The sequence below is a fragment of the Klebsiella sp. SWET4 genome (assembly GCF_024296565.1).
GTDB lineage: Bacteria > Pseudomonadota > Gammaproteobacteria > Enterobacterales > Enterobacteriaceae > Klebsiella > Klebsiella variicola.
The window spans coordinates 113,409-291,325 of sequence record NZ_JANCOB010000007.1 but is presented as its reverse complement, the minus strand read 5'-3'; the positions used below and the strand labels follow the sequence as shown (position 1 = coordinate 291,325).

The 177,917-nt window shown below is 56.7% G+C and carries 163 protein-coding genes and 3 pseudogenes; 95 read left to right on the top strand and 71 right to left on the bottom strand.

Features of this window, described 5'->3' with window-relative positions; genetic code table 11:
- Positions 1-263 precede the first annotated feature (263 nt).
- Both mltA and tcdA read left to right on the top strand, forming a co-directional pair.
- The gene (mltA, locus tag NKJ21_RS17790; RefSeq protein WP_218793461.1) at positions 264-1,361 is read left to right on the top strand and encodes a murein transglycosylase A; all 1,098 of its coding nucleotides are present in this window, start codon (positions 264-266) and stop codon (positions 1,359-1,361) included.
- A gap of 87 nt (positions 1,362-1,448) precedes the next feature.
- Complete coding sequence (gene tcdA / locus NKJ21_RS17785) at positions 1,449-2,258, top strand: tRNA cyclic N6-threonylcarbamoyladenosine(37) synthase TcdA (protein WP_008806278.1); 810 nt, start codon at positions 1,449-1,451, stop codon at positions 2,256-2,258.
- Positions 2,259-2,398: 140 nt separating this feature from the next.
- Here the strand turns inward: tcdA and csdE are convergent, their stop codons facing one another.
- Positions 2,399-2,836: a cysteine desulfurase sulfur acceptor subunit CsdE gene (csdE, locus tag NKJ21_RS17780; protein ID WP_012967316.1), complete on the bottom strand. Its 438-nt coding sequence runs from the start codon at positions 2,834-2,836 to the stop codon at positions 2,399-2,401.
- Positions 2,836-4,041: a cysteine desulfurase CsdA gene (gene csdA, locus NKJ21_RS17775; RefSeq protein WP_008806276.1), complete on the bottom strand. Its 1,206-nt coding sequence runs from the start codon at positions 4,039-4,041 to the stop codon at positions 2,836-2,838. Before csdA ends, csdE begins: the two co-directional genes overlap by 1 nt.
- Positions 4,042-4,238: 197 nt before the next feature.
- Here csdA and NKJ21_RS17770 point away from each other — a divergent pair, with 197 nt between their 5' ends.
- The 4 genes from NKJ21_RS17770 (at position 4,239) to rlmM (ending at position 7,240) form a co-directional block, all read left to right on the top strand.
- Positions 4,239-4,463, top strand: a complete 225-nt coding sequence (locus tag NKJ21_RS17770; protein ID WP_002915549.1) for a YgdI/YgdR family lipoprotein — start codon at positions 4,239-4,241, stop codon at positions 4,461-4,463.
- 351 nt (positions 4,464-4,814) lie between these two features.
- Entirely contained in the window at positions 4,815-5,732 is a 918-nt protein-coding gene (gcvA, locus tag NKJ21_RS17765) for a glycine cleavage system transcriptional regulator GcvA (protein ID WP_002915545.1), read from the top strand.
- A 19-nt stretch (positions 5,733-5,751) separates the two neighbouring features.
- Positions 5,752-6,147, top strand: a complete 396-nt coding sequence (locus NKJ21_RS17760; protein ID WP_002915543.1) for a DUF423 domain-containing protein — start codon at positions 5,752-5,754, stop codon at positions 6,145-6,147.
- Positions 6,140-7,240 (top strand): 23S rRNA (cytidine(2498)-2'-O)-methyltransferase RlmM, encoded by a 1,101-nt coding sequence (gene rlmM, locus NKJ21_RS17755; RefSeq protein WP_254733069.1) that lies wholly within the window; start codon positions 6,140-6,142, stop codon positions 7,238-7,240. Before NKJ21_RS17760 ends, rlmM begins: the two co-directional genes overlap by 8 nt.
- Before the next feature lie 48 nt (positions 7,241-7,288).
- Here rlmM and fucR read toward each other — a convergent pair whose 3' ends face one another.
- The 5 genes from fucR to fucP all read right to left on the bottom strand — a co-directional run bounded on the left by fucR (position 7,289) and on the right by fucP (position 13,126).
- Positions 7,289-7,999 (bottom strand): L-fucose operon activator, encoded by a 711-nt coding sequence (fucR, locus tag NKJ21_RS17750; protein WP_004142883.1) that lies wholly within the window; start codon positions 7,997-7,999, stop codon positions 7,289-7,291.
- A 58-nt stretch (positions 8,000-8,057) separates the two neighbouring features.
- Entirely contained in the window at positions 8,058-8,480 is a 423-nt protein-coding gene (gene fucU / locus NKJ21_RS17745; protein ID WP_008806274.1) for an L-fucose mutarotase, read from the bottom strand.
- 1 nt (position 8,481) lies between these two features.
- A complete protein-coding gene (gene fucK, locus NKJ21_RS17740; protein ID WP_016161733.1) occupies positions 8,482-9,900 on the bottom strand; it encodes an L-fuculokinase in 1,419 nt (472 codons plus the stop codon).
- Between the two features lie 107 nt (positions 9,901-10,007).
- Positions 10,008-11,783, bottom strand: a complete 1,776-nt coding sequence (gene fucI, locus NKJ21_RS17735; RefSeq protein WP_254733066.1) for an L-fucose isomerase — start codon at positions 11,781-11,783, stop codon at positions 10,008-10,010.
- 32 nt (positions 11,784-11,815) lie between these two features.
- The gene (fucP, locus tag NKJ21_RS17730; protein WP_049155492.1) at positions 11,816-13,126 is read right to left on the bottom strand and encodes an L-fucose:H+ symporter permease; all 1,311 of its coding nucleotides are present in this window, start codon (positions 13,124-13,126) and stop codon (positions 11,816-11,818) included.
- Between the two features lie 566 nt (positions 13,127-13,692).
- Between fucP and fucA the strand changes: the two genes are divergently transcribed.
- Together fucA and fucO are read left to right on the top strand one after the other, a co-directional pair.
- On the top strand, positions 13,693-14,340 hold the full coding sequence (gene fucA / locus NKJ21_RS17725; protein WP_012540715.1) for an L-fuculose-phosphate aldolase: 648 nt from the start codon (positions 13,693-13,695) through the stop codon (positions 14,338-14,340).
- A gap of 27 nt (positions 14,341-14,367) precedes the next feature.
- A complete protein-coding gene (gene fucO, locus NKJ21_RS17720) occupies positions 14,368-15,516 on the top strand; it encodes a lactaldehyde reductase (protein WP_008806269.1) in 1,149 nt (382 codons plus the stop codon).
- 70 nt (positions 15,517-15,586) lie between these two features.
- On the opposite strand, the gene xni is transcribed toward fucO, so the two are convergent.
- The gene (xni, locus tag NKJ21_RS17715) at positions 15,587-16,342 is read right to left on the bottom strand and encodes a flap endonuclease Xni (protein ID WP_004142871.1); all 756 of its coding nucleotides are present in this window, start codon (positions 16,340-16,342) and stop codon (positions 15,587-15,589) included.
- Positions 16,343-16,438: 96 nt separating this feature from the next.
- Positions 16,439-18,382 (bottom strand): sigma-54-dependent Fis family transcriptional regulator, encoded by a 1,944-nt coding sequence (locus tag NKJ21_RS17710; RefSeq protein ID WP_008806268.1) that lies wholly within the window; start codon positions 18,380-18,382, stop codon positions 16,439-16,441.
- Positions 18,383-18,459: 77 nt separating this feature from the next.
- On the opposite strand from NKJ21_RS17710, the gene NKJ21_RS17705 reads away from it, so the two are divergent.
- The 9 genes from NKJ21_RS17705 to NKJ21_RS17665 all read left to right on the top strand — a co-directional run bounded on the left by NKJ21_RS17705 (position 18,460) and on the right by NKJ21_RS17665 (position 28,188).
- Positions 18,460-18,576 carry a hypothetical protein gene (locus NKJ21_RS17705; RefSeq protein ID WP_004219275.1) on the top strand — a complete coding sequence of 39 codons (117 nt, stop codon included), beginning with the start codon at positions 18,460-18,462 and terminating at the stop codon, positions 18,574-18,576.
- Positions 18,577-18,653: 77 nt separating this feature from the next.
- Complete coding sequence (gene ssuD, locus NKJ21_RS17700; RefSeq protein WP_022065017.1) at positions 18,654-19,826, top strand: FMNH2-dependent alkanesulfonate monooxygenase; 1,173 nt, start codon at positions 18,654-18,656, stop codon at positions 19,824-19,826.
- Positions 19,827-19,872: 46 nt separating this feature from the next.
- Positions 19,873-21,270 (top strand): FAD/NAD(P)-binding protein, encoded by a 1,398-nt coding sequence (locus tag NKJ21_RS17695; protein ID WP_012967320.1) that lies wholly within the window; start codon positions 19,873-19,875, stop codon positions 21,268-21,270.
- 73 nt (positions 21,271-21,343) lie between these two features.
- Positions 21,344-22,750, top strand: coding sequence for an LLM class flavin-dependent oxidoreductase (locus NKJ21_RS17690; RefSeq protein WP_012540717.1), 1,407 nt, complete (start codon positions 21,344-21,346; stop codon positions 22,748-22,750).
- A complete protein-coding gene (locus tag NKJ21_RS17685) occupies positions 22,747-23,769 on the top strand; it encodes a methionine ABC transporter ATP-binding protein (protein WP_008806264.1) in 1,023 nt (340 codons plus the stop codon). The genes NKJ21_RS17690 and NKJ21_RS17685 overlap by 4 nt, the downstream gene beginning before the upstream one ends.
- Positions 23,766-24,464 (top strand): methionine ABC transporter permease, encoded by a 699-nt coding sequence (locus NKJ21_RS17680; RefSeq protein ID WP_008806263.1) that lies wholly within the window; start codon positions 23,766-23,768, stop codon positions 24,462-24,464. Before NKJ21_RS17685 ends, NKJ21_RS17680 begins: the two co-directional genes overlap by 4 nt.
- Positions 24,461-25,339: a MetQ/NlpA family ABC transporter substrate-binding protein gene (locus tag NKJ21_RS17675; protein ID WP_002915265.1), complete on the top strand. Its 879-nt coding sequence runs from the start codon at positions 24,461-24,463 to the stop codon at positions 25,337-25,339. Before NKJ21_RS17680 ends, NKJ21_RS17675 begins: the two co-directional genes overlap by 4 nt.
- A 193-nt stretch (positions 25,340-25,532) precedes the next feature.
- Complete coding sequence (locus tag NKJ21_RS17670; protein ID WP_012540719.1) at positions 25,533-26,954, top strand: MFS transporter; 1,422 nt, start codon at positions 25,533-25,535, stop codon at positions 26,952-26,954.
- A 10-nt stretch (positions 26,955-26,964) separates the two neighbouring features.
- Positions 26,965-28,188, top strand: a complete 1,224-nt coding sequence (locus NKJ21_RS17665; protein ID WP_012967322.1) for an acyl-CoA dehydrogenase family protein — start codon at positions 26,965-26,967, stop codon at positions 28,186-28,188.
- 45 nt (positions 28,189-28,233) lie between these two features.
- Here the strand turns inward: NKJ21_RS17665 and NKJ21_RS17660 are convergent, their stop codons facing one another.
- The 5 genes from NKJ21_RS17660 to queF form a co-directional block, all read right to left on the bottom strand.
- Positions 28,234-29,175, bottom strand: coding sequence for an aliphatic sulfonate ABC transporter substrate-binding protein (locus tag NKJ21_RS17660; RefSeq protein ID WP_012540720.1), 942 nt, complete (start codon positions 29,173-29,175; stop codon positions 28,234-28,236).
- Between the two features lie 138 nt (positions 29,176-29,313).
- Positions 29,314-30,681: an L-serine ammonia-lyase gene (locus tag NKJ21_RS17655; RefSeq protein ID WP_012540721.1), complete on the bottom strand. Its 1,368-nt coding sequence runs from the start codon at positions 30,679-30,681 to the stop codon at positions 29,314-29,316.
- Positions 30,682-30,746: 65 nt separating this feature from the next.
- Complete coding sequence (locus NKJ21_RS17650; protein WP_032731171.1) at positions 30,747-32,036, bottom strand: HAAAP family serine/threonine permease; 1,290 nt, start codon at positions 32,034-32,036, stop codon at positions 30,747-30,749.
- Between the two features lie 509 nt (positions 32,037-32,545).
- A complete protein-coding gene (ppnN, locus tag NKJ21_RS17645; protein ID WP_008806258.1) occupies positions 32,546-33,913 on the bottom strand; it encodes a nucleotide 5'-monophosphate nucleosidase PpnN in 1,368 nt (455 codons plus the stop codon).
- Between the two features lie 111 nt (positions 33,914-34,024).
- Positions 34,025-34,870 (bottom strand): NADPH-dependent 7-cyano-7-deazaguanine reductase QueF, encoded by an 846-nt coding sequence (gene queF, locus NKJ21_RS17640; RefSeq protein ID WP_008806257.1) that lies wholly within the window; start codon positions 34,868-34,870, stop codon positions 34,025-34,027.
- Positions 34,871-34,938: 68 nt separating this feature from the next.
- Between queF and syd the strand changes: the two genes are divergently transcribed.
- The 8 genes from syd (at position 34,939) to NKJ21_RS17600 (ending at position 43,425) form a co-directional block, all read left to right on the top strand.
- Entirely contained in the window at positions 34,939-35,484 is a 546-nt protein-coding gene (gene syd, locus NKJ21_RS17635; protein WP_008806256.1) for a SecY-interacting protein, read from the top strand.
- A gap of 632 nt (positions 35,485-36,116) precedes the next feature.
- Positions 36,117-36,446, top strand: a complete 330-nt coding sequence (locus tag NKJ21_RS17630; RefSeq protein ID WP_008806255.1) for a YqcC family protein — start codon at positions 36,117-36,119, stop codon at positions 36,444-36,446.
- Complete coding sequence (gene truC / locus NKJ21_RS17625) at positions 36,446-37,240, top strand: tRNA pseudouridine(65) synthase TruC (RefSeq protein ID WP_008806254.1); 795 nt, start codon at positions 36,446-36,448, stop codon at positions 37,238-37,240. The genes NKJ21_RS17630 and truC overlap by 1 nt, the downstream gene beginning before the upstream one ends.
- Positions 37,241-37,244: 4 nt before the next feature.
- Complete coding sequence (locus NKJ21_RS17620; protein ID WP_008806253.1) at positions 37,245-37,688, top strand: flavodoxin; 444 nt, start codon at positions 37,245-37,247, stop codon at positions 37,686-37,688.
- 471 nt (positions 37,689-38,159) lie between these two features.
- Positions 38,160-39,518: an MFS transporter gene (locus tag NKJ21_RS17615; protein ID WP_008806252.1), complete on the top strand. Its 1,359-nt coding sequence runs from the start codon at positions 38,160-38,162 to the stop codon at positions 39,516-39,518.
- Entirely contained in the window at positions 39,515-40,855 is a 1,341-nt protein-coding gene (locus tag NKJ21_RS17610; RefSeq protein WP_254733063.1) for a glucarate dehydratase family protein, read from the top strand. Before NKJ21_RS17615 ends, NKJ21_RS17610 begins: the two co-directional genes overlap by 4 nt.
- Positions 40,856-40,872: 17 nt before the next feature.
- A complete protein-coding gene (gene gudD, locus NKJ21_RS17605) occupies positions 40,873-42,213 on the top strand; it encodes a glucarate dehydratase (protein ID WP_008806250.1) in 1,341 nt (446 codons plus the stop codon).
- A gap of 72 nt (positions 42,214-42,285) precedes the next feature.
- A complete protein-coding gene (locus NKJ21_RS17600; RefSeq protein ID WP_008806249.1) occupies positions 42,286-43,425 on the top strand; it encodes a glycerate kinase in 1,140 nt (379 codons plus the stop codon).
- Between the two features lie 229 nt (positions 43,426-43,654).
- Here the strand turns inward: NKJ21_RS17600 and barA are convergent, their stop codons facing one another.
- Entirely contained in the window at positions 43,655-46,405 is a 2,751-nt protein-coding gene (gene barA / locus NKJ21_RS17595; RefSeq protein WP_012540726.1) for a two-component sensor histidine kinase BarA, read from the bottom strand.
- A 112-nt stretch (positions 46,406-46,517) separates the two neighbouring features.
- Between barA and rlmD the strand changes: the two genes are divergently transcribed.
- The 5 genes from rlmD to eno all read left to right on the top strand — a co-directional run bounded on the left by rlmD (position 46,518) and on the right by eno (position 54,682).
- On the top strand, positions 46,518-47,822 hold the full coding sequence (gene rlmD, locus NKJ21_RS17590; RefSeq protein ID WP_060876036.1) for a 23S rRNA (uracil(1939)-C(5))-methyltransferase RlmD: 1,305 nt from the start codon (positions 46,518-46,520) through the stop codon (positions 47,820-47,822).
- A 121-nt stretch (positions 47,823-47,943) separates the two neighbouring features.
- Entirely contained in the window at positions 47,944-50,181 is a 2,238-nt protein-coding gene (gene relA / locus NKJ21_RS17585) for a GTP diphosphokinase (RefSeq protein ID WP_012540728.1), read from the top strand.
- 412 nt (positions 50,182-50,593) lie between these two features.
- Positions 50,594-51,385 carry a nucleoside triphosphate pyrophosphohydrolase gene (gene mazG / locus NKJ21_RS17580; protein ID WP_012540729.1) on the top strand — a complete coding sequence of 264 codons (792 nt, stop codon included), beginning with the start codon at positions 50,594-50,596 and terminating at the stop codon, positions 51,383-51,385.
- A 280-nt stretch (positions 51,386-51,665) separates the two neighbouring features.
- Positions 51,666-53,303: a glutamine hydrolyzing CTP synthase gene (pyrG, locus tag NKJ21_RS17575; protein ID WP_008806244.1), complete on the top strand. Its 1,638-nt coding sequence runs from the start codon at positions 51,666-51,668 to the stop codon at positions 53,301-53,303.
- A gap of 80 nt (positions 53,304-53,383) precedes the next feature.
- Positions 53,384-54,682, top strand: coding sequence for a phosphopyruvate hydratase (gene eno, locus NKJ21_RS17570; RefSeq protein WP_008806243.1), 1,299 nt, complete (start codon positions 53,384-53,386; stop codon positions 54,680-54,682).
- Between the two features lie 63 nt (positions 54,683-54,745).
- Here the strand turns inward: eno and NKJ21_RS17565 are convergent, their stop codons facing one another.
- Positions 54,746-55,855, bottom strand: a complete 1,110-nt coding sequence (locus tag NKJ21_RS17565) for an SDR family oxidoreductase (protein WP_023298144.1) — start codon at positions 55,853-55,855, stop codon at positions 54,746-54,748.
- 475 nt (positions 55,856-56,330) lie between these two features.
- Between NKJ21_RS17565 and queE the strand changes: the two genes are divergently transcribed.
- A complete protein-coding gene (queE, locus tag NKJ21_RS17560) occupies positions 56,331-57,002 on the top strand; it encodes a 7-carboxy-7-deazaguanine synthase QueE (RefSeq protein WP_008806241.1) in 672 nt (223 codons plus the stop codon).
- Between the two features lie 43 nt (positions 57,003-57,045).
- Here queE and queD read toward each other — a convergent pair whose 3' ends face one another.
- Entirely contained in the window at positions 57,046-57,411 is a 366-nt protein-coding gene (gene queD, locus NKJ21_RS17555) for a 6-carboxytetrahydropterin synthase QueD (protein ID WP_012967329.1), read from the bottom strand.
- 316 nt (positions 57,412-57,727) lie between these two features.
- Here queD and cysJ point away from each other — a divergent pair, with 316 nt between their 5' ends.
- The 3 genes from cysJ to cysH all read left to right on the top strand — a co-directional run bounded on the left by cysJ (position 57,728) and on the right by cysH (position 62,072).
- Entirely contained in the window at positions 57,728-59,527 is a 1,800-nt protein-coding gene (gene cysJ / locus NKJ21_RS17550; protein ID WP_012540733.1) for an NADPH-dependent assimilatory sulfite reductase flavoprotein subunit, read from the top strand.
- On the top strand, positions 59,527-61,239 hold the full coding sequence (cysI, locus tag NKJ21_RS17545) for an assimilatory sulfite reductase (NADPH) hemoprotein subunit (protein ID WP_008806239.1): 1,713 nt from the start codon (positions 59,527-59,529) through the stop codon (positions 61,237-61,239). Before cysJ ends, cysI begins: the two co-directional genes overlap by 1 nt.
- 98 nt (positions 61,240-61,337) lie before the next feature.
- Entirely contained in the window at positions 61,338-62,072 is a 735-nt protein-coding gene (gene cysH, locus NKJ21_RS17540; RefSeq protein WP_023323193.1) for a phosphoadenosine phosphosulfate reductase, read from the top strand.
- 72 nt (positions 62,073-62,144) lie between these two features.
- On the opposite strand, the gene NKJ21_RS17535 is transcribed toward cysH, so the two are convergent.
- Entirely contained in the window at positions 62,145-63,191 is a 1,047-nt protein-coding gene (locus NKJ21_RS17535) for an aminopeptidase (RefSeq protein WP_012540734.1), read from the bottom strand.
- 246 nt (positions 63,192-63,437) lie between these two features.
- Between NKJ21_RS17535 and cysG the strand changes: the two genes are divergently transcribed.
- The 13 genes from cysG to rpoS all read left to right on the top strand — a co-directional run bounded on the left by cysG (position 63,438) and on the right by rpoS (position 74,668).
- Positions 63,438-64,844, top strand: a complete 1,407-nt coding sequence (cysG, locus tag NKJ21_RS17530) for a siroheme synthase CysG (RefSeq protein WP_162494494.1) — start codon at positions 63,438-63,440, stop codon at positions 64,842-64,844.
- Positions 64,845-64,853: 9 nt separating this feature from the next.
- Positions 64,854-65,762 (top strand): sulfate adenylyltransferase subunit CysD, encoded by a 909-nt coding sequence (cysD, locus tag NKJ21_RS17525; protein WP_002915160.1) that lies wholly within the window; start codon positions 64,854-64,856, stop codon positions 65,760-65,762.
- A 9-nt stretch (positions 65,763-65,771) separates the two neighbouring features.
- Entirely contained in the window at positions 65,772-67,199 is a 1,428-nt protein-coding gene (gene cysN, locus NKJ21_RS17520; protein WP_008806226.1) for a sulfate adenylyltransferase subunit CysN, read from the top strand.
- Positions 67,199-67,804 carry an adenylyl-sulfate kinase gene (gene cysC, locus NKJ21_RS17515; protein WP_002915158.1) on the top strand — a complete coding sequence of 202 codons (606 nt, stop codon included), beginning with the start codon at positions 67,199-67,201 and terminating at the stop codon, positions 67,802-67,804. Before cysN ends, cysC begins: the two co-directional genes overlap by 1 nt.
- A 50-nt stretch (positions 67,805-67,854) precedes the next feature.
- Positions 67,855-68,181 (top strand): DUF3561 family protein, encoded by a 327-nt coding sequence (locus NKJ21_RS17510; RefSeq protein ID WP_008806224.1) that lies wholly within the window; start codon positions 67,855-67,857, stop codon positions 68,179-68,181.
- Positions 68,182-68,321: 140 nt separating this feature from the next.
- Positions 68,322-68,639 (top strand): cell division protein FtsB, encoded by a 318-nt coding sequence (ftsB, locus tag NKJ21_RS17505; RefSeq protein ID WP_002915156.1) that lies wholly within the window; start codon positions 68,322-68,324, stop codon positions 68,637-68,639.
- 19 nt (positions 68,640-68,658) lie between these two features.
- Complete coding sequence (ispD, locus tag NKJ21_RS17500; RefSeq protein ID WP_008806223.1) at positions 68,659-69,369, top strand: 2-C-methyl-D-erythritol 4-phosphate cytidylyltransferase; 711 nt, start codon at positions 68,659-68,661, stop codon at positions 69,367-69,369.
- Positions 69,369-69,848 (top strand): 2-C-methyl-D-erythritol 2,4-cyclodiphosphate synthase, encoded by a 480-nt coding sequence (gene ispF / locus NKJ21_RS17495; protein ID WP_008806222.1) that lies wholly within the window; start codon positions 69,369-69,371, stop codon positions 69,846-69,848. The genes ispD and ispF overlap by 1 nt, the downstream gene beginning before the upstream one ends.
- Positions 69,845-70,894, top strand: coding sequence for a tRNA pseudouridine(13) synthase TruD (gene truD / locus NKJ21_RS17490; protein WP_012540736.1), 1,050 nt, complete (start codon positions 69,845-69,847; stop codon positions 70,892-70,894). Before ispF ends, truD begins: the two co-directional genes overlap by 4 nt.
- Positions 70,875-71,636, top strand: a complete 762-nt coding sequence (surE, locus tag NKJ21_RS17485) for a 5'/3'-nucleotidase SurE (protein ID WP_016161720.1) — start codon at positions 70,875-70,877, stop codon at positions 71,634-71,636. Before truD ends, surE begins: the two co-directional genes overlap by 20 nt.
- Positions 71,630-72,256 carry a protein-L-isoaspartate(D-aspartate) O-methyltransferase gene (locus tag NKJ21_RS17480; protein ID WP_008806219.1) on the top strand — a complete coding sequence of 209 codons (627 nt, stop codon included), beginning with the start codon at positions 71,630-71,632 and terminating at the stop codon, positions 72,254-72,256. The genes surE and NKJ21_RS17480 overlap by 7 nt, the downstream gene beginning before the upstream one ends.
- A gap of 125 nt (positions 72,257-72,381) precedes the next feature.
- Positions 72,382-73,518: a murein hydrolase activator NlpD gene (nlpD, locus tag NKJ21_RS17475; RefSeq protein WP_008806218.1), complete on the top strand. Its 1,137-nt coding sequence runs from the start codon at positions 72,382-72,384 to the stop codon at positions 73,516-73,518.
- A gap of 157 nt (positions 73,519-73,675) precedes the next feature.
- A complete protein-coding gene (gene rpoS / locus NKJ21_RS17470; protein ID WP_002915106.1) occupies positions 73,676-74,668 on the top strand; it encodes an RNA polymerase sigma factor RpoS in 993 nt (330 codons plus the stop codon).
- A 52-nt stretch (positions 74,669-74,720) separates the two neighbouring features.
- Here the strand turns inward: rpoS and NKJ21_RS17465 are convergent, their stop codons facing one another.
- Positions 74,721-75,098 (bottom strand): DUF4440 domain-containing protein, encoded by a 378-nt coding sequence (locus NKJ21_RS17465; protein WP_012540739.1) that lies wholly within the window; start codon positions 75,096-75,098, stop codon positions 74,721-74,723.
- Complete coding sequence (locus tag NKJ21_RS17460) at positions 75,095-76,297, bottom strand: MFS transporter (RefSeq protein ID WP_239270467.1); 1,203 nt, start codon at positions 76,295-76,297, stop codon at positions 75,095-75,097. Before NKJ21_RS17460 ends, NKJ21_RS17465 begins: the two co-directional genes overlap by 4 nt.
- 108 nt (positions 76,298-76,405) lie before the next feature.
- Here NKJ21_RS17460 and NKJ21_RS17455 point away from each other — a divergent pair, with 108 nt between their 5' ends.
- The gene (locus NKJ21_RS17455) at positions 76,406-77,293 is read left to right on the top strand and encodes a LysR family transcriptional regulator (RefSeq protein WP_254733060.1); all 888 of its coding nucleotides are present in this window, start codon (positions 76,406-76,408) and stop codon (positions 77,291-77,293) included.
- An 8-nt stretch (positions 77,294-77,301) separates the two neighbouring features.
- On the opposite strand, the gene NKJ21_RS17450 is transcribed toward NKJ21_RS17455, so the two are convergent.
- Entirely contained in the window at positions 77,302-77,709 is a 408-nt protein-coding gene (locus NKJ21_RS17450; RefSeq protein WP_008806213.1) for a MarR family winged helix-turn-helix transcriptional regulator, read from the bottom strand.
- Between the two features lie 174 nt (positions 77,710-77,883).
- On the opposite strand from NKJ21_RS17450, the gene NKJ21_RS17445 reads away from it, so the two are divergent.
- From NKJ21_RS17445 to NKJ21_RS17430, 4 genes are all read left to right on the top strand, one after another.
- Positions 77,884-78,477, top strand: coding sequence for a non-oxidative hydroxyarylic acid decarboxylases subunit B (locus NKJ21_RS17445; RefSeq protein WP_239270468.1), 594 nt, complete (start codon positions 77,884-77,886; stop codon positions 78,475-78,477).
- Complete coding sequence (locus tag NKJ21_RS17440; RefSeq protein ID WP_004205612.1) at positions 78,477-79,904, top strand: non-oxidative hydroxyarylic acid decarboxylases subunit C; 1,428 nt, start codon at positions 78,477-78,479, stop codon at positions 79,902-79,904. The genes NKJ21_RS17445 and NKJ21_RS17440 overlap by 1 nt, the downstream gene beginning before the upstream one ends.
- 10 nt (positions 79,905-79,914) lie before the next feature.
- The gene (locus NKJ21_RS17435; RefSeq protein ID WP_002915098.1) at positions 79,915-80,151 is read left to right on the top strand and encodes a non-oxidative hydroxyarylic acid decarboxylases subunit D; all 237 of its coding nucleotides are present in this window, start codon (positions 79,915-79,917) and stop codon (positions 80,149-80,151) included.
- A 338-nt stretch (positions 80,152-80,489) separates the two neighbouring features.
- A complete protein-coding gene (locus NKJ21_RS17430; protein WP_002915097.1) occupies positions 80,490-80,642 on the top strand; it encodes a Hok/Gef family protein in 153 nt (50 codons plus the stop codon).
- A gap of 118 nt (positions 80,643-80,760) precedes the next feature.
- Here the strand turns inward: NKJ21_RS17430 and mutS are convergent, their stop codons facing one another.
- Complete coding sequence (mutS, locus tag NKJ21_RS17425) at positions 80,761-83,322, bottom strand: DNA mismatch repair protein MutS (RefSeq protein ID WP_254733057.1); 2,562 nt, start codon at positions 83,320-83,322, stop codon at positions 80,761-80,763.
- Positions 83,323-83,539: 217 nt separating this feature from the next.
- On the opposite strand from mutS, the gene NKJ21_RS17420 reads away from it, so the two are divergent.
- From NKJ21_RS17420 to NKJ21_RS17395, 6 genes and pseudogenes are all read left to right on the top strand, one after another.
- Positions 83,540-84,823 carry a site-specific integrase gene (locus tag NKJ21_RS17420; protein ID WP_114443946.1) on the top strand — a complete coding sequence of 428 codons (1,284 nt, stop codon included), beginning with the start codon at positions 83,540-83,542 and terminating at the stop codon, positions 84,821-84,823.
- A gap of 167 nt (positions 84,824-84,990) precedes the next feature.
- Positions 84,991-86,781 (top strand): DUF262 domain-containing protein, encoded by a 1,791-nt coding sequence (locus NKJ21_RS17415; RefSeq protein WP_114443945.1) that lies wholly within the window; start codon positions 84,991-84,993, stop codon positions 86,779-86,781.
- The gene (locus tag NKJ21_RS17410) at positions 86,778-89,141 is read left to right on the top strand and encodes a DUF262 domain-containing protein (protein ID WP_254733054.1); all 2,364 of its coding nucleotides are present in this window, start codon (positions 86,778-86,780) and stop codon (positions 89,139-89,141) included. Before NKJ21_RS17415 ends, NKJ21_RS17410 begins: the two co-directional genes overlap by 4 nt.
- 71 nt (positions 89,142-89,212) lie before the next feature.
- A pseudogene (locus NKJ21_RS17405) lies at positions 89,213-89,608 on the top strand (tyrosine-type recombinase/integrase); the annotation flags it as partial.
- 177 nt (positions 89,609-89,785) lie between these two features.
- Complete coding sequence (locus tag NKJ21_RS17400) at positions 89,786-91,525, top strand: caspase family protein (RefSeq protein WP_114443943.1); 1,740 nt, start codon at positions 89,786-89,788, stop codon at positions 91,523-91,525.
- A complete protein-coding gene (locus NKJ21_RS17395) occupies positions 91,522-92,382 on the top strand; it encodes a hypothetical protein (RefSeq protein WP_111768996.1) in 861 nt (286 codons plus the stop codon). Before NKJ21_RS17400 ends, NKJ21_RS17395 begins: the two co-directional genes overlap by 4 nt.
- A 115-nt stretch (positions 92,383-92,497) precedes the next feature.
- Here the strand turns inward: NKJ21_RS17395 and NKJ21_RS17390 are convergent, their stop codons facing one another.
- A complete protein-coding gene (locus tag NKJ21_RS17390) occupies positions 92,498-93,640 on the bottom strand; it encodes a hypothetical protein (RefSeq protein ID WP_100662795.1) in 1,143 nt (380 codons plus the stop codon).
- 126 nt (positions 93,641-93,766) lie between these two features.
- Here NKJ21_RS17390 and NKJ21_RS17385 point away from each other — a divergent pair.
- Positions 93,767-93,898 (top strand): annotated as a pseudogene (locus NKJ21_RS17385) (IS3 family transposase); the annotation flags it as partial.
- A 351-nt stretch (positions 93,899-94,249) separates the two neighbouring features.
- On the opposite strand, the gene NKJ21_RS17380 reads toward NKJ21_RS17385, so the two are convergent.
- The 5 genes from NKJ21_RS17380 to NKJ21_RS17360 all read right to left on the bottom strand — a co-directional run bounded on the left by NKJ21_RS17380 (position 94,250) and on the right by NKJ21_RS17360 (position 96,132).
- Positions 94,250-94,462 (bottom strand): hypothetical protein, encoded by a 213-nt coding sequence (locus NKJ21_RS17380; RefSeq protein ID WP_114443941.1) that lies wholly within the window; start codon positions 94,460-94,462, stop codon positions 94,250-94,252.
- A 67-nt stretch (positions 94,463-94,529) separates the two neighbouring features.
- Positions 94,530-94,919 (bottom strand): hypothetical protein, encoded by a 390-nt coding sequence (locus NKJ21_RS17375; RefSeq protein ID WP_114443940.1) that lies wholly within the window; start codon positions 94,917-94,919, stop codon positions 94,530-94,532.
- Between the two features lie 30 nt (positions 94,920-94,949).
- Positions 94,950-95,309, bottom strand: coding sequence for an acyl-CoA dehydrogenase (locus NKJ21_RS17370; RefSeq protein WP_254733051.1), 360 nt, complete (start codon positions 95,307-95,309; stop codon positions 94,950-94,952).
- 14 nt (positions 95,310-95,323) lie between these two features.
- Complete coding sequence (locus NKJ21_RS17365; RefSeq protein WP_114443938.1) at positions 95,324-95,851, bottom strand: hypothetical protein; 528 nt, start codon at positions 95,849-95,851, stop codon at positions 95,324-95,326.
- A gap of 11 nt (positions 95,852-95,862) precedes the next feature.
- Entirely contained in the window at positions 95,863-96,132 is a 270-nt protein-coding gene (locus NKJ21_RS17360; RefSeq protein WP_024154144.1) for a helix-turn-helix transcriptional regulator, read from the bottom strand.
- Between the two features lie 121 nt (positions 96,133-96,253).
- Between NKJ21_RS17360 and NKJ21_RS17355 the strand changes: the two genes are divergently transcribed.
- The 5 genes from NKJ21_RS17355 (at position 96,254) to NKJ21_RS17335 (ending at position 99,500) form a co-directional block, all read left to right on the top strand.
- On the top strand, positions 96,254-96,742 hold the full coding sequence (locus NKJ21_RS17355) for a hypothetical protein (RefSeq protein ID WP_254733048.1): 489 nt from the start codon (positions 96,254-96,256) through the stop codon (positions 96,740-96,742).
- Between the two features lie 354 nt (positions 96,743-97,096).
- On the top strand, positions 97,097-97,489 hold the full coding sequence (locus NKJ21_RS17350) for a DUF2787 family protein (protein ID WP_114443960.1): 393 nt from the start codon (positions 97,097-97,099) through the stop codon (positions 97,487-97,489).
- Positions 97,490-97,608: 119 nt separating this feature from the next.
- On the top strand, positions 97,609-98,070 hold the full coding sequence (locus NKJ21_RS17345; protein ID WP_302931826.1) for a hypothetical protein: 462 nt from the start codon (positions 97,609-97,611) through the stop codon (positions 98,068-98,070).
- A gap of 1 nt (position 98,071) precedes the next feature.
- Positions 98,072-98,524 carry a DNA repair protein RadC gene (gene radC, locus NKJ21_RS17340; RefSeq protein WP_114443936.1) on the top strand — a complete coding sequence of 151 codons (453 nt, stop codon included), beginning with the start codon at positions 98,072-98,074 and terminating at the stop codon, positions 98,522-98,524.
- Between the two features lie 46 nt (positions 98,525-98,570).
- Positions 98,571-99,500 (top strand): site-specific integrase, encoded by a 930-nt coding sequence (locus NKJ21_RS17335; protein ID WP_254733042.1) that lies wholly within the window; start codon positions 98,571-98,573, stop codon positions 99,498-99,500.
- A 40-nt stretch (positions 99,501-99,540) separates the two neighbouring features.
- Here NKJ21_RS17335 and NKJ21_RS17330 read toward each other — a convergent pair whose 3' ends face one another.
- Positions 99,541-100,068, bottom strand: a complete 528-nt coding sequence (locus NKJ21_RS17330; protein WP_254733039.1) for a hypothetical protein — start codon at positions 100,066-100,068, stop codon at positions 99,541-99,543.
- Positions 100,069-100,364: 296 nt separating this feature from the next.
- Here NKJ21_RS17330 and NKJ21_RS17325 point away from each other — a divergent pair, with 296 nt between their 5' ends.
- The 3 genes from NKJ21_RS17325 (at position 100,365) to NKJ21_RS17315 (ending at position 103,299) form a co-directional block, all read left to right on the top strand.
- Complete coding sequence (locus NKJ21_RS17325) at positions 100,365-100,571, top strand: AlpA family transcriptional regulator (RefSeq protein WP_254733035.1); 207 nt, start codon at positions 100,365-100,367, stop codon at positions 100,569-100,571.
- Entirely contained in the window at positions 100,568-101,446 is an 879-nt protein-coding gene (locus NKJ21_RS17320; protein ID WP_254733032.1) for a hypothetical protein, read from the top strand. The genes NKJ21_RS17325 and NKJ21_RS17320 overlap by 4 nt, the downstream gene beginning before the upstream one ends.
- A 164-nt stretch (positions 101,447-101,610) precedes the next feature.
- Positions 101,611-103,299: a DUF927 domain-containing protein gene (locus NKJ21_RS17315; protein ID WP_254733029.1), complete on the top strand. Its 1,689-nt coding sequence runs from the start codon at positions 101,611-101,613 to the stop codon at positions 103,297-103,299.
- 55 nt (positions 103,300-103,354) lie between these two features.
- Here the strand turns inward: NKJ21_RS17315 and NKJ21_RS17310 are convergent, their stop codons facing one another.
- Positions 103,355-104,497 carry a restriction endonuclease gene (locus NKJ21_RS17310; protein WP_254733072.1) on the bottom strand — a complete coding sequence of 381 codons (1,143 nt, stop codon included), beginning with the start codon at positions 104,495-104,497 and terminating at the stop codon, positions 103,355-103,357.
- Positions 104,498-104,567: 70 nt separating this feature from the next.
- Positions 104,568-105,020, bottom strand: a complete 453-nt coding sequence (locus tag NKJ21_RS17305) for a hypothetical protein (protein WP_001090726.1) — start codon at positions 105,018-105,020, stop codon at positions 104,568-104,570.
- 1,052 nt (positions 105,021-106,072) lie between these two features.
- Here NKJ21_RS17305 and NKJ21_RS17300 point away from each other — a divergent pair.
- The 3 genes from NKJ21_RS17300 (at position 106,073) to NKJ21_RS17290 (ending at position 110,473) form a co-directional block, all read left to right on the top strand.
- A complete protein-coding gene (locus NKJ21_RS17300) occupies positions 106,073-107,545 on the top strand; it encodes a hypothetical protein (protein ID WP_254733027.1) in 1,473 nt (490 codons plus the stop codon).
- Between the two features lie 251 nt (positions 107,546-107,796).
- Positions 107,797-109,332: a hypothetical protein gene (locus NKJ21_RS17295; protein ID WP_254733024.1), complete on the top strand. Its 1,536-nt coding sequence runs from the start codon at positions 107,797-107,799 to the stop codon at positions 109,330-109,332.
- A 1-nt stretch (position 109,333) separates the two neighbouring features.
- Positions 109,334-110,473 carry an SAM-dependent methyltransferase gene (locus NKJ21_RS17290; protein ID WP_254733021.1) on the top strand — a complete coding sequence of 380 codons (1,140 nt, stop codon included), beginning with the start codon at positions 109,334-109,336 and terminating at the stop codon, positions 110,471-110,473.
- Here the strand turns inward: NKJ21_RS17290 and NKJ21_RS17285 are convergent, their stop codons facing one another.
- From NKJ21_RS17285 to NKJ21_RS17245, 10 genes and pseudogenes are all read right to left on the bottom strand, one after another.
- Positions 110,474-111,760 carry a hypothetical protein gene (locus NKJ21_RS17285; protein WP_254733019.1) on the bottom strand — a complete coding sequence of 429 codons (1,287 nt, stop codon included), beginning with the start codon at positions 111,758-111,760 and terminating at the stop codon, positions 110,474-110,476.
- Positions 111,761-112,087: 327 nt separating this feature from the next.
- Positions 112,088-112,332: pseudogene (locus NKJ21_RS27785) on the bottom strand (cell filamentation protein Fic); the annotation flags it as partial.
- A gap of 480 nt (positions 112,333-112,812) precedes the next feature.
- Positions 112,813-113,160, bottom strand: a complete 348-nt coding sequence (locus tag NKJ21_RS17280; protein WP_008806210.1) for a DUF1493 family protein — start codon at positions 113,158-113,160, stop codon at positions 112,813-112,815.
- Positions 113,145-113,594: an STM2901 family protein gene (locus NKJ21_RS17275; RefSeq protein WP_004188736.1), complete on the bottom strand. Its 450-nt coding sequence runs from the start codon at positions 113,592-113,594 to the stop codon at positions 113,145-113,147. The genes NKJ21_RS17280 and NKJ21_RS17275 overlap by 16 nt, the downstream gene beginning before the upstream one ends.
- Before the next feature lie 11 nt (positions 113,595-113,605).
- On the bottom strand, positions 113,606-114,088 hold the full coding sequence (locus NKJ21_RS17270; protein WP_002915094.1) for an Hcp family type VI secretion system effector: 483 nt from the start codon (positions 114,086-114,088) through the stop codon (positions 113,606-113,608).
- A gap of 278 nt (positions 114,089-114,366) precedes the next feature.
- Positions 114,367-115,146, bottom strand: a complete 780-nt coding sequence (locus NKJ21_RS17265) for a heme ABC transporter ATP-binding protein (RefSeq protein WP_023323188.1) — start codon at positions 115,144-115,146, stop codon at positions 114,367-114,369.
- Positions 115,139-116,134: an iron ABC transporter permease gene (locus NKJ21_RS17260; protein ID WP_032740911.1), complete on the bottom strand. Its 996-nt coding sequence runs from the start codon at positions 116,132-116,134 to the stop codon at positions 115,139-115,141. Before NKJ21_RS17260 ends, NKJ21_RS17265 begins: the two co-directional genes overlap by 8 nt.
- Entirely contained in the window at positions 116,134-116,952 is an 819-nt protein-coding gene (locus NKJ21_RS17255) for a hemin ABC transporter substrate-binding protein (RefSeq protein ID WP_032733708.1), read from the bottom strand. Before NKJ21_RS17255 ends, NKJ21_RS17260 begins: the two co-directional genes overlap by 1 nt.
- Positions 116,949-117,980, bottom strand: coding sequence for a hemin-degrading factor (locus NKJ21_RS17250; protein WP_032740910.1), 1,032 nt, complete (start codon positions 117,978-117,980; stop codon positions 116,949-116,951). Before NKJ21_RS17250 ends, NKJ21_RS17255 begins: the two co-directional genes overlap by 4 nt.
- 71 nt (positions 117,981-118,051) lie before the next feature.
- Positions 118,052-120,415: a TonB-dependent receptor domain-containing protein gene (locus tag NKJ21_RS17245; protein ID WP_032731149.1), complete on the bottom strand. Its 2,364-nt coding sequence runs from the start codon at positions 120,413-120,415 to the stop codon at positions 118,052-118,054.
- Between the two features lie 215 nt (positions 120,416-120,630).
- Here NKJ21_RS17245 and NKJ21_RS17240 point away from each other — a divergent pair, with 215 nt between their 5' ends.
- Positions 120,631-120,924, top strand: coding sequence for a SelT/SelW/SelH family protein (locus NKJ21_RS17240; protein ID WP_049153520.1), 294 nt, complete (start codon positions 120,631-120,633; stop codon positions 120,922-120,924).
- A 39-nt stretch (positions 120,925-120,963) separates the two neighbouring features.
- Here the strand turns inward: NKJ21_RS17240 and NKJ21_RS17235 are convergent, their stop codons facing one another.
- Positions 120,964-122,673: a thiamine pyrophosphate-requiring protein gene (locus tag NKJ21_RS17235; RefSeq protein ID WP_064180049.1), complete on the bottom strand. Its 1,710-nt coding sequence runs from the start codon at positions 122,671-122,673 to the stop codon at positions 120,964-120,966.
- Positions 122,674-122,708: 35 nt separating this feature from the next.
- Positions 122,709-123,650, bottom strand: a complete 942-nt coding sequence (locus NKJ21_RS17230) for an AEC family transporter (RefSeq protein WP_129765647.1) — start codon at positions 123,648-123,650, stop codon at positions 122,709-122,711.
- Between the two features lie 186 nt (positions 123,651-123,836).
- Between NKJ21_RS17230 and NKJ21_RS17225 the strand changes: the two genes are divergently transcribed.
- The gene (locus tag NKJ21_RS17225; protein ID WP_022065494.1) at positions 123,837-124,724 is read left to right on the top strand and encodes a LysR family transcriptional regulator; all 888 of its coding nucleotides are present in this window, start codon (positions 123,837-123,839) and stop codon (positions 124,722-124,724) included.
- A 67-nt stretch (positions 124,725-124,791) separates the two neighbouring features.
- Entirely contained in the window at positions 124,792-125,133 is a 342-nt protein-coding gene (locus NKJ21_RS17220) for a nitrous oxide-stimulated promoter family protein (RefSeq protein ID WP_048268096.1), read from the top strand.
- Between the two features lie 59 nt (positions 125,134-125,192).
- On the opposite strand, the gene NKJ21_RS17215 is transcribed toward NKJ21_RS17220, so the two are convergent.
- The 9 genes from NKJ21_RS17215 to NKJ21_RS17175 all read right to left on the bottom strand — a co-directional run bounded on the left by NKJ21_RS17215 (position 125,193) and on the right by NKJ21_RS17175 (position 132,771).
- Positions 125,193-126,047 carry a metal ABC transporter permease gene (locus tag NKJ21_RS17215; protein WP_060876058.1) on the bottom strand — a complete coding sequence of 285 codons (855 nt, stop codon included), beginning with the start codon at positions 126,045-126,047 and terminating at the stop codon, positions 125,193-125,195.
- Entirely contained in the window at positions 126,041-126,889 is an 849-nt protein-coding gene (sitC, locus tag NKJ21_RS17210) for an iron/manganese ABC transporter permease subunit SitC (protein ID WP_032731146.1), read from the bottom strand. The genes NKJ21_RS17215 and sitC overlap by 7 nt, the downstream gene beginning before the upstream one ends.
- Positions 126,886-127,707, bottom strand: coding sequence for a manganese/iron ABC transporter ATP-binding protein (locus NKJ21_RS17205; protein ID WP_009485519.1), 822 nt, complete (start codon positions 127,705-127,707; stop codon positions 126,886-126,888). The genes sitC and NKJ21_RS17205 overlap by 4 nt, the downstream gene beginning before the upstream one ends.
- Positions 127,704-128,621, bottom strand: a complete 918-nt coding sequence (locus NKJ21_RS17200) for a metal ABC transporter substrate-binding protein (protein ID WP_239270470.1) — start codon at positions 128,619-128,621, stop codon at positions 127,704-127,706. The genes NKJ21_RS17205 and NKJ21_RS17200 overlap by 4 nt, the downstream gene beginning before the upstream one ends.
- Positions 128,622-128,802: 181 nt before the next feature.
- Positions 128,803-129,765, bottom strand: coding sequence for a LacI family DNA-binding transcriptional regulator (locus NKJ21_RS17195; protein ID WP_002915031.1), 963 nt, complete (start codon positions 129,763-129,765; stop codon positions 128,803-128,805).
- A gap of 56 nt (positions 129,766-129,821) precedes the next feature.
- Complete coding sequence (locus NKJ21_RS17190) at positions 129,822-130,736, bottom strand: ROK family protein (protein WP_012540756.1); 915 nt, start codon at positions 130,734-130,736, stop codon at positions 129,822-129,824.
- A 50-nt stretch (positions 130,737-130,786) separates the two neighbouring features.
- Positions 130,787-131,101, bottom strand: coding sequence for a PTS lactose/cellobiose transporter subunit IIA (locus tag NKJ21_RS17185; RefSeq protein WP_002914983.1), 315 nt, complete (start codon positions 131,099-131,101; stop codon positions 130,787-130,789).
- A gap of 23 nt (positions 131,102-131,124) precedes the next feature.
- Entirely contained in the window at positions 131,125-132,447 is a 1,323-nt protein-coding gene (locus tag NKJ21_RS17180; RefSeq protein ID WP_004145789.1) for a PTS cellobiose transporter subunit IIC, read from the bottom strand.
- 9 nt (positions 132,448-132,456) lie between these two features.
- On the bottom strand, positions 132,457-132,771 hold the full coding sequence (locus tag NKJ21_RS17175) for a PTS sugar transporter subunit IIB (RefSeq protein ID WP_002914979.1): 315 nt from the start codon (positions 132,769-132,771) through the stop codon (positions 132,457-132,459).
- Positions 132,772-132,948: 177 nt separating this feature from the next.
- On the opposite strand from NKJ21_RS17175, the gene NKJ21_RS17170 reads away from it, so the two are divergent.
- The 4 genes from NKJ21_RS17170 to NKJ21_RS17155 all read left to right on the top strand — a co-directional run bounded on the left by NKJ21_RS17170 (position 132,949) and on the right by NKJ21_RS17155 (position 139,476).
- Positions 132,949-134,220: a PTS sugar transporter subunit IIC gene (locus tag NKJ21_RS17170; protein ID WP_004151052.1), complete on the top strand. Its 1,272-nt coding sequence runs from the start codon at positions 132,949-132,951 to the stop codon at positions 134,218-134,220.
- Between the two features lie 262 nt (positions 134,221-134,482).
- Entirely contained in the window at positions 134,483-135,820 is a 1,338-nt protein-coding gene (locus tag NKJ21_RS17165; RefSeq protein WP_239270471.1) for a carbohydrate porin, read from the top strand.
- Positions 135,821-135,832: 12 nt separating this feature from the next.
- Positions 135,833-138,025, top strand: coding sequence for a CBM35 domain-containing protein (locus tag NKJ21_RS17160; protein WP_038421705.1), 2,193 nt, complete (start codon positions 135,833-135,835; stop codon positions 138,023-138,025).
- A gap of 50 nt (positions 138,026-138,075) precedes the next feature.
- Positions 138,076-139,476, top strand: coding sequence for a glycoside hydrolase family 1 protein (locus NKJ21_RS17155; RefSeq protein WP_016161704.1), 1,401 nt, complete (start codon positions 138,076-138,078; stop codon positions 139,474-139,476).
- 53 nt (positions 139,477-139,529) lie between these two features.
- Here NKJ21_RS17155 and flhA read toward each other — a convergent pair whose 3' ends face one another.
- From flhA to hypA, 6 genes are all read right to left on the bottom strand, one after another.
- The gene (gene flhA, locus NKJ21_RS17150; RefSeq protein WP_008806189.1) at positions 139,530-141,602 is read right to left on the bottom strand and encodes a formate hydrogenlyase transcriptional activator FlhA; all 2,073 of its coding nucleotides are present in this window, start codon (positions 141,600-141,602) and stop codon (positions 139,530-139,532) included.
- 184 nt (positions 141,603-141,786) lie between these two features.
- Positions 141,787-142,797 (bottom strand): hydrogenase expression/formation protein HypE, encoded by a 1,011-nt coding sequence (hypE, locus tag NKJ21_RS17145; RefSeq protein WP_239270472.1) that lies wholly within the window; start codon positions 142,795-142,797, stop codon positions 141,787-141,789.
- Complete coding sequence (hypD, locus tag NKJ21_RS17140; protein WP_012967355.1) at positions 142,794-143,915, bottom strand: hydrogenase formation protein HypD; 1,122 nt, start codon at positions 143,913-143,915, stop codon at positions 142,794-142,796. The genes hypE and hypD overlap by 4 nt, the downstream gene beginning before the upstream one ends.
- Entirely contained in the window at positions 143,915-144,187 is a 273-nt protein-coding gene (locus NKJ21_RS17135; RefSeq protein WP_016161702.1) for a HypC/HybG/HupF family hydrogenase formation chaperone, read from the bottom strand. Before NKJ21_RS17135 ends, hypD begins: the two co-directional genes overlap by 1 nt.
- Entirely contained in the window at positions 144,178-145,050 is an 873-nt protein-coding gene (gene hypB, locus NKJ21_RS17130; protein ID WP_008806186.1) for a hydrogenase nickel incorporation protein HypB, read from the bottom strand. The genes NKJ21_RS17135 and hypB overlap by 10 nt, the downstream gene beginning before the upstream one ends.
- Positions 145,051-145,053: 3 nt before the next feature.
- The gene (gene hypA, locus NKJ21_RS17125; protein WP_012540763.1) at positions 145,054-145,398 is read right to left on the bottom strand and encodes a hydrogenase maturation nickel metallochaperone HypA; all 345 of its coding nucleotides are present in this window, start codon (positions 145,396-145,398) and stop codon (positions 145,054-145,056) included.
- A gap of 209 nt (positions 145,399-145,607) precedes the next feature.
- On the opposite strand from hypA, the gene hycA reads away from it, so the two are divergent.
- From hycA to hycI, 9 genes are all read left to right on the top strand, one after another.
- Complete coding sequence (hycA, locus tag NKJ21_RS17120) at positions 145,608-146,057, top strand: formate hydrogenlyase regulator HycA (protein WP_239270473.1); 450 nt, start codon at positions 145,608-145,610, stop codon at positions 146,055-146,057.
- Between the two features lie 82 nt (positions 146,058-146,139).
- Positions 146,140-146,748, top strand: a complete 609-nt coding sequence (locus NKJ21_RS17115) for a 4Fe-4S dicluster domain-containing protein (protein WP_012540764.1) — start codon at positions 146,140-146,142, stop codon at positions 146,746-146,748.
- The gene (gene hycC, locus NKJ21_RS17110) at positions 146,745-148,571 is read left to right on the top strand and encodes a formate hydrogenlyase subunit 3 (RefSeq protein ID WP_032731140.1); all 1,827 of its coding nucleotides are present in this window, start codon (positions 146,745-146,747) and stop codon (positions 148,569-148,571) included. The genes NKJ21_RS17115 and hycC overlap by 4 nt, the downstream gene beginning before the upstream one ends.
- Before the next feature lie 2 nt (positions 148,572-148,573).
- On the top strand, positions 148,574-149,497 hold the full coding sequence (locus tag NKJ21_RS17105) for a respiratory chain complex I subunit 1 family protein (RefSeq protein WP_008806182.1): 924 nt from the start codon (positions 148,574-148,576) through the stop codon (positions 149,495-149,497).
- A 16-nt stretch (positions 149,498-149,513) separates the two neighbouring features.
- Complete coding sequence (hycE, locus tag NKJ21_RS17100) at positions 149,514-151,223, top strand: formate hydrogenlyase subunit HycE (protein ID WP_004151044.1); 1,710 nt, start codon at positions 149,514-149,516, stop codon at positions 151,221-151,223.
- Between the two features lie 9 nt (positions 151,224-151,232).
- The gene (locus NKJ21_RS17095) at positions 151,233-151,775 is read left to right on the top strand and encodes a formate hydrogenlyase complex iron-sulfur subunit (protein ID WP_008806181.1); all 543 of its coding nucleotides are present in this window, start codon (positions 151,233-151,235) and stop codon (positions 151,773-151,775) included.
- A complete protein-coding gene (locus tag NKJ21_RS17090; protein WP_002914891.1) occupies positions 151,775-152,542 on the top strand; it encodes an NADH-quinone oxidoreductase subunit B family protein in 768 nt (255 codons plus the stop codon). Before NKJ21_RS17095 ends, NKJ21_RS17090 begins: the two co-directional genes overlap by 1 nt.
- Complete coding sequence (locus tag NKJ21_RS17085) at positions 152,539-152,949, top strand: formate hydrogenlyase maturation HycH family protein (RefSeq protein WP_110196514.1); 411 nt, start codon at positions 152,539-152,541, stop codon at positions 152,947-152,949. Before NKJ21_RS17090 ends, NKJ21_RS17085 begins: the two co-directional genes overlap by 4 nt.
- Entirely contained in the window at positions 152,942-153,412 is a 471-nt protein-coding gene (gene hycI / locus NKJ21_RS17080) for a hydrogenase maturation peptidase HycI (RefSeq protein ID WP_008806179.1), read from the top strand. The genes NKJ21_RS17085 and hycI overlap by 8 nt, the downstream gene beginning before the upstream one ends.
- Here hycI and NKJ21_RS17075 read toward each other — a convergent pair.
- From NKJ21_RS17075 to ascF, 3 genes are all read right to left on the bottom strand, one after another.
- Positions 153,409-153,717 (bottom strand): SymE family type I addiction module toxin, encoded by a 309-nt coding sequence (locus NKJ21_RS17075; protein WP_012967361.1) that lies wholly within the window; start codon positions 153,715-153,717, stop codon positions 153,409-153,411. The two genes, hycI and NKJ21_RS17075, sit on opposite strands and share 4 nt — an antisense overlap.
- 181 nt (positions 153,718-153,898) lie before the next feature.
- Positions 153,899-155,323: a 6-phospho-beta-glucosidase gene (locus tag NKJ21_RS17070; protein WP_022065322.1), complete on the bottom strand. Its 1,425-nt coding sequence runs from the start codon at positions 155,321-155,323 to the stop codon at positions 153,899-153,901.
- A 26-nt stretch (positions 155,324-155,349) separates the two neighbouring features.
- Positions 155,350-156,792 carry a PTS cellobiose/arbutin/salicin transporter subunit IIBC gene (ascF, locus tag NKJ21_RS17065; protein ID WP_012967363.1) on the bottom strand — a complete coding sequence of 481 codons (1,443 nt, stop codon included), beginning with the start codon at positions 156,790-156,792 and terminating at the stop codon, positions 155,350-155,352.
- A gap of 267 nt (positions 156,793-157,059) precedes the next feature.
- On the opposite strand from ascF, the gene NKJ21_RS17060 reads away from it, so the two are divergent.
- The 5 genes from NKJ21_RS17060 to NKJ21_RS17040 all read left to right on the top strand — a co-directional run bounded on the left by NKJ21_RS17060 (position 157,060) and on the right by NKJ21_RS17040 (position 163,831).
- Positions 157,060-158,073, top strand: coding sequence for a LacI family DNA-binding transcriptional regulator (locus NKJ21_RS17060; RefSeq protein WP_022065321.1), 1,014 nt, complete (start codon positions 157,060-157,062; stop codon positions 158,071-158,073).
- A gap of 135 nt (positions 158,074-158,208) precedes the next feature.
- Complete coding sequence (gene hydN, locus NKJ21_RS17055) at positions 158,209-158,736, top strand: electron transport protein HydN (RefSeq protein ID WP_008806174.1); 528 nt, start codon at positions 158,209-158,211, stop codon at positions 158,734-158,736.
- 8 nt (positions 158,737-158,744) lie between these two features.
- On the top strand, positions 158,745-160,979 hold the full coding sequence (hypF, locus tag NKJ21_RS17050; protein WP_080928918.1) for a carbamoyltransferase HypF: 2,235 nt from the start codon (positions 158,745-158,747) through the stop codon (positions 160,977-160,979).
- Positions 160,976-161,989, top strand: coding sequence for a HoxN/HupN/NixA family nickel/cobalt transporter (locus NKJ21_RS17045; protein WP_008806172.1), 1,014 nt, complete (start codon positions 160,976-160,978; stop codon positions 161,987-161,989). Before hypF ends, NKJ21_RS17045 begins: the two co-directional genes overlap by 4 nt.
- Before the next feature lie 507 nt (positions 161,990-162,496).
- Complete coding sequence (locus NKJ21_RS17040; RefSeq protein ID WP_012967366.1) at positions 162,497-163,831, top strand: MFS transporter; 1,335 nt, start codon at positions 162,497-162,499, stop codon at positions 163,829-163,831.
- A 39-nt stretch (positions 163,832-163,870) separates the two neighbouring features.
- Here the strand turns inward: NKJ21_RS17040 and NKJ21_RS17035 are convergent, their stop codons facing one another.
- Positions 163,871-164,587 (bottom strand): IclR family transcriptional regulator, encoded by a 717-nt coding sequence (locus tag NKJ21_RS17035; protein WP_008806170.1) that lies wholly within the window; start codon positions 164,585-164,587, stop codon positions 163,871-163,873.
- Positions 164,588-164,753: 166 nt separating this feature from the next.
- On the opposite strand from NKJ21_RS17035, the gene NKJ21_RS17030 reads away from it, so the two are divergent.
- Both NKJ21_RS17030 and NKJ21_RS17025 read left to right on the top strand, forming a co-directional pair.
- Positions 164,754-165,449: a diguanylate cyclase gene (locus NKJ21_RS17030; protein ID WP_008806169.1), complete on the top strand. Its 696-nt coding sequence runs from the start codon at positions 164,754-164,756 to the stop codon at positions 165,447-165,449.
- Positions 165,446-166,393, top strand: a complete 948-nt coding sequence (locus tag NKJ21_RS17025; RefSeq protein WP_008806168.1) for a hydroxyacid dehydrogenase — start codon at positions 165,446-165,448, stop codon at positions 166,391-166,393. The genes NKJ21_RS17030 and NKJ21_RS17025 overlap by 4 nt, the downstream gene beginning before the upstream one ends.
- A 194-nt stretch (positions 166,394-166,587) precedes the next feature.
- Here NKJ21_RS17025 and norW read toward each other — a convergent pair whose 3' ends face one another.
- Complete coding sequence (gene norW / locus NKJ21_RS17020; RefSeq protein WP_254733017.1) at positions 166,588-167,721, bottom strand: NADH:flavorubredoxin reductase NorW; 1,134 nt, start codon at positions 167,719-167,721, stop codon at positions 166,588-166,590.
- Positions 167,718-169,166 (bottom strand): anaerobic nitric oxide reductase flavorubredoxin, encoded by a 1,449-nt coding sequence (norV, locus tag NKJ21_RS17015; protein ID WP_072125712.1) that lies wholly within the window; start codon positions 169,164-169,166, stop codon positions 167,718-167,720. Before norV ends, norW begins: the two co-directional genes overlap by 4 nt.
- Positions 169,167-169,353: 187 nt before the next feature.
- Between norV and norR the strand changes: the two genes are divergently transcribed.
- Positions 169,354-170,904 (top strand): nitric oxide reductase transcriptional regulator NorR, encoded by a 1,551-nt coding sequence (gene norR / locus NKJ21_RS17010; protein WP_254733015.1) that lies wholly within the window; start codon positions 169,354-169,356, stop codon positions 170,902-170,904.
- Here norR and gutQ read toward each other — a convergent pair.
- The 7 genes from gutQ to NKJ21_RS16975 form a co-directional block, all read right to left on the bottom strand.
- Positions 170,867-171,832, bottom strand: a complete 966-nt coding sequence (gene gutQ / locus NKJ21_RS17005) for an arabinose-5-phosphate isomerase GutQ (RefSeq protein WP_008806164.1) — start codon at positions 171,830-171,832, stop codon at positions 170,867-170,869. The two genes, norR and gutQ, sit on opposite strands and share 38 nt — an antisense overlap.
- Positions 171,825-172,598: a DNA-binding transcriptional repressor gene (locus tag NKJ21_RS17000; protein ID WP_008806163.1), complete on the bottom strand. Its 774-nt coding sequence runs from the start codon at positions 172,596-172,598 to the stop codon at positions 171,825-171,827. The genes gutQ and NKJ21_RS17000 overlap by 8 nt, the downstream gene beginning before the upstream one ends.
- 67 nt (positions 172,599-172,665) lie before the next feature.
- Positions 172,666-173,025 carry a transcriptional regulator GutM gene (gene gutM / locus NKJ21_RS16995; protein WP_012540781.1) on the bottom strand — a complete coding sequence of 120 codons (360 nt, stop codon included), beginning with the start codon at positions 173,023-173,025 and terminating at the stop codon, positions 172,666-172,668.
- 618 nt (positions 173,026-173,643) lie between these two features.
- Positions 173,644-174,423, bottom strand: coding sequence for a sorbitol-6-phosphate dehydrogenase (gene srlD, locus NKJ21_RS16990; protein WP_008806161.1), 780 nt, complete (start codon positions 174,421-174,423; stop codon positions 173,644-173,646).
- Positions 174,424-174,435: 12 nt separating this feature from the next.
- Entirely contained in the window at positions 174,436-174,798 is a 363-nt protein-coding gene (gene srlB / locus NKJ21_RS16985) for a PTS glucitol/sorbitol transporter subunit IIA (protein ID WP_008806160.1), read from the bottom strand.
- Between the two features lie 13 nt (positions 174,799-174,811).
- Complete coding sequence (locus tag NKJ21_RS16980; protein ID WP_012540783.1) at positions 174,812-175,783, bottom strand: PTS glucitol/sorbitol transporter subunit IIB; 972 nt, start codon at positions 175,781-175,783, stop codon at positions 174,812-174,814.
- Positions 175,780-176,343 (bottom strand): PTS glucitol/sorbitol transporter subunit IIC, encoded by a 564-nt coding sequence (locus NKJ21_RS16975; protein ID WP_016161686.1) that lies wholly within the window; start codon positions 176,341-176,343, stop codon positions 175,780-175,782. The genes NKJ21_RS16980 and NKJ21_RS16975 overlap by 4 nt, the downstream gene beginning before the upstream one ends.
- A 276-nt stretch (positions 176,344-176,619) precedes the next feature.
- On the opposite strand from NKJ21_RS16975, the gene mltB reads away from it, so the two are divergent.
- Positions 176,620-177,699 carry a lytic murein transglycosylase B gene (mltB, locus tag NKJ21_RS16970; protein ID WP_012540785.1) on the top strand — a complete coding sequence of 360 codons (1,080 nt, stop codon included), beginning with the start codon at positions 176,620-176,622 and terminating at the stop codon, positions 177,697-177,699.
- The last annotated feature ends 218 nt before the right edge of the window (positions 177,700-177,917 follow it).

Below are 177,917 nucleotides of genomic sequence, written 5' to 3'. Positions count from 1 at the left end.
CGACGACCTTCGGGTTATGAGCCCGACGAGCTACCAGGCTGCTCCACCCCGCGTCCGTGGAAGCGCACTATACTCCGCTAGCGAGATGATGCAACCTTTTTTCGACCAAATCGACATTTTTGTAAGAATTGGCTTATAAAACGCCACGTTGTGGTGTTTTTTTACACAAATCTGTGCCATCGATGAGATCGCGCATTTCAATAGCCCCGGCGCTTTGTTATCTTCAACACGCACTAAGGCTTCGCAGCAAAAGATGAGACACCATGAAAGGACGTTGGGCAAAATATGTAGCGACGGGGGCAATGCTGGCTATGCTCGCCGCCTGTTCCTCAAAACCGACCGACCGCGGTCAGCAATATAGCGATGGCAAGTTCACCCAGCCGTTTTCACTGGTAAACCAGCCGGATGCCGTCGGGGCGCCGATCAACGCCGGCGACTTCTCCGAGCAGGTTAATCAAATTCGTAACGCCTCGCCACGCCTCTATAATAGCCAGAGCAACGTCTATAACGCCCTGCAGGAGTGGCTGCGCGCCGGCGGCGACACCCGTACGCTGCGCCAGTTTGGCATCGACGCCTGGCAGATGCAGGGCGTCGACAACTATGGCAACGTTCAGTTTACCGGCTACTACACGCCGGTGGTGCAGGCGCGCCACACCCGTCAGGGCGAATTCCAGTACCCCATTTACCGGATGCCGCCGAAACGCGGTAACCTGCCGTCCCGCGCCAGCATCTATGCCGGCGCGCTGAGCGATAACTATGTGCTGGCGTACAGCAATTCGCTGATGGATAACTTCATCATGGACGTGCAGGGCAGCGGCTATATCGACTTTGGCGATGGTTCGCCGCTCAACTTCTTTAGCTATGCCGGGAAAAACGGCTGGCCCTATCGCAGCATCGGCAAAGTGCTGATCGACCGCGGGGAAGTGAAGAAAGAAGATATGTCGATGCAGGCGATCCGCGAGTGGGGTGAAAAGCACAGCGAAGCGGAAGTGCGCGAGCTGCTGGAGCAGAACCCGTCGTTCGTGTTCTTTAAACCGCAGTCTTTCGCGCCGGTGAAAGGGGCCAGCGCTGTGCCGCTGATCGGCCGCGCCTCGGTGGCCTCTGACCGGTCGATTATTCCGCCGGGAACCACCTTGCTGGCCGAGGTGCCTCTGCTGGATAATAACGGCAAGTTTAACGGCCAGTACGAACTGCGCCTGATGGTCGCTCTCGACGTCGGCGGGGCCATCAAAGGCCAGCATTTCGACATCTATCAGGGCATTGGGCCTGACGCAGGCCACCGTGCCGGCTGGTATAACCACTATGGCCGCGTATGGGTGCTGAAAAACGCCCCGGGCGCGGGGAATGTTTTTAGCGGCTAACTCCCCTGGCCATGCCTGTTGACCAGGGCGCCCGGATGATGCCGTTTACGGCGGCCTCCGGGCGCTGTCATTTTGTTCTGAGGTTCTATGTCTGTTGTTATCAGCGATGCCTGGCGCCAGCGTTTTGGCGGTACGGCACGTTTATATGGTGAAAAAGCGCTGCAATGTTTTGCCGATGCCCACGTCTGCGTGGTCGGGATCGGCGGGGTCGGCTCCTGGGCGGCGGAAGCGCTGGCGCGAACCGGCATCGGGGCGATCACCCTTATCGATATGGACGATGTCTGCGTCACCAACACCAATCGTCAGATCCACGCCCTGAGCGGCAACGTCGGGCTGGCGAAAGCGGAAGTGATGGCAGAGCGTATTCGTCTCATCAACCCGGAGTGTCGGGTGACGGTGGTGGATGATTTCGTGACCCCGGAAAACGTGGCGGAATATCTTGGCGTCGGCTTTAGCTATGTTATCGACGCGATCGATAGCGTCCGGCCGAAAGCGGCGCTTATCGCCTGGTGTCGCCGCTACAAAGTGCCGCTGGTCACCACCGGCGGGGCGGGCGGTCAGATTGACCCAACGCAGATCCAGGTCGCTGACCTGGCGAAGACCATCCAGGATCCGCTGGCGGCTAAACTGCGCGAGCGGCTGAAAAGCCAGTTTGGGGTGGTGAAAAACAGCAAAGGCAAGCTCGGCGTGGACTGCGTCTTCTCTACGGAAGCGCTGGTCTACCCGCAAGCGGACGGCAGCGTCTGCGCGATGAAGAGCACGGCGGAAGGGCCGAAACGGATGGACTGCGCTTCCGGCTTTGGCGCGGCCACCATGGTGACCGCGACCTTTGGCTTCGTCGCGGTATCGCATGCTCTGAAGAAGATGCTGGCGAAGGCGGAGCGGCAGACGACGTAAATCCCGGGCCGCGGCGCAGGCGCCTTACCCGGTCTACAGGACAATTCCCCGGAGGCGGCGCTGCGCACCTGTCCGGGCGACAAAACTGCATGAGCCCGTAGCCCGGGCAAGGCGCGTCAAGCGCCGCCCCCGGGATGAGCTTAAACCTCAACCTCGCGGGCGGCGGCGAGCACCGCCTCGCTGAGGGCGCTGAGGCCCTGGCTGCGCGAGGCGCTGAGCTGGCCGCGTAGCCCCAACTCGTCGAACAGCGCCAGCGGATCCTGCGCCAGGATCCCGGCGCGGGTTTTTCCTTCCACGGCGGTCAAAAGTACCGCCAGCAGACCGCGCACAATCCGTCCTTCGCTGTCGCCAAAGAAGTGCAGCCTGCCCTCGGCATCCTCCTCATAGCCCAGCCAGACGCGGTTTTCACACCCGGCAATCTCCCGGGCCTGCGCTTTGCGCTCATCGGTCAGCGTCGGCAGCTTTTTGCCCAATAAAATCAGCTGACGATATTTATCCTCCCACTGGTTCAGCGGGGCGAAGGTCTGGCGCAGCGTGGCGTCGGTAATGGTTGTGCCGAAGGGGTGCAGAGTTGTCATTAATCCACCAGAATTTCCAGGGCGCGATCCACCGCGTGGACCAGCGCCGCAACATCGTCTTGGGTATTGTAGGGGGCGAAAGAGGCCCGCAGCGTGCCGCTGACCCCTAAGGCCGCCAGCAGCGGCTGGGCGCAGTGTTGCCCGGCGCGCAGGGCAATGCCGGACTCCGCCAGCAGCGTCACCAGATCGCTGTGATGAACACCGTCGAACTCAAAGGCCAGCAGGCTTGACTGCTGGCAACGGAAAGAGCGGAAGCCCGGCCGTTTCGCCAGCGCCTCTTCCGCCAGGCTCGCCAGACTGCGGCTCCAGTTTTCCGCCTGGCCGATATCGCTCTGCGCCAGCCACTCCAGGGCGGCGCTAAGGCCGATAACCCCGGCGACATTCGGCGTGCCGGCCTCGAGACCATAAGGGGCCGGCTGCGGCGTAAAGCCGTCAAAGCTGACCTCGGCGATCATTTTCCCGCCGCCGAGCCAGGGCGACATCGCCGCCAGCAGCTCGCTTTTGCCGTACAGGGCGCCGATCCCGGTCGGGCCATACAGCTTATGGCCGGAAAAGGCGTAAAAATCGATATCCAGCGCCTGCACGTCAGCGGGGAAATGCACCGCTCCCTGGGCGCCGTCGACCATCACCACCATCCCGGCGGCGTGAGCAAGGCGGATAGCCTGCGCCAGGTCCGGGCAGCCGCCGGTGACGTTGGACATCTGACCGATGGCCAGCACCCGGCTGCGCGGGGTGATGAGCGCGCTGAGGCTGGCAATATCCGGCAGGCGGTCAGCGCCAAGCGGTAGTTTGACCACTCTGGCGCCGGTCTGCCCGGCTACCATCAGCCAGGGCACGAGGTTGGCATGATGCTCGGCTTCGCTAACGATAATTTCATCGCCAGGCTGCAGGCGCGGCCGGACGTAGCTCTGCGCCACCATATTGATGGCCTCGGTGGTTCCCCGCGTCCAGACGATATCTTTGCCGGACGGGGCGTTAAGCCACGCCGCCACGCGCTCGCGGGCCGCCTCGTAGCGCTCGGTCAGCCGCTGGGCGGCGGCGAACTGGCTGCGATGGACGTTGCCAGCGCTCAGGCGATAAAACTGGTCGCTGGCGTCGATCACCGCCTGCGGTTTGAGCGCGGTCGCCGCGCTGTCGAGATAGACGCCGGCATCGGCCAGAGCCGGAAACTGCGCGCGAAAGTGCGCCGGGTTGAATGCGTTCATGGAATTCCTCGTATCAATCCCGCGATCGTCGCGCAATTTGCCGGGCGTGACAAGGCCTCTGCGCCCTGTGGAATTGTCCGAATGTGACTTCAGGTGGGTCAAAGAGGGTTATGCTGAAAAGTGTTGGGTTTGTGTTTTAACCTATTACTTAACGAGTCACGAATAGTATAAATAGCCGTAAGGAGAGAAAAATGAAAATGACTAAGGCCGCTGCGATTATCTCTGCCTGTATGCTGACTTTAGGCCTGAGCGCCTGTTCCTCTAACTATGTGATGCATACCAATGATGGGCGAACCATCGTTACCGACGGGAAACCGCAAACCGATAATGATACTGGCATGATCTCGTATAAGGACGCGTGGGGCAACAAACAGCAGATCAATCGCTCTGACGTGAAACAGCTGGGTGAGCTGGACGAGTAAGGCAGTAAAAAGGCAAAAAAAAGCACCGCGCGTTGCGGTGCTACATTAAATCACTATGGACAGACAGGGTAAATGTACAGGAAGTGAAAAGGGGTAGCTTTGCTACCAGGGTCTGCAAAGACAGACCAATTGCAAACACAACAACACAACATCACAACCGTAAGCCAAAAGCTTGATGGAACACGCATTCCAAAAAAAGCTTCTCGTTCCGGCTCAGGAAGTGCCGCCACTATAGGTATTTGCTGGTAGAACCTCAACGGACAATTTATAATGGCTCAGATAAAAAAAACTAATAGGTTAATCATTGTTTCCTATTTGTTAAATTGAGTTAACATCTAAGCCAGAATAACCATGTCGAAGCGATTACCACCTCTGAATGCATTACGTGTTTTTGATGCAGCCGCACGTCATCTCAGCTTCACTCGGGCAGCCGATGAGCTTTTTGTGACGCAGGCCGCAGTCAGCCATCAAATCAAGTCTCTCGAGGATTTTCTGGGCCTTAAGCTGTTCCGGCGGCGCAATCGTTCGCTGCTGTTAACGGAAGAAGGGCAGAGCTATTTTCAGGATATTAAAGAGATTTTTTCGCAACTGACGGAAGCGACGCGTAAACTTCAGGCGCGCAGCGCCAAAGGGGCATTAACGGTCAGTTTATTGCCAAGTTTTGCCATCCAGTGGCTGGTGCCGAGACTGACAAGCTTTAACTCAGCTTATCCGGGAATCGACGTCAGGATCCAGGCGGTAGACCGCCAGGAGGATAAGCTGGCGGACGATGTCGATGTGGCGATTTTTTACGGCCGCGGCAACTGGCCGGGCCTGCGTGTGGAAAAATTGTACGCCGAGTATCTGCTGCCGGTCTGTTCCCCGCTCTTGCTCACCGGCGACAAAGCATTGAAAACGCCTGCCGATCTGGCGCAACATACGCTGCTTCACGATGCGTCCCGCCGCGACTGGCAAACTTATACCCGCCAGCTTGGTCTAAGCCATATTAATGTGCAACAGGGGCCGATTTTCAGCCATAGCGCGATGGTGCTGCAGGCGGCAATTCACGGGCAGGGTGTGGCGCTGGCCAACAACGTGATGGCGCAGTCCGAAATTGAAGCCGGTCGCCTGGTGTGTCCGTTTAATGATGTTCTGGTCAGTAAGAATGCGTTTTACCTTGTTTGCCATGACAGTCAGGCAGAACTGGGTAAAATAGCCGCTTTCCGGCAATGGATCCTGGCGAAAGCGGCAAGTGAGCAAGAAAAATTCCGCTTTCGTTATGAACAATAAATACTTGTAGGGTAAAAACATGACCAGCCGTTTTATGCTGATATTCGCCGCGATTAGCGGCTTTATCTTTGTGGCTCTGGGTGCCTTTGGCGCGCATGTATTAAGTCAATCGCTCGGCGCGGCGGAGATGGCCTGGATCCATACCGGCCTGGAGTACCAGGCCTTCCATACCCTGGCGATTTTTGGTCTGGCGGTGGCGATGCAGCGCCGGATCAGCATCTGGTTCTACTGGAGCAGCGTGTTTCTGGCGTTAGGGACCGTGCTGTTCAGCGGCAGCCTCTATTGTCTGGCGCTGTCTCATTTACGTCTGTGGGCGTTCGTGACCCCGGTGGGCGGCGTAAGCTTCCTCGCCGGTTGGGTTTTAATGTTAATTGGTGCAATTCGTCTGAAACGTAAGGGCGTTGTTCATGAATAAGGTTGTCCTCTATTGTCGCCCTGGGTTTGAGAAAGAGTGCGCAGCAGAAATTACCGATAAGGCCGCCCGCCTTGAGGTGTTTGGTTTTGCCCGGGTCAAAGAAGACTCTGGTTATGTGATTTTTGAAGGTTATCAGCAAGACGACGGTGAGAAGCTGGTACGCGATCTGCCGTTCAGCTCGCTGATTTTCGCCCGTCAGATGTTCGTGGTCGGCGAACTGCTGCGCGACCTGCCGCCGGAGGATCGCATTACCCCGATCGTCGGCATGCTGCAGGGCGTGGTGGAGAAGGGTGGCGAGCTGCGTGTGGAAGTGGCGGATACCAACGAAAGCAAAGAGCTGATGAAGTTCTGCCGCAAGTTCACGGTGCCGTTACGCGCGGCGCTGCGCGAGGCGGGCGTGCTGACCAACTATGAAACGCCAAAGCGACCGGTGGTGCATGTGTTCTTTATCGCACCCGGCTGCTGCTATACCGGCTACTCGTACAGCAACAACAACTCACCGTTCTATATGGGCATTCCGCGGCTGAAGTTTCCGTCCGATGCCCCGAGCCGTTCCACCCTCAAGCTGGAAGAGGCGTTCCACGTCTTTATTCCGGCGGACGAGTCGGACGAGCGCCTGGCGAACGGCATGTATGCCGTCGATCTCGGCGCCTGCCCGGGCGGCTGGACCTATCAGCTGGTGAAGCGCAACATGTGGGTCTCTTCGGTCGATAACGGCCCGATGGCCCAGAGCCTGATGGATACCGGCCAGGTGACCTGGCTGCGCGAAGATGGCTTCCGCTATCGTCCGAACCGCAACAACATCTCGTGGATGGTCTGCGATATGGTGGAGAAACCGGCGAAGGTGGCGGCGCTGATGGCGCAGTGGCTGGTCAACGGCTGGTGCCGGGAGACCATCTTCAACCTCAAGCTGCCGATGAAAAAGCGCTATGAAGAGGTGTCGCAGAATCTGGCCTATATTCAGGCCCAGCTGGACGAGCACGGCATCAACGCCCAGATCCAGGCGCGTCAGCTGTATCACGATCGTGAAGAGGTGACCGTTCACGTGCGTCGCCTGTGGGCCGCCGTCGGCGGACGTCGCGACGAGCGTTAATCCTTCCCCCTCAGGCCGGAGACGCGTGCGCGTCCTCCGGCCTTCCCCTTAAGGCTGCGGCGCATCCGACACAATATGCGTCACGTCATCCAGATGACCAATTCTCGCCTCGCCGGAACGGTTGAACTTGCTTTTGTCGATCAGCAGTAGCGACTGCGCCGCGCGCTTAAGCAGGATCGATTTAAAGTCGGCATTGAACGCATTGGAGTCCCATAGCGCGCCCTGCGGGTCGATGCCTTCGCAGGAAAAAATAAACAGATCGATCTCCAGCGATTTCAGCTGGGAAATCAGCGCCGGGTTCACGTAGCAGCCATATTTCCGCTGCAGAGTGCCGCCGGAGCAGGTGAGCGTGATTTGGTCGCGTTTGGCCAGCTCCTGGCAGATGGGCTGGCTGTTGGTAAAGACGTGCAGCGGGCGGTCCGGCAGCTGGCGGGCGAGATACCAGCAAGTGGAGCTGGCATCGAGGGCGATCACCATCCCTTCGTCAATCCAGGCCAGCGCTTCGCGGGCGATATCGGCTTTATGCGCGTAATGGCTTTTCAGCCGCATGTGAAAAGGGTCGCCGCTGTCCTGGCTGCGCTGATGGATCACTTTGGCCCGGCCGTGGTTGCGCAGCACTTTGCCCTGCGCCTGCAGCTCGCTCAGATCGCGGCGAATGGTTTCCCTGCTGACGTTGAGCTGTTTTGACAAGGTTTCGGTGGTCAGGCTGCTGTGGGTGATCAGGAGATCGACGATCGCCTGCTGGCGGGCTGCTTTCATTTATTCTCATCCCATCATTGATTGAGCGTCTGCATCAGGCAGACGCTCCGGCATGAGATTACGGCGTGACTCCTTTTTTTAAAAGGATATTTCCGTACTTAGCACGCTCTCCTGTGATAACGATCGCAAAGGCTTTTTGCGCCCGGTCGTAGAAGGCAAAGCGGTCAATCCGCACGATATCCGGGCAGGGGGCCTGCGCCGATAGCGCCTGCCGATAGCGCTGTTCCACCGTCGGGTCCAGCGCATCGCCTTCGACGGCGGCCATCATCACCAGCGGCGGCGCGTAGCTGTCTAACTCGAACAGCGGGATAATCGCCTGCAGCAGATCGCTGACCCGCAGGCCATCGGCGCGGATCACCTGTGGCCCCATGCTGTGCGCCGGGAAATGGGCATCGGAAAAAATGATTTCATCCCCATGGCCCATTTCGGCCAGCACTTTCAGCAGCTCCGGCGATATCAGCGGGGAAATGGTTTTGAGCATCTCAGGCTTCCTCTGTTAATTCAGGTTCAGTTTGCGGCCAAAAATAGCGGTAGCGGTACGCGACCTGCGCTCTGGCCTGTTCCGGCGAAGAGAACTCGCCCACGCCATACCAGCCAAACATCGCCGCGCCGGCCACCGTGGTTTCGGCATCATCGAGAACTTTGATCGGTATTCCAAGCCGGTCGGCCTTGATCTGGTTCCACAGCGCGTTGCGGCTGCCGCCGCCCACCAGCAGCAGCTCTTTCGCCCTGAAGCGGCCGATGTTTTCCAGGGTTTGCAGATGCTGCGCCAGCTGGTCGCTTAACCCCTCCAGCGCGGCGCGGTAAAAATGGCCGCGGGTGGTGTTGAGCGTGACGCCCTGCCAGCCGGCGTGCTGGCTGGCGAGCAGGTCGCACTGCATCCTGACGCCCTGGGCGCCGGGCGGGATCGCCTGCGCTTCGGCAATCAGCGTCTGCCACGGCGTGTCAGCGCTCCACAACAGCTTGCGCACCCATTCGAGCACGCCGGAGGCCAGCCACTGCATTCCCGGGTTATAGCGGCCCGGCTGGCTGTCCAGCTCGCAGGTGGAGCCGCTGTAGTCGCAGAGCAGCGAAGTGTCGACCTGGGCGCTGCGCACCATCAGGATCTCCCAGGTCCCGGAGGAGAGCACCGGCTCATCCTGCCCGGCGCCGGCGCCAAACAGAGCGAACTGGGTGTCATGCCCGGCCGAGATAACCGGGATCCCGACGGGAAGGCCCAGCAGCGCAGCGGCCTCCGGCAGCAGGGCGCCGATCGGCTGGCCTGCTTCAACCAGCCGCGGGAACAGGCGGCGCGGCAGGCCGGTCGCCTGCAGGATTGGCGCGCTGAAATCGCGCTGCCGGAGATCGAGCATCTGGCTGGTGCCCGCCATGGTGAGGTCGGTGGTGAACTCCCCGGTCAGCCGATGGTTGATCAGCGACGAAATAAACAGCCAGGCATGGGCCTGCGCCAGCAGCTGCGGGTGGCACTCTTTCAGCCAGATCAGCTTATACAGGGTGTTGAACGCAAACGCGCCGACGCCGGCAATCTGCTGCAGCTGGTGTGCTGGCATATACTGGCTGATATTCTCCATCACCGCCGCGGTGCGCGGGCATTTCCAGCTGATGATCGGATACAGCAGGGCACCCTGCTCATCCACCAGCGCGCCATCGACGCCAAAGGTCGTGACGGTGATGCCGCGTACCGTGCAGGAGGCCAGCTGGTCATGGATCTGCCGACAGCAGTCGGCAAAGCGCTGCATAATGGCCTCCAGCGACCACTGGTGCCAGTCGCTGTTCTCCGCCGCGATGTCGCTGGCGTTCGCCGTTGCGGCGCGGGCGATAATGTTTCCCTGTCGGTCAACGGCCATCGCCCGCACGTTGGTGGCGCCGCAGTCGAGGACCAGGATAACGTCTTGCTTCATAGTGACTCCCGAAACAACTTCGCCGGATGGCGCGGCGCTTATCCGGCCTACAGACCGCGCGCATCTGTAGGCCCGGTAAGCCTGCGCCACCGGGCGAAACCAACCTGTTAACGCTTATACAGCGGCCCGTAGTTCTGGCAGGCGCGGTAGTCCTGGCCTTCGATGTCCATGCCATGCGCGGCCCAGGCGGAGGGGCGGTAGATTTTCGCCGCTTCCACGTTGTGCATGCAGACCGGAATGCGCAGCATGGCGGCGAGGGTAATGAAATCCGCGCCAACGTGGCCGATGGTCAGCACGCCGTGGTTGGCGCCCCAGTTAGCCATCACCGAGTACACATCGCTGAACGGGCCCTTGCCGGTCAGGCGTGGGGCAAACCAGGTGGTGGGCCAGGTGGAGTTGGTGCGGGCGTCGAGCTGGTCGTGCATCGCTTTGGGCAGCGCCACGCTCCAGCCTTCGGCAATTTGCAGCACCGGCCCCAGGCCTTTGATGATGTTCACCCGGCTCATGGTGAACGGCACGCCGCCTTCGGTCAGGAAGCGGGAAGAGAAGCCGCCGCCGCGGAAGTATTCGTGGATCGCCGGGCACCATTCGGTCGCCGCGAGGCAGGCATCCGCCTCGTTCTGCTCAATCTCCCAGTGAGGTTTCATCGTCGGGTTGCCCTGCGCGTCGCGCTGCTGGCAGGAGCCGTCCAGCGCCGCAGAGCCGGAGTTAATCAGGTGAATGATGCCGTGCTCCGCCCGCCCGGTGAGCGGCTGCCCGGTGACCCGCTCAACGGCGTCCGGCGACCAGTAGGTGCGCACGTCGGCAAACACCTGGGCGGTGCCGGTGAGCTGATGACCCATCAGCATGGCCACGCCGTTGAGGCTGTCGTTTTCGGTAGCGACGACAAATGGCTCGCGCACCCCGTTCCAGTCAAAAGAGCTGTTGAGCAGCGCTTCAGCGGTATCGCCATTGGGGTATTGATCGGTCCAGTGGCGCTGACCCTGGAAACCGGCGGCGATGGCGTTGTAGCCCAGCGACTCCTCCACCAGCCCTTTTTCCGCCAGTTTCGGGTTGCCCTGCATCATGTCGCGGATGCACATCGCCATCAGCAGGCTCTCTTTCAGCACCGCGCGGCTCTGCGCCTCATTGCGCTTATACTGCTCGGCGTTCTGATCTTCGCCGTAGCGGAAGTGTTTATCCGCCCACGCCAGCGCCATCTCCAGCTCGGTTTCATCATAGATTTTCTGATCGATTCGCCGGCGCAGCTCCGTCATGTCGACAGCCTGGACCTTCATGCCGAGCCAGGATTCAAAGAAATTGTGGTCGACGATGGAGCCGGCGATGCCCATTGAGACGCCGCCCAGCGACAGATAGCTTTTCCCTTTCATACTGGCGACGGCCAGGCCGGCGCGCGCGAAGCGCAACAGTTTTTCTTCGACATCCGCCGGGATCGAGGTGTCATCGGCATCCTGCACGTCATGTCCGTAGATGGAGAACGCCGGGATCCCTTTCTGGCTATGGGCCGCCAGCGCGGCGGCCAGATAGACCGCCCCCGGACGTTCGGTGCCGTTAAAGCCCCAGATGGCCTTCGGGCGCAGCGGATCCATGTCGATGGTTTCGCTGCCGTAGCACCAGCAGGGGGTGACGGTGATGGTGACGCCGACGTTCTGGCTGCTGAATTTCTCTTCACAGGCGGCCGACTCGGCCATGCCGGCGATGCAGGTATCGGCAATCACGCACTCCACCCGGGCGCCGCAGGCGTGGCGCAGTTTCTCGCTGATAAGCGCGGCGGTGGCTTTCGCCATGTTCATGGTTTTCGCTTCCAGCGACTCGCGGACCCCCATGCGACGACCATCGATTACCGGGCGGATACCGATCTTCGGTAAGCTGATTTTTTTCATTACAGATCCCTCAGGTTATGCGGATAACAGGTTTAGTTCGTCGCCGCTTGTGAACGGAAACGGGCAAAAATAAAGATGATGGCGAAGCACAGCGCCGGGACCAGTTCGGCGGTCGGGATATTGCCGGCGGCGTCGCTGACAAAGCCCATCACCGGGGTGACGATCCCGCCGCCGATAATGGTCATGACGATAAAGGACGAGCCATATTTGGTGTCCTGGCCCAGATGCTTAATCCCCAGCGAGAAGATGGTCGGGTACTGAATGGACATAAAGGCGCTGCACAGGGTCAGGGCCAGCAGGCCGACGTGGCCGCCGCTGAAGGCGGAGAGCAAACAGAGCAGCATGGCGATAAACGCATAGATAGCGAGCACGTTATGCGGCGCAAAGCGGCGGATAAGCCAGGTGCCGGTGAAACGGCCAATAAAGAAGCAGACCATGGTGGCGGTCAGGTAGTTGGCGGCGAAACCGGCCGTCATGCCCGGGATCTCTTCGATAGCGTAGCGAATCAGGTAGCTCCAGCAGGCAGTTTGCGCGCCGACGTAGCAGAACTGGGCCAGCACCGCCCAGCGCCAGTGACGGATGCGCATCAGGCGCGTCAGCGAGGCGAGGAAGGTGCTCTGCGCGCTGTCGCTGTGGTCATCGCTCTGCAGGGAGGGGAAGCGGGTACAGACGATCAGCAGGGCAACCAGCAGGACGATGGCCACGATAATCATATAGGGGGTTTGTACCGACAGGACCAGGCTGTGCTTCCAGGCGCTGAGCTGTTCTGGCGTCATTTTATCCAGCACCTCCTGCGGCTGATGCGGGACGTTAGACAAAATAAGACTCTGGCCAAATACCACGGCAATAATGGCGCCAAATGAGTTAAAGGTCTGGGCCAGATTAAGGCGGAAGTGACCGCCGCTTTCCGGACCGAGAACGGTCACAAACGGGTTGGCCGCCGTTTCCAGGCAGCCAAGCCCGGCGGCGATAATAAATAATCCAATCAGGAATAAAGTGTAGTTCATCACTTCGGCGGCAGGCCAGAACAGCGCGGCGCCGCAGGCATATAAAAACAGACCCGTAAGAATGCCTGTTTTATAGCTAAATTTTTTCATCAGCATCCCGGCGGGGATGGGAATAATAAAATAGCCAAAATAAAAGGCCGACTGAATTAATCCGGCCTGGAAATTAGTCAGAGTAAAGGCCTGTTGAAATTGCGGTAATAAAATATCATTCAGATTATTAGCCACCGCCCACAGAAAAAAGAGGGAGCACAGCAGAGCAAAAGGAATAATGTAGCTCTTACTCTGCCCGCTCTCCATGGCGCGGTAACTTTGCGTTGGTATCGTTGTGTTTCCCATAGCGTCCTCATCAGTTCAGAAGCATTTACAACAGCATTCAGGGCGCAGTCTGGTGCTGCAGCAGACCGCAAAATTAAGTGAGCTCAGGTGACGCGCCGGTGAGTGAAATGAAAGTCACGGCGGAACTCATGACTTCATTTTCAAATAAAAACCGCCTGTTAATATGATGATGGTCACACTTAACGATCTGCGGGCCATTTTATGTGATAATTGTCACTTTAATTTTTCAAAAACGCTGACCGTTTGAGAAAATAAATTCACAAAACCACAACGCTAATGACCGAATGAATGTATATCGTGGAAAACGGGCAAATGTTACAAAGAAATAAAATGCCCGCTTGATGAAATATTATTAAGAACGGGCATTTTAAACACTCTCTTAATGGGCATGGTTGCTTTATTCATGGCGGAATTATTGACGCGGTTCACAAAATATAGTCATGAAAATTCCCCTTTGATTATTCAGGTTGATGATGAAGACCATTATTCACCCTATCCCACGGTAGCCGACGATATTCCTGTTGCCCTGCCGTTGACGGATGATGAGTCACCACAAGAGGAACGCAATGGAAAGAAACAGACTGGCCCGGCAGATTATCGATACCTGCCTGGAAATGACCCGCCTGGGGTTAAATCAGGGGACCGCCGGCAATGTCAGCGTGCGCTATCAGGGAGGAATGTTGATCACCCCCACCGGTATCCCGTATGAAAAGCTGACGGAAGACAAGATCGTCTTTATTGATGCCGATGGCCAGCATGAGCAGGGAAAACTGCCCTCCAGCGAATGGCGTTTTCATCAGGCGGCCTACCAGACGCGGCCCGATGCCCAGGCGGTGGTCCACAATCACGCTGTCCATTGTACGGCGGTGTCGATCCTCAACCGGCCCATCCCGGCCATCCACTATATGATCGCCGCGGCCGGCGGGAATTCGATCCCCTGCGCGCCCTATGCCACCTTCGGCACCCGCGAGCTGTCTGAGCATGTCGCGGTAGCGCTGAAGCACCGCAAAGCCACGCTGCTGCAGCATCATGGCCTGATCGCCTGCGAGGCCAGCCTGGAGAAAGCGCTCTGGCTGGCACATGAAGTGGAAGTCCTGGCCCAGCTCTATCTCAGCACGCTGGCGATTATCGACCCGGTACCGGTGCTGAATGACGAGGCGATCGCCATCGTGCTGGAGAAGTTCAAAACCTACGGATTACGTATTGAAGAGTGATGCCGCAACGCTAACAGGAGAGACGCGATGGCAAACCGAATGATCCTCAACGAAACGGCGTGGTTTGGCCGGGGGGCGATAAACGCATTAACCGATGAAGTGGCGCGGCGCGGCTATCGCAAAGCATTGATCGTCACCGACAGCACCCTCGCCCGGTGCGGCGTGGCGGCGAAAGTCACTGATAAACTGGATGCCGCCGGGCTGGCATGGGATATGTTCAGCGACGTGATCCCTAACCCGACCATTGCCGTGGTCCAGCAGGGGCTGCAGGCCTTTCAGCGCAGCGGGGCGGATTACCTGATCGCCATCGGCGGCGGTTCGCCGCAGGATACCTGTAAGGCGATCGGTATTATTCAGCGTAACCCGGAATTCGCCGATGTCCGTAGCCTCGAGGGGCTCTCGCCCACCCGTCAGCCCAGCGTGCCGATCTTCGCGGTGCCGACCACCGCGGGTACCGCGGCGGAGGTGACGATTAACTATGTCATCACCGATGAAGAACAGCGGCGCAAGTTCGTCTGCGTCGATCCGCATGATATCCCGCAGGTGGCCTTTATCGATGCCGATATGATGGACGCCATGCCGCCGGCGCTGAAGGCGGCCACCGGCGTGGACGCCCTGACGCACGCTATCGAAGGGTATCTCACTCGCGGCGCCTGGGCTTTGACTGATGCGCTGCACCTCAAGGCTATCGAGATCATTGCCGGGGCGCTGCGCGGCTCTGTTGCCGGGGATGCCGGCGCGGGCGAAGCCATGGCGCTCGGCCAGTACGTCGCGGGGATGGGATTTTCCAACGTCGGGCTCGGGCTGGTGCACGGCATGGCGCATCCGCTCGGCGCTTTTTACAACACGCCGCACGGCGTGGCGAATGCCATCCTTTTGCCGCACGTGATGCGCTTTAATGCTGAGGCGACGGGGGAAAAATATCGCGATATCGCCCGGTCGATGGGCGTCAGGGTGGAAGCGTTAAGCCTGACTGCCGCGCGCCAGGCGGCAGTGGAGGCGGTCTGCCAGCTAAACCGCGATGTCGGTATTCCCGGCCATCTGCGCGAGGTGGGCGTCAGGAAAGAGGATATTCCGGCGCTGGCGCAGGCGGCGCTGGAGGATGTGTGTACCGGCGGTAACCCGCGTGAGGCGAGCCTGGCCGATATCGTCGGGTTATATCAGGCGGCCTGGTGATTGCCTGGCCCGGGTAAAGCAGGCAATGCCGGAGGCAGTTACCCTGCACCGGCGCACCTCTTAACGATGGTTAGCGCGTCAGCCGCAGCTGCTGCAGATTGCCATCCAGCTGGAGGTCGGTCTGCAGGCGGGCCACTTCCCGGCAGGTGAAGGCCATCTCCTGATGCGCGGCCAGTTTTTTGCGCCACTTCTCCGGGACCTCGGCCAGACGGGCGTACAGCCCCTCCAGGTCCTGAAACTCGTTCAACAGCTGGGCGGCGCTTTTGGGTCCAATGCCCGCCACGCCCGGCACCTTCGAGCTGCTGATCCCCGCCAGCCCCCAGTAATCCGCTAGCTGCTCTGGGGTGACGCCGAACTCGCTGGCGATAAAGGGCGCATCCAGCCAGCGCTTCTGAAAGTAGTCGCGGATGCGGATGGTGGGCGACAGCAACTGACAGTAGCCTTTGTCGGTGGAGACAATGGTGGCTTGATGGCCCGCCTGGGCCACCTTTACCGCCAGGGTGGCGGCGAGGTCGTCCGCTTCGCTGCCCGGCGAGGCCCAGCAGCGGATCCCCCGCTGTTCGAAGGCCGCCCGCAGCGCTGGCATCTCGGCCACCAGCGTCTCCGGCATCGGCGCGCGGCCGGCTTTGTACTCTGGCAGGCGCTGGTGGCGCCAGCCGTGGGCGCGATCCTCATCATCGAACACCGCCACCGCGTGGGTGGGCTGACTGTGGACGATCAGCTGCTCCAGCGCATGCAGGCAGGTATCAACGCAGGGCGAACCCTGCACCGCATGGATGCGGCGGATCAGATTTAACGCGTCGACGATTAACAGATGAACAGCCACAGATACCCCCTTATTCTCAGCGTCTTTAGGGTAACATCGCCATCAGATCGAGGCTATCTGCGCCTGAACAATCAGGAAGATAACGCGCAAATTTCGCTAACTGACCGCCATCAGCGGGCTGATGACGCCCGGCGCGGGTTCGCCGTACCACACCGCTTCGCGCACCGGGACCGGTTTGGCGATAAGCCCGAGGGCGTAAAAGCGATCGGCGATGGTCTGCTGGGCGCGGATCACCGACAGATCCATCGGCCGCGGGCGATGGCTGCGGCGGGCGAGGGCCATGCTCAGCGACCGGGCGTCAATCCCCAGCTCTGCCGAGAGTAAGCGGGCCGCTTCGCCACGATGTGAGTCGATAAACTGCCCGGTGTGGGTCAGCTCCGTCAACAGACGGCGCATGATATCGCCATGCTGAGCGAGGTAGTCCCGTCGCGAAAGATAAAACTGATGGTTGTTGACCCGGCCTTCGCCGCTGGCGACCACCCGCAGCTCGCCGGTGTGTTCGGCGTCGCTGAGCAGCGGATCCCACATCATCCAGGCGTCAACCGCCAGATAGTCGCTGGCGGTCAGCGGATATTTCGGCGGGGTATAGACCACCCGCACATCGTTCAGCCCCAGGCCGGCGTCCTCGAGGATCTGCAGCAGCAGCCAGTGGACATTCGACCCTTTATTGAGGGCGATGCGTTTACCGCGCAGATCGCTGAGCTGGCGAATGTCGCTCTCCTGCGGGACGACCATCGCCACGCTGCGCGGCGCCGGCGGCTCCCACGCCACGTACATCAGTTCGCTATTGCTGGCCTGGGCAAACACCGGCGGCGCTTCTCCGGTGGTGCCGAAGTCGATCTCGTTGCAGGCGAGGGCGTGGAGGAGCTGAGGTCCGGCAGGAAACTCACTCCACAGCACGTTGACGCCGAGGCTGGCGAAGGCGGTTTCCAGACTCTGGCGGGCTTTCAGGATCCCGAGGCTGCCGAAGCGCTGGTAGCCAATGCGCAGTTCGCGATCGGCCCCGGCTGCGTTGGCGAATGCCCGCGGCGGCGCAGGCGGGCGGCGGCGGCTTTTGATCAGCCCGAGGTTAGCGAGCTGGGTGCGCAAGGTATGCCGGCTGATCCCCAACAGTGCGGCCGCCTGGCTCTGGTTATCGTCGCAATGCGCCATGGCGTGGCGAATCAGGGCGCTGGTGACTCGCTGCCACAGCGGCTCGCCGGGAAGCGCCAGCTGGTGGCGAATAAAGTCGTCCAGTTCATGATCGCTCGCCGGCGCCGGGGCGTCGTTGAGCGTCGCCAGGCGCAGCTGGGCAGGACTGATCTCCTCTTCTTTACTGAGGAGCACCGCGTTGTGCAGGGTGTTTTCCAGCTCGCGAATATTGCCCGGCCACGAATAGTCCATCAGCCGGGCCAGTGATTCCGGCGCCAGACGCAGGGTTGGCCGCCCGAGGCGCCGGGCATAGAGTGATAAAAAGTGGTGCGCCAGCAGCGGGATATCCTGCCGACGCTGGCGCAGCGGCGGCAGCGGCACCACCGCGATATTCAGTCGATAGTAGAGATCCTCGCGAAAGCGGCGCTCGCGGATCGCCTGGGCCAGGTCGACGTGGGTGGCGGCAATCACCCGGACATTCACTTTAATCGCTTTGCGTGAGCCGACGCGGGTAATTTCACGCTCCTGCAGCACTCGCAGCAGCTTGACCTGCAGCGGCAGGCTTAATTCGCCGATCTCGTCCAACAGCAGCGTCCCCCCTTCCGCGGCTTCAAACCAGCCGGGCTGTCCCTGCTGCGCGCCGGTGAAGGCGCCTTTCTCATGGCCGAACAGTTCGGCTTCGGCGAGGCTCTCGGTCAGCGCGCCGCAGTTAACGGCCAGAAACGGTTGCTGGCGACGGGCGCTGTGATGATGGAGATAGCGGGCCACCACCTCCTTGCCGGTGCCGGTTTCGCCCACGATCAGCACGGTCGCCTCCGTTGGCGCGAGCTTGTCCAGCAGGCTCTGGAAGGCCTTCGACGCCGGGTCGATCAGCGCGGGAGCGGTGGAAGGGGATTCTGGGTTCAGCATAGCGGGCCTCCGATCGTTGACGCTCTGAACTTATCCTGCGGCGGCCGCAGAAACCAGAGGGGGAAGGCCCGCGGCTGTTGCAAATGCGCCAGCGGATGCGCGGCGGCTGCGCGATTTGCAACAGCGCGGCGCGGCGAAGCCGTTTTCAGTGCATTGATTTTAAAAGATTAATTTTTTATTCACCATTGGCATGATTATCGCTAACACTCATATAACCAAATTAAAACATCTCTTCGATAAATATCGGATATGGTTATATAGGAAATAGATAATGACGCAGCAAGCTCCCGACAAGATCAATGTCTTCTGGTTCTTACCTACCCATGGCGATGGCCGTTATCTGGGTACCACCGAGGGTGGACGCCCGGTCGATTTACCTTATCTGCAGCAGGTGGCGTTGGCGGCCGACAGTCTGGGCTACTACGGCGTGCTGATCCCCACCGGTAAAAGCTGTGAAGATTCGTGGCTGGTGGCCTCGGCGCTGGCGCCGTTGACCCGCCGTCTGCGCTATTTGGTGGCGGTCAGGCCGGGCCTGCAGCCGCCAACCCTGGCGGCGCGGATGGCGGCCACCCTCGACCGTTTATCGGAAGGTCGGCTGCTGATCAACGTCGTTACCGGCGGCGACCCGGTGGAAAACAAAGGCGACGGTATCTTCCTCAGCCACAGCGAGCGCTATCAGGTGACCCGCGAATTTCTTGATGTTTACACCCGCCTGCTGCGCGGGGAAAAAGTGGACTATCACGGCGAGCATATTCACGTGGAAGGCGCTGAAGTGCTGTTCCCGCCGGTACAGGAGAATGGCCCGCCGCTCTATTTCGGCGGCTCTTCTGATGCGGCCATTGATGTGGCGGCCGAGCAGATCGACAGCTATCTGACGTGGGGCGAACCCCCGGAACTGGTGGCGGAGAAGCTGGCGGTGGTGCGCGAGCGCGCCGCGGCCCGCGGACGCACCCTGCAGTACGGCATTCGTCTGCACGTCATTGTGCGCGAAACGGAAGAAGAGGCATGGGCCGCCGCCGACCGGCTGATCGCCCATCTTGACGACGATACCATTGCCCAGGCGCAAAAGATCTTCGCCCGCATGGACTCGGCCGGCCAGGCGCGGATGAGCGCCCTGCATCAGGGGTCGCGCGATAATCTGCGCATTGCGCCCAATCTGTGGGCCGGCGTCGGACTGGTGCGCGGCGGCGCGGGTACCGCGCTGGTGGGTAATCCGCAGCAGGTAGCGGAACGCATCCGCGAATATCAGGCGCTCGGCATCAGCAACTTTATCTTCTCCGGCTACCCACATCTGGAAGAAGCGCACCGCTTTGCTGAGCTGGTGATGCCTCTGTTGCCGCTGGAAAACGCGGCCTCGTCGAAGGCGCGTAGCGTGAACACCGGTCCGTTTGGCGAAACCATCGGCGGCGATAAGCGCCCGGTGCGCCAGGTCAGCGCCAGCTGATGGCCCGGAGCGCGACCATGAGACAGCATACCGGAGGAGGGCTGCGATGAGTGCAGAACCGCATATCGTGATTATCGGCGGCGGCTTTAGCGGCGCGGCGGTGGCGATTGAGCTGCTGCGCCTGGCGCCGAACGGGGTGCGCGTGACACTGCTGGAGCCGCGCCAGTCCCCCGGGGCAGGGGTGGCCTACTCCACTGCGGAGCCGACGCACCGGATTAACGTCCCGGCCGCTCGCATGCAGCTGGCCGGCGACGAAGAGGGCGCCTTCGATCATTGGTACCGCCATCAGCCTGCCTTTGCCGTCGATGTGCAGGCGCTGCGCCCGGACGGTTCCGTCTACCCTCAGCGCGGCCAGTTTGGTCGCTATGTGGCGCAGCGTTTTGCCGACGCCGTGGCGTCCAGCGGCGGACGGCTTCGCCACCTGCGCGATCGGGCGCTCGCTTTTCATCAGGGGACGGTGACCACCGACGGCGGCCTGCAGCTTAAGGCCGATCTGCTGGTGCTGGCGATCAGTCATCCACCGCCTTCGCTGCCGCCGCAGGCCGAAGCCTGGCGTCATCATCCGGCGCTGATTGCCAACCCGTGGCAGCCCGGCGCGCTCGATGCCATCGCCCCGCACGCCCGGGTGGCGGTGATGGGCACCGGATTAACCATGGCCGATACGGTCGCGACGCTGGACCGGCTGGGCCACCGCGGCAGTATCGTCGCCTTTTCGCGCCATGGCCTGCTGTCGCGCGGCAACCTTAGCGGCGCGGGGACAACCTGGCCCGGCGACTATCAGCAGGGCAACCTGCGTCAGCGCCTGCGTCAGATCCGCCTCGACGTCGCGTATGCGGCGCAGCAGGGCCTGAGCTGGCAGGTGGTGCTGGATGCGGTTCGTCAGCAGGGGCAGCGGATCTGGCAGGCGCTCAGCGTCGCCGATCGCCAGCGTTTTCTGCGCCATCTGCGCCATTACTGGGATGTCCACCGCTACCGCGTGGCGCCGCAGGTCGCCGAGGTGCTGGAGGCGCGCCAGCGCACGGGCAGTCTGCAGGTGCAGGCGGCCAGGCTACTGTCGATAAGCGGTGAAGGCGAAACGCTGCGTCTGACGCTGGCGCGGCGCGGCGGCGGTGTGCAGACCCTGAGCGTCAATCATCTGATCCTGACCACCGGACCCGCACACCGCGCCCTGACCGACAGCCAGCCATTTTTACAGGACCTCGCCCGCCGCGGCCTGATTCGCGCCGATGCCCTCGGCATGGGCCTGGAGGTGGACAGCCGTTCCCGGGCAGTGGCTGAGCCGCACGTTGAGGCGCCGCCGGTGCTGGTGGCCGGTCCGGCCGCCCGCGGGCGTTTTGGCGAACTGATGGGCCTGCCGCAGGTAGCCGACCATGCCGCCGACGTGGCGGCGCAAGCGTTACTCACGCTCGGGATCCCGCTGGACTCCCGATGTCCTGCGTACTGAATACCTCCCTTTATTTTCCCTGATTCATTTTGCCGCGTGCGCCCCGGCGACGGGCCGCGCTATGGAGATTGCTATGTCATCACAACGTGAAATTCGTCTTAACGCTTTCGATATGAACTGCGTCGGCCATCAGTCGCCGGGCCTGTGGGCGCATCCCCGGGATCGCTCCTGGCAGTATAAAGATCTGGAGTACTGGGTGGATCTGGCGCGGCTGCTGGAGCGCGGCAAGTTCGACGGGCTGTTTATCGCCGACGTGCTGGGGATCTATGACGTACTGAACGGCAGCGGCGACGCGGCGATCCGCCAGGCGACGCAGGTTCCGGTCAACGATCCGCTGGCACTGATCACCCCGATGGCGCTGGTGACGGAGCATCTGGGCTTCGGCCTGACCGCCTCGCTGTCGTTTGAGCATCCTTACCCCTTCGCTCGTCGTCTGTCGACGCTCGATCATCTGACCAAAGGGCGGGTGGGCTGGAATATCGTCACCTCCTATCTGGAGAGCGGGGCGCGCAATATCGGCCAGCAGACTCAGACCGATCATGACACCCGCTATGACTATGCCGATGAGTATTTGCAGGTGATCTACAAACTGCTGGAGGGAAGCTGGGAGGACGGGGCGGTGCTGCGCGACAGAGAGCGGAAGATCTTCAGCGATCCGCGGAAAATCCATCCCATTAACCATCAGGGACAGTTCTTTTCCGTGCCGGGGATCCACCTCTGCGAGCCATCCCCGCAGCGCACGCCGGTGCTGTATCAGGCGGGGGCGTCCAGCCGCGGCAAACAGTTCGCCGCCGGCCATGCCGAATGCGTCTTCGTCGCAGCGCCGTCGAAGGTGCTGCTGAAGAAGACGGTGGCGGATATTCGCCGCCGGGCAGTTGAGGCGGGGCGAGATCCGCACAGCATCCTGATCTTCAACCTGCAGACGGTGATTGTCGGCGACACCGACCGTGAGGCGCAGGCGAAGTGGCAGGAATATAAGCAGTACGTCAGCTATGAAGGCGCGCTGGCGCTGCTCTCCGGCTGGACGGGGATCGATTTCGGCCAGTATCAGCCGGATCAGGTGCTGAAGTATCTGCACACCAACGCCATTCAGTCGGCGGTGGAGGCCTTTTCGACCGCTGATCCGAACCGCCAGTGGACGGTGCAGGCCCTGGCCGATTGGGCGGGGATCGGCGGCTTCGGTCCGCTGGTGGTTGGCAGCGCGCAAACCGTGGCGGACGAACTGCAGTCCTGGGTCGAAGAGACGGACGTCGATGGCTTTAACCTCGCCTATGCCGTCACTCACGAAACCTTCCGCGACGTCGTCGAGCTGCTGGTGCCTGAGCTGCAAAAGCGCGGCGTCTTTAAGCAGGAGTACCGCGAGGGGACCCTGCGCGAAAAACTGTTCGGCGCCGGCCCGCGTCTGGCCGCGCCTCACCCGGGCGCCAGCTACCGCCGCGATGCGCGCACGGCGGCATCGGTAGAGGAGAAGGTGACATGATCGCTATCGATGACCTGCATAAAAGTTACCGCACGGCGGATGGCCGGCTCAGCGCGGTGCTGAAAGGGCTGTCGCTGCAGGTGCCTGAGCGCTCCATCACCGCGGTGGTGGGGCCGAGCGGCGCCGGTAAATCAACCCTGGCGCGCTGCATCAGCCTGCTGGAGCAACCGGACAGCGGCAGCATTCGTATCAATGGCCAGGATCTGTCGGCGCTGTCCGGCGAGGCGCTGCGCCGGGAACGGCGGGCGATTGGCACCGTTTTCCAGTCTTCGGCGCTGTTGAGCCGCAGGACCGCCTGGGAGAATGTCGCCCTACCGCTGGCGTGGCTGGGTGTGGTGGAGCGCGATATCAAGGCGCGGGTTGGCGAGCTGCTGGAGAGCGTCGGCCTGAGCCACAAAGCGGATGCCTGGCCGGCCCAGCTCTCAGGCGGCCAGCGCCAGCGGATCGGCATTGCCCGCGCGCTGGCGCTGCGCCCGTCCGTTCTGCTGGCGGATGAAGCCACCTCCGGCCTCGATCCTCAGGCCACGGCCTCGGTGCTGGCTCTGCTCAAGCGGCTGCGTGATGAGTACCAGCTGGCGATCGTCCTGATCACCCATGAAATGGACGCGGTGCGCACGGCGGCGGATGCGGTGGCGGAGATCCGCGACGGGACGATCGTCCAGTACGGGCGGATCGAAGATCTGCTGGCGCGTCCCGATTCTCTGCTCGGCCAGCAGCTGTTGCCGCTGACGCCGGCGGCAGCGGCCCACAGCGATCTGCTGCTGCGTCTGAGCTACCGCTGGGATGTGCCGGTGGCCACCGACTGGATCAGCCGCCTGAGCCAGCAGTGGGCGCTGCAGATCGATCTCCTTGGCGGTCACGTCGAGGTGATTAATGGTCGGCTGGCCGGTCGCCTGCAGGCCGGAGTGCGCTTTCAGGGCGAACGCCTGTCGCCCGCGCGACTGCAGGGCCTGCTGGCGCAGCTCGGCATAACGGCGGAGATCCTCGACAGCGCGCCGTTGCTCAGGGAGGTGGTATGAAACCGACAGTCATCAGCCAGGATACCCCCTGGGGCGAAATCCCTTCGCTGCTGCTCCCCGCCTATGGCGAAACCTGGCTTATGGTGGCCATTGTGATGCTGTTTGTCGTCACGCTGGGGGGGCTGGTGGGGGTGGTGTTGTTTAACGCCTCGCCGCGGGGCTTATTTCCGCACGCGCTGCTGTACCGGCTGCTGAACTGGGTGGTCAATATGGGACGTTCGCTGCCGTTTCTGGTGCTGATGGCCGCTATTATCCCGTTCACTTACTGGCTGACCGGCACCACGATTGGCATCCCCGCCGCGGTAGTGCCGATGATCGCCGCCGGCGTCCCGTTCTTTGGCCGTCTGGTGGAGAACGCGCTGCGCGAGTTGCCGGCGGAGGTCACCGCAGTGGGGGTCGTCTGCGGCGGGTCGCGCTGGCAAATCATTGCCAGCGCGCAGCTCAGTGAAGCCTTGCCCGCGCTGGTGGCGGCGGTGACGCTGAACCTGGTCTCGATGATTGAGTATTCGGCTATCGCCGGGACCATCGGCGCCGGCGGCATCGGCTACCTGGCCGTGGTGTACGGCTATCAGCGCTTCGACAACCACATCATGATCGCGACGATCGTTGCCCTGATCGCCACGATCCAGTTGATTCAATTTTTGGGTGACCGTCTGGTCAACCGTTTACGCCACACGCAGGGGAACCTTGTATGACAACAGAGCAATTTGAGTTACGTAAAGCGCGGCGCTGGCCCTGGCTGGCGGCGCTGGCGGTGATTATCCTGCTCGCCATCGCCTTCTGGTGGTGGCGGGGACATACCCAAAGCCAGCAGGTGGTCTTCGGCAGCACGTTAAAAATTCACTACGAGCCGGCGATGGCCGGCGAGCAGCGGATCATTGAGTATATTAATCAGCATATTGCGCCCGATTACGGTCTGAAACTGGAGGCGGTGGGGGTGCAGGATCCGGTCCAGGCTGACCGCGCGGTAGCGGAAGGACAGTATGCCGGGACGATCTATCAGCATCAGTGGTGGCTTAAACAGGTGGTGGACGCTAACGGCTTTGCGCTGTCGACCACGGTGCCGGTGTTCCAGTGGGCGTTTGGCATCTATTCCGACCGCTACTCGTCGGTACAGGCGTTGCCCAACGGCGCGACCATTGTCGTGCCTGACGATGGCGCCAATCAGGGGCAGGCCCTGTGGCTGCTCCAGCGCATTGGGTTGATCTCGCTCGACCCGGCGGTGGAGCCGCGTACGGCGAAGCTGAAAAATATTGTCGGTAACCCGCATCAGTTTGTCTTTAAAGAGCTGGATCTGCTGACCATGCCGCGGGCGTTAAATTCGGTGGATGCCGCCATCGGCTATGTCTCGCAATTTGACGCCGGGAAAGTGCCGCGTGAGAAAGGCATATTATTCCCGCCGGCGCCGCGCACCTTTGCTTCGCAATTAGTGATTGGTACACCGTATTTATCGCAGGAAAATATCGTCAAATTAAAACAGGCTTTTTCTGACCCGCGGATCCAGACGTGGTTAAAAACCACCGATGACCCGCTGGTAAAAGACGTATTAGTTCCAGTGTCCGCGGAATAAGCGTCCTGCACGACGTCTATTTTCGTTGTTATTTATTTCCCTTGAGGATGCGCGAAAGCGCGTCCTTTTTGTGCTGGTAATATTTATTAACTTATTGATTATATTGATTTTTATAGAATGATTTGTTGTTTTGATTCTCGTCGCGCGCGGTCTATAACCGCTGATGACCTGCACAAAATAATAAGGTGAAAAAATGAGTACATTACCAGTGGATAATCCCGGTATCGCTTCGGTACCGGTCAGTAGCGTCGGGGATGTGGCGCGGCTAATTAATTCCGGCAAGGAACAAGCGAAATATGCGCGGATGATTGTCTTCCTCGCGCTGGGGGGCGTTTTTCTCGACGCATATGACTTAACCACGCTCTCCTACGGTATTGATGACGTTGTACGTGAATTTCAGCTCTCACCGCTGCTGACCGGCCTGGTGACTTCGTCCATTATGGTCGGGACTATCGTCGGCAATATTATCGGCGGCTGGCTGACCGATAAATATGGTCGCTATTCGGTTTTTATGGCCGATATGTTCTTTTTCGTGATTTCGGCTATCGCCGCCGGGCTGGCGCCGAACGTCTGGGTGTTGATTGGCGCCCGCTTCCTGATGGGCATCGGCGTTGGCATCGACCTGCCGGTAGCGATGTCCTATCTGGCCGAGTTTTCCCGCTTTGCCGGCAAAGGCAACAAAGCGGCTCGCCTCGCGGCGTGGTGCCCGATGTGGTACGCCGCCTCAACCGTCTGCTTTCTCATTATCTTCGGCCTCTATTTCCTGCTGCCGCAGGAGCATCTTGACTGGCTGTGGCGCGCCTCCCTGCTGTTCGGCGCCGTGCCGGCACTGCTGATTATTGCCGTCCGCAGTCGATTTATGAATGAATCCCCGCTGTGGGCGGCGAACCAGGGCGATCTGACCTCTGCAGTGCGTATTTTACGCGACTCCTGGGGGATCCATGCCCATGAGGTCCCGGCGGCGAAGCCCGCGCCAGCGCCGAAAGTGAGCTTCCGCGTGTTGTTCGAAAAACCCTACCGCGAGCGGACTATCGTCGCCGGGGTGATGAATATCTGTATCTCCTTCGAGTACACGGCGATTGCCTTTTTCCTGCCGTCAATTCTTGCCCAGTTCCTCGGGGCTGGCGTCTTCGAAACTATTTCGGCATCGCTGGGGCTGAACGCCCTGTTTGCTTTTACCGGCGGGCTGCTCGGTATGCATCTGGCGTGGAAATATCCTTCGCGTCATGTGGCGATAGCCGGCTTCGCCCTGCAGTTTGTGGCGCTGATTGTGCTGGCGATGGTGGGGCAACCGCACGCGACGGCAGGTATCGTGCTGGCTATCGCGATGCTGGGGCTGTGGCTGTTCGCCGAAGGGTTTGGCCCGGGGGCGCAGCTGATGATCTACCCGGCGCTCTCCTATCCTACTGCCATTCGCGCCACCGGGGTCGGTTTCAGCCGGGCACTCTCCGGGATCGGCAGCGCGCTGGCGTTGTTTATTCTGCCGCTGCTGCAGGCCTCCCTCGGCACGCAGATGTTCTGGGTGGTCTCGCTTGCCGCCATTATTCCCATTTTCTTCCTGCTGGCGGTCCGTCATGAACCGACGCGAGAAGATATCGACGCACTCCATGAATAAGGAACTGACAATGACCCTGCTCTCCACTGGCACCGATTATGACGCGCTGGCGGCCGCCTTCCGCCCGATATTCACCCGTATCGCCCAGGGCGCTGCGGAGCGCGAACAGCAGCGCATTCTGCCCGATGAGCCGATCCGCTGGCTGAAAGAAGCGGGCTTCGGCACGCTGCGTATCCCGCGCGAGAAGGGCGGCTGGGGCGCTTCGCTGCCGCAGCTCAGCGCGCTGCTGATCGAGCTGGCGCAAGCGGACTCTAACCTGCCGCAGGCCCTGCGCGCGCACTTTGCCTTTGTGGAAGATCAGCTGAATCAGCCGGATTCCGCCGGGCGCGACCGCTGGTTTCGTCGCTTCCTCGACGGTGAGCTGGTGGGCAGCGGCTGGACCGAGATCGGCGCGGTTAAGCTGGGAGAGGTGAACACCAGAGTGACGCCGACAGAGGGCGGCTGGCGACTCGACGGCGAGAAGTTTTACAGCACCGGCGCGCTGTACGCCGACTGGATCGATGTGTTTGCCCGGCGCAGTGATACCGCCGGCGATGTGATAGCCCTGGTCAGCACCCAGCAGACCGGCGTGGTGCGGGAAGATGACTGGGATGGCTTTGGCCAGCGGTTGACCGGCAGCGGGACCACCCGCTTTACCGGCGCTCGGGTGGAAACCGAACATGTCTATGATTTTGCCCAGCGCTTTCGCTATCAGACCGCCTTCTACCAGCATGTGCTGCTGGCGACCCTCGCGGGCATTGGCCTGGCGGTTGAGCGGGATGCCGCGCAGGGCGTCAAACATCGCTCCCGGATGTACAGCCACGGCAACGCCGCCGTGCCGCGCGATGACGCCCAGGTTCTGCAGGTCGTTGGGCAGATCAGCAGCTGGGCATGGGCGACCCGGGCCGCGGTCCTGCAGGCCGCGGAATCGCTGCAGCAGGCCTATGTGGCGCACGTCAGCGACGACGAAGCATTGATTGCCCGGCGTAACCAGCTGGCGGAAGTGGAAGCGGCGCAGGCGCAGGTGATCGCCAGCGACTGGATCCCGCGGGCGGCGACGGAGCTGTTTAATGCCCTCGGGGCGTCGGATACGCGAACTCGCCTTGCGCTGGATCGCCACTGGCGCAATGCGCGGACGGTTGCCTCGCATAATCCGGTGATTTATAAGGCACGTAATATCGGTAACTGGCTGGTGAACGGTGAAGCGCCCACCTTTATCTGGCAGATAGGCAATGGTGAGAAAACGGCGGGGTAAGCCTGTCGGCGACGGGAGGCGCAGTGCTTCCCGTCGTCAGGAAAATCAAGGTTTATCCAGCGACCAGGTGGCGCTGCGCACGTCGACTTTCACCGGCAGCAGGCCGATGCGCGTAAAGGTATCCGCCAGCGCCTGCTGTTCGTTATACACCGCCGGGGTCATGCGTTCGGCACCGTAGGGCAGGCGGGCCAGGGTCTTCTGCCAGATGGCTTTATCCAGTCCGGTTGAGGTCGACAGCAGCCCGGCGGCCTCGTCCTGATGGCTGTTCGCCCACGCGCTGAGTTTACCCAGCTCATCCACCACCTGCTTTGCTGTCTCCGGGTAGGTATCTGCAAACTTGCGGCTGGCGAGATAGAAGGTGTAGTGAGGCACCAGCCCCTCGGCATTGCGGATCTGTCGGGCTTTCGCGTTGGTTTCCACTTCTGCGAGGAACGGATCCCAGATCACCCACGCATCAATCGCCCCGCGCTGGAAAGCGGCGCGGGCATCCGCCGGCGGCAGATAGACCGGGGTGATGTCTTTATAGCTGAGGCCCGCTTTTTCCAGTGCGGCAACCAGCAGGTAGTTGACGTCAGACCCCTTGTTCAACCCCACGCGCTTGCCCTTCAGGTCGGCCACGCTGTGGATTGCCGACTGTTCAGGCACCACAATCGCTTCCGTTTTCGGGTTAGCGGGGGAATGGGCAAGGTAGACCAGATCGGCTTGCGCCGCCTGGGCAAAGGCCGGAGGCGCATCGCCGGTCGCGGCCAGATCGATACTACCGACGTTCAGCCCCTCCAGCATTTGCGGTCCGGCGGGGAATTCGACCCAGCGTACGGCAATACCCTGTTTTTTCAGGCTCTCATCCAGCGTGCCGCGATACTTCAGCAGCGCGAAGATATTCGCCTTTTGATAGCCGATGTTGACGGTTTCCGGCGCTTTGGCCAGCGCGGAGGTAGAGAGGGCGGCGAGGACCAGCAGCCAGGCAGGGCGGAATCGGTTGGACATTGTCTGTTCTCCTTAGCGGTTTTGCGTAAGGTAACAAACAGCGCTTATAACCATTAAATAACTAAAATTTTATTGATATAACAAAAAGAGTTATTCAGGACGATGACCCGACACGTCGACGCGTGCCGGGTCTGAGGATTAATCGCAGGCGACGATCTTCATCGCCAGGCCACCGCGAGAGGTTTCCCGGTACTTGGCGTTCATGTCTTTACCGGTTTCGTACATGGTCTCGATCACTTTATCGAGGCAGACGCGCGGCTCGCTGGTCCGGCGCAGCGCCATTCGCGCGGCGTTGACCGCTTTCACGGCGGCGATAGCGTTGCGTTCGATGCACGGTACCTGCACCTGGCCGGCAACCGGGTCGCAGGTCAGGCCGAGGTTATGCTCCATGGCGATCTCTGCCGCGATGCACACCTGACCCGGGCTACCGCCCAGCAGTTCCGCCAGACCGGCCGCCGCCATCGAGCAGGCGACGCCCACTTCACCCTGACAGCCGACTTCGGCGCCGGAGATGGACGCGTTCATCTTATACAGCGAACCAATCGCGCTGGCGACCAGCATATAGCGGGCCAGAGAGTTGCTGTTCACCTTGCGGATAAACTTGTCGTAGTAGGCCAGCACCGCCGGCACGATACCGCAGGCGCCGTTGGTTGGCGCGGTAACGACCCGGCCACCGGCGGCGTTCTCTTCGTTCACCGCCAGGGCGAACATATTGATCCAGTCGACCACCGCCATCGGATCGCTGTTGGTGGTGTCCTGACTCACCAGCATGCGGCGCAGCGCGGCGGCCCGGCGCGGCACGCGCAGTTTGCCCGGCAGAACGCCTTCGGTGGTGATGCCGCGTTCGATACCGGCGCTCATCACTTCCCATACCGCGGCAAAGTGTTGCTCCAGCGCTTCTTTGCTGTGCAGCGCCAGTTCGTTCTGCATCATCAGCCCAGAGAGCGACAGCCCGGTTTCACGGCAGTGACGCTGCAGGTCGGCGGCGTTTTTATAAGGGTAAGGAACCGCAACCGGCGCATCGGCGATCTGGCCGAAGTGCGCTTCGTCGACGATAAAGCCGCCGCCGATAGAGTAATACGTCTGGCTGTAGATCACCTTGTCACCGGCCAGGGCGGTAATGCGCATGCCGTTCTCATGCAGCGACAGGTTGTCGGCATGGAAATTCATGCACTGATCGACCGGGAAGTCCACTTCGTGCTGACCGTTGGCCAGCATCAGGCGGCCATGGGTGTTAACGTCCTGAATAAAGCCCGGAATGGCGTCGATGTCGACGGTGTCCGGCAGGTTGCCGGCGAGTCCCATGATAATCGCGATGTCGGTATGGTGGCCTTTACCGGTCAGGGAGAGGGAGCCATAGACGTCGACGACGACTTTGCTGACGTCGGCCAGCAGGCCGCGTGCGATCAGATCGTCAGTGAATTGTTTGCCCGCTTTCATCGGTCCAACGGTATGGGAGCTGGAAGGGCCAATGCCGATTTTAAAGATATCGAATACGCTGATCATATGTATTCCCGTGCTGTCGGAAAGCGCGCCGCCGTTAAGCGGCGCGGGGGGAGGTATTGACTGAATTAGCTGAACAGCGAGTAGAAGATCGCGGAGATGGCAATCAGACCCATAATCACCACGAAGACGTTGCTGATATGGCCGCTGTATTTACGCATCGCCGGCACTTTCTGAATCGCGTACATCGGCATCAGGAACAGGATCATCGCGATAATCGGGCCGCCAAGGGTCTCGATCATCCCGAGGATGCTCGGGTTCAGCGTCGCCACAATCCAGGTGGTCACCAGCATGAACAGCGCGGTCAGCTTGTTCAGTTTGTTGACTTCGATAGATTTGCCTTTACTGCGCAGGGATTTAATCACCATGCCGTTAAAGCCTTCGCGGGCGCCCAGATAGTGGCCGAGGAAGGATTTGGTGATGGCGATCATCGCGATGATCGGTGCCATCCAGGCGATAACCGGCGCGTTAAAGTGGTTTGCCAGGTAAGACAGAATCGAGATGTTCTGCTCTTTCGCCGCCGCCAGGTCCGCCGGAGAGAGGCTCAGGACGCAGCTGAATACGAAGAACATCACGGTCAGCACCATCATAATGTGAGCGCGGGCCAGGATGCTGGAGCATTTCTTCTCGGCGCCTGCGCCGTACTCTTCACGCTTGGCCACCGCGAAGGAGGAGATGATCGGCGAGTGGTTGAAGGAGAAGACCATCACCGGGATCGCCAGCCACAGGGTCATCAGCAGGCCATTGCCGGTTGCGGAGGCGCTGCTCAGGGAGAGCGTCTCCAGCGCCGCGCCGTTCCACTGCGGGATCAGGTACAGCGCCAGAATCATCAGGGCGATAACGAACGGGAACACCAGGATGCTCATCGCTTTCACAATCATCTGCTCACCGAAACGCACGATGGTCATCATACCGACGATCAGGATCAGCGACAGAATGGCGCGCGGCGGCGGCGTCATGTGCAGCTGGTGCGACATGAAGGTTTCGACGGTGTTAGTGATCGCCACGCTGTACACCAGCAGGATCGGGTAGATAGCGAAGAAGTAGAGCAGGGTAATCAGCTTCCCTGCGCCTACGCCGAAGTGTTCTTCCACCACTTCGGTGATGTCTTCGCCCGGGTTTTTCCCGGAGAGGACGAAGCGAGTCATACCGCGGTGAGCGAAGAAGGTCATCGGGAAGGCCAGAATCGCCATGATAATCAGGGGGATCATGCCGCCGACGCCGGCGTTGATCGGCAGGAACAAGACGCCCGCGCCGATCGCTGTACCGTACAGGCCCAGCATCCACATGGTGTCGGTTTTACGCCATCCGCTGCGGGTTTCGCCCGAAACGATGGTGCTGGTTTGAGTGGTTTCCATCTGTATCTCCTGGAGGAATCAACAAAATCTAATGAACAAATACAATTGCGTAACATGAAATTCGTTTAATTACGGTTTTTTTAGAAATTTTCTCCGTAATAATTGGGCCGGAAAGATACATTTATATGGTTTATGCATCAGTGATCGCGATCTCAAATGCAATAATCCACTTTCAATGTGCGTATTTTTAGTCCAACAGCCTGTTTCTGGTGATCAGCCAGCGATTTGTGGCGCGCAGGCTACCATTTGCAGCATATGAGATAAAAGCGGAGCGGCGTAATAACGAGGGATTTACTGTAAAAAAGAGATGTAGTCGACGTTTTTGCGCTTAAAACCATTTTTTGCAGTGATAATTGTCGCAGTTTTTACCAACGCAAACGATTGGCTATGTAGAAATGATTCAGGTGACTGAATAATAACAGAAAGGTTTTTAGCGTGTTCTGGAAGTCAGAGGAAGAGAGCCCGCCGGGGGCAGGCTGTAGAAGATACCCCGGCGGGAGAGTGAGAAATCAGGCGATGATTTCGTAGCAAGGAATATAGGCGGTGCCGCCCGGCAGTTTCATACGATGCTGGGCGACGAAGCCCTGCAGCAGATCGTCCATGCGGCGCATCATCTCCGGATCGCCATGCAGCTTGTAAGGACCGTACTGCTCAATGGCCTGGATGCCCACCTCTTTGACGTTACCCGCGACAATCCCGGAGAAGGCGCGACGCAGGTCGGCGGCCAGCACTTCCACCGGTTGGTCCGGGGAGAGCTTGAGATTGGCCATGTTTTCATGGGTCGGATCAAACGGCATCTGCAGGTCCGGCGAGATGCGAATCGACCAGTTGAAGCTGTAGGCGTCATCGGTCTCGCGACGGCTCTCTTTCACCAGCGGCATCGCTTTTTTCATCTGCCGCGCCACTTCCGCCGGATCGTCGATGATGATCCGATAGTGACGACGGGCGGACTCGCCCAGAGTATGGGTGATAAACTCGTCCAGCACGCGGAAGTAGTCGGCGCTCTCTTTCGGTCCGGTGAGGATCAGCGGCAGCACCTGCGCTTTGTTCTCCGGATGCATCAGAATACCCAGCAGATAGAGCAGCTCTTCGGCAGTGCCGACGCCGCCCGGGAAGATAATGATCCCGTGGGCGATGCGCACGAAGGCTTCCAGACGCTTTTCGATATCCGGCATGATGATCAGTTCGTTGACCAGCGGGTTCGGCGGTTCTGCGGCAATGATGGACGGTTCGGTCATGCCGATAAAGCGGCTGTCTTTGTAGCGCTGCTGCGCGTGGCCGACGGCGGCGCCTTTCATCGGGGCCTCCATTGCGCCAGGCCCGCAGCCGGTGCAGATGTTCAGTTCGCGCAGTCCCAACTGCGTACCGACGCGGCGGGCGTAGAGATATTCGTTTTCATTAATGGAGTGACCGCCCCAGCAGACGATCATGTTCGGTGCTTCGCCGACGTGCAGCGCGCGGGCGTTGCGCAGGATCGAAAACACCAGGTTGGTGATATGGACCGAACTTTCCAGATCGAGGTTCGGGAAGCGAACGGTATTGTGGATCTGGCCGTAAACGAACAGGATATCGCGCAGCACGGCGAACAGGTTGGCCTGCAGGGAACGGATAATACGCCCGTCAACGAAAGCCTCTTCCGGCGGGTTGATCAGTTCCAGCTTCACGCCACGTTCGCGACGCAGCACGTTAATATCGAAGTTTTCAAAACGGGAGAGCAGCTCCTTGCTGTTATCGGTCAGGCTCCCCGAGTTGAGCACAGCAAGCGAGCAGTTGCGAAAGAGTTGATACAGGTCACTGCTGGCGGTGCGCTTAAGCATATCCACTTCCAGCTGCGACAGCATATCCATTGAACCAAGCGGGCTAACATGTGTAATCAAGTGAACTCCTTACAGGACGCTTATGGTCTTCCTGTGATTACAATAGCCCTGCGAGCGGCGTTTCCACAACCTTGCGCGCGCCTAAACGCACGCATATTGTGAAATTATTTATTATTGTCGGGCGAGGCGGCCAGTGGCGGGGGAAAAGTCGCCGTTGCTGCGCCAGGGGTTGATATCCAGACCGCCGCGTCGCGTATAGCGGGCGTAAACGGAAAGCGATTCCGGCTGGCAGAAACGGAGAATATCGTTAAAGATGCGCTCGACGCACTGCTCATGGAATTCGTTATGATGGCGGAATGAGACCAGATAGCGCAGGAGCTGCTCGCGGTCGATTTTCGCCCCCCGATACTGGATCTGTACCGAGCCCCAGTCCGGCTGGTGGGTGATCAGGCAGTTGGATTTCAGCAGATGGCTGACCAGCGTCTCTTCCACGATTTTGCCGCTGGCGGCGCCCTGCAGATAGTCGGTGCTGAACTGATAGTTATCGATCTCGATATCCTGATCGTCGATGCAGGCGCCGTGCAGGTGGGCAATCGGCTGGCCTTCCAGTTCATCCAGCCGATACAGCGCCACCTTGACCTCGCCCTGCGCGCAGGCGCTCAGATCGCGGGTCAGCGTCTCTGCAACGTCCTGCCAGCTGGCGAAACGCGTCTGGTTAAAGCTGTTGAGATAGAGCTTAAAGCTTTTTGACTCCACCAGATTGACGCTGGTGTCGGGCAGTTCGACGTGGCCGACGGCCACCTGCGGCAGGCCTTTGCCGTTCAGCCAGGAGAGTTCGTACAGCGTCCAGATATCGGCGCCGTGGAACGGCAGGTTATCGGCATGCAGGCCCAGCGGATCGCGGTTAAGGCTGCGCGGGACGCCCTGCAGCAGCGAGGCGTCATAAGTATCGCGGTAATCGGTTGATTTACCGAGCGTCAGGCCGGCCAGCGCCTGATGATTATCGTAAGAAGACATGTTTCACCATAGTAAAGCGGGTACACTATCTCTCCAGTGTATCCTGTCTAACGTGAAGAGAGAAACCGGTGGACCATCAGACCGCAGAAGCGCTGCGCGCTTTTACCCAACGTTACTGCGCCGCCTGGCAGCAACAGCGCAACAGCCTGCCGCGCAGTGAAGAGCTTTACGGCGTTCCGTCGCCTTGCGTCGTTGATACCCAGGGCGAGGCCGTATTCTGGCAGCCGCAGCCGTTTTCGCTGGCGCAAAATATCAGCGCGGTTGAACGCGCCCTGGATATTGTGGTACAACAGCCGCTTCATTCTTATTATACCACTCAGTTTGCCGGCGACATGACCGGCCGGTTTGCCGACGAAACGCTGACGCTGCTGCAGACCTGGAGTGAAGAGGATTTCCAGCGGGTGCAGGAAAACTTAATCGGGCACCTGGTGGTACAGAAGCGCTTGAAGCTGGCGCCGACGCTGTTTATCGCCACCCTCGAGAGTGAACGGGATGTGATTTCCGTCTGTAATCTCAGCGGCGAGGTGATCAAAGAGACCCTCGGCACCGCCAAACGCATCACGCTTTCCCCCTCGCTTGCGAGTTTCCTCAGCCACCTTGAGCCGGTTCTGTAATCCAGTCTACCTGGTCGTTTGTGAGAGATCTCTTACAAAACCTGTAAGAGATCGTCATCATTTAAGGCAAATTTAATCCCTTCTTTTTTTTATAAGTCATTGGTATAAAATCAGATCTTAATTTTTTCGTCCTTTTGAGTGGGGACTAATCTTAAGAGATTGTCTCAAGAAGGGTTGTAAGACGAGGCAGAATCAGTGATCCTATGTCTGTCGACAGGAAGTCGCGAAATGAAGCGAACATCAGGATGATGGCGCTTCTGCAGGACCCGCCAGGATGGCGTTGCAAGGACAGGCTTCAGGATGAAGCAAGGATAACGCAGGAACGCGTAATGGACACCTCCAGGATGGAGAACGAGAGCCGCTCAGGATGAACGGTGGATCAGGAAGATCGGGACAAACTTAAGGATAAGTCATTTCGCATCGGGGTGGTGTGAAAGCAGGATGCGCGAGTTTATGGATGAACATTGGTCAGGAGACCTCAGGAAAAGTTTTCAAGGACGAGCAGGGAGCACCAATGTAGCGGGAATGCTGCAAAACGAACCGGGAGCACTGTTTATACAGTGCTCCCTTTTTTTATTTCTTCTGCGGATTTGCTATCCTGCGCCCGGTTTTTAACTCATCGAGGTTTCCCCATGACTCTTCACGATAGCGTGCGCGATCGCCTGCGCGCCATTGAAGCCCTGCTGCGCGAAACAGAGCACTGGCAGGCGACGGCGCCGGACAGCAGCGCCTTCGCCAGCGATAAGCCGTTTTGCCTGGATACCCTGGAGCCGCTGGAGTGGCTGCAGTGGGTCCTGATCCCGCGTATGCACCAGCTGCTGGAGAGCGGTCAGCCGCTGCCGCAAAATTTTGCCGTTGCGCCTTATTACGAGATGGCTCTGGATCAGGCCCACCCGGTCCGCGAATCCATGCTGGCGGAACTTCTGCTGTTAGACGCGCTGTTTGCCGGTGAGCAGGCCTGATGCTGGAGATTATCTACCAGGACGACTGGCTGGTGGCGGTCAATAAACCCTCGGGCTGGCTGGTGCATCGCAGCTGGCTCGATCGCGACGAGAAAGTGGTGGTGATGCAGACCGTGCGCGACCAGATTGGCCAGCACGTTTTTACCGCTCATCGTCTCGACCGGCCCACCTCCGGCGTCCTGCTGATGGGGCTGTCGAGCGAGGCGGGCCGCCTGCTGGCGCAGCAATTTGAACAGCATCAGATCCAGAAGCGCTACCATGCGATCGTCCGCGGCTGGCTGATGGACGAAGCGCTGCTGGATTACCCGCTGGTGGAAGAGCTGGATAAAATCGCCGATAAATTTGCTCGTGAGGACAAAGATCCGCAGCCGGCGGTGACCCACTACCGCGGCCTGGCGACGGTGGAGATGCCGGTGGCAACCGGGCGTTATCCCACCACTCGCTACGGGCTGGTGGAACTGGAGCCGAAAACCGGCCGCAAGCACCAGCTGCGCCGCCATCTTGCTCATCTGCGTCATCCGATCCTTGGCGACAGCAAGCACGGCGATCTGCGGCAAAACCGCAGCGCCGCAGAACATTTCGGCTGTCACCGCCTGATGCTGCACGCCAGCGAGCTGTCGTTAACCCATCCGTTTACCGGCGAGCCTCTGACCCTGCGCGCTGGTTTTGACGAGGTCTGGATGCGCGCCCTGTCGCAGTTTGGCTGGCGCGGGCTTCTCCCGCTAAATGAAAGGGTTGAGTTTGCCGACGACTGCGGTCAGGATGAAGGGAATAAGGTCAATCCAGGGAGATAATAGCATGGCGGAAGTCGGAATTTTTGTCGGCACCATGTACGGCAACTCGCTGCTGGTCGCGGAAGAAGCGGAAGCGATCCTCAGCGGACTGGGACACAAGGCAACCGTGTACGAGGATCCGCAGGTCAACGACTGGGAATCCTATACGGGTAAATATGTGCTGGTGGTCACCTCCACCACCGGGCAGGGCGATCTGCCGGACAGCATTGTTCCGCTGTATGAGGGGATGAAAGATATGTATCAGCCCCATCTGCGCTACGGCATTATCGCGCTCGGCGACAGCACCTATGCTAACTTTTGCGGCGGCGGGCTGAAGTTCGACCAGCTACTGCAGGAGCAGGGCGCGAAGCGCATCGGCGAGATGCTGAAGATTGACGCCAGCGAAGACCCGGAGCCGGAGAGCGTCTCCAATCCGTGGGTTGAGCAGTGGGCCACCCTGCTCGAATAAAAGCGCTGCCCTCTCCCTACGCAGAGGGCGCTCTTTCAATACGTCGCAGCCAGATACGCGGACGTCAAAATGGTAGCGCGTTCCTGGCGCCACGCCTTTAGGCAAACGCCACAATATCCTTAGCAATATCATGGCTTAAGCCAGCCAGTTTCACCGGGTCAAGTGAGGTATTTCACACTCCGGCCCTTTTTGCTGTGCTTTGCGGCTCCAGCGGCGCTGGTTTTTCATTTCCGTGAACTTCCCCCCATTCTTTCAGGCATTCGCCACAAACCACCTGCAATAGCGGCGTAAAAGCTGTGTAGATGCACGGTGAGCCGCGGTGTGCCTCTTCATATACTGCTCCAGCCAGTGATAAATGCAGTGCCAGATATAACGACAACTATCAAAACACGACCACGTCATTCTGATTACCCTACAGGTTGTGCTGTTCAGAATGAACGTAGCTAAACGCTATGATTCAGGAGTACAACAATGAGTTCATTAAGTCAGGCGGCGACGGCGGCTGAAAAGCGCACCAACGCCCGCTACTGGATAGTGGTGATGCTGTTTATCGTCACTTCTTTTAACTATGGTGACCGGGCGACGCTGTCGATCGCCGGTTCAGAAATGGCCAAAGATATCGGCCTCGATCCTGTTGGCATGGGGTATGTGTTCTCCGCCTTCTCATGGGCGTATGTCATCGGCCAGATCCCGGGCGGCTGGCTGCTTGACCGCTTCGGTTCGAAGCGCGTCTATTTCTGGTCGATCTTCATCTGGTCGATGTTTACCCTGCTGCAGGGCTTCGTCGATATCTTCAGCGGCTTTGGCATTATCATCGCGCTGTTCACTCTGCGTTTCCTCGTCGGCCTTGCCGAGTCGCCGTCATTCCCGGGCAACAGCCGTATCGTCGCCGCCTGGTTCCCGGCGCAGGAGAGGGGGACGGCGGTATCGATTTTTAACTCCGCCCAGTACTTTGCCACCGTTATCTTCGCGCCGATCATGGGCTGGCTGACGCATGAGGTGGGTTGGTCGCACGTGTTCTTCTTTATGGGCGGCCTGGGGATTGTGATCAGCTTTGTGTGGCTGAAAGTGATCCACGATCCGAACAACCATCCGGGCGTGAACCAGAAAGAGCTGGACTATATCGCCGAAGGCGGGGCGCTGATCAACATGGATCAGAAGAGCAGCGCGCAGAAAGTGCCGTTTAGCGTCAAAATGGGACAGATCAGACAGCTGATCGGATCGCGGATGATGATCGGCATCTATATCGGTCAGTATTGCATCAACGCCTTAACCTACTTCTTTATCACCTGGTTCCCGGTTTATCTGGTGCAGGCGCGCGGAATGTCGATCCTCAAAGCCGGCTTTGTCGCCTCCGTTCCGGCGGTGTGCGGCTTTGTCGGCGGGGTGCTGGGCGGGGTGATTTCCGACTGGTTAATGCGCCGCACCGGCTCGCTGAATATCGCGCGTAAAACGCCGATCGTGCTGGGGATGCTGCTCTCCATGACCATGCTGATGTGTAACTATGTCAACGTGGAGTGGATGGTGATCGGCTTTATGGCAATGGCCTTCTTCGGCAAAGGGATCGGGGCGCTCGGCTGGGCGGTGATGGCGGATACCGCGCCGAAAGAAATTAGCGGTCTCTCCGGCGGCCTGTTCAACATGTTCGGCAATATCTCCGGTATCGTCACTCCCATCGCCATCGGCTATATCGTTGGCACCACCGGCTCGTTCAACGGCGCGCTGATCTACGTCGGCATCCATGCCCTGGTGGCGGTGCTGAGTTACCTGGTGTTGGTGGGCGATATCAAACGCATCGAACTGAAACCTGTGGTGGGGCGCTCATCATGACTACCCAATCCAGCCCGATTATCACTGAGATGAAGGTCATTCCGGTGGCCGGGCACGACAGCATGCTGCTGAACATCGGCGGGGCGCACAACGCCTGGTTTACCCGCAATATCGTGGTATTGACCGATAACGCCGGCCACACCGGCGTTGGCGAAGCGCCCGGCGGGGAGGTCATCTACCAGACGCTGCTGGCGGCGATCCCGCAGGTGGTGGGCCAGGAGGTCGCCCGACTCAATCGCGTAGTGCAGCAGGTGCACAAAGGCAATCAGGCGGAGGATTTCGATACCTTCGGCAAAGGGGCGTGGACCTTCGAACTGAAGGTTAACGCGGTGGCGGCGCTGGAAGCGGCGCTGCTCGACCTGCTCGGCCAGGTGCTGAAGGTGCCGGTCTGCGAGCTGCTGGGGCCGGGTAAGCAGCGTGATGCCGTCACCGTGCTGGGCTACCTGTTCTATATTGGCGATCGGCAGAAAACCGACCTTGGCTATCTGGACCATACGCCGGGCGATCATGAATGGTACCGCCTGCGCCATCAGCAGGCGTTGAGCAGCGAGGCGGTAGTGCGTCTGGCGGAAGCCGCCCAGGATCGCTACGGTTTCAAAGACTTTAAGCTGAAGGGCGGCGTGCTGCCCGGCGAGCAGGAGATCGACACCGCGCGGGCGCTGAAAAAGCGTTTTCCGGAGGCGCGCATCACCGTCGACCCGAACGGCGCCTGGCTGCTGGATGAGGCCATCGCGCTGTGCAAAGGGCTGCAGGATGTCCTGACTTATGCCGAAGATCCGTGCGGTGCCGAGCAAGGTTTCTCCGGCCGGGAGGTGATGGCCGAGTTCCGTCGTGCCACCGGGCTGCCGGTCGCCACCAATATGATCGCCACCAACTGGCGTGAAATGGGCCATGCGGTGATGCTCAATGCCGTCGACATCCCGCTGGCGGACCCGCATTTCTGGACGCTCTCCGGTGCGGTACGGGTGGCGCAACTGTGTGACGACTGGGGGCTCACCTGGGGCTGCCATTCCAACAACCACTTTGATATTTCCCTGGCGATGTTTACCCACGTCGGCGCCGCCGCGCCGGGCAACCCCACCGCCATTGACACCCACTGGATCTGGCAGGAGGGCGACGCGCGCCTGACCAAAAATCCGCTGCAGATTATTCACGGCAAGATTGCCGTGCCAGACGCGCCGGGACTCGGCGTGGAACTTGACTGGGAGCAGGTGCGCAAAGCCCATGAGGCCTATAAAGCGCTGCCGGGCGGCGCGCGCAACGACGCAGGCCCGATGCAGTACCTGATCCCCGGCTGGACATTCGACCGCAAACGTACCGTTTTCGGCCGCCACTAATTAAAAAGGATGATGCTATGACGACTTTCACTTCAACGCCCGTTGTTACGACCATGCAGGTGATCCCGGTTGCCGGCCATGACAGCATGCTGATGAACCTGAGCGGCGCGCACGCCCCGTACTTCACCCGCAATATTGTGATTATCAAAGATAACGCCGGGCATACCGGCGTCGGCGAAATCCCCGGCGGCGAAAAGATCCGCCAGACCCTGGAAGATGCCGCGCCGCTGGTGGTGGGCAAAACGCTGGGCGAGTACAAGAATGTGCTGGGCGCGGTGCGCAACCAGTTTGCCGACCGCGACGCCGGGGGCCGCGGCCTGCAGACCTTCGACCTGCGTACCACCATTCACGTGGTAACCGGGATTGAAGCGGCGCTGCTGGACCTGCTGGGCCAGCACCTTGGCGTCAATGTCGCTTCCCTGCTTGGCGATGGCCAGCAGCGCAGCGAAGTCGAAATGCTGGGCTATCTGTTCTTTGTCGGCAACCGCCACGCCACGCCGCTGGCCTATCAGAGCCAGCCGGATGAGCAGTGCGAATGGTATCGCCTGCGCCATGAAGAGGCGATGACGCCGGATGCGGTGGTCCGCCTGGCGGAAGCGGCGTATGAAAAATATGGCTTCAACGACTTTAAGCTGAAGGGCGGCGTGCTGGCCGGTTTTGAAGAAGCTGAGGCGATCAGCGCCCTGGCGAAACGCTTCCCGAATGCCCGCGTCACTCTCGACCCGAACGGCGCCTGGCTGCTGGAGGAAGCCATCCAGATTGGTAAACAGCTGAAGGGCGTGCTGGCCTATGCGGAGGATCCGTGCGGCGCCGAACAAGGTTTCTCTGGCCGCGAAGTGATGGCCGAGTTCCGCCGCGCGACGGGCCTGCCGACCGCGACCAATATGATCGCCACCGACTGGCGACAGATGGGCCATACCTTGTCCCTGCAGTCGGTGGATATCCCGCTGGCGGACCCGCACTTCTGGACCATGCAGGGGTCGGTGCGTGTGGCGCAGATGTGCCATGAGTTCGGCCTGACCTGGGGATCGCACTCCAATAACCACTTCGACGTGTCGCTGGCGATGTTCACCCATGTCGCGGCAGCGGCGCCGGGCAAAATCACCGCGATTGATACCCACTGGATTTGGCAGGAGGGCAACCAGCGTCTGACCAAACAACCTTTTGAAATCAAAGGCGGTATGGTGCAGGTACCGAGTACCCCGGGCCTGGGGGTTGAGCTGGATATGGACCGCGTGATGCAGGCAAATGAGCTATATAAGAAACATGGTCTTGGCGCCCGCGACGATGCGATGGCGATGCAGTATCTGATCCCGGGCTGGACCTTTGACAACAAGCGTCCATGCATGGTGCGCTAAATGGCCGTCGGCCTCTGCGGGGGCCGGCATTGCGCGACAGCGCCAGGGGTTGGCTCAGAGTAAGGACAGCACATGAAAATAGTGATCGCACCGGATTCCTGGAAGGAGAGTCTGAGCGCGCTGGAAGTGGCCACGGCGATAGAGCAAGGCTTTCGCGAGATTTATCCTGACGCAGAGTACGTCAAGCTGCCGGTTGCCGACGGTGGTGAAGGGACGGTGGAAGCCATGGTGGCGGCGACAGGCGGGCATCAGGTTCCGCTGACGGTCACCGGGCCGCTGGGTGAACCGGTTGAGGCATTTTATGGGCTGTCCGGCGATCGCCAGTGCGCCTTTATCGAAATGGCGGCAGCCAGCGGACTGGAGAGCGTCCCGCCGGCGCAGCGTAATCCGCTGCTAACCACTTCCTGGGGGACCGGGGAGCTTATCCGCCACGCGCTGGACGCCGGCGTGCGGCAGATCATTATTGGCATTGGCGGCAGTGCGACCAATGACGGTGGCGCCGGGATGGCGCAGGCGCTGGGGGCGAAACTGTTGACCGCCGACGGCCAGCAAATCGCCTCCGGGGGCGGCGCGCTGGAGACGCTGGCGCGTATCGACCTTAGCGAACTCGATCCGCGGCTGGCAGATTGCCGGATTGAGGTTGCCTGCGACGTCACCAACCCGCTAACCGGCCCGCAGGGGGCCAGCGCGGTGTTTGGCCCGCAAAAAGGGGCGACGACGCAGATGATCGACCGCCTCGACAGCGGCCTGCTGCACTATGCCCGGATTATCGCCCGCGATTTAGATATCGATGTGCTGAGCCTGGAAGGCGGTGGCGCGGCGGGCGGCATGGGGGCGGCGCTGTATGCGTTTTGTGGCGCAACGCTGCGCCCGGGCATTGAGATCGTCACCGATGCGCTGCAACTGGCGACGCGGGTGGCGGATGCCGATTTAGTGATCACCGGCGAAGGGCGTATCGATAGCCAGACGATCCACGGCAAGGTGCCGGTGGGGGTAGCGAAGGTGGCGAAGCGTTTTAACGTTCCGGTGATTGGGATTGCCGGCAGCCTTACCGCCGATGTCGGGGTGGTGCATCAGCACGGACTGGATGCGGTATTCAGCGTGTTATATACCATCTGTACCCTGGATGAAGCGCTGGCCAATGCCGCCGCCAACCTGCGGATGACGGCGCGTAACGTCGCCGCGGTTTTGCAGATGGGCGATAAGCGGTAACCCGGCTGGCGCAGTGGTATTTGTAGCCCGGATAAGGTGCGTAGCACCGCGATCCGGGAACCATCCCCGGTGGCGCTTACGCTTACCGGGGCTACCAACCGAGTACTGGACCGTAACACTGCGATCCGGGAACCGTCCCCGGTGGCGCTTACGCTTACCGGGGCTACCAACCGAATACCGGACCGTAGGGCGTAGCCCGGATGAGGCGCGTAGTGCCGCTATCCGGGGTTTACACGCCCATCCGGCACGCTTCGCGGGCCACATTATCCATCTCGTCTAACAGCTCGAGCAGCTCCGGCTCCAGGTCCTCGGCGGCGGTACCCGACCGCAGCTGGCTCTCCAGGGTGTGGCACAGCTTTTTCAACCGCGGCACGCCGCTGTAGCTGCAGCTGCCGTGCAGCTTGTGGATCAGATCCACCAGCCCTTCCGGCTGCTCGCCCACCAGCTGCTCTTCCACTTTATTACGCACCTCCGGCATAAAGGCGATCAGCATCTGCAGCATCTCCCGCGCCAGATCCGGCTTCATGGCGGCCTGACGCAGCGCCAGCTGCCAGTCAAGCGTCAGGTTATGGTCGATGACCGGCTCTGCGGGTGGTAGCGCCGCCGGAGCGACGCTGAGCAGGCCGGGTTGATAGCGCAGCAGCAGAGCGTGCAGTTTCTCTTCTTCGATTGGCTTCGCCAGATAATCGTTCATGCCGGCGCTCAACAGTTTCTCCCGCTGGCCCTCCAGGGCGTGCGCGGTGACCGCAATCACCGGGGTTTGCTGATGATGCGACAGATGATGAATCAGCTCGCAGGCGCGGATGCCGTCCATATCCGGCATCTGAATATCCATCAGGATCAGATCCATCTGCAGCCGCTTGGCCTGGTCCACGGCCTGCTGGCCGCTGTCGCAGAGGATCACCTGCTGCACAAGGTCGTCCAGCAGGGCGCCAATCAGCTTCAGGTTAGCCGGATTGTCGTCGACGGCCATCACGGTCATCGGCAGCTTATGGCTGTCGGTTTGCGTCAACGGCGCGGAAGCCGGCGCATGATTGGTGGCCACCAGCGCCGGCAGCAGGCGGGTGGTAGTGAGCGGTTTCAACAGGCAGGCAGCGACGCCGTCGCGCTTCAGGGCTTCGGCGCTGACCTGGGCATGACATGGCAGAGCAAGCAGCACGTTGTCAGACATCGCGCAGGCTTTGACTAATTTTTCCCGATGCGGCGACAAATCGCGCATTGAGACCGGGATGCCGACCAGCAGAATGTCGTACTGCGCTTCCGCCAGCGAGGAGAAGGTAGGGCTGTAGATCACCTCCAGCGGCGTGGCGGCCAGCATCTCCAGCGTACATTGCGCCGCCGTCGCGTTGGCTTCCACATAGGCCAGACGTTTGCCCGTCAGCCCGTCGGTGTTCAGCATATCCGGAATGGCGTTCGGGTTAAGATCAAGGCTGATATGGAACCAGAAGGTGGAGCCGCGGTTCGGCTGACTGTGGAACGAAATATCGCCGCCCATCTCTTTGACCAGACGCTGGGTGATCACCAGCCCAAGCCCGGTGCCGCCGTGCCGGCGTGAAATGCTGGCATCGGCCTGACGGAAGGCCTGGAACAGTCGGGACTGGTCGCGCTCGGGGATGCCGATGCCGGTATCGTGGATCTGAATTTCGATCTGTACCCGCGAGTTGCTGATGGCCCGCTGTTCCACCAGCACGTCGATATTGCCGTGCTCGGTGAATTTAATCGCATTGCCCACGAGGTTGGTCACAATCTGCTGCAGACGGAGCGGGTCGCCAATGACGTTATCCGGCACATTGTTCTTAATGTTCAGCGTCAGCTCCAGCCCTTTATCGTGCGCGGAATGCGCCAGCAGGGTGACCACTTCATCAAGCGAGGTGCGCAGCAGGAACGGAATACTCTCCAGAATCAGCTTCCCGGCTTCCAGCTTGGAAAAGTCGAGCACGTCATTGATGATCGCCAGCAGATTATTGGCCGAACGTTCGATGGTGGTCAGGTGGTCGCGCTGCGTGGCGTTGAGATCGGTTTTCAGCGTCAGGCGGGTAAAGCCGATCACCCCATTGAGCGGGGTGCGCAGTTCGTGGGACATATTGGCCAGGAACTCAGACTTAATGCGCGCCGCCTCCTGGGCGCGCTTTTTCGCCAGGTCCAGCTCAACGTTCTGGATCTCCATCTGCTCAAGGGTTTCCCGCAGATCGGAGGTCGCCTGGTCGACGTTGTGCTGCATCTCCTCATGGTAGGCCGCCAGCGACATGGCCATCGAGTTAATGCCGTTTTTCAACATATCCAGTTCGCCGAGCATAAAACCCTCGACCCGGCTGTCCAGCTGTCCGCGGCGGATGCGGTCGACGGTGTTGACCATATTGCGGATAGGCCCGGTGACGTCGCGCATCAGGCGCCAGCCGAAGATTAGCGCGATGCCAATGCAGAACAGCATCATCACACTGGAGATGAAAATCTCTTTGTACTGCTGGAGGCGGACTGATTTCAGATCCAGCTCCAGCGCGACGTAGCCCAGCATATTGCCCGGCATTTTGGCGTCAGATTCGGGGGACTCATCGGGCGAATAGCTTTCCGAGACGATCGGCGTGCGCAGGATCATGATGTCGCCGTCGCGGATGACGCTGAGATGGCGGGGAAATGCCTCGCCTTTCGGGATCTGCAGTTCGCTGGGGTTGAGCTGGTAATTGGAGGTGACAAACAGCCGGTTATGCGAATCATACACCGAGATGGCCCGCACGATCTCCGAATGACGCCGATGCAGGACGCTGATCAGCTGGCCGATGGATTCGCGGTTTTGCAAATTCATGCCATATTCGCTGGAGACCGCCAGCGGCTCAATAATGCTGGCGCCGGCGTCCTCCAGCTGGCGTTGCAGGTCGTTATAACGATGAGCGACAAAGAAAATACTGAGCAACAGCCCAATCAGGACGGTTGGCGCCAGTATCAGAATCATCATGCGAGCACGCAGGCTGTAGTTGGTCATGCGGTTCCATTATGGGAGAATATAGACATCATCGTTCTGTGCGCGTCGGTGCGCTTCGCGGCACTGCCGCCCTGAACGAGCTCGTTTTATTTGATTGAGACAACTCTCTACGATGGCGCAATTCTACTCTGCAAAACGGCGTGTGACGACGCGCCAGATCATAACCGTTACAGTCAATGACCTCGATCCCTTTGGTCAGGGCGTTGCCCGCCACCAGGGGAAGGCGCTGTTCGTGGGCGGTGTGCTGCCGCAGGAGCAGGCCGAGGTGGTGCTGGTGGAAGACAAAAAACAGTACGCCCGCGCCCAGGTGAAACGCCGTCTAACCGACAGCCCGCAGCGCCAGGCGCCGCGCTGCCCGCATTTTGGCGTCTGCGGCGGCTGCCAACAGCAGCATGCCAGCGTCGCGCTTCAGCAGCAAAGTAAACGCGCCGCGCTGGCGCGGCTGATGAAGCGTGAGGTGGATGAGGTCATCGCCGGTATGCCGTGGGGCTACCGCCGTCGCGCGCGCTTAAGCTTGAATTATCAGCCAAAGACCCAACAATTGCAGATGGGTTTTCGCCAGGCCAACGCCAAAGCGATCGTCGATGTGGTGCAATGCCCTGTTTTGGTGCCCCAGCTTGAGGCGTTGCTGCCCGCCGTGCGCGAGTGCTTAAGCGCGCTGAGCGCATTACGCCACCTCGGCCACGTCGAGCTGGTGCAGGCGGACAACGGCCCGCTGATGGTGCTGCGCCATACCGCTGCCCTGCCAGCGGGCGACAGGGAAAAACTGGAACGCTTTTCGCAAACTCACGGTCTTTCTCTGTACCTCGCGCCGCAAAGCGAGATACTGGAACATATTCATGGCGAAGCGCCATGGTACACCTCAGACGGACTACGCTTAGTGTTCAGTCCGCGGGATTTTATCCAGGTCAACGACGGCGTGAATCAGCAGATGGTGCGTACTGCGCTGGAATGGCTGGATCTGCAGCCAGAGGACCGGGTACTGGACCTGTTCTGCGGAATGGGCAATTTTACCCTGCCGCTGGCGACGCGAGCCGCCCACGTGGTGGGGGTGGAAGGGGTGCCCGCGCTGGTAGAAAAGGGGCGGGAAAACGCCGCCCTCAATGGTTTATCAAATGTCACTTTCTTCCATGAAAATCTGGAAGAGGATGTCACCCGTCAGGCCTGGGCGAAGCACGGCTTTGATAAAGTGCTGCTGGACCCGGCCCGCGCCGGCGCGCCGGGCGTGATGCCGCATATTATAAAACTGGCACCGCGGCGGGTGGCGTATGTTTCCTGCAACCCGGCGACGCTGGCGCGAGACAGCGAAACCCTGTTGCAGGCTGGATATCAGATTCAACGCCTGGCGATGCTGGATATGTTCCCGCATACCGGTCATCTGGAATCAATGGTGTTGTTTGAGCGCAGGCTTACATAAGGTCATTCACAACGTCGCAGAAGAGCCACCCTGGCCGTCAATGCTGACGCGACCTGCAGGATGACATGTAGAAAGTTGAGGCTTGCCGACTTCGGCAGGCCGGTCCCTTAAGGAGAGGACAATGGTTGCGGTAAGAAGTGCACATCTTAATAAAGCTGGTGAATTTGACCCGAAGAAATGGATCGCGAGTCTGGGGATTTCCAGCCAGCAGTCGTGTGAGCGCTTAGCCGAAACCTGGGATTATTGTCGCGAAAAAACGCAAGGACACCCGCAGGCAGACCTGCTGCTGTGGCGTGGCGTCGAAATGGTGGAGATTCTGTCCACCCTGAGTATGGATCTCGATACGCTGCGCGCGGCGCTGTTGTTCCCACTGGCGGACGGTGAAGTCGTTAGTGAAGAGATCATGCAGGAGAGCGTGGGTAAATCGGTCGTGACCCTGATTCACGGGGTGCGGGACATGGCCGCTATCCGCCAGCTAAAAGCCACCCATAACGACTCGGTATCTTCCGAGCAGGTGGATAACATTCGCCGCATGCTGCTGGCGATGGTTGACGATTTCCGCTGCGTGGTCATCAAGCTTGCTGAGCGGATCGCGCATCTGCGCGAGGTCAAAGACGCGCCGGAAGATGAACGCGTGCTGGCGGCGAAAGAGTGCACCAATATCTATGCGCCGCTGGCGAACCGCTTAGGTATCGGCCAGCTGAAGTGGGAGCTGGAAGATTACTGCTTCCGTTATCTGCATCCGGCAGAATACAAGCGCATTGCTAAACTGCTCCACGAACGCCGTATCGACCGTGAGCATTACATCGACGAGTTCGTCGGCCACCTGCGCTCGGAGATGAAAGCCGAAGGCGTCAAGGCGGAAGTCTATGGCCGGCCGAAGCACATCTATAGCATCTGGCGCAAAATGCAGAAAAAACACCTCGCGTTTGACGAGCTGTTTGACGTTCGCGCGGTGCGCATCGTGGCTGAGCGTTTGCAGGATTGTTACGCCGCGCTGGGGATCGTCCATACCCACTATCGTCACCTGCCGGATGAATTCGATGACTACGTGGCCAACCCGAAACCCAACGGCTATCAGTCTATTCATACCGTGGTGCTGGGCCCGAGCGGCAAGACGGTGGAGATTCAAATTCGTACCCGGCAGATGCATGAAGATGCTGAGCTTGGCGTGGCTGCGCACTGGAAGTACAAAGAGGGTGCGGGAGCGGGCACCGGCGGTGGGCGTGGCTATGAGGACCGCATCGCCTGGCTGCGTAAGCTGATTGCCTGGCAGGAAGAGATGGCCGACTCTGGCGAAATGCTCGACGAAGTGCGCAGCCAGGTTTTCGACGACCGGGTGTATGTCTTTACGCCGAAAGGCGACGTGGTGGACCTGCCAGCGGGGTCGACGCCGCTCGACTTTGCCTACCATATTCACAGCGACGTCGGCCATCGCTGCATCGGCGCCAAAATTGGCGGCCGTATCGTGCCGTTCACCTATCAGCTGCAGATGGGCGATCAGATCGAAATTATTACCCAGAAGCAGCCGAACCCGAGCCGCGACTGGCTGAACCCTAACCTCGGCTACGTGACCACCAGTCGCGGACGCTCGAAGATCCACGCCTGGTTCCGTAAACAGGACCGCGACAAGAATATTCTCGCTGGTCGGCAGATCCTCGACGACGAGCTGGAGCATCTGGGCATCAGTCTTAAGGATGCGGAAAAACACCTGCTGCCGCGCTACAACTTCAACGAGCTCGATGAACTGCTGGCTGCCATTGGCGGCGGCGATATCCGTCTCAACCAGATGGTCAATTTCCTGCAGGCGCAGTTCAATAAACCGAGCGCCGCTGAGCAGGATGCGGCCGCGCTGAAGCAGCTGCAGCAGAAAACCTACGCCCCACAGAACCGCACCAAGGACAATGGCCGGGTGGTGGTGGAAGGGGTAGGCAACCTGATGCACCATATTGCCCGCTGCTGCCAGCCGATCCCGGGCGATGAGATCGTCGGCTTTATCACCCAGGGGCGCGGGATTTCCGTGCATCGCGCCGACTGCGATCAGCTGGCTGAACTGCAGTCGCATGCTCCGGAGCGCATCGTCGATGCGGTATGGGGTGAAAGCTACTCGGCGGGCTACTCGCTGGTGGTCAGGGTGGAGGCGAACGATCGCAGCGGTTTACTGCGCGATATCACCACCATCCTCGCCAATGAGAAGGTGAATGTGCTGGGTGTCGCCAGCCGCAGTGATACCCGTCAGCAGCTGGCAACCATCGATATGACCATTGAGATTTACAACCTGCAGGTGCTGGGCCGGGTGCTTGGTAAGCTCAACCAGGTGCCCGATGTCATTGACGCGCGCCGTCTGCACGGCGGTTAAGCCCTCTCCAGGCCAGGTCAATGAATGACCGCTGGGGCAATGGCTGCTGAAACTGCCGGCGTTGGCGGCCTCAAAATCGCTGAGACGTTCCCGGAAGGCAGGGGCAGCCCGCATGGATGCGGGCTGAGGGCCGTGTTTTGCAGGGACGCTGCCTCGGCCCGACCCGAAGCCTGCAGGGATAAGTCGAAGGCACCGCGCAGCGGCGATTTTGCTGGCCGGAGCCCGGGGGTACAGGGGGCGGCGTCGACTGGCCGCCCCCTGTGCGCTCCCTGTACCACAGGAGACATATGGCAGAACATTTACCGGGAGCGCAAAGTACGCTGGAGTCACACGTGAAAAACGCTTTTCCCGGGCTCAAAAGTTGCAAACCGATATCAATTTCTACCATTTTTTACATTTCCAGGATCCTCACATGACCCAAATCGACCGCCTGCTCGGCATTATGAAGCGCCTGCGCGACCCGGAAAACGGCTGCCCGTGGGATAAAGAGCAGACCTTTGCCACTATCGCCCCTTACACCCTTGAGGAGACCTACGAGGTCCTCGATGCTATCCAGCGGGAAGATTTTGACGACCTGCGCGGTGAGCTGGGCGATCTGCTGTTCCAGGTGGTGTTCTATGCGCAAATGGCGCAGGAAGAGGAACGCTTTAACTTTGACGATATCTGCGCTGCCATCAGCGATAAGCTGGAGCGTCGCCATCCCCATATTTTCGCTGATGCTACCGCAGGAAACAGCAGCGAAGTCCTGGCGCGCTGGGAGCAGATCAAAAGCGCGGAGCGGGCGGAAAAAGCCCAGCACTCGGCGCTGGACGATATACCCCATAGCCTGCCGGCGCTAATGCGCGCGCACAAAATTCAGCGCCGCTGCTCGGCGGTCGGTTTCGACTGGACCTCGCTGGGACCGGTGCTCGACAAGGTGCATGAAGAAATTGATGAAGTGATGCATGAAGCGCAGCAGGCGGTGGTGGATGAAGCAAAACTGGAAGAGGAAGTGGGCGATCTGCTGTTCGCCACGGTGAATTTATCCCGTCATTTAGGGGTCAAAGCCGAGGTGGCGCTGCAGAAAGCAAACCTCAAATTTGAGCGTCGCTTCCGCGAGGTCGAGCGCATTGTCGCCGCCCGCGGCCTGGAAATGACCGGCATCGACCTCGATACCATGGAAGAAGTGTGGCAGGAAGTAAAACGCCAGGAAACTGATCTCTAACGAGTTTTCGTGATCAAGCGCGATTTGTGTGATTTTATAAATAACAAGCGCTTGATTTACGTCAAAAACATTTCGCCAAAAGCGTCTATTTTCTCTTTCCGTTATGTCGTTGAAACACCATGTAGCCTGCCTCTTCGAGTTGTTCGAGTCGCAACACAGGTGCAACTTGAAGAACGAAGGGGAGGGGAAGAATGAAAGTTTGTGGCGTCACGCATGTTCGGGTATACTACTTTCCCGTCCTGGTTATTCCATCGTTTTACCCTAACTTCTCAGGTTCAGCATGACAACGAACTATATTTTTGTGACCGGCGGGGTCGTATCCTCTCTGGGTAAAGGCATTGCCGCAGCCTCCCTGGCAGCCATTCTTGAAGCCCGTGGTCTCAACGTGACCATCATGAAACTGGATCCGTATATCAACGTCGATCCGGGCACCATGAGCCCAATCCAGCATGGGGAAGTGTTCGTTACTGAAGACGGCGCAGAAACCGATCTGGACCTGGGCCACTATGAGCGTTTCATCCGTACCAAGATGACGCGTCGCAACAACTTCACCACCGGCCGTATCTACTCCGACGTACTGCGCAAAGAGCGCCGTGGCGACTATCTGGGTGCCACCGTTCAGGTTATTCCGCACATCACCAACGCTATCAAAGAGCGCGTACTGGCGGGCGGCGAAGGCCATGACGTCGTACTGGTGGAAATCGGCGGTACCGTAGGCGATATCGAATCCCTGCCGTTCCTCGAAGCCATTCGTCAGATGGCGGTAGAGATCGGCCGCGAGCATACCCTGTTTATGCACCTGACCCTGGTGCCGTACATGGCCGCTGCGGGCGAAGTCAAAACCAAGCCGACCCAGCACTCCGTGAAAGAGCTGCTCTCCATCGGTATCCAGCCAGATATCCTGATCTGCCGCTCAGATCGCGCGGTTCCGGCCAACGAACGAGCCAAAATTGCTTTGTTCTGTAACGTTCCGGAAAAGGCTGTGATTTCTCTGAAAGACGTCGATTCCATTTATAAAATTCCGGGCCTGTTGAAATCTCAGGGGCTGGACGATTATATTTGTAAACGATTCAGCTTAACTTGTCCGGAAGCAAACCTGGCCGAATGGGAACAGGTAATCTATGAAGAAGCCAATCCGGCAGGCGAAGTCACCATTGGTATGGTCGGTAAGTACATTGAACTGCCGGATGCCTACAAGTCGGTGATTGAAGCGCTGAAACACGGTGGTCTGAAAAACCGCGTGACCGTCAACATCAAGCTGATCGATTCGCAGGATGTGGAAACGCGCGGCGTCGAAATCCTCAAGGATTTAGATGCTATCCTTATCCCGGGCGGCTTCGGCTACCGCGGTGTGGAAGGTAAGATCGCCACCGCGCGCTATGCGCGTGAGAACAATATTCCTTATCTGGGCATCTGCCTGGGTATGCAGGTTGCGCTGATTGAGTTCGCGCGCAACGTAGCGGGTATGGAAAACGCCAACTCGACGGAATTTGTGCCAGACTGTAAATACCCGGTTGTGGCCCTGATTACCGAATGGCGTGACGAAGATGGCAACGTTGAAGTCCGCTCCGAGAAGAGCGATCTGGGCGGCACCATGCGCCTGGGCGCACAGCAGTGCCAGCTGGATGATGAATCTCTGGTGCGCCAGCTGTACGGCGAGCCGACCATCACCGAGCGCCATCGTCACCGCTACGAAGTCAACAACATGTTGTTGAAACCGATTGAAGCTGCTGGTCTGCGCGTTGCGGGCCGTTCCGGGGATGATCAGTTGGTCGAGATCATCGAAGTGCCGAACCATCCGTGGTTTGTTGCCTGCCAGTTCCACCCGGAGTTTACTTCGACGCCGCGTGATGGGCACCCGCTGTTTGCTGGCTTTGTGAAAGCCGCGAGCGAGTACCAGAAGCGTCAGGCGAAGTAAAAGAGTTAGAACGGCAATGCACCCAACTGGGTGCATTGTTTGTCTGGAGTTTTAGTTTAACTTGTACTGAGGAAAACCTAATGTCCAAAATCGTTAAAGTCATCGGTCGTGAAATCATCGACTCCCGTGGTAACCCGACTGTTGAAGCCGAAGTACACCTGGAAGGTGGTTTCGTCGGTATGGCAGCTGCTCCGTCAGGTGCTTCTACTGGTTCCCGCGAAGCGCTGGAACTGCGCGATGGCGACAAATCCCGTTTCCTGGGTAAAGGCGTAACCAAAGCTGTTGCTGCGGTAAACGGCCCGATCGCTCAGGCAATCCTGGGCAAAGATGCTAAAGATCAGGCTGGCATCGACAAGATCATGATCGACCTGGACGGTACTGAAAACAAATCTAACTTCGGTGCGAACGCTATCCTGGCTGTTTCTCTGGCAAACGCCAAAGCAGCTGCAGCGTCCAAAGGCCTGCCGCTGTACGCGCACATCGCGGAACTGAACGGCACTCCGGGCAAATACTCCATGCCGGTTCCGATGATGAACATCATCAACGGTGGTGAGCACGCTGACAACAACGTCGACATCCAGGAATTCATGATTCAGCCGGTTGGCGCGCCGACCCTGAAAGAAGCCGTACGCATGGGTTCTGAAGTGTTCCATCACCTGGCGAAAGTGCTGAAGTCCAAAGGCATGAACACTGCCGTTGGTGACGAAGGCGGCTACGCGCCGAACCTGGGTTCTAACGCCGAAGCACTGGCTGTTATCGCTGAAGCGGTTAAAGCTGCTGGCTACGAGCTGGGCAAAGACATCACCCTGGCGATGGACTGCGCAGCATCTGAATTCTACAAAGACGGTAAATACGTTCTGGCTGGCGAAGGCAACAAAGCGTTCACCTCTGAAGAGTTCACTCACTTCCTGGAAGACCTGACCAAACAGTACCCGATCGTCTCCATCGAAGATGGCCTGGACGAATCTGACTGGGACGGTTTCGCATACCAGACCAAAGTACTGGGCGACAAAATCCAGCTGGTTGGTGACGACCTGTTCGTAACCAACACCAAGATCCTGAAAGAAGGCATCGAAAAAGGCATCGCTAACTCCATCCTGATCAAATTCAACCAGATCGGTTCTCTGACCGAAACTCTGGCTGCCATCAAGATGGCGAAAGACGCTGGCTACACCGCTGTCATCTCTCACCGTTCTGGCGAAACTGAAGACGCGACCATCGCTGACCTGGCTGTCGGTACCGCTGCAGGCCAGATCAAAACCGGTTCTATGAGCCGTTCTGACCGCGTTGCTAAATACAACCAGCTGATTCGTATCGAAGAAGCGCTGGGTGAGCAAGCGCCGTTCAACGGTCGTAAAGAGATCAAAGGCCAGGCATAATCCTGTCTTTGTGAAATAATAATGCCAGCCTCAGGGCTGGCATTTTTTTTACCTCGTCGGCGATTATTTAAAATCGACGGCCATTTGCTGGGGGATCGACAGCCCGCGAGTGGTCTCCACGCAGCGGTCGATGTAATCCGTAAAACGCGGTGGTTTTGGCATTCCCATGCTCAACAGCTTGTCGTTACTAAAGCGCACATTCAACGTAGCGAACGCGCCATATAAGCGCATGGCTTTCAGCATCAGACGTTCATTGCATGGCCCAAATATCCCTTTCAGTTCACGACGCATTTTGACCAGCGTGTCATAGCTGACCTGGGCGTACTTATCCCCCACCGGGGCCTGTTCGAGGGCCTGAGCCATCGCCCGGTCGATTTCGGCAAACTTCACGCTATTCTCCTCCCCGGCAGAGATGTGCACCACTTCGCCGTGAGCCAGCGGCTGGTTAAGCAGCATCAGCAGGGCATCAGCGCAGTAGTCCACCGGGATGACATCGATTCGGTCCTCCATGGAACATAAAAATTTCTGCAGCATCAGCCCCATGCTGAACACCCAGAAAATACTGCTGGAAGGCCGGCAGCCGTGATGGGTATGACCCACCACGATAGAAGGGCGGGCAATGACCAGCGGCAGTGTAGGGCAATGCTGCTGCATCAACTGCTCGATGGTTGATTTCGAGTGGGTGTATTCCACCAGGTGCTCAGCGCGTTCCCGAAACTCCGCGCTTTCGGCGACCAGTGAATCCGGCTCAGGCGAACATGACATCGCTGTGCCGACGTGCAGAAAACGCTGCAGACCCTCAACCTGCGCCATCCGTTGCGCCAGGCGCAGCGTACCCTCAACGTTAACCTTCCAGATGAGCGGGTTGCTGCCAAACGAGGCGACAGCGGCGCAGTTGAGGACATGCGTCACCTGATCGAGGCGCGGATCGTTAAGAAAATGCTCCGGAGAAGCGAGATCGCCCAGCACGATATGCTGCGGGTGAAGCATCGCCAGCTTCTCCTCGGCGATGTTGAACTTACGCATGTTCTCTTTGACTCGTTCGAGGCCTGCCTCGGGGCTATCAGCACGCACGAGCAGTAGCAGATCTAACCGGGTTTCCTGATGGAGTATTTTCTCTAACGCGGCACCGCCCAGAAACCCCGTAACGCCGGTAATTAATAATGTGGTCATAAACGCTATCTCATTATGGTTGGTCTGCGGGATTCTAGGCGGGCAAAAGTAAACGACGATTAAATAAAGAAGGGGCCCGATCAGGGATTTATTAAGACCAGTTTAAGGTTATTATCACCGGCGGATTGAATTGGACTCGCAGATCGGCCAGATAATTCACTCTTTCATGTATCAGTTTGTACATCACTGTATTTTAAGGTTTTTTATTTTTCTGTCTGGACCTTTTATTTTATCCTGAATGACAGGAATAACATTTTCTGTTACACATTTTCAGTCCACGTGTCAGAATATTAATTATTTTAATTCTTATCATGCTAATAAATTAAGCCAAAAGAAAAGATTGTTTCTTTAATCAATAATATTATTCCCGACACGGATATTGACGAAGGGGTAAAAAAGGGATCGCAGCGCAGGACAAGACCTGTGCGCTGAAATCTGCGATAATGGACGTTTATGACCCTAAACAGAGATGACTATGCAGTACCCGATTAACGAGATGTTCCAGACCCTGCAAGGCGAGGGTTACTTCACCGGCGTGCCTGCCATTTTTATTCGTCTGCAGGGATGCCCGGTAGGATGCGCGTGGTGCGACACTAAGCATACCTGGGACAAGCTGGCCGATCGGGAAGTGTCGTTGTTCAGCATCCTGGCGAAAACCAAAGAGAGCGATAAGTGGGGGCCGGCAAGCAGCGAGGATCTGCTGGCGATTATTGGGCGCCAGGGGTGGACTGCCCGCCACGTGGTCATTACCGGCGGTGAACCCTGCATTCATGATTTAACGCCGTTAACCTCGCTTCTGGAACAAAACGGCTTTAGCTGTCAGATTGAAACCAGCGGCACCCATGAAGTGCGCTGCAGCCACAACACCTGGGTGACGGTATCCCCGAAGGTTAATATGCGTGGCGGGTATGATGTGCTGTCGCAGGCTCTGCAGCGGGCGGATGAGATCAAGCATCCGGTAGGGCGCGTCCGCGACATCGAAGCGCTGGACGAACTGCTGGAAACGCTGAGCGATGACAAACCGCGGATCATCGCCCTGCAGCCGATCAGTCAGAAAGAAGACGCGACGCGCCTGTGTATCGACACCTGCATCGCCCGTAACTGGCGCCTGTCCATGCAGACGCACAAATATTTGAATATTGCCTGATAAAAAAAAGCCCGGCAGCGTACTGACCGGGCTTTTTTTTCGCTTACTCGCCGCGATAGATGCAGCCAGCGGTGCAGGTCTCTTTGACCATCACGGCGCTCAGCAGCGGTACCCGCGGTTTCATCTCATCCCAGATCCATTTCGCCAGCACTTCGCTGGTGGGGTTTTCCAGACCGGGGATATCGTTCAGATAATAGTGGTCCAGGCGATCGTATGTCGGCTTGAAGGCGGCCTTCAGCTCGGCAAAATCCATGATCCACCCGGTATGGGGATCGACTTCACCGGTGATCTCCAGACGCACCATAAAGGAGTGGCCATGCAGGCGACCGCATTTGTGTCCTTCCGGGACGTGCGGCAGGTGGTGGGCGGCTTCGAAGGTGAAATCTTTAAACAGCGTGGTGGACATCATTGACTCTCAACAGGACGAAAAAAACCGCCGTAGGGTACCGGAAAGCACATTTTTTCGCATTAACTAAAACGGCCCTGAACAGAAAATGGACACATTTATCTGGGTTATCTGAATTAAATGGTTATATTTCATGTGGTTATTTAATCGATTTTGTTGTTAATAACTACAACTAAAACAGGTTAGTCCATTTGGTTATTTATTATTTCCATCCCTTCTTTAATTGTTACTATCAGCACCGTTACCCTTCTATTCTCTTCTGTTTTTGTCGCGCTGACAGGGCGCGAACAACAGCTTTGCTTACTGGAACAAACGACGCATGACGACACAGGCCACACCTTCCAACTTGCTGCCGCTCAACCCGGAGCAACTGGCGCGCCTTCAGGCGGCCACCACTGACTTCACGCCCACTCAGCTTGCCTGGGTGTCTGGCTATTTCTGGGGCGTGCTGAATCAGCAGTCCGGCGCGGCTGTGGCCGTTCCTGCCCAGGCCGCTGAGGTGCCCTCGATCACGCTGATTTCCGCCTCGCAAACCGGCAATGCCCGCCGCGTCGCCGAAGCGCTGCGCGACGATCTGCTGGCAGCGAAGCTGAACGTGAAGCTGGTGAATGCAGGCGATTATAAATTCAAACAAATTGCTGCGGAAAAACTGCTGGTGGTCGTGACGTCCACCCAAGGGGAAGGTGAGCCGCCGGAAGAAGCGGTCGCATTGCATAAGTTCCTGTTCTCGAAAAAAGCGCCGAAGCTGGACGGGACCGCGTTCGCTGTCTTTGGCCTCGGCGATACTTCTTATGAATTCTTCTGCCAGTCTGGCAAAGATTTCGACAGCAAGCTGGCCGAGCTCGGCGCGGAACGCCTGCTCGATCGCGTCGATGCCGACGTCGAATATCAGACCGCGGCTGCGGAATGGCGCGCGCGCGTCGTTGAGGTGCTGAAAGCCCGTGCGCCAGTTGCCGCGCCCGCCCAGCTGGCCACCAGCGGCGCGGTGAACGACATCCATACCAGCCCGTACACCAAAGAGGCTCCGCTGTCGGCGACCTTGTCGGTCAACCAGAAAATCACTGGCCGCGATTCCGAAAAAGATGTGCGCCATATCGAAATTGACCTCGGTGATTCCGGTCTGCGCTATCAGCCGGGCGACGCGCTGGGCGTCTGGTATCAAAACGATCCTCAACTGGTCAAAGAGCTGGTGGAGCTGCTGTGGCTGAAAGGTGACGAGCCGGTAACCGTTGATGGCAAAACTCTGCCGCTGGCGGAAGCGCTGGAGTGGCATTTTGAGCTGACGGTTAACACCGCGACTATCGTCGAAAACTACGCCACCCTGACCCGCAGCGAATCGCTGCTGCCGCTGGTGGGCGATAAAGCTCAGCTGCAGCAGTATGCTGCTGCGACGCCGATCGTCGATATGGTCCGTTTCTCGCCGGCACAGCTGGACGCCGAGGCGTTAATCGGTCTGCTGCGTCCGCTGACGCCGCGCCTGTACTCCATTGCCTCCTCACAGGCGGAAGTGGAGAGCGAAGTGCATGTCACCGTGGGCGTGGTGCGCTATGAAATAGAAGGCCGCGCCCGGGCTGGCGGTGCCTCCAGCTTCCTCGCCGACCGTGTGGAAGAAGATGGCGAAGTCCGCGTCTTTATTGAACACAATGACAACTTCCGTCTGCCGGCTAACCCGGAGACGCCGGTGATCATGATTGGCCCGGGCACCGGCATTGCGCCGTTCCGCGCCTTTATGCAGCAGCGCGCAGCGGACGGGGCGCAAGGCAAGAACTGGTTGTTCTTCGGCAACCCGCACTTCACTGAAGATTTCCTCTATCAGGTAGAGTGGCAGAGCTATGTGAAGGAAGGTCTGCTGACCCGTATTGACCTGGCCTGGTCCCGCGATCAACAACAAAAAGTCTATGTACAGGACAAACTGCGCGAGCAGGGGGCCGAGCTCTGGCGCTGGATTAATGATGGCGCCCACATTTATGTCTGCGGCGACGCCAATCGTATGGCGAAAGACGTGGAGCATACGTTATTGGAAGTGATTGCCGAATACGGCGCGATGGACGCCGAAGCGGCGGACGAATTTTTAAGTGAGCTGCGCGTTGAGCGCCGTTATCAGCGAGATGTCTACTAATGAGCGAAAAACATCCGGGGCCTTTAGTGGTCGAAGGTAAACTGACCGATGCCGAGCGCATGAAGCTTGAGAGCAACTACCTGCGCGGCACCATTGCGGAAGATTTAAACGACGGTCTGACCGGCGGTTTTAAAGGCGATAACTTCCTGCTGATCCGTTTCCACGGCATGTACCAGCAGGACGATCGCGATATCCGCGCGGAACGCGCCGCCCAGAAGCTGGAGCCGCGCCATGCGATGCTGCTGCGCTGCCGTCTGCCGGGCGGGGTGATCACCACCACCCAGTGGAAGGCGATCGATAAGTTTGCCGCGGACAACACCATTTACGGCAGTATTCGTCTGACCAACCGGCAGACGTTCCAGTTCCACGGCATTCTGAAAAAGAACGTCAAGCCGGTGCATCAGATGCTGCACTCGGTGGGGCTGGATGCGCTGGCCACCGCCAACGATATGAACCGTAATGTGCTGTGCACCTCCAACCCGTACGAGTCGCAGCTGCACGCTGAGGCCTACGAGTGGGCGAAAAAGATCTCCGAGCATCTGCTGCCGCGTACCCGCGCTTATGCCGAGATCTGGCTGGATCAGAAAAAGGTCGCCACTACTGACGAAGAGCCGATCCTCGGTCAGACCTATCTGCCGCGTAAGTTTAAAACCACGGTGGTGATCCCGCCGCAGAACGATATCGATCTGCACGCTAACGACATGAACTTCGTGGCGATTGCCGAAAATGGCAAGCTGGTAGGCTTTAACCTGCTGGTGGGCGGCGGTCTCTCTATCGAACACGGCAACAAGAAAACCTACGCCCGCACGGCGAGCGAATTCGGTTATCTGCCGCTGGAGCATACTCTGGCGGTGGCGGAAGCGGTCGTGACTACCCAGCGCGACTGGGGCAACCGTACCGACCGTAAGAATGCGAAAACCAAGTACACCCTTGAGCGCGTTGGCGTCGAAACCTTCAAGGCGGAAGTGGAGCGCCGGGCCGGCATTAAGTTTGAGCCGATCCGCCCGTATGAATTCACCGGCCGCGGCGACCGCATCGGCTGGGTGAAGGGGATTGATGACAAATGGCACCTGACGCTGTTTATTGAAAACGGCCGCATTCTCGATTATCCGGGTCGTCCGCTGAAGACTGGCCTGCTGGAGATTGCTAAGATCCATAAAGGCGAATTCCGCATCACTGCCAACCAGAACCTGATCGTTGCCAGCGTACCGGAAGATCAGAAGGCGCGGATCGAGAAGCTGGCGCGGGATCATGGTCTGATGAATGCCGTTACTCCGCAGCGCGAAAACTCGATGGCCTGCGTCTCCTTCCCGACCTGCCCGTTGGCAATGGCGGAAGCCGAACGTTTCCTGCCGTCGTTTATCGACAAGGTGGAAGGGGTGATGAACAAGCACGGCGTGAGCGATGAGCATATCGTCACCCGCGTCACCGGCTGCCCGAACGGCTGCGGCCGCGCGATGCTGGCGGAAGTGGGACTGGTGGGCAAAGCGCCGGGGCGCTACAACCTGCACCTTGGCGGTAACCGCAGCGGCACCCGCATCCCGCGGATGTACCGTGAGAATATTACCGAGTCGGAAATTCTCGACTCGCTAGACGAACTGGTAGGGCGCTGGGCGAAAGAGCGCGAAGCGGGTGAAGGCTTCGGCGACTTTACGGTGCGTGCGGGCATCATTCGCCCGGTGCTCGACCCAGCCCGCGATTTCTGGGAATAACATCCTGGTGCCCGGTGGCGCGTAGCGACCCGGGCCTGTAAAACCCGTAGGCCGGGCAAACGCAGTGCCGCCCGGTAAAACAGGCAAACGAGGTTTATATGTCCGTACTCGATCTAAACGCGCTTAATGCATTGCCGAAAGTGGACCGTATCCTGGCGCTGGCGGAGACCAATGCGAAGCTGGAGAAGCTCAGCGCCGAAGAACGCGTAGCGTGGGCGCTGGAAAATCTGCCTGGCGAGTATGCTTTATCTTCCAGCTTTGGCATTCAGGCGGCGGTGAGTCTGCACCTGGTGAATCAGCTGCGCCCGGATATTCCGGTGATCCTCACGGATACCGGCTATCTGTTTCCGGAAACCTATCAGTTTATCGATGAGTTAACCGACAAGCTCAAGCTGAACCTGAAGGTCTATCGGGCGCAGGAGAGCGCCGCCTGGCAGGAGGCGCGTTACGGTAAGCTGTGGGAGCAGGGCGTTGAGGGCATTGAGAAATACAATGAGATCAACAAAGTCGAGCCGATGAACCGGGCGCTGAAAGAGCTCAATACCCAGACCTGGTTCGCTGGTCTGCGCCGCGAGCAGTCCGGTAGCCGGGCGACCTTACCGGTGCTGGCTATCCAGCGCGGGGTGTTCAAGGTGCTGCCGATTATCGACTGGGATAACCGGACGGTATATCAGTACCTGCAAAAGCACGGGCTGAAATACCACCCGCTGTGGGATCAGGGCTATCTGTCTGTAGGCGATACCCACACCACCCGCAAATGGGAGCCAGGCATGGCAGAAGAAGAGACTCGGTTCTTCGGGCTTAAACGCGAGTGCGGATTGCACGAGGGTTAAGCTGTTAGCGCTTTCTTTGGGTGATAATTCAAGAAGAACACGCGGGTGATACCGCGCGTTCTTTTGTGCGTATCAGCTTTTCTTCTCCACCTTCGCCAGCTCTTTCACCAGCGGCAGCATCACTTTCACTACCTCGCGGCTGCGGCGTTCTATGCGTCCCGGCAGCGCGTGGTCGAGATACTGCTGATTATCAATCTGCACGCTATGCCAGCTGGTGCCGTCCGGGAAGGCGCGGGATTTCTGGCGCTGCTGATAGCCATCCTTTTTGCCGAGTGACCAGTTGGTTGCCTCGACCGACAGCACCGGGATCCCCGCGCTGTCGAAGACGCTGGCGTCGTTACAGCAGGCGGTGCCTTTTGGGTATGCTGGGTTCAGTCCTGGATTGGTCGCCGCGACAATCCCCTTGCTGCGGGCGATAGCCAGCGCACGGTCGCGGGTTAGCTTACGCACCGAGGCCGGCGTGCGGCGGCCACTGTTGAAGTAAAGCTTATCGCCCACCACCAGATTATCGAGGTTGATCACCAGCAGGGTATTTTTCTTTTCCGCCTCACTCATGCGCTGTAGCAGATTTTGCGCCCCGAGACGACCTTCCTCTTCACCGCTGGTGGCGATAAAGCGAATGCCATAGCGGGTGGGGATATTCTTTAAATGATCCGCCAGCTCCAGCATCACGCCGAGCCCCATCGCGTTGTCGTCGATTCCCTGCAGCGTCAGGCCGCCAAGGTTGTTCTCCACGTCTTTATCGCTCTGCGGCGCGTAGGTATCGAGATGCGCCATAATAATGATTTGCTGGCGGGACTGGCCTTCATGGGCGGCGATCACCGTACTGCCGGTGGCGTTATGCCAGTTCTTACGCTGATTGTTATCGGTATAGATGTAGCGGGTATTGAAGCTGCGCACGTCGCTCTGATAACCCATCTGGGCGAACTGCTGGCGGAGGTACTCGGCTGACAACATCTCGGCTGGTGTTCCGGTCATTCGTCCCGGGAAGACGGTGGCGATATGACGGGCCTGGCTACTGGCGGTGTCGCCCAGCGCGCTGAAAGCGGGGGCGGCGGCGAAAACAAAACCGGTGCCGAGCGCCAGAGGAAGCAGACGGCGGCACAACGCGGAAAACATAAGGGGTCCTTACACGAACAAGACAATTTGACGCGTACAGTATGAAACTGTGACCGCGGTTAAACAATTTCAATTGCTCTTAAATAGCGGAAAAATAGCGCGTTAAGCACTTTTTGATATTTGTATTTCCACAGCGTTATTCCTTTGCGTCACAACTCATTCCATTTCGTAATTTCATTTGCTCTCAGGCGCACCCTATAGTCGCAGTATCGCTGATTGTAAGAGAGTTGTTGCGCCGTGGATTACTTGCCCCTTTTTGCCGAACTGAAACAAAGGCCCGTGCTGGTGATCGGCGGCGATGAGATTGCTGAACGCAAGATTAAATTCCTGCTGCGCGCTCAGGCGCAGGTGCAGGTGGTCGCCGGGACGCTCTCTCCGGCGCTGGCCGATCTGGCGGCGCGCCAGGCGCTTAGCTGGCGGGCGACGGAATTTAGCGAGTCGCTGGTGGATGATGTCTTTCTGGTGATTGCGGCCACGGAGGATGAGGCGCTTAATCAGCGGGTGTTTGCGGCGGCTAACGCGCGCTACCGGCTGGTCAACGTGGTGGATAACCAGGCGCTGTGCTCGTTTGTCTTCCCTTCTATCGTCGACCGTTCGCCGCTGCTGGTGGCGATCTCCTCCAGCGGCAAAGCGCCGGTGCTGTCGCGTATTCTGCGCGAGAAAATTGAAGCGCTGCTGCCGACGAACCTCGGGCGGCTGGCGGAATCGGCGAGCTACTGGCGCAACCATCTGAAAACCCGTCTGACGACCACCGAAGCGCGTCGCCGCTTCTGGGAACGCGTCTTTACCGGCCGCTTTGCCAGCCTGATGGTGGCGGGCAATCATGCGGAGGCGGAAAAGGCGCTGCAGGATGAGCTGGATAAGCCCGAACGCGAGACGGGAGAAATTATTCTGGTGGGCGCCGGGCCGGGCGATGCCGGGCTGCTGACCCTTCGTGGTCTGCAGGCGATCCAGCAGGCGGACGTGGTTTTCCACGACCATCTGGTGACCCCGCCGGTTCTCGAGCTGGTGCGCCGTGATGCCGAGCTGATCTGTGTCGGCAAACGCGCCGGCGAGCACTCGGTGCCGCAGCATGAAACCAATCAGCTGCTGGTGGCGGCGGCGAAGGCAGGGAAAACCGTCGTGCGTCTGAAGGGCGGGGATCCGTTTATTTTTGGCCGCGGCGCAGAAGAGCTGCAGGCTGCCGCCGAAGCGGGGATCCCGTTCCAGGTGGTGCCTGGCGTCACTGCTGCTGCCGGGGCGACGGCCTACGCCGGTATTCCGCTGACCCATCGCGACTATGCGCAAAGCGCCGTCTTTGTCACCGGCCACTACAAGCCAGATAGCGCCCCCTTCGACTGGTCGCTGCTGGCGAAGAGCCAACAAACGCTGGCGATCTACATGGGCACCATGAAGGCGGCGGAAATCAGCGCGCAGTTGATCGCCCACGGTCGCGACAGCGCTACGCCGGTCGCGGTGATTTCCCGCGGTACCCGCGACGATCAGCAGACGATAACCGGCACATTGCAACAACTCGAACACCTGGCGAAAGACGCCCCGATGCCCGCCCTGCTGGTGGTCGGCGAAGTGGTGCAGCTGCATCAGCAGCTCGCCTGGTTTCAACATACATCATCCGCCGAAGGGTTTAACGCTTCGGTGGTCAATCTGGCTTAAGGAACGGTTATGGACCAAAAACGACTCACTCACCTGCGGCAACTGGAGGCGGAAAGCATCCATATTATTCGTGAGGTGGCCGCCGAATTTTCTAACCCGGTGATGATGTACTCCATCGGGAAAGATTCCAGCGTAATGCTGCATCTGGCGCGCAAAGCGTTTTATCCGGGAACCCTGCCGTTCCCGCTGCTGCACGTCGATACCGGCTGGAAATTCCGTGAGATGTATGAGTTCCGCGACCGTACCGCCAAAGCCTACGGCTGTGAGCTGCTGGTGCATAAAAACCCGGAAGGGGTGGCGATGGGCATCAACCCGTTTGTCCACGGCAGCGCTAAGCATACCGATATCATGAAAACGGAAGGCCTGAAGCAGGCGCTGAACAAATACGGCTTTGACGCCGCGTTCGGCGGCGCGCGTCGCGACGAAGAGAAATCCCGCGCGAAAGAGCGCATCTACTCCTTCCGCGACCGCTTCCACCGCTGGGACCCGAAAAATCAGCGTCCGGAGCTGTGGCACAACTACAACGGCCAGATTAACAAAGGCGAAAGCATCCGCGTCTTCCCGCTCTCCAACTGGACTGAGCTGGATATCTGGCAGTACATCTATCTGGAAAATATTGAAATCGTGCCGCTGTATCTGGCCGCTGAGCGCCCGGTGCTGGAGCGCGACGGTATGCTGATGATGATCGATGACGACCGTATCGATCTGCAGCCGGGCGAAGTGATTGAAAAACGGATGGTGCGTTTCCGTACCCTTGGCTGCTGGCCGCTGACCGGCGCAGTGGAGTCTGAAGCGCAGACGCTGCCGGAAATTATTGAAGAGATGCTGGTATCGACCACCAGCGAACGTCAGGGCCGCGTGATTGACCGCGACCAGGCCGGCTCGATGGAGCTGAAGAAACGTCAGGGGTATTTCTAAGGAGCCGCCATGAACACCACAATTGCCCAACAAATTGCTAATGAAGGCGGCGTAGAAGCTTACCTGCACGCGCAACAGCACAAGAGCCTGCTGCGTTTTCTGACCTGCGGCAGCGTAGATGACGGCAAAAGCACCTTAATTGGCCGTCTGCTGCATGATACGCGCCAGATCTATGAAGACCAGCTGTCGTCTCTGCACAACGACAGCAAGCGTCACGGTACCCAGGGCGAAAAACTGGACCTGGCGCTGCTGGTGGACGGCCTGCAGGCTGAGCGTGAGCAGGGCATCACCATCGATGTCGCTTACCGCTACTTCTCGACCGAAAAACGCAAATTTATCATCGCCGACACCCCGGGGCACGAGCAGTACACGCGCAATATGGCCACCGGCGCGTCAACCTGCGACCTGGCGATCCTGCTGATCGATGCGCGCAAAGGCGTGCTCGACCAGACCCGCCGTCACAGCTTTATCTCTACGCTGCTGGGCATTAAACACCTGGTGGTAGCGGTCAACAAAATGGATCTCGTCGAGTTTAGCGAAGCGCGCTTCAACGAGATCCGGGAAGATTATCTGACTTTCGCCGAGCAGCTGCCGGGCAACCTCGATATCCGCTTTGTACCGCTGTCGGCGCTGGAAGGCGATAACGTCGCCAGCCAGAGCGCGAATATGCCGTGGTACAGCGGCCCGACCCTGCTGGAAGTCCTCGAAACCGTGGAGATCCAGCGGGTGGTCGAGAGCCAGCCGCTGCGCTTCCCGGTGCAGTATGTTAACCGTCCGAACCTCGATTTCCGCGGCTTCTCCGGCACGGTCGCCTCCGGTACGGTTACCGTTGGCCAGCGTCTGAAGGTGCTGCCGTCGGGCGTCGAATCGAGCGTGGCGCGTATCGTCACCTTCGACGGCGACCTGCAGGAAGCTGCCGCCGGCGAAGCCATTACCCTTGTGCTGAAAGATGAAATCGATATCAGCCGCGGCGACCTGCTGGTTGACGCGCAAGCCTCGCTGCCGGCGGTGCAAAGCGCCAGCATCGACGTGGTGTGGATGGCCGAGCAGCCGCTGACCCCGGGCCAGAGCTACGACATCAAAATCGCCGGCAAGAAGACCCGCGCTCGCGTCGACGCTATCCGCTACCAGGTCGATATTAACAACCTGACCCAGCGTGAAGTCGAGTCTCTCCCGCTGAACGGCATTGGGCTGGTGGAGCTGACCTTTGACGAACCTTTAGTGCTGGATCCGTATCAGCAAAACCCGGTGACCGGCGGGCTTATCTTTATCGATCGCCTGACCAACGTCACCGTGGGCGCCGGGATGGTCAACGAGCCGCACCTGCAGGCGTCGACCTCTGCATCGCAGTACAGCGCCTTCGAGCTGGAGCTGAACCAGCTGATCCGTAAACACTTCCCACACTGGGACGCCCGCGACCTGCTGGGAGGCCAATAATGGCCCAGCATGACGAAAACGTCGTCTGGCATGCCCATCCTGTGACTCAGCAGCAGCGGGAACAGCATCACGGCCATCGCGGCGTGGTGCTGTGGTTTACCGGCCTTTCGGGGTCGGGTAAATCCACCGTCGCCGGGGCGCTGGAAGAGGCGCTGCATGAGCGTGGCGTCAGCACCTATCTGCTGGACGGCGACAACGTGCGCCATGGTCTGTGCAGCGATCTGGGATTCAGTGATGAGGATCGCAAAGAGAACATTCGCCGCGTCGGCGAAGTGGCCAGGCTGATGGTCGATGCCGGGCTGGTGGTATTGACGGCATTTATATCACCACACCGCGCGGAACGGCAGATGGTGCGCGAGCGCCTGGGGGAGGGACGCTTTATCGAAGTGTTCGTCGATACCCCGCTGGCCATCTGCGAGGCGCGGGATCCGAAAGGATTATACAAGAAGGCGCGGGCAGGGGAATTACGCAATTTCACCGGCATAGACTCGGTCTATGAGGCACCGGAAAAGGCGGAAATTCATCTGGATGGTGAACAATTGGTAACAAATTTGGTGCACCAACTATTAGACCTGCTGCAACAGAGCGATATTATCAGATCCTGAAACGGCAGCGGCATCGAGGGGTGCCGGTTGCCCGGTCTACAGGATTCGATATGCGCAATACCCAGAACCTCAGTATTATTCGTTCAGAACCGCCTCCGGCGATCGGCGACGAGACCACCTGGTCTCTGTCGGGCGCTGCCGTGGGCTTTATTTCATGGCTGCTGGCGCTGGGTATTCCCTTCCTTCTCTATGGCAGTAATACGCTCTTCTTCCTCCTTTACACCTGGCCGTTCTTCCTTGCGTTGATGCCGGTGGCGGTAGTGGTCGGTATTGCGCTGCACTCTCTGCTCAATGGCAAACTGCTCTATAGCGCCAGCGCGACTATCCTGACCGTCGGGCTGATGTTTGCGCTACTCTTCCTCTGGCTGTTGGGATAACCCGTTTCCGGGATGAATCAAGCATGGGTATCGGCAGCAAAAATATGGTACAGTCCCCGCGTTACGCGGCATCGTCCGCGCGCCCCGGTAGCGTACCCGGGCGAGTTTTGGGATGATGATGCCGTTTTTCAGGGGGCAGGATGGGTAAACTAACGCTGCTATTATTAGCTTTGCTGGTCTGGCTACAGTATTCACTGTGGTTCGGTAAAAACGGCCTGCACGACTACACGCGGGTTAACGACGACGTCACCGCCCAGCAGGCGACTAACGCCAAATTAAAAGCACGCAACGATCAGCTATTTGCCGAAATTGACGACCTCAACGGCGGGCAGGAAGCGATCGAGGAGCGCGCGCGCAATGAACTCAGTATGACCCGCCCGGGCGAAACCTTCTATCGTCTGGTACCGGATGCGTCTAAACGCAACCAGGCATCGGGGCAACAGCAGAACAATCGATAACCAGGCCCAGGATTACGACATGGCAGCCACTTTTCCGGGCGTTTGCGCCGTGGTGCCGGCAGCCGGTTTTGGCCGCCGCATGCAAACGGAATGCCCGAAACAATATCTCTCAATCGGTAACAAAACGATTCTCGAACATGCCGTCGCCGCACTGCTGGCGAATGCGTGCGTCCAGCGCGTGGTGATTGCCGTCAGCCCCGGCGATCGGCGCTTCAGCCAGCTACCGCTGGCGCAGCACCCGCAAATTACCGTCGTGGATGGCGGCGCCGAGCGCGCCGATTCCGTGCTCGCGGGCCTGAAGGCGTTGCCGGAGGCGCAGTGGGTGCTGGTGCATGACGCCGCGCGCCCCTGCCTGCATCAGGACGACCTCAGCCGTCTGCTGGCGCTCAGCGAAACCAGCCGTGTCGGCGGGATCCTCGCGGCGCCGGTGCGCGACACCATGAAGCGCGCCGAGCCGGGCAAAACCGCTATCGCCCATACCGTCGATCGTAATGACCTGTGGCATGCGCTCACCCCGCAATTTTTCCCTCGCGAGCTGCTGGTGGATTGCCTCACCCGGGCGCTGAACGAGGGGGCGACCATCACTGATGAAGCCTCGGCGCTGGAGTACTGCGGCTTCCATCCGCAACTGGTCGCCGGTCGCGCGGATAATATTAAAGTGACGCGCCCGGAAGACCTGGCGCTGGCTGAATTTTACCTCACCCGTTCCCGACACCAGGAGAAAGCTTAATGCGAATTGGACATGGTTTTGACGTACACGCTTTTGGCGGTGAAGGCCCAATCATTATTGGCGGGGTACGCATTCCTTATGAAAAAGGGCTGCTGGCCCACTCCGACGGCGACGTCGCGCTGCATGCGCTGACCGACGCGCTGCTGGGCGCCGCGGCGCTCGGCGATATCGGCAAACTGTTCCCCGATACCGATCCGGCGTTTAAAGGCGCCGATAGCCGCGAACTGCTGCGCGAAGCGTGGCGTCGTATTCAGGCCAAAGGCTATACGCTCGGCAACGTCGACGTCACCATTATCGCCCAGGCGCCGAAGATGCTGCCGCATATTCCGCAGATGCGCGTCTTTATCGCGGAAGATCTCGGCTGCCATATGGACGACGTCAACGTGAAAGCGACCACCACCGAGAAGCTGGGCTTCACCGGCCGCGGGGAAGGGATCGCCTGCGAAGCGGTCGCGCTGCTGCGTAAGGCCGAAAAATGATCGCCTTTGACCAACTGACCTGGCTGCACGGCAAGCCGCAGAGCAGCGGGCTGCTGAAAGCCAATCCGGAAGATTTTCTGGTAGTGGAGGATCTGGGCTTTGCGCCGGACGGCGAAGGCGAACATGTGCTGGTGCGGATCCTGAAAAACGGCTGCAATACGCGCTTTGTCGCCGACGCGCTGGCGAAATTCCTCAAGATCCACGCCCGAGAAGTGAGCTTCGCCGGGCAAAAGGATAAGCACGCCGTCACCGAGCAGTGGCTGTGCGCGCGGGTGCCCGGCAAAGAGATGCCGGACCTGAGCAAATTTCAGCTCGAGGGCTGCCAGGTACTGGAATATGCCCGCCATAAGCGTAAGCTGCGTTTAGGCGCGCTGAAAGGCAACCAGTTTACCGTGATCCTGCGCGAGATTAGCCATCGCCAGGACGTGGAGACGCGTCTGCAGGCCATCGCTGAACGGGGCGTACCGAACTATTTCGGCGCGCAGCGCTTTGGCATTGGCGGCAGTAATCTGCAGGGCGCGTTGCGCTGGGCGGAAAGCGACGCGCCGGTGCGCGATCGCAATAAGCGCAGTTTTTGGTTGTCGGCGGCCCGCAGTGCGTTGTTTAATCAGCAAGTCAGTATTAGATTAAAAAAAACGGAATTTAATCAGGTTGTTGATGGCGATGCGCTACAATTAGCGGGGCGTGGGAGCTGGTTTGTCGTCACACCGGAAGAACTCGAGGTTTCGCAGGCGCGGGTGCACAACCGCGAACTGATGATCACGGCTGCGCTGCCGGGCAGCGGCGACTGGGGAAGCCAGCGCGACGCTCTGGCCGCCGAGCAGGCCGCCATCGCCGAAGAAACGTCGCTGCAGGCGCTGTTGGTGCGGGAGAAAGTTGAGGCGGCGCGCCGGGCGATGCTCCTCTATCCGCAGCAGCTTAGCTGGAACTGGTGGGATGACGTAACCGTTGAACTGCGTTTCTGGCTGCCGGCGGGCAGCTTCGCCACCAGCGTGGTCAGGGAGCTTATCAATACAACGGGTGACTATGCGAATATTGCTGAGTAACGATGACGGGATCCATGCGCCGGGGATACAGACCCTGGCAAAGGCCTTAAGGGAGTTTGCCGAGGTCCAGGTTGTTGCACCCGATCGTAACCGCAGCGGAGCCTCGAATTCGCTGACGCTGGAATCATCCCTGCGTACGTTTACCTTTGAAAATGGCGACATCGCCGTCCAGATGGGCACCCCGACCGACTGCGTCTATCTCGGCGTGAACGCGCTGATGCGCCCGCGTCCGGACATCGTCGTTTCCGGCATTAACGCGGGTCCCAACCTGGGCGATGACGTCATCTATTCCGGCACCGTGGCCGCAGCGATGGAAGGTCGCCATCTGGGGTTCCCCGCGCTGGCCGTGTCGCTGAACGGCTATCAGCATTACGATACCGCCGCGGCGGTAACCTGCACCATTCTGCGCGCCTTAAGCCGCGAGCCGCTGCGTACCGGACGGATCCTTAACATCAACGTGCCGGATCTCCCGCTTGATCAAATCCAGGGCATTCGCGTGACCCGCTGCGGCAACCGCCATCCGGCCGACCAGGTGATCCCGCAAAAAGATCCGCGCGGCAACACCCTGTACTGGATTGGCCCGCCGGGCGATAAGCGCGATGCCGGGCCGGGCACCGATTTTGCGGCAGTGGATGAAGGCTATGTTTCCGTGACGCCATTGCACGTCGATTTAACCGCCCATCAGGCGCATGAGGTAGTCAGCGATTGGCTGGAACGTGTCGGGGTTGACGGGCAATGGTAAGTAAACGTGTTGAAAGTTTGTTGAATCAACTGCGCACGCAGGGCATCGTCGATGAGCGTGTCCTCGAGGCGATCGCGCGGGTCCCGCGCGAAAAATTTGTTGATGAAGCCTTTGAACATAAAGCGTGGGAAAACACCGCGCTGCCGATTGGCCAGGGGCAGACCATCTCCCAGCCTTACATGGTGGCGCGGATGACCGAGTTGCTGACGCTGACGCCGGAGTCGCGCGTGCTGGAGATCGGCACTGGTTCCGGCTACCAGACGGCCATCCTGGCGCACCTGGTGCATCACGTTTGCTCGGTGGAGCGGATTAAGAGTTTACAGTGGCAGGCGCGTCGTCGCCTGAAACAACTTGATTTACATAATGTTTCAACCCGTCATGGCGATGGGTGGCAAGGTTGGCAGGCACGGGCGCCATTTGATGCCATTATTGTGACGGCGGCGCCGCCGGAGATTCCAACCGCGCTGCTGGCGCAGCTGGATGACGAAGGCGTGCTGGTGCTGCCGGTTGGCGAAGAGCATCAGTTTCTCAAACGGATCCGTCGCCGGGGCAACGAATTTATCATTGATACCGTCGAGGCCGTTCGCTTTGTTCCCCTGGTGAAGGGGGAGCTGGCCTGAGACCCGGATTATTCCAGGTTTTTTTTGCCTGACTTTAGGCGTAGGGTGGACGCATTTTTCAGTGTCCTGGCCGGGCGCCGCCCGGTAAGCAAGATATTGGCAGTTAACATATTCCTGGGGGATAAATGAGCGCGGGAAGCACCAAATTTACCGTCAGCCGTATTGCGGCTCTTTCACTGGTTTCACTCTGGCTGGCCGGGTGTACCAACACCAATAATCCGCCAGCGCCGGTTAGCTCTGCCGGCGGTGCCGCCTCTTCCAGCACCAACTCCGGCATGCTGATTACGCCGCCATCCTCCGGCGTCAAGTCTGCTCCTCAGGCGCAGCCGATCCAGCCGGTACAGACCCAGACCATTCAGCCGCAGCCGACGCCGATGGCGCAGGAGCCGGTGCAGACGGTGAACGGTAAGATCGTTTACAACCGCAAATATGGCGATATTCCGAAAGGTAGCTACACCGGCGGCAGTACCTATACGGTCAAACGCGGCGACACGCTGTTCTATATCGCGTGGGTCACCGGCAACGATTTCCGTGACCTGGCGCAACGCAACAATGTCCCGGCCCCGTACGCCCTGAACGTGGGTCAGGTGCTGCAGGTCGGCAACGCCTCAGGCCAGCCGATCACCGGTGAAAACGCCGTTTCTCAGGCCAGCGCAAGGGCGAGCGGCGGTGCGACAGCCACCACAACTTCTGCACAAAAATCGACCGCGGTGGTTGCTTCACAACCGACTATTACGTATTCTGAATCTTCAGGTGAACAGAGTGCTACCAAGATGTTGCCTAATAATAAACCAGCGACCACGACCACAACGGTTGTCGCGCCGGTGACGGCACCAACAACGGTGAGCACAACCCAGCCGACTGCAAGCAGTACGTCAACCAGTTCGCCGATCTCATCATGGCGCTGGCCGACTGATGGCAAGGTTATCGAGAACTTTAGCGGCGCGGAAGGCGGCAATAAAGGTATCGACATTGCAGGCAGTAAGGGACAGGCTATTGTCGCGACCGCCGATGGGCGTGTCGTCTATGCCGGTAACGCACTGCGCGGCTACGGTAATCTTATTATCATCAAACACAACGATGATTACCTGAGTGCCTACGCTCATAACGATACCATGCTGGTTCGGGAGCAACAGGAAGTCAAAGCGGGGCAGAAAATCGCTACCATGGGTAGCACCGGAACCAGCTCAACAAGATTACATTTTGAAATTCGTTACAAGGGGAAATCCGTCAACCCGCTGCAGTACTTACCGCAGCGATAATTTGGCAAAGTACGGATAAGCGAAGCATCAGCTAACAGGCGCCAGGGCGGTGTCTACGTCCCTCTCGCAGAGAGGGCAGGGGAAATCGTCCAGGCGTCGTTTGTTGATGTGCCGTGGAAGGTGCTTTGCTCAGGGATCACGGGTAGGAGCCACCTTTATGAGTCAGAATACGCTGAAAGTTCATGATTTAAATGAAGACGCGGAATTTGATGAGAACGGAATTGAGGTTTTCGACGAGAAGGCCTTAGTAGAAGAGGAACCCAGTGATAGCGATCTGGCTGAGGAAGAGCTGCTGTCGCAAGGCGCAACACAACGCGTACTTGACGCCACTCAGCTTTATCTTGGAGAGATTGGTTATTCCCCACTGCTGACCGCGGAAGAGGAAGTCTATTTCGCGCGTCGCGCACTGCGTGGTGATGTCGCTTCACGCCGTCGCATGATTGAAAGCAACCTGCGTCTGGTGGTGAAGATTGCCCGTCGTTACAGCAATCGTGGTCTGGCGCTGCTGGATCTGATTGAAGAAGGTAACCTCGGTCTGATCCGCGCCGTTGAAAAGTTTGACCCGGAACGTGGGTTCCGTTTTTCGACTTATGCGACCTGGTGGATCCGCCAGACTATTGAACGGGCGATCATGAACCAAACCCGTACGATCCGTTTGCCGATCCACATTGTTAAAGAGCTGAACGTCTATCTGCGTACCGCGCGCGAGTTGTCCCATAAGCTGGACCACGAGCCGAGTGCGGAAGAGATTGCCGAACAGCTGGACAAACCGGTCGATGACGTCAGCCGTATGCTGCGTCTGAACGAGCGCATCACCTCCGTGGATACTCCGCTGGGTGGCGATTCAGAAAAAGCGCTGCTGGATATTCTGGCCGATGAGAAAGAGAACGGCCCGGAAGACACCACGCAGGACGATGATATGAAGCAAAGCATCGTCAAATGGCTGTTCGAACTGAACGCCAAGCAGCGTGAAGTTCTGGCGCGTCGTTTCGGTCTGCTGGGTTATGAAGCAGCCACGCTGGAAGATGTGGGCCGTGAAATTGGCCTCACCCGCGAGCGTGTGCGGCAGATCCAGGTGGAAGGTCTGCGTCGCCTGCGGGAAATTCTGCAGGGGCAGGGGCTGAATATCGAAGCGCTCTTCCGCGAATAAGATCTTTTCTCTCAAAAAGGCCCCCTCGACAGTCGGGGCCTTTTTCTTTGCGCTAGCCGAGTCGGGTTTCCTGCAGATGACGCCAGATCATTTTTCCTTCCGCTTGCTGAAAAATCGCCGTCGACCAGCGTACGTTCTCACTGCCATCCGCCAGCGTTTGGCTTTCACGGTATAGCACTGCGGCGCCGTCGTGCCACTCGCTAATGATTTTCGCCTGATCCACCACGATGTGTAATCCCGGACGGGTTGCCCCCGCATGGTGGAAAAAACGGCTCACCGCCGGGTAGTCCATCTTCTCGCCGCCCGGAGGGATCATGATGAATTCGGCGGCAAAACGTGTCATCAGCGCCTCAGCGCTTCCTTCCCCCTGGCTTAACCAGCGTTCGATAAGGACATGGGCGTCGAGGACTTCCTGCAGATAAGGGTTCATGACTTCTCCAGTGTAGTGTGCAGGCGATGGATAATCGCCCGATTGTTCAGCCGCAGGCAAAACAGCAGCGGCAACAGGGTGATGGCAGCGGTGCTAATAAACCCCCCCTGCCAGGCGTAGACCGGCGGGAACACCCTCAGCAGCAGGGCGAGCAGCGCGCTGCCGGCAAAGAAGCTGAGCTGGCGGTTCAGATTCCACAGCGCGCTGGCGTCAGGCATCTCTTCGGCAGGCGTATGCAGGAAGGCGCTGCTTTGCGCAGTACTGCTGCATAAGCTGCCTCCGCCGCCCATCAGCGTAAAGGCCAGAATCAACAGCGCCAGCGGGCTGTGCGTATCGATCTTCAGCAGCAGCAGGATCCCCGCCGCCTGTAGCAAGCAGCCAACCATCACCAGCGGTCGTGGTCCGAAGCGGTTGAAATACCTGCCGGTAAAAGTGATGGCGGCAAACGAGGCCAGCGACCAGGGCACCATCAGGGCACCGATGGCCCCCGGCGCCATCCCGGTGACGCGTTGCAGGTAGAACATCCCGACCACGTTGACGCCAATGAACATCCCCGGTACGCAGAGGTAGATCAGCATCGCGAAGCGCAGCAGGGGATCGGCCAGCAACGACAGCGGAAGAAAGCGAGTTGGGCGAACCGGGCCGGGGCTGTCGTTCAGCCATCGCACCGCCAGCACAAAGGTTAGCAGAGCCACAGGCAGGCTGGCGAAAAAGACCCAGCGCCAGCTGAAGGCCTCGACTAACAGGCCGCCGATCGCCGGCGAGCAGGCTGGCGCCAGCAGGCCGACCAGCATCACCGCCGCCGAGAGTTTCGCCCGCTCATGCGGCTGAAACAGCGGCCACGTCAATGCCTGGCCAAGGGGGATTAACAGCCCGCCGCCCATCCCCTGCAGCGTCCGCCAGAAAATCAGCTCGCCGAGACTGCTGGCAAGCCCTGCCGCCAGCGCGCCGAGGTTGAACAGCCCCAGCGAGAGTAAAAACAGTCGTTTCGCCCCCCAGCGCTGACTAAGCCAGGCACTGAACGGTACGACGACCGTCAGACCGAGAATATAAGCATTGCTGACCCACGCCAGCTGAGAGACGGAAACCGTCAGCGCGCGGCTGATGGCCGGGAAGGCGATGCTGGCGATAAACATATTGATCAAATCGAGAAAAAAGCCGAACAGAAAAACGGTGGCAACGCGGTGGCGATAGGTCATGGTTCCCTCCCTCAGACAGGCGGCTACTGTAAACCCGGTTCTGCGGGGGATAAACGGGGCTGGTCGGGATATACTGTCTGAATATTTTTGACAATCATCCGGACGACAATGCTTAATCTTCAGCGTGTGACCATGTTTATCGCCGTGGTGGATGCCGGCAGCTTCACCCTGGCCGCTGCGGCGCTGGGGCAGACCAAGGCGGTGGTCAGCTTTAACGTGCGGCAACTGGAAAATGAACTGGGGGTGACCCTGCTGCTGCGCTCAACGCGTCGTCTGCGCCTCACCGACGCCGGGACGTTGTTCTATCAGCGTGGGGTGGCGCTGCTGAAAGCGGCGGAAAATCTGCAGGATGAGGTGCGGGCCAGCCATACCGGCTTAAATGGCGAGCTGCGGATCACCACCACGCCGGAGTATGGCGCGCAGGTTATCATTCCGGCGCTGTCCGCGTTTGCCCGTCGTCACCCGGCGCTGCGGGTGCGCCACGTCTCCTCCTCCCATCATGCGGACCTCATTTCAGAACGATTTGATGTGGCGATACGCCTCGGTACGCTGGCCGATTCCCGCTATCGGGCGACGCGGATAGCCAGTTTCGCGATCCTGCCCGTCGCCTCTCCGGCCTGGCTGGCAAGCCATCCGGTGCAGACGCTGTCCGATCTGGCGCAAGCTGACTGGATTATTCATGAGCGTCTGTCGGCGCCGCTGCGCTGGCAGCTGCGCACGGATCAACAGACAGAGGTGGATTTCGCCATCGCCAGCGCGCCGCGCTTTTCAGCCGACAGCGCTACGGCGCTGATGAGCTTTGCCCTGGCCGGGTGCGGCATCGCCTTGCTGCCGGCATGGCTGGTAGCCGAAAAAGTGGCGCAGCGGGAGCTGGTGCCGCTCCTGTCGGAATACCATTTCCCACAGCAGGGCGTGTATGCCCTTTATCCCGATGCGCAGCATATGCCGACCCGGGTGCGGGCGTTTATTGACTTCCTGCGCGAGAAGGTCGGTTAAGCGCCCGTTCAGGGCGCCATCATTTTGCGCACCAGCCGGGTGAACTGTTCACGTTCGCCATCGCTCAGGCGGCCGAGAAACTCGTCATCGATCTCATTGCCCTGCGGAATCGAACGGTTAAGCAACGCCTCGCCTTGTTCGGTCAGATAGACAAAACGGCGGCGTTTATCGGCGGGATCGTGTTCCCGGCGCACCAGGCCGCGCGCCTCCATCCGGCTGAGCATCTCCGCCAGCGTGGCCTTGGTACTGACCGCCGCTTCAATCAGCACGACCTGCTCAATACCCGGCTGCTCCGCTACCGAGCGCATCACCGCATACTGAGGTTTAGTCAGGTCCGGTAACGCCTGCTGCCAGCGGGCGGTATGTTGTTGAAAAAGCTGGCGCAGCAGGTGAAATGCTTCGTTTCGTAACTCCATGAATACTCCGTAACAAAACTGTCACCTCTATGATAGCCGTTCGTACGCCATTTTATACCCTTTCTGCGTTTTTGATTAAAAATGCGCACGTATACGAACGATCTTGTCATCCCCGTCCGGAGAGGGTAATTTAAATATAAAGTTCGTGTACGAACAAAGTGAATGAGGTCTGGAATGAAACTGATTATTGGGATGACGGGGGCCACCGGGGCTCCGCTTGGGGTGGTATTGCTGCAGGCGCTACGTGATATGCCGGAGGTGGAAACCCACCTGGTGATGTCGAAATGGGCCAAAACCACCATTGAGCTGGAAACGCCCTGGACAGCGCGCGAAGTGGCCGCGCTGGCGGACTTTTCCCACAGCCCGGCAGACCAGGCCGCCACCATCTCTTCCGGTTCATTTCGTACCGACGGCATGATCGTTATTCCCTGCAGTATGAAAACGCTGGCAGGCATTCGCGCGGGCTATGCCGAAGGGCTGGTGGGCCGCGCGGCGGACGTGGTGCTCAAAGAGGGGCGCAAGCTGGTGCTGGTCCCGCGGGAAATGCCGCTCAGCACGATCCATCTGGAGAACATGCTGGCGCTGTCGCGCATGGGCGTGGCGATGGTGCCGCCGATGCCGGCTTACTACAACCACCCGGAGACGGTTGACGATATCACCAATCATATCGTCACCCGGGTGCTGGATCAGTTTGGCCTCGACTATCACAAAGCGCGCCGCTGGAACGGCTTGCGCACGGCAGAACAATTTGCACAGGAGATCGAATAATGGCTTTTGATGATTTGCGCAGCTTTTTGCAGGCGCTGGATGACCAGGGACAACTGCTGAAAATCAGTGAAGAGGTGAACGCTGAGCCCGATCTGGCGGCGGCCGCCAATGCCACCGGACGCATCGGCGACGGCGCCCCGGCGCTGTGGTTCGATAATATTCGCGGCTTTACCGACGCCCGCGTGACGATGAACACCATCGGCTCGTGGCAGAACCATGCCATCTCGCTGGGCCTGCCGCCCAACACGCCGGTGAAAAAGCAGATTGATGAATTCATTCGCCGCTGGGATAACTTCCCGGTGACGCCAGAGCGCCGCGCCAACCCGGCGTGGGCGGAAAACACCGTGGATGGCGACGATATCAACCTGTTCGATATTCTGCCACTGTTCCGCCTCAACGATGGTGACGGCGGTTTCTACCTCGATAAAGCCTGTGTCGTTTCGCGCGATCCGCTTGATCCTGACAATTTCGGTAAGCAAAACGTCGGTATCTACCGCATGGAAGTGAAAGGCAAGCGCAAACTCGGTCTGCAGCCGGTGCCGATGCACGATATCGCGCTGCATCTGCACAAAGCGGAAGAGCGTGGGGAAGATCTGCCGATTGCTATCACCCTCGGTAACGACCCGATTATTACCCTGATGGGCGCCACGCCGCTGAAATACGATCAGTCAGAATATGAAATGGCTGGCGCGCTGCGCGAGAGCCCGTATCCCATCGCCACCGCGCCGCTGACCGGCTTTGATGTGCCCTGGGGCTCGGAAGTGATCCTCGAAGGGGTCATTGAAGGGCGTAAGCGTGAGATCGAGGGGCCGTTCGGTGAGTTTACCGGTCACTACTCCGGCGGTCGTAACATGACGGTAGTGCGTATCGACAAAGTCTCGTATCGCAGCAAACCGATTTTTGAATCGCTCTATCTCGGTATGCCGTGGACCGAAATTGACTATCTGATGGGGCCGGCGACCTGCGTGCCGCTGTATCAGCAGTTGAAGGCAGAGTTCCCGGAAGTGCAGGCGGTCAACGCCATGTACACCCATGGTCTGCTGGCGATCATCTCCACCAAAAAACGCTACGGCGGTTTTGCCCGCGCGGTGGGCCTGCGGGCGATGACCACTCCGCACGGCCTCGGCTATGTGAAGATGGTGATCATGGTTGATGAAGACGTCGACCCGTTCAACCTGCCACAGGTGATGTGGGCGCTCTCCTCGAAGGTTAACCCGGCGGGAGACCTGGTGCAGTTGCCGAACATGTCGGTCCTTGAACTTGACCCAGGCTCCAGCCCGGCAGGCATCACCGACAAACTGATTATCGACGCCACCACCCCGGTTGCGCCGGACCTTCGCGGCCACTACAGCCAGCCGGTGCAGGATCTGCCGGAAACCAAAGCCTGGGCTGAAAAACTGACCGCTATGCTGGCCAACCGTAAATAAGGAGAAGAAGATGATTTGTCCACGTTGCGCCGATGAAAAGATTGAAGTCATGGCGACCTCGCCGGTGAAAGGGGTCTGGACCGTGTATCAGTGCCAGCACTGTCTTTACACCTGGCGAGATACCGAGCCGCTGCGCCGCACCAGTCGCGAACACTATCCGGAAGCGTTCCGCATGACGCAGAAAGATATTGATGAGGCACCGCAGGTGCCACACGTACCGCCGCTATTGCCGGAAGATAAGCGTTAATAAAAAGGGCCCGCTAAGTCGGGCCTTTTTTATATTTAGTACAATTATGGAAGCTATTTTTTCATTAAATTAAAAAATTACGTGAGGGGTTAATATACTGGGATGACTTTGCGAGCCTGCTTCCAGATTATTATAAAATCCGTCTGATTAATTCCTTGCAGATAAATTTCACGCCCTGACGAGTATAGAATAGCGGCGGGTGCTTGAGGCTGTCTGGCCTTGAGCATTACCAGGACCCCAGACAGACGAAAGCCCCAGGAGATATTTCTATCAACTGAGGCTAGCGAATGAACATCGACAATTCAGATGTTAGTCTCTTCTTTGCAGGGAGGCAAGATATGCTGACAAAATATGCCCTTGTGGCAATCATCGTACTCTGTATTACAGTACTGGGATTTACGCTGTTGGTGCACAGCTCACTATGCGAGCTGAGTATTAAAGAGCGTAATATTGAGTTTAAAGCTGTTCTCGCTTACGAATCGAAGAAGTAGCATCCGCGCGGGGGCAACCCCGCGTATGGGTTGTCAGGACGCATCCTCTAGCACCCATTTTTAGTTTGTTAAAACGGCAGCGCTGAGCGGCGCTGCCGTTTTTCACCTTAATGGGTGGCTAAACCAGGCTTTTCAGACGGTAGATCCACTCCAGCGCCTGACGCGGGGTCAGGGAGTCGGGATCAAGATTCTCCAGTGCCTCAACCGCAGGCGAGGTCTCTTCCGGGGCGGCGAGCAGCGACATCTGCGTGCCGTCGACCTGGGTCGCCGCCGCGTTGGGCGAGATGCTCTCCAGCTCGCGCAGTTTCTGCCGCGCGCGCTTGATCACCTCTTTCGGCACCCCGGCCAGCGCGGCGACCGCCAGGCCATAGCTCTTGCTGGCCGCGCCATCCTGCACGCTGTGCATAAAGGCGATGGTATCGCCGTGCTCCAGCGCGTCGAGGTGGACGTTGGCGACGCCTTCCATTTTCTCCGGCAGCTGAGTGAGCTCGAAGTAGTGGGTGGCGAACAGCGTCAGCGCCTTGATTTTGTTGGCCAGATTTTCCGCACAGGCCCACGCCAGCGATAGCCCGTCGTAGGTGGACGTGCCGCGGCCAATCTCATCCATCAGCACCAGGCTATGCTCGGTGGCGTTGTGCAGAATATTGGCGGTTTCAGTCATCTCCACCATAAAGGTCGAGCGGCCGCTGGCCAGGTCATCCGCCGCGCCGACGCGGGTAAAGATGCGATCGATGGGCCCGATCTCCACCTTCTGCGCCGGGACGTAGCTGCCGATATAGGCCAGCAGCGCAATCAGCGCGGTCTGGCGCATATAGGTACTTTTACCGCCCATGTTCGGCCCGGTGATGATCAGCATCCGCCGCTGCGGCGCCAGCTGCAGCGGGTTGGCGATAAACGGCTCTTTCAGCACCTGCTCGACCACCGGATGGCGGCCTTCGCTGATGCGAATGCCCGGCTTATCGCTAAAGGTCGGGCAGCAATAGTTCAGGGTTTCCGCACGTTCCGCCAGGTTGACCAGCACGTCCAGCTCGGCCAGCGCGCTGGCGCTGGTTTGCAGGTCGGCGAGATGCGGCAGCAGCAGGTCGAACAGTTCGTCATAAAGCTGTTTTTCCAGTGCCAGCGCTTTGCCCTTGGAGGTCAGCACTTTATCTTCGTATTCCTTCAGCTCAGGAATAATGTAGCGTTCGGCGTTCTTCAGCGTCTGGCGGCGCACGTAGTGGATCGGCGCGAGGTGGCTCTGGCCGCGGCTAATCTGGATGTAGTAGCCGTGGACGGCGTTGTAGCCGACTTTCAGGGTATCGAGGCCCAGCTGCTCGCGCTCGCGGATCTCCAGCTTATCGAGATAATCGGTGGCGCCATCGGCCAGCGCCCGCCACTCGTCCAGCTCTTCGCTATAGCCCGGAGCGATGACTCCGCCGTCGCGGACCAGCACCGGCGGCGCGTCAATCACCGCGCGCTCCAGCAGTTCGCGCAGTTCGGTGAACTCGCCCATTTTCTCGCGCAATTTTTGCACCGGCTGACGGTCAACGTCGGCCAGCAGCTCACGCAGCAGCGGCAACTGCTGCAGGGCATGACGCATGCGGGCTAAATCGCGTGGACGGGCGGTACGCAGCGCCAGGCGCGCCAGAATACGTTCCAGATCGCCGACCTGGCGCAGCACCGGCTGCAGCTCGGTATAGCGCTCCTGCAGCGCGCCGATGGTCTGCTGGCGCTCCACCAGCACGGCGGTATCGCGGACCGGCATATGCAGCCAGCGCTTGAGCATCCGGCTGCCCATCGGCGTCACCGTACAGTCGAGTACCGAGGCCAGGGTGTTGTCGGTGCCGCCGGCCAGATTCTGTGTGATCTCGAGGTTACGGCGGGTGGCGGCATCCATAATGATGCTGTCCTGCTGGCGTTCCATGGTGATGGAACGGATGTGCGGCAGCGAGGTGCGCTGAGTGTCTTTGACATACTGCAGCAGGCAGCCGGCGGCGCACAGGCCGCGTGGGGCGTTTTCCACGCCGAAGCCGACCAGATCGCGGGTGCCGAACTGCAGGTTAAGCTGCTGGCGCGCGGTGTCGATTTCAAATTCCCACAGCGGGCGACGGCGCAGACCGCGGCGGCCCTCGATCAGCGACGATTCGGCAAAATCTTCCGCATACAGCAGTTCCGCCGGATTAGTACGCTGCAGCTCTGCCGCCATGGTTTCGCGGTCGGCCGGTTCACTCAGGCGAAAGCGCCCGGAGCTGATATCCAGCGTCGCGTAACCAAAGCCCTTGCTGTCCTGCCAGATGGCGGCCAGCAGGTTGTCCTGGCGCTCCTGCAGCAGCGCTTCATCGCTGATGGTGCCCGGCGTAACGATACGCACCACTTTACGCTCGACCGGTCCCTTGGTGGTGGCCGGATCGCCAATCTGCTCGCAAATGGCCACCGACTCGCCCTGATTGACCAGTTTGGCGAGGTAGTTCTCCACAGCGTGGTGGGGGATGCCGGCCATCGGGATGGGTTCGCCCGCGGAGGCGCCGCGCTTGGTCAGCGAGATATCGAGCAGCTGCGACGCGCGTTTCGCATCGTCATAAAATAGCTCGTAAAAATCCCCCATCCGGTAAAACAGTAGAATGTCAGGATGTTGCGCCTTCAGCTTGAGATACTGCTGCATCATTGGGGTGTGCGAGTCTAAATTTTCTATTGTACTCATAGGTTTGTGATGTCCATTTTCTTAATTTTTAATGAGTTAGTGATTTTTATGGTTATCATTTGGTTTCACGTTGTCTCATCGGATATCATGAAATCCTACATTTATATGTAGGTTAAAGTGTAGCTTGCCAACCTATAGCCTGGTAAAATATGGGCACATACAGCGCAACCTACATTTATGTTCATGACTGCATAAGGTGCATGATAACGGAGTCTTTATGGCAGGAAAACAAGAGGGAAAGCCACTTTCGTTTAAAGCGGTAGAAATGATGAAGCCTGGCGACAAAGATAAGGCTGATGTAGGCGAAAATCGAGGCTTACGTGTCTCCTGTGGTGCAACTGGGGTTAAGTCTTTTTTCTACCGTTACACAAGCCCTCTGACTGGCAAGCTTGCTCAGGTTAAAATTGGTAACTTCCCGCAGACTTCTCTCGCCGCTGCACGTCTTAAACTTCACGAATTAAAGCTCCTCCGACAGGAAGGTCGGTGCCCTGCGACTGAACTCAAAAAAGATAAGCTCCAGCGTGCGATTGAAGCTGAACAAGCTAAGATCCCTGAATTGACCGTACAGGGATTAGTTGAACTGTATCTTACCGAACGTATTGAGGATCGTAAAACGAAGGACGGAAAGATCATACCCGGTGCCAGAAAGCCGAAAGGGCAGGCTGAGGTTCGTCGTACTCTCTATGGTGACGCTGTTAAAAGCTTAGGAACCCGGAATGCTGCTGAGATTACGCGCCAGGATGTCATTAATTTAATCAATGGCATTGTAGCTCGAGGTGCAACTGTACAGGCAGGGAATGTACTGAGGGAGCTTTCACTCGCATATGAATTTGCAATTGGCCTTGGACGTTTTGATGATAGTTTTGCGAATCCAGCGCTGTTAGCAAAATCCAGCTTACGACAGACCAGAATCAAGCTCACAAATGGACGTGGAACACGAGTACTGAGCGAGGATGAACTTGCAAAATTTCTTAAATGGCTTCCGGGTTCGGCTTATACGCCAACGATCAAAAACGTGTTACGTCTGACCCTCTGGACCGGGTGTCGTACCGGTGAAGTCTGCAATATGGCATGGAAGGATGTTGATCTTGAAAAAGGCACCATTCATCTTAGAGAAACCAAGACTGGGGTAGAGCGTTATGTTCAATTATCGGATCAAGCGATCGACTTTCTCAAGGTTCTACGGCTTACCTCTGACAAATATCTATTCCCTTCGCAAGCCACGAAGAAGCCAATCCAGCAGAAGTATCTAACTGAAAACTCATGGCGTTTACGTGAAAGCGGCCAAATGCTTGATATACCTCATTGGACACCCCACGATCTACGTCGTACAGTGCGGACAGGATTATCCCGCTTGCAATGTCCAAATGAGGTGGCTGAGGCCATACTGGGGCATACGCGCGGTGGTGTTGAGGGTATTTATAACTTGTATAAGTATGACGCTGAGTGCCGGAAGTGGTTGCAAATGTGGGCTGATTATTTAGACAAAGTTAAAATTTAAACTGCACCTTGAAATAATACTGTTCCGACTTTAATAGGTTAATTTTAAATAGTCGATGAATCCTTGTTTTTGAGCATTTGAGTGCGCTCTTATGCGGCTATAAATATTCGAGCTAGTAGAGAGTAAAACATTAGCTAAAAACTATTGCCTTAGAGGTCCCGTTTGGTATGGCGACACAACAAATTCAATTGAAAACCGTTCATGAACTACGCACTTTCCTTGCAGATGGACGGCCCCAACGCTTTTTCATCCCAGCCTATCAGAGAGGGTACCGTTGGTCCTCGTTCCAGATAACCCAGCTTTTGGATGACATTCACGAGTTCACTCAGCGACCCAACCCTCAGCCTCAGGAGTTCTACTGCTTACAGCCCTTAGTAATCAAATCGCGGCTACAAGGGGACTGGGAGGTAGTAGATGGTCAGCAACGGCTGACCACACTTTTGTTGGTCCTTCGTCACTTTAACGAACGTTTAGCCGAGCGATTCCGTCAGCCACTCTATAAGCTGGATTATGAAACTCGCCCCAAACTGCCGACCTTTTTAGAAGAGCCTTCCTCTGAACTAGCGGAGACTAACGCTGACTATTTTCATCTTTATCTAGCTATGCAGACCATAGAGGACTGGTTTGCTCGACACGAGAGTGAGGTGGAAACGATCAAGGCTGCGATAATAAACCAGGTCAAGCTCATCTGGTTCGAGTTGGCAGAAGGAGATCATCCGGTTGAGGCTTTCACCAGGCTGAATGTAGGTAAGATACCGCTAACATCAGACGAACTTATCCGCGCGCTGTTTCTGCGTCGAAGCACCGGTGCCAGTGCTGATCCCACAAGCGCTCAGTTACGCATAGCCTATGAATGGGACCAGCTGGAAAAAGCCCTCCAAAACGATGCTTTTTGGTACTTCATAAGCAACAAGCCAGCTCCTGCTCAGAACCGCATTGGCCTATTGTTTGAACTGGTTGCGCAAGAAGACGGTTTATCGCAGTTATGGCAGTATGACACCTATGCAACATTTCATCATGTCAATGGGCGGCTCAAGGCATCCGGTGCCAGCGTTGAAGACGAGTGGGCACGCATTAAGTCCAGCTTCCTGCAATTAGAAGAATGGTTTGAGGATCGTAGGCTCTTCCATATGGTGGGTTTTCTGGTTCATCAAAGTGTCGGAATCAACGAAATCCGCAAACTGGCGCAAGGCACGACTAAGAGCAGTTTCGAGCTGACTTTGCGTTGTAAGATCTTCCACCTCGTTACAGGTGATGCGCTGTCTGTTCCTTTGAGCGAGGAGGTTGTACGAGAGCGCCTGTCTACACATATGGATGGACTCAGCTACGATCGTAAGTCGAGCCACGGCCGCATTCGTGCTTGGTTGCTTCTATTCAACCTCGCAACCTTGTTGCAAGATGTGCGCTCAAATCTGCGTTTCCAGTTCGACAGTTTCAAGACCCAGTGCTGGGATATCGAGCATATTCGCTCCGTTAGCGATGACAGGCCTGGCCGTACGGACGCGCAAAGGACCTGGCTGGAACATTGCCTTAGATTTCTCGCTACACAAGGCTCGAATGATGCTTTATATGAAGAGATTAAGATCAACTTAGTTGACCAAGCATCTTCTAAGCTTCCTGAAGTGTTTGACGAACTGTATGACAGAGTGCTGGAGTTTTTTTCCGAAGCGGGGGAGTGGGAGGAGGAGCATGGTTTGTGCAATCTGACTCTGCTGGATGAACATACCAACCGTAGTTACGGCAATGCTGTGTTTGCGGTAAAGCGCCAGAGATTACTATCCCTGGATCAGGCTGGTATTTTTGTGCCGCTGTGCACCCGCAACATTTTCCTGAAATGCTACAGTCCCCAGGTGGGCAATGCCCTGTTCTGGGCTGAGCATGACCGAGAAGCTTACGAAATAGCCATGCTGGATACACTCACCCACTTTTTCTGCGGCAGCAAAAGGGAAATTCAATGAACCTAGGCCAACAAATCACCTACATTCAGCTGCTGCAACAGCATACACATATCCAAATCCCGATTATTCAGCGTGACTACGCCCAAGGCCGGCCTGATGAGCAAGAGGTTCGTGATACTTTCCTTGCCGCACTGGAAGATGCTCTGCTCAAGCCCACTCATGACGTCAGCTTGCCGCTAAATTTAGACTTTATTTATGGCAGTGTTGAAGAATGCCAAGGAAAGACACAGTTCCTCCCTTTAGACGGGCAGCAGCGTTTGACCACCTTGTTTCTGCTTCATTGGTATTTGGCATGGCGCGATAGCGCCTGGGAAGAATTTACAGCATTGTTCGTGGCAGAGGGAAAGTCTCGTTTCCGCTACGGAGTTCGGCCTAGTAGTAATGATTTTTTTGACCAGTTGGTGGTGTATCGTCCAACCGAAGCTGTGGACGAGGTGGTTTCGCTTGCGGACATTGTATGCGATCAACCTTGGTTTTTCCGAAGCTGGCTACGCGACCCCTCTATCCAGTCTGTTCAAGGAATGATGGACGCCATCCATGAGCGCTTTGCAACCCATTCGAACTTATTCGCTAGACTGGTAGACGAAGCTCGCCCAGCTGTCACATTTCAACTCCTAGGTCTGCATGACTTTGGCCTCTCGGATGACCTTTACATCAAGATGAATGCCCGGGGAAAGCCTCTCACTGAGTTCGAAAACTTCAAGGCTCGTTATGAGCAGTTGCTTAAAACTAAGTTTGTAGATCGCAGGTTTTATATTGGTGACAGCTCATTTCCCATCCATGAATACGTGTCCATCCAACTGGACACGCATTGGGGAGACTTATTCTGGCAATTTCGTGACAAAGAAAGCAACCTATTTGATCAAGCTTTCCTTCGCTTGTTTAGGGTGGTGGCTTTGGTAACGCGAGACTCAGGGGGAGAAGCATTCAATAAAGATACCGAGCTGTTGCGCAATATATATAGCACATTGTCATTCCAAGACTATCACCACCGAGATTGGCTTGATGAGCGTTTTTCTACGTCGCTTATTTATTTGCTGGATACGTTACACGCAGAAAAAAATAGATTGTACACGGGGTTGCTAAACGATCAGTTCTTTAATGAGTCATCCATACTAGGCAAAATTATTAGTCCGTACTTCACCTCCCTAAGCTATAGCGAAGCGGTGCAGTTCGCGGCCTATGTGGGCTATCTCCACAAACATGAGGGCAAGCCTGGGCCAGAGGCATTCCATCACTGGATGAGAGTTATCAAGAATCTGTCAGTGAATACTACCTATAACCGGGTAGATGATTTCCGGCGTAGCGTTGAAAGTGTAAATGCACTTTTGATTCATGCAGATAGTATTCTGGAGTATCTAGCGAATCCCGACAACTCTGTGGATGGCTTCAATAGGCTTCAAATTAACGAGGAGCGCATCAAGTGTGCATTGATACTAGCCCATGAAGGGTGGGGGCCTCTTATCCAAACAGCGGAGGTACATGGATACTTTGCTGGACAAATTGACTTCCTAATAGAGTACTCAGGTGTAGCGGATCAGTTTAAAATGGTAGCTCCCTGTGACTGGACCGCTGACCAACATCTTGAGCTCCAGCATGCCTTTGAGCACTACTGGAGCTGGGCTCATGCTACCTTTTCGAATGTTGGCTTAAAGGAATTTGGTGCGTACTATTGGCTGCGGGCTCTTTTGAGTTTAGGGGACTGCTTGCTGCCAAAGGGAAAAAATCAGTCCTTCTTAGTTGATCGTGCAGATGATGAAGCCAGCTGGAAGCGATTCTTACGCTCTGAAGGAAAACGCGGTCTGCTGAAAAATCTGTGGGACCGAATGAATCCACATATTGACTTGTCGAATCAACTACAAGATGTCATTTCTAGTGCGCCCCTGAGTGAGGACTGGCGACGATTGATTGTCGATACTCCGGCAGTCATCAAGTTTTGTGAAGCTCGAGCCCTTCGCGTTGAGTCTAACGAGAGGGTTTACATACTAAAGCGCAGTCAACTTAATGGTGAACATGCCGAGTTGCTCACATTCTGCCTTTATCAGAAACTTAGGGATAAATTGCAAGCTTTTAACAATTTAAATATAACTTATATGACCGCAGTCGGTACTGCCTTCTGCCCTTATATCAGACTGATCTGCCTTCAGACTGAGGGGTGGCCTGAATTCAGCATCGTCGCAGAACGCAGCCAATTCATCATAAGTACATTATTACCTACAAAGGAAATTGACCCACAAATTGGTGCCACGCTTAGAGACATTTTTCACTTCCAAGAAAATGATTATTTTCAGATAGCGACGGACAGCCGTGATGTTGAACATGTGTTGGCGCAGCTAAATCGATACTCTGTGAGTTGCTAGCTGTTGTGGTTGTATGGACTGACCCCATTAAGTTGGTCAGTCCACCGATCCTTATACGGTTTACCGCTGCTCTTGAAAAAGGGACAATTCATTTGCTCATTTGCGAGAAACCAACACAGTAGTCAAGCCCTCCCTACGCTCAGCTATCGGATCAGGTAATCGACTTTCTAAAGGTTTTATGCCTTACCTCTGACAAATATCTGTTTCCTTCACTGGCTACGAAGAAGCCAATCTAGCAGAAGTATCTAACTGAAAACTCATGGCGTTTACGTGAAAGCGGTCAAATGCTTGATATACCTCATTGGACGCCCCATGAACTGCGCCGTACAGTACGTATAGGGCTATCTCGTTTGCAATGTCCAAACGAGGTAGCTGAGGCTATATTGGGGCATACGCGCGGTGATGTTGAGGGGATTTCTAACTTGTATATGTATGACACTGAGTGCCGGACATGGCTGCAGGTATAGGCGGATTACGTAGATGAATTACTATAATTTTCTGATTGTAAAAAGAATTATGCGGATAGAGTAACCTTAGCGCTGAACTCACCATGGCTGTTTGGGCGTTGTTAGGAAGTACATTGGGCCATCATAGGGCATGAAGTAGCGCCCGCCCCATAGAGTCTTGGAAATAGGAGAATAATTGTGAAGCTATGTCTGACCATTGGGGTTTCGAAAGCACCTCCGCTTTCATATTTGCCTGGAGCGATTACAGTTGCTAATGAAATGGGGGATTGGGCGAGGAATACCGGATTTGTGACGGAGGTTATTACTGATGAAAACAACATACCTGTCACAATAGATCGCATCAAAAAAATTCTTCTCAAAATGCTTCCAATAAACGACGAGGTGGAACTTTTTATTTTACATTTTGCAGGGCATGGATTTCGTGACGGTGCAGAACAAAACATTTGGCTTCCTAGTGATTGGCACCAAGAACTGCGTGCTATATCTGTGGAAGCACTAAAGTCACGGCTTTACAGGCATGGAATAAAAAGCTTATCGATTTTTGGCGATGCGTGCCGGTCGCTACCTTCAGATATTGAAACAGCAGATATTTGCGGTGATCCGGTTCTTCCTCGAGGACCTTATGAGGTTTCTATCCCTGCTATTGCTCGTTTCAATGCTGTTGTGGATGGTCAGCAGGCGTACATGCTAAAAGGAGATAATATTGCCCCATCCCGATGCGTTTTTTCTACGGTTTTGCTCGAAGGTCTGTGTGGTCTAAAGGACGAAGCGTTTGATAAGTATATTCCGGATAGTGTGATTCCTGACTCGCTTGCATCATTCTCTTCGGAACGATTAAAGGAGATTAGCGAAATATACGATTTGAATTTTTCTCCCGATTTCGCCCCCGGTTTTCCCAGAGATCATGCAATTTATTTCCTTCGTAACAAAGGGGCTAGTAATGTAGTTCTGCCAAAATGGCCAGAACCGCGTTCAAAATATCAACTGCATGATAAAAATGAAGAAGATATACAGGCTGGAATCTCTGGAGTTAACACTAAAATATTTAAGCGGCATGTCCTAGATAGCTTATTTCTGCACCTAAACCCTGATATGCCGAAATTCAATTTGGCTATACGTGGTGCTGTGCCCAAAAAAGTATGGAGTACATCTTCAGTCGAAAGATACTCGAATGATGATGATGGAGCAACGTATTATGTTGATGTCGCTGCCGAAAATGCCGTTCAAATCCTTGTAGAGTTTGAAGATGCTGTTTTTGCATCGGCGGTAGTGTATGCAGATCTCACTACGGTGATAAGTCGTGATATCAGTGGGGGCATCAGTTGGGCTTGCACTTCTGGAATGGCTTTACCTACTAGGCGTTTGCGCTCGTTTATTGCCACGATAGAGAATCTTCAAGCAGGCAATCTTACGGCTGATAAAGTAGACAATATAGCGGCGCAGTTACGTTCAGATAAGCACGCAAATCCAACATTGGGCGCCATTTCAAGCTATTTGTACGATTATACAGGAGATGTGGATAGCATACGCCGTATGGCCTATTTTTATATCCAGCATAATCAACCTATTCCTTTCGACGTGGCCTTTATGGGACTCCTTTCATTTAAAAAAATAGGGCTTCACGAGACGTTGGTAAAAGTTCCATCAGTAAAGGCACGAGCTCGATCTGACGCGAACGATATGTTTCCACGCTGGGTTACTGGAGCTACTCATGAGAGAATGGGAGTGGTTGCTGGGCTATGGCCTTGGCTCCGTCAGGGGTGGGTATTCATGGATGAACCTGAACCTCAAGAAAAAGCTGTGGCGGAAGAAATAAGTAATATTGCTACATTTTTACTACCTTCACCGTTTACTTCATTCAGTGCAACAGGAGGAAGAATGTTGATTGAAAAATTCCATATGGAGGTAAGTAATTGAACGTGTTGATGATTCATGGTATCGGGCAAGAAGCATCGACTAAAAATGAGCTTCTCGAAAAATGGACAGCATCTCTCCATAGTGTTCAACCTGGCTTGCTAGGGAGTTCCTCAATTGAAATGGCATATTACGGCGAGATTCTTGCCAACTGGACAACAGGCAAGACAAAACAAGCAGTTGCATTGGGGGAAGGGAGTATTGAAGTTGATATGGGCAATGCCGATGAATTGAAATTCCTCAGCACTGTTTTAAACGAGTTTGCCATTAAAAATAATATAGACGAAGCCCAAATTGCTGTTGCAGAAGGCGGCATTGTACCTATGGATAATGCTATCGTAAGGCGGCTTGTAGGGCTGGCTCGCTTGGTTGAAAAACTCGCTCCGGATAAAGGTAATCTTCTGCTTCGACTGATAAGACAGGGGCATACTTATCTTTCGTCACCAGGGGCTGCAAAAGCGGTTGATGACATTGTACGCCCTCTTTTGCTCAGGACTCCACAGGTCTTAATTACTCACTCACTCGGTACCGTTATTGCTTTTAAATTACTACGAGAGATGGAAAAAAAAGGGGAAGGTATTAAAATTCCACTTCTTATCACCATGGGTTCACCTCTTGCTTTAGAGGCTTTCAAAGCAAAACTTGGCCCGCCGCGTCGTAAACCTGTTTTTGTCGAAAGATGGGAAAACTTCTATGATCCATCAGATTTCGTTGCTCTAGGTAAACCGTTGGATGAGAAAAATTTCGCTAGCGATATCTTTAACGATGGTACGGTCGATAATAATACTTTCAATGCTCACGGAATTGTTGGTTATCTCCCACATCAAGGGGTCGTCAATGCGCTGAAACGTGTTTTATAATATCCTAATCGCAATCGTTGATAGCAGGACGATAAGGCCAGAGAAAATGGCGTCTTCTAGACTGAAGAAGACGCTTATTACGGACTATTATATAAACGTATAACTCTCTGTTTGTTCACTTCGTCAGTTTCATTTCCTGACGAACCATTTTCATATAGTTAATAACGCGTTCTTCCAGTTCCTGCTTGAATGTTTCCGAATAAATGAAATCGACATTGTCTTTTTCTGTACATGCAATGAATGCCTTAGCTAGAAATCCAACCAATTGATCGTATTTTCTGATGAATGGGATTGTAAAGCTACCGTGTACTCCTTTTACTTTGATAATAAAGCAAAGAAATTCCCCCACAAAGCTTATATCTTTACATTCATCTTTAACAAAAGTGCTCTGGAAGCAAGTTACAGGAAAAATGGTGAAGGTCCGATCATTTCGAGTTGTATATTCATCCTCCTCCTCATCTTGGCAGATTTCCACACTTCTAATTTTTAGATGATTATCTTGATAGGTAGACCTGAGTAAGAATTTTGGATGATCGACCTGAAGTGTACCATCAGCGTTAAATTCAGCTTCTGCGTAAGCGTAAACTACATCAGATATCTTTTGGAACTGGCCATTATAGTATGACACAAGCTCGAATCCCCCACCAAACAGGTCAATAATACTTTCGGACTCAAATTGATCTTCATATTCTTCAATCAGGTGGTTTGCAAACTGCTGGAGTGCCATACATGTACCATGCACAACTATATCGTCTTCTGGTATATCGAAAACAGCAATAGGAAACTGCTTATAGTAATTTTTAGCATGCTCTGCCCCTGAACCACCGACATGTAGTTCAAAATATTTATTGGATATACTTGGCTCAGCACCGAAGTTTGTGAGCTTGATTTCATTATCCTCAACGCTGAGCACGATTGCAGTTAATGCTAATTTATTGATCTGGTTTTTAATTAGAGTATCAATAAAACGTTTTCCTGTTAATTTAATTTTCTCCGCAAGGAGTTTATCGATTAGATATGTTGCTTTGATTATTTCATTAACGCTACCGGCAAAAGCAACGGCGAAGTATTTGTTCACAACAAGGATTTTTTGGCATAGTCCAACGACTGTGTGTGTCATTAATGGAGTACTATCAACAGAGGGGCTGAATGATGGTATCTGAAAAGGGCTTAACGGGGTGTTTTTGGAGCTGGTAAGAAGAATGTCTGCCTGAAGAAAACCGCCGTTCTTTAAGCGATACCCTGCGATCATTGTCATATTTAATGCACCTAAATAAATGATAAAAATAGATTATATCATCACGTGCATTCAAGTTGGCTGATCTTACCCAACAATAGTGGACACGCGACTAAGTGAGTAAGCTCTCAATCAGAAGTAGCTAACATGACAAAGTCCGTATCAACTAGCAAGAGGCCCCGTAAATAGTACTCCCCTGAGTTTCGTCAAAAAGCCCTAACGCCTGCCGAACGCATCGACGTGGCCACCGCTATCCGCGAACTCAGTCTATACGAATCGCTCAGTGTCAGCATAGTTGTCGCCCCGTTTGAAAATGAACCTGAAAGTGACAGAGTGACAGATGAAACGTATTTGCCCGGAACGAAAGGCCAGCCGAAGCAAGGCTTGTGGATCTCGGTCTGCAGCTCGTCTCATTTCTTATAGTCCGGGCGTCGGTTTCCCGTATCGGATAACGTATGTTCATCGTCTTTCCTTAGGTGAAATCCCTCAAAACCGTAATCATCGCCGGGAGTTAAAAAATGGAAGTAGAATTTAACGTAACTGTATTGCGGTATATGCAAAAATGGCAGCTCAGCAGGGATCATCCCTAGTGTGACATCTTCCAAGCCTGAAGAATGACGACAAAATCGACTACAATTGTACCTTGCACACTACATCGGCTAAATCTTGTTTAGTGTCGACAGCTGTTGCGATTGTACTGACTATACATGTGCCTGGCCGATGAGAATTGATAATGAAAGGAGCGTTAGCAGGAAGACCTTTTTCTGATAAAGTTGCCGGGTGTATAGCGAACCAATATAAATCGGCAATAGCCATAATAGTGAATGTGATAATCTTTTTCATGGGGTTTCCTTCTGGGACAAAGCATCAATTACTTACCCAAAAGGAACCCTGATGTTAACTAAGGTGATTATAAACCAGATACGTTTATATAGAACTGACCATTATTATCAGTTTTCTGTATATCATAGGTTATTGGTAGTTCGGTCGTGTTCGGCAGTTTTGATTGTTCATCTGTCATGGTCATTTGAAGACTGGCTGCGCACTGATAAGTATCGACAGAAGAGTCATAGTGCGTTGTTCTGACCTTAATAACCTTCAGTATCAAGCTATCGGTATTACCGGGAACCATGCCTTCCAACTGAGAGTTTCTGAGTTGCTCAAATTGTTTTTTAATCTGTTTGTGAGCAATATCCACGACCAGATTTTTTGCATTATCACTACTACATTTTGGTGTTTTCTCGCCGCAGCCAGCCAGCAAACCAGCAGCAATTAATACCAGAAGTATTGTTCTTTTCATTTGTAGCTCCTTCGTAAATTAATGATACTTTTACTTCTTATTAAATAGACCATCCATTGCGCCTGCCGCAGAAGCCCCGCAGTATCCTTCGCAACCACGAGTCATAATGCTGGCATTACCGTTATGCAGCTCACTAATTACTGCAACACATTGGCTGGTATTGTCATTCCATATCCATCGATGCTTCTGGCTTTCTCCGGCAGCTATTTGCTGTGCCGTACCCTCCATATTGCATACGCCCGAGCCATCCCCTGTTGAGGCATTAATGTTGAACTCAGCATTACCCTTTCCCAGATTCAGGGTTAGAACCGCTCCGGGTTTTACGTACTGCGTTGCCGCGGCTGGAAGTGCTATGGTTACCATTAATAAAACCAACAATTTTTTGTTCATTAATTAATTCCCTGTTAAGTGATACGGATGTTTTTAGCGATTTTCACCAGTGCCAGTGGTCTGCGTTTTTCCACAAAGAAATAAACGACGTTGAATGCGGACTTGCGGTGATTTCCCCGGCCAAGTGAAGGCCAGTTACGAAAGGACTCAATCTGTTCTTCTGAATAGGGCGTGTCAGAGAAGTCAAACAGTACAAGCAGGGCTTTGCCGTCGTGCTTCATCAATTTCTTAACTTCTGTACTGTTGACGGTCGCGGAGACATTGGAACGTGCCGCAGTTGGTTTACGTACTGCAAACTCGACGGCTACATCAGCAATGACAAAATCGATGTAACCGTGCCCGGATACAGTTCCTGGCAGCTTGCTTTTTACTTCCGGTGAGACATTATCTGCAAACCAACCCAGCAAATAGCAACGTACCAGAGGCAGCAATTCACGTTCGCTGCATTCATTCAGACGTAGAGTCTTAACAAACTCCCTGCGATAAAGAGAACTGAAAAAATACTCAAAGCATTCCGTTATTTCAGTGATGGTGGTTGCCATGACTGCATCCTTTACCTGCTTTTAGGTCCAGTTTTAAGGGCATACCTTTCCGGCCATAATGTTTCCGGTGTGGTATCCAGAGCCCCGGCAATAATGCGCTCAGCTCTGGGATAATGACGCTCTAAGGCATTATTTAATGTCCGTGGCGCAAGGCCGTGACTGCGTGACAGTGACGCCAGCGTTAACCCTCGCTTGTGAAGTGCTGCCACAATATCGGCACGATGCCAGTTCCCTGAACTTCCTTTGCTTTGCTTTTTCTGCGATGCTGTTGAGTTACGCACAGTATTAACTCCATGGAATCAGTACATGGATATTAAATGCGAATAAAAGATACCTTTCAAGTTCTTTTGGTATCTATTTGTGGGTTTTCATATTAACGCATTGATATCTGGTGAAATTTATATGATCAGCAAGAAAGCAGTATCGTCTATACCGACCCATCCTGAAGCTTCTGTTGAAGAGGGAAAAGACTGGCTGACAGCAGAGGAATTCACTCATATTGAGGGGATGCCGGGCACTGCGCGTGGCGCTAGGATGCGCCTGGAAAAGCTGGCATCTCTGCACCCGGAAATACGTCGTAAAAGGACTGCCGGGAAAGGCGTGGTTTACCATATCAGCGCAGCCACAATGTCGCTTGATGATGAGAGAAACAGGGCTAAGGGTGAATCGTTTACTCTCACCGACAGCGATCGCCAGCTTAGCCTCTGGATACAGTTGTATCGCAATATGTCGCCAGCTTCGCGGGCGCAACTGATGGAGCAGGCCCTTAGGATGGTAAAAGATGATCTGATGTCTAAGGGGCCTGAAGTTTCTGAGCTGGCGGTACAAATCATGAAGCTGCCCGAAGATAAGCGTAAGAGCCTCTTTGAAAAGCTGAATGGGAAGGTGTGATAACGTCAGTTTTCCGCCATGCCAGACAGAAGGAACCACCCCGGAATCCTGACCTGTCTGACATGGCAGAATGGAAAGTATGCCATCACTTAATAATGAATAAAAACCTATTGTCAGTTATTTCATTTCTGAACTACATATTAGTTTCTCGTTGTTACTATTTGCATTGAAATCATATTTTTGATATAATACTATTGCTGATGAACTATATTTTACCCAGTCAGTACGTTGTCATGCACTTACCATTTATTCGGTGATTAAACCCCACCTGTGCTGGTGCAGACATAACGTCTTATCATAATATGTTGAACAGGAAAATCACTGATGAATATTCTCCATCAGGAAGGGCTAGCTATGCCCGTCGATCAGGAATTAATAAATATCATATTAAATGAAGCGGGAAATCCACCGCCGCATAAAGCCAGAATTACAGCCGTCAGTCTGTTATTTAAAGACCTGAGTTACAGCGCTGAAAAGGGCGGTTACCATCCTGTCGAAATACGGCTTATTTCACGCAATGATGAATGGTGTTTCGATTACATCACCGACTTCAGTTATATGGGCGTGATTTACCCAGAACTGGAAAAGGAAATTGATATTAGCTGGAGTCAGCAATATGTCTTTCTGGCTCATGTTGGTGACCTGCCTGTTAACGCCGGAAGGGAGTTATTTGAACTCTGGCAATCCAACTTTATTCAGTATCACGCCATGAACATCTACACCATTACCGTCCTGTGGGAAAGCTAATCCCTCTGCGCTAACTATCACTACTTTATAGGGAATTATCTGTGACGACTGACAGAGGAATACGTGCGTCTCAACAGGGCGAACTGGACTGTCTATGCGGTGCTTACTGTGTGGTTAACATGCTGAGCTGGTTGTATGACGGCAGGGTGAAACGACGCCCGTTAATGAACCGGCTTATTCAGGCTTATCAGCAGCGCTGGCCTTTGCATGAATGGCTGACTGAAGGGATTGAAGAGGACCGTCTGGACTGGCTGATAGCTCAGGTGCTGCAGAAAGGACATTACAGCCGCCAGTTCCCGGTTCAAATCACCAGACCCTTTTCAGGGAAACGGGGGTTATCAGACGGGCGACTTTTCAGAGAAATGCAGCGGTTTCTGGACGTCACTGACTACTCCCGCCTGATTATGCTCAGCGACCAGTTTCACTGGTCCCTTCTGGTCAAAATAGATGAAGAAACGCTCTGTTTCTTCGACAGCAACGGGCGAACTACCATGCCCCGTACAGCTTTTTCCCTGCGTACTGGCGTAACCAGCCGCCAGCTGTTTCCCGACGCCATTTACTTCATTGAACGAGAGTTCTGAAATGACCATGTTTACCCAACGTGAAAACCGTATCCTTGACCAGGCTCGTGACATTATCAGCCGGTACTACCAGCGTGGCGTTCAACTCTGTTCCCCTGATGATGTTCGACGGTGCGTAATGGTTGAGCTGGCACCGCTAGAGCATGAAGAGTTTGGCATCATCCTGCTCGATAATCAGAATCAGCTGCTGCACCGCGAAATCCTGTTCAGGGGTACGTTAAACTCGGTCAGCGTTCACCCCCGTGAAGTTATCAAACGCGTACTGAAACATAACGCCGCCGCAGCTATCCTTGTCCACAACCACCCCAGCGGCGAGCCTGAACCCAGCCGTTGCGATATCAAGTTGACTAAAAAACTTCAGGAGCTGCTGGAAATGCTGGATGTGCGGTTACTTGATCACTTTATCGTGGCGGGGACTGAAACGGTGTCGATGGCTGAGCGGGGGCTCGTGTGATGCTGAAAGTTACCTGGTTTAATGTACGTTATTGCGGGTTAGGCGCATGAGCAGGACGTCGTTACGTCAGGTCGTGCCGGTGGTGCAAACCACCGTGTTCGATGCGTATATTGGCGGTCTGGCTCCCTCGGGGCGGAGAGGTATCACCAGCCTGTTAAACCGCAGTGCCGGCATACTTAAACGCGGTGCGTGTGCAGATAACTACCCGTGGGAACAACTTAACTACGCCGCCGTCGCTAAAGTACGTGCGGCACTGCTGGATGACGGTTACGCCGTGTCGTCGGTGAACATGGCGCTGTCAGCACTGCGGGGCGTGGCACAGACGGCCTTTAACCTCAATTGTATGGATGCCGAAGCGCTGGCACGTATCCGGTCAGTGAAGCGTGTGAGCGGCGATATCCAGCGTAAGGGAAGGGCGCTGGACAAGCAGGAAATCCGGGCACTGATTCAGGCTGCAAAACAGCATCCGCAACCGGTACGGCGCTACCGTGATGCCGCTATTGTGCTGATGCTTTGCGGAACGGGCCTGCGGGCCGGGGAACTGGTTAAACTTGAGCGCCGGGACTATGACAACGGCATCCTGACAGTGAGGCAAGGGAAGGGGCGTAAATACCGTGAAATTCACGTGGCGGATGCAGTGGATAAGGCTATACGCGCATGGCTAAAGGTCAGCGCAGACGAGACTGACAGCGCACTGTTCAGCCGTATTCAGCGCAACGGTAAGGTCGCCAGCCAGCCGCTGACAACGACCGGGTTAACGGGGATTCTGGAACAGTTACAGCAAGCATCAGGCATAGCGCGGTTTACCCCACATGACATGCGGCGGACCTTCATTACCCGCTTACTGGAGCAGGGTGTGGATATCAACACCGTACGCCAGTTGGCAGGCCACAGCGACATATCCACGACGACGCGCTATGACTATCGTGGTGAGGGTATGAAAACCAAAGCATCACAGAGTTTACGGTGCTGGTGATGTTCAAAACAGCTAGTCCTGTACTGGGAGCCTAACGAAACTAACGTACGCTTTTTGCTCCTGGTGCTCTTTTGCGTTGCCCGCGTTTATTCAGTGCCTGCAGGTGTTCTCTCAGCAGATCGGTGGGCTGTCCATCTCGGGTGATAATTGTATCAATATCGCGGTTATCCCAGCGTGATGGCTTTCGGGCTGCTGCCGTCAGTGGTTTGTCTGCGAACAGGTCATCTGGGGTCGGAAATTGCGCCTGGTTGAGGTACAACACCATCTGTGCTGTGGAGCTGCCGTTGCCTTTTAGAGTCGTGACGCGTTGATAAATGTCGTAGAGGATCTGGGCTTTGACCGTTTTGGGTGGGGGTAAAGCATCATAAAGTGGAAGGGTTGTACGGGACTTTTCCAGCAGGTTATAGGCTACCTCAATACAGTAACTCAGGGTCATATTCAGCGGTTCACCACTCCTTTTTCCTTCTTTTGCCCAGCCCGGATAATGCTGCGAAGCAATCATTGTCAGCTTTCTGAGTGAATCCGCACCTAGCTCAGGGTAAACTGGTATTAAATGCTTCTCTGTCATTAAAATGTCCATTTTAAAGATGATTTGTGAATTTTTTAGGTGATTTATGCTTTATTCTGGTTATCTGAATACTCTGCATCAGGAACCAAGCGGCTTTAGAAAAAAATTATAAATAGTTGTTTATAAAAATCAATTAGTTACTCTTTTAGGTCCTTATACCCCGTTTTAGATCTCAATGTTGAAGCTAAAAATGCAATCGATTGCTTTGGCATGAGTAACTCAATTCTCACTTTTTACCTACGGAACCCCTTAAAAACCATGGTTTAGGATACTCCCATCACATTTCAGGAGGAATCATGGCAATAAAACGAGTATTAAAAATTCATGATGTTTTGCACCGTTGTAGCATTTCAAGATCGTCTCTTTATCGCTTAATTTCCAAGGGGCACTTTCCCTCGCAGCTCCGCTTGTCACCGGAAGGTCGTAGTGTCGGCTGGCTTGAAGAAGACATAGAGGAATGGATTTCTAGTCGTAAGCCTATCAACGATGGAACGCTTACATGAAAATTCCGTCAGTGAAGATAAACGAAGCGGTGATGCAGCCCCCTATTAATCCTCAATTTGAGGCGTTCGCAAAAGAAATTAAAAGACAGGCACCTAAATTCGAAACTATCGAAGATGTCTACGAAGAAAGATTAAAACGTATAAAGTCATTACGAACTATAGGGAGGCCTCTGGATAAAAGGGAGTATCTAAAATTAGCAATAAAGCTTGAAAACTGTTGGCTCGGTGGGCCTTGTGGGAGCGCGGCATGTCCGGAATGCTTCAGACTACACCGGCTGGAAATGATTGGGGAGGTACTTCGCTTATGTAAGAAACGGAAGAATTGGCGAGGCTTAACCTTAATATTCTATCAGGATGCACTTAGTGACAGTCAACTGCTTCAATGGCAGCCCGATACATTAATAGCACGGCTTCGTCGCTGGTTAAATGAATGTGGCTTCCCTGGAATGGTGATTGGTGGGTTCGAAATGGATTATCACACAGATATTAAAAAGTGGATGCCCCATTTTCACCTTATCATTCCCAATGACAAACAGGCTATTAAAAGGCTACGTATCAGGATGAAGAACAAGAAGAACATGAATACGCGGGAAAATGTAGTAAACCGCCCTATGCTCGTGAGCAAGTTGAAAAATCCAATACGACAGGTGAGCTACCGTTTTAAAGCTATCTGGTGGCGAGTCGAATCAATCCAGTATGATGATTATCATATACAAGGGAGCAAGGAAAGGAAAAGGAAACGCTGGACTAAAAAATACCGTCTATTGCGTAAGCAATATGTTGATTCTCTGATTAAGCTAGATTCTATTGGAATAGCTGGATTAACCTTTATGTATAAAGTAAGGAAGTATGGTGACCATTTGACATTAAAATAATGTCATGATCTATCAGTGATATGTACCAGTTGTAAACTGTTTCTGCAATTTTCGACCAAGTAATAATGTTGTATGAGAAATCATGCAAGGAATTCTCACGATCTAATTATGACGTTAATCGTAATGGCTGTGAGGGAATATTTAAGTAAAATAAGGCTCTGTTAATGAAAGTATATAAAGGAAAGTTAAGTGACAAAGAGGAAAAATTGCTTGTTACATTGTTGGCTCGTACAAAGATTTCCGAATCATGTCCAGTTGCATACCGGTTTATTAAAATCACTGATTCGCAGGGGCTGGAGTCGACATGTGTACTTATTCCTGCTTTGGCACTTGTCAGTGTATTAGAGTTAAAGAAAACATTATTAAAATGTGGGCATAATCCCAATGTAACTAAAGAATACTGGAGTCGGGCGCATCAGGAGGTCGTTAAGGAAACGGATAAGGTAATCACACTGTGCTATAAGCCTGGTTTTTATGGTGATGCTTATTTGCGTGCTAATGATAAAGTCGTTGGTGAGATAAAAGGAGATAAACCAATATTACACCCCAGCGCAAAAAATCATTTACCTGTCGAGAGAAAACAGGAAACATTAAAATTATGGAAAATCAATGTTGCTCCATACGCGCTACATAGCTCGCGCATTATGTTGGCTCTGTGCTGCGGATTTTCTGGCTTTCTCCTTAAGCTTTCAGGTATGGAAGGGGGTGGGTTTCATTTATGGGGGATGAGTAGTATAGGAAAAACCTCCAGTGCCTACATGCTGGCGTCATTAGCAGGATCGCCGAAAGACATTGTCGTACTGTGGAACAATACGGATAAAGGGCTTGAGGAGATTGCTGTGGCCCATAACGACAGCTACCTGGTTCTCGATGAGTCGAAGCTGTTAGATAAAGACGTACTGGCAGCCGCTAAAATCATGCAGAACCGCGTGTATACGTTATCGGGTGGTAAAGGGAAAACACGTTCGGCAATTTATGAGAACAAAGTTGCTGAATGGCAGGTAAGCATTTTCAGTACGGGCGAGTGCAGCCTTCAACAACTGGCTGCTTCCGGGAACATTGAGCGCCTTGAAGGCGAAAATGTACGTGTAATCGACGTTCATGCCGATGCTGGTAGTGAAATGGGGATCTTCGAAACATTACCGGATGGTGTTAATTCCAGCAACGAACTTGTTCATGCGATCAAGGATGCAACTCACCACTATTACGGCAGCGCCAAACCTGCCTTTCTCAAGCGCCTGGTGGCTGATATTCAGGATGATCTTGAGAGTGTGAAACGGAAGCTTGAAAAAGGGATTGAGTTCTTTCTGGATAAGCACAAGGTAGATCGTAATTCCGGCATTCAGGTGCGTATTGCCAAACGTTTTGCCATCGCTTATGTAGCAGGTTCCATGGCTGTGAAATATGGTGTTTTACCCTTTACAAAGCAGGATGTTATGAAGGGGATCTCAACCTGCTACCTGGACTCCCTTGAGATGGTTTTATCTGAACCTGAGGTAATGAAGTCACCATTAGGGCGTTCGTTTGATGCAATTATTGATTTTATCAAAAAGGATGATCTTTTAAATCTGATTGGAAATGATCGCGTAACTCAAACGGCGATTAAAAAGGCACCGGTCATTATCCACAAAGTTAAAGGACGTACGGTATATGCAGTTGATAAGGATCTGGTACATAACTGCTTGCCGAAATCTCAGCGCAAAGGCATTCTGATGCTATTAACAAAGCAAGGGGTATTATTATCCGATGCGAATAAGGAGTACAGTACTATCCAGATTGTCTATAAGCGTAAGCAAGTTGGTCGTCGCTACTGTTTTATCTGCAAAAATCTTGATAAGTTTATGACACAATAGTTTTACGGCCTGATAAGGGTTGAATGGAGTGGCTTACAACCACTCCATTTTTACATCATGATTCTGACTGGAAATCTTCAATTATTTTCTGATTGTAATCATCCAGATAGTTTTGAAGTTCTTTTCTATCAATCAAACGAACCATTGCGGAATCAGCTAATTCCTTAGCGGATCGGGTGAAGTAAGAGTTTGTCACAACCATTGCTTCATCACACCCATAAAATGCTTTTGCTGAAATTGCCTGCTGCACTGCCGAATTGCCAACTGAGCCAGAATAATTCTTTGCCTGTATAACCATATTCTTCCCGAAGCGGGTAACGAATAAATCCGCCCCCTGATCCTGTGTTTTCTTTGTTTCTTTAACGTCATATCCTATAGTCTGGAATATTTCAACCAAGAAGGTCTCAAACTGGAACCCATCCATTGCATCAACAAGATACATTGTGACAAATTTGTTTGGATTAAAATGTTCAAGGCGGGTAGCTAATCTGTCTACTAAAATATCAAAATAGATACTCTCGCAGATAGCAAGGAATTTTTCGATAGAGTCAAATGATAATAACGGAGTACCCGGTGTCTTTACCGCGTGTTCGTTAAAGGTTATATCCTGATAATGGATTTCATTACTCCAAAGGTAATACAGGAATAACGAAAGATCTGCACGATAAGTTGTACCAGCCTCTTCGATCCATGATTTTAATGTCTCGGTAAGGGTTGGCTTGATATGTCGTTTAACCTCATGGGCAAACCCTGAATAAATAGAGTTGAATGAAGTGGTTAGCAATAGCTTATCTAACAATGATGGTAACTGCTCCAGCTCGTTGAATCCTTTTCTAATCAGTACTTCCTGGAATAATCTGATCTCTGAATAATCACTATTGCGTTCACTATTTATGTTACTGTTGCTATCCTGATTGTTATACGAAAATCTTGATGTGTGAATGAAATTAGTAAAATAGGGGTCTTTCAGTGTAGCATATTTCAAAAGAACATTTTCAAGTAGGGCGTTGAGTTGAGACTGCTCTTTCTTCTTACCAAATAAATCTTTTATGATGCCTTTAGACTGGTACTGGAAATCAGGGTAATAGGATGGATCTAATGGCGTCATTTGCCGAAATGTTCCAGATACATCTGGAGAGCACCATGGACAGCTTGTTTCGAAGGTTGTTCTAGAACATGAATAGCATTGATAAATCATCATTATCCCTTATTATTTTACATCGATTGCTTAGTGATTTTCTCCTGGGAGAATCATCCTTGAGATTTATCTAAAAATCTTTTAGGTTAATATTGAAATAGGGCGTCAATATCAGTTCTTCAAATAAATCATATTCGTGGTGCGGAACCTTAACAAAGGTAGAGTTGTGATTAGGTGTCCACCATTTCTCGACACCATAATATGCCTCTCTGGCATTGGCTTTGTGAATCAGCCGGAATGGCCTGTCCATCCAGCCATCGCTGTGTTTAGTGAAGTAGTTAACCGGACCAGTGAACTGACCAAGCAGGTATACACCCTGATTACCGTGGGTCAGGTAGAAGTAATCACCAATCGGAGCGTTTACAAACTCCTCTGCCTGGCTGACGGAAGACTGTCCTTTACCAGCGGTCGTGCGGTGAATGTAGACGAGCTTTTCATCAATACATTCGACCATATCCAGGAATGAGAACTCCTTCCAGCCATGTGACAGCTTCCAGAAATTGGGCATCAAATCGGTATTCATAGGCCTCTTAACTTTACGTTGTAAGTGATCGCAATCTGTTGAAATGCGGATCGATTGTGATGACTATTCTGTCGCTGAATACCCATAATCGCAACAAGGTTTGTTGATGAGCTTTTCGCTGAAATCGTTCAAAGAGGATATCGGGAGGGTATGTAGATGCGTTAACTCGCCCAGTTGCTGAAAATGGGTGATCAACACTACTCAGCACTGGTAGGCTAACCATGGTGAAAACATTTGGCGCTTTGAAAAAAGTGATTTAGTGATTTAGTGATTGCGGCTTTGTAGGCGAGCCTGGTCTCTGACTGTGCAATTCTGCATTCAACGCAGAGTCGGGTTGCTGTCCTTCACCAGCAATTCATCCCTAAGCAAGGGGGCTGTCCGCTTCGTCATCAGCCTGTTGTACGGAGACCAGCCCGGCAGATTCAGAGGCCAGTTACTTCACTGATTAATCGGTTAACAGGCAGAACTGAAATGAGTGACCTGCAAAAAAACACCCTTCCAGACCGCCCAACGTTGCCGGATTTTGACCTAGTAGACCGGCGAACTACCGCTGCTGTTTAGTGTCCGATTTGCATCTCGTACAATGGTAGGGGAAAATCGGCGATGGCTTTCCCTGACTCTGATAGTTGCAAGGAGCGGCGGTGTTGAGCAAATTCGAGGTTTCAAAAGAATAAAACCAGAGAATAATATGTGTCTACAACCGCTATTGAATATCACCGGGAGGAAGTTGCACCGCTTAATAACCGGTAACGTTTTGTATATCCGCTAATCCCATTCTGGCTAAGCTGATATTTATTCGCTATTTGCTTCTACAAGGTATATAGACGTATCTATTATGCTCTGTATACACTCTATCTCTATATTACTGTATATATGTCATTACATACTATAGCCATTATCCAGTATCAGCTATCATGAGGCTCCAGCCTCCAATATTATTATGATCATTATCCAGCATCTGAACCTTGTTGGATTCACACAAGATTTGCGTAATTCAGTTGTAAATAAATGGGGTCAGGGCATGGTGCTCTGCCTATATATACAGGTGAATTATGAAACCATACATTACGAATAACAATATCCTTGTGACAGGTTCAACGCTGGATTATTTCAAATCGGTCGTTTTCAGTATTCCTTATAATGGTGTGCCAAGTCTTCGGCGTCCATTTTATCGTAATATAGCAGTATTTCTTCAGCATGTTATCTGTGTGTCGACCTGTAGTCGTAAAAACAAGAAAAAAGCAAAGATTAAGGCGAGTAAAAAATGGTCTTATTCTGTGCCAGTACCGTTTGAGCTGGGTAGGGATAAACTTCCCGGAGTATTTAAGAAAAGTGGGCCAGCCTATGATCGTGCAATGGAGGCATTGGCAACTGCGGGTATTATCAAGCTAACCGGGTATTCCAATGCTCAAAGTTCTTGCCGGGAATATGCTGTTTCTCAACGTGTTCTGCGTAAGTTGTTTGGCAACGACCGCGAGGCATACCTTAGCCGTAAGGATCGCTACCATTATCTGACTGATATTTTCACCAAGCGTAAAAGCTACTCATTTGATGAATTGATCGGCGTTGCGATCGACCGTGGGCAGAATGCTAAACATCAGCAGTCTAAACGCGATATCCCTAACGCTGCCTTCAGGGAGCTGGTAGTGAGTGTCTGGAACAACCTTGAGCCGCTTGAAATCAATCTGGATGCACAGCTGGATTACTATAATGAGAATCCCACGGAGAAGAATAAAATATTCATTTTCAACTTCCTGTCGCGACTGGCTGAAACAGGAGTGGATCTGGTGAAGGAATTACCGCTAACGGTTTCTTACAGGCAGTCGTATAAAACAGCGTGCATCGGCGGGAGATCCTTTGAGGTTGGCACTGGCTTCCAGACTCTACCGTCTAAAATGAAGTGGGCGTGTCTGGCCCGTGGTCACAACTATGACATCAAGGGATGCCAGCTTGAGATACTGCGACATGAGCTGTTGAGTATTGGCATTTCGGCAAAGTCGCTGGAGGTGCTGGAAACTCAATATATCTGCCGGGTATTGCGTATTGCTGAGGAATTGGTGAAGCAATTCCGGTTTTCCAGTGTATTCAACGCTGGGTTCGTTACGCTATCGCTTAAATCCAGTACCCGACGCTTGTTGAATCGTGAGCTAGGTAAGGTAGAAGCAAAGCGAGTACTGAAACGCTGGAAGCACCTTCTGCAATCCCTGAGGCGAGATCTGGCTTTACTGCTGGATCATTATGAAGGCATAGCAAAAACCAACCGTTATGGTAAATGCGTCACCAACGCGGTAGGGCAGCCCTTTAACATTACCTACAAAGATGTGGCAGCGCGTAAGCGCAGGAAGTCAGATGTGATGCGCCGAAAGCTATTGTCGCACATGTTACAGGGGCTGGAAAGTAAGGCTGTATACGATTACGTTGCCAGCCATAAGGGTGTTTGCGCACTGGAGCACGATGGGTTTGTTTCATATGAGGAGGTTACTGAATGGTTCCATCCATACCTTTTGATTGAACAAAAACACTAATAAAATTAAAAAACAAATAAAAATATGTTGTATAAATACATGTGAAATATCTGAACTATTGAAAGGAATGTCTATTTCACTCATGCTATATTTTATTCTTCCGCTTATATCAAAAATTGGTAGGTTATAAAAAATAATCATTCCTACGTGGTACTAACTCTCTCATGTGTACATCTTAATAATTAAGTTGTTGCGCTGTTTTTTTTTTGTTGATATAATTTTGTCACAATTGTTGTGATAGAGAACTTCATGTGGCAAAATTTAAATTCAAATCTATATATTTCCCAGCTTCAAAAGTTAAACGTGGTGTATCTACACGAATTAATATAAGCATTCCAATTTCTCAGACGGAATTAACATGGAGCGAGTCGTTTCTATCCTTTATAAGTGAACTTACAGGACCACAAATTAGAGAGTTACTTGAAGACCCGATGTTAGATGATCTAGAAGATCAAGCTAACCAAGAACACCGTAGTTTGAGTAATCTTATTATTACTCTTCTTGAAGGAAAATATGATCCTCTATTAAATAAGATTGATTGTGAAGTTAATAACCAAAGTCGTAATGAAAAACATAAAAATATTGGTGTTACGTTTTCTGATTCTTTAAGAAAAGGACTCTATGGTTGGTATCCTTATGTAGAAGGATTTTCTGCAAACTATGCTCGAGATGCAATTTTAAGAAATAAAAAAAACATACGAAATGTTTATGATCCTTTTGGGGGCTCTGGAACAACTCAGCTTGCTACGGTTCAACTTGGATTAGAGGCTTTTTATTCAGAGCTCAATCCGTTTATGAATGAAGTTACTAAAGCAAAGATTATATCTTCTGCTTGGGTAAAAAATAATTTTTCAGTTAGTAATGAGATATTCGATGCGTTTTTGAACGAAATTAACGCAGAATCTTTTAAGATTAAAAGTAAAGAAATTGATCTTTCTGATTATAATCAGGCTTTTCCAAATCGTGACTTTTTTGAAGAACAACATATAAGAGAAATATTATGTGCTTTAAGTATCGGCAAATCCTTATCTGTTGGGTATGAACACATCGAGCGTGTTATTAAAGTTGCATGTATAGCGAATGCTATTAGCTGCTCAAATATGACTCGCAGGGCTGATTTGCGTAGACGTCGCTCAGATGAGTATAAAAATAGAATTGTCGATGTGTCTTCGGCAATAAGCTTGTCTTTGAAAAGTATGAAAGAAGACATTGCTAATATGTCTTTCAGTAACCCATCCTTAACTTTTGTCAATGATGATGCCAGAAAACTTCCAAGTGAGTATCACAATTCATTCGATTTTGTTCTCACATCGCCACCATATCTCAATGGTACCAATTATTTTCGTAATACTAAAATCGAACTATGGTTATATTCATTTATAACTAGCGAGAAAGAGCTTAGAGCCTATAGAGATAAAACTGTAACTGGCGGGATAAACGATGTATCTAAAAACCCATCTTATCATAAATTTGAGTCTGTCGAAAAAATAGCATCCTTACTTGATGTAAGTGCAACTGATAAAAGAATTCCTACTATGGTCAGGCATTATTTTTCTGATATGTATGAGGTTCTAGTGAATGTCTATAATGGCCTTGTTGACGGTGGTGATTTACTTCTTGACATAGGTGATTCAAAATTTTATGGCGTCCATGTTCCTACAAACAGTTTACTGATCGATGTTGCAGAAAGTATAGGTTTTAAGACTATTTCTGAAAATGTCTTGGCACAAAGACTTTCGAGAGATAAAACAAAATTAATTCAAGTTGAAATTTTACTGAGGAAGTAATGTGAACGATATTATGTTGAAAGAAAAAATTGATCTATTTAACAAAACATTACCGTTTACAAAAGAACCATATTCTAAAAAAAGCTGGGGACATCCATTACATTCACTATGTTCGTATCAAGGGAAACTTAAACCCTCATTAGCATATTGGTTGATAGACTATTTTGTTCCTGAGAATGGAAAGATATTAGACCCTATTGGTGGTGTTGGTACCATTGCGTTAGAAGGTGCCTTGAATGGCCGTTATAGTATAACGAATGATAAAAGTCCATTTGCATCTATTATAGCGAATGCAAAAACTGCTAGAATAGATTATAACGATTTTGTCAGCTATTTTAATGAAATAAGAGAACAACTTTCTTCAGTTACTTTAACTGTAGATGATGAGCATTCTGCCAATTTCGGTTTGAATGCACGAGTTAAAGATTACTATCATCCTAAAACATTGGAAGAAATTTTAAAGTTAAGAAAAATACTCAAGGCAGAGAAAATTAGGGATTTATCCCCAAATAAGGCTTTTTTTTGGGCTAGCCTATTACATATTTTACATGGTAACAGACCTTATGCTCTTTCAAGGAATTCTCACCCTATAACACCATTTTCTCCTACAGGTGAGTTTATTTATAAAAATACTTTTGAAAAAATACAAGAAAAAGCTCTTAGAGCATTGTCCGTTGAGTATCCTGGTGGGTTTTCTACTGGAAAATCCTATTACGGTGATTTTAGAGACCTAATTAATAAGGAGTTAGGGGGCTTTGATGCTATTATCACATCACCACCTTTTTATGGCATGCGATTCGATCGACCGAATTGGTTAAGGTTATGGTTCTGTGGTTGGGAGGAATCTGATTTTAAAGAACAGAGCCTTGGTTTTTTAGAGCGTCAGCAGACAAAAAATATAAATGTGTATAGCGACTTTTTTGATGTTTGTAGAAAATTAATCTCCGAGAATGGTGTTCTTATATTGCATTTGGGTAAAGGCGGTAAGAAGGATATGTCAGAGGAACTAAAAGCGATTTCCTCTGACAAATTCAAATTTATTAGTGAAATAACTGAGAATGTACAAAGTGTCGCCAATCATGGCATAAAAGATAAAGGGTTAACAATCGCACATAATCTGCTTTTCTTTACTCCTAAATAATTATAAAGGCCTATCTTCTAACTCAACAGATATCAGTTGATAGGCTTCTTGTGACTTATCTCTTAGTATTTTAAATAAATTTATATCAGGGTGAAGTTCTAATACACGTCTGTAAATGGAGACAAACGTTCTCGGATCAACAGTTGTAGCAAAATTTACAATATCATCAATTATTCGTTGTAATTCAACCTTATTTACCTCTTTTTTGCATAGTTCACCATAAGGTAAACCTGTAATTTCAGATAACTCTAAAAGCTGAGCTGGAGAATAGAAATCAATTGGGAATTTGTCTTTTTTATGATTGTTATGCTCTGCACATAAACATGTTGCATATTCATCTAATGCCCATAAATAGGCTAAAGGTCTTGTATGATCAAGCTGGTAATCGGAAAGAGCGACTTCTTTTTTGCAGAAAAAACACCTTTTATTAAATTTTAACCATATTTTTGTTTTTAAACTTCTTCCGGTTCTTTCTTTTATTCTGGATAATATCTCAGGTTCTCTAAGTAATATTTTCTTTTCTCTTGTTATCAAAGATGATTCATGTAACTGATCAGTAGTTCTTATAGGATTAAACTCATCGTTTATTCTCCATTTCTTGCATGCTCTGCATTCATTTTGATGATTCGAAATTTTGGCTGTATGTTTATGAAATGATAATGCTCCTGGTTTATCTTCCCGTAATGGAAGCATTCTTTGACAGAATGAGCATTTTTTAAGTGCTATCGACTGTCCATGAGATGTTGAAGCAATGCCACAGGTATGTGAGATAGGGAATTCAAAGTATTTTGTATGTTCAAGATAAAAAGTCTCTGGTGATAAATGGTTGGCATTTAGTTCATTGTAATTGCTGATCGATTGTTTGATTTTATCAGGTATAATTAATGGGTTAGCAGTAAAACCCCAGATGTCAATAGTATCTTGAAAGTTAAATTCTAGTTTTATTTCCAACCATCCTTCAGTATGTTCTGGAACACATAAACATACACCGATCCTATTCCAGTTTTGAATAACATCATATTCCTTTGTTATACTGGCAACCGGTCTGTCGAGGAAGTAGGTTATAGAAAGTTTTAGCTTATTGCTTAGTGATGGATTTAAATATCCACCAAAACCAATAATGCCAGTATTTTCGGCTGAAACTATTTTAGTAGAAAATGAAAAAATATTACCATTCAATTTGAATCGCAAAGAATCTTCATGCGTGATATCTTGATAATCTCTTTTGGAAAGATAACCATCATTCCTTGTTTGTTGTGCTAGTCGCCTAACCTTATTAACTCGCATGCTGCCTCCATCAAATAGATGGAAGCATTCTATCGCTTTCGATGACAGGAGGAAACAGTTAACTCTTATTGACAACTGAGGCTTGTTGCAAAATTAATCACTATCTGTTTGAATTTAATGCGCTTTTTCGAAAAGTGGCTTGCTTAAAGGACACAATAGATCCTGCTAGTTGTTTGGCCTCAAGGAATGACGTTGTGTAGAATACAGCCTTTTAACTTGTGTAATAAAAAAACTAGGTGTATTACAAGTAAATTGAAGGGCTTTATTATCTATAAAACCTATTCATTTAAGAAATAAATTACATAATTTTTCTGCTTGCTAATCCACTTCTTGTTTATCCCACTCGTAGATATTATCTAGCCAGCATGGTGCCTACTTTTTAGTATGGCTACAGCTAAGCTGTCCTTCCTGGAACTGTTCTTCAAAAACAGACTGGTAGAGTTGTTCTAACAGGACAAGTTCAGCCTCATCCATCTCATCAGAAGTAGCGATCCCAGCTTATTAGCCAAAACTTGTTCGCCAGAGTCTTTCTCATACTCGCCTTCACTACTGGATACATGGTATCGGCTCATGGAGATGCCCTCTGTTATTAGAAGAATGGGAAAACAGAGGGAGTATAACGCTGGATGAGTACAGTAAACAATATTCGTAAATTCAGATGGTTACTAAAGTGTAGGCTAAAGTATGGTTTTTATGTTGTGGTGGAAAATAATCGTTAATAATCAGTGCAAACACACCAATGCATCATCGGCGTGTGGGCGTCGAGATTGTCAATTGTGCTCATGGGGTGTTATCCAGATCCCTGATTTGAAATGGCTGCGATTTTGTAGTTGTCGTCGTTATCACATGGATGAGACATAATAACGGAGATGGGCAGGTGAGGGAAACCGACGAAAGCGCGCGGCGCGATCCGGATTCCAGTTGCAGAGGGGGCGGGGTACCGTCACAGTGATTGAACCGCCGCCACGCGATCGTCTTCATACATTACGTTCGCCGTCGATGTTGTTCTGCCTTCTGGCCGCAGACCTCGTTACGACAACGGCTTGTGGTTGCTAGTCGTAAAGCCATTTACCTGCTTTTGCTGATTCGGCAAACATTTTGATGGTTAAAGGTTTACGCGTTTTTTCTACATCTTCTCGTTTTACTTTAAACCACCGAGTTAGCATTGGAGTATTCTCCCAAGGGAAATAACACGACCATTTAACACTGGAAAGATCAACATTAAATTTTTGTTCAAATTTATTTAAAGCGTCATGCAGATCGTCGCCGGGAGCATCAAATAAGTCATAATCAAGTTCCAATGGGATTTCTTTCCAATTTTTATCTAAACGGGTTGAGATCTCATCTTTAAACAAGTCTAAAACCTGATCTTGAATGCTTTTCATTAAAAGGATGTCCATTGTATACGGTCTTTGGGGCGAGCTATTAGGTTGTATTTTTCCTGAGTTTTTCTTGAAACTTGATAAATTGAGTTTACAAGTCCTATCCAACCTAACCACGGAACATAACGGGCGATAACAGCAGCAAGACTATTCGTTTTTCTCATTCTTACACCAACGGGTGTAGGAACCCTAATACCAAATGGAGTTTTTGCATTTCTCAGAAGCATCCTTCCATATTTAGAAACAACACTTGTTCCTTTTATTGCCTCTCCTGGCTTTGTTCTGGTTTTTAGCCAAGGTTGCCCGGCGAGGATAGCGGCACCAGATTCAATACCAATGCCAAGTTCGTCACAAAATTGTTCAAGAAAAATGACATCAAAAAGTTCACCAGCCGAAAGATTGGATTGTCCGTGATAGAAATAGGTTCCATTTAGTTCTTCTGTCGTATCCATTTGCTCATCTATTATGCTGTTTGTCTTTCATTCCAGGCATCGGTGAAAATTATATTTCCGTCACAATGTTTCCAGGTGATCTTCTCATATCTAAGTTCGACAGATTCAAGATGGTTGTTGTTCTTGTCTTCTGGGGAAGCCATTGTAGGAGATATTGATACGATTCGGACGCCTTCAAGTAGCATATTGAAGTATTCCACTTCTTGACCAGCATCGCTGATTTTATACCATTTGATTTCAGCAGATTTCAGGTTCTGACCAGTAGCTACTGCTTTGTAGAGGTATGGACTGGAATAGTCGAATTCTTTAACGATGATCATTGGTGAGTGCTGACGAGTGCCGGTAGGCTTGCCAGTGGCATTATCAGTGGGAATGGAGAGATTGTGATGAAACCCTTTAAATTCGATGCTGAACTCCCTGTCTGCAACATCACAACCACCTTTGATTAGTGCCCCACCGTCGTCGTATATCCACATATTACCTGGAATAGCCATGCTTCTTCTTCCCTCTATTATCATTAGTAAGAAAACAGTGTATCGAGTTGATTAAGCGCAGTAAATAATCAATGTGTCGTTTTTGGATTAATACGGGAAATATCTTCTCTGTAATGATGGTTTATATTTAAAAATAGCTGTCGTAAATATTTCATTGGGTTATTACGCCATTGGTATAGATTTTAAATATAAATGACCCTCAATAATATAATGCAGGCAATTATTGCCAGAAAGCGTAAGCGCGGCGCGATCCGGATTCCAGTTGCGCCGCGCGGGGATTATGGCGCCAGATAAACCTGGGGGGCCGCGTTGTCCGGGTGCTGGACGAGGCGGACATCCGCCCCGTACCAGCGATGGATAACCGGCTGCTGGATCACCTCCTGCGGCGTGCCCTGGGCGACCAGATGGCCCTGGTGGAGCAGCAGAATGCGGTCGGCCCACAGGGCGGCGAGGTTAAGGTCATGCAGCACCACGCAGACATGCAGTTGCCCGCCGGCGGTGAGCCGTTTGAGCAAACGCAGCAGGTGCTGCTGATAGTAAAGATCCAGCGCCGAGGTGGGCTCATCAAGAAACAGCCAGCCCTGCGGCGCGCCGTCGCGCCACAGCTGCGCCAGACAGCGGGCCAGCTGCACCCGCTGCTGCTCGCCGCCGGAGAGGCCGGGATAGCGGCGACCGGCAAGGCCATCGCAGCCGGTGACGGCCATCACCGCCGCCAGCACCGCCGGATCCGCCGTCGCGCCCCACGGTGCGCGTCCCATGGCAATGACCGTTTCCACCGTCCAGTCGGCCTGCAGGGCCGTTCGCTGCAGCATGACCGCCCGCCGGCGCGACAGCGCCTCGGGGGACCAGGCCTCCAGCGGCTTGCCTGCAAGACGGCGGGTGCCGCTGTCCGGAGTCAGATAGCCGGTCAACAGCCGCAGCAGAGTGGATTTCCCGGCGCCGTTCGGCCCGATAAGCGCCGTCATCTCGCCGCCGCGCAGTGCGACGGAGACGTTGTCGATGATCTGCCGCTGGCCGAGGCGAAGCGCCAGCCCCTGGGCGCAGTATTCATTAACCATGTCTGGAGTTCTCCCGACGAAAGACCAGCCACAGAAACCAGGGGGCGCCCAGCAGGCTGGTGAGCAGACCGACCGGTATCTCCGCCGGCGCCGCCACGGTGCGGGCCAGGGTGTCGGCCAGCAGAAGCAGGATCGCGCCGGCCAGCAGCGAGCCGGGGATCAGTCCGCGATGGTCCGGTCCCAGCCACAGGCGCATCAGGTGCGGCACCACCAGGCCGATAAAGCCGATGACTCCGCTGATGGCCACCGCGGCGGCCACCAGCACCGCGCTGCACAGCAGCAGCCAGCGCTGTAGCGCCTGCACGTTGACCCCGAGATAGTGTGCCTCTTCATCGCCAAGCTGCAGCAGATTGAGGCGGGACGCCATCCACCACACCGCCAGCGCCGCCGGGATAATCAAGGTCGCGGCCACCAGCAGCGTCGGCCATTCGGCCTGGCCCAGGCTGCCCATTCCCCACAGCGACAGCTGGCGCAGCTGGGCGTCGTTGCTCAGCCAGGACAGGACCCCGACCAGCGCGCCGCACAGCGCGTTGATGGCGATCCCCACCAGCAGCAGGCGCGACAGCGAACCCTCCTCCGCCCGGCTGAGGATGAAAATCACCACCATCACCGCCAGGCTGCCAATAAACGCCGCCAGCATCGGCATGTACAGGGCGATCAGCCCCGTAGCGGAGAACGGAAGCACCAGCCAGCTGGCCACCGCCAGCGCGGCGCCGCTGCTGATGCCCAGCAGGCCCGGGTCGGCAAGCGGATTGCGAAACAGCCCCTGCATCACGCAACCGGAGAGGGCCAGCGCCGCGCCCACCAGCAGGGCCAGCAGCACCCGCGGCAGACGGATACTCAGCCAGATGTGGCGCAGCATCTCATCCCCGGAAGGCAGCAAGTTGACCAGCGGCAAACGCATAGCGCCGAGGGTGGTGGCAAACAGCGTCAGGGAGACCAGCAGCAGCGTCATCAACAGCAAACGACGGGCGAGGGCAGGGCGCATCAGGGCAACTGCTCCGCTTTGTTTCGCAGCGCGATTATCGCCTGCGGTGTGCGCGGCCCGAAGCCGAGCAGGGCCATATCGTCGATCGTCAGCAGCTGTTTATGACGCCCCGCCGGGGTCTGTGCCAGACCGGGCAGTTTCCACAGCCCGGCTTCGCCGCCCATCCCTTTGAGACCATCGGCGGAGATCACCACCAGATCCGCCTGGCTGGCGGCGACCCCTTCCTGCGACATGGCGCGATAGTGGTTGAAGCCCTGCATCGCGTTCTGCAGCCCGGCGGCGCGAATGGCGCCATCGGCCGCGGTGTGCTGTCCGGCCACCAGGGTATTCATTCCGCCGTGGCTGAGAATAAACAGCACCCGCTTAGCAACCGGCTGCGTGGGAATGGCGGCGATCTGTTGCTGAAGCTGCTGGCGCAGCGCGTCGCCTGCCGCCGTTTTGCCTAACGCTTCGGCAATGACAGCCACTTTGTTATCGATCGCGGACAGACTTTCGCCGCCCGGCACGTTAACCACCTTCACCCCGCTCGCCTGTACTTTGTGTAAGACCAGCGAGGGCTGCGCCTGGGCGCTCGCTAATACCAGCTGCGGGCGTAACGCGAGGATCCCCTCGGCGTTCAGCTGTCGCAGGTAGCCGACGTCCGGCAGCTTTTGCGCCGCCGGGGGCCAGCTGCTGGTGCTATCCCGCGCCACCAGACTCTGTTCCGCGTCAAGGGCATAGACGATCTCAGTGACATCTCCGCCGAGGGTGACGAGTCGCTCAACGGCAGCGTGGCTCAGCAGCGGGAAAGCGATGAAGAGCAGTAACCAGCGCATCATGCGGGCAGCCCTTCACGGGTCAGACGATCTACCTGCTGGCGCCATTGCGCCTGCTCGGGGTGCCCCTCGCTGCGCTGACCATAGAGCTGGGCAATCTGGGTGCCGTCTTTGGCGAACAGTTCGACGCTGGTGACGTGTCCATCTGAGGTCGGCTTGCGGGTCACCCACACTTCATCGAGGCTCTCTTCGCGCAGATGCAGGGTAAAAGTGGTATTGAAGATATTTAGCCAGCCGCGCATGGGGGCCAGCTTTTCCAGGGCGCCGGTGAAGATCTGTACGCAGCCGCGATTGCCGACGAAGATCATGATTTCATTGCCCTCCTGGCGCACCGTCTCCAGCAGCGACGGCAGCGCATGGCGATCCACGCGGCAGGCGAGGTCGTCGCTCACCAGACGGAAGGCCTGCTGGCGGGAAAGCTGATATTTACGCAGCAGACCGAAGAACTGGTGAACGTCGGTCATCGCGCGCCAGTCGTTCTCCAGCGCGGCGCCGTCGGCGGTGTCGGCATATTTCACCGGCTCCAGCGGGCGCAGGGCCAGCGGTGCCGGCGCCGCCACCTGATGTTCCGCGATCAGGGTGTCCCAGGCCGCCATGTCGGTCTGCGTGGTCGCATAGACTTTCAGCAGGGCGTCGCCGTGGTGGTCGAAAAACTGGATGCTCTGACGGCCATTATCGTTCAGATGGAAGGCGCTGGCCCACTGGCTGAGGAACAGACGCAGGTCGAGCGCGCGCGGATTCAGCACCAGCCCGGCGTGGCCGCTGAGGTGCTGGTGCGTGAACTGGCCCACCTGCTCATGCACGGCATACTCGTTGCGGCAGATGCATTTGGTTTCGCCGACGCGCTCCAGGGCGGCAATCAGCGTCCGGGCGTCATCGCTCAGGCGCACGGCATCATGGCCGAGGCGGGCGGCGGTCAGCTCGGCTTCGCTGATCCCCATTTCCGCGGCGATATCGCGGGCATATTTCGCGGTACTGGCCGCTTTGGTGGCCTGGTAGCGCTGCCACAGGTCAGGGTGTGCATTTGGCATAATCATATCCTTCTCGACGATGAATATCCCCGGCCGGCGGGCCGGGGGCAGGTGCGTTATTATTCGGGCAATCAGAAGTCGACGTTGACGCCCAGCTGCCAGGTGCGGCCCGGCATCACCGCCAGCGCTTTATCGTTGGCGTCCTGGTTGGTGCCGGTCTCGATATTGCGGCTGCTCAGGTAATCCCAGTATTTACGATCGGTGAGGTTGTAGACCCCGCCATTGAGGCGCACGTTTTTCGCCACCTGCCAGTACGCGGTCCAGTCCAGCATGCCGTAGCCCGGCACGCGCATATAGTCGCTGCTGGCATCGGTGATGGCGGACCCGCTGTTGCTGTAGCTTTCGCGGTTGGTGGCGGTCGCCTGTTTCCCTTTGACAAAGGTCGCCGTCAGGGCGGTGCCGTAGCGTTTCGCCGGATCGTCCCACGCCACGCCGACGATGGCTTTCATCGGCGCCACGCTGTCGAGGTCGACGTATTTATCGCCGCTGTAGCTGGATTTCGATTTCCCTTCGCTATAGCCGAGGGCGAGGGTGCTGCTCAGGCCGTTCACCTGCTCAAACCAGGTGCCAAAGTTAAATTTGGTGCTGATCTCTCCGCCGTAGATATAGGCTTTATCGCGGTTTTCCGCCTGATAAATGGTGTAGATGTTCGACGGCACATTCGTGAACTGGCCCGGATTATTGGCGCGGGTATAGCGCGTATAGGCGATAAAGTTCTTATAGCTGTTGTAGAACAGCGCCGTGCGCACGGTGATGCCTTCGGTGACTTCCCCTTTCAGCCCCCACTCGAGATTATCGCTGGTTTCCGTCTTCAGATCGGTATTGCCGATCAGGGCATATTGCTGGCTACCGGCGTAGCTGGAGCCGAGGTTCCAGGAGCCATACAGCTGGCTGGCGTTGGGGAACTGCGCGCCGCGCTGGTACTGCAGGTAGGTCATCAGGCGCGGGGTGAGGTCGTACTGGAAGGTCAACGACGGCAGAACCTGGGTATCGCTGTTTTTGCCGTACAGATTCGCCACCGACGATTCGGTCAGTACGCTGCTGTTGGCGGCAAGGTCGGACAGATTTTCCGGCTTAGTCGATTGATGCACCACGCGCACGCCGGGAATAATGGCGAAGTTGTGGCTATCAAGGTCGAAGTTGATCTTATCCTGGACAAAGCCGCCGAGAGTGTAGCTGCGGCTGTCTGCCTCCGGCTGCATGATCTCGCTGTAAACGCTGGGGATCGGCGACTGGCTGAACGGTCGCTGGGTTTTGCTGGTGCTGGCGTTGAAGCCGGCGCTCAGATCGTGGCGGCCCAGGGTTTTCGCCAGCGCGGTCTGCAGGCCCCAGGTATCGGTATCGTAGTTAGAGTTCACCGTCTGCATTCTGCGGGTGACGCTGTCCGGCATATAAGTCCAGTCATGGGCTTCGGTATGCTGGTAGTAGATTTTCGTGGAGACGCTGTCGAGGTAGTCGTTCATCGGCGTCCAGTCATCCTTCAGGCTCAGGCCCCAGCGCCGGGTCTGGCTGGTCTGGTTGGCGGTGCCGATGGTGCTGTTGCCGCTGGAGTCCCAGGTATCGTAGTGGGTGTGGTTGGTTTTATGGTAATAGTCGAAGGTGCTGGTCAGCTTGTGCTCATCGTTAGGCTGCCAGATCCCGGAGGCCAGAAACGCATCGGAGTGCCAGTTCGCCGGGTAGGCGTCGACGGTGCCGCTGTTGTTTTCGGTTTCCTGGCCGTCACGGCGGCTATAGACCAAAATTCCGCGCAGGAACTCATCGCCGCCGGCGACGGTCACCCCGTTGTGCCAGCTGCGATCCGCAGAGTCGTAACCGCTGCGGTAGCCGAAGGCGCTGGTCTTGCCCGGGCGCAGGTAATCATCTGCCGATTTCGGGCGGAAGGAGACATTTCCCCCGATAGCGCTGTTGGCCGTTTCCGTCGAGGTGGCGCCGGACTGAATATCCACACTGCCATACATATACGGGTCGATATAATCGCGGCCGATGCCGAAGGTGTTGAGCCCGGCGCGACCGACGTAGCCGCGGCCGGTAGCGTTGGGTTGGGCAATACCGTCCACGTCGATGCCGACGCGGTTGCTCTCCATGCCGCGGATGTTGTAGCCGGTGTAGCCTCCGCGGTCGAAGCCGCTTTTGCCGTTGCCGGAGCCGCCGCTGGCCCCGGTGGCGCTGATGAGCGGCTCATAGCGCATAATAGAGCCAAAATCGTTAGCGCCTTTATCCTCCAGCTCCTGGGCGCTGATGCTGTGCTCACTACCGGCTTTCTGCACCGGTGCGGGGGCGGTGACGGTCATTTGTTCCGAGGTGTCATCCACCGCCTCGCCGCTAACGGCGGAAGTGTCTGCTGCGATGGCAGAAGTCTGATAAATTGCTGCAAGCAAAGAGGTCACCAGCAGGCGTTTTTTACACCATGCTGCTGACGGAGTCGATTTGTACATAGTCGCCACGCCTTGATCGTTATTAGTATCGGCTCACGCGTTACTTCCAGAGTTGCAGGTTGCTCCGTCTTTTCCGTTGCGGATGGGGTCTTACTCCATTTGTTGATTGCGAATGGTAATGATAGGTATTATCGTTTGCAACAAAATAATCATGTGTTCTTCATTTAAACTGCACTTTGTTTACAATTTGCCCTTTCAGACTTAGCGAGACGACGATGAACTCAAAAGCGGCCATCACCATCACCTACTGTTCCCAGTGCAACTGGATGCTGCGCGCCAGCTGGATGGCGCAGGAGCTGTTACATACCTTCAGCACCGACATCGCCTCGGTGACGCTGGTGCCGGGGACCGGCGGGATCTTCACGATCGATGTCGGCAGTCAGCAGATCTGGGAGCGCAAGCAGGATGGCGGTTTTCCGGATGCGGCCGAGCTGAAACGCCGGGTGCGCGATGTCTGTTTCCCGGAGAAGCCGCTGGGCCATGTGGATAAAGGTGAGCAGAAGGGGTGACAACCCCCTCCGGGCGACAAGCGCCCGGAGGAGAAGCCGTTAGCGGGCTAACTGCACGTCAACCAGCACGCTTTGTCGGCGGGTGCGTATGAGGGTGACCGCTTCTTCCAGCACGCCGGGGAGATCCTCGGCCCGGGAAACCGACAGGGCCGCCGCGCGGCTGGAGGCGGCGATCGCGGCGAAATCCGGCGAGGTGGTAAAGGCGGTGGCCGGAATGGTCTCCGCGCGGGCTGCGTAGCCGTCCGGGTAGAGCGCTTTGGTGCCGCCCGCGACGGCGCCCCATCCGCCGTTATTTCCGACCACGACGAGGACAGGGAGCTTCATTACCTCCGCAATATGGTGGCAGACCGCAGGGTTGGCGAACAGGTACGACCCGTCGCCGACGGCGGCAATAATCAGCTCTTCCCGGCGCGCAAGCTGCAGCCCCAGTGCGATAGGCAGGGCTTCGCCCAGGCCGCCGGCCAGCGCTTCCTGGTAATAGCTCTCGGCATGGATCAGCCCGGCAAATTGCGGCAGCGTGGTCAGCTCAGAAACGATCCGGCCGCGGTGTTGATTCGCCAGATGGCCGAGGCAGTAGCTGAGCCAGGGTTTGGTAATGGCCCCGGTCTGGCTGGCATGGAGAAGCGCGTCGCGCTGGTTTTTCTGTTGCTGGATGCGGTGCTGCGTATATGCCGCCCGCTCCGCCACATGTTGCTGGCGGGCGGCCTGCAGCGGGCGCAGCGCCTCTTCCAGCAGGCTGAAGACTTCATCGGTCTCGCCCGCCAGGTTGATGTCCGCGCGATAGCCACGTACCGGGTAGCGGGAGAAGAGCGGATCGGGGCCCATCTGGATCACGGTGCAGTCCTGGCGACAGTCGCCCTCGGCGAGCATCCATGGCGCCTGCGAGTCGACCACCAGAATCACATCGGCGTCGGCGAGCCAGGCGCTGGGATCAGCCCCGGCGAGCAGTGGGTTATCGGCGCTCAGGGTCACCTCGGTACCCCAGTATTCCACCAATGGGATCGCCCATTCGCGCACCAGGCTATTAAGTCGCGCAAAGCCACCCGCCGTTCGGGCGCCGCGCTGGGCGAAGATGACGGGATGCCTGGCGCAGGCGATTGCCTCGGCGGCCCGGGCGATATCTTCCCGGACTGGCGCATAGCGGACCGGCTGCTGAGAAGGACCGGCCTGCAGCGCGGCCTCATCAATGGCAAAGGTCTCGCACAATGGCTCGCGCGGTAAGCTCAGGTAGACCGGCCCTTTCGGCAGGGAGCTGGCAATCGCCCAGGCCCGGTCAACATGCTCGCCGATCTGATCGGCCAGCCGCAGTTCAAAATCCCACTTCACGGATTCACGGATCAGCGCCGCCTGGTCGCGCATCTCCTGGCCGTAGCCAATCGGCGTATTGCGGCAGCCGAAGTGGGAATGTTCGCTAATCGGCGTGCGACCACCAAAAATCAGCACCGGGATATTGCTGTTCGCCAGATTGATGACACCGCAGGCGGCGTTGGCTAACCCGACGTTGGTATGAACCATTACCGCCTGCACCTTGCCAGTGCCGAGGTAGTAGCCGTGCGCCATGCCGATGGCGGCGTTTTCATGCGGGCAGATCACCAGCTCGGGTACCTTTTGCCCGGTCGCCCGGGCCTTTGCCCAGGCTTCAATAACTGGCGGATAATCGGTGCCCGAGTTAATAAAAATATATGCCACGTCCAGCGCCTGTAGCCGATGCAGTAACAGTTCAGCAGCCGATAATGTGATAGAGGCCATATTCTCTCCGTATTCACGCGGTGTAATCGCGATAATTAAAAGGTTAAGAAAATAAATCCGCCCATCGTAATGATGGAGGCAATAATACTCAGCGCCATCGTCGAGGCCATTTCCTGCTCGCCGGTTTTATACTGCATGGCAATAATTATCGCGATGGAGCCTACCGGGATAGCCATCGTCAATACGACTTCCTTTATTTGCTCCATGCTGAAGCCCATTTTTAATAACAGGAGATAGCAGGCGCCGGGCACCAAAATATTGCGGGCGATAACGGTGATAATGGTAGCGGTGGTGATAACAATGCTGCGTGTATAGAGCACGATCCCGGCGGCAAACAGCGCCAGCCCGCCAGAGGCTTTGCCCAGCAGACCCAGCGACATCGAGATAGTCTGCGGAATATGGATATCCGCCAGCACGATGATCAGGGCGATCACCGGCGACCAGACCACGGGTTGTTTAATGGCGTTCACCACCCGTGCGCCAAAGGAAATATGCTGGCTCTTATCGCCGGTGGCGACCGACATCAGTATCATCACCAGCGGCAGCTGGAAGACGTTTTGCGTGATGCTGGACACGGTGATCAGCGACGCGCTGACGGTGCCAAATAAAAAGGCCAGCACCGAGGTGCCGATGAAAGGAACCGCCGGCGAGCCGATGGCCAGCGCCTGCAGCGTACTGAGGGCGAGGTCGCGTCGGAACAGATAGCGGGCGACCAGTAAGGGAATGACGAAGCTCAGAATCAGCGCGAGGATAATGGCCACCGCAACCGGGCCCATGGTCATGACGATGTGTCGCGGCGTCATCACCATATTGCTGAAAATACTTAGCGGTAATGCATAGAGCATCACAATTTTATTGATGTCTCCTGCCTGCTGCCAGTTAAAGTCTTTTCGTTTACCGCTAATATAGCCGATGATGACGGTAATGATGACCGGTAATATAGCGCCTGAAATTAATAGAATATTGTTCTGTGTCATGGTGATATATTCTCGTTATAAATTATCTTCGGGTCCGCAATTCGTTTTTGCCGTGCGTGATGAGGTTAATAAATCCGTTTTTCCTGATGCGCGGTAGCTATTTTTGAGCGTATTGATAGCGACATTTATTCGCTAAAACAGGCCGCAAGGGAAATGCAAAAACCGTTTATTCAATGAGTAAATATCATGCCAATGAAATTTAAGCAGATTCAGGCGTTTATTACTGTCGCTCACGAAGGCAATATGACCCTGGCCGCAGAGAAGATGGGGATCACTCAGTCGGGACTGAGCCGGCTGTTATTGAGCCTGGAAGCGGACCTGAGCGCGACCTTATTCGAAAGACACAAACACGGTATGGCGTTGAGCGAATATGGCAGCGCCTTTTTACCCTATGCGCTGACGATGCTGAATACCGAACAAAAGGCCCGCGAGGAGATTGCGCTCATCCGCGGCGCCGGGAAAGGTATCCTGCGGATTGGCTGTGTTTCCAGCCTGCTGACCAGCCATTTCATCGATAAGCTGGCAGCTTTCCATCAGCGACATCCCCGGATCCATCTGCGGATCGTCGACCGCATTGACTCCGAGCTCTTTAAACTCCTGCGGATGCACGACATCGATATCGCCCTCTGCGGCCCCTTACCGCATGATGAGAAAATCGTGGTGCGCGGTAAAATTAACTGGCAGGACCGGATCTGCATCGTCGCCAGGCAGTACCACCCGCTACATCAGGCGGCGAACTTATCCCTCGAGGAGATGCTGGACTATCCGTGGATCATGCCGCCGCCGTTAAGTACCCCGATGAACATCCTTGAGGATATCTTTCGTGCCCATCAGCTACCCTGTCCGCAGCCGGTGATTGAGTGCGCGTCCTCCTCGGCCATTAAGGCCTTTCTGTGCGAGAGCGATCTGTTAACGTCGATGCCGGCCCCGGTTTACCGGCACGAGGAAGCGCTGGGCCTGCTGCGTCCGTTCGAACTCGAGGGCAGCGTTTTTATCCGCGATTTCTATGCCTATAGCCATTTCGGGGTTCTGTCCGGGGCAGCCCTGCAGTTGATCCAGCATCTCAAGCAGTGAGGCTGGTCGGGCACGAACGATAAGGTGTATACTATAGGCATCTTAATAACAGGCGAAAGGCGGGGAGATGGGGAAGCGTATCGAACGGGAAAAGATGACGATTCAGCGGATGATTGCCCTCTACCAGCGGCGCTGTCCCGGGGCGCTGGCCGATAATGCGCACTATCAGGCGCTGAACGCCTACGCCGACAAGCGCCTTGATAAGTGCGTGTTTGGCGAGAATAAACCAGCCTGCAAGCAGTGTTCGGTGCATTGCTACCAGCCGGCGAAGCGCGAAGAGATGAAGCAGATTATGCGCTGGGCCGGGCCGCGAATGCTCTGGCGCCACCCGATCCTCACTATTCGCCATCTGCTGGACGACAGGCGCCCGGTGCCGGCGCTACCGGAAAAATACCGACCGAAAAAATAGCGGCCTTTCCCTGGTCAGCGCGGCGCGTAGCCGGGCGACAAGTCGGCCCCGGTAAGGCATTAGCCGCCACCGGGGATGGTTGCTGAAGCCCTCTGTTTCTGACTATCCCGGATTGTGCTGGCCACAAAGGCGACCACAAACAGCGCGGAAAAGAGCACCACGATAGTCGGCGCCGGCGCGCTGTCGAGATAAAACGCCAGCCACACCCCTCCCGCCGAGCAGCCGATGGCCACCGCTACCGCCAGCAGCAGGGCGTGGATAAAGCGCCGCACCAGCAGGAGCGCGATCGCCCCGGGAGCAATCAGCAGCGAAATCGACAGAATAATCCCCACCGACTGCAGCGTCGCGACGATGGTCAGGGCGATCATGCACAGCAGGCCGTAGTGCAATAGTCCGCCGCGCAGGCCGCTGGCTTTGGCCTGCGTCGGGTCAAAGGCGTGCAGCAAAAAATCGCGCCATTTGAGACCGATAATCAGCGCAATCACCAGTGCGATAGCCGTCGTCTGACCAATATCGCGAAGGGAGATCCCCAGCATGTCGCCGAACAGGATATGGTCGAGATGAACATCGGACTGGATCGCTACATACAGCACCAGCCCGGCGCCAAACATGCCGGAGAAGACAATCCCCATGATGGTATCGCGCTTGAGTCGGCTGTTATCGTCGAGAAAACCGGTCGTCACGGCGCACAGCAGCCCGGCGATAAACGCGCCGATGGCGAAGGGGATGCCGATAATGTAGGCCAGCACCACGCCCGGAAAGACCGCGTGGCTCATGGCGTCGCCCATCAGCGCCCAGCCTTTGAGCACCAGAAACACCGACAGTAGCGCGCAGGGCACGGCCACGATGATCGATACCGCTATCGCATTGACCATAAAAGGAAACTGGAACGGGGCCAGGAACAGGTTCAGCATGCGGCCTCCCTGGCGCGGCGGCGGCTGGCCAGCAGGCCGTGCTTCGGCGCGAAGATAAAGGTGATGAGGAACAACAGCGTTTGCGCGACCACGATAATGCCGCCGGTGGCGCCGTCGAGATAGTAGCTGAGCCAGGCGCCGAAGAAACTGGTCAGACTGCCGATAGCCACGGCGATGGCCAGCAGGCGCGGAAAGCGGTCGGTTAACAGCCACGCGGTGGCCCCGGGAGTCACCACCAGGCAGATGACCAGAAAGGCGCCGACGGTCTGCAGCGCCGCCACGGTGCAGGCGGCCAGCAGGGTAAAGAACAGCAGCTTCAGGCCGCGGGTGTTCAGGCCAATCGAGCGGGCATGGTTTTCATCAAAGAAGGTCACCATCAGATCTTTCCACTTCAGCAGCAGGATCGCCATCGAGATAAAGCCGATCGCCGCCAGCTGGATAATATCCTCCGGGGCGATGGCCAGAATATTGCCGAGAATAATGGTCTGGATATTCACCGACGTCGGATTCAGCGACACCATAAACAGCCCGATCCCGAAGAAGGAGGAGAAGATCAGGCCGATAATGGCATCCTCTTTCAGCCGCGAGCGTTGCTGCAAAAACATCATGCTGCCCGCCGCCAGGCCGCCGGAGAGAAACGCGCCGAGCGCGAAAGGCAGGCCGAGCATATAGGCCCCGGCGACGCCGGGCACAATCGAGTGGGAGAGGGCGTCGCCAATCAACGACCAGCCCTTCAGCATCAGGTAGCAGGAGAGAAACGCGCAGACGCCGCCTACCAGCGCCGACACCCACATCGCATTGAGCATATAGTGATAGCCAAACGGCTCCAGCAGCCAGCTCATCGTGGGCCTCCTGCCGCGCGCCGGCTGATAAACGGCCGCTCGTCATCGGTGATAACCTGCGCTTCCCCGCCGGTCAGCGCGACGTGGCGCAGCACGCCGCTGAAAGCCCGCTCCAGATTCTCGGCGGTGAAGGTGGTTTCTGTCGGGCCGCTGGCCAGCACGGTGCCTTTCACCATCACCGTGTAATCACAAAATTCGCTCACTGATCCGAGGTTGTGGGTGGAGACCAGCATGGTACAGCCCTCATCGCGGAGCTCGCGCAGCAGGCTGATGATCCGCGCTTCGGTCTGCACATCGACGCCGGTGAAAGGCTCATCCAGCAGGATCACCTGACCCTGCTGAGCGATAGCGCGGGCAAGGAAAACGCGCTTTTTCTGCCCGCCGGAGAGCTCGCCAATTTGCCGATGGCGGTACTCGCTCATGCCCACGCGGGCCAGCGCGGCATCGACAATCTCGCGATCGCGCGGCTTTGCCCGCCGCAGCCAGCCCATATGGCCGTAGCGGCCCATCATCACCACATCCTCTACCAGCACCGGGAAGGACCAGTCCACCTCTTCCGACTGCGGGACATAGGCGACCAGGTTCTGGCGCAGCGCGCGGTTGACCGGCTGGCCGAGTATGGCGATCTCGCCGTGGCCGACGCGCACAAAGCCCATCAGCGCTTTAAACAGTGTGGATTTACCCGAGCCGTTAACGCCCACCAGTGCGGCAATGGAGCCGCGCGGTACGCTGAACGAGGCGTCGCGCAGGGCAGTGTGGCCGTTGCGCCAGGTGACGGTGAGCTGGTCGACATACAGTCCCGCTTGCGCTGCATTCATGGCTGCTTCCTCATCCCGTCCTGGATACCGTTGACGATGGTTTCGGTGGTGACGCGCAGCAGGTCGAGCCAGGTCGGCACCGGGCCGTCGGCGGCGCTCAGCGAATCGACATACAACACGCCGCCGTAGTGGGCCCCGGCTTCGCGCGCCACCTGACGCGCCGGTTTATCGGAGATGGTGCTTTCGCTGAAGATGGTCGGGATGCGTTCTTTCTTCATGGTGTCGATAACCTTGCGCACCTGTTGCGGGGTGCCCTGCTGGTCGGCATTGATCGGCCACAGATACAGTTCGCGCAGACCATAGTCGCGGGCCAGATAGGAGAAGGCCCCCTCGCTGGTGACCAGCCAGCGCTTATCCGCCGGCAGGTGCGCCAGTCTGGCCTGCAGCGGCGCCATCGTCTGGCGGATCTTCTCCTTATAGGCCTCGGCGTTACGGCGATAGGTGTCGGCGTGAGGCGGATCGTACTTCACCAGCGCATCGCGAATGTTATCGACATAGATCAGGGCGTTATCTGCCGACATCCAGGCATGGGGATTGGGCTTCCCACTATAGGGGCCCGCGCTGATGCCCATCGGCTGGATCCCCTCGCTGACTACCACCTCCGGAACGCCCTGTAAGTGCTGATAAAAACGGGCAAACCACCGTTCGAGATTAAGCCCATTGCTGAGGATCAGCTGCGCCCCCTGCGCGCGTTTGATATCGCCTGGCGTGGGCTGGTAATCGTGGATCTCCGCGCCCGGTTTGGTGATGGAGCTGACGACGGCGGCGTCGCCGGCCACGTTCTGCGCCATATCGGCGATAACCGTGAAGGTAGTGATAACCCTGAATTTCTCCTGCGCGGTGGCCGGCGTTGCGGCCAGCAGAGCCAGCGCGCTGGCCAGCAGCAATGATTTCAGCGGTGTCAGGTGTTGCATAGGAGCCCTCGCAATGGTGTGGTTAATTTCCCAGCGTTTATAGCCATTGCTATGTTATATAGCACAAGCTATTTACAAATGAAAATAATTCTTATTTGCATGCGTGGGTAATAATGAGCCGGGAAACGAAAGCGACAAGAAAGGGGGAGATAAGGCTGGCCCGGCGCGAACCGGGCGAAGATCAAGAGATATCGGCGACCGACTGGCGCGGGATCAGGCGGCCAGCCAGCGAGCGGCCCTCGGCGGTGAAGGTTGGCCGGTCGTCAATCAGGCTGCGAATACGCTGAATACAGTTATCCAGCAGCGCCTCCAGTGGCCAGGAGATGCAGGTCAGCGGCGGGTAGAGCAGCGAGGCGAGCGGGGAATCCTCAAGGCTCAACAGGGAGACCTCCTGCGGGACGGCGATGGTGAATTCGCGTAACAGACGCATCGCCTCAGCCGCGTAGCGGTCGCGTTTAACGATAATGACTGAGTATTTACTGAAGCTGTTAATTAAGGTCAGCAGCGCCTGCTCGACATCATCGTTGGCCGTCAGCACCAGCTGGCGGTTAAAAGGAATGGAGTAGTTTTGCAGGACGTTGCGGTAGCCTTCCAGCATCTGACGGCTGGCATCGTCGCTATCGCTGTCCACCAGCAGGGCGATGTTGCGGTGTCCCTTGCCAATCACATAGCGGCAGGCGCTTTCGGTGGCGAAGGCGAAGTCGTAGCCCTGGCTGTTGCTCCCGGCGACGCCGAAGCGGTCAAAGGCGATAACGTTGCGCGGCGCGTCGGCGGCAACGGCGCCCAGCACCACCACCGCCACGCACTGGCGCTGCAGATCGTCGATCACCGCCGCCTGCTCTACCGGATCGCTGACATACTGGACCAGCAGGCTTTTATTCAGCCCTTTCAGCGCCTGAGAGAGCAGCGGCAGCAGACGCGCGCCGTGGCTTTCGTCCTGCGCGGAAATCACCAGACCAACGTGGCTGGATGTCTGACTGGCGAGGTTTTGCGCGGCAAAGCTCGGGCGATAGTTGAGTTCTTCAACGGCCCGCAGCACAGCTTCCCGGCTCTCTTCGCGCACGCCCCGGGTGCCGGTCAGCACGCGGGAAACCGTCGCTCTTGAGACATTCGCTAATCTTGAAACATCATCAATCGTTGGCATGGCTTTTTCTGTCTGAACATTTTCGCCTAGCTTAACATACCTGCTGAAAAAAGTGTCTACCGCTGCCCGTCCGCGGCGCCGGGCAGACGGGGCAGCCAGGCCGCGCCGCGCACGCCGCTGGCGTCGCCGAAGCGGGCCGGTTTGATCTGCGTGCGGCAGGTGTCGGAGAAGATCCACGGCACGATGGCGGCCGGCAGATCGCGATAGATCTGGCTGACGTTGGACAGACCGCCGCCCAGCACAATCACCTGCGGGTCGAGAATATTGATCACCGACGCCAGGCTACGGGCAAAGGCATCGATAAAGTGTCGCCAGTGGGCCAGCGCGCGCGGATCGCCGTTTTGCGCCGCGGCGACAATGGCTTCCGCACGGGCTTGTTCCCCATAGCGGCGGGCGAAGCCGGTGCCGGAGAGAAAGCTTTCGATGCAGTTCGTTTTGCCGCAGTAGCAGGGCTGCGGCGGGCCATCGCGCTCAGGAGTATAGCCCGGCAGCGGATTATGCCCCCACTCCCCGGCGATAGCGTTGGGGCCGCTGAGCAGTTGTTGATGAACGGCGATCCCCCCGCCGCAGCCGGTACCGATAATCACCCCGAAGACGGTGGAGGCCCCGGCGCCGGCGCCATCCACCGCCTCCGAAAGGGTGAAGCAGTCGGCATCGTTTGCCATCCACACCGGCTGGCCAAGCTGCTGCATGATATCCCGGCGCAGATCGTGACCGTTGAGCACCAGGCAGTTGCAGTTTTTAATGCGCCCGCTTTGCGGATCGATAGCCCCGGGCAGGCCGATCCCCAGGGTGAATGGCTGCGGGCTGACCGCGCGAATATCGGCAATCAGGGTCAGCAGCTGACGCATAAAGGCGTCATAGCTCTCTTTGTGGGTCGGCCGGCGCAGGCGCTGGACGCATTCGCCTGCCGGGTCCAGCAGTACGGCTTCCATTTTGGTGCCGCCAATATCTATTCCAAGATGTAACATAGTGACCTCGGGGAATCAGACCCGGCCAGCGCGCCTGGCCGGGGAACGCGCTAGGCGTGAAGCGGTTGCGCGCGGTAAATCGCAATCAGTTCGGCAATCAGCTCTTTCGCCAGAATGGAGGTCATCAGGTGATCCTGAGCATGGACCATTACCAGCGTCATTTTGGTTTTTCCCTCGCCTTCGTCAGCTTCGATAAGCTGGGTCTGTACAAGGTGAGCTTCGCGGGAATAGTGCGCCGCTTCCTGCATTTTGGCGTCGGCGGTGGCGAAATCACCCGCTTTAGCGGCGTGCAGCGCTTCGTAGCACAGACTACGTGACTGGCCGGCGTTGATGATGATCCCCATCACCTGTTCTTCTAATTCCATGATTATCCTCTGAATCGTTAGCGTTAAGCGGTTTGCGCCGCGTTGTCAGCCTGGCCGACGGCGTTTTCACGCTCCTGGGCCAGCAGCTGTTTTTCGTAAGCTTTGAGAAATGGCAGGTACATCACCATGGCGGTGGCCATACAAATGAGGCACAGGATCACCGGGCTAAAGCTCCAGTTCGCCGCCCACGAGGCGCCGATGGGCGCCGGCGTTGTCCACGGCGTCATCGATACTACGCGGCTGACGAGATCCAGCTTCAGCGCAAAGTACGCCAGGGTCGCGTTGACCATCGGCACCAGCACGAACGGCAGGAAAAACAGCGGATTCATGATGATCGGCGCGCCGAACAGGATCGGTTCGTTAATATTGAATACCCCCGGCACGACCCCCATCCGGCCAATCGTCCGCAGATGCACGGCCTTGCTGCGCAGCAGCATCAGCGCCAGCGGCAGGGTGGAGCCGACGCCGCCGATCAGCAGATAGTGATCCCAGAAGCCCTGGACATAGATGTGCGGAATAGCGGTGCCTGCCGCCATGGCCGCCTGATTGACCGACAGGTTGGCCATCCAGAAGGGATTCATGATCCCGGTGACGATCAGCGCGCCGTGGATCCCGGCGAACCACAGCACCTGACAGACCAGCACTGACAACAGAATGGCCGGCAGCGTATCGGAAGCCGCGACCAGCGGTTTGACCAGCGACATGATCGCTTCCGGAATGATCATCCCCAGCTGAGCCTCGATAAACAGGTTCAGCGGATGCAGCGTCAGAATGATCGCCAGCACCGGGATCAGGATCTCGAACGAGCGCGCCACCCCGGCAGGCACTTCCGGCGGCAGGCGAATGGTGATGTTATGCCGCTTGAGGAAGGCGTACAGCTCGGTGGAATAGATGGCCACCAGAATGGCGGTGAAGATCCCCTGGCCGGAGAAGTAGGCCGTAGAGATCTGGCCATCTTTCAGCGGCGCGGCCACCAGCAGAAACGACATCAGCGACAGCATCCCGGCGGTCAGCGAGTCCAGGTGATGGTGCTTGGCGAGGCTGGCGGCGATCCCGACGGCAATGAACAGGGTCATCACCCCCATGCTGAAGTTGAACGGCAGCATCAGCGCATCGCGATGATCGAGCGAAAATTGCAGCCAGGCGCGGGCAAAGCCCCACGTCGTATCCGGAGAAAACGGCGGAAAGATAAATACCAGCAAAAACGAGCCTACGATCATAAAGGGCAGGGCGGTGATAAAACCGTCGCGGATCGAGGTCACGTATTTTTGCTGGCCGATCGCGCCGGCCAGCGGCGTGATCTGCCGTTCGATCACATCGATCAATTTAGCGTACAGAGAGCTCATGATCTTTCCTTAGTTCTTGTTTTCGATGAGGGAAAGGGCGAAATCAAGGACCGCGGCGCCTTTTTGCATGCCGTAGTCCATCATATTGATGGGTTCGACGCGGATACCGTATTTATCCGCCTGTTTTTGCAGATCCTGCTGCATGTATTTCACCTGCGGCCCCAGCAGCACCACCTGATAATGGCCAACCTGTTCGGCGAACTCCGCTACGCCATAGGCATTGATCTCTACCGGCAGGCCCCGCTGTTCGGCTTCGGCAATCATTTTTTTCATCAGCAGGCTGGTGGACATGCCTGCCGAACAACACAACATTATTTTTTTCATAAGTACCGCTCCTGATGAGGTTGGATGAGCGGACTATAGTCAAAATGGATGCATTACGGAAAGCGCTTTCCGTTTGTGGATTTATTAATTGTGACCATGATCACCTATGGCAGGCTTTCACTTTCCGGTGTTGTGGGCGATCATCCCGGCGAGACAACCATTCGCAAAGGTAGGAGTATGAACATTCAGTTAATGAATGTGGCCGTGGATATCATCGAGCAGCGGCTGGCGCCGCTGGCGAATGTTCTGACGCGCAACAACCACATTACGGCGATGCGCGATAGCTTTGCGCTGGCGATGCCCTTTGTGATTGTTGGCAGCCTGTTGGTGCCCATTTTGTTTCCGCCCGTTTCCATCGACGGCGCCTCGCGTTTCGGCCAGGTCTATTTGCTGCTGCGGCCTATCCTGCTGCCGACCTTTCAGCTAACCATTGGCCTGGTGGCGCTGATTGTCGCCTTCGGCGCCAGCGCCAGTCTCGCCAAGCAGTACCGTCTGCCGGAACGGCTCTGCGGTTTAACCGGGTGTCTGGCTTTTCTGCTGTTTATCGGCTTTCGCGAGACTGCGGTGAGCAATGTTTATCTCGGCGGTATGGGGATATTTACCGCCCTGATATCCAGCACCTATTCCATTGAGATAATTCGCTTTTTCTACAAAAAAGGCTGGTGTATTCGCTTGCCTGATGAAGTGCCGCTGATGACCCGCAATGGCTTTCAACTGCTGATCCCGCTGCTGGTGGTGATGCTGTCGATAAGCGTGATGAATGCCATACTGCTGCAGACCACCGGACGCATCGTACCGGAGTTGATCAGCGAAGCGGTGCGGCCGCTGGTGCTGGCGTCCGACACGCTGATGGCGGTACTGATCTCTTTATTTATCTGTAACTTACTCTGGTTTATCGGTATCCACGGCGCGCTGATCATCACCGGGATCATGAACCCCTTCTGGATGACCTATCTGTTTGAAAATCAGCAGGCGCTGGCGGCGGGTTCGCCAACGCTGCCGCATATTTATCTGCAGGGGTTCTGGGATTTTTACCTGCTGATCGGCGGTATTGGCTCCACTTTGCCGCTGGTGCTGATGGCGATGCGCAGCCGCTCGCGGCAGCTGAAAAGCGTGGCAAAAATTGGCCTGCTGCCGTCGCTGTTTAATATCAACGAGCCAATACTGTTTGGTTTTCCGGTAATCATGAACCCGGTTTTTTTACTGCCGTTTCTCTTTGTTCCGCTGATAAATGCCTGTATCGCATGGTATTTAACTCAGCTGGGTATCCTCGACCGCGCGGTGGCGATGCTGCCATGGTCTATGCCTTCCCCGCTGGGGGCAGCATGGTCGGCGAACGGTAGCTGGAAAAATTTGTGCATGAGCCTGTTCGCGATGTTTAACGCCTGGATGCTCTATCGCCCCTTCTTCAAAGTGTACGAACGCCAGCTCGCGGAAACCGAACGCTGACCCCCTCGCCGTCGGCGGCTTATCCCCCGGCGGCACTCATTCACCTGCTCCTCCTTCCGCTCTGCTGCCGGCTCCCGGCGGCATTCTTGTTATTTTATGTGATCAGTCTCACGAATATATTCGTCGCGGAGCGAATTTTGTGAACCAGATAGGCAATTATGGAAAGCGCTTTCCATTAACGGATGTACATTTCCATTTTTGATCCGTAAATTTCCCCTCCGTTATCGGTTCGTGTTAACAAACATAACGTGGGAAAAAAATAATGATAAAGCTGAAACATTCAATACCTCTGGCTCTCCTCTCGCTGGCAGGGGCCAGCAGCCTGGCCTGCGCCGATCCGAAGTATGATTTTGCGCTGCATGGCTATATCCGCTCCGGGATCCTGGCGAACTCCGATGGCAACCGCGCGGACTCCGTCGGCCTGATGCCGGACGGTAAGTGGCGACTGGGCAACGAAGAAGACACCAAGATCGAACTGATCCCCACCGTGACGCTGACGGCGGACAGCGGCGTGGTGGCGAAAGTGCAGGCCAACCTCACTCATCAGTCGAAATGCACCTCCGACTGGAACTGTCAGGATGACGATGGCCATGACGTACAGTTTCGCGAAGGGTTCGCCGAGCTGAGCAATCTGGATTTTGCGCCGGAGATGACCTTCTGGGCCGGTAAGCGCTACAGCAGCTCCAACACCTCCAGCCATCAGTTCGACTGGGAGTACATTCAGTACAACGGCACCGGCGGCGGCTTCGACAACATGGATCTCGGCTTCGCCCGCTTCGACGCCGGGGTGTACGCCTTTTCACCCACCGATGAAACCAAAGCCTACCCGGTGGATAAGGGAGATCAGGGCTACCCGGATGACTATTCCCTCAACCTGTGGCTGAAAAAGATCGCGGGGACAGGCTTCGATCTGGAGCTGATCGGCCACCACATGAACCGTAACGAAAACCACCCGACTTCCGCCGAGAAGGGCTATGGCGTGACCGGTATTTATAACTTTGACGGTTTCTATGGTCTGACCGGAGGCTACTCCCGCCTTGCATTGCAGTACGGGAAAGGGCTGGCGGCGGGTGACTCACTGGGTAAAAACGGCTGGGGCTGGGCCAATCTGGAAAACACTCAGTCCTGGCGAGTGGTGCTGGATAGCGTGGCCTCGATGGGCGACCTGGAGATCTCGACCTTCGCTTTCTGGCAGAAAGATAAAAACTACCGCTGGTGGATGGAAGATGACCATGGCTGGGGACGCTCGATGTGGGTCGCCGGTATCCGCCCTTATCATCAGATCACCCGCAACTTTGCCATGCAGTACGAGCTGGGCTACGAATACCTGGATGACAAAAACTACAAAGGGGTAAACGGCAAAGGCAAAGGCGGCCTGACCAAAGTTACCGTTGCGCCAACCCTGACCTTTGACTCCGGTTTCTGGGCACGCCCGCAGCTGCGCTTCTTCGTCACCTACGCGAAGTGGGATAAAGGTGTCTCCGATGCGCTGGACGGCAACTACAACTGGGATACCAATACCATCACCGCCGGCGGGTATTCCCGCAGTGGCTCTACCGACACCGTTAACTTCGGCGTACAGGCCGAGGTCTGGTTCTAAGGAGAGACAACGATGAAGCCGATGAAAAACCTGCTGCTGATGGGGCTGCTGTCCGCGCTGGGGGCCGGCGGGGCGCTGGCCGCCGAGCGCTCGCACTTTACGCACTTTATCACTCGCGACGGCGCCACCCTCAAGGACGGCGACAAGGTGTTTCGTTTCGCCGGGATCCACGCGCCGGAGCTGCACCGCATTGAAGACGACGCCCGCGGCCCCTGCAGAGCAGACCCGCGCGGCTGGGGACAATACTTTAAATGGCCAACGGCGCAGGAGCAGCAAAACTGGATCCAGGCGATGGTGCAAACCGGGGCGAAAGCCCAGCGCGTCTACGTGCTGTCGGTACAGCAGGAATTTGATAAAGCCTGCGGGCGCGAGACCCATATTCTGGCGCCGGAAACGGCGGACGGCATGCCGCGGCTGAATGAGAAAGCCATGCGGGTGTATGACAACATGATTGCCGAAGCGGATAAACAGGGATTGCGTCTGATCCTGCCGTTTATCGACCATTGGTGGTGGTGGGGCGGGCGCGAGCAGCTGGCGGCGTTCTACCATGAAAAAGCGGAAGACTTTTATCGGACCGATAGCAAGACCTTCAAAGCCTATCTGGATGTGATCCGCCAGGTTATCACCCGGACAAATACTGTCACCGGCCGCGCCTATTATGATGAAAAGGCGATCATGGCCTGGGAAACCGGTAACGAGCTGGAGGATACCAACGCCGATTTCCTGCATCAGACCGCGGCGTGGATTAAAAAGTGGGCCCCTCATCAGTTGGTGGTGGATGGTACCTATAAGAAAATCAATTCCTTTGCGCTGACCGACCCCAATGTGGATATCGTCAGCAATCACTATTACACCAATGCCGATAATAACCATCCCGGGCAGGTGACGCAGGATCTGCGCGCCGTCGGCGGGCAAAAAGTCTATCTCGTCGGCGAGTTTGGCCTGCTGCCGGCGGATCAACTGAACGCCATTATGCAGTCGATCGTTCACAGCGAGGTCAACGGGGCGCAAGCCGCCGGCGGGCTTATCTGGGGCTTCCGCGGCCATCGTCACGACGGCGGCTTCTACTGGCATAAGGAGTCGACCGGGCACTACAGTTACCACCTGCCGGGGTTTGCCAAAGAAGGCGAAGCGAACCAGGAGCAGGCGGTGGTCGATCTGGTGCGCACGGCCGCGGCGCAGATGGCCGGGCAGCAGACGATGGCGCCGCTGCCGAAGCCGGACGCGCCTTTGCTGCGCGAGACCACCTCGCCCTTCGCGATCAACTGGATGGGAGCCGCGGTGGGACGCAGCTACGATGTCGAACGCGCCGCCTCGCCGACCGGGCCGTGGACGGTGGTGGGCCGGGATATCTCCGATGGCGTTAACGAATGGAATCCGGAAACCATGGTTCTGTTCCGCGACGATTATCGTCAGCTTCAGCTCGGGCATACGTACTACTACCGGGTGACAGCGAAAAACGAGAGCGGCCGTTCGGCTCCTTCCAATGTGATTAGCGTGCAGCATAGCGAGGAGAATCAGCCGCCGGTTGTCACGCTGGAACCGGCCCTAACCACCACGCAGGACCAGGGCGTCGAGCTTACGGCCAGCTGGCAGGACGATGGCCTGCCGTCGCGAGAGGTTAAGGTGGGCTGGCAGCACGCCGGCGATGGTCAGGTGCATTTCTGCCATGCCGATCGGGCTCAAACCCGGGCCTGGTTTACGACGCCAGGTACCTATGCGCTGACGTTCACGGCGGACGATGGGCTGCTGAAAAGCAGCAAAACCGTGACCGTGACGGTGGGCGAAGCGACGGGGAAAGCGCCAGCGGATTTTTGTCGTTATTACGGCGAAGTTTATGGCGTGGCTGAGGGTCGGCTGACGGTGATGAAGAGTGATAAAGACGCGCTGACAGTTGGCGAGGACGGCTTCCTCGGCCCATTTGCCAACGAGGGGGATAAGATCAGCTGGCAGGTGCAGGCGCCGTGGAGCGGTCAGTTCCTGCTCAATGTAACCTTCAACGGCAAATGGGGCGGTAAGCAGAACTCATTTGTCGTCAACGGGGGCGCTCCGCAGGCCGTGGCCTTCCCGCAGACGGATGAGCAGGGCCAGCAGTTGCGGATACCGGTGACGCTTAACGCGGGGACTAATCAGATTGACTTCGGCCGCTTCGCCGGCGACTGGGGCTATATGTTCATTAAATCGATCGAAGTGGTCGCAGAGTAGTACGTTCAGGCTGCGCCAGACGGGCGCAGCCTTTTTTCGAAGGAGAGGTTATGCAGCAATATCAGTTTCCGCAAGGGTTTCTATGGGGGGCGGCGGCGTCCGGCCCGCAAACGGAAGGGGTCACCAATAAGCGCCATCGTTCCATCTGGGATAGCTGGTTTGCCGAACAACCGGAGCGATTTTATCAGCAGGTAGGGCCGCAAACCGTATGTGATACTTATCATCAGTATCCGCAGGACGTGGCGCTAATGAAACAGACCGGCTTCAACTCGTTTCGCACCTCAATTCAGTGGTCACGACTGATCGCTGATTTGGAAACCGGCGCGCCGGACCCGGACGCGGTGCGTTTTTATCACGCCTATCTCGATGAGATGATCGCCAACGGCATTGAGCCGATGATCAATCTCTACCACTTTGATATGCCGGAAGCGCTGCAGAAACAGTACGGCGGCTTTGAATCGGCGCACGTGGCCGAGCTGTTTGCCCGCTTTGCCCGCACCGCCTTTAGCCTGTTTGGCCATAAGGTTAAATACTGGATAACCTTCAACGAGCCGATTGTGCCGGTTGAGGGAGGCTACCTGTACGACTTCCACTATCCATGTAAGAAAGATGGCCGGCTGGCGGCGCAGGTGGCGTTTAACATTATGCTGGCGCACGCCAAAGCGGTAACGGCTTATCGTGAACTGGCGCTGGCGGGCGAGATCGGCGTGGTGCTAAACCTGACCCCGAGCTATACCCTCACTGACAGCGACGCGGATAAAAAAGCCGCCGGGTATGCCGACCTGTTTTTTAACCGCAGCTTCCTTGACCCGCTGGTAAAACATGAATTCCCCAAAGCGCTGTGCGAGATCCTCGCCGCCCACGACTGCCTGCCGACGACCAGCAAAGACGACGTAGCGTTGATCCTCAGCGCGGATATCGATTTTCTTGGGGTGAACTATTACGTGCCGCGGCGGGTAAAAGCGCGTGAGGGCGAATATGATCTCGATTATTTCACCCCGGAATACTATTTCGAAAACGCGGTGAACCCGCAGGGCCGCTTTAATCCCTATCGTGATAACAACGAGATCCTGCCGCAGGCGATCTATGACATTGCCGCCAATATTCGCGATAACTACGGCAACATTAAGTGGTATCTCGCGGAAATCGGCATCGCGATGGATCGACAATCAGAGGGAGAGCCCGGGGCGGACGGGGTGATAGACGATAATTTCCGCATCCAGCTGATGGAGGAGCATCTGGTGCAGCTGCACCGCGCCATTGCCGACGGCGCGAACTGCTTTGGCGTACACCAGTGGACGTTTATCGACAACTGGTCGTGGATCAATGCCTTCAAACGACGCTACGGCTTCTGGCGACTGGATCTCGAGACCGGCGAGCGACAGATAAAACGCAATGCGCTGTGGTTTGCCGAACTGGCGACCAGCAACGGTTTTACCAGCGATAAATAGCGCGCTGCGCCAGCGCTCCCTCTCACCGGCGCGGAAAGGGGGAGCGCACGAGGTTACACCAGTTCGTCTTTATTAATACCCAGCCGCTTCATGCGCGACAGGAGCGTGGTGCGCTTGAGCCCCAGCCGCTGGGCGGCGCCTTTCGGCCCGGCCACCACGCCGTTGCTCTCCTTCAGCACCCGGACGATCAGCTGATATTCATCCTCACCTTCCTCAGGCAGGACCGCCGGCGTTCGAGGAACTTCCACGATCTCCCGCTCCGGCAGGGAGAGCTGCAGTACGTTGCCGCGGGTGAGTAACACCGCCCGTTCGATAACGTTTTCCAGCTCGCGCACGTTGCCCGGCCACTCCATTCGCGTCAGGGTGCGCAGGGTTTCCGCCGGAATGCTGTCGATGTTGCGCCCCATGCGGCGGGCGATTTTAAAGGTAAAGGCCTTCACCAGCAGCGGGATATCGTCGGGACGTTCGCGCAGCGGCGGCAGGTGGATGGGGAACACGTTGAGCCGATAGTAGAGATCGCTGCGGAATTCCCTGTCGATAACCATCTGCTTGAGATCGCGGTTGGTGGCGGCGATCAGCCGGACGTCGGTCTGGATCAGCTTGTTGCTCCCCAGACGTTCGAACTCCTGCTCCTGGAGGACGCGCAGCAGTTTAGGTTGCAACTCCAGCGGCATATCGCCCACTTCATCAAGGAACAGGGAGCTTTTGTCCGCCAGCTCGAAGCGGCCGATACGCTGGGCGCTGGCCCCAGTGAACGCGCCGCGTTCGTGGCCGAACAGATCGCTCTCCAGCAGCCCGGCGGGCATCGCGGCGCAGTTCATCTTCACCATCCGTCGACCGTTACGCCCGCTGAGGTTGTGGATGGCGCGGGCGATAAGCTCTTTACCGGTGCCGGTTTCGCCGAGGATCAGCACGGTGCTGTCGCTGTGCGCCACCATCTCGACCTGTTTGAGCACATTGTTCATCGCCTCGCTGCGGCCGATGATCTCGCCGAATTCGCTCTCGACATTATTGAGCTGCTCGGTGAGGGCGAGGTTCTCATCCACCAGCCGCTCTTTCAGGCGCTGAATTTCGCGGTAGGCGAGGGCGTTATCGATAGCGATCGATACCCGCTCGGCGATCTGCCGCAGCAGCTTGAGATTGGTGGTGGTGAAGACCTGTTCGTCGCACTGCGCCAGCTTCAGCACCCCGAGCAGGGTATTGCCGGACATCAGCGGCAGCAGGCACAGGGTCTGGATCTTATTGCCCCACATCTCGAAGAGCATTTTCTCATACGGCGCGAGGGTGTCATGCTCGTGCAGGTTGAGCAGCAGCATCTCTTTGCTTTTGAACACGCGCTCGGTGAGGGTACCGGCTTCATCCACCTCGCTCTGGTCGTGGACGGGATGGCTGGCGTCAAGATAATGCGTGGAATAGATGTTGAGCTTCCCTTTGCGGTCGCTGCGCAGCACCACGCTGATGGCGTCGATCCGGAAGTAGCGATGGATCTCTTTCGCCACCTCGCTGACCAGCTCGTCGATATCCAGGCGTGAGAGCACCGCGTTGGTGATCGCCACCAGGATGCGAAAGTTGTCGCGCTCGTGGCACAGCAGATCGTAATCGACGTTATTGCTGACCCGGTTCTGAATTTGCTCGGTGACGACGGCGACGATCTGCGTGAAGGTATGCAGCCGCTGGAACTCTTTCTCGCTCCACGGCCGGTTGTCACGGCGCAGAAATTCACAGCCGCCGAAGATCCGCCCATCAGCCGCCAGCGGCAGCAGCGAGTAGTACCCGAACGGGCGATAAAGCCCGCTGCGGATAAGCTGCGGCCAGGTGTCGGCAAAGGTCTCGTGGTCGCAATGCAGGGCATCCGGCCGGGAGAGTAAGCGGCGCACCGGACCGTGGGCGAGCACGGTTTCGTCCTCGTAGCTCACCGGGTGACCGGCTTCATCGCAGGCGTACCTGGCCGCGCGGTGGTTACCCGCGTTCCACAGGATGATGGCCGCCTCGTCGGCGAGCGCAGACTGTTGCACCAGGCGGGTGAGAGTTTCGCTCAGCGCGGCCAGATCGGGCTGCTGTAATAAAAGCCGGGTGATATCGAACAGCCCTTGCTGGCCGAGATCGCTCATCGGTGTATACGACATTGCTTACGTCCAAAACGCGCCGACAACGTGGCGCATAAGAAAATGATGGTACAAATAATAGTATGTTAATAAAGCGGTTATTGCCGCTTTAACCCCGGCTCGCGCTGCGCTTAGCCGGGCTACGTGCGCGCAGTTTTGTAGCCCGAATAAGGCGCCAGCCGCTATCCGGGACCCGACGCCGTCGTTAACAAATTCTCGGCAGCGGCTCGGCGTGGGGAAGATCGAGCGTCCGCTTCACGCCGTACAGCCCAACGGAACGCACGCCCGGGCGGTCGACCACTTCGCCGATTATCGCCGCATCGCGTCCCAGTGGGTGAGACCGCAAATGCGCTAGCACGTTTTCCGCGGCCTCGCGGGCGACGGCGAGCACCAGTTTGCCTTCATTGGCGAAGTTCAGGGCGTCCAGCCCAAGCAGTTCGCAGACGCCGCGCACCGTATCGTTGACCGGCAGCGTTGCCTCCTGCAGTTCGATGCCGCAGCCGCTGGCGGCGGCGAACTCATGGGCGACGGCATTGACCCCGCCGCGGGTGGCGTCGCGCAGAGCTTTCACTCCACTCAGTGGCCGCAGGGTCTGGATAAGCGGCGTCAGCAACGCGCAATCGCTGGACAGCGCGCCGTCCAGCCCCATCTGCTCGCGCAGGTTAAGGATGGTGGCGCCATGATCCCCCAGCGTGCCGCTGACCAGCAGCACATCACCGGCGCTAATCTGCTGCGTCCCCCAGCGAACGTCCGCCGGGATGGCGCCGATGCCGGCGGTGTTAATAAACAGCTTATCCGCCGCGCCGCGCGGCACCACTTTAGTGTCGCCGGTGACGATGGCGATCCCTGCCGCCCGGGCGGTGTCGGCCATGCTGGCGACCACCGCTTCCAGGGTGGCCATCTCCAGCCCCTCTTCGAGAATAAAGCCGCAGGAAAGATAGCGGGGGATGGCGCCGCTGACCGCCACATCGTTGGCGGTACCGCAGACGGCCAGCTTGCCGATATTGCCGCCGGGAAAGAACAGCGGGTCAATCACGTAGCTGTCGGTGGAGAAGGCGAGGCGGTCCCCCTGGGCGGCGAGCGCCGCCAGATCGAGGCGCGCCTGATCCTCCTGCTCCGCCAGCCAGGGGTTGGCGAAGGCCTGCATAAACAGGTCGCCGATCAGCTGCTGCATTGCATGACCGCCGCTACCGTGAGCTAACTGGACGCTTTTCATGCTTCATTTTCCTGACTGCGATATTGATACCAGGCGGCGCAGGCCCCTTCTGAGGAGACCATCAGCGCGCCAAAGGCGCTTTGCGGATTGCAGGTGCGGGCGAAGAGCGGGCACTGGTGCGGTTTACAGCGGCCGGTCAGCACCTCGCCGCAGCGGGCCCGCGGGTCGTCGCACACGCGCTGCGGCGCCGGGCGGAAATGCGCCTCGGCATCGAAGCGCTGATAGGCTGGCGTAAGCTGCACGCCGGAGTCGCTAATGACCCCCAGGCCGCGCCATTCGCTGTCGCCATCCAGGCGAAAGACGTCGGCCATCGCCGCCTGCGCCAGTGGGTTGCCGGCATCCGGCACCACGCGACGGTACTGATTTTCCACATCGCTGCGCTGCGCTATTGTCTGCTCAACCAGCATCACCGCGCCTTGCAGTAGATCAAGCGGTTCGAAACCAGCGACCACTAAAGGACGATGATAGTCGCTGGCGATAAAGCCGTAGGCTTCGGTGCCGATCACCATACTGACGTGGCCCGGGGCGAGAAAGGCGTCGATACTGTTGTCCGGCTGATCCAGCAGGCTGCGCAGGGTCGGCAGCAGGGTGATGTGCTGGCAGAAAAAGTAGAAGTTATCGACGTTGCGCTCCCGCGCCTGACGCAGGGTGAGGGCGGTGGCGGGCATGGTGGTTTCGAAACCGAGGCCGAAAAAGACCACCTCACGCTGCGGGTTTTGCTGCGCCAGCCGCAGGGCGTCCATCGGCGAGTAAACGATGCGGACATCGGCGCCGCGGGATTTCGCCTGCAGCAGCGAGCCGTTTTTACCTGGCACGCGCATGGCGTCGCCGAAGGTGCAGAAGATGACCCCCGGACGGCTGGCAATCTCAATGCAGGCATCGATGCGCCCCATCGGCAGGACGCACACCGGGCAGCCTGGCCCATGAATAAATTCGATATTCTCCGGCAACAGCTGGTCGAGCCCGAATTTAAAAATGGCATGAGTATGGCCGCCGCAGACCTCCATGATGCGTAGCGGTCGCGCGGCAGTGTGCGGCAGCAGACGCGCACGCTGCTGAAGATGTGCCACCAGCTGCATCACCTGTTCGGGGGCGCGGTATTCGTCAACGTAACGCATTATCGCACCTCGCCATACAGCAGCGCGCCGACGTCCGGCTCCACATCGAACATATTTTGCAGCGCCTCGAGAGTGTCGCGCGCTTCGGCTTCATTGATCACGCTCATGGCGAACCCAACGTGCACCAGCACCCACTGGCCGAGACGCGGCTGACCCTGCTCGTCAACGGCGCCCACCAGCGTCAGGTCGACGTCGCGCTGAATGCCACAGACTTCCACCTTCGCCAGCACGCCGTCGATGGCGCAAATTTGTCCCGGAATGCCTATGCACATCGCTGCGTCTCCAGCCAGGTGAGCCACTGCTCCATGCCTTCGCCGCTGGTGGCCGAGAGGAGAATAATCTCAATATGCGGATTGACCTCACGGGCGCAGGCCAGGCACTTCTCAACGTCGAAATTGAGATACGGCAGCAGGTCGACTTTGTTGAGCAGCATCAGGCTGGCGGCGGCAAACATATGTGGATATTTCAGCGGTTTGTCTTCGCCTTCGGTGACCGACAGCACCGCCACCTTATGGCGTTCGCCGAGATCAAAGCTGGCCGGGCAGACCAGGTTGCCGACGTTTTCGATAAACAGAATGCCGTGGTCAGCCAGCGGCAGGCGCGGGGCGGCGTCGGCGATCATCTGGGCATCGAGATGGCAGCCTTTCCCGGTATTGACCTGAATCGCCGGGGTGCCGGTGGCGCGAATGCGGGCGGCGTCATTGACCGTTTGCTGATCGCCTTCAATCACCGCGCAGTCGGCGCGTCCTTTCAGCCGGGTGAGGGTTTCGGTCAGCAGGGTGGTTTTACCGGAGCCGGGGCTGGAAACCAGATTCAGCACCAGCTGCTGTTTCGCCGCAAAGCGTGCGCGGTTGCGCGCCGCCAGACGGTTGTTTTTATCCAGCACGTCGATCTCCACTTCCAGCATCCGCCGCTGGCTCTGCCCCGGGGCGTGAGTCCCAGCCTCGCCATGGCCGTAATGCAGGTCGCCCTCTGGCGTGCGGGTGGGGGCGAAGTGATCGGTTTTGACACCGGTGATGGTCATCGTCTGGCGTGGGGCGGGCGCGAAGGGGGCGCTGCGGAACGCGGAATGCGGGTTTCGTTCGTCTCCTTCAATATAGAGGTTGCCTTCGCCACAGCCGCATGTTGTACACATAGTTTACTCCAGTTCTAAACGCTGAATCTGTAAGCCGTCATCCGCCACGATCTGTAGCTGGTCGTTATTGCAGAGCGGGCAGCGGCGGACGTGCTGCGAGACAAGATGGACGTACTGCTGGCAGCGTTCGCACCAGCATTCAGCCTGTTGTTCGGCGATATGCAGTTCGCACCCCTCCGCCAGCGTGCCCCGGCAGACCAGCTCAAAGCAGAAGGTCAGGGCGCTGGCTTCCACGCAGGAAAATGCGCCGACCTTGAGCCACACGCCGGTCACCCGTCGCGCGCCGGCCTGCTGCGCCTGTTGTTCAATAATTTCCAGCGCCCGCTGGCTGAGGGTGATTTCGTGCATAGTCGCCTCCGTATCGCAATGCGCCTTGTATGCAATAACGATGCCAGAATGAAATCGTCGTGGCCGGCAATGTCGATGTCGACGCCCCGGGGCTGTCATCGACATGTCGCATCGGCAGGGATGAATACAAAAACATAGTTAAATCAATTAAATAAAAAATGGCATGAAAAATGCTTAGAGGGTGCATCTCATGCAACGGAGAAACCGATATGACTATTTGGGAAATAAGTGAAAAGGCGGATTACATCGCCGACCGTCACCGGCAGCAGCAGGAGCAGTGGCACATCTACTGTAACTCGCTGGTTCAGGGGATCACCCTGTCGAAGGCCCGCCTGCATCACGCGATGAGCTGCGCGCCGGATAAAGAGCTGTGCTTCGTGCTGTTCGGCCATTTTCAGGTGTTTGTCGCGCTGGCGGAAGGCTTTAACAGCCACACCATCGAATACTACGTCGAAAACAAAGGCGGCGGTGATAAGTACCTGATTGCTCAGGCCACGCTGGCGGCAGATGGCACGGTGGACGGGCGGATCAGCAACCGCTCCCGCGACCAGGTGCTGGAGCACTATCTGGTGATTATCGCCACTGTCTATGACCGTCTATATGACGCCATGGAGCAAGACCAACCGGTGGATTTAAGCCATCTGGCCCTGACCCACTGATCGCGAGGTGTCGACACGTGTCGAAAATGACACCTGCGCAACCTGATTTCGTCAAAAATGACTTTCACCCGAGGATGACCCGGTGAACCGTTTTGTAATTGCTGACTCCACTGTCTGTATCGGCTGCCGCACCTGCGAAGCCGCCTGCTCTGAGACGCATCGCCAGCACGGCCTGCAGGCTATGCCGCGGCTGCAGGTGATGCGTAATGAAAAAGAATCGGCACCGCAGATGTGCCACCACTGCGAAGATGCCCCCTGCGCCACCGTCTGCCCGGTTAACGCCATCCAGCGCGTCGATGGCGCCGTCCAGCTCAACGAGAGCCTGTGCGTAAGCTGCAAACTGTGCGGCATCGCCTGCCCGTTTGGCGCCATCGAATTTTCCGGCAGCCGTCCGCTGGATATTCCGGCCAATGCCAATACCCGACTCGCGCCCCCCGCGCCGCCGGCGCCGGCCCGTGTCAGCTCGCTGCTCGACTGGGTGCCCGGCGTGCGCGCCATTGCCGTGAAATGCGACCTCTGCCACTTCGATGACCAGGGCCCGGCCTGCGTGCGGACCTGCCCGACCAACGCGCTGCTGTTGGTGGATAGCCGGGATATCGCCCAGGCCAGCAAGCGTAAACGCCAGCTGACCTTTAATACCGACCTTGGCGACTTGTCGCTGTTCCAGGCGCAACAGGGGGAGAGGGAATGAGTGTAATAGGATTAGTCAATCAGGCGGTGATGTGGTACGCCGCCAGCGCCGTGCTGGCCTTTGTGTTTGCCATGCGTAAACCGCTCAGCGGCGCTATTGCCGGGATCGGCGGCGCGGTGGCCAGCGCCATGCTGGTGGTTGCCGGCGGCGCAGCGCTCTTGATGCCGGAACGGATCCACGGCGGCATGCTGCAGTTTCTGCATCTGACGATGCGGGTGGGCGGTGTCAACGCGCTGTGGCTGCTGGCCATCGGCCTGTCGGCGCTGCCGGTGTCATTGTTCAATATTAGCTGGCATCGCCATCCGCAGGTGAAGGCCAACGGCCTGCTGGTCAACCTGCTGTTGGCCGCCGCCACCTGCGCGGTGGTGGTGACCAATATCGGTTCGCTGGTGGTGATGGCGGAGATCATGGCGCTCTGCGCGGCGTTTCTCACCGGCTGCGCCGCTTCCGGTAAGCTGTGGTTTGCCCTGGGGCGTCTCGGCACGTTGCTGATGGCCTGGACCTGCTGGCTGGTGTGGTCGACCTACGGCACCCTCGAGCTGGCGCAGATCAACCTCCAGGCGGTGGATATGATGCAGAACCCGCTGCTGTGGCTGCCGGGGCTGGTGGGATTCGCTCTGCTGGCCGGGGCGATCCCGCTGCACGGCTGGGCGCCGCAGGCTCACGCCGGGGCCAGCGCGCCAGCCGCCGCGCTGTTTTCCACCGTGGTGATGAAGGTCGGTCTGTACGGCATGCTGACCGTCTCGCTGGCCGGCGGCGTGCCGCCGCTGTGGTGGGGCGTCATGCTGCTGGCGCTGGGGATGATCACCGCCTTTATCGGCGGGCTGTATGCCCTGATGGAGCATAACATTCAGCGTCTGCTGGCCTATCACACCCTCGAGAACATCGGCATCATCCTGCTGGGGCTGGGCGCCTTTGTTACCGGCGTGGCAACCCGCAACAGCACGCTGATGGTGCTGGGTTTTATCGGCGGTATGTATCACCTGATTAACCACAGCCTGTTCAAAACCACGCTGTTCCTCGGCGCCGGGGCGGTGTGGTTCCGTACCGGCCATCGCGATATCGAGAAGCTGGGCGGCATCGGTAAAAAAATGCCGTTGATCTCCCTCGCCATGCTGGTAGGACTGATGGCAATGGCGGCCCTGCCGCCGCTGAACGGCTTCGCCGGCGAGTGGGTTATCTACCAGTCCTTCTTCAAAATGAGCACCGGCGACCTGTTTATTGGCCGTCTGCTGGGGCCGCTGCTGGCCGTCGGCCTGGCGATCACCGGCGCACTGGCGGTGATGTGTATGGCGAAAGTCTATGGCGTGACCTTCCTCGGCGCGCCGCGGACGAAAGAGGCGGAAAACGCCACCTGCGCCCCCTGGCTGATGACCCTGAGCGTAATACTGGCGGCGGTCTTCTGCCTCGTTGGCGGCATCGCCGCGCCGTGGCTGCTGCCGCTGGTGAGCGGCGCCTTCCCGGTGCAGGCTCAGGTATCGAGCGTGGTATCGCAGCCGATGATCGCGCTGCTGCTTATCGCCTGCCCGCTGCTGCCGTTCCTGCTGATGATCTTCTTTAAAGGCGATCGCCTGGCGGCGCGCTCGCGCGGCGCGGCGTGGGTCTGCGGTTACGACCACGAGCAGTCGATGGTGGTAACGGCCCACGGCTTTGCCATGCCGGTGAAAGAGGCCTTTGCGCCGTTGCTGAAGCTGCGTCACTGGCTGAACCCGGTGCGTCTGGTGCCGGGCTGGCAATCGGCCTCGGCGCCGGCGCTGCTGCGCGGGATCGCGCTGGTTGAGCTGGCGGTGCTGGTGGTGATTGTCATTTCGCGAGGAGCCTGAGAATGAGTCTGTTAATTGCATTGCTACAGGCGCTGGTGCTGTTTGCCGTCGCGCCGCTGTTGTCCGGGATCGTTCGCGTCGCCCGCGCGCGACTGCATAACCGCCGCGGACCGGGGGTACTGCAGGAGTATCGCGATATCCTGAAACTGCTGGGCCGTCAGAGCGTCGGTCCTGACGCCTCGGGCTGGGTGTTTCGCCTGACGCCGTACGTCATGGTGGGCGTGATGCTGACCATCGCCACCGCGCTGCCGGTGGTGACGGTGGACTCCCCGCTGCCGGTGCTCGGGGATCTCATCACCCTGATCTACCTGTTCGCCATCGCCCGTTTCTTCTTTGCCATTTCTGGTCTGGACACCGGCAGCCCGTTTACCGCGCTGGGCAGTAGTCGCGAAGCGATGCTCGGCGTGCTGGTGGAGCCGATCCTGCTGCTGGGCCTGTGGGTGGCGGCGCAGGTCGCCGGCTCGACCCATATCAGCACCATCACCGATACCCTTTACCACTGGCCGGCGGCGCACAGCATTCCACTGATTCTGGCGCTGTGCGCCTGCGCCTTCGCCACCTTTATCGAGATGGGCAAACTGCCGTTCGATCTGGCGGAAGCGGAGCAGGAGCTGCAGGAGGGCCCCCTGTCGGAATACAGCGGCAGCGGCTTTGGCATCCTGAAGTGGGGCATCAGCCTCAAACAGCTGGTGGTGCTGCAGATGTTTGTCGGGGTCTTTTTCCCGTGGGGCCAGATGACCAGCTTCAGCGTCGGCGGCCTGCTGTTGGCGCTGGTGGTCGCTGTCGTCAAGCTGGTAGTCGGGGTGCTGATTATCGCGTTGTTTGAAAACAGCATGGCGCGTCTGCGTTTTTGTGCCACCTCCCGCGTCACCTGGGCCGGGTTTGGTTTCGCCTTTTTAGCTTTCGTCTCCTTGCTGGTGGCGTGATTAAGAGAGTTTGAGCATGTCTGAAGAAAAAATCGGTCAACACTATCTTGCGGCGCTGCACCAGGCCTTTCCGGGCGTGGTGCTGGACGAAGCCTGGCAGACCAAAGACCAGTTAACTATCACCGTGAAGGTCAACTACCTGCCGGAAGTGGTGGAGTTTCTCTACTACCAGCAGGGTGGCTGGCTGTCGGTGCTGTTCGGCAACGATGAACGTAAGCTCAACGGCCACTACGCGGTCTATTACGTGCTGTCGATGGAGCAGGGCACCAAATGCTGGATCACCGTGCGCGTGGAAGTGGACGCCAACAAACCGGAATACCCGTCGGTGACGCCGCGCGTCCCGGCGGCGGTGTGGGGCGAGCGCGAAGTGCGCGATATGTACGGCCTGGTGCCGGTCGGCCTGCCGGACGAACGTCGTCTGGTGCTACCGGACGACTGGCCGGACGAACTCTATCCGCTGCGCAAAGACAGCATGGACTACCGCCAGCGCCCGGCGCCGACCACCGACGCCGAAACCTACGAGTTCATTAACGAGCTCGGCAGCAAGAAAAACAACGTGGTGCCGATCGGCCCGCTGCACGTCACCTCTGATGAACCTGGCCACTTCCGCCTGTTCGTTGACGGCGAGAACATTATCGATGCCGACTACCGCCTGTTCTACGTCCATCGCGGGATGGAAAAGCTGGCGGAAACCCGCATGGGCTATAACGAAGTGACCTTCCTGTCGGACCGGGTGTGCGGCATCTGCGGCTTCGCCCACAGTACCGCTTACACCACCTCGGTGGAGAACGCGATGGGCATCGTGGTGCCGGAGCGGGCGCAGATGATCCGCGCCATTCTGCTGGAGGTGGAACGCCTGCACTCGCACCTGCTGAACCTCGGTCTGGCCTGCCACTTTACCGGCTTTGACTCCGGCTTTATGCAGTTCTTCCGCGTGCGCGAAACCTCAATGAAGATGGCGGAAATTCTTACCGGCGCACGTAAAACCTACGGCCTGAACCTGATCGGCGGGATCCGCCGCGACCTGCTGAAAGAGGACATGATCCAGACCCGTCAGCTGGCGCAGCAGATGCGCCGCGACGTGCAGGAGCTGGTGGATATGCTGCTCAGCACGCCGAATATGGAACAGCGTACCGTCGGTATTGGCCGTCTGGATCCGGAAATCGCCCGCGACTTTAGTAACGTCGGCCCGATGGTGCGCGCCAGCGGCCATGCCCGCGACACCCGCGCCGACCACCCGTTTGTCGGCTACGGCCTGCTGCCGATGGAAGTCCACAGCGAGCAGGGTTGCGACGTAATATCTCGCCTCAAGGTGCGGATCAACGAGGTTTATACCGCGCTGAATATGATTGATTTCGGTCTCGATAACCTGCCGGGCGGCCCGCTGATGGTGGAGGGGTTCACCTATATTCCGCACCGCTTCGCACTGGGCTTCTCCGAGGCGCCGCGCGGCGACGATATCCACTGGAGCATGACCGGCGACAACCAGAAACTGTACCGCTGGCGCTGCCGGGCGGCGACCTATGCCAACTGGCCGACCCTGCGCTATATGCTGCGCGGCAACACCGTTTCCGATGCGCCGCTGATCATCGGCAGCCTCGACCCGTGCTACTCCTGTACCGACCGCATGACCGTTGTCGACGTACGCAAGAAGAAGAGCAAAGTGGTGCCGTACAAAGAGCTGGAGCGCTACAGCATCGAGCGTAAAAACTCGCCGCTGAAATAAGGAATCGCCATGTTTACCTTTATTAAAAAAGTTATTAAGACCGGCACCGCGACGCACGCCTACCCGCTGGAGCCGATGCCGGTAGACAAAAACTTTCGCGGCAAGCCGGAGCATACGCCGCAGCAGTGTATCGGCTGCGCGGCCTGCGTGAACGCCTGCCCGTCGAACGCCCTGACGGTCGAGACCGATCTGACCACTAATCAGCTGGCGTGGCAGTTCAACCTCGGGCGCTGCATCTTCTGCGGCCGCTGTGAAGAGGTGTGCCCGACGGCGGCGATTAAGCTGTCGCCGGAGTATGAGCTGGCGGTGTGGAAGAAAGAGGATTTCCTCCAGCAGTCGCGCTTCGCTATCTGCCACTGCCGGGAGTGCCAGCGTCCGTTCGCGGTGCAGAAGGAGATCGACTACGCCATCGCGCTGCTCAAGCATAACGGCGATACCCGCGCCGAGCTGCACCGCGAAAGCTTCGAAACCTGCCCGGAATGCAAGCGCCAGAAATGCCTGGTGCCGTCCGATCGTATTGAACTGACCCGCCATATGAGGGAGGCCAGCTGATGAGTACTTTACTTGGCCCGCGCGATGAAAACGGCATTCCCGTGCCGATGACGGTGGATGAATCCATCGCCAGCATGAAGGCCTCGCTGCTGAAGAAGATTAAACGTTCGGCCTACGTCTACCGCGTCGACTGCGGCGGCTGCAATGGTTGCGAAATCGAAATTTTCGCTACCCTTTCGCCGCTGTTCGACGCTGAACGCTTCGGGATCAAGGTAGTGCCTTCGCCGCGCCATGCCGATATTCTGCTGTTTACCGGGGCGGTGACCCGCGCCATGCGCTCCCCGGCGCTGCGCGCCTGGCAGTCGGCGCCGGATCCGAAGATCTGTATCTCCTACGGCGCCTGCGGCAACAGCGGCGGCATCTTCCACGACCTGTACTGCGTCTGGGGCGGTACCGATAAAATCGTACCGGTCGATGTCTATATTCCGGGCTGCCCGCCGACGCCCGCCGCCACCCTGTACGGCTTCGCCATGGCGCTCGGCCTGCTGGAGCAGAAAATCCATGCTCGTCTGCCAGGTGAACTCGACGAACAGCCGACCGAGCTGCTGCATGCCGATATGGTGCAGCCCCTGCGGGTGCGCATCGATCGCGAAGCGCGGCGTCTGGCGGGTTATCGCTATGGCCGGCAGATTGCTGACGACTATATGCGTCTGCTCGGCCAGGGCGACAGCCAGGTGCTGCGCTGGCTGGAGGCGGAGAAAGATCCGCGTCTGACCGAGATCGTCACCCATCTCAACCAGGTGGTCGAGGGGGCGCGTATCCGATGAGCGAGACGGTGGTGTTCAGTCAGCTGAGCCGTAAATTTATTGATGAGAACGACGCCACGCCGGATCAGGCGCAGCAGGTGGTCTATTACAGCCTGGCGATTGGCCACCACCTCGGCGTCATCGACTGTCTTGAGGCGGCGCTGAGCTGCCCGTGGGAGGCGTATCTGGCATGGATCGCCACCCTTGAGGCGGGCAGCGCCGCGCAGCGCAAAATGGAGGGCGTGCCGAAGTATGGCGAAATCGTCATCGACAGCAGCCATGTGGCGATGCTGGCCAACGCCTTTGATAAAGCGCAGTCCGCGCAGACCCCGCAGCAGCAGGCGTGGAGTAAAACGATGCTCAGCATGCTGCATGATATTCACCAGGAGAGCGCCATCTATCTGATGGTGAGGAGATTACGTGACTGACGTTTTACTCTGTGTTGGCAACAGCATGATGGGCGACGACGGCGCCGGCCCGCTGCTGGCGGAGATGTGCGCGGCGAACCCGGCCGGCCAGTGGGTGGTCATCGACGGCGGCAGCGCGCCGGAAAACGACATCGTGGCGATCCGCGAATTACGCCCCGAACGCCTGCTGATTGTCGATGCCACCGACATGGGCCTTAACCCCGGCGACATTCGCGTCATCGACCCCGACGATATCGCCGAGATGTTTATGATGACCACCCATAACATGCCGCTCAACTATCTGGTCGATCAGTTGAAAGAGGACGTCGGCGAGGTGATTTTCCTCGGCATTCAGCCGGATATCGTCGGTTTTTATTATCCGATGACCCAGCCGGTAAAAGAGGCCGTTGCCCGGGTGTACCAGCAGCTGGCAGACTGGCAGGGCCAGGGCGGCTTTGCCCGGCTGGAGGCTGAAGACGATTAACCCAGCGGCGAACCGGGCTCTCCGCCGGCGCACGACTGACCTGCCGGGAGCCCCGTTCCCGGCGGCGCCAGCTCAAGATTCTCTATCACTAATTTCCCGGGCGACACCGAGACTCTGACCTGCGTGCCGACTGGAAACCCCGCCTGCTCCAGCCAGTCGCCGTTCAGGTTCAAGGCTGCGTGGCGGGTGTAGCGCCGCGTCTCCCGCGTTTTGCGGTCTTCATGGCGTTTTCTGACATATCCCACGGTTAACTGGCGAATGGCCCTGGCTATCCCTCTGGCTGCGGTAGTGTGCTGTGCGCTCATGATGTGCTCCTTGCTGAAGATACCCCTGTAAAAGTACTGGATAAAATACCAGTTATTGTGAACAGGAGGCAAACCAGAAACTGGAATCAGGCTCGAGAAAAAAGCATGTAATAGATGCAACAGAAAGCAGACGCCCGTCCCCCGTTTATCGCGGGGAATGGGCGCGCGTGGGCGAGGACGCTTAGTCGAGATCGGCGCCGTTGCTGGCTATCACCTTCTGGTACCAGAAGAATGACTTTTTACGCTTACGCGCCAGGGTGCCGTTGCCGGCATCGTCGCGATCGACATAGACAAAGCCGTAGCGCTTGCTCATCTCGCCGGTTGACGCCGAGACCAGATCGATGCAGCCCCAGCTGGTGTAGCCCAGCACCGGAATACCGTCTCCGATAGCGTCGCGCATTGCCCTGATGTGCTCGCGCAGGTAGCTGATGCGATAGTCGTCATTGATGTCGCCATTGGCATCGATCTCATCGCGGGCGCCAAGCCCGTTTTCCACCAGGAACAGCGGTTTCTGATAGCGGTCATACATCATGTTCATGGTGATGCGCAGGCCCAGCGGGTCGATGCCCCAGCCCCATTCGCTGGCCGGGATGTGCGGGTTCTTCAGCGACTTGACGATGTTGGCGGCATTGGTGTTGCTGGCGTTCATCTCCGCCGAGGCGCAGCGCGACGCGTAGTAGCTAAAGGAGACGAAATCGACGGTGTTTTTGAGGATCTCGTCATCGCCCGGCTGTTTCGCAATCGTGACCCCTTTTTCCCGGAACACCCGCGCGGCCCACACCGGATAGGCGCCGCGCGCCTGGACGTCGATAAAGAACAGATTTTCGCGGTCCTTCTCCAGCGCCATCCACACATCTTCCGGCTTGCAGGAGTAAGGATAGAAATTGCCGCCCGCCAGCATGCAGCCGACCTGATTTTGCGGGTTAATCTCATGGGCGATTTTTGTCGCCAGCGCGCTGGCCACCAGCTCGTGATGCGCGGCCTGGTACTTCACCTGCTCCTGATTTTCACCCTCTTCAAACACCAGCCCGGCGCCGGAGTAGGGGCTGTGCAGCATGATGTTGATTTCATTGAAGGTGAGCCAGTATTTCACCAGACCGTCAAAAGCTTCAAAGCAGGTGCGGGCGTAGTGGCTGAAAAAATCCACCATTTTGCGGTTGCGCCAGGAGCCGTACTCCATCACCAGATGCATCGGCACGTCGAAATGACACAGCGTGACCAGCGGCTCGATACCGTGCTTTTTGCACTCCTCAAACAGTGAGCGGTAGAAGGCGATGCCCTGCGGATTCGGCTGCTGCTCGTCGCCGCGCGGGAACAGGCGGCTCCAGGCGATGGAGGTGCGAAAGACGCTGAACCCCATCTCGGCCATCAGGGCAATATCTTCTTTATAGCGATGGTAAAAATCGATCGCCTCATGGCTGGGGTAAAATTCGTCTTCACGCAGCGTAAAGCGCTTCTCCAGGCCTAATTTTACCGGCAGGCGGTGGGCGCCGTGGGGGAGGGTATCCACGGTGGTCAGCCCCTTACCGCCTTCAAGATAAGCGCCTTCAGACTGGTTGGCGGCCAGTGCGCCGCCCCATAAAAATCCCTGTGGGAAACTCGCCATGCATTACCTCATTATCAATTGTGTGTTCAGGCGTGGGATGCCTGGGCCCGGGCCTGGCGCGCTCTGGCGTCGGCAGCGGCCTGTTCAACGGGAATATCTTCAAAGCCGAGGATCAGCGTCAGGGCAAACGACAGCACCACCGACAGCGCCATCACGCCAAATACCCAGACGATAGTCATCGGATTGGCTGGATCGAAAAACTGCACGCTGGTAAACAGCCCTGGCGCCGCCATCGAATGGCTGGCCAGACCGGCGATTCCCGCCACCGCGCCGCAGATAAAGCCGCTGATTAAGCTGGCGATCAGCGGGCGCTTCAGGCGCACCGCCACGCCGTACAGCGCCGGTTCGGAAATCCCGGCCAGAATCGCCGATGCCGCGGCGGCCAGCGCCGTCTGGCGCAGCTCCGGGTTTTTGGTTTTCCACGCCACCGCCAGCGACGATCCGCCCAGCGACAGGTTGGCGCCGATCTCCGATGGCATCACCATGCCCTCTTTGCCGGTTTCGGCGATGGTCTGAATGATGGTTGGCGTAAAGACGCGGTGCATCCCGGTCATCACCAGCAGTGGCCACAGCCCGCCCATGATCGCCACCGACAGCCAGCCGAGATAGCTGTGGATCGTATACACCAGCGCGGAAATGGCGCTACCGATCCAGATGCCCAGCGGGCCAATCAGCAGGATCGCCAGCGGGGCGGCGATCAGCACGATCAGCATCGGCTTAAGGAAGTTTTTCGTCACCGCCGGGGTAATGCGATCCACCCAGCGCTCGATATACGACAGGCACCAGGTCATCACCAGCGCCGGGATCACCGTGTAGGTGTATTTCACCGCGGTAACCGGAATAAAGGCGAATTCAACGTGTTCGCCCTGGGCGGCTTTGGCCATCAATTCGATAAACCCGGGATGCACCAGCACCCCGGCGATGGCGATAGCCAGCGACATATTGGTTTTGAATTTCACCGCCGCGGAGGCGGCCACCATCAGCGGCAGGAAGAAAAACGCGCCGTCGCCGATAAGCGCCAGAAGTGTCAGCGTCGGCGAGCCTTTCGGCAGCGCGCCGCTCATCTCAAGGATCATTGCCAGCAGCTTGACCATCGATCCGCCGATAATCGCCGGGATCAGCGGCGACATGGTGCCGATCAGCGCGTCAAGGATCCCGGCGCCGATGCGTTTCAGGGTTAGCGGCGCTTTGCCCTGCGGCTCAGCCGGGCGCAGGTCGCCAGGCAGCAGATTCACGACCTCGCGGTAGGCCTGGGAAACGGTATTGCCGATGATCACCTGGCATTGGTTATCGCTGCGCACAACGCCGAGTACCCCGGTCAGGCCTTTCAGGGTGGGGCTATCGACCTTTTCGTCGTCTTTGACCACGAAGCGCAGACGGGTCATGCAGTGGGTCACGGCGGCGACGTTATCGACTCCGCCGATTGCCGCGACTATCTGTTGCGCCAGGGCTGCATAATTTTTCGACATCGGATTTTATCCTGTTTATCAATAGGGTACTGATCTGCTACCGCGCCGCATCGCCGGGCGATACCATGTTTATATAGGAAACCGGTTCCACAAAATCATGGTGAGTTTCATTTGATTGCACAAGAAATAAAAAAAGATGATCTCAATTTTGTGATTTTGATCGCGAAGCGTCGCCGTGAGCCGGATCGCGGTGGTGAACAGGGGAATGCTGTAAAAGCGGGAAACGTGCAGTACACTGCCTGCAACTTTTGCAACAGGAAGAATCACATGGCAACGATGCTGGAGGTCGCAAAGCGCGCGGGGGTATCGAAGGCAACCGTTTCGCGGGTACTGTCGGGCAACGGCTATGTCAGTCAGGAGACCAAAGACCGGGTGTTTAAGGCGGTGGCGGAGAGCGGCTATCGGCCTAATCTGCTGGCGCGCAACCTGGCGACCAAAACGACGCAAACCCTGGGCCTGGTGGTGACCAACACCCTGTACCACGGCGTCTATTTCAGCGAGCTGCTGTATCACGTGGCGCGGATGACGGAAGACAAGGGACGACAGCTGATCCTGGCCGACGGCAAGCACAGCGCGCAAGAGGAGCGGGAGGCGATCCAGTACCTGCTGGACCTGCGCTGCGATGCGATCATCATCTACCCGCGCTTTCTCACCGTTGACGAGATGGACGAGATCGTTGAGAACCACTCGCAGCCGATCATGGTGCTTAACCGCCGCCTGCGTCGCCACGCCAGCCACTGTGTCTGGTCCGATCAAAAAGCCTCGGCGATGCGGGTGGTGGAGCGGCTGATTGCGCTTGGCCATCGCGATATCGCCTTTATTACCGGCTCCCTTGACTCACCCACCGGCGTCGAACGCCTTGCCGGCTACAAAGACGCGCTGGCTGGCCATGGCATCGCCCTGAACGAGGCGCTCATCGCGGAGGGGCGCTGGACGCCGGAAACCGGCGCGGCGGCGGTGGAGATCCTGCGTCAGCGCGGGGTGACCTACAGCGCGCTGGTGGCGAGCAATGACGATATGGCGATCGGAGCGATGAAGCAGCTTCACCAGCTGGGCGTTAAGGTTCCGGATCAGGTCTCGGTGGTGGGGTTTGATGATATTGTGCTGGCGCCGTATATGGTGCCGTCGCTCGCCAGCGTTCGGGTACCGGTGACGGAGATGATTAAAGAGAGCATCAATCGGCTGATATTTATGCTGGATGGTGGGGAGTTCAACTTTCAGCAGAGCTTCCCCGGGGCGCTAATTGAGCGTGATTCACTGGTGGCGGGTCCCTGTGCCTGACGTCGTCAGCTGTCATCGTCACTACTGACGATGACAGCAAATGTTCGATTTAATTCTATTAACTATCAATGACATAAAAACTGGAACGTATTATGCATACTCCGGCGCCTAACCTTCTTACTGCTGGAGAAATGGATGAACCGTTTCATTATCGCCGATGCGAGCAAATGTATCGGCTGTCGCACTTGCGAAGTGGCCTGCGTGGTGTCCCATCAGGAACATCAGGATTGCGCCGCCCTGACGCCTCATACCTTTCAACCGCGTATTCACGTGATCAAAGGGGTCAATGTCTCCACGGCGACCGCCTGCCGTCAGTGTGAAGACGCCCCCTGCGCCAACGTCTGCCCGAACGGCGCCATCAGCCGCGATAAAGGCTTTGTCCATGTGATGCAGGAGCGCTGCATCGGCTGCAAAACCTGCGTTGTTGCCTGCCCGTACGGGGCGATGGAGGTGGTGGTGCGCCCGGTGATCCGCCATAGCGGCGCCGGACTGAACGTCGTGGCGGAAAAAGCCGAAGCCAACAAGTGCGACCTCTGCTTCCACCGCGAGAGCGGCCCGGCCTGCATGGAAGTCTGCCCGACGCACGCCCTGGTGTGCGTTGACCGCAATAAACTCGAGCAGATGAATATCGAGAAACGTCGCCGTACGGCGCTGGCCTGGTAAGTCGTGGCATGAACGGGGTGCAAATCCGCATTCGCGGTAAAGTGCAGGGGGTGGGGTTCCGCCCCTTTGTCTGGCAGCTGGCCCGGACGCAGGCCCGCTGCGGCGATGTCTGTAATGACGGTGACGGCGTCCTCGTGCGGCTGGCCGGGGGCGACGATGGTTTTACTGCCGCTCTGGCTGACCACTGCCCGCCGCTGGCGCGTATCGACAGCACCGACTGCACCCCTTATTGCTGGACGGCCACGCCGAAGGATTTCACCATCCGCGAGAGCGGGGTGGGATGCATGCGCACTCAGATCGTGCCCGATGCCGCGACCTGTCCGGCGTGCCTCGCGGAGATGAACGATCCCCGGGCGCGCCGCTACCGCTACCCCTTTATCAACTGCACCCACTGCGGGCCGCGGTTAACCATTATCCGCGCCATGCCCTACGACCGGCCTTTCACCGCAATGGCGCCGTTCCCGCTCTGTTCCCCTTGTGAGGCGGAGTTCCGCGATCCTGCGGATCGCCGTTTTCACGCCCAGCCGGTGGCCTGCCCCGACTGCGGGCCGCGGCTGGAATGGCGGGCAGAGGGGGAAACGCTGAACAGCGAGGCGGCGCTGCAGGCGGCCATCACGCGGCTGGCGGCAGGCGACATCGTGGCGATAAAAGGCATCGGCGGCTTTCATTTGGCCTGCGATGCCGGTAATCCCGCTGCCGTTGCCACGCTGCGGGCGAGGAAACACCGTCCGGCGAAACCGCTGGCGGTAATGTTGCCGTCAGCGGCGGGCTTACCCGCCGACGCCGCGGCGCTGATGGGCTCCCCGGCGGCGCCCATCGTACTGATTGCTAAAGCGCAGGTCTCCGGCCTGTGTGACAAGATTGCGCCAGGACTTGCGGAAGTAGGGGTGATGCTGCCGTCTAATCCGCTGCAGCATTTGCTTCTGCAGGCCCTGGCGCGCCCCATCGTCATGACCTCCGGCAACCTTAGCGGCCGTCCGCCGGCGTTAAGTAATGCTCAGGCGCTCAACGACTTAGCCGACATTGCCGACGGCTTTCTCTTGCATAATCGCGACATCCTGCAGCGAATGGATGATTCGCTGGTGCGGTCAAGCGGTGAAATGCTGCGCCGCGCCCGGGGCTACGTCCCGGATGCGCTGCCGCTGCCGCCGGGGCTACGAGACATCCCGCCGCTGCTGGCTCTCGGCGCGGATATGAAAAATACCTTCTGCCTGGCGCGCGGCAGCGAAGCGGTGCTGAGCCAGCACTTTGGCGATCTTGGCGAGGAAGGCGTTGAACAGCAGTGGCACAGCACCCTGCAACTGATGCAAAGCATTTACGCGTTTGTGCCGCAGTGGGTGGTGGTTGATGCCCATCCCGGCTATCGTTCAACGCAGTGGGCGGCGTCCCTGTCGCTGCCGGTGGAGACGGTGCTGCATCACCATGCTCATGCTGCGGCGTGCCTGGCCGAGCACCGCTGGCCGCTTGACGGCGGCGACGTTATCGCCCTGACCCTCGACGGCATCGGCATGGGGGAGAACGGCGCGCTGTGGGGCGGGGAGTGCCTGCGGGTTAACTATCGCCAGTGCGAACATCTTGGCGGGTTGCCGGCCGTCGCGCTGCCGGGCGGTGACCTGGCAGCGCGCCAGCCGTGGCGAAATCTGCTGGCTCAGTGCCTGGCCTTTGTCCCTGACTGGCAGGATTATCCGCAGACCGCCCCCCTCCGCCAGCGCAACTGGCCGCTGCTGGCGCAGGCCATCGATCGCGGCATTAACGCGCCACGCGCCTCGTCCTGCGGACGGCTGTTTGATGCCGTTGCCTGCGCGCTGGATTGTGCGCCGGAGAGCCTGAGCTATGAAGGCGAAGCAGCCTGTCGGCTGGAAGCGCTGGCCGTCAGCTGCCCCGGCGTCAGCCACCCGGTTACGCTGCCGTGGCGCGACGACGTGCTGGACTTAGCCACCTTCTGGCGACAATGGCTGGGCTGGCAGGCGACCCCGGCGCAGAAAGCCTGGGCCTTCCATGACGCCCTGGCCTGTGGGCTGGCGGCGATGGCCTGCGACTGCGCCACCGCTCGCGGCATCGACACGATAGTTTGCACCGGCGGGGTGCTGCATAACCGCTTGCTGGCGGCGCGATTGACCTTTTATCTGGCGGATTTTACTCTGCTGTTTGCGCAGCAGTTGCCGGCCGGCGACGGCGCAATCGCATATGGTCAGGCGGTGATCGCCGCCGCCCGCGGGCAGGCTCAAGGAACACAATCATGATAATGACAGTTTTACGCCAGCAGCCGCGCGCCGCGGGTCTGGTGCTGGGGTTGATCGCGGCGAATTTACTGGCCTGGTGCTGGGCGCTGCAGGCTTTTGGCGACAGCGGCGCGCTGATGGCCGCCAGCCTGCTGGCCTGGGGCTACGGCCTGCGCCACGCAGTTGATGCCGACCACATCGCGGCGATTGATAACGTGACCCGCAAGATGATGCAGCAGGGGCGGCGGCCATTCGCCGTCGGGGCCTGGTTCTCGCTGGGCCACTCATCGATTGTGGTGCTGGCCTCGGCGGCGATTGCCGCGACCGCCACGGCCTTCAGCGCGCAGATGAGCTGGCTGCATGACACCGGTAGCGTCATCGGCACCGCCGTGTCGGCCCTGTTTTTACTGGCGATGGCCTTTATCAACCTGGTGATTTTACGCAGCGTGTGGCGCAGCTTTCGGGCGTGGAAGCGCGGTGAGAAAGTGAGCGACGAAATCGTCAGCGGCGGCGGGGTGATGAGCTGGCTGTTTGGCAAAACCTTCCGTCTGGTCAGCCGCAGCTGGCAGATGTACCTGGTCGGCTTCCTGTTCGGCCTCGGTTTTGATACCGCTACCGAAATCGGCGTGCTGGGTATCTCCGCCGCCGGCGCGTCGAGCGGGATTTCCGTCTGGTCGATTATGGTCTTCCCGGCGCTGTTCGCCAGCGGTATGGCGCTGGTGGATACCCTCGATAACGTGCTGATGGTCGGCGCCTACGGCTGGGCGTTCAGCAAACCGCAGCGCAAGCTCTATTACAATATGACCATCACCGGCACCTCGGTGGTGGTGGCGCTGTTTATCGGCGGCCTGGAAGCGCTGGGCCTGCTGATGGATAAGTTTGCGCTCAGCGGCGGGATATGGCGCTGGGTGGGGATGTTAAACGATAACCTTGGCGACGCCGGATTTGTGGTGGTGGGGCTGTTCGTCGCCTGTTGGGCGCTGTCGGTGCTTAACTACCGCTGGCGCGGCTACGACAATCTGGCGCGTTAACCTGGAGATTTTCCCGGCTTGCGCTGTGCTTAGCCGGGCTACCCGATCTGCCCGGCGGCGCTGCGCAGGCTGACCCAGGTCCTGGTGATGCATCCCTCTGCGTCAATAACCTCAATTACTTAACTCATTGAAAAATTATTATTTTTTATCAAATCTTCATTTTCCCTCGTTTTAACGACCCGAAGCATCTGTGATTTACCTCTTATTTACATAATTTAAACCACTCGTTAACTGGATAAAAACACGACAGCCTCGTTATAGTAGTTTTGTAAAATAAAACTAAGTTGTACAGAGTGCAACAATAGCGAGATGTTCATGGAGATCGTTACCGCGCCGCACCTTGCGGCCAGAAACGTGTGGCTTGCGTTACCTGGTGAAGCAACATGACAACCCAGGCAGCCCATCCTCATCTCCGGACGCGGCAAAACGGACGCATCAGGCTGAAGTCACTTATTTCGTCACTACATCGTTTTCCTGATAAACATAATGAAACCCTGCGAGGAAACCATGACCGATCAATTACCGAACCGCGCTATCGATAACGATGCGCTGGAAAAAGAAACCATGCGGCGGGTTATCTGGCGCATCCTGCCTTTCCTGGTTGTCAGCTACCTGGTGTCGATTATTGACCGGGGCAATATTGGTATGGCTGCGCTGCAGATGAATGAGGATCTGGGCCTGAGTAAGGCGGCTTTTGGTTTCGCCAGCAGTTTGTATTTTGTCGCCTATTTTATCTTTGAGGTGCCCAGCAACCTGGCGATGCAGAAGGTGGGGGCCCGCTTGTGGATCCCGCGCATTATGATCAGTTGGGGAGTGGTATCGATGTGTATGGCGCTGGTGCAAAACACCACCTCCCTTTACATCGTCCGTTTTTTACTGGGCGCTGCCGAAGCGGGCTTTTTCCCGGGCGTGGTGCTCTATCTTACCTGGTGGATCCCGTCACGCTACCGTGCGCGCATCATTGCCTCTTTTATGGTGGCCATTCCGCTGGCTAACTTTATCGGCTCACCGCTTTCAGGGCTGATCCTGATGCTGGATGGCTGGTTAGGGCTGCGCGGCTGGCATCTGTTATTCATTATTGAAGGGTTGCCGGCGGTGCTGCTGGGGATTGCCGCTTTCTTTATTTTGCGCGACCGCCCGCATCAGGCTGCCTGGTTAAACGACCGGCAGAAGACGTGGCTGGAAAACACGCTTCAGGCGGAGCGCCAACAGCAGAAACAGATCGGCCATACCACCACATGGCAACTGTTGAAGCATCGCCAAATCTGGCTGATGGCGTTGATTTACGCCGGTGCGTCGTCTGCCGGCACCACGCTTAGCGTCTGGTCTCCACAGCTGCTGAAGTCGTTCCATCTTGATAACCTGACCACCGGGCTGCTGAATGCCATCCCCTATGGTCTGGCCTCGGTGCTGATGATTGTCTGGGGACGTAGTTCGGACCGGAACAATGAACGCCGCTGGCACACGGCTCTCACCCTCTTTATGATTGCGGCTGGCGTGTTCGCGGCGTTTATCAATCTGTCGCTTCCGGCCACCATTATGATCCTCAGTACCATACTGATTGGCGCTTATGCGGCGAAGGGCCCCTTCTGGGCGCTGGCATCGGGCTGGATGAGCAGCACGTCAGCCGCCGCCGGGCTGGCGGCCATCGGCGCGATCGCCAACCTGATTGGCGGCGCGGTGATGGTGAATGCCTATGGCATTATTAGCGAACGGACAGGAAGCCATACGCTGGCGATGCTGCCGCTGGCCGCCTTGTGTCTGGCAGGCGGCATTGCGGTGCTGGCCATGGGACGGCGTTACTCGCAGACTGCCAGGCAGGAAAAACAGATGACCCATTAATAAGCAAAGGCGGGATTTTTCCCGCCTTCTTAGCCAATCTTACTCTTTCAGACCGTAAAACCTTTCGCAGAATGGCTTGCTGGCGCCTAGCTTGAGCGACAGGCGGTTGGCCGTCTCCTGCATGAGCTGGCTGATGCCGTTTTCTTTACGATCTTCCGTCAGACGCGATGCCGGCCCGGTCAGGGCCAGCGCCGCGATCAGTTTATCGTGGACGCCAAACACCGGCATTGCGAAGGCCGCGGTGTGCGGGTCGCGCGCGCCGGAGGTATAGAACGGCAGCGTCGGTTCGTCTTCCTGCAACGATTCACCCAATCCCCAGTGGCGTAAAACCTTGCTGATAGCGGAACCATCCAGCGGGAACTGGCTGCCGGGCAGGTTGCTGTGGCGTAATCCCTGGGAGGCTTCGGCGCGGAACAGACACAGGCGCTGTCCCCCCTCAATCACATACCAGCTCGCGCTTTCGCTGGAGGCCTGTGACAGCGCCTGCAATTCCGGCTGTACGACTCTGGCAAGTTCAAATGATTGCTCATAGAGCTTGCCGAGATAGAGCAGACGGTGGCCGAGCGTATAGGTGCCATCGTCGTGCCGGATGATGTAGTTCATTCGCTCAAGCGAATTCATCAGGCGATAAACGGTTGTTTTGTGATATCCCGAAAGCTGGGCCAGCTCCGTTAACGTCAGACTGTCATTACCGGGACGGAAGCAATCAAGTAAAGCCAGCGCCTTTTCAACGGCAATTACGCCTTCATTCCCCATCATGTTCTCCTTTTTGCCGAACAAAATTGTACCTGAATTTTGTGAGTAACTTCGTGTTTACATCACAAACAACTTCGCAACACTGGCGAAAAGCGAAGCAATGCTCGTATAGTTGTTTTATATAGTACACGTGAGTTGTATCCAGTAAAACAAATGGAGAGTAACCATGCCTGCTTCGCAACAGAAACTCATCAACTTTGATATTGCGCGTGTTGACGCGGAAGAGGTCCGCCAGGCCGCCGAATTTCAGGCCGCCATTCTGGCTGACGTGGCCGGACGCCGTGGCACATTACATGGCCGCATCAAGCCGCTGGCGCCGCATATGGCGGTTGCCGGGCCAGCGATTACCGTAGAGGTCCGCCCGGGGGATAACCTCGCTATTCACGCCGCAATGGCCGTCGCCAAACCTGGCGATGTGCTGGTCATCGACGGGAAGGGCGATCTCTCCTGCGCGCTGCTGGGAGAGATCATGGCGACGCAGGCCCAGGCCAGCGGTATCGCAGGGATTATCATTGACGGCGCCGTTCGCGATGCGGAAACCTTAAGTAACCAACGCTTTCCGGTTTTCGCCGCCGGCCTGAATCCGTGCGGCCCCACCAAGTTCATTCCAGGCAGGGTCAATCACGCTATTTCAGTCGGTGGCGCCGCCGTGCAGGCAGGTGACTTAGTGGTAGGGGATATTGACGGCGTGGTCGTTATCCCGCGCGATGAAGTTCGCACCATCATCGAACTGGCGAAAGGCAAACTGGCGATGGAATCAAAACGTCTGGTTGCTATCCGCGACGGCGACCTTCGTCCGCACTGGCTGGAGAGCGCTCTGCGTCAGGCAGGGATGCTGAGCGAAGGGGAGACACTGCCATGAGCGCTAAAAACGTCATCCTGATTACCGGCAGCGATTTGGCTGCAGCAGCGCTGGAGATGCTGGAAGATTACGAGCTTGTCTTTGCCGGCCGCCAGCCAACAGAATCCCAGCTGATAGCCTTGTGCCAGCAGCACAATCCGCTCGCGATACTGGTGCGCTATGGCAAAATCACGGCCGCCGTCATGGATGCCGCCCCGGCATTGAAGGTGATTGCCAAACATGGCAGCGGCATTGATGTCATTGACGTTGAGGCGGCCACCGCGCGCGGCATAATGGTTCGCGCGGCGACGGGGGCCAATGCCGCCGCGGTTTCCGAACACACCTGGGCGTTAATTCTGGCCTGTGCCAAGTCGGTAATTCCGCTTGACCGCCGCCTGCGTGAAGGGCACTGGGATAAATCAACGCATAAATCACTCGAACTTGAGGGCAGAACGCTGGGACTGGTCGGCCTCGGCGCTATTGGCAGCCGTGTGGCGAAAATTGCCGTCGCCTTTGGTATGAAGGTTCTGGCTTACGATCCCTACGCGAAAACGGTCCCGCCGGAATGTGAACGTGTTGACGAACTCAAAGACCTGCTGATGCAGGCCGATGTTCTGTCCCTTCATTGTCCCTTGACGCAACACAACAGAGGAATGATCAATGCCGCCACGCTGGCGCAGTGTAAGCCGGGCGCTATCCTGGTGAATACTGCGCGCGGCGGGTTGATTGACGATGTGGCGCTGGCCGCAGCATTAAAAGCGGGGACCTTGCGCTGGGCGGCGCTCGACAGCTTTCACAGTGAACCACTCACCACGCCGCATATCTGGCAGGCGATTGATAATGTCATTCTGTCTCCGCATGTGGGTGGCGTTAGCGATGCCTCTTACGTGAAAATGGGGACCGCCGCCGCAGCCAACATTCTGCAGGTGCTGCAGGAGTCGGCTCAGACAGAAACAACGTTTTGAGTGTTAACCGAACCTGCGCTCCCGGTTAATTTTTCGGCACTCTGTTTTCCGTGGCGCAGGGAGCGGCCAGACGCCGCCCCCTGCGCTGGCGGCGCTGCGCTTGCGCGGGCCTACAGTATATGAGCTTACGGGCGGCCTCCGTAGGCCGGGTAAGCGTAGCGCCACCCGGCAAAACAGGGCTGCCTGGACGGTAATCAACTCACCAGCTGTTTGAGCAGCGCAAAGGCTTCCTTCATTTTGTCTTCACTCACCACAAAGGCGCGCAGCTGGTTTTCGGCATCCACGCCTTTCGCTACCAGCCCCTCTTTGGCGGCTACGATATTCCACGTCAGATCGTCGCGGCGGGTGTCGCCGGCCAGATGCAGCGGCAGATCCGGCGTTTTCACTTTCACCAGCATTGGCGGCAATGTGAGCTCGCCCGTCTGCGCCAGAAGGTTTTTACTCAGGCACATGGCGCTGAGTAAAATCGGCTGCAGGAACGGCAGTACCGTACCGTTGATTTCCGCGCAGTCGCCGAGGGCGTAAATCGCCGGGTCGCTGGTTTGCAGCTGGTTATTGACCACCACGCCGCGGTTAATCTGCAATCCAGCGTGGCGCGCCAGCGACGTTTCCGGGCGCAGGCCGGCGGCGGCCACCACCGCATCGACGATTATCGCGCGCTGGCGATCGAGGCTGACGCGGATGCCGTCGGCGGTTTGCTCCAGCCCCTCAAGCTGCGTTTTCAGCATCAGGTGTACGCCCATCTCGGTAAGCCGATGCTGCAGGCGGCTGCTGGCCTCCGGCGGCATCAGCGCCGCCAGCACGCTGGCTGAGTTATCGACTACCGTTACCGCTTTACCGGCGCGGCAGAAATCCATCGCCAGTTCGCAGCCAATCAGGCCGCCGCCGACGATCAGCACCCGCCTGGCGTCGTGCAGCTGGCTCTGCGCCGCGCCGTATTCGCGCTGGCTGTTCAGCGTCAGCATCAGCTCGCGTCCCGGTACCGGGGGGATAAACGGCGTCGCCCCGGTGGCCAGCACCAGTTTGTCATAGCGCCACTGGTTATCCTGGCTCTTCACTAACCGGTTTCCGGCGTCGATATCGCTCACCCAGGTGTGGGGAAACAGGCGCAGAGTGTACTGCTCGGCGAACTCGCCGGCGCTTTGCAGGGTCAGATCGTCGGCGTTCTGCCCGCGGCTGATGACATGGCTGAGGTCCGGTTTGTTGTATTCATCCATGCTATCGGCGGCGATTAAGGTCAGCGGGATTTGCGTATCCTGCTTACGGATATTTTTCACCAGCTGGCGGGCCGCGAAGCCCGAGCCGATGATGACGATGCCATCACTCATTTTGCCTCCGTCGCCAGTACGTCAAAGACATCTTTGCCAAGAGAACACTCAGGGCAGAGGAAATTGTCCGGCACTTCACTCCACGGCGTACCCGGCTGGACATCCTGGTTGGGTTCGCCTTTCGCCGGATCATAGACCCACTGGCACACGCTGCACTGCATCATGGGACCGAGATCGGCGGCCGCGGCGGCGGCACAGGCACAGTCCTGTTGTTCCGGCGTTGTCGCTGCTTCAGCAACCGGCAGCGGCGAGAGGGCCCACTGGCGGGCGATGTCGCGTCCGTGTTGGCGGCACAATTCCAGCGCGTCGATATCCGGGCGCCATTTGGCTTTCAGGCTCAGCGACATCTCAAAGCCGGCATCCTGCAGGCGGGTGGACAGGCGGTCTACCGCGCCGCCGCTCCAGCCGTGTGAGCCAAAGGCGCTGGCGCGTTTATTGCGAAAACGCAGCCCGGTCATCTCTTCCACCAGCCCGGCGATTTTCGGCATCATCACGTTGTTCATGGTGGAGGTGCCCACCAGCACGCCTTTCGAGCGGAAAACGTTGGTGAGAATTTCGTTTTTGTCGCTGCGGGCGACGTTGAAGATTTTTACCGCCACCCGCGGGTCAACTTCGGTGATCCCCTGGGCAATGGCGTCCGCCATCATACGAGTGTTGTTGGACATGGTGTCGTAGAAAATCGTGATGCGATCTTCCTGATAATCCGCCGCCCACTCGAGGTATTTCTCGACGATTTGCGTCGGGTTATCGCGCCAGACCACGCCGTGGGAGGTGGCAATCATCTCCACCGGCAGGTTGAAGCCGAGGATTTCAGTAATTTTCGGCGTCACCAGGCGGCTGAAGGGCGTCAGGATGTTGGCGTAGTAGCGTTGGCACTGTTCGTACAGTTCAATCTGGTCCACTTCATCGTTGAACAGGTGTTCGTCGCAGTAGTGCTGGCCGAAGGCGTCGTTGCTGAACAGCACCGCGTCGCCGGTCAGGTAGGTCATCATGCTGTCGGGCCAGTGCAGCATCGGCGTTTCCACGAAGATCAGCTGTTTACCATTACCGATATCGAGAGTATCGCCGGTTTTCACCACGTGGAAGTTCCACTCAGGATGATGATGGTGGCCGTTGATCGAGTCGATGGCGTTGGCGGTGCAGTAGATCGGCGTATCCGGGATCTGCATCATCAGTTCGGTCAGCGCGCCGGCATGGTCCTCTTCGGCGTGGTTAATGACGATGTAGTCGAGGTCGGCGAGATCGATTTCGCTGCGCAGGTTCTGCACGAACTCGCGGCTGAATTTATGATCGACGGTATCAATCAGCACGTTTTTCTCTTCGCGGATGAGATAGCTGTTGTAGCTGCTGCCGCGCAGCGTTTTATATTCGGTGCCGTGGAAATCACGCACTTCCCAGTCACGTTGGCCAACCCAAAGAATGTTATTTTTAACCGCAATAGACATAGCAACCTCAATCAATACAGTGTGTTTAAACTCAGTTGACTGGCTTATATCAAGTTGCATGCCAACTTTTTAATTCATTGATAATTAGCTATTTTTAATTTTTTCTGATTTTGGTTGCTGTCAAAATGACAATAGCTAAAATAGTCGATATGACAATGCGTGTTGTCAAAATGACAATGGAGCGGCAATGAGTTTTTCCGTCGACGAGCTGGCGAGAATCGCCATTGATTTACAAAGCGATATTGGTCACACCGACCGCTTTTCGCGCCTGATTACTACCCTGCGGCAGATCCTCGGCTGCGATGCCTCGGCGCTGCTGCGCTATGAGGCGCATCAGTTTGTGCCGCTGGCGATCGATGGCCTGGCGCAGGATGTGCTTGGTCGGCGCTTTGCCCTGGAAGGACACCCGCGGCTTGAGGCGATTGCGCGCGCCGGGGATGTGGTGCGCTTCCCGGCGGATAGCGATTTGCCCGACCCCTATGACGGGCTGATCCCCGGTCATGAGAGCCTGAAGGTTCACGCCTGCGTTGGCCTGCCGTTGTTTGCCGGACAGACGCTGATTGGCGCGCTGACCCTTGATGGTATGAATGCCGACCGTTTCGATAGCTTCAGCGATGAAGAGCTGCGGCTGATTGCCGCGCTGGTGGCCGGCGCGCTGAACAACGCGCTGCTCATCGCCCGCCTTGAGGCGCAAAACGTGTTGCCGGCGCAGCCGGTCAATTATGCGCAACCTGAGCGCCAGGAAATTATCGGCCTGTCAGCGCCCATGCTGCAGCTGAAAAAAGAGATCGATATCGTCGCCGCCTCGGATTTAAACGTGCTGATAAGCGGCGAAACCGGCACCGGTAAAGAGCTGGTGGCGAAAGCGGTGCACCAGGGATCGCCGCGAGCCGCCAATCCGCTGGTCTATCTCAACTGCGCGGCGCTGCCGGAAAGCGTGGCGGAGAGCGAGCTGTTTGGCCATGTGAAAGGGGCGTTTACCGGGGCTATCAGCAACCGCAGCGGTAAATTTGAGATGGCTGATAACGGCACCCTGTTCCTTGATGAAATTGGCGAACTGTCGCTGGCGTTGCAGGCGAAGCTGCTGCGCGTGCTGCAGTATGGCGATATTCAGCGCGTCGGCGATGACCGCAGTCTGCGGGTCGATGTGCGGGTGCTGGCGGCGACGAACCGCGATCTGCGCCAGGAGGTGGTGGAAGGGCGCTTTCGCGCCGATCTGTACCATCGCCTGAGCGTCTTCCCGCTGTCGGTTCCGGCGCTACGCGAACGGGAAAACGATGTGGTGTTGCTGGCGGGCTATTTCTGTGAGCAGTGCCGCCTGCGGATGGGGCTGGCGCGGGTCATTTTGGCTGAGGCGGCGCGAAACAGGCTGCAGCAGTGGTCCTGGCCGGGCAATGTGCGCGAACTGGAGCATGCTATTCACCGGGCGGTGGTGCTGGCGCGGGCCACCCAGGCCGGCGATGAAGTGGCGCTGGAGCCGCAGCATTTCCAGTTTGCGGTGGCCGCGCCGATGTTACCGACTGAGACGGCGGCAGCGGCACCCGCGATAGAGAAGGTCAATCTACGCGAGGCGACCGACTCTTTTCAGCGGGAAGCGATTAGCCGCGCGCTGGAGGCGAATCAGCGCAACTGGGCGGCGACCGCCCGTGCGCTGGAACTGGACGTCGCCAACCTGCATCGGCTGGCGAAACGTCTGGGGCTTAAAGGATCCCCGCCTGGTAAAAATTCTGCAGGTTGATGGCGCCGACCAGTTGACCGTTTTCATCCACGACCGGCGCGGCGCTGATTTTGTGTTTCATCAGTCGCTCTTTGGCTTCCACCGCGCGGCTTTCCGCCTGCAGCGTTACGCCGTTGCGGGTCATCGCCCGAGTGACGCTATCGTTGAGCGTACCGCCAGCAACCAGCCAGCGGCGCAGGTCGCCGTCGGTGAAAACGCCCTGCACGCGGTTGGTTTCATCGCAGACCGCCACCAGGCCGAGCCCGGTTCGGCTGAGTTCAAGCATGGCGTCCATGACGTTGGCCCCGGCATCGACCCGCGGCACTTCTTCGTCGCGGCGCATCAGGTGATGCACCTTATTCAGCAGACGCGCGCCGAGGGCGCCCGCCGGATGGGAACGGGCGAAATCTTCTTCATTGAAACCGCGCGCCTGCATCACCGCCATCGCCAGCGCGTCGCCCAGCATCAGGGTGTTTACGGTGCTGGAGGTCGGCGCCAGATGCATCGGACAGGCTTCGCGCTCCACGGCGATATCCAGCACCGCTTTCGCCGCCAGCGCCAGCGGCGAGGTGGATTTGCCGGTCATCGCCAGCAGCGGAATGGATTTCTCTTCCAGCCGCGGCACGATGAGATCCAGCTCTTTTGCGCTACCGGAGTAGGAGATAAACAGCATCACGTCGCGGCTATCGAGCATACCGAGATCGCCGTGCAGGGCTTCCGCCGGATGGACGAAAAAGGCCGGGGTGCCGGTGCTGGCGAAGGTTGCCGCCAGCTTTTTACCGATGTGGCCGGATTTACCGATACCGGAGACAATCAGTTTGCCCTCGCAGTGGATGATGGTTTCCGCCGCGCGGATGAAGTCGTCGCCCAGGCGTTCCGGCAGGCGGCTCGCCTCCTGCAGCTCAAGCATCAGGGTCTGGCGTCCGGCCTCTAACAAAAAGTTACTCATGATGTTCTCCAGTAATAATGACTTCAATACCTTTGGCTTCCAGCGCCCGCTGGAATTCAGGGTCAATATCGGCATCGGTAATCAATTTATCCACGCGTTCAAGGCCGCAGACAATGTTGGGACTTTTACGGCCAAACTTGGATGAGTCGGCCATCAGGATCACTTCGCGGGCGGCGTTACACATCGCCTTACTGACGGTATAGACCTCGTTAAAGGTGGTGACGCCCGCCACCAGATCAATGCCGTCGGTGCCCATAAACAGCTTGTCGAAGCTGAATTGTTCGAATGCGTTTTCCGCCAGCTGGCCGTGGAATGAAGCCGATTTTTTACGGAAGGTGCCACCCGGCATCAGGATGGTCTGCTCGTTATCGAACTCGGAAAGGGCGTTGACGATATGCAGGCTGTTGGTCATCACCGTGATGTTATTGAAGCGGCTCAGCAACGGCACCATTTGCAGCACGGTACTGCCGGCGTCGAGGATGATTGAATCGCCATCGTGGATGTAGCGCACGGCGGCCTCGGCAATCTGCGCTTTCTTGTGGGTGTTGATCAGCGTCTTGTGGTCGATAGGCGGGTCGGCCTCGTCTTTATTCAACACTACGCCGCCGTAGGTGCGGATGACGGTCCCGGCATTCTCCAGAATCACCAGATCCTTGCGGATAGTGGTGCCGGTGGTGTCGAAGTGTTGCGCCAGCTCTTCGACCGAGCATTTGCCCTGCGATTGCAGGTGCTCGAGAATGGCTGCCTGGCGCTGACGTGGTTTCATAGGCGTTGTATCCTGCGTTTAAGTTTCGAAGTGATAATTTCGCAAGATATTAACTTTCACAACGAAATTATGCATGTTTCGGATTAAGCGCTAATGATAGTGCATTCTGACAGAGCGGATCATTGGGAAAGATCACATCAGGCTGCAATTCCTTGAGATGTTTACCGCTAAGCGTGGGGATTTTTTGCGGGCTGGCGAAGACGGTGAGTCCCTTCATCAACAGCGTATCGCAAATACGATCGTTTTCATCGACGGCGATAGCGACAATCGCGCGTGGTTTAAAGCGCCCGGAGGAACGGCCGACGCCGACGCGGCCCTGCTGGCAAAGGCTATCAAAGGCGCGATTGAAGCGGCGAATTTGCCAGCCGCCGAAAGCCAGCTGAGTCAGCCAGGCGATAGCGGCGACGGTGATTAATGCGGTAACCATAATGTCTCCTGAAGGTGGGGTACCGGGTACAACCCGGGTACCGTTTTTTGTCGGGTGGCGGCTGACGCCTTACCCGACCTACGCTGGCATGTGATCTGTAGGCCCGCGCAAGCGTAGCGCCGCCGGGCAATAACCGCGGGTAAAGAGCTACTTTCGCGCCGGATGGCGGCTGCGCCTTATCCGGCCTACGGTCCGTGCCATTGTGAGCTTAAGATCTCTATCTTGTAACCATGGCTACTGAAACTGCGGTGTTGGTGGCCTCAAAATCGCTGAGACGTTCCCGGAAGGCCGGGGCAGCCCGCATGGATGCGGGCTGAGGGCCGTGATTTGCAGGGACGCTGCCTCGGCCCGACCCGGAGCCTGCCGGGATAAGTCGAAGGTACCACGAAGTGGCGATTTTGGCGGCCAGAGCCCGGGAGTACAGAGGGCGGCGGCGACTGGCCGCCCTCTGTGCGCTCCCTGCGCCATGAGAGCCATAACGCAGAAGAAATATCGGGAGCGCAATGTGCTCGGAATTAACACAAAGCACATGTTTTTCCCCAACCAAAACCGTTGCAAACCGATAACAGTATCTATGGTTTTTTTGCCCGGATAAGCGCAGCGCCATCCGGGAACCTTTTAAAACATCACCTGGCCGCCGGTAACGTTAATTGACTGCCCGGTGCAGTACGACGCCTGCGGGCTGGCGTAAAACATCAACACGTTCAGCACATCCTGGTAATCGCAGCCGCGTTTCAACGGCACCTTATCGATGTAGTACTGCTCGACTTCGCTCTCATCAATGCCGAGCTTGGTGGCATACTGCGGCAGCAGCGACTGGAACATCGGCGATTTCAACAGATTGCCGAGCATCAGCGAATGGACGGTAATACCGTACTCCGCCAGATCCAGCGCCAGCGACTGGGTCAGCCCGACGCCGCCGAACTTCGCCGCGCTGTAGCCGGAGTTGTGCTTACTGCCCACTTTGCCGGACTTCGAGTTGATCTGAATGATGCGACCTTTAATGCCATCGCGGATCATCAGCCGCGAGAACTCGCGGGCGCAGAGGAAATAGCCCACCAGGTTCACCTGCAGCGAGCGGTCGAAATCCCCCAGCGCGAAGTCGCTAATAAACGCCGCTTTGGCAATCCCGGCGCTGTACACTAGCAGATCGACGCGCGTGAAAATCTCATCCACCCCGTGAGCCAGGGCAGTGACGCTGGCTTCGCTGGTGGCGTCGGCGCCGAAGCCGTATGCCGTGCCTTCGCCATATTCAGCGTTGATCTCCTGGGCGACGCGGCTGGCTTTTTCACTTTGAATATCGACCACCGCCACGCGGTACCCCTCGGCGGCCAGACCGCGGCACAGAAACTCTCCTAAGGTTTGTCCGCCACCAATGACAACAGCAACCTGATTCATCTTTCTCTCCTTCTAAGCAACAAATTTCAGTACGCAGCCGGTCGCGATAGCATCCGGCACCGGGCCGGCGACGTGAACGGTTCCGGGAAACTCCGCTTCACGATGGCCGTCGAAGCGCAGGGTGATGTGGCCCAGCTCGCGCAGGTTTTGTTCGGCGACCTCGCCGACGGCGGTCACCGGATAACGCCTGTCGCCGAGCTGCAGCTCTGCGCCCGGCGTCAGGGGGCCGGCAAGCTCGCCGTGGTTGTGAATAAAGCAATACTCTTCGATATCCGCCGGGGCGCCCTCGCGGAAGGTGATCAGCATCTGCTCTTCCAGCGCCATCGTCGCGCAGGCGCCGATGCGGGTAATGGTGGTGTGGTAAATGACGGTCATCTTCAGGAAACTCTTACTGGTAAATAAATCCGGAAACGAACCACGCGATCAGCACGGTTGGCGCGCCGGTGAGGAAGCGGCTGACCAGCACCGACGGCACGCCGACGCGCACGGTATCCTGACGGGCCTCGGCCAGCGACAGGCCTACCGGGATAAAATCGCAGGCGGCCTGGGCGTTAATGGCAAACAGCGCGGGCAGGGCGAGGTGCGGTGGAATGTTGCCAAGGCCGATCTGGACGCCGATCAGCACGCCGATTACCTGGGCGATAACGGCGCCGGGGCCGAGAAACGGCGACAGCAGCGGGAAGGAGCAGATCAGCGCCAGGGTCACCAGCCCCAGCGGATGGCTGGCAAGCGGCGCCAGGCCATGGGCAATCCAGTCGCCGATGCCGGAGGCCATGATGATGCCGATCAGCGCCGAGACGAAGGCCATAAACGGCAGAATGGTTTTCAGCACCGTGTCGATGGTGTCGCGTCCGGCCTGGAACAGCACCGCCACCACCGATCCCATCCCCATCCCGACCTTAGCCAGCAGGCCGTCGCTCTGTTCGGTGATCTTTTTGCTGGCGTCATAATCGCGGCCCGCGGCAGGGAGTGGTTGCGCTGCCGTCTCGCCGCTATCTTCCAGCAGTTTGATGTTCTCTTCTTTCACCCCGGAGACGTAAATATCCTCGACGATATACTGCGCCAGCGGCCCCGATTTGCCGGTGGCATGGATATTCACCGTAGGGATACGGCGCTTGGGATAGAGCCCGCAGCGCAGGGTACCCCCACAGTCGATAATCGCCACGCCGATGTCGCTTTCCGCCGGTTCGCCCTCTTTAAAACCGTCCACCGCCTGCCAGCCGGTCAGGCTGGCGATGCGGTCAACGATCGCCGGGCGGGTGCCGGCGGTGATATAGACGATCTTTTTGCCCTCGACGACGTCGAGCTCAAGCGGGCCGCCCCAGCCGCCGGTGCCTTTCTCAATACGAATGCGGGTCATGATGTCGCTCCTGACAGATGCACTTTCCGGGCAAGCTGAATCGCCATTTTTTTCTCGAAAATAGAGGTGGTCAGGTCGGTGATCCAACCGCGGAAGAAGTTGGTTACCAGGCCAACCAGCAGGTAGCTCACCGCCAGCGGGCCAAGCGGCAGGCCCAGCGTGGTGAGGCCGTTGGCGATACCGAGATAGACAAACAGCTCGCCGGGGTTGATATGCGGAAACAGCCCGTTCATCGAATGACAGCTATAGGAGGCCGCCGCGTAGTAGCTTGGTTTGTACTTCTCTGGCATAAAGCGGCCAAGGCTTAAGGTCATGGGGTTGCAGAAGACAAAGGTACCGATGCAGGGCAACAGCAGGTAACGGGTAAGCGGGTTGCCGGCGCAGCGCTGCGCCAGCTTTTCGATCCGCTGCTGGCCGATAAAGTTGATCAGCGCGTTCATGATCACCAGCAGGCTGATCAGTAAGGGGAGGATCCCGGTCACCATGCCGGTAAATACCTCGCCGCCTTTCTGAAACAGGCCGATAAACCACTCCGCGCCGTGGGTAACGACGTCAATCATTGTTCTCTCCTTCAGCGTGTTATTTTTCTTGCTAACTGCAGGATGATTTTAATCATTTTGAAAGGTTTTAAAGTGTTAAATAGATCGCAAAATGAAAGATAAATATTTTATTTTGAAAGTTTGAGGGCAAGAGGATGAAACGATGAGGCGCATGGCAGTATGTAGGGAAGGGGCGATGAAGGACTATTTTGTCTACAAACGGATTGTCGCTTTCTTGTTGGTCGTCGCATGCTTTACCATAATTATCCCTTGCTGAATTTGTTAAACGGAATTCCCATGTTGAAGCGTCGCTATCTGGCTTTACTTCCCCTTTGTGTGCTCCTCGCTGCCTGCAGCAGCAAACCCAAGACCCCCGCGGAAACGGAGATGGCGAGTGGAACCGGCGGCTTTTTGCTGGAACCGCAGCATAACGTGATGCAGATGGGCGGCGACTTCGCCAACAACCCGGCGGCGGCGCAGTTCATCGATAAGATGGTGGCGAAGCACGGCTTCGACAGACAGCAGCTGCAGGAGATCCTGTCGCAGGCTAAGCGCCTGGATTACGTCCTGCGGCTGATGGATCGTCAGGCGCCGACCGGCCTGCCGCCGACCGGGCCGACCGGCGCCTGGCTGCGCTACAAGAAACAGTTTATTACCCCGGATAATGTGCAGAACGGCGTGGTGTTCTGGAACCAGTATCAGGATGCGCTGAACCGCGCTTATCAGGTTTATGGCGTGCCGCCGGAAATCATCGTCGGCATTATCGGCGTGGAGACTCGCTGGGGTCGGGTGATGGGCAAAACCCGCATCCTTGATGCGCTGGCGACCTTGTCATTTAGCTACCCGCGCCGCGCTGAATACTTCTCGTCGGAGCTGGAAACCTTCCTGTTAATGGCGCGCAGCGAAAGCGACGACCCGCTGGATCTGAAAGGTTCTTTCGCCGGGGCGATGGGCTACGGCCAGTTTATGCCGTCCTCCTATAAGCAGTATGCGGTCGATTTTAACGGTGACGGCCATATCAACCTGTGGGACCCGGTGGATGCCATCGGCAGCGTGGCCAACTACTTCAAACAGCATGGCTGGGTGAGCGGCGATCTGGTGGCGGTGCAGGCGCTGGGCCAGGCGCCGGGGCTGGAGAATGGTTTCAAAACCAAATACAGCGTGTCGCAGCTGGCGGCGGCGGGGCTAACCCCAACCCAGCCGCTGGGTAACCATCAGCAGGCCAGTCTGCTACGGCTGGATGTCGGCACCGGCTATGAGTACTGGTACGGGCTGCCGAACTTCTACACCATCACCCGCTATAACCACAGCACCCACTACGCGATGGCCGTCTGGCAACTGGGCCTGGCGGTTTCTCAGGCCCGTGGCGGGTACTGATTTTCATCCGGCTGACAGATTCCGCGCCTCCCCGGATAGCGGCGCGTAGCGCCTTATCCGGGCTACGGTCTGGTATCCGGTTGGTAGCCCCGGTAAGCGCAGCGCGACCGGGGGAGAGTTCAATGACAGCTTGTCGCCCATCGGTAACACAGCGGCTACGTTACTGACAGATTCCGCGCCTCCCCGGATAGCGGCGCGTAGCGCCTTATCCGGGCTAC

Coding starts and splice junctions, on each gene's coding strand:
- NKJ21_RS17155 (WP_016161704.1), top strand. CDS start 138,076: ATGCAGCAATATCAGTTTCCGCAAGGGTTTCTATGGGGGGCGGCGGCG.
- NKJ21_RS17040 (WP_012967366.1), top strand. CDS start 162,497: ATGACCGATCAATTACCGAACCGCGCTATCGATAACGATGCGCTGGAA.
- NKJ21_RS17200 (WP_239270470.1), bottom strand. CDS start 128,621: ATGCAACACCTGACACCGCTGAAATCATTGCTGCTGGCCAGCGCGCTG.
- NKJ21_RS17630 (WP_008806255.1), top strand. CDS start 36,117: ATGACTCTTCACGATAGCGTGCGCGATCGCCTGCGCGCCATTGAAGCC.
- fucP (WP_049155492.1), bottom strand. CDS start 13,126: ATGGGAAACACAACGATACCAACGCAAAGTTACCGCGCCATGGAGAGC.
- NKJ21_RS17465 (WP_012540739.1), bottom strand. CDS start 75,098: ATGAACCCTTATCTGCAGGAAGTCCTCGACGCCCATGTCCTTATCGAA.
- NKJ21_RS17695 (WP_012967320.1), top strand. CDS start 19,873: ATGAGTGCAGAACCGCATATCGTGATTATCGGCGGCGGCTTTAGCGGC.
- NKJ21_RS17375 (WP_114443940.1), bottom strand. CDS start 94,919: ATGAAAAGAACAATACTTCTGGTATTAATTGCTGCTGGTTTGCTGGCT.
- cysN (WP_008806226.1), top strand. CDS start 65,772: ATGAACACCACAATTGCCCAACAAATTGCTAATGAAGGCGGCGTAGAA.
- NKJ21_RS17365 (WP_114443938.1), bottom strand. CDS start 95,851: ATGGCAACCACCATCACTGAAATAACGGAATGCTTTGAGTATTTTTTC.
- NKJ21_RS17270 (WP_002915094.1), bottom strand. CDS start 114,088: ATGGCTATTCCAGGTAATATGTGGATATACGACGACGGTGGGGCACTA.
- fucI (WP_254733066.1), bottom strand. CDS start 11,783: ATGAAAAAAATCAGCTTACCGAAGATCGGTATCCGCCCGGTAATCGAT.
- NKJ21_RS17430 (WP_002915097.1), top strand. CDS start 80,490: ATGCTGACAAAATATGCCCTTGTGGCAATCATCGTACTCTGTATTACA.
- NKJ21_RS17760 (WP_002915543.1), top strand. CDS start 5,752: ATGACCAGCCGTTTTATGCTGATATTCGCCGCGATTAGCGGCTTTATC.
- ispD (WP_008806223.1), top strand. CDS start 68,659: ATGGCAGCCACTTTTCCGGGCGTTTGCGCCGTGGTGCCGGCAGCCGGT.
- NKJ21_RS17075 (WP_012967361.1), bottom strand. CDS start 153,717: ATGAGCGCACAGCACACTACCGCAGCCAGAGGGATAGCCAGGGCCATT.
- NKJ21_RS17175 (WP_002914979.1), bottom strand. CDS start 132,771: ATGAAAAAAATAATGTTGTGTTGTTCGGCAGGCATGTCCACCAGCCTG.
- NKJ21_RS16980 (WP_012540783.1), bottom strand. CDS start 175,783: ATGACCCGCATTCGTATTGAGAAAGGCACCGGCGGCTGGGGCGGCCCG.
- queF (WP_008806257.1), bottom strand. CDS start 34,870: ATGTCTTCTTACGATAATCATCAGGCGCTGGCCGGCCTGACGCTCGGT.
- gutM (WP_012540781.1), bottom strand. CDS start 173,025: ATGGTTACCGCATTAATCACCGTCGCCGCTATCGCCTGGCTGACTCAG.
- fucO (WP_008806269.1), top strand. CDS start 14,368: ATGGCAAACCGAATGATCCTCAACGAAACGGCGTGGTTTGGCCGGGGG.
- NKJ21_RS17225 (WP_022065494.1), top strand. CDS start 123,837: ATGCCAATGAAATTTAAGCAGATTCAGGCGTTTATTACTGTCGCTCAC.
- relA (WP_012540728.1), top strand. CDS start 47,944: ATGGTTGCGGTAAGAAGTGCACATCTTAATAAAGCTGGTGAATTTGAC.
- NKJ21_RS17310 (WP_254733072.1), bottom strand. CDS start 104,497: ATGATTTATCAATGCTATTCATGTTCTAGAACAACCTTCGAAACAAGC.
- hypD (WP_012967355.1), bottom strand. CDS start 143,915: ATGCGTTACGTTGACGAATACCGCGCCCCCGAACAGGTGATGCAGCTG.
- NKJ21_RS17195 (WP_002915031.1), bottom strand. CDS start 129,765: ATGCCAACGATTGATGATGTTTCAAGATTAGCGAATGTCTCAAGAGCG.
- NKJ21_RS17380 (WP_114443941.1), bottom strand. CDS start 94,462: ATGAAAAAGATTATCACATTCACTATTATGGCTATTGCCGATTTATAT.
- cysJ (WP_012540733.1), top strand. CDS start 57,728: ATGACGACACAGGCCACACCTTCCAACTTGCTGCCGCTCAACCCGGAG.
- rlmD (WP_060876036.1), top strand. CDS start 46,518: ATGGCGCAATTCTACTCTGCAAAACGGCGTGTGACGACGCGCCAGATC.
- NKJ21_RS17315 (WP_254733029.1), top strand. CDS start 101,611: ATGAAAGTATATAAAGGAAAGTTAAGTGACAAAGAGGAAAAATTGCTT.
- hycA (WP_239270473.1), top strand. CDS start 145,608: ATGACTATTTGGGAAATAAGTGAAAAGGCGGATTACATCGCCGACCGT.
- rlmM (WP_254733069.1), top strand. CDS start 6,140: ATGAATAAGGTTGTCCTCTATTGTCGCCCTGGGTTTGAGAAAGAGTGC.
- tcdA (WP_008806278.1), top strand. CDS start 1,449: ATGTCTGTTGTTATCAGCGATGCCTGGCGCCAGCGTTTTGGCGGTACG.
- cysC (WP_002915158.1), top strand. CDS start 67,199: ATGGCCCAGCATGACGAAAACGTCGTCTGGCATGCCCATCCTGTGACT.
- mazG (WP_012540729.1), top strand. CDS start 50,594: ATGACCCAAATCGACCGCCTGCTCGGCATTATGAAGCGCCTGCGCGAC.
- eno (WP_008806243.1), top strand. CDS start 53,384: ATGTCCAAAATCGTTAAAGTCATCGGTCGTGAAATCATCGACTCCCGT.
- hypE (WP_239270472.1), bottom strand. CDS start 142,797: ATGAAAAGCGTCCAGTTAGCTCACGGTAGCGGCGGTCATGCAATGCAG.
- NKJ21_RS17620 (WP_008806253.1), top strand. CDS start 37,245: ATGGCGGAAGTCGGAATTTTTGTCGGCACCATGTACGGCAACTCGCTG.
- NKJ21_RS17770 (WP_002915549.1), top strand. CDS start 4,239: ATGACTAAGGCCGCTGCGATTATCTCTGCCTGTATGCTGACTTTAGGC.
- srlD (WP_008806161.1), bottom strand. CDS start 174,423: ATGAATCAGGTTGCTGTTGTCATTGGTGGCGGACAAACCTTAGGAGAG.
- NKJ21_RS17275 (WP_004188736.1), bottom strand. CDS start 113,594: ATGGATACGACAGAAGAACTAAATGGAACCTATTTCTATCACGGACAA.
- NKJ21_RS17160 (WP_038421705.1), top strand. CDS start 135,833: ATGAAGCCGATGAAAAACCTGCTGCTGATGGGGCTGCTGTCCGCGCTG.
- NKJ21_RS17600 (WP_008806249.1), top strand. CDS start 42,286: ATGAAAATAGTGATCGCACCGGATTCCTGGAAGGAGAGTCTGAGCGCG.
- NKJ21_RS17440 (WP_004205612.1), top strand. CDS start 78,477: ATGGCTTTTGATGATTTGCGCAGCTTTTTGCAGGCGCTGGATGACCAG.
- NKJ21_RS17610 (WP_254733063.1), top strand. CDS start 39,515: ATGACTACCCAATCCAGCCCGATTATCACTGAGATGAAGGTCATTCCG.
- NKJ21_RS17710 (WP_008806268.1), bottom strand. CDS start 18,382: ATGCTGAACCCAGAATCCCCTTCCACCGCTCCCGCGCTGATCGACCCG.
- rpoS (WP_002915106.1), top strand. CDS start 73,676: ATGAGTCAGAATACGCTGAAAGTTCATGATTTAAATGAAGACGCGGAA.
- norW (WP_254733017.1), bottom strand. CDS start 167,721: ATGAGTGATGGCATCGTCATCATCGGCTCGGGCTTCGCGGCCCGCCAG.
- NKJ21_RS17185 (WP_002914983.1), bottom strand. CDS start 131,101: ATGGAATTAGAAGAACAGGTGATGGGGATCATCATCAACGCCGGCCAG.
- NKJ21_RS17435 (WP_002915098.1), top strand. CDS start 79,915: ATGATTTGTCCACGTTGCGCCGATGAAAAGATTGAAGTCATGGCGACC.
- hypA (WP_012540763.1), bottom strand. CDS start 145,398: ATGCACGAAATCACCCTCAGCCAGCGGGCGCTGGAAATTATTGAACAA.
- norR (WP_254733015.1), top strand. CDS start 169,354: ATGAGTTTTTCCGTCGACGAGCTGGCGAGAATCGCCATTGATTTACAA.
- NKJ21_RS17165 (WP_239270471.1), top strand. CDS start 134,483: ATGATAAAGCTGAAACATTCAATACCTCTGGCTCTCCTCTCGCTGGCA.
- fucU (WP_008806274.1), bottom strand. CDS start 8,480: ATGCTCAAAACCATTTCCCCGCTGATATCGCCGGAGCTGCTGAAAGTG.
- ftsB (WP_002915156.1), top strand. CDS start 68,322: ATGGGTAAACTAACGCTGCTATTATTAGCTTTGCTGGTCTGGCTACAG.
- NKJ21_RS17335 (WP_254733042.1), top strand. CDS start 98,571: ATGAGCAGGACGTCGTTACGTCAGGTCGTGCCGGTGGTGCAAACCACC.
- flhA (WP_008806189.1), bottom strand. CDS start 141,602: ATGTCGTATACACCGATGAGCGATCTCGGCCAGCAAGGGCTGTTCGAT.
- NKJ21_RS17250 (WP_032740910.1), bottom strand. CDS start 117,980: ATGCCAAATGCACACCCTGACCTGTGGCAGCGCTACCAGGCCACCAAA.
- NKJ21_RS17330 (WP_254733039.1), bottom strand. CDS start 100,068: ATGACAGAGAAGCATTTAATACCAGTTTACCCTGAGCTAGGTGCGGAT.
- NKJ21_RS17660 (WP_012540720.1), bottom strand. CDS start 29,175: ATGTCCAACCGATTCCGCCCTGCCTGGCTGCTGGTCCTCGCCGCCCTC.
- NKJ21_RS17355 (WP_254733048.1), top strand. CDS start 96,254: ATGATCAGCAAGAAAGCAGTATCGTCTATACCGACCCATCCTGAAGCT.
- NKJ21_RS17285 (WP_254733019.1), bottom strand. CDS start 111,760: ATGCGAGTTAATAAGGTTAGGCGACTAGCACAACAAACAAGGAATGAT.
- mutS (WP_254733057.1), bottom strand. CDS start 83,322: ATGAGTACAATAGAAAATTTAGACTCGCACACCCCAATGATGCAGCAG.
- csdE (WP_012967316.1), bottom strand. CDS start 2,836: ATGACAACTCTGCACCCCTTCGGCACAACCATTACCGACGCCACGCTG.
- NKJ21_RS17445 (WP_239270468.1), top strand. CDS start 77,884: ATGAAACTGATTATTGGGATGACGGGGGCCACCGGGGCTCCGCTTGGG.
- NKJ21_RS17205 (WP_009485519.1), bottom strand. CDS start 127,707: ATGAATGCAGCGCAAGCGGGACTGTATGTCGACCAGCTCACCGTCACC.
- fucR (WP_004142883.1), bottom strand. CDS start 7,999: ATGAAAGCAGCCCGCCAGCAGGCGATCGTCGATCTCCTGATCACCCAC.
- NKJ21_RS17685 (WP_008806264.1), top strand. CDS start 22,747: ATGATCGCTATCGATGACCTGCATAAAAGTTACCGCACGGCGGATGGC.
- gudD (WP_008806250.1), top strand. CDS start 40,873: ATGACGACTTTCACTTCAACGCCCGTTGTTACGACCATGCAGGTGATC.
- NKJ21_RS17025 (WP_008806168.1), top strand. CDS start 165,446: ATGAGCGCTAAAAACGTCATCCTGATTACCGGCAGCGATTTGGCTGCA.
- hypB (WP_008806186.1), bottom strand. CDS start 145,050: ATGTGTACAACATGCGGCTGTGGCGAAGGCAACCTCTATATTGAAGGA.
- NKJ21_RS17235 (WP_064180049.1), bottom strand. CDS start 122,673: ATGGCCTCTATCACATTATCGGCTGCTGAACTGTTACTGCATCGGCTA.
- fucK (WP_016161733.1), bottom strand. CDS start 9,900: ATGAAGCAAGACGTTATCCTGGTCCTCGACTGCGGCGCCACCAACGTG.
- NKJ21_RS17670 (WP_012540719.1), top strand. CDS start 25,533: ATGAGTACATTACCAGTGGATAATCCCGGTATCGCTTCGGTACCGGTC.
- NKJ21_RS17410 (WP_254733054.1), top strand. CDS start 86,778: ATGAACCTAGGCCAACAAATCACCTACATTCAGCTGCTGCAACAGCAT.
- NKJ21_RS17325 (WP_254733035.1), top strand. CDS start 100,365: ATGGCAATAAAACGAGTATTAAAAATTCATGATGTTTTGCACCGTTGT.
- mltA (WP_218793461.1), top strand. CDS start 264: ATGAAAGGACGTTGGGCAAAATATGTAGCGACGGGGGCAATGCTGGCT.
- NKJ21_RS17415 (WP_114443945.1), top strand. CDS start 84,991: ATGGCGACACAACAAATTCAATTGAAAACCGTTCATGAACTACGCACT.
- NKJ21_RS17510 (WP_008806224.1), top strand. CDS start 67,855: ATGCGCAATACCCAGAACCTCAGTATTATTCGTTCAGAACCGCCTCCG.
- NKJ21_RS16975 (WP_016161686.1), bottom strand. CDS start 176,343: ATGATTGACGTCGTTACCCACGGCGCGGAGTGGTTTATCGGCCTGTTT.
- NKJ21_RS17460 (WP_239270467.1), bottom strand. CDS start 76,297: ATGACCTATCGCCACCGCGTTGCCACCGTTTTTCTGTTCGGCTTTTTT.
- NKJ21_RS17000 (WP_008806163.1), bottom strand. CDS start 172,598: ATGAAACCACGTCAGCGCCAGGCAGCCATTCTCGAGCACCTGCAATCG.
- NKJ21_RS17135 (WP_016161702.1), bottom strand. CDS start 144,187: ATGTGCATAGGCATTCCGGGACAAATTTGCGCCATCGACGGCGTGCTG.
- NKJ21_RS17690 (WP_012540717.1), top strand. CDS start 21,344: ATGTCATCACAACGTGAAATTCGTCTTAACGCTTTCGATATGAACTGC.
- surE (WP_016161720.1), top strand. CDS start 70,875: ATGCGAATATTGCTGAGTAACGATGACGGGATCCATGCGCCGGGGATA.
- NKJ21_RS17345 (WP_302931826.1), top strand. CDS start 97,609: ATGCTGAGCTGGTTGTATGACGGCAGGGTGAAACGACGCCCGTTAATG.
- norV (WP_072125712.1), bottom strand. CDS start 169,166: ATGTCTATTGCGGTTAAAAATAACATTCTTTGGGTTGGCCAACGTGAC.
- NKJ21_RS17215 (WP_060876058.1), bottom strand. CDS start 126,047: ATGCTGAACCTGTTCCTGGCCCCGTTCCAGTTTCCTTTTATGGTCAAT.
- NKJ21_RS17420 (WP_114443946.1), top strand. CDS start 83,540: ATGGCAGGAAAACAAGAGGGAAAGCCACTTTCGTTTAAAGCGGTAGAA.
- cysI (WP_008806239.1), top strand. CDS start 59,527: ATGAGCGAAAAACATCCGGGGCCTTTAGTGGTCGAAGGTAAACTGACC.
- NKJ21_RS17045 (WP_008806172.1), top strand. CDS start 160,976: ATGATAATGACAGTTTTACGCCAGCAGCCGCGCGCCGCGGGTCTGGTG.
- NKJ21_RS17320 (WP_254733032.1), top strand. CDS start 100,568: ATGAAAATTCCGTCAGTGAAGATAAACGAAGCGGTGATGCAGCCCCCT.
- NKJ21_RS17565 (WP_023298144.1), bottom strand. CDS start 55,855: ATGACCACATTATTAATTACCGGCGTTACGGGGTTTCTGGGCGGTGCC.
- NKJ21_RS17180 (WP_004145789.1), bottom strand. CDS start 132,447: ATGAGCTCTCTGTACGCTAAATTGATCGATGTGATCGAACGGCAGATC.
- ispF (WP_008806222.1), top strand. CDS start 69,369: ATGCGAATTGGACATGGTTTTGACGTACACGCTTTTGGCGGTGAAGGC.
- gutQ (WP_008806164.1), bottom strand. CDS start 171,832: ATGAGTAACTTTTTGTTAGAGGCCGGACGCCAGACCCTGATGCTTGAG.
- hycC (WP_032731140.1), top strand. CDS start 146,745: ATGAGTGTAATAGGATTAGTCAATCAGGCGGTGATGTGGTACGCCGCC.
- NKJ21_RS17070 (WP_022065322.1), bottom strand. CDS start 155,323: ATGGCGAGTTTCCCACAGGGATTTTTATGGGGCGGCGCACTGGCCGCC.
- nlpD (WP_008806218.1), top strand. CDS start 72,382: ATGAGCGCGGGAAGCACCAAATTTACCGTCAGCCGTATTGCGGCTCTT.
- srlB (WP_008806160.1), bottom strand. CDS start 174,798: ATGACCGTCATTTACCACACCACCATTACCCGCATCGGCGCCTGCGCG.
- sitC (WP_032731146.1), bottom strand. CDS start 126,889: ATGAGCTGGCTGCTGGAGCCGTTTGGCTATCACTATATGCTCAATGCG.
- hypF (WP_080928918.1), top strand. CDS start 158,745: ATGAACGGGGTGCAAATCCGCATTCGCGGTAAAGTGCAGGGGGTGGGG.
- NKJ21_RS17105 (WP_008806182.1), top strand. CDS start 148,574: ATGAGTCTGTTAATTGCATTGCTACAGGCGCTGGTGCTGTTTGCCGTC.
- barA (WP_012540726.1), bottom strand. CDS start 46,405: ATGACCAACTACAGCCTGCGTGCTCGCATGATGATTCTGATACTGGCG.
- hydN (WP_008806174.1), top strand. CDS start 158,209: ATGAACCGTTTCATTATCGCCGATGCGAGCAAATGTATCGGCTGTCGC.
- radC (WP_114443936.1), top strand. CDS start 98,072: ATGACCATGTTTACCCAACGTGAAAACCGTATCCTTGACCAGGCTCGT.
- queE (WP_008806241.1), top strand. CDS start 56,331: ATGCAGTACCCGATTAACGAGATGTTCCAGACCCTGCAAGGCGAGGGT.
- NKJ21_RS17030 (WP_008806169.1), top strand. CDS start 164,754: ATGCCTGCTTCGCAACAGAAACTCATCAACTTTGATATTGCGCGTGTT.
- ssuD (WP_022065017.1), top strand. CDS start 18,654: ATGACGCAGCAAGCTCCCGACAAGATCAATGTCTTCTGGTTCTTACCT.
- NKJ21_RS17170 (WP_004151052.1), top strand. CDS start 132,949: ATGAACATTCAGTTAATGAATGTGGCCGTGGATATCATCGAGCAGCGG.
- pyrG (WP_008806244.1), top strand. CDS start 51,666: ATGACAACGAACTATATTTTTGTGACCGGCGGGGTCGTATCCTCTCTG.
- ascF (WP_012967363.1), bottom strand. CDS start 156,792: ATGTCGAAAAATTATGCAGCCCTGGCGCAACAGATAGTCGCGGCAATC.
- NKJ21_RS17455 (WP_254733060.1), top strand. CDS start 76,406: ATGCTTAATCTTCAGCGTGTGACCATGTTTATCGCCGTGGTGGATGCC.
- NKJ21_RS17675 (WP_002915265.1), top strand. CDS start 24,461: ATGACAACAGAGCAATTTGAGTTACGTAAAGCGCGGCGCTGGCCCTGG.
- NKJ21_RS17245 (WP_032731149.1), bottom strand. CDS start 120,415: ATGTACAAATCGACTCCGTCAGCAGCATGGTGTAAAAAACGCCTGCTG.
- NKJ21_RS17060 (WP_022065321.1), top strand. CDS start 157,060: ATGGCAACGATGCTGGAGGTCGCAAAGCGCGCGGGGGTATCGAAGGCA.
- NKJ21_RS17535 (WP_012540734.1), bottom strand. CDS start 63,191: ATGTTTTCCGCGTTGTGCCGCCGTCTGCTTCCTCTGGCGCTCGGCACC.
- NKJ21_RS17450 (WP_008806213.1), bottom strand. CDS start 77,709: ATGGAGTTACGAAACGAAGCATTTCACCTGCTGCGCCAGCTTTTTCAA.
- NKJ21_RS17370 (WP_254733051.1), bottom strand. CDS start 95,309: ATGAACAAAAAATTGTTGGTTTTATTAATGGTAACCATAGCACTTCCA.
- NKJ21_RS17265 (WP_023323188.1), bottom strand. CDS start 115,146: ATGGTTAATGAATACTGCGCCCAGGGGCTGGCGCTTCGCCTCGGCCAG.
- NKJ21_RS17350 (WP_114443960.1), top strand. CDS start 97,097: ATGCCCGTCGATCAGGAATTAATAAATATCATATTAAATGAAGCGGGA.
- NKJ21_RS17090 (WP_002914891.1), top strand. CDS start 151,775: ATGAGTACTTTACTTGGCCCGCGCGATGAAAACGGCATTCCCGTGCCG.
- cysD (WP_002915160.1), top strand. CDS start 64,854: ATGGACCAAAAACGACTCACTCACCTGCGGCAACTGGAGGCGGAAAGC.
- NKJ21_RS17240 (WP_049153520.1), top strand. CDS start 120,631: ATGAACTCAAAAGCGGCCATCACCATCACCTACTGTTCCCAGTGCAAC.
- truD (WP_012540736.1), top strand. CDS start 69,845: ATGATCGCCTTTGACCAACTGACCTGGCTGCACGGCAAGCCGCAGAGC.
- NKJ21_RS17280 (WP_008806210.1), bottom strand. CDS start 113,160: ATGGACATCCTTTTAATGAAAAGCATTCAAGATCAGGTTTTAGACTTG.
- NKJ21_RS17085 (WP_110196514.1), top strand. CDS start 152,539: ATGAGCGAGACGGTGGTGTTCAGTCAGCTGAGCCGTAAATTTATTGAT.
- NKJ21_RS17305 (WP_001090726.1), bottom strand. CDS start 105,020: ATGAATACCGATTTGATGCCCAATTTCTGGAAGCTGTCACATGGCTGG.
- mltB (WP_012540785.1), top strand. CDS start 176,620: ATGTTGAAGCGTCGCTATCTGGCTTTACTTCCCCTTTGTGTGCTCCTC.
- NKJ21_RS17680 (WP_008806263.1), top strand. CDS start 23,766: ATGAAACCGACAGTCATCAGCCAGGATACCCCCTGGGGCGAAATCCCT.
- NKJ21_RS17615 (WP_008806252.1), top strand. CDS start 38,160: ATGAGTTCATTAAGTCAGGCGGCGACGGCGGCTGAAAAGCGCACCAAC.
- NKJ21_RS17650 (WP_032731171.1), bottom strand. CDS start 32,036: ATGGAAACCACTCAAACCAGCACCATCGTTTCGGGCGAAACCCGCAGC.
- NKJ21_RS17230 (WP_129765647.1), bottom strand. CDS start 123,650: ATGACACAGAACAATATTCTATTAATTTCAGGCGCTATATTACCGGTC.
- NKJ21_RS17260 (WP_032740911.1), bottom strand. CDS start 116,134: ATGCGCCCTGCCCTCGCCCGTCGTTTGCTGTTGATGACGCTGCTGCTG.
- hycE (WP_004151044.1), top strand. CDS start 149,514: ATGTCTGAAGAAAAAATCGGTCAACACTATCTTGCGGCGCTGCACCAG.
- cysH (WP_023323193.1), top strand. CDS start 61,338: ATGTCCGTACTCGATCTAAACGCGCTTAATGCATTGCCGAAAGTGGAC.
- gcvA (WP_002915545.1), top strand. CDS start 4,815: ATGTCGAAGCGATTACCACCTCTGAATGCATTACGTGTTTTTGATGCA.
- NKJ21_RS17655 (WP_012540721.1), bottom strand. CDS start 30,681: ATGATCAGCGTATTCGATATCTTTAAAATCGGCATTGGCCCTTCCAGC.
- NKJ21_RS17480 (WP_008806219.1), top strand. CDS start 71,630: ATGGTAAGTAAACGTGTTGAAAGTTTGTTGAATCAACTGCGCACGCAG.
- NKJ21_RS17300 (WP_254733027.1), top strand. CDS start 106,073: ATGAAACCATACATTACGAATAACAATATCCTTGTGACAGGTTCAACG.
- NKJ21_RS17095 (WP_008806181.1), top strand. CDS start 151,233: ATGTTTACCTTTATTAAAAAAGTTATTAAGACCGGCACCGCGACGCAC.
- fucA (WP_012540715.1), top strand. CDS start 13,693: ATGGAAAGAAACAGACTGGCCCGGCAGATTATCGATACCTGCCTGGAA.
- NKJ21_RS17035 (WP_008806170.1), bottom strand. CDS start 164,587: ATGGGGAATGAAGGCGTAATTGCCGTTGAAAAGGCGCTGGCTTTACTT.
- NKJ21_RS17190 (WP_012540756.1), bottom strand. CDS start 130,736: ATGTTACATCTTGGAATAGATATTGGCGGCACCAAAATGGAAGCCGTA.
- NKJ21_RS17665 (WP_012967322.1), top strand. CDS start 26,965: ATGACCCTGCTCTCCACTGGCACCGATTATGACGCGCTGGCGGCCGCC.
- truC (WP_008806254.1), top strand. CDS start 36,446: ATGCTGGAGATTATCTACCAGGACGACTGGCTGGTGGCGGTCAATAAA.
- NKJ21_RS17390 (WP_100662795.1), bottom strand. CDS start 93,640: ATGACAATGATCGCAGGGTATCGCTTAAAGAACGGCGGTTTTCTTCAG.
- queD (WP_012967329.1), bottom strand. CDS start 57,411: ATGATGTCCACCACGCTGTTTAAAGATTTCACCTTCGAAGCCGCCCAC.
- csdA (WP_008806276.1), bottom strand. CDS start 4,041: ATGAACGCATTCAACCCGGCGCACTTTCGCGCGCAGTTTCCGGCTCTG.
- NKJ21_RS17255 (WP_032733708.1), bottom strand. CDS start 116,952: ATGATGCGCTGGTTACTGCTCTTCATCGCTTTCCCGCTGCTGAGCCAC.
- NKJ21_RS17220 (WP_048268096.1), top strand. CDS start 124,792: ATGGGGAAGCGTATCGAACGGGAAAAGATGACGATTCAGCGGATGATT.